At 55.7% G+C, this 230686-nt stretch carries 231 protein-coding genes, 3 tRNA genes, 1 other RNA gene and 1 pseudogene (2 of these 236 running past the window's edge); 103 read left to right on the top strand and 133 right to left on the bottom strand.

Going from position 1 to position 230686, the window contains the following annotated elements:
• The 4 genes in view from Yoon_RS04660 to Yoon_RS04645 are tightly spaced (each overlapping or abutting the next) and all read right to left on the bottom strand, a layout consistent with a single transcriptional unit that may run on beyond the window.
• Positions 1-1034, bottom strand: the 5' portion of a protein-coding gene (locus tag Yoon_RS04660) for a glycosyltransferase (protein WP_238110577.1). The gene continues 88 nt to the left of window position 1, outside the view; only the first 1034 of its 1122 coding nucleotides appear in the window; its start codon is at positions 1032-1034; its stop codon lies off the left edge, out of view.
• On the bottom strand, positions 1031-1615 hold the full coding sequence (locus tag Yoon_RS04655; protein WP_238110576.1) for an acyltransferase: 585 nt from the start codon (positions 1613-1615) through the stop codon (positions 1031-1033). Before Yoon_RS04655 ends, Yoon_RS04660 begins: the two co-directional genes overlap by 4 nt.
• Positions 1605-3038 carry an O-antigen polymerase gene (locus tag Yoon_RS04650; protein WP_238110575.1) on the bottom strand — a complete coding sequence of 478 codons (1434 nt, stop codon included), beginning with the start codon at positions 3036-3038 and terminating at the stop codon, positions 1605-1607. The genes Yoon_RS04655 and Yoon_RS04650 overlap by 11 nt, the downstream gene beginning before the upstream one ends.
• Complete coding sequence (locus tag Yoon_RS04645) at positions 2960-4135, bottom strand: lipopolysaccharide biosynthesis protein (protein ID WP_238110574.1); 1176 nt, start codon at positions 4133-4135, stop codon at positions 2960-2962. Before Yoon_RS04645 ends, Yoon_RS04650 begins: the two co-directional genes overlap by 79 nt.
• Positions 4136-4282: 147 nt before the next feature.
• On the opposite strand from Yoon_RS04645, the gene Yoon_RS04640 reads away from it, so the two are divergent.
• The gene (locus Yoon_RS04640) at positions 4283-6094 is read left to right on the top strand and encodes a Wzz/FepE/Etk N-terminal domain-containing protein (RefSeq protein WP_238110573.1); all 1812 of its coding nucleotides are present in this window, start codon (positions 4283-4285) and stop codon (positions 6092-6094) included.
• A gap of 2 nt (positions 6095-6096) precedes the next feature.
• On the opposite strand, the gene Yoon_RS04635 is transcribed toward Yoon_RS04640, so the two are convergent.
• The 4 genes from Yoon_RS04635 to Yoon_RS04620 form a co-directional block, all read right to left on the bottom strand.
• Complete coding sequence (locus tag Yoon_RS04635) at positions 6097-7695, bottom strand: YjbH domain-containing protein (RefSeq protein ID WP_238110569.1); 1599 nt, start codon at positions 7693-7695, stop codon at positions 6097-6099.
• A 34-nt stretch (positions 7696-7729) separates the two neighbouring features.
• A complete protein-coding gene (locus Yoon_RS04630; protein WP_238110567.1) occupies positions 7730-9316 on the bottom strand; it encodes a hypothetical protein in 1587 nt (528 codons plus the stop codon).
• 1 nt (position 9317) lies between these two features.
• Positions 9318-9575: a hypothetical protein gene (locus Yoon_RS04625; protein WP_238110566.1), complete on the bottom strand. Its 258-nt coding sequence runs from the start codon at positions 9573-9575 to the stop codon at positions 9318-9320.
• Positions 9576-9665: 90 nt separating this feature from the next.
• Positions 9666-10304: a sugar transferase gene (locus tag Yoon_RS04620; protein WP_238110564.1), complete on the bottom strand. Its 639-nt coding sequence runs from the start codon at positions 10302-10304 to the stop codon at positions 9666-9668.
• Between the two features lie 234 nt (positions 10305-10538).
• Between Yoon_RS04620 and Yoon_RS04615 the strand changes: the two genes are divergently transcribed.
• Entirely contained in the window at positions 10539-10994 is a 456-nt protein-coding gene (locus Yoon_RS04615; RefSeq protein WP_238110562.1) for a hypothetical protein, read from the top strand.
• Here Yoon_RS04615 and Yoon_RS04610 read toward each other — a convergent pair.
• The 10 genes from Yoon_RS04610 to Yoon_RS04565 form a co-directional block, all read right to left on the bottom strand.
• Positions 10991-11269, bottom strand: coding sequence for a hypothetical protein (locus Yoon_RS04610; protein ID WP_238110560.1), 279 nt, complete (start codon positions 11267-11269; stop codon positions 10991-10993). The two genes, Yoon_RS04615 and Yoon_RS04610, sit on opposite strands and share 4 nt — an antisense overlap.
• Before the next feature lie 74 nt (positions 11270-11343).
• Entirely contained in the window at positions 11344-12354 is a 1011-nt protein-coding gene (locus Yoon_RS04605) for an endonuclease/exonuclease/phosphatase family protein (protein ID WP_238110559.1), read from the bottom strand.
• Positions 12351-13388 carry a sn-glycerol-3-phosphate ABC transporter ATP-binding protein UgpC gene (ugpC, locus tag Yoon_RS04600; RefSeq protein WP_238110557.1) on the bottom strand — a complete coding sequence of 346 codons (1038 nt, stop codon included), beginning with the start codon at positions 13386-13388 and terminating at the stop codon, positions 12351-12353. Before ugpC ends, Yoon_RS04605 begins: the two co-directional genes overlap by 4 nt.
• Before the next feature lie 10 nt (positions 13389-13398).
• Entirely contained in the window at positions 13399-14274 is an 876-nt protein-coding gene (gene ugpE, locus Yoon_RS04595; RefSeq protein WP_238110555.1) for a sn-glycerol-3-phosphate ABC transporter permease UgpE, read from the bottom strand.
• A gap of 9 nt (positions 14275-14283) precedes the next feature.
• On the bottom strand, positions 14284-15165 hold the full coding sequence (locus tag Yoon_RS04590) for an ABC transporter permease subunit (RefSeq protein ID WP_238110553.1): 882 nt from the start codon (positions 15163-15165) through the stop codon (positions 14284-14286).
• A gap of 72 nt (positions 15166-15237) precedes the next feature.
• On the bottom strand, positions 15238-16506 hold the full coding sequence (locus Yoon_RS04585) for an extracellular solute-binding protein (RefSeq protein WP_238110974.1): 1269 nt from the start codon (positions 16504-16506) through the stop codon (positions 15238-15240).
• A 201-nt stretch (positions 16507-16707) separates the two neighbouring features.
• Positions 16708-18066, bottom strand: coding sequence for a serine/threonine-protein kinase (locus Yoon_RS04580; protein ID WP_238110551.1), 1359 nt, complete (start codon positions 18064-18066; stop codon positions 16708-16710).
• A 407-nt stretch (positions 18067-18473) separates the two neighbouring features.
• Positions 18474-18551, bottom strand: a tRNA-Arg gene (locus Yoon_RS04575).
• 93 nt (positions 18552-18644) lie between these two features.
• Positions 18645-19562, bottom strand: coding sequence for an MYG1 family protein (locus tag Yoon_RS04570; RefSeq protein WP_238110549.1), 918 nt, complete (start codon positions 19560-19562; stop codon positions 18645-18647).
• 72 nt (positions 19563-19634) lie between these two features.
• Positions 19635-19946 carry an ETC complex I subunit gene (locus tag Yoon_RS04565; RefSeq protein ID WP_238110547.1) on the bottom strand — a complete coding sequence of 104 codons (312 nt, stop codon included), beginning with the start codon at positions 19944-19946 and terminating at the stop codon, positions 19635-19637.
• A gap of 268 nt (positions 19947-20214) precedes the next feature.
• Here Yoon_RS04565 and uvrB point away from each other — a divergent pair, with 268 nt between their 5' ends.
• Complete coding sequence (uvrB, locus tag Yoon_RS04560; RefSeq protein WP_370642106.1) at positions 20215-22419, top strand: excinuclease ABC subunit UvrB; 2205 nt, start codon at positions 20215-20217, stop codon at positions 22417-22419.
• A 120-nt stretch (positions 22420-22539) separates the two neighbouring features.
• Here the strand turns inward: uvrB and Yoon_RS04555 are convergent, their stop codons facing one another.
• The 8 genes from Yoon_RS04555 to Yoon_RS04520 form a co-directional block, all read right to left on the bottom strand.
• Positions 22540-23208: a DUF3800 domain-containing protein gene (locus Yoon_RS04555; RefSeq protein WP_238110546.1), complete on the bottom strand. Its 669-nt coding sequence runs from the start codon at positions 23206-23208 to the stop codon at positions 22540-22542.
• Between the two features lie 81 nt (positions 23209-23289).
• Complete coding sequence (locus Yoon_RS04550; RefSeq protein ID WP_238110544.1) at positions 23290-23907, bottom strand: hypothetical protein; 618 nt, start codon at positions 23905-23907, stop codon at positions 23290-23292.
• A gap of 75 nt (positions 23908-23982) precedes the next feature.
• Positions 23983-24369 (bottom strand): Cu(I)-responsive transcriptional regulator, encoded by a 387-nt coding sequence (gene cueR / locus Yoon_RS04545; protein WP_238110542.1) that lies wholly within the window; start codon positions 24367-24369, stop codon positions 23983-23985.
• Positions 24370-26592, bottom strand: coding sequence for a heavy metal translocating P-type ATPase (locus Yoon_RS04540; RefSeq protein ID WP_238110540.1), 2223 nt, complete (start codon positions 26590-26592; stop codon positions 24370-24372).
• Between the two features lie 55 nt (positions 26593-26647).
• Positions 26648-27946 carry a histidinol dehydrogenase gene (gene hisD, locus Yoon_RS04535; RefSeq protein WP_238110539.1) on the bottom strand — a complete coding sequence of 433 codons (1299 nt, stop codon included), beginning with the start codon at positions 27944-27946 and terminating at the stop codon, positions 26648-26650.
• Between the two features lie 116 nt (positions 27947-28062).
• Positions 28063-29397 (bottom strand): ABC transporter permease, encoded by a 1335-nt coding sequence (locus Yoon_RS04530; RefSeq protein WP_370642105.1) that lies wholly within the window; start codon positions 29395-29397, stop codon positions 28063-28065.
• The gene (locus Yoon_RS04525) at positions 29394-30200 is read right to left on the bottom strand and encodes a taurine ABC transporter ATP-binding protein (protein WP_238110538.1); all 807 of its coding nucleotides are present in this window, start codon (positions 30198-30200) and stop codon (positions 29394-29396) included. Before Yoon_RS04525 ends, Yoon_RS04530 begins: the two co-directional genes overlap by 4 nt.
• A 111-nt stretch (positions 30201-30311) precedes the next feature.
• Positions 30312-31310 (bottom strand): ABC transporter substrate-binding protein, encoded by a 999-nt coding sequence (locus Yoon_RS04520; RefSeq protein ID WP_238110536.1) that lies wholly within the window; start codon positions 31308-31310, stop codon positions 30312-30314.
• A 469-nt stretch (positions 31311-31779) separates the two neighbouring features.
• Here Yoon_RS04520 and Yoon_RS04515 point away from each other — a divergent pair, with 469 nt between their 5' ends.
• Complete coding sequence (locus tag Yoon_RS04515) at positions 31780-33162, top strand: aspartate aminotransferase family protein (protein ID WP_238110535.1); 1383 nt, start codon at positions 31780-31782, stop codon at positions 33160-33162.
• A 74-nt stretch (positions 33163-33236) separates the two neighbouring features.
• Here the strand turns inward: Yoon_RS04515 and Yoon_RS04510 are convergent, their stop codons facing one another.
• Complete coding sequence (locus tag Yoon_RS04510) at positions 33237-33569, bottom strand: hypothetical protein (protein ID WP_238110534.1); 333 nt, start codon at positions 33567-33569, stop codon at positions 33237-33239.
• A 164-nt stretch (positions 33570-33733) separates the two neighbouring features.
• On the opposite strand from Yoon_RS04510, the gene Yoon_RS04505 reads away from it, so the two are divergent.
• The 13 genes from Yoon_RS04505 (at position 33734) to Yoon_RS04445 (ending at position 47808) form a co-directional block, all read left to right on the top strand.
• A complete protein-coding gene (locus Yoon_RS04505) occupies positions 33734-35194 on the top strand; it encodes a PLP-dependent aminotransferase family protein (RefSeq protein ID WP_238110533.1) in 1461 nt (486 codons plus the stop codon).
• A gap of 126 nt (positions 35195-35320) precedes the next feature.
• Positions 35321-37093 (top strand): sulfoacetaldehyde acetyltransferase, encoded by a 1773-nt coding sequence (xsc, locus tag Yoon_RS04500; RefSeq protein ID WP_238110532.1) that lies wholly within the window; start codon positions 35321-35323, stop codon positions 37091-37093.
• Between the two features lie 3 nt (positions 37094-37096).
• Positions 37097-37840, top strand: a complete 744-nt coding sequence (locus tag Yoon_RS04495) for a TSUP family transporter (protein WP_238110531.1) — start codon at positions 37097-37099, stop codon at positions 37838-37840.
• A gap of 13 nt (positions 37841-37853) precedes the next feature.
• Positions 37854-38789, top strand: a complete 936-nt coding sequence (locus Yoon_RS04490) for a phosphate acyltransferase (RefSeq protein ID WP_238110530.1) — start codon at positions 37854-37856, stop codon at positions 38787-38789.
• Entirely contained in the window at positions 38786-39844 is a 1059-nt protein-coding gene (locus Yoon_RS04485) for an acetate/propionate family kinase (protein ID WP_238110528.1), read from the top strand. The genes Yoon_RS04490 and Yoon_RS04485 overlap by 4 nt, the downstream gene beginning before the upstream one ends.
• Before the next feature lie 5 nt (positions 39845-39849).
• Positions 39850-42657 (top strand): molybdopterin oxidoreductase family protein, encoded by a 2808-nt coding sequence (locus Yoon_RS04480; protein WP_238110526.1) that lies wholly within the window; start codon positions 39850-39852, stop codon positions 42655-42657.
• Entirely contained in the window at positions 42654-43274 is a 621-nt protein-coding gene (locus tag Yoon_RS04475) for a DUF6882 domain-containing protein (RefSeq protein WP_238110524.1), read from the top strand. The genes Yoon_RS04480 and Yoon_RS04475 overlap by 4 nt, the downstream gene beginning before the upstream one ends.
• Entirely contained in the window at positions 43271-43420 is a 150-nt protein-coding gene (locus tag Yoon_RS04470) for a hypothetical protein (RefSeq protein ID WP_238110522.1), read from the top strand. The genes Yoon_RS04475 and Yoon_RS04470 overlap by 4 nt, the downstream gene beginning before the upstream one ends.
• On the top strand, positions 43417-44166 hold the full coding sequence (locus Yoon_RS04465) for a 4Fe-4S dicluster domain-containing protein (protein ID WP_238110521.1): 750 nt from the start codon (positions 43417-43419) through the stop codon (positions 44164-44166). The genes Yoon_RS04470 and Yoon_RS04465 overlap by 4 nt, the downstream gene beginning before the upstream one ends.
• The gene (locus Yoon_RS04460) at positions 44166-45038 is read left to right on the top strand and encodes a DmsC/YnfH family molybdoenzyme membrane anchor subunit (protein WP_238110519.1); all 873 of its coding nucleotides are present in this window, start codon (positions 44166-44168) and stop codon (positions 45036-45038) included. The genes Yoon_RS04465 and Yoon_RS04460 overlap by 1 nt, the downstream gene beginning before the upstream one ends.
• A gap of 69 nt (positions 45039-45107) precedes the next feature.
• Complete coding sequence (locus Yoon_RS04455; RefSeq protein WP_238110517.1) at positions 45108-46028, top strand: 2-dehydro-3-deoxygalactonokinase; 921 nt, start codon at positions 45108-45110, stop codon at positions 46026-46028.
• Positions 46025-46849 (top strand): SMP-30/gluconolactonase/LRE family protein, encoded by an 825-nt coding sequence (locus Yoon_RS04450; RefSeq protein ID WP_238110515.1) that lies wholly within the window; start codon positions 46025-46027, stop codon positions 46847-46849. The genes Yoon_RS04455 and Yoon_RS04450 overlap by 4 nt, the downstream gene beginning before the upstream one ends.
• The gene (locus Yoon_RS04445; protein ID WP_238110513.1) at positions 46849-47808 is read left to right on the top strand and encodes an aldose epimerase family protein; all 960 of its coding nucleotides are present in this window, start codon (positions 46849-46851) and stop codon (positions 47806-47808) included. The genes Yoon_RS04450 and Yoon_RS04445 overlap by 1 nt, the downstream gene beginning before the upstream one ends.
• On the opposite strand, the gene uraH is transcribed toward Yoon_RS04445, so the two are convergent.
• Complete coding sequence (uraH, locus tag Yoon_RS04440; protein WP_238110511.1) at positions 47805-48149, bottom strand: hydroxyisourate hydrolase; 345 nt, start codon at positions 48147-48149, stop codon at positions 47805-47807. The two genes, Yoon_RS04445 and uraH, sit on opposite strands and share 4 nt — an antisense overlap.
• A gap of 157 nt (positions 48150-48306) precedes the next feature.
• Between uraH and Yoon_RS04435 the strand changes: the two genes are divergently transcribed.
• Together Yoon_RS04435 and Yoon_RS04430 are read left to right on the top strand one after the other, a co-directional pair.
• Positions 48307-48383: transfer RNA gene (locus tag Yoon_RS04435), tRNA-Met, on the top strand.
• Between the two features lie 82 nt (positions 48384-48465).
• Positions 48466-49884 (top strand): FAD-binding oxidoreductase, encoded by a 1419-nt coding sequence (locus Yoon_RS04430; RefSeq protein WP_238110509.1) that lies wholly within the window; start codon positions 48466-48468, stop codon positions 49882-49884.
• Here the strand turns inward: Yoon_RS04430 and hemC are convergent.
• Positions 49881-50822 (bottom strand): hydroxymethylbilane synthase, encoded by a 942-nt coding sequence (gene hemC, locus Yoon_RS04425; protein ID WP_238110507.1) that lies wholly within the window; start codon positions 50820-50822, stop codon positions 49881-49883. The genes Yoon_RS04430 and hemC overlap by 4 nt on opposite strands.
• Before the next feature lie 81 nt (positions 50823-50903).
• Here hemC and hemE point away from each other — a divergent pair, with 81 nt between their 5' ends.
• Together hemE and Yoon_RS04415 are read left to right on the top strand one after the other, a co-directional pair.
• Positions 50904-51938 carry a uroporphyrinogen decarboxylase gene (gene hemE, locus Yoon_RS04420; RefSeq protein ID WP_238110505.1) on the top strand — a complete coding sequence of 345 codons (1035 nt, stop codon included), beginning with the start codon at positions 50904-50906 and terminating at the stop codon, positions 51936-51938.
• A 7-nt stretch (positions 51939-51945) separates the two neighbouring features.
• Positions 51946-52326 (top strand): hypothetical protein, encoded by a 381-nt coding sequence (locus Yoon_RS04415; protein WP_238110503.1) that lies wholly within the window; start codon positions 51946-51948, stop codon positions 52324-52326.
• Here the strand turns inward: Yoon_RS04415 and Yoon_RS04410 are convergent.
• On the bottom strand, positions 52313-52954 hold the full coding sequence (locus Yoon_RS04410; protein WP_238110501.1) for a LysE family translocator: 642 nt from the start codon (positions 52952-52954) through the stop codon (positions 52313-52315). The genes Yoon_RS04415 and Yoon_RS04410 overlap by 14 nt on opposite strands.
• Positions 52945-53823, bottom strand: a complete 879-nt coding sequence (gene hemF, locus Yoon_RS04405; RefSeq protein WP_238110500.1) for an oxygen-dependent coproporphyrinogen oxidase — start codon at positions 53821-53823, stop codon at positions 52945-52947. The genes Yoon_RS04410 and hemF overlap by 10 nt, the downstream gene beginning before the upstream one ends.
• Positions 53824-53926: 103 nt before the next feature.
• Here hemF and Yoon_RS04400 point away from each other — a divergent pair, with 103 nt between their 5' ends.
• Positions 53927-54313: a hypothetical protein gene (locus tag Yoon_RS04400; protein ID WP_238110496.1), complete on the top strand. Its 387-nt coding sequence runs from the start codon at positions 53927-53929 to the stop codon at positions 54311-54313.
• Here Yoon_RS04400 and Yoon_RS04395 read toward each other — a convergent pair whose 3' ends face one another.
• From Yoon_RS04395 to clpS, 3 genes are read right to left on the bottom strand one after another with little or no spacing between them, the layout of a single operon-like run.
• Positions 54314-55117 (bottom strand): SDR family NAD(P)-dependent oxidoreductase, encoded by an 804-nt coding sequence (locus tag Yoon_RS04395; RefSeq protein ID WP_113777569.1) that lies wholly within the window; start codon positions 55115-55117, stop codon positions 54314-54316. It abuts the gene before it with no gap.
• A gap of 18 nt (positions 55118-55135) precedes the next feature.
• Positions 55136-56107, bottom strand: coding sequence for a class I SAM-dependent methyltransferase (locus Yoon_RS04390; RefSeq protein WP_238110494.1), 972 nt, complete (start codon positions 56105-56107; stop codon positions 55136-55138).
• Between the two features lie 24 nt (positions 56108-56131).
• Entirely contained in the window at positions 56132-56476 is a 345-nt protein-coding gene (clpS, locus tag Yoon_RS04385; protein WP_238110968.1) for an ATP-dependent Clp protease adapter ClpS, read from the bottom strand.
• A gap of 261 nt (positions 56477-56737) precedes the next feature.
• On the opposite strand from clpS, the gene Yoon_RS04380 reads away from it, so the two are divergent.
• Positions 56738-58255, top strand: coding sequence for a D-alanyl-D-alanine carboxypeptidase family protein (locus tag Yoon_RS04380; RefSeq protein WP_370642104.1), 1518 nt, complete (start codon positions 56738-56740; stop codon positions 58253-58255).
• Positions 58256-58288: 33 nt separating this feature from the next.
• Here the strand turns inward: Yoon_RS04380 and Yoon_RS04375 are convergent, their stop codons facing one another.
• The 7 genes from Yoon_RS04375 to Yoon_RS04345 form a co-directional block, all read right to left on the bottom strand.
• Positions 58289-59251: a YHYH protein gene (locus tag Yoon_RS04375; RefSeq protein WP_238110492.1), complete on the bottom strand. Its 963-nt coding sequence runs from the start codon at positions 59249-59251 to the stop codon at positions 58289-58291.
• Positions 59248-59889, bottom strand: coding sequence for a PEBP family protein (locus tag Yoon_RS04370; RefSeq protein WP_238110490.1), 642 nt, complete (start codon positions 59887-59889; stop codon positions 59248-59250). The genes Yoon_RS04375 and Yoon_RS04370 overlap by 4 nt, the downstream gene beginning before the upstream one ends.
• Positions 59890-59959: 70 nt before the next feature.
• Entirely contained in the window at positions 59960-61555 is a 1596-nt protein-coding gene (locus tag Yoon_RS04365; protein ID WP_238110488.1) for an ABC transporter ATP-binding protein, read from the bottom strand.
• Positions 61552-62721 (bottom strand): ABC transporter permease, encoded by a 1170-nt coding sequence (locus Yoon_RS04360; protein WP_238110487.1) that lies wholly within the window; start codon positions 62719-62721, stop codon positions 61552-61554. Before Yoon_RS04360 ends, Yoon_RS04365 begins: the two co-directional genes overlap by 4 nt.
• Positions 62718-63797, bottom strand: a complete 1080-nt coding sequence (locus tag Yoon_RS04355; protein ID WP_238110486.1) for a microcin C ABC transporter permease YejB — start codon at positions 63795-63797, stop codon at positions 62718-62720. Before Yoon_RS04355 ends, Yoon_RS04360 begins: the two co-directional genes overlap by 4 nt.
• 9 nt (positions 63798-63806) lie before the next feature.
• Positions 63807-65690: an extracellular solute-binding protein gene (locus Yoon_RS04350; RefSeq protein ID WP_238110485.1), complete on the bottom strand. Its 1884-nt coding sequence runs from the start codon at positions 65688-65690 to the stop codon at positions 63807-63809.
• Positions 65691-65882: 192 nt separating this feature from the next.
• Entirely contained in the window at positions 65883-66401 is a 519-nt protein-coding gene (locus tag Yoon_RS04345) for a cytochrome c family protein (protein WP_238110484.1), read from the bottom strand.
• A 120-nt stretch (positions 66402-66521) separates the two neighbouring features.
• Between Yoon_RS04345 and Yoon_RS04340 the strand changes: the two genes are divergently transcribed.
• On the top strand, positions 66522-67361 hold the full coding sequence (locus Yoon_RS04340; protein WP_238110483.1) for a prephenate dehydratase: 840 nt from the start codon (positions 66522-66524) through the stop codon (positions 67359-67361).
• Here Yoon_RS04340 and Yoon_RS04335 read toward each other — a convergent pair whose 3' ends face one another.
• Entirely contained in the window at positions 67362-67826 is a 465-nt protein-coding gene (locus tag Yoon_RS04335) for an SRPBCC family protein (protein WP_238110482.1), read from the bottom strand. It abuts the gene before it with no gap.
• 37 nt (positions 67827-67863) lie between these two features.
• Positions 67864-68808 (bottom strand): NAD(+) diphosphatase, encoded by a 945-nt coding sequence (gene nudC, locus Yoon_RS04330; protein WP_238110478.1) that lies wholly within the window; start codon positions 68806-68808, stop codon positions 67864-67866.
• Between the two features lie 108 nt (positions 68809-68916).
• On the opposite strand from nudC, the gene ffs reads away from it, so the two are divergent.
• From ffs to Yoon_RS04315, 3 genes are all read left to right on the top strand, one after another.
• Positions 68917-69015: signal recognition particle sRNA small type (ffs, locus tag Yoon_RS04325), an RNA gene on the top strand.
• A gap of 176 nt (positions 69016-69191) precedes the next feature.
• Positions 69192-70265, top strand: a complete 1074-nt coding sequence (gene rsgA, locus Yoon_RS04320) for a ribosome small subunit-dependent GTPase A (protein WP_238110477.1) — start codon at positions 69192-69194, stop codon at positions 70263-70265.
• 6 nt (positions 70266-70271) lie between these two features.
• Entirely contained in the window at positions 70272-71195 is a 924-nt protein-coding gene (locus Yoon_RS04315; RefSeq protein WP_238110475.1) for a glycosyltransferase family 8 protein, read from the top strand.
• Here the strand turns inward: Yoon_RS04315 and Yoon_RS04310 are convergent.
• From Yoon_RS04310 to Yoon_RS04295, 4 genes are all read right to left on the bottom strand, one after another.
• Positions 71192-71665, bottom strand: a complete 474-nt coding sequence (locus Yoon_RS04310) for a protein-tyrosine phosphatase family protein (RefSeq protein WP_238110473.1) — start codon at positions 71663-71665, stop codon at positions 71192-71194. The two genes, Yoon_RS04315 and Yoon_RS04310, sit on opposite strands and share 4 nt — an antisense overlap.
• Positions 71658-73148, bottom strand: coding sequence for an ankyrin repeat domain-containing protein (locus Yoon_RS04305; RefSeq protein ID WP_238110471.1), 1491 nt, complete (start codon positions 73146-73148; stop codon positions 71658-71660). The genes Yoon_RS04310 and Yoon_RS04305 overlap by 8 nt, the downstream gene beginning before the upstream one ends.
• Positions 73149-73350: 202 nt before the next feature.
• Positions 73351-73665, bottom strand: a complete 315-nt coding sequence (locus Yoon_RS04300; RefSeq protein ID WP_238110469.1) for a DUF1272 domain-containing protein — start codon at positions 73663-73665, stop codon at positions 73351-73353.
• Positions 73666-73758: 93 nt separating this feature from the next.
• Entirely contained in the window at positions 73759-75153 is a 1395-nt protein-coding gene (locus tag Yoon_RS04295) for a multicopper oxidase family protein (protein WP_238110467.1), read from the bottom strand.
• Positions 75154-75291: 138 nt separating this feature from the next.
• Here Yoon_RS04295 and Yoon_RS04290 point away from each other — a divergent pair, with 138 nt between their 5' ends.
• From Yoon_RS04290 to recR, 3 genes are all read left to right on the top strand, one after another.
• Complete coding sequence (locus Yoon_RS04290) at positions 75292-77043, top strand: DNA polymerase III subunit gamma/tau (RefSeq protein ID WP_238110465.1); 1752 nt, start codon at positions 75292-75294, stop codon at positions 77041-77043.
• A gap of 64 nt (positions 77044-77107) precedes the next feature.
• A complete protein-coding gene (locus tag Yoon_RS04285) occupies positions 77108-77452 on the top strand; it encodes a YbaB/EbfC family nucleoid-associated protein (RefSeq protein ID WP_238110463.1) in 345 nt (114 codons plus the stop codon).
• Between the two features lie 17 nt (positions 77453-77469).
• Entirely contained in the window at positions 77470-78063 is a 594-nt protein-coding gene (gene recR / locus Yoon_RS04280; protein WP_238110461.1) for a recombination mediator RecR, read from the top strand.
• Positions 78064-78184: 121 nt separating this feature from the next.
• On the opposite strand, the gene Yoon_RS04275 is transcribed toward recR, so the two are convergent.
• Positions 78185-78736, bottom strand: coding sequence for a transglycosylase domain-containing protein (locus Yoon_RS04275; RefSeq protein WP_238110459.1), 552 nt, complete (start codon positions 78734-78736; stop codon positions 78185-78187).
• 228 nt (positions 78737-78964) lie between these two features.
• The gene (locus tag Yoon_RS04270; RefSeq protein ID WP_113777592.1) at positions 78965-79720 is read right to left on the bottom strand and encodes a DUF1013 domain-containing protein; all 756 of its coding nucleotides are present in this window, start codon (positions 79718-79720) and stop codon (positions 78965-78967) included.
• Positions 79721-79856: 136 nt separating this feature from the next.
• On the opposite strand from Yoon_RS04270, the gene Yoon_RS04265 reads away from it, so the two are divergent.
• Positions 79857-80486, top strand: a complete 630-nt coding sequence (locus tag Yoon_RS04265; RefSeq protein WP_238110458.1) for a ribonuclease T2 — start codon at positions 79857-79859, stop codon at positions 80484-80486.
• Positions 80487-80536: 50 nt separating this feature from the next.
• On the opposite strand, the gene Yoon_RS04260 is transcribed toward Yoon_RS04265, so the two are convergent.
• Positions 80537-80857 carry a hypothetical protein gene (locus Yoon_RS04260; RefSeq protein WP_238110457.1) on the bottom strand — a complete coding sequence of 107 codons (321 nt, stop codon included), beginning with the start codon at positions 80855-80857 and terminating at the stop codon, positions 80537-80539.
• Between the two features lie 109 nt (positions 80858-80966).
• Entirely contained in the window at positions 80967-81752 is a 786-nt protein-coding gene (locus tag Yoon_RS04255) for an alpha/beta hydrolase (RefSeq protein WP_238110456.1), read from the bottom strand.
• Positions 81753-81815: 63 nt separating this feature from the next.
• Here Yoon_RS04255 and Yoon_RS04250 point away from each other — a divergent pair, with 63 nt between their 5' ends.
• The 7 genes from Yoon_RS04250 to Yoon_RS04220 all read left to right on the top strand — a co-directional run bounded on the left by Yoon_RS04250 (position 81816) and on the right by Yoon_RS04220 (position 89188).
• Entirely contained in the window at positions 81816-83294 is a 1479-nt protein-coding gene (locus Yoon_RS04250) for an NAD-dependent succinate-semialdehyde dehydrogenase (protein WP_238110453.1), read from the top strand.
• 284 nt (positions 83295-83578) lie between these two features.
• Positions 83579-83977 (top strand): hypothetical protein, encoded by a 399-nt coding sequence (locus Yoon_RS04245; RefSeq protein WP_238110451.1) that lies wholly within the window; start codon positions 83579-83581, stop codon positions 83975-83977.
• Between the two features lie 98 nt (positions 83978-84075).
• On the top strand, positions 84076-84444 hold the full coding sequence (locus tag Yoon_RS04240; RefSeq protein WP_238110449.1) for a MerR family transcriptional regulator: 369 nt from the start codon (positions 84076-84078) through the stop codon (positions 84442-84444).
• Between the two features lie 223 nt (positions 84445-84667).
• On the top strand, positions 84668-85204 hold the full coding sequence (locus Yoon_RS04235; protein WP_238110447.1) for an RNA polymerase sigma factor: 537 nt from the start codon (positions 84668-84670) through the stop codon (positions 85202-85204).
• Positions 85201-87435, top strand: coding sequence for a VWA domain-containing protein (locus Yoon_RS04230; RefSeq protein WP_238110445.1), 2235 nt, complete (start codon positions 85201-85203; stop codon positions 87433-87435). The genes Yoon_RS04235 and Yoon_RS04230 overlap by 4 nt, the downstream gene beginning before the upstream one ends.
• A gap of 62 nt (positions 87436-87497) precedes the next feature.
• Positions 87498-88313 carry a hypothetical protein gene (locus Yoon_RS04225; protein ID WP_238110444.1) on the top strand — a complete coding sequence of 272 codons (816 nt, stop codon included), beginning with the start codon at positions 87498-87500 and terminating at the stop codon, positions 88311-88313.
• A 623-nt stretch (positions 88314-88936) separates the two neighbouring features.
• Entirely contained in the window at positions 88937-89188 is a 252-nt protein-coding gene (locus tag Yoon_RS04220; RefSeq protein ID WP_238110443.1) for a hypothetical protein, read from the top strand.
• Positions 89189-89262: 74 nt separating this feature from the next.
• Here the strand turns inward: Yoon_RS04220 and Yoon_RS04215 are convergent, their stop codons facing one another.
• The 6 genes from Yoon_RS04215 to Yoon_RS04190 form a co-directional block, all read right to left on the bottom strand.
• Positions 89263-89946 carry a YafY family protein gene (locus Yoon_RS04215; RefSeq protein WP_238110442.1) on the bottom strand — a complete coding sequence of 228 codons (684 nt, stop codon included), beginning with the start codon at positions 89944-89946 and terminating at the stop codon, positions 89263-89265.
• Complete coding sequence (locus Yoon_RS04210) at positions 89946-90311, bottom strand: VOC family protein (protein WP_238110441.1); 366 nt, start codon at positions 90309-90311, stop codon at positions 89946-89948. The genes Yoon_RS04215 and Yoon_RS04210 overlap by 1 nt, the downstream gene beginning before the upstream one ends.
• Positions 90312-90370: 59 nt before the next feature.
• Positions 90371-90802 (bottom strand): glyoxalase superfamily protein, encoded by a 432-nt coding sequence (locus tag Yoon_RS04205; protein ID WP_238110440.1) that lies wholly within the window; start codon positions 90800-90802, stop codon positions 90371-90373.
• Entirely contained in the window at positions 90799-92163 is a 1365-nt protein-coding gene (locus tag Yoon_RS04200; RefSeq protein ID WP_238110439.1) for an MATE family efflux transporter, read from the bottom strand. The genes Yoon_RS04205 and Yoon_RS04200 overlap by 4 nt, the downstream gene beginning before the upstream one ends.
• A 176-nt stretch (positions 92164-92339) precedes the next feature.
• Positions 92340-93089, bottom strand: coding sequence for a hydroxypyruvate isomerase family protein (locus Yoon_RS04195; RefSeq protein ID WP_238110438.1), 750 nt, complete (start codon positions 93087-93089; stop codon positions 92340-92342).
• 27 nt (positions 93090-93116) lie between these two features.
• Positions 93117-93692: a DUF1285 domain-containing protein gene (locus Yoon_RS04190; protein WP_238110436.1), complete on the bottom strand. Its 576-nt coding sequence runs from the start codon at positions 93690-93692 to the stop codon at positions 93117-93119.
• A 69-nt stretch (positions 93693-93761) separates the two neighbouring features.
• On the opposite strand from Yoon_RS04190, the gene Yoon_RS04185 reads away from it, so the two are divergent.
• From Yoon_RS04185 to Yoon_RS04170, 4 genes and pseudogenes are all read left to right on the top strand, one after another.
• The gene (locus tag Yoon_RS04185) at positions 93762-94766 is read left to right on the top strand and encodes a MoxR family ATPase (protein WP_238110434.1); all 1005 of its coding nucleotides are present in this window, start codon (positions 93762-93764) and stop codon (positions 94764-94766) included.
• Positions 94763-95632, top strand: coding sequence for a DUF58 domain-containing protein (locus Yoon_RS04180; RefSeq protein WP_238110432.1), 870 nt, complete (start codon positions 94763-94765; stop codon positions 95630-95632). Before Yoon_RS04185 ends, Yoon_RS04180 begins: the two co-directional genes overlap by 4 nt.
• Positions 95629-98383: pseudogene (locus tag Yoon_RS04175) on the top strand (DUF4159 domain-containing protein). The gene Yoon_RS04180 and the pseudogene Yoon_RS04175 overlap by 4 nt, the downstream one beginning before the upstream one ends.
• A complete protein-coding gene (locus Yoon_RS04170) occupies positions 98380-100446 on the top strand; it encodes a hypothetical protein (protein WP_238110429.1) in 2067 nt (688 codons plus the stop codon). The pseudogene Yoon_RS04175 and the gene Yoon_RS04170 overlap by 4 nt, the downstream one beginning before the upstream one ends.
• Here the strand turns inward: Yoon_RS04170 and Yoon_RS04165 are convergent.
• The gene (locus Yoon_RS04165; protein ID WP_370642122.1) at positions 100443-100781 is read right to left on the bottom strand and encodes a hypothetical protein; all 339 of its coding nucleotides are present in this window, start codon (positions 100779-100781) and stop codon (positions 100443-100445) included. The genes Yoon_RS04170 and Yoon_RS04165 overlap by 4 nt on opposite strands.
• Entirely contained in the window at positions 100781-101479 is a 699-nt protein-coding gene (locus Yoon_RS04160; protein WP_238110426.1) for a DUF599 domain-containing protein, read from the bottom strand. The genes Yoon_RS04165 and Yoon_RS04160 overlap by 1 nt, the downstream gene beginning before the upstream one ends.
• An 81-nt stretch (positions 101480-101560) precedes the next feature.
• Between Yoon_RS04160 and Yoon_RS04155 the strand changes: the two genes are divergently transcribed.
• The 5 genes from Yoon_RS04155 (at position 101561) to Yoon_RS04135 (ending at position 106904) form a co-directional block, all read left to right on the top strand.
• Complete coding sequence (locus Yoon_RS04155; RefSeq protein ID WP_238110424.1) at positions 101561-103003, top strand: FAD-linked oxidase C-terminal domain-containing protein; 1443 nt, start codon at positions 101561-101563, stop codon at positions 103001-103003.
• A gap of 1 nt (position 103004) precedes the next feature.
• A complete protein-coding gene (locus tag Yoon_RS04150; protein WP_238110422.1) occupies positions 103005-104126 on the top strand; it encodes an FAD-binding protein in 1122 nt (373 codons plus the stop codon).
• A complete protein-coding gene (gene glcF, locus Yoon_RS04145) occupies positions 104126-105442 on the top strand; it encodes a glycolate oxidase subunit GlcF (RefSeq protein WP_238110420.1) in 1317 nt (438 codons plus the stop codon). Before Yoon_RS04150 ends, glcF begins: the two co-directional genes overlap by 1 nt.
• A gap of 54 nt (positions 105443-105496) precedes the next feature.
• Positions 105497-106306 carry a serine protease gene (locus tag Yoon_RS04140; RefSeq protein WP_238110419.1) on the top strand — a complete coding sequence of 270 codons (810 nt, stop codon included), beginning with the start codon at positions 105497-105499 and terminating at the stop codon, positions 106304-106306.
• A gap of 130 nt (positions 106307-106436) precedes the next feature.
• The gene (locus Yoon_RS04135; protein ID WP_238110418.1) at positions 106437-106904 is read left to right on the top strand and encodes an Hsp20 family protein; all 468 of its coding nucleotides are present in this window, start codon (positions 106437-106439) and stop codon (positions 106902-106904) included.
• 93 nt (positions 106905-106997) lie between these two features.
• On the opposite strand, the gene Yoon_RS04130 is transcribed toward Yoon_RS04135, so the two are convergent.
• From Yoon_RS04130 to Yoon_RS04115, 4 genes are all read right to left on the bottom strand, one after another.
• Positions 106998-107519 (bottom strand): hypothetical protein, encoded by a 522-nt coding sequence (locus tag Yoon_RS04130; protein ID WP_238110417.1) that lies wholly within the window; start codon positions 107517-107519, stop codon positions 106998-107000.
• Positions 107520-107639: 120 nt separating this feature from the next.
• The gene (gene polA / locus Yoon_RS04125) at positions 107640-110456 is read right to left on the bottom strand and encodes a DNA polymerase I (RefSeq protein WP_238110416.1); all 2817 of its coding nucleotides are present in this window, start codon (positions 110454-110456) and stop codon (positions 107640-107642) included.
• 76 nt (positions 110457-110532) lie between these two features.
• Positions 110533-111114: a TIGR02117 family protein gene (locus tag Yoon_RS04120; RefSeq protein WP_370642121.1), complete on the bottom strand. Its 582-nt coding sequence runs from the start codon at positions 111112-111114 to the stop codon at positions 110533-110535.
• A 38-nt stretch (positions 111115-111152) separates the two neighbouring features.
• Positions 111153-111332 (bottom strand): zinc-finger domain-containing protein, encoded by a 180-nt coding sequence (locus Yoon_RS04115; RefSeq protein WP_238110414.1) that lies wholly within the window; start codon positions 111330-111332, stop codon positions 111153-111155.
• A gap of 87 nt (positions 111333-111419) precedes the next feature.
• Here Yoon_RS04115 and Yoon_RS04110 point away from each other — a divergent pair, with 87 nt between their 5' ends.
• Positions 111420-112349 carry an ABC transporter ATP-binding protein gene (locus Yoon_RS04110; protein WP_238110413.1) on the top strand — a complete coding sequence of 310 codons (930 nt, stop codon included), beginning with the start codon at positions 111420-111422 and terminating at the stop codon, positions 112347-112349.
• A gap of 42 nt (positions 112350-112391) precedes the next feature.
• Here the strand turns inward: Yoon_RS04110 and Yoon_RS04105 are convergent, their stop codons facing one another.
• Together Yoon_RS04105 and Yoon_RS04100 are read right to left on the bottom strand one after the other, a co-directional pair.
• Positions 112392-112754, bottom strand: a complete 363-nt coding sequence (locus Yoon_RS04105) for an HIT domain-containing protein (RefSeq protein WP_238110412.1) — start codon at positions 112752-112754, stop codon at positions 112392-112394.
• A gap of 7 nt (positions 112755-112761) precedes the next feature.
• Entirely contained in the window at positions 112762-114339 is a 1578-nt protein-coding gene (locus tag Yoon_RS04100) for a DUF5928 domain-containing protein (protein WP_238110410.1), read from the bottom strand.
• A 152-nt stretch (positions 114340-114491) separates the two neighbouring features.
• Here Yoon_RS04100 and Yoon_RS04095 point away from each other — a divergent pair, with 152 nt between their 5' ends.
• Positions 114492-115289, top strand: a complete 798-nt coding sequence (locus Yoon_RS04095) for a sulfotransferase family protein (protein WP_238110408.1) — start codon at positions 114492-114494, stop codon at positions 115287-115289.
• Positions 115290-115382: 93 nt separating this feature from the next.
• On the opposite strand, the gene Yoon_RS04090 is transcribed toward Yoon_RS04095, so the two are convergent.
• The 3 genes from Yoon_RS04090 to Yoon_RS04080 form a co-directional block, all read right to left on the bottom strand.
• Positions 115383-115691, bottom strand: a complete 309-nt coding sequence (locus tag Yoon_RS04090) for a hypothetical protein (RefSeq protein ID WP_238110406.1) — start codon at positions 115689-115691, stop codon at positions 115383-115385.
• 266 nt (positions 115692-115957) lie between these two features.
• Positions 115958-116043, bottom strand: a tRNA-Leu gene (locus Yoon_RS04085).
• 12 nt (positions 116044-116055) lie between these two features.
• Positions 116056-116541, bottom strand: a complete 486-nt coding sequence (locus tag Yoon_RS04080; protein WP_238110404.1) for an Lrp/AsnC family transcriptional regulator — start codon at positions 116539-116541, stop codon at positions 116056-116058.
• A 113-nt stretch (positions 116542-116654) separates the two neighbouring features.
• Between Yoon_RS04080 and putA the strand changes: the two genes are divergently transcribed.
• Both putA and Yoon_RS04070 read left to right on the top strand, forming a co-directional pair.
• Positions 116655-120116 carry a bifunctional proline dehydrogenase/L-glutamate gamma-semialdehyde dehydrogenase PutA gene (gene putA, locus Yoon_RS04075; RefSeq protein WP_238110402.1) on the top strand — a complete coding sequence of 1154 codons (3462 nt, stop codon included), beginning with the start codon at positions 116655-116657 and terminating at the stop codon, positions 120114-120116.
• A gap of 34 nt (positions 120117-120150) precedes the next feature.
• On the top strand, positions 120151-120882 hold the full coding sequence (locus Yoon_RS04070) for a rhomboid family intramembrane serine protease (protein WP_238110964.1): 732 nt from the start codon (positions 120151-120153) through the stop codon (positions 120880-120882).
• Here Yoon_RS04070 and Yoon_RS04065 read toward each other — a convergent pair.
• Together Yoon_RS04065 and Yoon_RS04060 are read right to left on the bottom strand one after the other, a co-directional pair.
• Positions 120879-121667, bottom strand: coding sequence for an inositol monophosphatase family protein (locus tag Yoon_RS04065; protein WP_238110400.1), 789 nt, complete (start codon positions 121665-121667; stop codon positions 120879-120881). The genes Yoon_RS04070 and Yoon_RS04065 overlap by 4 nt on opposite strands.
• 88 nt (positions 121668-121755) lie before the next feature.
• Positions 121756-122661: a LysR family transcriptional regulator gene (locus Yoon_RS04060; protein ID WP_238110398.1), complete on the bottom strand. Its 906-nt coding sequence runs from the start codon at positions 122659-122661 to the stop codon at positions 121756-121758.
• A gap of 91 nt (positions 122662-122752) precedes the next feature.
• Between Yoon_RS04060 and metF the strand changes: the two genes are divergently transcribed.
• Both metF and Yoon_RS04050 read left to right on the top strand, forming a co-directional pair.
• Positions 122753-123619 carry a methylenetetrahydrofolate reductase [NAD(P)H] gene (metF, locus tag Yoon_RS04055; RefSeq protein ID WP_238110396.1) on the top strand — a complete coding sequence of 289 codons (867 nt, stop codon included), beginning with the start codon at positions 122753-122755 and terminating at the stop codon, positions 123617-123619.
• Positions 123620-123656: 37 nt separating this feature from the next.
• Complete coding sequence (locus tag Yoon_RS04050; protein WP_238110394.1) at positions 123657-124136, top strand: PaaI family thioesterase; 480 nt, start codon at positions 123657-123659, stop codon at positions 124134-124136.
• Here the strand turns inward: Yoon_RS04050 and Yoon_RS04045 are convergent.
• Positions 124098-125156, bottom strand: coding sequence for a DUF2235 domain-containing protein (locus Yoon_RS04045; protein WP_238110393.1), 1059 nt, complete (start codon positions 125154-125156; stop codon positions 124098-124100). The two genes, Yoon_RS04050 and Yoon_RS04045, sit on opposite strands and share 39 nt — an antisense overlap.
• Positions 125143-127443: a xanthine dehydrogenase family protein molybdopterin-binding subunit gene (locus Yoon_RS04040; protein ID WP_238110391.1), complete on the bottom strand. Its 2301-nt coding sequence runs from the start codon at positions 127441-127443 to the stop codon at positions 125143-125145. Before Yoon_RS04040 ends, Yoon_RS04045 begins: the two co-directional genes overlap by 14 nt.
• 180 nt (positions 127444-127623) lie before the next feature.
• Between Yoon_RS04040 and Yoon_RS04035 the strand changes: the two genes are divergently transcribed.
• The 5 genes from Yoon_RS04035 to Yoon_RS04015 all read left to right on the top strand — a co-directional run bounded on the left by Yoon_RS04035 (position 127624) and on the right by Yoon_RS04015 (position 132947).
• Positions 127624-128004, top strand: coding sequence for a hypothetical protein (locus Yoon_RS04035; protein WP_238110389.1), 381 nt, complete (start codon positions 127624-127626; stop codon positions 128002-128004).
• A gap of 95 nt (positions 128005-128099) precedes the next feature.
• Positions 128100-128597 (top strand): RNA polymerase sigma factor, encoded by a 498-nt coding sequence (locus Yoon_RS04030; RefSeq protein WP_238110387.1) that lies wholly within the window; start codon positions 128100-128102, stop codon positions 128595-128597.
• A complete protein-coding gene (locus Yoon_RS04025) occupies positions 128594-129355 on the top strand; it encodes an anti-sigma factor (RefSeq protein ID WP_238110385.1) in 762 nt (253 codons plus the stop codon). The genes Yoon_RS04030 and Yoon_RS04025 overlap by 4 nt, the downstream gene beginning before the upstream one ends.
• A 60-nt stretch (positions 129356-129415) precedes the next feature.
• Positions 129416-132523: a valine--tRNA ligase gene (locus tag Yoon_RS04020; RefSeq protein WP_238110383.1), complete on the top strand. Its 3108-nt coding sequence runs from the start codon at positions 129416-129418 to the stop codon at positions 132521-132523.
• Positions 132516-132947 carry a hypothetical protein gene (locus Yoon_RS04015; RefSeq protein ID WP_238110381.1) on the top strand — a complete coding sequence of 144 codons (432 nt, stop codon included), beginning with the start codon at positions 132516-132518 and terminating at the stop codon, positions 132945-132947. Before Yoon_RS04020 ends, Yoon_RS04015 begins: the two co-directional genes overlap by 8 nt.
• 50 nt (positions 132948-132997) lie before the next feature.
• Here Yoon_RS04015 and Yoon_RS04010 read toward each other — a convergent pair whose 3' ends face one another.
• A complete protein-coding gene (locus Yoon_RS04010; RefSeq protein WP_113777638.1) occupies positions 132998-133159 on the bottom strand; it encodes a Tat pathway signal protein in 162 nt (53 codons plus the stop codon).
• Between the two features lie 77 nt (positions 133160-133236).
• Between Yoon_RS04010 and Yoon_RS04005 the strand changes: the two genes are divergently transcribed.
• On the top strand, positions 133237-134343 hold the full coding sequence (locus tag Yoon_RS04005) for a pyridoxal phosphate-dependent aminotransferase (protein ID WP_238110377.1): 1107 nt from the start codon (positions 133237-133239) through the stop codon (positions 134341-134343).
• A 2-nt stretch (positions 134344-134345) separates the two neighbouring features.
• Here Yoon_RS04005 and Yoon_RS04000 read toward each other — a convergent pair whose 3' ends face one another.
• Together Yoon_RS04000 and Yoon_RS03995 are read right to left on the bottom strand one after the other, a co-directional pair.
• Positions 134346-134933: a thermonuclease family protein gene (locus Yoon_RS04000; protein WP_238110376.1), complete on the bottom strand. Its 588-nt coding sequence runs from the start codon at positions 134931-134933 to the stop codon at positions 134346-134348.
• An 84-nt stretch (positions 134934-135017) separates the two neighbouring features.
• Positions 135018-136193: an alanine--glyoxylate aminotransferase family protein gene (locus Yoon_RS03995; RefSeq protein ID WP_238110375.1), complete on the bottom strand. Its 1176-nt coding sequence runs from the start codon at positions 136191-136193 to the stop codon at positions 135018-135020.
• Positions 136194-136320: 127 nt separating this feature from the next.
• Between Yoon_RS03995 and Yoon_RS03990 the strand changes: the two genes are divergently transcribed.
• Positions 136321-138111, top strand: coding sequence for an ABC transporter ATP-binding protein (locus Yoon_RS03990; protein ID WP_238110374.1), 1791 nt, complete (start codon positions 136321-136323; stop codon positions 138109-138111).
• On the top strand, positions 138104-138835 hold the full coding sequence (locus tag Yoon_RS03985) for a folate-binding protein YgfZ (RefSeq protein ID WP_238110373.1): 732 nt from the start codon (positions 138104-138106) through the stop codon (positions 138833-138835). Before Yoon_RS03990 ends, Yoon_RS03985 begins: the two co-directional genes overlap by 8 nt.
• Here the strand turns inward: Yoon_RS03985 and Yoon_RS03980 are convergent.
• Both Yoon_RS03980 and efp read right to left on the bottom strand, forming a co-directional pair.
• Positions 138825-139883: a serine hydrolase domain-containing protein gene (locus Yoon_RS03980; RefSeq protein ID WP_238110372.1), complete on the bottom strand. Its 1059-nt coding sequence runs from the start codon at positions 139881-139883 to the stop codon at positions 138825-138827. The two genes, Yoon_RS03985 and Yoon_RS03980, sit on opposite strands and share 11 nt — an antisense overlap.
• A 105-nt stretch (positions 139884-139988) precedes the next feature.
• On the bottom strand, positions 139989-140552 hold the full coding sequence (gene efp, locus Yoon_RS03975; protein ID WP_113777645.1) for an elongation factor P: 564 nt from the start codon (positions 140550-140552) through the stop codon (positions 139989-139991).
• A gap of 210 nt (positions 140553-140762) precedes the next feature.
• On the opposite strand from efp, the gene Yoon_RS03970 reads away from it, so the two are divergent.
• Both Yoon_RS03970 and Yoon_RS03965 read left to right on the top strand, forming a co-directional pair.
• Entirely contained in the window at positions 140763-141086 is a 324-nt protein-coding gene (locus Yoon_RS03970) for a DUF6280 family protein (protein WP_090199793.1), read from the top strand.
• A 118-nt stretch (positions 141087-141204) separates the two neighbouring features.
• Positions 141205-142656 (top strand): cobyric acid synthase, encoded by a 1452-nt coding sequence (locus Yoon_RS03965; RefSeq protein ID WP_238110371.1) that lies wholly within the window; start codon positions 141205-141207, stop codon positions 142654-142656.
• On the opposite strand, the gene Yoon_RS03960 is transcribed toward Yoon_RS03965, so the two are convergent.
• The 6 genes from Yoon_RS03960 to Yoon_RS03935 all read right to left on the bottom strand — a co-directional run bounded on the left by Yoon_RS03960 (position 142653) and on the right by Yoon_RS03935 (position 149151).
• Positions 142653-143297: a hypothetical protein gene (locus Yoon_RS03960; RefSeq protein ID WP_238110363.1), complete on the bottom strand. Its 645-nt coding sequence runs from the start codon at positions 143295-143297 to the stop codon at positions 142653-142655. The two genes, Yoon_RS03965 and Yoon_RS03960, sit on opposite strands and share 4 nt — an antisense overlap.
• A 69-nt stretch (positions 143298-143366) precedes the next feature.
• The gene (locus Yoon_RS03955; protein WP_238110360.1) at positions 143367-144740 is read right to left on the bottom strand and encodes a TolC family outer membrane protein; all 1374 of its coding nucleotides are present in this window, start codon (positions 144738-144740) and stop codon (positions 143367-143369) included.
• Between the two features lie 53 nt (positions 144741-144793).
• The gene (locus Yoon_RS03950) at positions 144794-145420 is read right to left on the bottom strand and encodes a protein-L-isoaspartate O-methyltransferase (protein ID WP_238110963.1); all 627 of its coding nucleotides are present in this window, start codon (positions 145418-145420) and stop codon (positions 144794-144796) included.
• A 149-nt stretch (positions 145421-145569) separates the two neighbouring features.
• The gene (locus Yoon_RS03945; protein ID WP_238110359.1) at positions 145570-146643 is read right to left on the bottom strand and encodes a DUF1513 domain-containing protein; all 1074 of its coding nucleotides are present in this window, start codon (positions 146641-146643) and stop codon (positions 145570-145572) included.
• A gap of 1 nt (position 146644) precedes the next feature.
• A complete protein-coding gene (locus Yoon_RS03940; protein ID WP_238110357.1) occupies positions 146645-147661 on the bottom strand; it encodes an imelysin family protein in 1017 nt (338 codons plus the stop codon).
• Complete coding sequence (locus Yoon_RS03935; RefSeq protein ID WP_238110962.1) at positions 147658-149151, bottom strand: di-heme oxidoredictase family protein; 1494 nt, start codon at positions 149149-149151, stop codon at positions 147658-147660. Before Yoon_RS03935 ends, Yoon_RS03940 begins: the two co-directional genes overlap by 4 nt.
• Before the next feature lie 79 nt (positions 149152-149230).
• Between Yoon_RS03935 and Yoon_RS03930 the strand changes: the two genes are divergently transcribed.
• Positions 149231-149692, top strand: coding sequence for a hypothetical protein (locus Yoon_RS03930; RefSeq protein WP_238110355.1), 462 nt, complete (start codon positions 149231-149233; stop codon positions 149690-149692).
• Between the two features lie 111 nt (positions 149693-149803).
• A complete protein-coding gene (locus tag Yoon_RS03925) occupies positions 149804-150274 on the top strand; it encodes a Dps family protein (protein WP_238110352.1) in 471 nt (156 codons plus the stop codon).
• Positions 150275-150294: 20 nt separating this feature from the next.
• On the opposite strand, the gene Yoon_RS03920 is transcribed toward Yoon_RS03925, so the two are convergent.
• The 4 genes from Yoon_RS03920 to nth form a co-directional block, all read right to left on the bottom strand.
• Positions 150295-150534, bottom strand: coding sequence for a DUF1289 domain-containing protein (locus Yoon_RS03920; protein ID WP_238110350.1), 240 nt, complete (start codon positions 150532-150534; stop codon positions 150295-150297).
• Positions 150535-150606: 72 nt separating this feature from the next.
• A complete protein-coding gene (locus Yoon_RS03915) occupies positions 150607-151869 on the bottom strand; it encodes an imelysin family protein (protein ID WP_238110348.1) in 1263 nt (420 codons plus the stop codon).
• 186 nt (positions 151870-152055) lie between these two features.
• On the bottom strand, positions 152056-153048 hold the full coding sequence (locus Yoon_RS03910) for an adenosine kinase (protein ID WP_238110346.1): 993 nt from the start codon (positions 153046-153048) through the stop codon (positions 152056-152058).
• On the bottom strand, positions 153045-153689 hold the full coding sequence (gene nth / locus Yoon_RS03905; RefSeq protein ID WP_238110345.1) for an endonuclease III: 645 nt from the start codon (positions 153687-153689) through the stop codon (positions 153045-153047). The genes Yoon_RS03910 and nth overlap by 4 nt, the downstream gene beginning before the upstream one ends.
• 94 nt (positions 153690-153783) lie before the next feature.
• Between nth and Yoon_RS03900 the strand changes: the two genes are divergently transcribed.
• Positions 153784-154623 carry a bifunctional helix-turn-helix domain-containing protein/methylated-DNA--[protein]-cysteine S-methyltransferase gene (locus Yoon_RS03900; protein WP_238110343.1) on the top strand — a complete coding sequence of 280 codons (840 nt, stop codon included), beginning with the start codon at positions 153784-153786 and terminating at the stop codon, positions 154621-154623.
• Positions 154624-154736: 113 nt separating this feature from the next.
• Here Yoon_RS03900 and Yoon_RS03895 read toward each other — a convergent pair whose 3' ends face one another.
• Positions 154737-155255, bottom strand: a complete 519-nt coding sequence (locus Yoon_RS03895; protein ID WP_238110341.1) for a hypothetical protein — start codon at positions 155253-155255, stop codon at positions 154737-154739.
• Between the two features lie 336 nt (positions 155256-155591).
• Here Yoon_RS03895 and Yoon_RS03890 point away from each other — a divergent pair, with 336 nt between their 5' ends.
• On the top strand, positions 155592-156248 hold the full coding sequence (locus Yoon_RS03890) for an OmpA family protein (protein WP_238110340.1): 657 nt from the start codon (positions 155592-155594) through the stop codon (positions 156246-156248).
• Positions 156249-156358: 110 nt separating this feature from the next.
• Positions 156359-157126 carry a FadR/GntR family transcriptional regulator gene (locus Yoon_RS03885; RefSeq protein ID WP_238110338.1) on the top strand — a complete coding sequence of 256 codons (768 nt, stop codon included), beginning with the start codon at positions 156359-156361 and terminating at the stop codon, positions 157124-157126.
• Here the strand turns inward: Yoon_RS03885 and Yoon_RS03880 are convergent.
• The 6 genes from Yoon_RS03880 to Yoon_RS03855 all read right to left on the bottom strand — a co-directional run bounded on the left by Yoon_RS03880 (position 157108) and on the right by Yoon_RS03855 (position 160520).
• Complete coding sequence (locus tag Yoon_RS03880; RefSeq protein WP_238110336.1) at positions 157108-157842, bottom strand: CPBP family intramembrane glutamic endopeptidase; 735 nt, start codon at positions 157840-157842, stop codon at positions 157108-157110. The two genes, Yoon_RS03885 and Yoon_RS03880, sit on opposite strands and share 19 nt — an antisense overlap.
• A gap of 116 nt (positions 157843-157958) precedes the next feature.
• Positions 157959-158522: a F0F1 ATP synthase subunit B gene (locus tag Yoon_RS03875; RefSeq protein WP_238110334.1), complete on the bottom strand. Its 564-nt coding sequence runs from the start codon at positions 158520-158522 to the stop codon at positions 157959-157961.
• A gap of 3 nt (positions 158523-158525) precedes the next feature.
• Positions 158526-159074 (bottom strand): F0F1 ATP synthase subunit B', encoded by a 549-nt coding sequence (locus Yoon_RS03870; protein ID WP_238110333.1) that lies wholly within the window; start codon positions 159072-159074, stop codon positions 158526-158528.
• Positions 159075-159154: 80 nt separating this feature from the next.
• A complete protein-coding gene (locus tag Yoon_RS03865) occupies positions 159155-159376 on the bottom strand; it encodes a F0F1 ATP synthase subunit C (protein WP_045996757.1) in 222 nt (73 codons plus the stop codon).
• A gap of 60 nt (positions 159377-159436) precedes the next feature.
• The gene (locus Yoon_RS03860; protein ID WP_238110330.1) at positions 159437-160195 is read right to left on the bottom strand and encodes a F0F1 ATP synthase subunit A; all 759 of its coding nucleotides are present in this window, start codon (positions 160193-160195) and stop codon (positions 159437-159439) included.
• Complete coding sequence (locus Yoon_RS03855) at positions 160185-160520, bottom strand: AtpZ/AtpI family protein (protein ID WP_238110328.1); 336 nt, start codon at positions 160518-160520, stop codon at positions 160185-160187. Before Yoon_RS03855 ends, Yoon_RS03860 begins: the two co-directional genes overlap by 11 nt.
• 203 nt (positions 160521-160723) lie before the next feature.
• Here Yoon_RS03855 and Yoon_RS03850 point away from each other — a divergent pair, with 203 nt between their 5' ends.
• Positions 160724-161050, top strand: a complete 327-nt coding sequence (locus tag Yoon_RS03850; protein ID WP_238110326.1) for a metalloregulator ArsR/SmtB family transcription factor — start codon at positions 160724-160726, stop codon at positions 161048-161050.
• On the opposite strand, the gene Yoon_RS03845 is transcribed toward Yoon_RS03850, so the two are convergent.
• The gene (locus tag Yoon_RS03845; protein WP_238110324.1) at positions 161047-161922 is read right to left on the bottom strand and encodes a DMT family transporter; all 876 of its coding nucleotides are present in this window, start codon (positions 161920-161922) and stop codon (positions 161047-161049) included. The genes Yoon_RS03850 and Yoon_RS03845 overlap by 4 nt on opposite strands.
• Positions 161919-162800 carry a LysR family transcriptional regulator gene (locus Yoon_RS03840; RefSeq protein WP_238110322.1) on the bottom strand — a complete coding sequence of 294 codons (882 nt, stop codon included), beginning with the start codon at positions 162798-162800 and terminating at the stop codon, positions 161919-161921. Before Yoon_RS03840 ends, Yoon_RS03845 begins: the two co-directional genes overlap by 4 nt.
• Before the next feature lie 108 nt (positions 162801-162908).
• On the opposite strand from Yoon_RS03840, the gene Yoon_RS03835 reads away from it, so the two are divergent.
• The 8 genes from Yoon_RS03835 to rimM all read left to right on the top strand — a co-directional run bounded on the left by Yoon_RS03835 (position 162909) and on the right by rimM (position 167719).
• The gene (locus Yoon_RS03835; protein WP_238110320.1) at positions 162909-163445 is read left to right on the top strand and encodes an FMN-dependent NADH-azoreductase; all 537 of its coding nucleotides are present in this window, start codon (positions 162909-162911) and stop codon (positions 163443-163445) included.
• 237 nt (positions 163446-163682) lie between these two features.
• Positions 163683-165188, top strand: a complete 1506-nt coding sequence (gene ffh / locus Yoon_RS03830) for a signal recognition particle protein (protein ID WP_238110318.1) — start codon at positions 163683-163685, stop codon at positions 165186-165188.
• 3 nt (positions 165189-165191) lie between these two features.
• Positions 165192-165740: a GNAT family N-acetyltransferase gene (locus Yoon_RS03825; protein WP_238110317.1), complete on the top strand. Its 549-nt coding sequence runs from the start codon at positions 165192-165194 to the stop codon at positions 165738-165740.
• Entirely contained in the window at positions 165737-166252 is a 516-nt protein-coding gene (locus tag Yoon_RS03820; protein ID WP_238110316.1) for a GNAT family N-acetyltransferase, read from the top strand. Before Yoon_RS03825 ends, Yoon_RS03820 begins: the two co-directional genes overlap by 4 nt.
• Complete coding sequence (locus tag Yoon_RS03815; protein WP_238110315.1) at positions 166245-166541, top strand: chorismate mutase; 297 nt, start codon at positions 166245-166247, stop codon at positions 166539-166541. The genes Yoon_RS03820 and Yoon_RS03815 overlap by 8 nt, the downstream gene beginning before the upstream one ends.
• Positions 166542-166590: 49 nt before the next feature.
• The gene (rpsP, locus tag Yoon_RS03810; protein WP_181820884.1) at positions 166591-166983 is read left to right on the top strand and encodes a 30S ribosomal protein S16; all 393 of its coding nucleotides are present in this window, start codon (positions 166591-166593) and stop codon (positions 166981-166983) included.
• 60 nt (positions 166984-167043) lie between these two features.
• Entirely contained in the window at positions 167044-167196 is a 153-nt protein-coding gene (locus tag Yoon_RS03805; protein ID WP_238110314.1) for a hypothetical protein, read from the top strand.
• Positions 167189-167719 carry a ribosome maturation factor RimM gene (gene rimM, locus Yoon_RS03800; RefSeq protein ID WP_238110313.1) on the top strand — a complete coding sequence of 177 codons (531 nt, stop codon included), beginning with the start codon at positions 167189-167191 and terminating at the stop codon, positions 167717-167719. Before Yoon_RS03805 ends, rimM begins: the two co-directional genes overlap by 8 nt.
• On the opposite strand, the gene Yoon_RS03795 is transcribed toward rimM, so the two are convergent.
• Positions 167688-168587 carry a hypothetical protein gene (locus Yoon_RS03795; protein ID WP_238110312.1) on the bottom strand — a complete coding sequence of 300 codons (900 nt, stop codon included), beginning with the start codon at positions 168585-168587 and terminating at the stop codon, positions 167688-167690. The genes rimM and Yoon_RS03795 overlap by 32 nt on opposite strands.
• A 63-nt stretch (positions 168588-168650) precedes the next feature.
• Here Yoon_RS03795 and trmD point away from each other — a divergent pair, with 63 nt between their 5' ends.
• The 5 genes from trmD to Yoon_RS03770 all read left to right on the top strand — a co-directional run bounded on the left by trmD (position 168651) and on the right by Yoon_RS03770 (position 172071).
• Positions 168651-169463 (top strand): tRNA (guanosine(37)-N1)-methyltransferase TrmD, encoded by an 813-nt coding sequence (gene trmD / locus Yoon_RS03790; RefSeq protein WP_238110311.1) that lies wholly within the window; start codon positions 168651-168653, stop codon positions 169461-169463.
• 605 nt (positions 169464-170068) lie between these two features.
• Entirely contained in the window at positions 170069-170452 is a 384-nt protein-coding gene (gene rplS, locus Yoon_RS03785) for a 50S ribosomal protein L19 (protein WP_113777680.1), read from the top strand.
• Between the two features lie 11 nt (positions 170453-170463).
• On the top strand, positions 170464-170685 hold the full coding sequence (rpmE, locus tag Yoon_RS03780; protein WP_238110308.1) for a 50S ribosomal protein L31: 222 nt from the start codon (positions 170464-170466) through the stop codon (positions 170683-170685).
• Positions 170686-170690: 5 nt separating this feature from the next.
• On the top strand, positions 170691-171740 hold the full coding sequence (locus Yoon_RS03775) for a hypothetical protein (RefSeq protein WP_238110307.1): 1050 nt from the start codon (positions 170691-170693) through the stop codon (positions 171738-171740).
• Between the two features lie 16 nt (positions 171741-171756).
• Positions 171757-172071, top strand: a complete 315-nt coding sequence (locus tag Yoon_RS03770) for a DnaJ family domain-containing protein (protein ID WP_238110299.1) — start codon at positions 171757-171759, stop codon at positions 172069-172071.
• 34 nt (positions 172072-172105) lie between these two features.
• Here the strand turns inward: Yoon_RS03770 and Yoon_RS03765 are convergent, their stop codons facing one another.
• Positions 172106-173404 carry a DEAD/DEAH box helicase gene (locus Yoon_RS03765; RefSeq protein ID WP_238110296.1) on the bottom strand — a complete coding sequence of 433 codons (1299 nt, stop codon included), beginning with the start codon at positions 173402-173404 and terminating at the stop codon, positions 172106-172108.
• A 391-nt stretch (positions 173405-173795) separates the two neighbouring features.
• Here Yoon_RS03765 and Yoon_RS03760 point away from each other — a divergent pair, with 391 nt between their 5' ends.
• Together Yoon_RS03760 and Yoon_RS03755 are read left to right on the top strand one after the other, a co-directional pair.
• On the top strand, positions 173796-174605 hold the full coding sequence (locus Yoon_RS03760; RefSeq protein ID WP_370642101.1) for a division plane positioning ATPase MipZ: 810 nt from the start codon (positions 173796-173798) through the stop codon (positions 174603-174605).
• 73 nt (positions 174606-174678) lie between these two features.
• Positions 174679-176298, top strand: a complete 1620-nt coding sequence (locus Yoon_RS03755; protein WP_238110294.1) for an FMN-binding glutamate synthase family protein — start codon at positions 174679-174681, stop codon at positions 176296-176298.
• Positions 176299-176300: 2 nt separating this feature from the next.
• Here the strand turns inward: Yoon_RS03755 and Yoon_RS03750 are convergent, their stop codons facing one another.
• From Yoon_RS03750 to Yoon_RS03740, 3 genes are all read right to left on the bottom strand, one after another.
• Positions 176301-177275, bottom strand: coding sequence for a DMT family transporter (locus tag Yoon_RS03750; protein WP_238110292.1), 975 nt, complete (start codon positions 177273-177275; stop codon positions 176301-176303).
• 141 nt (positions 177276-177416) lie between these two features.
• Positions 177417-178520 (bottom strand): 3-isopropylmalate dehydrogenase, encoded by a 1104-nt coding sequence (gene leuB, locus Yoon_RS03745; protein ID WP_238110291.1) that lies wholly within the window; start codon positions 178518-178520, stop codon positions 177417-177419.
• Positions 178521-178577: 57 nt separating this feature from the next.
• Complete coding sequence (locus Yoon_RS03740) at positions 178578-179474, bottom strand: LysR family transcriptional regulator (RefSeq protein WP_238110290.1); 897 nt, start codon at positions 179472-179474, stop codon at positions 178578-178580.
• A gap of 89 nt (positions 179475-179563) precedes the next feature.
• Between Yoon_RS03740 and Yoon_RS03735 the strand changes: the two genes are divergently transcribed.
• Positions 179564-180475 carry an epimerase gene (locus tag Yoon_RS03735; RefSeq protein ID WP_238110289.1) on the top strand — a complete coding sequence of 304 codons (912 nt, stop codon included), beginning with the start codon at positions 179564-179566 and terminating at the stop codon, positions 180473-180475.
• Here Yoon_RS03735 and Yoon_RS03730 read toward each other — a convergent pair.
• The 5 genes from Yoon_RS03730 to Yoon_RS03710 form a co-directional block, all read right to left on the bottom strand.
• The gene (locus Yoon_RS03730; protein ID WP_370642100.1) at positions 180410-181291 is read right to left on the bottom strand and encodes an endonuclease/exonuclease/phosphatase family protein; all 882 of its coding nucleotides are present in this window, start codon (positions 181289-181291) and stop codon (positions 180410-180412) included. The two genes, Yoon_RS03735 and Yoon_RS03730, sit on opposite strands and share 66 nt — an antisense overlap.
• Positions 181292-181383: 92 nt before the next feature.
• Entirely contained in the window at positions 181384-182220 is an 837-nt protein-coding gene (locus Yoon_RS03725) for a hypothetical protein (protein WP_238110281.1), read from the bottom strand.
• Between the two features lie 282 nt (positions 182221-182502).
• Positions 182503-183108 (bottom strand): 3-isopropylmalate dehydratase small subunit, encoded by a 606-nt coding sequence (gene leuD / locus Yoon_RS03720; RefSeq protein ID WP_238110279.1) that lies wholly within the window; start codon positions 183106-183108, stop codon positions 182503-182505.
• On the bottom strand, positions 183108-184514 hold the full coding sequence (gene leuC, locus Yoon_RS03715; RefSeq protein ID WP_238110277.1) for a 3-isopropylmalate dehydratase large subunit: 1407 nt from the start codon (positions 184512-184514) through the stop codon (positions 183108-183110). Before leuC ends, leuD begins: the two co-directional genes overlap by 1 nt.
• Positions 184515-184712: 198 nt before the next feature.
• Positions 184713-185654, bottom strand: coding sequence for a calcium-binding protein (locus Yoon_RS03710; RefSeq protein WP_238110275.1), 942 nt, complete (start codon positions 185652-185654; stop codon positions 184713-184715).
• 133 nt (positions 185655-185787) lie between these two features.
• On the opposite strand from Yoon_RS03710, the gene Yoon_RS03705 reads away from it, so the two are divergent.
• From Yoon_RS03705 to Yoon_RS03685, 5 genes are all read left to right on the top strand, one after another.
• Positions 185788-187155 (top strand): mechanosensitive ion channel family protein, encoded by a 1368-nt coding sequence (locus tag Yoon_RS03705; protein WP_238110273.1) that lies wholly within the window; start codon positions 185788-185790, stop codon positions 187153-187155.
• Positions 187156-187168: 13 nt separating this feature from the next.
• Positions 187169-188335 (top strand): DUF6161 domain-containing protein, encoded by a 1167-nt coding sequence (locus tag Yoon_RS03700; protein ID WP_238110271.1) that lies wholly within the window; start codon positions 187169-187171, stop codon positions 188333-188335.
• A 21-nt stretch (positions 188336-188356) separates the two neighbouring features.
• Positions 188357-188605: a hypothetical protein gene (locus Yoon_RS03695; RefSeq protein ID WP_370642120.1), complete on the top strand. Its 249-nt coding sequence runs from the start codon at positions 188357-188359 to the stop codon at positions 188603-188605.
• 143 nt (positions 188606-188748) lie between these two features.
• Positions 188749-190371 (top strand): di-heme oxidoredictase family protein, encoded by a 1623-nt coding sequence (locus tag Yoon_RS03690; protein WP_238110269.1) that lies wholly within the window; start codon positions 188749-188751, stop codon positions 190369-190371.
• A gap of 252 nt (positions 190372-190623) precedes the next feature.
• Positions 190624-191646 carry a hypothetical protein gene (locus Yoon_RS03685; RefSeq protein ID WP_238110267.1) on the top strand — a complete coding sequence of 341 codons (1023 nt, stop codon included), beginning with the start codon at positions 190624-190626 and terminating at the stop codon, positions 191644-191646.
• A gap of 92 nt (positions 191647-191738) precedes the next feature.
• Here the strand turns inward: Yoon_RS03685 and acs are convergent, their stop codons facing one another.
• Positions 191739-193697 (bottom strand): acetate--CoA ligase, encoded by a 1959-nt coding sequence (gene acs, locus Yoon_RS03680; RefSeq protein WP_238110265.1) that lies wholly within the window; start codon positions 193695-193697, stop codon positions 191739-191741.
• A 262-nt stretch (positions 193698-193959) separates the two neighbouring features.
• On the opposite strand from acs, the gene Yoon_RS03675 reads away from it, so the two are divergent.
• Positions 193960-194652 carry a hypothetical protein gene (locus Yoon_RS03675; protein WP_238110263.1) on the top strand — a complete coding sequence of 231 codons (693 nt, stop codon included), beginning with the start codon at positions 193960-193962 and terminating at the stop codon, positions 194650-194652.
• Here Yoon_RS03675 and ureG read toward each other — a convergent pair.
• The 11 genes from ureG to Yoon_RS03620 form a co-directional block, all read right to left on the bottom strand.
• Complete coding sequence (gene ureG, locus Yoon_RS03670; RefSeq protein ID WP_238110261.1) at positions 194621-195229, bottom strand: urease accessory protein UreG; 609 nt, start codon at positions 195227-195229, stop codon at positions 194621-194623. The genes Yoon_RS03675 and ureG overlap by 32 nt on opposite strands.
• A 16-nt stretch (positions 195230-195245) precedes the next feature.
• Positions 195246-195881, bottom strand: a complete 636-nt coding sequence (locus Yoon_RS03665) for an urease accessory protein UreF (RefSeq protein ID WP_370642119.1) — start codon at positions 195879-195881, stop codon at positions 195246-195248.
• On the bottom strand, positions 195871-196329 hold the full coding sequence (locus Yoon_RS03660; RefSeq protein ID WP_238110258.1) for an urease accessory protein UreE: 459 nt from the start codon (positions 196327-196329) through the stop codon (positions 195871-195873). Before Yoon_RS03660 ends, Yoon_RS03665 begins: the two co-directional genes overlap by 11 nt.
• Positions 196330-196331: 2 nt before the next feature.
• Complete coding sequence (locus Yoon_RS03655; RefSeq protein ID WP_238110256.1) at positions 196332-196925, bottom strand: hypothetical protein; 594 nt, start codon at positions 196923-196925, stop codon at positions 196332-196334.
• Positions 196926-196963: 38 nt separating this feature from the next.
• Positions 196964-197101: a hypothetical protein gene (locus tag Yoon_RS03650; protein ID WP_238110254.1), complete on the bottom strand. Its 138-nt coding sequence runs from the start codon at positions 197099-197101 to the stop codon at positions 196964-196966.
• 96 nt (positions 197102-197197) lie between these two features.
• Positions 197198-198958: an urease subunit alpha gene (gene ureC, locus Yoon_RS03645; protein WP_238110252.1), complete on the bottom strand. Its 1761-nt coding sequence runs from the start codon at positions 198956-198958 to the stop codon at positions 197198-197200.
• Position 198959: 1 nt separating this feature from the next.
• Positions 198960-199265, bottom strand: a complete 306-nt coding sequence (locus Yoon_RS03640; protein ID WP_238110251.1) for an urease subunit beta — start codon at positions 199263-199265, stop codon at positions 198960-198962.
• 42 nt (positions 199266-199307) lie between these two features.
• The gene (locus Yoon_RS03635) at positions 199308-199610 is read right to left on the bottom strand and encodes an urease subunit gamma (RefSeq protein ID WP_113777704.1); all 303 of its coding nucleotides are present in this window, start codon (positions 199608-199610) and stop codon (positions 199308-199310) included.
• 3 nt (positions 199611-199613) lie between these two features.
• Positions 199614-200411 carry an urease accessory protein UreD gene (locus Yoon_RS03630; protein WP_238110249.1) on the bottom strand — a complete coding sequence of 266 codons (798 nt, stop codon included), beginning with the start codon at positions 200409-200411 and terminating at the stop codon, positions 199614-199616.
• Between the two features lie 229 nt (positions 200412-200640).
• A complete protein-coding gene (locus Yoon_RS03625; protein WP_238110238.1) occupies positions 200641-202929 on the bottom strand; it encodes a glycosyl hydrolase family 28-related protein in 2289 nt (762 codons plus the stop codon).
• A 171-nt stretch (positions 202930-203100) separates the two neighbouring features.
• On the bottom strand, positions 203101-204669 hold the full coding sequence (locus tag Yoon_RS03620) for a lysine--tRNA ligase (RefSeq protein ID WP_238110236.1): 1569 nt from the start codon (positions 204667-204669) through the stop codon (positions 203101-203103).
• 109 nt (positions 204670-204778) lie between these two features.
• On the opposite strand from Yoon_RS03620, the gene Yoon_RS03615 reads away from it, so the two are divergent.
• The gene (locus Yoon_RS03615; protein ID WP_238110235.1) at positions 204779-205198 is read left to right on the top strand and encodes a tellurite resistance TerB family protein; all 420 of its coding nucleotides are present in this window, start codon (positions 204779-204781) and stop codon (positions 205196-205198) included.
• Here Yoon_RS03615 and dacB read toward each other — a convergent pair.
• From dacB to mgrA, 3 genes are all read right to left on the bottom strand, one after another.
• On the bottom strand, positions 205195-206661 hold the full coding sequence (gene dacB, locus Yoon_RS03610; RefSeq protein ID WP_238110233.1) for a D-alanyl-D-alanine carboxypeptidase/D-alanyl-D-alanine-endopeptidase: 1467 nt from the start codon (positions 206659-206661) through the stop codon (positions 205195-205197). The genes Yoon_RS03615 and dacB overlap by 4 nt on opposite strands.
• The gene (locus Yoon_RS03605; RefSeq protein WP_238110956.1) at positions 206661-207257 is read right to left on the bottom strand and encodes a nicotinate-nucleotide adenylyltransferase; all 597 of its coding nucleotides are present in this window, start codon (positions 207255-207257) and stop codon (positions 206661-206663) included. The genes dacB and Yoon_RS03605 overlap by 1 nt, the downstream gene beginning before the upstream one ends.
• A gap of 183 nt (positions 207258-207440) precedes the next feature.
• The gene (gene mgrA, locus Yoon_RS03600) at positions 207441-208496 is read right to left on the bottom strand and encodes an L-glyceraldehyde 3-phosphate reductase (protein WP_238110229.1); all 1056 of its coding nucleotides are present in this window, start codon (positions 208494-208496) and stop codon (positions 207441-207443) included.
• A 169-nt stretch (positions 208497-208665) separates the two neighbouring features.
• Between mgrA and Yoon_RS03595 the strand changes: the two genes are divergently transcribed.
• The 5 genes from Yoon_RS03595 (at position 208666) to Yoon_RS03575 (ending at position 212147) form a co-directional block, all read left to right on the top strand.
• Positions 208666-208896 (top strand): hypothetical protein, encoded by a 231-nt coding sequence (locus Yoon_RS03595; protein WP_238110221.1) that lies wholly within the window; start codon positions 208666-208668, stop codon positions 208894-208896.
• Positions 208897-209036: 140 nt separating this feature from the next.
• Positions 209037-209327, top strand: coding sequence for a hypothetical protein (locus tag Yoon_RS03590; RefSeq protein ID WP_238110220.1), 291 nt, complete (start codon positions 209037-209039; stop codon positions 209325-209327).
• 111 nt (positions 209328-209438) lie between these two features.
• Positions 209439-210371, top strand: a complete 933-nt coding sequence (locus tag Yoon_RS03585) for an aldo/keto reductase (protein WP_238110218.1) — start codon at positions 209439-209441, stop codon at positions 210369-210371.
• The gene (locus Yoon_RS03580) at positions 210368-211438 is read left to right on the top strand and encodes an FAD-binding oxidoreductase (RefSeq protein ID WP_238110216.1); all 1071 of its coding nucleotides are present in this window, start codon (positions 210368-210370) and stop codon (positions 211436-211438) included. Before Yoon_RS03585 ends, Yoon_RS03580 begins: the two co-directional genes overlap by 4 nt.
• A 10-nt stretch (positions 211439-211448) precedes the next feature.
• Positions 211449-212147, top strand: a complete 699-nt coding sequence (locus tag Yoon_RS03575) for a GNAT family N-acetyltransferase (RefSeq protein ID WP_238110214.1) — start codon at positions 211449-211451, stop codon at positions 212145-212147.
• A gap of 15 nt (positions 212148-212162) precedes the next feature.
• Here Yoon_RS03575 and Yoon_RS03570 read toward each other — a convergent pair whose 3' ends face one another.
• The 3 genes from Yoon_RS03570 to Yoon_RS03560 form a co-directional block, all read right to left on the bottom strand.
• The gene (locus Yoon_RS03570; RefSeq protein WP_238110212.1) at positions 212163-214664 is read right to left on the bottom strand and encodes an FAD-dependent oxidoreductase; all 2502 of its coding nucleotides are present in this window, start codon (positions 214662-214664) and stop codon (positions 212163-212165) included.
• A 137-nt stretch (positions 214665-214801) separates the two neighbouring features.
• Positions 214802-216034 carry a hypothetical protein gene (locus Yoon_RS03565; protein WP_238110210.1) on the bottom strand — a complete coding sequence of 411 codons (1233 nt, stop codon included), beginning with the start codon at positions 216032-216034 and terminating at the stop codon, positions 214802-214804.
• Between the two features lie 43 nt (positions 216035-216077).
• Complete coding sequence (locus Yoon_RS03560) at positions 216078-217064, bottom strand: D-glycerate dehydrogenase (protein WP_238110206.1); 987 nt, start codon at positions 217062-217064, stop codon at positions 216078-216080.
• Positions 217065-217173: 109 nt separating this feature from the next.
• Here Yoon_RS03560 and Yoon_RS03555 point away from each other — a divergent pair, with 109 nt between their 5' ends.
• Complete coding sequence (locus Yoon_RS03555) at positions 217174-217704, top strand: SH3 domain-containing protein (RefSeq protein WP_238110205.1); 531 nt, start codon at positions 217174-217176, stop codon at positions 217702-217704.
• A gap of 42 nt (positions 217705-217746) precedes the next feature.
• Entirely contained in the window at positions 217747-218655 is a 909-nt protein-coding gene (locus tag Yoon_RS03550; protein WP_238110204.1) for a cation diffusion facilitator family transporter, read from the top strand.
• An 18-nt stretch (positions 218656-218673) separates the two neighbouring features.
• On the opposite strand, the gene Yoon_RS03545 is transcribed toward Yoon_RS03550, so the two are convergent.
• The 6 genes from Yoon_RS03545 to coaBC are packed head-to-tail and all read right to left on the bottom strand — an operon-like array spanning position 218674 to position 225076.
• Complete coding sequence (locus Yoon_RS03545; protein WP_238110202.1) at positions 218674-220701, bottom strand: M3 family metallopeptidase; 2028 nt, start codon at positions 220699-220701, stop codon at positions 218674-218676.
• A gap of 42 nt (positions 220702-220743) precedes the next feature.
• Complete coding sequence (locus tag Yoon_RS03540; RefSeq protein ID WP_238110955.1) at positions 220744-221520, bottom strand: amino acid ABC transporter permease; 777 nt, start codon at positions 221518-221520, stop codon at positions 220744-220746.
• Between the two features lie 32 nt (positions 221521-221552).
• Complete coding sequence (locus Yoon_RS03535) at positions 221553-222335, bottom strand: transporter substrate-binding domain-containing protein (RefSeq protein WP_238110199.1); 783 nt, start codon at positions 222333-222335, stop codon at positions 221553-221555.
• Between the two features lie 43 nt (positions 222336-222378).
• A complete protein-coding gene (locus Yoon_RS03530; protein WP_238110197.1) occupies positions 222379-223434 on the bottom strand; it encodes a molybdopterin-synthase adenylyltransferase MoeB in 1056 nt (351 codons plus the stop codon).
• Entirely contained in the window at positions 223431-223886 is a 456-nt protein-coding gene (gene dut, locus Yoon_RS03525) for a dUTP diphosphatase (RefSeq protein ID WP_238110196.1), read from the bottom strand. The genes Yoon_RS03530 and dut overlap by 4 nt, the downstream gene beginning before the upstream one ends.
• Entirely contained in the window at positions 223883-225076 is a 1194-nt protein-coding gene (gene coaBC / locus Yoon_RS03520; RefSeq protein WP_238110194.1) for a bifunctional phosphopantothenoylcysteine decarboxylase/phosphopantothenate--cysteine ligase CoaBC, read from the bottom strand. The genes dut and coaBC overlap by 4 nt, the downstream gene beginning before the upstream one ends.
• A gap of 146 nt (positions 225077-225222) precedes the next feature.
• On the opposite strand from coaBC, the gene cobU reads away from it, so the two are divergent.
• From cobU to Yoon_RS03500, 4 genes are read left to right on the top strand one after another with little or no spacing between them, the layout of a single operon-like run.
• The gene (gene cobU / locus Yoon_RS03515; protein ID WP_238110192.1) at positions 225223-225744 is read left to right on the top strand and encodes a bifunctional adenosylcobinamide kinase/adenosylcobinamide-phosphate guanylyltransferase; all 522 of its coding nucleotides are present in this window, start codon (positions 225223-225225) and stop codon (positions 225742-225744) included.
• On the top strand, positions 225741-226319 hold the full coding sequence (locus tag Yoon_RS03510) for a histidine phosphatase family protein (protein WP_238110190.1): 579 nt from the start codon (positions 225741-225743) through the stop codon (positions 226317-226319). Before cobU ends, Yoon_RS03510 begins: the two co-directional genes overlap by 4 nt.
• 58 nt (positions 226320-226377) lie before the next feature.
• Positions 226378-227067, top strand: a complete 690-nt coding sequence (locus Yoon_RS03505) for a glutathione S-transferase (RefSeq protein WP_238110189.1) — start codon at positions 226378-226380, stop codon at positions 227065-227067.
• A 51-nt stretch (positions 227068-227118) separates the two neighbouring features.
• Complete coding sequence (locus Yoon_RS03500; protein WP_238110186.1) at positions 227119-228633, top strand: YifB family Mg chelatase-like AAA ATPase; 1515 nt, start codon at positions 227119-227121, stop codon at positions 228631-228633.
• Here the strand turns inward: Yoon_RS03500 and Yoon_RS03495 are convergent.
• From Yoon_RS03495 to Yoon_RS03485, 3 genes are all read right to left on the bottom strand, one after another.
• A complete protein-coding gene (locus Yoon_RS03495; RefSeq protein WP_238110184.1) occupies positions 228603-229490 on the bottom strand; it encodes an alpha/beta hydrolase in 888 nt (295 codons plus the stop codon). The two genes, Yoon_RS03500 and Yoon_RS03495, sit on opposite strands and share 31 nt — an antisense overlap.
• Before the next feature lies 1 nt (position 229491).
• Positions 229492-230436, bottom strand: a complete 945-nt coding sequence (gene gshB / locus Yoon_RS03490; RefSeq protein WP_238110182.1) for a glutathione synthase — start codon at positions 230434-230436, stop codon at positions 229492-229494.
• 68 nt (positions 230437-230504) lie between these two features.
• Positions 230505-230686 carry the 3' portion of a YraN family protein gene (locus Yoon_RS03485; RefSeq protein WP_238110181.1) on the bottom strand. It continues 175 nt past the right edge of the window, so only the last 182 of its 357 coding nucleotides appear in the window; its start codon lies beyond the right edge, outside the window; the stop codon is at positions 230505-230507.

Below are 230686 nucleotides of genomic sequence, written 5' to 3'. Positions count from 1 at the left end.
TGCTGCATCCACGCGCGCCCGCGTACCCCCATCGCCCCAAGATCACGCCCCAATAATCCGTTGATTTCTTGCGCTAAATCAGAGGCCTTCAAATCAATGCAGGCCCCACACCCGATGCTATCAAGCCGCTGCCACGGTGTTTGGGTTGTGGTCAAAACGGGCACGCCGTGGGCCAGCGCTTCGGCGATGGCGATGCCAAAGTTTTCGGAATGGCTGGGCAACACAAATAGATCAGCATCGGCAAACGCTCGCTCTTTTGCAACGCCATCCGCATGCCCGTGAAAGTGGATGCGTGGGCCACATTCCTGCTTGAGCTGCGCGATATAGGCGGCATCCCCCGTGCCATAAACATCCAAATGAACGTGCGCGGGAAGCCCTGCCATCGCCGCGCACAGCAGGTCCAAGCCTTTTTTGGGATGCAATCGCCCCAAAAACAAGAGCCTGCTTGACCTGCGGGTCGACCGCGGCGCGGCTGGTGGGATCGCGACGCTATTGGGGATCATCACGGTACGTATCTCCCCCATGCGCTGTGTGCTTTGACGCGCCTCTGCATCGCTGGTCACATGTAGCGTCACGTCTGCACCGCGCAAAAATTGAGCCAGATATTCAAACAGCTGTTTTGTGTGGCGGCGGGGCGCGTCGGACCAATCAGCGGTGGCTTGCAACGCGCCACGCGGCGACCAAATCAACGGTTTGCCTAGCGCGCGGGCGCAGGCCAAGGCAGGCAATGTCGGGAAACTATAGGTTCCGGTCAGATGCACGACGTCAGCCCAAGCGACCGCCTGCGGCAAGCGTGCCAACAGCCCCGGCGCAATCGCATGACCCGCAATCCGGCGCGTATATCTGACCGGATATGGCAGCGGTTCGGGCGTCACACGCGTTTGCCGGTCGGGCCCAGCCGCATCAGTTGTCAGCACCTGCAACGCAACCCCCGGCTGCTGTGCAACCCCATCACAGATCGCCTTTGTTGACCAAATGGGGCCACCCCAATAGGTCGCGGGGTAAAAGGAGGGGCTGATATGCAAAATCTTCATTCTGCTGCCTGCGCCATTGGAAGCCGCTGCCCGATCACACGGGCCGGATTACCTGCGACCACGGTATTTGCAGCAACATTTGTGGCCACCACCGCGCCGGCACCGATCACCGCGCCACGCCCAATCTGGGTACATTGCGGCAAGATCACCGCCCGCATCCCAATCCAAACATCGGCACCAATTTCCTTGGCGCGCGGCTGTGGGGGAGCGTGCGGGTCAAGCCCATGGTCATGTGTATAGATCACCGCATCTTCGGAAATCATAGATCCATCGCCAATGCGCAACCCGCCGGTGATGTCCAAATGCACGTTGCGGTTTACCTGCACGTGATCGCCGATATGCAGACTTGTGCCTGGCAGTTCAGAAGAAGCGTTGCAGCCTTTCCAAAAATAGCAGTTCTTGCCGACCCGCACGCCGCGCGGGTCAGCGAAACGAACACCGGACTGAAACCGCGACCCTTTGCCAACAGATTTCAACGTCGCGACGTGTATCTGTGTTGCACAAATGATCCCGAAGCGGCGATAAACTGCCCCCGCTGCGCGGCCAAGCCAGTAAGCTGCAATCAATGGGTTAAGCCGCATAAGACACCCCAGATTTGGGCATAAGGCAGGGCCTAAATCGGGGCCTAAATCGGGGCACAAACAGCGCAACCATCAAGACCAACAAGACAGATTGCGCCGCCGCCCCGACAATAAATGCGCTAAACGACGACTGCAGCGTGGCCTGCACAAAGGGATAAAATAGCATCGGATACAGCAAGTATGTTCCGTGGCGCAACACCTGCGCGGGGTTTAGCAAGATTTCTTCGCCCTTGCGGTAAATTGCGCCCAACACAGGCGCGACACCCAACCCGAACCAACCAAAGTTGATAAACGCCTCACCGGGGCCGGTCACGTTAAACGCGCCGCCGGTGTAAGTTTGCATAATTTCGCGCTTGAAATAGACGCCCAAATCAATGGCCGGCTTGTCCAGCCAAATCGCGCGCGGCACCCAGCCGAACAGCCACCACGTATAACTTTCTCCATGGAGGAGTTGTTCGAATTCAGTGCGGTCCGTGACCATCACTGCAACGTTCAAATCCAGAAAATAGGTCGATCCAACAATCTGTTGAAACAATGACACCTGCGCCCCGTGAAACCGCAAATGGGTCATATAGACCGATACCACCATCACCGTAGATAGGCCCAAAATGGTTAAGAAAACCGTCCGCGCGGCGATCCGCCCGCCCAATAACGCATGGGTCGCAAACGCGTAGACAAGCAGCTCTATCAGCTCAAATCTGTCGCCAGAAATCACAGCAATGCCAATAAGCAAAACACCCACAATGGCGGCCTGCACCATCACCCGGCGCGCGCGCAGCACGATCCCATTGGAGAGCAGCAGCACAAAGGCAAATTTGGGGATGATAAAGAACGTCTTAATCCCCGCCAGCGTGGCCCCCACGCCTGCGTCATTCACATTGATCTGCTTTGTCGCGTTTAACCCGGCAAGCAATGCGGGATCAAACAATCCGACTCCGCGCGCGCGCAAGACAAGCGCAAATGTCATTGCCGCAAATGTAAATGCCCCGGCAAAAAGCCAGTCGCGGCGGCAGATTTGTGATGCTATTAAACGCGCTGCCTCTTGAGATTGCGCATGGCTTACCGGACGGGCAAAGGCGATGTATCCGACGCAAATCAGTATGACAAACAGGCCCAGGTAGAGCGCACCGCGCAACTGCGCTGAGGGCGAGGGCGTAAATTGCTGAAAGAACGCCAAATCGGGGGCGACCCCATAGGCTGCTGCCTTGAACAAGAAACCAAGCCCGCAAAAATACCCCAGCAAATGCATCGGCGACACATAGGGGGCACAACCCATCCGCTGCCCGATGACCAATGGCAGCAGGGTGCAGATCAGCGCGAGCGCAATGATCAAGGCCGCTTCCATCAGCGTCCCAATGCGAATGCGGAAGTATCGACCCCGACCCGCTGCCAGATCATCCACCACAATAGCGCGCTGCCGCATGTAATCGCCCCGACATAGGCCAAAGCATTTTCAAACGGTCCCGCGACAAATGCCGCCAGACCAAGATAGGCAAGCAGGCTCACCGCGCGCGAAATGGCAGATAGGTGCGCCATGCCGCACAGCGTCGCGACGGTGAAACCTGACGCAAACACAACCTGCAAAACCGCGCCGCCAAGAAGGGCAGCAAAGACCGCAGGTGCCCTTGTCGGCAAGAAAGGTAGCACCATGACCCCCAAGAGAAACAAAGCAAACCCAGGAAAAAGCGCAATCCGGTTGCCCAATTTACTGGCCGCACGCAGCCCGGCGGGATCGCGCGCCGCATAGCTTTTTGACACCGCATTTGCGCTGACCCAAGTCGCCACACTGACAGGAAGCGCCACAAGGTTGGCCACTCGACGCAACACCACATAGGTCCCAATTTGTGCTGGCGAAAGTATCGCCCCGCCGACAATAATATCCACCTGCGACAGCCCAACCCCCAAGACCGATGTCCCCCAAAGCGACGGCGATACGCCCGGTATGGGATAGGATGCATCGATAATTTCACCCCGGTGCGGGCGTTGCCAAGCCCAGATTATGGCAACAATCGCAAAGCCCCCCAACCAAACCACCGCAAACGACAAGTACTGATCTGTCATCAATGCGGCCAAGCCAAGACCAACTTGCGGGCCGCAATCCCGGAGTACCATCGACATGTTGACGCTGCCCAAGGCGCGCATCAGGCTTGCCAGACAGGTCAACAGGTTGATGGCAAACGCCGCCCCAAAAATGGAAACCCAAGGTAGCAAAGGTAAAAACAGCGGGCAAATCAGAACGCCGATCACGGCCACTGCCGCGGGCAACGTGACCATATGCAACAGCAGACCTGCGGGCGACACCCCGCCACCATCCGTTAAGGCGCGCAACAAAAGAAGCGGGCCGCCCAATGACACGACCGGCGCCGCAACAAGAGCGATCCCCCAAACGACCGCAAGTGACCCAAATGCATCGAACCCAAGCCAGTAGGCCAACCAAATCATAACTCCGAAATTGACAGCAACAATCGCGGCACGCGCGGCCATTGGTAATGTGGCCTTTGCACTGATCAGAGTGCTCAACTTTGTTCCAAACATATCCGCACCCCATCGCGGCCCGTTAACTTTGCCGTGCTTTCGTTTAGTCGTCGTTCATTGAGATTAATTTTCAGTTAACCCTGATGTGATCAATTGGTGCCTATCGTTGCAGGACAAAAGGCACTGACATTTATGACAAATCGTAGTTTTGACAGAGTCGCGGGCCGGGCTGACCTTCGCTTAGGTGCCTATCAACCCGTTGCGCCGATTAACGTCGCGGGCCTGTTACTTGGCCTTTGGCGCGGTAAATGGATCATTATTTTCACGGTGATCTGCGCCGTTATCCTCGCGGGATATTATGCGTTTGCGCGCGCTGTTCCTTCCTATGCAGCGACCACAACGCTTAAACTCGAACTCGCGGATCCGCAGCTTAGTGATCCCGCATTTTCGGAAATCAGCCCGACGCGCCTAAACACCGAAGCGGCCGTTTTGCAGTCCCGGCATATCCTTGAACAGGTTATCGACACGCTGGAACTTGAAAGCGATCCCGAGTTCAATCGCTACCTGTTGCCCGCCACCCCCTTGTCGATCAATGGAATCCGTGATCGTGCCCGCGCGCTGATCTTGGGGCAACCCGCGCCCGAAATTTCACAAAGCGATCTGCGCGACAAGACGATTGAAAACCTGTCAAACATGCTGCGGACGGGACCAGAACACGGCACCTATCTATTGACGGTAACCGCCACGACAACAAGCCCGCTCAAATCCCAAACCATCGCCAACGCGGTCGCCGAAGCATATCTCGCGGATCAGCTGCGCGCCCGTGTTACCGAAACAGATGCCTCTGTCGCACGGTTAACGCAGCGTGTTTCACAATTGCAGCAAGACTTGCAGGCCAAAGAAGCCGCGATCAATGCAATGCTCTCGGCCGGGCAGATGACGGATGAAACCCTGTTTGATCGGCTCAGCCATCAGCTCAACGATGCCAATCAGCGTCTGGACGAAGCCCAGAAATCCCCCGATAATGCCACGCAAATCGCCGCATTACAGGCGCTTCAAGACCGGCTAGGTGCGGAGTTAGCAACACAATCCGAAGGGCTTATCCAACTGCAACAGTTGCGCCGCGAAGCACAAAGTACCCGCGTGCTTTATACAACGCTTTTAGCGCAATTGCAGCAGGTCCAAATTGCCCATGACAGCGACACCCCAACGGCCCGCGTCCTATCTGCGGCCACACCGGGGCGCTATGTGGCGCCGCGCAAGACCTATATCCTCGCGATTGCCGCATTGCTGGGGGCGGCTTTGGGTGCTGCATATGTGCTTTTGCAAAGGCAGCGCCATATCCAAAGCGATACCCTTGCGGGTCAGGCAGATTGGCCTGTTGTCGCGCATCTGCCCGCGACTGCTGCCCCCAAATTCGACGGATCTGCGCTGCACTGCCCAGCGCAAAACGCAGCAAACCAATTGCGCACAGCCGTTCTATCACACAAATCAGCCGCCCCCGCGCAGGTCATTATGGTCACATCCTGCCGGGCCGAAGATGGGCATACCCAGGCCGCAGATGTTCTAGCGCAATCGCTTGCGCGGCTCGAACGATCAGTGCTGCTGATCGCGGCTGAGAGCATGCCGCAATCAAGCCCGTGCAATAACACCCCGACCATCAGGGATATCATTGCATCAGGCGACCCAATCGCAACGCCAGACCATCAAGAAGGGGTCACGCGCATGCGCGCTTCCGCCCCCTCAGAATGCCCGGCGGACCTTTTCAGTAGGCCCGCATTCATACAGTTCTTGAACGCTGCGCGCACCCTCTACGACCATGTCATCATTGTCGCCGCGCCCATTTGTCGGTTTCCCGACGCGGCTATAATCGCCCCGCAAAGCGACGTCGTGGTCATCGCTCTGCAAGACCGCAAAACGCGCACCCGCGATTGGGAATCTGCGCAAACCGCGCTTCGCCAAATTGCCGCGAAACAACAGCCCTTGATTGTGCTCACCAATTGAATTCAGTCAATCGTATAGAGCCGCCCATCAACATGCACACGCGCACCGCCATCGCGGGTCACTGGGCGAATGGTCTGTGACAATGCCCCTGCCTCTCCAAGCGGAATGGTAAACATGATCCCCTTGTCAAACGATCCTTCACCAAATTCTGCAAATGAGACATCCGTCAGGGTCGCAAATGCGCCCAAAGACCAGCCATTTTCAAACCGCCGCGAAAGGGTCAGCGTTCCGCCCCAGTCTTTGGCCAAATAGCGCCCTGCGTCCACCTGCACATGATAACCGCCGCCCGCGTCCCAGTAAAATGATCCGTGTCCGCTCAGCACTTGATAATTGCGCAGCCGAAAATCGCTTTCGTAGCCGCGCTGTTGCAACGCATTCAATTCGACGCCTAAGGCAACCGCGTTACCGGGGGGGTGCCAAAGCGCTTCAGCGGATGCGCCCGCATACATTTCTTCAAGCAAACCGAGCGTCAACCGCGTGGCGACGTTAGGATACGGCTGTTCATACCAAGCAAGCGTTAGGCTATTCAGGTCCAGATCACCCTCACGGCTGTATTTGGCAAAATCGCTACGGACATGTGGCAGCACACTATCGGATTCGCGGGTTATTCTATGCAAATTTCCCGCAATATGTTGGCGCAAATCCCCAGCCGCAGTGACACCCGGTGCAATCCGCCATTCCCCAGTCAGCGCAAGCCCAAAATCAGCACGCAGCGGCGCATCAGGGTCAAACAAGCTGGGCACAATATAGGGTTTGATCTGCCAGTCGAACGGGCCCGCCTGTTGCACCGAAGGCGGGCGTAAAACAGGTGCTGACTTTGGATTGTATCCGTAGCTGGCGCTCAGACCAAATTCGCTGCCGTAGAGATACTGCGCCGATAGCTGAAGATCAGGGCGCGGCCAATAGCTCAGCCCAAGGTTCCATGGGCTTTGATGGTCGAACGCGCTGCCATTTTCAGCCCTATAGCCATCAGATGAGTATTCAAGAATGACCGTCACATCATCATGCGGCTGGTATGTGAGCCCACCAAACACCGCGGTATCACCATGAAACAGCGCAGCGGTGGTAACGGCCCCACCCTCTCCGATTGGGACATCGGGGCGGTCGCCCAGCGCACCCCCAAGCGGATGGGGAAAACCGCCGTGGCTTGCCAGCCGTCCCCAGCCGAGCCCAATCGTGCCGCTGATCTGAGGCGAGAGTGCTTTGGTTCCCACAATATATTCACCCGCATAGATCCCCGTGCCGACAAAATCATTTACCCCAATCGCAACCGCAGGCCGGTGCGTCGTTTCGTCGAACAGCCGGTAGTGCAGGCCAAAGCTGCGGTCAAAAATCTGATCGTAGGAGCGGCCATCTATATCATGCAGGTTCTTCAACTGGGCATACCGTAGGCTGACTGACATCCGATCAGACAGCTGAAATGTCGCGCTGCCCCGCGATTGGCTGGCAAACGTCGCAACGGAAAAAGCCAGCTCTGCATCAGGGGCAGAGCTGGCCACCGGCATGTCGATCAGACCCGGCATACCGTAAGTATTATAGTGTTGCGCCTGTCCGGCGATCGGCCAAATGGCTATCAAAACCCATAAAACAAAATACCGCATAAGCGACCGCTTTCACCAATGGCGATGGCCTCCCCTAGGGCACGCGCAGAACATGCCGGCTGTAAAAGCCCAAGGCATCCCCCGTTCCAAAAGAAAACGAGCCTGCATTTACATAGGTCTTTGCCATCCAATCCAACCCGCCGCTTGCGGTGCTGGCGTCCAGATTAGGCCGCAAAATAGTGTCAAAACCATTAAGCACGTTGCCCGTTACAGCCGTTGACCCGGCTTCAATGCCATAGGAGACTGAATTTAAGCCAAATTCCCCGGTGATCCCAATCCGCGAAACACCCGCGATATCAATATTCGCAGGGTTCACGCCATCGTAGACATGCAGGTCAATGGCCGTGGTCCCGGCTGGTAAAACCTGTTCGAAGACAAGGTTTTGGCTTTCACCATCCCAATGTACAAATGGCGCCATTCCAACATAGGCCCACGCAAAATTTGCTTGGGCACCTGTGCCAATCACTGTGATATCATGGCGGGCCTCGCCAGGCGTGATACGACGAAGCAATTGACATTCACCGATATCGCCGCCTTCGGCCCGCTGCCAAGTCGTGTTTTCAGTGATTGTGACAGTTGTGCCGACTGACAGTCCGTTTGTACCCTGCGCAGGTGTCCATACCGCGCCATCAAGCAAGATGCTCCGCGAGATCAGGCTTTCATTGCCATGCGTTTGCCCACCCAAAATAGTGGTATTTCCAGCAATCGAAAATTCGGCCGCATATTCGCGTTCTGACGCATAATCAATTGCAACGAGCTTTGGATAGCTCGGACGATTATCTGCGCGCCAATCCACCCCCCCATCTGAAGCAATGCCCCCGGAGTGCGAAGGTGCGGTCATGCCGCTGGTCCCCGTCGCGCGCGCCGTATAAAAAACCCCGCCGTGCTGGACTTCATCGCCCATTGTATAGGCCGTTGATGCCACCCAAGAAGGCGGCAAAATGCGCGGGTCGTCTAAGCTGCCTGTGATCCCAACGGCCTCGATCATCAAGTTATTGCCGCCGGGGCTGGCTGCACCACCATTGGAAAGGCTCACCAAATGGCTACCTGTCAAACCGCTGGCGACTTTGACTGCCTGCCTGCGGTCCAAATCGACGGCCGTGTAAGTCGAGAACGCTTTAAACCCCAGCCCTGCGGGATCAACAATTTCATTGACTAAACTTTGCGCGCCGTCAATGTCCACGCGACAATAACCGCCGCCTGTGCGCCCGGTGAAATAGACCCAAAGATCATAGGGCGCAGCACGGTCCACCGTCACCGATGCTGTAGGGGTCAGCGACGATGTGCTGATCGCCCGGTTGCCTGTATAGCTTCCCTGCAAGCCTGAACCAGAGGATTGCAACTGCGACCATGATCCGGTTAGCGCAAGATCGCCAATCGGGTAGATATTGTGCAGCTCTGTCAGTAACGTTTCACGCCATGAATAACGGTTGCCCGCATCGGTTGCGTCCAATCGCATTGCGGCGGCGACACCTACGCCGACCTCGGTCCAGATTGTCAGCCCGCCAGCGGGCGCCTGTGCAAGTGCCACATGCGTCCCCTCTCCGCGTGCAAAGAACCCCGCCAAAGGCTGTGAAGGTGCGGATGCGGTAGAAGCGGGCGAAAGTTCAAGACCGATCACGTCAGTACCACGCGATCAACTGGGCTGTTGTGCCCGTGTCCAGTACCCGCAGGGGCCGGATGCTCAGCACCGCGCCCGCTGTCAGATCATAGCTAACGACCACGCCGTCTTTGTCTTGCAGTACCGCCGTACCGCCCGCGTTGACGAAAATCGCGCGGGGGCGCACTGGCAGGTCAGCCGCATCATCCGGGGAAATTGGGAAATGTGACACCGCAGGCGATGTCAGGTTGACGTAATCAGAATCAAATGGGTCAGACATGGAATGCTCCGGTTAATAAGACCCAACCATGCCTAGACAGGGAACCTTACTAAGCCGTGCGCCCACCGCACGTTGCACGTCGCAACGGTGCTACGCGCCGCGCCGCGCCGCGACCACTGCCAAGGTGCGCCAAGCAATATGCAGATCAAAACCAAAGCTCGCATGATCAAGATAATACAAATCCGCAGCGACACGGCGGCGCATCGCATCGGCATCGTCGATATAGCCCAATTCGGTTTGTGCGTAACCGCTGATCCCGGGCAACACAGCTTGGCGTGCCGCATAGCCAGGGATCACATTTATATAGACCCGCGCATGATCATAACAGTCAGGGCGCGGCCCGATCAGGCTCATCTCAGCGCGCAAAACATTGATGATCTGCGGCAGCTCATCAATGCGGGAAGACCTTAGAAACCGCCCCAAGGGCGTCACGCGATCCGTATCGAGCGGGTCAAAAGCGCCGCGTGTCTGATCCGCCACGCGCATTGTCCGGAACTTAATCATGGTAAAAGGTTTGCAGTCCTGCCCCATGCGTTCTTGCACAAAAAAAAGTGGCCCCGCGTTAAGAAATGGGTTCAGCAATAAAAGGACCCCCGCGCAAACAGCAAGCGGCCCCAATAGCAGCAATGCAACCGTGCGATCGAAAATAAACTTTGTGCGCGGAATAGCGGCTCTATTAGGCCGATCAGCCCTTGCAACAAAGGCTGTGTCATTGTGAAAATCGAACATCGCGGCTCACCATTTACCAAGTGCAGTTTTGCAACCGCTTCGGAGAGTAAACCTGCGGGTTCATAGTTAAGCATTGTTTAATGCCAGCCGAAAAAACTGTGTGTTTTGTATGGGGCGAGGCGAAATACAGGTCTTTTCTGTTAACCACCCCGCATATTGGGCTCTAGAGGGCGCAATCAGTCCTTAACCTGTATGCGTTTAATTCTAATGGTCGCCCCAAGCCATGGAGCCCCAATGCCCAAATTTTTGCATGCCGTTCAATTCATAAAGACCGCGATTGTCGTCTTGGTGATTGGCGGCGGGCCCGTTCTGGCACAAGACCGCGCGGCTTTGATCATCCAAAATGATCGCGGGGGCGCAATTGGGGAACGTCTGCTGGCGGTTGCGCAGGCCAATGCCGACCGCACCCGTATCGAGCTGCGCGGGCGCATTTGCTATTCATCTTGCACGCTTTATCTGGGGGCCGACAATCTTTGCATCAGCGCTGACACCGTGTTTGGGTTTCATGGCCCCAGCCGCCACGGGCGCCCCTTGCCACCAGATGAATTTGAGCATTGGTCACAGGTTATGGCCGCACAATACCGTGTCCCGCTGCGCGGATGGTTTTTGGAAACGGCGCGACACCGGATCACGGGATATTACCGATTGTCCGGTACCCAGCTGATCAACATGGGCTACGCCCCCTGCTAATGCGTATGCGGTGTGGTATTCCCCGCCACCACCATAGAGGCAACAAGGCTCAGCACCGGGCCAAACCCACCCAGCGCAGGCACGAAAGCGGTCGCATCTTCATTGCACGTCACCACAATCCGGCCCTGCGCATCATAGGCGGCATTTGCAACGCCATAAGGCGTACAGGCCGCCTGTACCTGCGGAATTGCGATCAGGTCATCGCGCGTATCCGCAATGCCTGCCCCAGCATAAAAGGTCACACAGCATGCCCCCAAAACGAATAAAATTCTCATCAATTTTCCCCTTAATTACGGTCAGTTAGACCACCACACCGGGAAAAAGTTCTATTGCATGAGCCTTTAATATTTCATGAAACGGGGACGGTCAGTTGAAAAGAGGCAAGCACCGCGTCGTGATCTGACAACGGCCGACCATTTGTATCAACGCTTTGTAGGATATGCGCGTCATAACCGGTGAGACCTCGGCAACAGAACCAATCAAGCTTCATCGTTCGTTCGGGGTGCGGGGTGATCAGACTAGGGCGGGTCGTGAACCCGTCAGCGTTTGCATCCCAATGGTAACCACGCGCCCGCGCTGTCGCGAACAGGGTTTCTGCGCGCCAATCAAAATCAGGCGGCATGTGATTGCCCGTGTTCAGATCCCCGCCGATCACCACAGCAAGCCCTGGTGCAAAATCATCAATCGCATCCAAAAGCCGGACCATCTGCATATCACGGTGCGCCGGCCCCGCATTGCTTTCCAGATGGGTCGAGACAAAACAAACATCTTGGCCGTCAACTTTGATCACAGCAGCGATCGCCATCCGCCCGCCAAGCCGCGGTTGCCCCGGATCAGCTGCGTTTGCATCCGGGGCAAACCAATGCCCGTGATCGTCAAGCCGGATCAATTTCAAACGCTCAAACGGTGCCGATGACATAATGCCATTGCCGTGCCAGCCATCGGCGTTGAAATCATCCGCGCAATAGGCGCGTTCCGTGGCACCGCCAAGATCAAGCTCGTGAAATTCGACCCCGTAAGCATAGCCCATGCCCAAATGCGCAGCCATATCAGCCATCGTATTGCGCTGCGAAGTGCGCGCCATGCCTTTGTCGGCCTCTGAAATCAGAATGACTTGGGGCGCGTATGGACGCAGGTGATCTGCGGTTGGCACCGGGAACAGACAGCGTTCAACGTTCCATGCAGCGACCGTCACTGGGCCGGTGATCTGGTCGGCGGCCTGTCCCCCAACTTCGATCTGGTTCATCGCGGGGATCGCGGCCATCAAGGCGCGGTGCGCTTCGGGCGTGGTGGGCGCACTTAGAATTTGCGCGCGTTCTTCAGCCGTGACGCGGGTGAGTTTGGGCAGCGTTTTTGTCATAGGCGCTGCCCGGTCTGCGCGTCAAACAGGTGTAAAGCATCAGGCGCAAAATCAAGCATCAGATCATCCGCCAAAGCGGCATCATCATTGGGCGCATTGACTACAAAATCTTGCCCCGCAACTGTTCCATGCAAAAGGCGGCTCGCGCCAAGTTCTTCAACTAAAGTCAGCTTAAAGGGGATTGTTCCCCCTTGTGTGACGGCGACCTGTTCGGGGCGAATGCCCACAGTGACATCCCCATCAGCGCAAGATAGCCCAAGAGCGACACCGCCGATTTGCACCTGCCCGCCGACCGATTGCGCCGAAAGCAAGTTCATCGGCGGCGCGCCCATAAACGATGCCACAAAGGTCGACGCCGGTTTGCGGTAAATTTCCGACGGCGTGCCGATCTGCTCAATCCTGCCTGCATTCAACACAAAAATGCGGTCTGCCATTGTCATAGCTTCGACCTGATCATGGGTCACATACATGGCCGTCACGTTCAAACGCCGTTGCAAGTTCCGAATTTCCACACGCATTTGGTGACGCAGCTTGGCGTCCAAATTTGACAAAGGTTCGTCAAACAAAAACAAGGCCGGATCGCGCACAATCGCCCGGCCCATGGCCACGCGCTGGCGTTGCCCACCGGACAGCTGGCTTGGGCGCCGGTCAAGCAAAGCCGTCAGGCTTAGCATTTCGGCGGCTTCGTCTACCTTGGCGACAATCTGTTCCTTGCTCGCGCCACGGTTTTTCAACCCGTAGGCCATGTTTTTGGCCACGCTCATATGCGGGTAAAGCGCATAGTTTTGGAACACCATTGCGATGTCGCGCTCGGCGGGATCAAGGTTATTCACCAAGCGCGCTCCAATGTGCAGGTCGCCCGTTGTGATGTCTTCAAGCCCTGCCACCATGCGCAACAAGGTGGATTTGCCACAGCCCGACGGGCCAACAAGAACGATCAATTCGCCATCGGCGATGTCAAAGCTGGCAGGATGCACAGCCTGGGCCCCATTGGGGTATGTTTTCGAAATATCGGTAACGCTTACGGTTGCCATCTTGGTCTTCCTACTTCTCGGATTCGACGAGGCCCTTAACGAACCAGCTCTGGAAAAATATCACGATCAAGACGGGCGGTAACATTGCGATAATCGCAAGCGCCCAGGCTTGACCGTACTCGGGGATCGTATTGCCCTCATAGACGGATTGGGTGATCTGCTTGATCCCACGCACCAATGTGAACAGGCTTTCATCTGTCGTGATCAGGGTTGGCCACAGATATTGGTTCCAGCCGTAGACGAACATGATGATAAAGATCGCGGCAATCATCGTGCGCGACAGCGGGACAAGAATATCAATGAAAAACTTGCCCGGCCCAGCACCATCTATGCGCGCCGCTTCGACCAGTTCTTCGGGCACGGATAAAAAGAACTGCCGAAAGAAGAACGTACCCGTGGCCGACGCCAATAGTGGCACGATCAGACCCGCATAGGTATTGGCCATACCAAGCCCAGTGACCACCTCGTAAGAGGGCAGGATGCGCACCTCGAGCGGCAGCAAGATTGTCGTGAAGATGATCCAAAATGCAAAGGTCGCAAACCGGAGACGGAAATAGACGATCGCATAGGCGGCGGCCATCGACAGCACGATCTTACCAATAGCGAACCCGATCCCAAGGATCAGCGAGTTGATCAACATTTTGGTGCCGTCGATCTGTTCGGTAAACCCACCTTTTTCAAACATGGCCGTGTAAAAGTTTACGCCCATCTGGTCACCAAAACCAAATTTCAGCCCTTCGCGCGACAAGGTGATATTGTCGTGACTGGTGGTCGTTAACGCCAGATAGACTGGAAACAACATCACCAATGCACCGATCACCAAGATCGCGTGATCTACGACTGTGCTCAGGCGGAGAGGCTTTTTGTTGTGTGAGATTTTTGTCATGTCAGCCCCTCAGGTATAGTGAATGCGGCGTTCAAGCATGCGGAACTGCATCACCGTGAGCGCCAAAACAAGGACCATCAAGACAACCGATTGCGCAGATGACCCGCCCAAATCGCTGCCACGGAACCCATCAGTATAGACCTTGTAAACAAGGGTAATCGGGTTGGACGCGGGGTTGCCCTTCACCATGATATCAATCACGCCAAAGGTGTCGAACAACGCGTAGGTGATATTGATGATCAGCAAGAAAAACGCGGTCGGAGCCAACAGCGGAAAGGTGATATCCCAAAACCGTCGCGTGCCTGATTTATTGTCAATCAGCGCAGCTTCACGCACGGCCACCGGGATCGACTGAAGCCCCGAGAGCAAAAAGATAAAGTTCACCGGGATTTGTTTCCAAACAGAGACGACAATCATCGCGAATGCGGTGTCGTTATAGTTCAGCCCGATTTGCAGATTATAGCCGAAAAAGGCGAAAAGATCCGTGATCGGTCCGATGTTTTGATCAAACAAAAGCGCGCCCAAGAAACCAGCAACGGGCGGTGCGATCGCATAGACCCACATCAACAAGGTGCGATAGGTTTTCGCGCCGCGAACGACTTTGTCAGCTTTTACCGCCAGCAAAAGCGCGGTTCCAAGCGACAAGACCGTGACGATTACGGTGAAAAATACCGTGAAACCCGCGACTTTGGCGTATTCCGACGATGTCGCCAGCCGTGTATAGTTGTTTGCCCCAACGAAATTGGACCCAAAACCAAATGGGTCTTGCAAGAAAAACGATGAATAGATCGCTTCCCATGCGGGCCAATAGAAGAAAACAGCGATGATAACCAGTTGCGGCAACAACAGTGCCACTGGCATCAAAGGCTGCGAGAACGCCGCACGTTTCATGTCGAATTCCTGATATGCGAGAATGCAAATAGCGGCCGCATTGCTGCGACCGCCGATGGTGATGAAGAGCGCTTAGTTTTGCGTTTGTGCAAAACGTGCCAGCAGCTCGTCGGATTCTTCTTTGATGGCTGCGAACGCATCCTCAAGCGATGTGTCGCCAGTCAGGTAGCGTGTGTATTCGCGGTTCATCACGTCACGTACCTGCACATAGAAACCCATGCGGTAACCGCGTGTCCATTCGCCAGCAGGCAATGACAATTGCTGAATGCCAACTTCGGCTGCGGGGAAACGGTCGTAGTGACCATCTTCTTTTGCAACGTCGTAAGCCGCTTCAGTGATCGGCACATAACCGGTCTCTTTGTGCCACATGTATTGCGTTTCTGGTGACGTCAGGAAGCGGAAGAATTCAGCAGTTGCTTTGTTTTCTTCTTCAGGCTGACCAGACATCGCGAACAGGGCTGCGCCACCAATAAAGGTTTGTGTTGGCTCTGTTGTGATAGATTCCCAATATGGCAGGTAAGTTGCTGAGAATTCAAATTCAGCTGTCTGTTGCAGACCACCAAATGATCCTGAAGACCCAAGCCACATGCCAACTTCGCCTTGCTGGAATGGCGTCGCGTTGTCGTCCCAGCTTGCGCCGTAGAAACCTGCATAGCCGTTATCGATCCACCCTTTGAAGGCTTCAAAATGGTCGCGAATTTCTGGCGCATCCATGTTGATTGTCACGTCAGCTGAATCGTACCCATTGTTTGCAGAGGCAAACGGCAGGTTGTGACGTGAAAAGAAGTTCTCTGTAAAGATCCATGGCATGTGTGACTGTGAGAGCGGTACATAGCCAGCCTCGAGCAGCGCAGGGGCTGTCACGTCTTGGAATTCTTCCCAAGTGATAGGTGCGGTTACGCCAGCAGCTTCGAGCGCGTCAACGTTGAAATACATGATGGGCGAAGACGAGTTGAACGGCATGCCGATCATTTTGCCATCGCTGTCCGCATAGAAGTAACGCACGCCAGAAATGTAGTCTTCGATGTCGAATGCGATGCCATTATCAACCAGCAAATCTTGGACTGGGATCGTCGCGCCTTTTGCGCCAATCACAGTGGCTGCGCCCGCATCAAACACCTGCAAGATGTTCGGCTGTTCGCCCGCGCGGAATGCGGCGATGCCAGCGGTCAGAGTTTCTTCATAGCTGCCCTTGAAGACAGGTGTGATGACGTAGTCGCTTTGGCTCGCGTTAAACTCTGTCGCGATCTTGTTCACGGTTTCGCCTAGGCTGCCGCCCATAGCGTGCCACCATTCGATTTCAGTTTGGGCCGCGACCGGACCTGCAAGCGCAGCGGTCATCGCTCCAGCGATAATTACGGATGTCGTTTTCATACTTTGCTTCCCTATTTTTAAAGGGCGCAGTAGCCCCTTATCAGCAGGGGTCAGGTATGGGACCTGACACACAGTTTTGTGCCAGTTCTATGAACTATTTGTAAATAAAAACAAAATCCTATCGTGTGCGTCAAAGCCGACGGTGAAGTCATGATGGCCGACGCGGCGCTAGTGGCGCTTGCCCCGCGGCACCCAATCCAGAACACCGCGCGTTGCACTGCCTTCTTGGGCGACAGCCTTTAGTGTTTGCGCCTCTACTTCTTGCACACGTATAGCCTCTTGTGCGGCCTCTTGTGCGATGCGCGCTTCTTCGGCCAAACGCGCCTCTTCCGCCAAGCGGGCGGCCTCTGCGGCGGCACGTGCCTCTTCTTGGCGCCGGCGTTCATCAGATTCGCGGCTTTCGCGATTGAACTCTTCGATCCACTCAGGGCGCGAAACTTTTTTCACCGGCGTTACGCCAGTCAGCACGGTCTTTTCGCGGCTCTTTTTAGGCGCGCTATAAACGTGCTTATTGGTTTCCGCGATCAGTTCGGTCAGTGTTTTGCTCAGACTGCGCGCTTCGGGAATTTTGACGAATTTGACTTTACTGTCGTCGCGTTCGATCAGCTTGAGCCATTCCGACGCTGATTGCACGCGATCTCTTGGCGCGACCTGCATGGCTTTATCGATGGCCTCAAGAAAGGCCCGATCGTATTGGGGGAACCGCCCGACAAGTGGAACGCACGGATCGGGATCATTATTGGTCAACGCGGCGACACGGGTCTGGCTATTTGGCGGGGATTCACCAGAAATCAGATGATACATCGTGGCACCCAGCGCATATAGATCGCTGGACGGCCCTTGCTTGCCACCAGCAATGTAAAACTCATGCGGTGAATACCCATCCTTAACCACGAGCATTGTCGACGCTTTCGTCGGCGCCTTGCTCGCATCTTCGCGGGCAGCACCAAAATCGATCAAGGTCGGGCTGCCCCATTTATCAAGCAAGATATTATCTGGGGAAATATCGCGGTGCAGCAGGTCGTTCTTATGCACGAGGTCCATTGCATCAAGCATCTTCACCACAATTTCGCGCACTTGATCGGGGCTCAGCAGGGCGCTGTCATCGTCGTCATCAATGATATCCATCAAGTCGCGCCCATGGATCAGGTCAAGCACCATATAGGCGGTTTCATTTTCCTCGAAGACTTGGTGCACGCTGACAATATTGGGATGACGTAGCTTTGCGATGCTGCGCGCCTCGCGCATGAACATTTTAACGCTCTTATGATAATGCTCCGCAAAACGAGGAGAATTCACACGCACTTGGTTCCCAAAACGGAAACTCACCGCGTCTGGAAAGCATTCTTTTATGACGACGCCGCGTTCCAGATAGATATCGCGGACCAAATAGGTAATGCCGAACCCGCCACTACCAATCTGCCGGTCGATCTTGAACTTGCCTCCAAGCAAATCTGACCCGACAGGCAAAGCTTGCCCCTGGTCTTCATAGACCTCTGCAGAATCGATGATGCGGGTTTCTTCCATAGGACGTCCTAGGTTTCAGCTGGTAAAGAGAAACAAGGTACTAAATCATGGAACTTGGGTTCATTGGAACCGATTTTACAACAATGTCAAGGCACTCACGCCGGATAAACGGTACGACCAATAGTAACTATGGCCCCTATTTTTCAACGTCACGCCGCCATTTCGCTGCAAATCCCTGTCCGAACAAAGCCCTAGCCAAAAGAAAAAGGTCAGCAATTAAGGCATTCCGCCGCCTCCGGCTACCGTGACGTCATCTTTGATGGACATCAAAATTCTTGCACATATCAATAGGGCAAAATATTTAATGTTTTCTAAACATCCGAGCGATCACAGAGGGCTACTCTTGGGCTAGAAGCCCTATTATTACATTCTCTGCGAGAGAATCAGCGCGGTTTCGTAGCAAGAATTGGCGAGCCGTGGAGGACTCGAACCCCCGACCTGAGAATTAGAAGTTCCCTGCTCTAATCCAGCTGAGCTAACGGCCCGCACCTAAGAGCGTTGTATCGGTCAATTCCCCTTGCTTTGTCAACGTGCTAACGGCAAGGATATCGGCCAATAACCGGCCCCGGTGACGACTGCTATTTTGCTTCGTTTACCGCGATTTGCGCCATTGCCATAATCGCATCGCGCGACGACGCGACCGCAATAAAGCGGCCGTTATGGCAAAACTTTGCGCCCGGAACGCCGCTCGCATCCTCAAGCGCCTTATCCGTCAACCCCGCCCATGCTGCAGGCAGATCGGCGCGTTGGTCAAACGTGTCGTTCGACAGCTTGATCCCGCCAAGCGTCCAATCATCACCGCGCGGCGTCACCACAAACAACATATGGTCTGCCCCGGCAGCATCCAGTGCTGACCGGTAAGGCATACCCATTGGCAATTCCAATATCGGCGATGTGCCCGCTTTTGCGATCGCGTCCTGCACAAGCGCGCGTGCGCGCGCCTTCGCTGCAAGGTTACGTATTGTGGCCTCAACAAATGCCCCGGCGATGGGCATTGCTGCATGAAATGCGTCATCGTCAGCCGTTGGCGATGGGTCGTCAAAGACAGGTTTTAGGCTTCCCAGCAATGACGGCAGCGTCAGTATCGATAAAGGCCCTGCGACAGATGGTTCCATCGCACCGTTATCCAGCAGATCAATTGGCAACACAAATTTGCTATCAAATGCGGCATGGACTTCGGCGATATCATCCACCGGCACATCAAGTCTTGCCAGATAATCCTGCCCATAATGCGCCCAAATCAGACCAAAAGAACTATAGGGCTGGTCATCTTCGCGCAGGGGGTTGGGCCGTTGGTGGTGGTCAAAAATTTGACGGTCAGGGTCATAATTGCCACCGACGTCGTAGATGATTTTGTTGGTGGCAGGCGTCAGCGTCTGCTTGTCCCGGCTACGCACTATCTGCGCGTCGGGAAACAAGCGGGATAGAATGACCGACGACAGTAGTTCATCCGCGTGAAAACCACCGGAATGGGTGACAAGTTGCGTAATCGTCATGCGAGATGGCTCCGGAGCGTCAGAAATCTATGATGCAGAGGCTATAGAACGCGCGGGGCGCATTCGCGACACCTAATGTGTCCAAGCACCGCGACGGTTCGTCGCGAAATTCTCGGCGTAGCCGCTTGGGCGGATATTCATTTTGCGCGGCTTGGGGTCCTGTACGACAGCATCAATCCCATGCTCTTGTGCATAGGCAAGCGCGGCTTCTTTCGTATCAAATGTCAGACGCACTTGTGCTTGTGTATCAGACGATGACGTCCAACCCATCAACGGGTCGACCTCGCGTGCGCTCTCGGCGACATGCTCTAGAACCCATGACTTAGTCTTTGCAGTGCCGGAAGACATAGCCGTTTTGGCTGGTCGAAAAATACGTGCGCGCATTGTGAAACTCCTTGCGCGGCACTTATCCCGAAGTTGGTGCGTCTTGGCAAGATCGTTGCACGAGAATTTCCGCCTTTGACGGGGCTAATTGCAAGTTCACATCTAAATACAACAGGGGGGCTGGTCGTGATCTCAGCTGCGTCACGCCTTCGCGCCCGAAATCACCACGGCTAAATATGTGTACAAAACGTAAACATTTTATCGATCAGGGTTGAAAACAGTGTCAAAAAGATCGACTTATGATGGGTAGAACCGAGGTGATAAAACCGTGACCACGCAAGCATCCGAACCACAGCCAGCCGTGTTTTTGGCCAACCCAGCACCCGATGTGAAAACCCGCGAAAAGCTGGAAGGCGGTCAACGCTTTGTCCTGCAAACCGAATTCGCACCGGCAGGGGACCAACCCACCGCAATCAAAGAGCTATCGCAAGGCATCTTGGACGGCGAACGTGATCAGGTCCTGCTAGGCGCAACCGGCACCGGTAAGACCTTCACGATGGCAAAGCTGATCGAAGAAACGCAGCGCCCTGCCATCATCCTAGCCCCGAACAAGACGCTTGCGGCGCAGCTCTATGGCGAATTCAAAGGCTTTTTTCCGGATAATGCGGTCGAATATTTTGTCAGCTACTACGATTACTACCAACCCGAGGCTTATGTCGCCCGCTCGGATACATTCATCGAAAAAGAAAGCCAAATTAACGAACAGATCGACCGGATGCGCCACTCGGCGACGCGCGCATTGTTAGAACGCGATGATGTGATTATCGTGGCGTCCGTGTCGTGTATTTACGGGATCGGGTCGGTCGAAACCTATGGGGCGATGACCCAAGATATTCATGTTGGCAACATGTACGACCAACGCCAGATCATCGCCGATTTGATTGCACAACAGTACCGCCGCAACGACGCAGCATTTCAGCGCGGCACATTTCGGGTGCGCGGCGACAGTCTTGAAATCTGGCCAGCCCACCTAGACGATTGCGCGTGGAAGCTATCGTTTTTTGGCGAAGAACTGGAAAGTATCACCGCCTTTGACCCGCTGACGGGTACAAAAACCGACACGCTTGATCAGGTCCGTATCTATGCCAACAGCCACTATGTGACGCCAAAACCGACGATGCAGCAGGCGATTATCGGGATCAAAAAGGAACTGCGTTTGCAGCTTGATCGGCTCACGGCCAACGGAAAGCTGCTCGAGGCGCAGCGGCTCGAACAACGCTGCAATTTCGATCTTGAGATGCTCGAAGCCACCGGCGTTTGCAACGGGATCGAAAACTATTCGCGCTATCTGACGGGCCGCGCGCCCGGCGAGCCCCCCCCCACCCTGTTCGAATTCATTCCCGACAATGCCATCGTTTTTGCGGATGAAAGCCACGTCTCTGTGCCGCAAATTGGCGGCATGTATAAGGGTGACTTTCGGCGCAAGTCCGTATTGGCCGAACATGGGTTCCGGTTGCCATCTTGCATGGATAACCGCCCGCTCAAATTCGAAGAATGGGACGCGATGCGCCCGCAGTCGGTGTTCGTCTCGGCCACCCCAGCCGCTTGGGAAATGGAGCAAACGGGCGGCGTGTTCACTGAACAGATCATCCGGCCAACGGGGCTGATCGATCCGAAAATCGAAATCCGTCCGGTCGAGATGCAGGTTGACGATCTGTTGGACGAAGTGCGCAAAGTATCCGCTGAGGGCTACCGCACGCTGTGCACAACGCTGACCAAACGCATGGCCGAAGACCTGACCGAATACATGCACGAACAGGGCATCCGCGTGCGCTATATGCACTCTGATATTGATACGATTGAGCGGATCGAAATCCTACGCGACCTGCGGCTCGGCGCCTTTGATGTGCTGATCGGGATTAACCTCTTGCGCGAAGGGTTGGACATCCCCGAATGCGGGCTTGTCGCGATTTTGGACGCAGATAAAGAAGGGTTCTTGCGGTCAGAAACCAGCCTTGTGCAAACCATCGGCCGCGCCGCACGCAACGCCGAAGGGCGCGTGATCATGTACGCGGATAAGATCACCGGGTCGATGGACCGCGCAATGAAAGAAACCGAACGCCGGCGCGCAAAACAAATGGCCTATAACCTTGAGCATGGGATCACACCCACCACGGTGAAAAAGAACGTCGAGGATATCTTAGCTGGGCTTTATAAGGGCGACGTGGACATGAACCGGGTCACGGCCAAGGTCGATAACCCCGCGCATGGTGGCAATCTCGAGGCCGTGCTTGATGGGCTACGCGCCGACATGCGCAAGGCCGCAGAGAACCTCGAATTCGAAGAGGCCGCGCGCCTACGTGATGAGGTTAAGCGGCTTGAAACAGTCGAACTGACCATCGCCGACGACCCGCTGGCGCGGCAACAAGCCGTGGATAAAGCCGTCGACGACGCACAAAAATCATCAGGGCGCAGCACAGGCGGGCGACCGGGACAACGTGGGGGCAAGTCGGGGTATGGGGGGAAGCGGTGACGCACTTGCCTCATTCTTAACTTGAAATTCATACCGATCAGGTTTAGATGCACCTTAAAGGTTCCTCCCCGATGACAAGAACCCAAGGGGTTCTCCATTTGGTAGTCGGGGAGGTCAAAATCAATAGTAGTTCCTCGTTCCAGTTTTGAAGATGTCGAATTCGCTTCTAACTAATTTTTTAATTTGATCATAGGCAACACTGTCGCCCCTCTCCCATTTCCGAAAAACGGCCCAGTTCAAGTAATCCGCTATCTGCAACCCATAATGCGAACGTGACGCATGGTGCATAATTTTGTAAGGAGTTGTGGAGGGAAGCATTGCAGACAATACCAGTTTTAGCGCCTTCTCGACTGCGCGACGCTTCTTATTAACTGGAATCGTATCGGTAATAATGACTAGTTCGGAAATTCCAGTGGGAGCATTCTCCAATATATAGCGCAGAAGATAGCCTAGCATCTTAGGGTAAAATTTTTCTGGCGACTGAAGAGCGGTTCCCGTCTTTCGCTTCTTAACAATAACTGAATCCACCGAATTTTCCTGCAATTCAATAGACAACAAGTTGAACATCTTTTTACGAACATATCCGTTGTCGTCAGCACAGTGGAAAAATTCCATTTCGATACGCGGCTTAATCAACTTTTCAATCAGATCATATTTGTAGGTGTCAAGTTTAGTATGCAACTTAAACGGTCTAAACATGCTCACGCCAGTAAGAGTGAAATACTCTGTTCCGGCATTTGAAAAGTCCAAATTTCCGCCTTCATCAAGAAAAATATATAATGTAGACAATCGTACTCGGTCCCTTCACACAACTAGACTACGATATAGCGCGAATTTCTCGCTCCCACCACCTCAGATTGAATTAACAAACTATCGCCCCAACCCCAACAAAATAACACTCCCCTGCTGCCAGCGGCCTTTGACCAGAAACCCTTTGTCTCGGAGCTTGGGGAAATCTTGTTTCCAGTCGAGGAACCGATCATTGGTGACGACCCGCATGTCATCCTCGGCTGCGTGTTTGAGCAAGATAGGATCGGCGGGTGTGCCGCTGGGTACGAGCGTGACATCATCAGCGGGCAATCCCAATTCCGCAGCCATTGCCTGATCGTTCGCGCGTTTTTTCGACAATTTATACCCGACGTTGGCGTCAAAATAGACGATAGGTTCATACCCGCGTTCTTTCAGCGCCCCAATCACCCGCTGCAATACCATGAGTGACGGATCGCCGCCCCAATGCATCACATTTGACCCATCAACGACAATCGGTTTACCGACACGTGCGCGCGGGGTTGGTTCTTTTGCTGTCCCGCGCCGGAACCATTTGCGCACCTGCCAGATATAACCGACGGCAAGCGCGGCAAAGGCGCCGAAAATCAGCTTCCCAAGCCCATCCATCACGCGCGCCTTTTCGCCCCCTTCGGGCAACACAACCGCGCAAGCAACCAGTGCAATCAGCGCGCAAATCAATAAACCTCGTAGGAACCACATAGAATCGCCTTTGTTTTCGTGCCTTCTGTGTATCGGGGGTAATTTCCACAACCAAAAGGCAACATCGGGACGATTTTATGACCCGGCCAGCCCTTTCAGGATCGGGCAGTCGGGGCGATTATCGCCGGCGCAGTCCTCGACCAACTCGGCCAATGTATCCCGCATCCCCATCAACCCGGCGATTTTCGCATCTATCGCGGTAAGATGTTCACGCGCAATCGCGCGCACATCTGCGCTGGCGCGTGTGTTGTCTTCCCATAGAGCCAACAGGTTGCGGCAATCTTCAATCGCAAAGCCCAAGGCCCGCGCCCGCCCCAAAAACGCCAGTTTATGCGCATCGCTTTGCGCGAAATCCCGGTATCCATTAGCCTTGCGTGCGGGGGTCACGAGCCCGATGTCCTCATAGTAGCGGATCGTTTTCGCGGGTAGCCCTGTTTGTGTCGCGACCTCAGAAATATTCATCTATGTTCCTTTCACCCTGCGCAACCGCAGCGCGTTTGTCACCACAAGCACGCTTGATAAAGCCATCGCCCCCGCCGCGAGCCCCGGTGAAAGAAGCAACCCGAAAATCGGGAACAGCGCCCCCGCCGCGACGGGCACTAACAGTACATTATACCCAAACGCCCATAGCAGGTTTTGTCGAATATTCACCATCGTCGCCGCGCTCACCGTCAGCCCGTTAAGTACCCCCGCTGGGTCCCCCGACATTAAGACGACATCCGCGCTTTGCACCGCGACATCGGTGCCCGTGCCAATTGCAATTCCAACCTGCGCTGCGGCCAACGCAGGCGCGTCATTGATCCCATCACCGACAAAGGCCACCTTTGCACCGCCCGCCTGCAATTGCCTGACGACGTCAACTTTGCCTGCGGGAAGCACCTCGGCAAAGATATCCGTGATGCCCAATTGCGCGCCAATGGTCTTGGCGGTTCGGTCGGTGTCCCCGGTGATCAGCACGACCCGTTTCCCCATCGCTTGCAAGCGCATGACGGTGGCTTTTGCAGTCGGGCGCAGTTGATCAGACACGGCGATGACACCCGCAGCTTTGCCGTCGATTGCCACCATGATTGGTGTTTTGCCCGCCTGCGCGTGGTTTTGCGCGACCTGCCTGAGAGATGCCAGATCAATCCCTTCGCGGATCAACAGCCTTTCGGCCCCAATCACGATAACTAGCCCATCGACCTTGCCCTGCAACCCATATCCGGGGATTGCACTAAATTCAGTCGCAACGGGCAATGGCGTTTGCGCGGACCCGATAATGGCTGATGCCAGCGGGTGCTCAGACAGGGTTTCGACCGCGGCCACCTTGCGCAAGAAAACGTCCTTTTTGCCAGACAACACATCAACGTCGGTCAGGGTCGGCCGCCCTATTGTCAGTGTGCCCGTCTTGTCAAAGGCCACGGTATCTATACCCGCAAGCGCCTGAAGCGCATCGCCTTGCCGGAACAACACGCCCAAATCCGCGGCGCGCCCGGTGCCCACCATGATCGACATCGGCACCGCCAACCCCATCGCGCAGGGGCAGGCAATGATAAGCACACTGACCCCGGCAACCAATGCATGCGCCAGCACAGGTGCAGGCCCAAACACAAACCAAAGCAAGACCGTCACCGCAGCAATCCCCATGATCGCGGGCACAAACCAGACCGTGATTTTAGTCACCAAATCTTGGACCGGTAGCCGCGCATCCTGTGCGTCTTCGACCATCGCGATAATCCGCGACAACATGGTCTCAGCACCTACGGCAGTGGCCCGAATTTGCAGCGCGCCAGTGCCATTGATGGTGCCGCCAACGACGGTATCGCCTTCGGACTTCGCGACGGGTACGGGCTCACCCGTGACCATGCTTTCATCAATATGCGACGCACCTTGCGTCACCACGCCATCGGTTGGGATCTGTGTGCCGGGGCGCAAAATGATAATATCGCCGGTGACAAGCTCTGACAAAGGCAGTGCTATTTCTTGGCCTGCCCGCACCACGGTTGCCGTATCAGGGCGCAAGGCGATCAGCCGTTCAATCGCCGCACCCGTCTGCCCTTTGGCCCGCGCCTCTAGCCAGCGGCCCAGCAGGATTAACGTCACGATCACGGCGGCTGCCTCAAAGTAGACGGCGCGCGCCGCTGTGGGCAAAAGCCCCGGTGCAAAGAGGGCGAGGGTGGAGTAGGTCCACGCCGCCCCTGCCCCCATCACAACAAGCGCATTCATATCAGGGGCACGCCGCCATAGCGCAGGCAGGCCTTTGGTGAAAAACACCCGGCCGGGTCCGATCAAAACCAAAGTGGCAAGCACAAACTGTATGACCCAGCTTTCCTGCGTACCAATCGTCCGTGCGATCAGATGGTGCATGGCAGGGACAAGATGCCCCCCCATTTCCAGCGTGAAAACTGGGGCGGTCAGGCATGCCGCAATCACAAACTGTCGAAAAATATCCTGCGCGGTTTGCCCGTGATCAGGCACAACAGGTGCGTGATCAATCACCGGCTCCGCCGGGTAGCCCGCTTGTGTAATCACTGCAGCGATAGCATCAGGGGCAAGTGCGCTTGCGACTGTCGCCGTGCTTGTCGCCAAATTGACATGCACCCCAGTTATTCCATCTGCCCGGGCGAGCGCTGTTTCCACCCGCCCCGCGCAGCCTGCGCAGCTCATCCCAGTGATTTGGAACTTTTGCTCTGCCACCTGCCCCATCGTGAACCCTTTGATTACTCTCGGGTGTTACTTAGGGGTTCCAGTGACAGGAAGGTCAAGCGCCTAATTCAAAAACCTCATCGGGGAAGTATTTCGCAAGTCGGATGTCTGCCGTGCGGGCGTGCCCTTCCATGCCTTCGATCCGCGAAATCCGTGCCGTAGCTTCGGCGACAGGACGCGCGGCATTCCGGGTGGCACGTTGCCACGTCACTGTTTTCATGAATTTCCCAACGGACAGTCCGCCCGTATAACGCGCCGCCCCCGAAGTAGGCAGCACATGGTTCGGCCCGGCAGCCTTATCACCGAATGCAACGGTGGTTTCCTCGCCTAAGAACAGCGAGCCATAGGTGGTCAACTGGGTCAGCCACCAGTCAAGATCGGTGCATTGCACTGTCAGGTGCTCGGGCGCATATTCATCCGATATGGCAGCCATCTCAGCGCGATCAGCGCAAAGAACCACCTCTGCATAGTCACGCCATGCTGCTTCGGCGCTTGCGCTGTTGATTTCGGGTAAGGCGGCGATCAACGCGGGGATGCGGGCGATCACGTCTTCGGCCAGCGTACGGCAATCTGTGACCAGCCATACAGGTGAATTCGGCCCATGTTCGGCCTGTCCGACCAAATCGGCCGCGACAATCGCGGGGTCTGCCGTTTCGTCCGCCAGAACAAGTGAATCAGTCGGTCCAGCGACCATATCAATGCCAACCTCGCCAAATAAAATCCGTTTGGCTTCGGCAACAAAGTGGTTTCCCGGCCCGACAAGTACATCAGCGCGCGGCAAGCCAAACAGACCTTTGGCCATTGCAGCAACCGCTTGCACCCCGCCCATATTCAAGATCACATCAGCACCGCAAAGATCCATCGCAAACAAGATTGCAGGAGGAATGCCATCCGCCTCTGACGGTGGCGAACAGGCCGTGACATGTTTTACCCCAGCGGCCTTGGCCGTTGTGATCGTCATCATCGCACTGGCGATATGCGCATAGCGCCCACCGGGCACGTAACACCCAGCAGCCCCTACTGGAATTTGCCGTTGTCCAGCAACAAGACCGGGCAGAATTTCAATCTGGGTGTCGACAATCGTTTCGCGTTGGGCCTGCGCAAATTTCAAGATATTCGCATGTGCAAAGCGGATATCGGCTTTTGTCTGTTCCGGCACAAGTGCGATGGCGCGATCCAACTCTGCGCGCGTGACAATGACGTCGCCATCCCATTTATCAAAACGCTTGGCCATCGCGATGGCGGCCTCTTCGCCACCTGTCGCGATCTCGTCCAGCAATGCCTGCACGATTGGTGTCACATCGGCATGATCAGATTGTGCGGTATGCGTTGCGCGCTTGAGATACTCGGCCATATCAATTCCCTTTGAAAACATTGCATTGATTTGGCGCTACAAAAGGCAAAAGGCAAAGGACGATCTGCCCTTTGCCTTCCTTGTTTTACTTCGCTGAAATGCGCGTTCGGAAAGGCTTAACCTTTGCCTTTCCACGGCACCAGAACACGTTCGACCCAGCGCATCAGCATGTCGATGCTAAACCCGATGATGCCGATCAAAATGATCCCCATCAAAACGATGTCCGTGCTTTGGAATTTTGAGGCGACCATGATCATCATACCGGCACCTTTTTCAGCGGCGACAAGTTCGGCCGCAACAACCGTCCCCCAGCAAACCCCCATCGCAACGCGGGCTCCGGTAAAGATTTCGGGCAGTGAATTAGGGATAATCACGTGACGCATAATCTGCCACTTTGACGCGCCCAAGCTATAGGCCGCATGTACCTTTGAGATACGCACGCCAGAAACGCCGGACCGGGCTGCGATCGCCATGATCCAAAGCGCGGCGAGGAACAGCAAGATAATCTTACCCACTTCGCCAATACCAGCCCAGATGATGACCAAAGGGATCAACGCAAGCGGCGGAACCGGGCGCATGAATTCCACGATTGGATCAAACCACCCCCGGAACCAATTTGACAGACCCATCGCATACCCAAGCGGAATACCGACCAGCGCACCAAGGAAGAAGCCGACAACAACCCGGAACAATGAATAACCCAAATGCTCCATCAAGGTTGAGTTGCGGAACCCATCGGTCGCAATTTCGGTCATCCGTGACCAAACGGCTTCTGGCGCGGGAAGCCAAATCGGTTCCATCTGGATACCTGTCGAAGGCATGATGTTCAAAGTTCCCTTAGCGGACATCGCCACCGTGCCAAAACCGACATCGACAGATCCCTCTGGGGCGATGGCTTCGCCGTTGACGGCAGTGATAAACGTATCTTCATCACGGCCCATTTCATCATTTTCATCGACCCGGAACAGCGCGCTGCGATAGCTGGCAATCGCGATTGAATCGTCCTTGGCGATACCGTCACCTGGGGCAACTTCGGGGGCGACAACATCTTCAGTCACCGGGTGCACGACAACAGACACTGTCGCATCATCGCTTTGGCCATCAGGGGTTGTGATCGTATAGGTAAAGGTCCCTTCACCCGTAAACGCGCCGGGCGCGTGCATGAACCCGGGCAAAAGCTTGGATCCCGTAAATGCGGCCCAAAACACAAAGATCAAAACAACAGAGACAACGGAAGCAACCGTGTTGGAGGTTACGGCGCTTTCATCCCCAAAGGTCACAGTTTTGAGTGACCCATAGTCATGCTTGGGTGTCAAAAGCCGCTTTATCCCGCTCCAAATGAACATAGTAAGCAAAATTAAGAGCACATAGGCAAGGATATAGGGGGCGGCCTTAAAAAGGGTCGTCAACACGGCCCAGAGCTCTCCGCCGAGATCTGCAAGTAGGTTCATTGTGCGTCCTCCGTCCGACCCATAATTTCTTCTTCCATATCCCAAATCATGCTTAGAATTTCTTCGCGGGTTTCACCAAATTTGGGGTGTTTTTTGACCTCACGCAGGTCTTGGTTCACGCCCATTTCCGCAAACGGCAGGTTATATTCACGGTGAATACGACCCGGCCGCGGCGCCATCACGATGAGCCGCTCGCCCAATAACAGAGCTTCTTCAACAGAGTGGGTGATCAAGATGATCGTCTTACCCGTCTCTTTCCACAGCTTCAGAACCAACCCTTGCATTTTTTCGCGGGTCAACGCGTCAAGCGCGCCCAATGGTTCATCCATCAAGATGACGTCGGGATCATTGGCCAAACAGCGCGCCAATGAAACACGCTGCTGCATGCCGCCTGACAGCTCGTACACCGCTTTTTCTTTGAAATCTTGCAGCCCGACCACATCAAGCAAGTGATCAACGATTTCGGCTTTTTCCGCCTTGGGCATCCCTTTCATGGATGGACCAAAGCCCACATTTTCACGCACGTTCATCCATTCAAATAACGCGCCCTGCTGGAACACCATACCGCGTTCGGCGCCCGGCCCCGTAACCGTTTTGCCATTCAGCACGATCTTTCCGTCTGTCGGCGCCAGAAAGCCCGCAACGATATTGAGCAACGTCGTCTTCCCGCAGCCTGATGGGCCAAGAACAGACAATAGTTCGCCGGCCTTCAGGTCCAGCGACACATCCTTGAGCGCCTGCACCGATGATCCGTTTGGTAGATCAAAGCGCATCGACAGCTTATCTATTTGTAACCCCGACATGTCCCACTCCAATAGTTTTCGAAAAAGCGCTGACCCCGCCACAGCGAACTCAGGAGCTTTCTCGAAAATTATTGCCCCGGCGCAGGGTATGCCCCGCGCCGGGATCAAGAATTACATGTCGCCGACTGTCGCCAATGGCCCCGTGTTCACATTGCCTGCATAGCTATCAAGCGCAGAGTCGATGGAGCCAGAGTCAACAAACACGTCTGCGACGCCTTTCATGAAGGTTGGTGCAGCCGCACCCAACCACGCGTCTGACAATTGCTCTTCTACGGATGGGAACACGAATGTTGCCATTGTTTCGGCTGTTGCATCTTCATCCATACCCGCGTCATTCGCGATCACTGGCAGCATTGCTTCAACGCCAGACCCATCGTTCCATGCCGCGTTTGCTTCGGCGGTCACAGCCAAGAATTTCGCAACCAGCTCTGGGTTTTCGGCGACAAAGCTTGCAGGGGCAGATGTGACATCAAACACCAAAATGCCTAGCTCTTCTTTTTCCGCGCCTGTCAGCAGCACGTTGCCATATTCAGTCATGCGGCGCAGTGAGCCACCCCAACCGCAGGCCATGTCAACGGCACCCTGTGCCAATGCAGCTGCGCCATCTGGCGGTGCCATATCAACGATGTCGAGCGAAGCAAGATCAACACCGAAGTGTTCCATCTGGCGCAAGAAACCGTAGTGTGCAGCGGTCCCCAATGGCACGGCGACTTTCTTGCCTGCCAATTCGTCGGCGCTATCTTTGTCGATTTCCAACGTAGAGGCGACAACGCAGTTGTCGTTTTCAGCATAGGACACAGCGACGTCCAGAATTTGCAAATCTTGCCCCGCAGAGGCCGCAACTACAAATGGTGGCACCCCTTGGCTGACAGAGATTTGCACATCGCCAGACGCCATGGCTGCTGACATCGCAGTGCCGGCATCAAAGCTGACCCAGTTAACCGTCATGCCCAGCGCTTCGTCATATGTGCCGTTCACTTTTGCGTATTGGTAAGGCATCGGCCATTCAAGGAAATAACCAACGGTAATTTCTTGGGCAGCAACGCTTGTCGCGCCCATCATCAATGTGGCGCTCGCGGCGGCCCCCATCAGTACAGTCTTAAGTTTCATAATCGTCTCCCGTGTTGCGACCCGTATATCGGGCCATACATTGGGCAAGGTTGTCCCTGCCTCGATTGGTTGAACTGAACATGTTTCGCGCGGTGTTCCTACCCCAGCGCATCAGCTCTTTATCTTGACCAAGTTTGGCCGCATGAACCCCACCGCCTAAAAAAACCGCGATAGGTTAAGCAGAGCCAAAGAAATTCATGTCCTCGCGTCAACTAAAACAAGCGAGCAAAACTTTGACTAACCGGTCAGAAAAATGGGGTAGGAATTCAATATTTTATAATAACTTCAATATCTTTAAGTTCATTCACATACTTCACATCGACGGCAACCCGCCCCTATTGGACCTACGCATCTGTATATTTTGGACCTATCTACGCTGCACATCCTGTTGAAAAACTGCATTTAATTGCAGCAGTACCGTACAAGATTCGGCCTGCGCGCTTTCTCTTACACAAATGGAGCCTCCGACATGGACACCAGTAATTTCACGAACGATCCCGGCCATGTAATCGAGGCTGACCGCGCCCACGTCTGGCATCACCTGAGCCAAAACAAGGTCTATGAGACTGTCGATCCCCGCATCATCGTCGAAGGCAAAGGGCTCAACGTTTGGGACATAACCGGGAAAGAATACGTCGATGCCGTCTCTGGTGGCGTTTGGACAACGAACGTAGGCTATGGCCGCGAACGAATCGGCAAAGCTGTTGGTGACGCAATTACAAAGATGTGTTTCTTTAGCGGTGGTGCCGGAACTATTCCGGGTGCGCAATTTGCCGAAATGCTGATTGCCAAAATGCCGGGTATGGACCGTGTCTACTATGCGAACTCGGGATCTGAGGCGAACGAAAAAGCGTTTAAAATGGTCCGCCAGATCAGCCACAAACACTACGGCGGCAAGAAATACAAAATTCTGTATCGCGACCGCGATTACCATGGCACCACGCTCGGCGCACTGTCGGCGGGAGGCCAGGATGAACGCAACGCGCAATATGGCCCCTTCGCACCAGGCTTCGTGCGCGTGCCACATTGTCTTGAATACCGCGCAGAAAACGGCTTGACCGGCGAAGCTTATGGCGCGGCTGCCGCCCAAGCCATTGAAGACGTAATTCTGCGCGAAGGCGCAGATACCGTTGGCGCGCTTTGCTTAGAGCCGATCACCGCTGGTGGCGGCATCATCGTGCCCCCCAAAGGCTATTGGGACCGCGTGCAAGAGATTTGCAAAAAATACGACATCTTGCTGCACATCGACGAGGTTGTCTGCGGCATCGGTCGGACAGGCAAATGGTTTGGATATCAACAGTTTGGCGTGCAGCCAGACATTGTTACGATGGCCAAAGGCGTGGCCTCGGGCTATGCGGCGATTTCGTGCTGTGTCACCACAAATGCGGTCTTTGATCAGTTCAAAGATGACACCGATAAAATGAGCTACTTCCGCGATATTTCGACATTTGGCGGCTGCACGGGCGGTCCCGCCGCTGCGATCGAAAACATGAAGATCATCGAAGAAGAAGACCTGCTTGGGAATTCAACCGTGATGGGCGAACATTTTCAGAACAATTTGCACGGGCTGATGGAAACCCACAAGTGGATCGGAGACGTGCGCGGTATGGGGCTGTTTGCCGGGATCGAACTGGTCACCGACCGCGACACCAAAGAACCGGTCGGCGAGCCTGAGGTCGCGGCCATTGTGGCTGATTGCATCAATCAAGGCGTGATGATCGGCAGCACAAACCGATCAGTACCAGGCTACAACAACGCGCTTTTGTTTGCGCCAGCGCTGATCGCCACCAAAGATGATCTCAACCGCATCTCCGAGGCCGTCGGCCACGCGATCAAGCGCGTCTTGGGCTAAATAGAAAGGCCCGGAGCAATAAACTCCGGGCCTTACCACCGTAACAGTCATTATTCCCGTGAGTGGTGCGACTGTTATCCGCGGTCGGGCGCGGCGGGGCGGTAATTTTGCATGACTTGATCCAATGATTGCGCCGTGATCGACGCATTGCCTTGCTGCAAGCAACTGGCCATCTCAGTCATACGTGTTTCGTGTTCTTCGCGGCTTGGGCGTTCAGGGCGTTCACCACCTGCTTGGGCCCGATTAGGTGAACAACTTTCAAGGAGCTCAACCGATACCCCAAGATCGCCGGCCAATTCAGCAGGCTGTGGGCCGCGACCTCCCCCACCGTCTTGAGCAGTCACAACAGTTGGGGCGATTAAACTAAGTGCGACAATCATTGTGGCTTTGGGTAGCATCTTCATCATGTTCTCCGCTTTGGTTAGGCCTCTAGAACGCATGACCGAATTGTTTCCGTCGCAAAAAAGTTTTTGAGCATTAGTTTTTTTGTCCGGCCTCTTTCGGCTTTTCAAAAACCTCCTTGTATTCCCCCGACGAGTAGGTCCAATTGAGGCCAGCGTTAGGACCAATCATGCCAATTTCTGTCGAAACCTTCTTTTTAGATCCATCCTCTGTTGGGACGTTGCAAGCCCGTGTCCAACAGATGGTTGCGCAGGGCATCCTTGCTGGACGGTTTCGGGCGGGTGAACGCCTACCGTCGTCACGTAAGATGGCCACGCATTTGGGCGTCAGCCGGATCACTGTGACCTTGGCCTATACCGAATTGGTCGCGGATGATTACCTGACTTCGCGCGGGCGGTCTGGGTATTTTGTGTCTGACAATGCGCCCGAACCTCCCGCATTTCCGGCCAAACGCGCGCAGCTCGGCACTGTCGATTGGAACCGTGCAATCGGCCAAAAATTCACCCCCGGCTTGAACCTAGATAAGCCCAGCGATTGGGCCAAATACCGCTATCCATTTATCTACGGCCAAGCAGATAAAACGCTGTTTGATGCAGCCAATTGGCGGTTGTGTGCGCTACGCGCATTGGGAATGCGCGATTTTAGCGCCCTGACGGCTGACTATTATGATGGTGATGATCCACAATTGGTCGAATTTATCGCCCGCCAGACGTTACCCCGCCGCGGTATTCTGGCAAATAACGACGAAATTTTGGTAACAATGGGCGCGCAAAATGCGCTTTGGCTGGCTGCGCAAGTGCTTTTGAACAGCCGCCGTTTGGCTGCGATTGAGGACCCCTGCTACCCCGCCCTGCGCAATATTTTGGACCAGTCGCGGTGCCAATACACTGCCGTTCCCGTTGACGGTGACGGGCTGCCTCCTGATGCGTTACCACCGGAAACAGATGTGGTTTTCGCAACACCCAGCCACCAATGCCCGACGACATCAACCATGTCAGTGGATCGGCGCAAAGCACTCCTGCGCAAAGCAGAAGAAGATGATTTTCTAATCGTCGAGGATGATTATGAATTTGAGATGTCGTTCCTCAAACCGGCCTCCCCCTCGCTTAAATCACTTGATCAGAATGGACGGGTGATTTACGTCGGATCATTCTCAAAATCGCTCTTTCCGGGGCTGCGTTTGGGGTATCTTGTTGGCCCGGCACCATTCATCCGCGAAGCACGCGCGCTGCGCGCCACCGTGCTGCGCCACCCCCCCGGCCATATCCAGCGCACGGTCAGCTATTACCTGTCGCTTGGGCATTACGATGCGTTGATCAGGCGCATGGGCAAGGCCTATCACCACCGGCGCGAGGTCATGGATGTCGCCCTCAAAAACCACGGGCTCACGGTTGCCGGGCACGGCACCTATGGCGGGTCGGCAGTATGGCTGCGCACCCCGAACGGGCTTGATACAACGCAATTGGCGCATCAGTTGCGCGACGATAGTGTGTTGATTGAACCGGGTGCGGCATTTTTTGCGTCTGATACCCCGCCGACTGATTATTTCCGTCTTGCCTATTCATCCATTCCCGCGGTGCAAATTGCACCCGGCGTTGCGTTGATTGCGCAGGCCATTGCCAATGCATAACGCCGATGCCACCAATTTGGCACTAAGAACCCAAACCAACTGGCCCTACTGAAATGAAAGGCCAGTTTCTAATGTGGCGCAAGAATATCGCGCGCGCAAAGCCCAAAACCTAAAGGACCTACCCCCATGAAAATGACCACCGAAGAAGCATTCGTCAAAACCCTGCAAATGCACGGGATACAACATGCTTTTGGGATCATCGGCTCTGCAATGATGCCCATTTCGGATATCTTTCCCAAAGCGGGAATCATGTTCTGGGATTGCGCGCATGAAGGATCAGCCGGGATGATGGCCGATGGCTACTCCCGCGTGACTGGCGAAATGTCGATGATGATCGCGCAAAACGGCCCCGGCATTACCAACTTTGTGACTGCTGTAAAAACCGCCTATTGGAACCACACGCCGCTGCTGCTGGTGACGCCGCAAGCTGCAAACAAAACCATCGGTCAAGGCGGCTTTCAAGAAGTCGAGCAAATGAAATTGTTCGAAGATATGGTCGCCTACCAAGAAGAAGTGCGTGACCCGACACGTATCGCCGAAGTTCTGAGCCGTGTGATCATGAAAGCAAAGCGCGCCTCTGCGCCTGCGCAAATCAACATCCCGCGCGATTTCTGGACCCAGGTGGTCGATATCGATCTGCCAATGATCGTGGACTTTGAACGCCCCGCAGGCGGCGAAACCGCCATCGCAAATGCAGCTGAACTCCTGTCCAACGCAAAATTCCCTGTGATCCTCAATGGTGCGGGCGTTGTTCTTGCCGAAGGCGGTATCGACGCATCCAAGGCACTGGCCGAGCGGCTCGATGCACCTGTTTGTGTTGGTTATCAGCACAATGACGCCTTCCCCGGCACGCACCCGCTGTTTGCAGGGCCTTTGGGCTACAACGGGTCTAAGGCCGGTATGGAGCTCATCAGCAAAGCTGACGTTGTTCTAGCACTTGGCACCCGGTTGAACCCGTTTTCGACCCTGCCCGGTTACGGGATCGATTACTGGCCCAAAGACGCCAAAGTTATTCAAGTCGACATCAACCCTGACCGCATTGGCCTGACCAAAACCGTCAGCGTAGGCATCGTGGCTGATGCTGCCAAAGCCGCAAACGGCATTTTGGCGCAGCTTTCTGACGATGCGGGTGACGCAGGGCGCGCAGATCGCAAGGCCCTGATCGGCAACCTGAAATCCGCATGGGCGCAAGAACTGACCAGCCTTGACCATGAACAGGATGATCCGGGCACCACATGGAACGAACGCGCGCGCGCCGCCCGTCCCGATTGGATGAGCCCGCGCAAAGCATGGCGCGCGATCCAAGCCGCAATGCCAGAAAATGCGATCATCAGCTCTGACATTGGCAACAACTGCGCCATCGGCAACGCTTACCCATCCTTCCCGACGGGCCGCAAATATCTTGCGCCGGGTCTGTTCGGTCCTTGTGGTTACGGTTTGCCCGCGATTGTTGGTGCAAAAATCGGCCAACCAGATGTGCCCGTGATTGGTTTTGCAGGTGACGGCGCGTTTGGGATTTCCGTGAACGAACTGACAGCGATCGGCCGCGACGAATGGCCCGCCATCACGCAAATCGTGTTCCGCAACTACCAATGGGGTGCGGAAAAGCGGAACTCGACCCTTTGGTTCGACGACAACTTTGTTGGCACCGAGCTGGACATGAAAGTGTCTTATGCAGGTATCGCCCAAGCCTGTGGCCTCAAAGGCGTGCAAGCCAAAACGATGGATGAGCTGACAGAAATCTTGAACCAAGCGATCAAAGATCAGATGGAAAACAACGAAACCACGTTGATCGAAGTCATCTTGAACCAAGAACTGGGCGAACCCTTCCGCCGCGACGCAATGAAGAAACCAGTGCGCGTCGCGGGCGTTTCTTCGGACGATATGGCATCCGGGTAGGCTTTGCCATTTGACCTCAACCTTACCACAGCGGCGGCCCTTGCAATTGCATTGTTGGGGGCCGCCTATGTGCGCGGCTATTCAGGGTTTGGCTTTTCAGCCATTTTCATTGCCTTCGCGGCCCTCGTGACCAACCCTTTGCCGTTGATCCCAGTGGTCTTTGCCAGTGAAATCGCCATGACTGCGTTTCAGGCACGTGGCATTCGCGGGCAAGTCGATTGGCGCCGGGTTTTTCCTTTGCTGATTGGCGCTGGCGCCATCCTCCCCTTTGCGATCAAGGTGATGATTGCATTTGATGTCGCGACAGTGCGCATGGCGGTATCTGGAATCATATTTGTTCTCGCGCTTGTCCTATTTGTAGGGTTCGCCCTGCGAAAATCCGTTGGCATGGCGGGACATGGTGTCGTTGGTCTTGTGTCCGGCATCTGCAACAGCGCGGGCGTCGGTGGATTGCCCGTGGCGACGTTTCTAACCGCGCAACCGATCCCTGCGCCGCGGTTTCGCGCAACAATGATCGTCTATCTCACTGGCCTTGATATCATCTCACTCCCATTGATGTGGCACGGTGGGTTGATCGGTCCGGAAAGTTTCACTGCGCTGGCCTTCGCTTTTCCGGTACTTGGTCTGGGCGTTTGGCTTGGCGGGCGGCAATTTACATCGGCAAGCCCGGAAAGCTTTCGCCGTTTTGCAGTTTTTCTCTTGCTGATTTTGTCGACGCTTGGCCTACTACGGCCATTATTGACATAAAGGCATCCTCCCAATGACCCTTCCTTTTCCATTTCTGGCCCCTGAAAATGCGCCCTGTCCCGCAGGCTTGCTTGCCAAGGCGCAAGCCCTGCCCGCCCCCAAAGTAGCGCTGGTGAATGCAGGGGCTGTGAACCCGTTGCAAGGTATCCGCGAGGCCGCAGAACTGGGACTCGCCGACCCGGTTTTGATCGGAGATATAGATAAAATCAAACAGACCGCAGATGACATCGGCTGGGATATCAGCGGCTACCGCATTGAACATGCGCCGCATGAAACCGCCGCTGGACGCGCCGCCGATCTTGCCCGCAGCGGCGAGGTGAACAGCATCATGAAAGGGCAAATTCACACCTCAACTTTTCTTAAGGGGTTGCTGCCATCCGCCGCTGGTCTGCGCGAAAAAGGGACCCGATGCGGTCATGTATTTCACATCACGCGCGCCGGGTCAGAGCGGCCACTATTTCTGACCGACGCGGCATTAAACGTAAACCCAAGCGTCGACACCCGCAAAGCCTGCCTTGCACATGCTGTGCGGCTTGCAGAGATCTTGGGTGATACAAATGTCAAAGCGGGCATTCTTTCCCCAACCGAAGACCCGATCCCATCCATCCCCAACACGGTCGAAGCCGCCGAAATCGCAGCCTGGGCCAAGGACGCATTTCCCAATGCCACCGTGCAAGGCCCAATGGCGCTTGATCTAATCTTCAGCGCCGCTGCCGCCCGTGCAAAAAACTACGAATCCGATGTGTCGGGCGACACCGACATTATGCTGTCGCCCAACATCACATCCGGCAACGCGTTGTTCAAAATGATGGTGCTGGGCATGGGCTGCTGCGCAGGCGGGTTGGTCATGGGGTTGAAGGTGCCGGTTCTATTGACGTCGCGCAGCCAGCAAGCACCTGCGCGCATTTGTTCAGCGGCTCTTGGTGCAATCGTGGCGGCGGCATCATGATCCTTGTTATCAACGCTGGGTCATCATCGCTAAAGGTCAGCCTGTTTCAACCTGACCTGACGCAGATCGCAGATGGGATCGTCAGCGACATTGGCGCGGATGCGACTCTGAAACTTGATGGGCAAGCATCACCTGTGGACGCGCCCGACCATGCAACTGCGCTGGCCGAAATGATGGCCGCGCTTGATGCCGCAGGTCATAAAACCACAGATATTACAGCCGTAGCACACCGCGTTGTGCATGGGGGTACATATTTTTCGGAACCCGCGCGCGTTACACCGCAGGTCGTAGACGCAATCCGCGCCTGCATTCCGCTTGCGCCGCTCCATAACCCGGTGAACCTGATCGGGATCGAGACGCTCGCAGCGTCCCACCCTCATCTGCCGCAGTTTGTCAGCTTTGACACTGCGTTTCATGCCAGCAACCCCGATATTGCCACCCGCTATGCCATCCCTGACGCGCAGTTTGACGCGGGCATTCAACGCTATGGGTTTCACGGGTCATCTTATGCCAGCATGGTGCATGAATTTGGCGCCGCCCTGCCAGACCGTTTGTTGGCGCTCCATCTTGGGAATGGAGCCAGTCTTTGCGCAATCAAAGGCGGTCAATCCGTCGCCAGTTCAATGGGCTACTCCCCGATGTCTGGGCTTGTAATGGGAACCCGCTGTGGTGAAATCGACGGCGCGGCGGTGCTGCGGATCGCGGATAAGCTTGGCATCGCGGGCGCGGATAAGCTGCTGAACAAGCAAAGCGGGCTAAAGGGCCTTGCTGGCGATAATAATATGAAGACCTTGATGGAACGCGATGACGACGCCGCACGTTTCGCAGTAGATCACTTTTGCTATTGGGCCGCACGTCAGGCCGGATCAGCTATTGTCGCAATGGGCGGTTTAGACGCGGTCGCGTTCACCGGGGGGATCGGCGAAAACGCCGCACCCATTCGCGACAAAATCATGGCGCATCTTACCTGTTTTGGCGCGGTGCCCGTTCATGTGATTGCAGCCGACGAGGAAAAACAGATCGCGCGTGACGCGCGATTACTTATGGGGGACTAGCCGACATGCCAAAAGACCAACCCAACCTTGATACATCACCGACCGTATCAGATGAGGTCCGTCAAACGACCTGTTACATGTGCGCCTGCCGATGCGGCATAAATGTACACATGAAGCATGGGAAGGTCGCCTATATCGAAGGCAACAAAGATCACCCGGTGAACAAAGGGGTCCTATGTGCCAAAGGGTCTGCCGGGATCATGCAGCACAATGCGCCGTCGCGATTGCGCGCGCCGCTCAAACGGGTTGGGCCGCGCGGGTCAGGCGAATATGAAGAAATCAGCTGGGAAGAGGCGCTGGAAACCGCTGTCTCTTGGCTCAAACCGATCCGCGACACAGCACCTGAGAAGCTCGCCTTCTTTACCGGGCGCGATCAATCGCAAAGCTTCACCAGCTTTTGGGCGCAAGGCTTTGGCACCCCCAATTACGCTGCGCACGGCGGGTTTTGTTCGGTCAATATGGCTGCGGCCGGCATCTATACGATGGGCGGCGCGTTTTGGGAGTTTGGTCAACCGGATTGGGATCATACCAAACTGTTTATGCTGTTTGGCGTTGCCGAAGATCACGACAGCAACCCGATTAAAATGGGCATTGGCAAGATCAAGGAACGTGGTGCCCGCATGATGAGCGTGAACCCGATCCGCACCGGCTATAACGCGGTCGCGGATGATTGGATTGGGATCACACCGGGTACAGACGGGCTGTTTATTCTGGCACTTGTGCATTGCTTGATGAAGGCGGGTAAGGTCGATCTGGACTATCTCGCACGCTTCACAAATGCATCCGTGCTGATCGACCAAGACCCGAAGTCGGAACAATACGGGCTTTTCTTGCGCGACAAAAACGGGCAACCGCAAGTCATCGACCGCCGCACCGGCAAACTCGCGCCGTGGAACGGGCAAGGCGTTGATCCCGATCTCGCAGGCAGTCACCGCGCGCACGGCGTCACCCACCGTGCGGTCTTTCACATGATGGCCGAACGCTATCTGTCTGATGAATACGCCCCCGAAGCTGTCGCCGACCGTTGCGGCATCTCTGCTCAGCGCATCCATGCGATCGCCGCTGATCTAGCGCGCGTGGCTTTTGACGAGGCCATCACACTGGACCGCGCATGGACAGACTTTCGCGGCGTAAAACATAAGCAAATGATCGGCCGCCCTGTGTCATTCCACGCAATGCGCGGGATTTCGGCGCATGCCAACGGGTTCCAAACCTGCCGCGCGCTGCACATGCTACAGATCATCCTTGGCACAGTCGAAACGCCGGGCGGTATGCGGTTCAAACCGCCCTATCCCAAACCTGCGACAGCTCACCCGAAACCGCACTGCAAGGTTGCTCCGGGCCAGCCGCTTGATGGGCCCCATTTGGGCTATGTCCAAGGACCAGAGGATCTGTGCCTGACTGAGGCAGGCGATCCCGCACGCATCGACAAAGCCTATACTTGGGAAAACCCGATGTCTGCCCACGGGCTGATGCATATGGTGATTTCCAATGCGCATGCGGGCGATCCCTATAAGATCGACACGCTGTTCATGTATATGGCCAATATGGCGTGGAATTCATCGATGAATGTCGGCGGCGTGCATGAGATGCTGACCGACACAGATGAGAACGGCGATTACGTGATCCCACGGATCATTTATTCAGATGCCTATTCATCAGAAATGGTGGCCTATGCCGATCTGATTTTGCCGGACACAACCTATCTGGAACGCCACGATTGCATTTCTTTGCTGGACCGTCCGATTTGCGAGGCAGACGGCATCGCCGACGCAATCCGCTGGCCCGTGGTCGCACCTGACCGCGATGTGCGCGGGTTCCAATCGGTGCTTTGCGATCTTGGCGCGCGACTGGACCTGCCCGGGTTTGTGAATGAAGATGGCAGCGCGAAGTACAAAGACTACGCCGATTATATCACCAACCACATCCGGCGTCCCGGCATTGGCCCGCTTGCCGGTTTCCGTGATGGCGGCGATGGGCGCGGTGATGTGAACCCTGACCAACTACAAAACTACATCGACAATGGCGGCTATTGGCTGAGCCATGTGCCCGAAGACGCCGCCTATTATAAGCCGTTCAACATGGGCTATCAGGATTGGGCCGTGAAAATGGGCTGCTATGATGTGGTGCAACCCTATATTTTCCAACTTTACGTCGAACCAATGCGCAAATTCCAAGCCGCTGCCGAAGGCACCGGGTTGCGCCAGCCCCCCGAGCACCTGCGCGCGCAAGTTCAAAAAACGATGGACCCGCTGCCAATTTGGTACCCCTCCGCGGAAGACGCGGCCGAGGAATACCCCCTCCACGCGCTCACCCAGCGCCCGATGGCGATGTATCATTCATGGGGATCGCAGAACGCGTGGCTGCGCCAAATCCACGGGGTAAACCCGCTTTATGTGCCGACCAAAATATGGGAGGCTAACGGGTTCGCAGACGGCGATTGGGCCAAGGTCACATCCCCGCATGGCACCATCACCGTGCCCGTCGCGCATCAGGCCAGCCTGAACGAAAACACAATCTGGACGTGGAACGCGATTGGCAAACGCAAAGGGGCTTGGGCGCTGGACAACGACGCGCCCGAGGCCACCAAAGGGTTCTTGCTCAATCACCTGATCCACGAATTGATGCCCCCCAAAGGCGACGGGCTACGCTGGGCGAACTCAGACCCGATCACAGGCCAAGCCGCGTGGTTTGATCTGCGTGTAAAGATCGAAAAGACCGCCACGCCCAAAGAAGTCCAACCCGAAATGCCAGCGATGAAATCGGCGGTGCCTGAGGCCGCAAGGTCGTTACGTTGGAAGGTTGGCAAATGACCCGCTGGAATCCTGTCAATTGGTTCGGGTCCAAATCGTCGACATCCTCGGCCACAAAAAACACTGACAGTAACTGGGGTGAGTATAAAGGCGAAGGCATTTGGTGCATCTGCCCTGACTGCAACGCCCCACATGAAGTAGAGGATGAAACCTTCCTCAACGAAGTTCAAAGCGCGTGCTTTGAAATCTCACAGACGACTAAAAAGCTGTACGATGACTTTCACTTTGGTGTCGAAACTGGACGATGGGACATCGACCCTGAAAACGGCCTATTCATCAAAACCGCCCCCGACGGACGCAAAGCAAGCGGCCCTTATGCCGTTGTTGGCTCCTGGAACGAGAAAACGCATTCTTGGTTATGGTCTTGGGAAATGGACGAAAGCTGGATGCCTCACGCATCGACAGTTGCTGCACTCCGCCTACAGGAACGGGGGCAGAAAAAGGGGTGGGACATCACCGCTGCCAGACATTTGCTAGTGAATGAACATGAAACATGGCATCTGACAAACCTCGCGGCCAAAACAGCAGGATTCCAAGGTACATACCGAGCAAAGGTTAACGATCTCAACCATCACTATTTCATAATCGACCAGCTTGAGTGGGAGCCAATGCAATGAGCAACTTAAAGGTTTTGATTCTTATCGCGGCATTTGTCACCCTGACAACCAGCAGCTTCATTTGGTTCATCGCGACGTGGGACGCCACCAAAGAACAACCGATTGGCCAGCTTACGCCAGCACAGATCGAAAGGGCCACGCTATGACCCAACTTCCTCCACCCTCCGCCAAAAAACTTGGGCTTGTGATCGACCTTGATACTTGCGTTGGTTGCCATGCCTGCGTGATTTCATGCAAAGGATGGAACACCGAAAACTACGGCGCGCCCCTGTCTGATCAAGATCCTTATGGCGGCGATCCGTCGGGGACATTCCTCAACCGCGTGCATTCCTTTGAGGTCCAGCCAGAAGAGGCCCCCGCGCAGCTGATCCATTTTCCAAAATCCTGCCTGCACTGCGAAGACGCGCCTTGCGTCACCGTCTGCCCTACCGGCGCCAGTTACAAACGCGTCGAAGACGGGATCGTTCTGGTCAATGAAAGTGACTGTATTGGCTGCGGGCTGTGCGCTTGGGCCTGCCCGTATGGTGCACGCGAATTGGATGCCGATGCGGGGGTGATGAAGAAATGCACGCTTTGCGTTGATCGCATTTACAACGAAAACCTCCCCGAAGAAGACCGCGAACCTGCCTGCGTGCGGACCTGCCCAGCAGGCGCGCGGCATTTCGGAGATTTGGGCGACGAAGATAGCGATGTTTCCAAGCTAGTCGCAGAACGCGGCGGCTTTGATCTGATGCCGGAACTTGGCACCAAGCCCGTCAACAAATACCTACCACCGCGCCCCAAGGACGTGGCAACCCCCTGCGCACCGCTGGAAACCGTGGCAGAAGACGGCCAAGGTTTCGCAGCCTGGCTTGACCGTGCGCTCTCAGCCCTACCCGGAGGTAAGTCCTAATGCATCCTGCACCTTCCGTTATCATCTTCACGACGTTTTCAGGGCTCGGCTTTGGGCTGCTGTTTTGGCTTGGGCTTGGGGTGATCGCACCCACCGGTTTTGCTGCGTTCATCTGGTTCGCCATTGCCTATCTTTGCGCTGTCGGCGGGTTGCTCGCCTCGACATTCCACCTTGGGCACCCCGAACGCGCGCTCAAGGCGTTTAGCCAATGGAAAACAAGTTGGCTGAGCCGCGAAGGGATCGCCGCCGTGGTGACCCTGATCGTGATGGCGATTTATGGCGCCGGATTGGTCTTTGCCGCCACACCGTTTGCAATATTGGGTTGGGTCGGCGCATTGGGCGCACTTGCCACGGTGTTCACGACATCAATGATCTACACGCAGCTTAAAACAGTCCCGCGTTGGCACCAGCCGACAACGCCGCTGCTGTTCCTTTTGCTCTCACTTGGCGGTGGGGCTTTGCTTGCAGGTCAAGTATCCCTCTCTGTCGTCCTTTTGATTGTAGCGGCCGCCGTGCAGCTTTTTGCATGGTATACTGGGGACAAACGGTTTGCGCAGTCTGGAACTGATATGCAAACTGCAACTGGACTTGGCGACATTGGCACCGTGCGCGCGTTTGAGCCGCCACATACTGGGACCAATTACCTGATGCGTGAATTCATCTATGTTGTTGGCCGCAAACATGCGCAAAAACTGCAAGCGATCGCATTGGTCCTTGGGTTTATCATGCCGATCATTCTACTCTTGATCCCGTTCAGCCATATCTTTGCCGCGCTCGCTGTGCTCAGCCATGTTGCGGGCGTCCTTACCCTGCGTTGGTTATTTTTTGCACAGGCCGAACATGTGGTCGGGCTGTACTACGGGCAGCGCTGATGCAAACCGCGCTTTAACTTCATGCCCCCATGTTCTACCACCCATGCAACACATCAGGGAGGGCAAAGCATGACCATCAAAGCCGATTGGATCGCCGTTGATTGGGGTACCAGCAATATGCGCGCTTGGGCCATGTCTGGTTCTGGTACGGTATTGGCTGAAGGGTCCAGCGACAAAGGCATGGGGCGGCTGACGCCAACAGAATTTGAACCCACTTTGCTTGAGGTCGCAAGCGAGTGGATCGACGGCCCAACCACGGTGATGGCCTGCGGCATGGTCGGCGCAAAACAAGGCTGGATCGAAGCCCCCTACGCCGCCGTTCCCTGCGCTGCGATGGGTGGCAACCTCGTTACAGCGCCGACACAAAACCCTGACCTCTCCGTCCATATCATTCCCGGCGTAAAGCAAGCGTCCCCTGCCGATGTCATGCGCGGCGAAGAGACCCAGATCGCTGGTTTTTTGGCCCGCAACCCCGGTTGGGACGGTGTGATCTGCCTGCCCGGCACCCATACGAAATGGGTCCATATCAGCGCCGATGAAATCGTCAGTTTCCAAACCTTCATGACCGGGGAATTGTTTGAAGTAATTGGCAAGCACACGGTGCTGCGCCATTCCGTGACCAGCAACGATTGGGATCAAGCTGCCTTTGATAGCGGGCTGTCCGATGGGATGGCCCGCCCGGAACGGATCGCCGCGCAGCTGTTTTCACTGCGCGCACAAGGGTTGCTTGATGGGCTGGGCAATGACGCAGCACGCGCGCGGCTTTCGGGGCTATTAATCGGAGCCGAATTGGCCGCAGCGAAGCCCTATTGGCTGGGTCAGCAGATTGCCGTGATCGGCGCGGGTGGTCTTTCGAAACTTTATGTTGACGCTTTAGCCGCACAATCGGCCCCAGCAACCCAAGTCAATGGCACCGCGATTACCCTTGCCGGGCTGACCGCCGCCTACCGCGCGCACAAAAGTGATGGCATTGAGGGATCTAGACAATGATTTTTGACGACACGAAATGCCAACTTGGTGAAGGCCCGCTTTGGCACCCTACCCGCAATCAATTCTTTTGGTTCGATATTCTTAATAACCGTCTGCACACCAAGGGCCAGCATTGGGATTTTGATACGTTTGTCAGTGCCGCAGGTTGGATCGATAGCGACACGCTGATGATCGCCTCAGCCACGGCGTTGCTACAGTTTGACATAACCACCGGCGCACATGTTGAAATTTGCCCGCTAGAAGCTGACAACCCGATCACACGGTCAAACGACGGGCGCGCCGACCCACAGGGTGGTTTCTGGATTGGGACGATGGGGATCAACGCCGACGACGGTGCAGGCGCGATCTACCGCTATTATAAGGGCGAGCTGCGCCAAATTCTCGCGCCGATCACGATTTCAAACGCGATCTGTTTTGCCCCGGATGGCAAGACCGCCTATTTCACCGACACGCCGACGCAATTGGTCATGCAAGTCAGCTTGGACGCCGACGGCTGGCCAAATGCAGCGCCGACCGTCTATCTTGATCTGCGCGGCACGGATGAACGCCCCGATGGCGCTGTCATCGATCAGAACGGCAATATGTGGAACGCGCAATGGGGGCTGGGCCGGATCGCCGGCTACACCGCAGATGGCAGATTTTTGAAAGCCTACGATTTTCCCGCGACGCAAACCACCTGCCCAGCCTTTGGTGGCGCAGATCGTAATATTCTGTTCTGTACCTCTGCTGCAGTCGGATTGACCGAAGGGGCCGATCACGGAAAGACTTTTCAAGTCACGACAGATATACGCGGCCAAGCAGAACACCGGGTGATCCTGTGATGGCGCATTTTGGGACAACAAGACGCGGCGATCCCGTCGAAAAAGTCACGCTGCGCGCGGGCGGCTTACAGGTCAGCATCCTCACGCTGGGTGCGATTGTGCAAGACGTGCGGCTGGACGGTGTGGATCATGGGCTGACCCTTGGCTCGGATGAACTGTCCGACTATGAAACTAGCATGGGCTATCACGGCGCACTTGTGGGCCCTATCGCGAACCGGATCAGCAATGGGCGCGTGCGCCTTGATGGGATGATGTACGAGCTTGAGCGCAACGACGGCGCAGGACACCTGCATTCGGGCAGCGACGGGACGCACCGCCAAATCTGGGCTGTCAGCCAGCAAAGCGAGAACAGCGTGACACTGACACTTGATCTGGCTGACGGGGTAAACGGCCTACCCGGACGCCGCCAGATAACCGCGACATTTACTGTGGCTGCGCCTGCAAGCCTGACGCTGGACATTACCGGAACCACCGACGCTAAAACTTTGATGAATTTTGCCAATCACAGCTATTGGAACCTTGATAGGCGCGAAACTTGGGAAGGCCACACGCTCCAAATCGCCGCGGATCGATATTTGCCCACCGATACCGCAAGCGCCCCAACCGGAGAGATTTGTGACGTCAATGGCACCGATATGGATTTTCAGGCCGCGCGGGTCGTTGAGAAAGACGCCCCGGCGCTCGACCATAATTTCTGCCTCTCAAATGCCGCGAAACTGCAAGACATGTTGATACTTACCGGTGAAAGCGGTGTCGCGATGTCGGTGGCAACGACTGCGCCTGGCATTCAGGTCTACGATGGACGTGGTGCAAGCAGGCCCGGCAAAACGACCTACGAGGGGCTCGCAATTGAGCCGCAGCACTGGCCAGACGCGCCGAACCATCGCGGATTTCCAAGCATTGCGGTGACGCCAGATGCGCCTTACCGCCAGACATCACGTTGGACATTCACAGCTTAACTGCCGCGATAGGTCGAAAAGCTGAAGGGCGAAACCAAAAGCGGCACATGGTAGTGTGAGGCAGGGTCATTGATGCCAAAGCGGATCGGGATTTCATCTAGAAAACTGATGTTTTCATCGCGCGCAAAATAGGCACCTGCCTGAAACAGCAATTCATATTTTCCGATCGCAAATGCATCAGCGGGTAAGATCGGGCCATCTGTACGCCCGTCATCATTTGTGACCATGGTGATCAGATGGTCACGCGTGCCCCCGTCCAGCCGAAACAAATCAACGGTCATCCCCGCAGCAGGCAGCCCGCTGGCCGTATCAAGCACATGTGTTGTTAAAAATCCGGTCATCGCGCGCCCCTTGTTGCTGCACCCGATGGTGCAAAAACCAACCCAGATTGTCACGCGGTTTTCATGCGAAGTGGCAAGGATATCAGAAAACCCGAAAAACCGCCCAGAATCGGTTTGACACCCTGCGCGCCATTGCGTAATCGGTCCTTCGTGATCAGGCGCGGTAGCTCAGTTGGTTAGAGCGATCGACTCATAATCGATAGGTCGGGAGTTCAAGTCTCCCCCACGCCACCACATCTTTCCCAATATGTATTGTTGCTTTCGCAAACGCCGCTTTCGCGTTACGCAGTGCGACGACGCGCCATGGGAGAGAACGATGTCAGAAGTATTGGAACAAATCGCCGCCGTGATTGGTGCTGACCGTGTTTTTTCAGGTACGGATACGGCACCTTACGCAACGGATTGGACGGGCCAATATACAGGCGACCCTTTGGCCGTACTGCGCCCTGCGAATACAGCCGAAGTCTCGGCCATCATGAAAATTGCGCATGCAACAGGCACGCCCGTGGTGCCTGTGTCCGGGCATACAGGATTGACCGGTGCGACATTGGCGACAGATGCGCTGGTTCTATCAGTAGACCGGTTAAACACAATCGACGCAATTGACGTCGCCGGGCGTTCAGCCACAGTTGGCGCCGGCGTGATCTTATCCAAACTGCATGACGCCGCTGATGCGCATGATCTGATCTTTCCGCTGACATTTGGCGCACGCGGCTCTGCGATGATCGGGGGCGTCTTGTCGACAAACGCAGGTGGCTCAAACGTTGTCCGTTACGGCAATACCCGCGATCTTTGTTTAGGGATTGAAGTCGTGATGGCTGATGGCCGGATCATGAACCTGATGAGCGCACTGCACAAAGACAACTCCGGCCTCAACCTGCGCCATCTGATGATCGGGGCCGAAGGTACGTTGGGTATTATCACCGCCGCCGTGATGAAGCTCAAACCCAAGCCACGCGCCTACGCGACTGCGATGATCGCTCTGCCATCATTGGAGGATGCGCTGTCGCTCTTGCACGAAATGCAAGACAGCACTGGCGGCGCGGTCGAGGCGTTTGAATATATGCCGCGTAGCTATATCGACAAGCACATGTCGGTCATACCAGATGCAAAACCACCCTTTGAAGATGCTTATGACGTCAATATTTTGATCGAAGTCGGTGCAACGGCGCAGCGTGATGCGACTCCGGGGACTGACGGTCAGGTCCCTGTCGTGGCGCAGCTAGAAGAAACACTAGGGACGATGCTGGAAGAAGGCCGTGTATTGGACGCCGTGATTGCCCAGAACGAAGCGCAGCGTGCGCAGATGTGGCAACGCCGCGAAGACGCGGGCGAGGTTATGACCCGCGGCACCCCATTCGTGAACACAGATGTAGCGGTGCCCTTGGACAAAGTCGCGACCTTTGAACGCGCGATCACCCCGCGCCTAAAGGCAATCGATCCGAATTGTTACGAGGTCATCGTTTCCCATCTTGGCGATGGAAATATTCACCACACGACATTTGTTGGCAAAAATGGCCCCGATGCGATGAAGGCCATGGTCGAAGCCGTCGAAGATGTCGTGCAAGAGCTTGGCGGATCATTTAGCGCCGAACATGGGGTGGGCATATCCAAGCTTGACACGATGCGCCGCCGCAAAGACCCTGTTGCGCTTGATGCAATGCGCGCGATTAAGGCAGCGCTTGACCCGAAGAATATTCTGAATCCCGGCAAGGTCATTCCAGCCGCCGATTAAGACGTAAAGAACCCCGGTCCAGCGCGCGACAGCAAACGCAGCGCCATCGCGTTCCCCATATCTGGGCCGCTTGCGATGGGGCCTGTGGCCTCATCCGTCAGAACACGTGCGCCATCTTCGCTGAGGATTTCGCCGCGCAGCCGCAACTGATCCCCGTCAATTTCTGCGAGCGCCCCGATCGGCGTTTCGCATGATCCATCAAGGCGGCCCAAGAACGCGCGCTCTGCCGCGACGCGGGCACCAGTGGGCGCATCATGGATCGCGGCCAGTAGTGCGGCTGCGCGCGTGTCATCGCCCCGCCGTTCAATCCCAATCGCCCCTTGGGCAATCGCAGGTAACATATCATCTGCTGAGATCGGCGTATAAGGCACGTCATCCATGCCCAACCGCCGCAGCCCCGCCGTCGCTAAAAACGTCGCATCGGCGACGCCATCAGCCAGCTTTTTCAAACGTGTCTGCACATTGCCGCGAAACTCAACGACCTTGAGCATCGGAAAGCGCGCGGCCAATTGCGCGCGGCGCCGTGTCGATGATGTCCCTACAACCGCCCCATCGGGCAGATCCGACAGGCTTTTGTATTTCAATGACACAAACGCATCACGCACATCTTCGCGCGGCAAGAACACATCCATCACCAACCCGGCGGGATGCACCACAGGCATATCCTTGGTCGAATGCACCGCAATATCAATCCCACCGTCTAGCAGCGCCTCTTCGATTTCGCGGGTAAACAGCCCTTTACCATCAATTTCACGCAGCGGCTTATCTTGGATAAGATCGCCGGTGACTTTGATCACGCAAATATCGAACGCCTCTTGCGGCAAGTCCCAAGCGGCCATGAGCCTATCGCGGGTCTCGTGGGCTTGGGCCATTGCCAGCGGCGAACCACGGGTTCCGATTTTAAAGCTCTGGGCGGGTGTGGGCATATCAACTGTCATGCAAGGTTGTTAGCGACCGCGATCTCGCTTGACAATAAGTCATGCAATTGGGACCACCTTCCTCAGTAAAAGGACGATCATATGACGCAGCAAAAAACCATCCTTCGGGCCCTTGCGGGTGAAACATTGCCAACCCCACCCATCTGGATGATGCGTCAGGCCGGGCGATACCTGCCAGAATACAAAGCAACGCGTGCGCAGGCGGGCGACTTTTTGTCGCTGTGTTACAACCCTGAACTCGCCGCCGAGGTCACTTTGCAGCCAATCCGACGTTACGGATTTGATGCCGCGATCCTTTTTGCTGATATTTTGCTTTTGCCACAGGCTTTGGGCGCTGACCTTTGGTTTGTCACCGGCGAAGGGCCGCGTCTGTCAACGATCACCACAGCGGATGAGTTGGCGCAGCTCAAACCCTTGGACGCAATTGATGAGACGCTGAACCCGATCTATGAAACTGTGAAAATCTTGGCACAAGAACTGCCCAAGGAAACCACCTTGATTGGCTTCGCGGGCGCACCTTGGACAGTTGCCACCTATATGATCGCGGGCAAAGGCACCCCCGACCAAGGTCCCGCCCATGCGCTTTTGACAGAAAACCGACCCGTGTTTGAAGGGCTGATCGACAGGATTACAGACGGCACGATCGCCTATCTGTCTAAACAGATCGAGGCAGGCGCTGAAGTCGTCAAACTGTTCGATAGCTGGGCAGGGTCGCTCAAAGATCAAGATTTCATCGATTTCTCGGTCAAACCGATGCAGCGCATCATTGCCGCGCTCAAGGCAAAGCATCCCGGCATTCCGGTCATCGCATTTCCACGTGGCGCAGGTACACGCAACATCGGGATGCATGCGGCAACGGGTGCTGATTGTATCGCGCTTGATGATGGGGTCGATGCGGCATGGGCGGCCCAGAACGTGCAGGTAGATGGCTGCGTCCAAGGCAATCTCAAATCGTCGCATATGGTGACTGGCGGTGCTGATCTGGTGTCTGAGACACGGCGCATTTGTGACGCCTTCGCCGATGGTCCACATATTTTCAACCTTGGGCACGGGATCACACCAGACGCCAGCCCTGACAATGTGCAGCTGATGATCGATACTGTGCGCGGTGGCTAGGCTGCGCATGCCTCTGACGCTGCGGCTGGCGTTTCACGCCATCCGCGCCGCTTGGGTCGGGTTGATTCTGTTCATTGTCGCTTGGATTTGGCTTGTTCCGGCGACACCGATGGAGCGCGATGCGCTCTCTGCCCCAATCGGGACAAGCCGCCCCGAGGGGTTGACCGCAATGCGGGTTGCGCGCGCGATGGTCCATTTCGCCCCGGAACGCGCGGCAAAACTGCTGAGCGACGCGTCAAATGGCGAAATTTCCCCGGAATTGGCAGGGATGCTGCTAAGGCAGGTTGCGTCGGGCACACCGCAGTCCCCGACAGCTGCGCCGACAACAGCGGCTCCGCCCGCGCTTGGCGATGACATTGATGGGCCGAAGTTTATCAGCCGGGACTAAACGTTGTTGTCCACCCAAACCAAAGCGCAACCGCGACAAGGGCCAGCGCCAATGCGCGCCGGATTATGCGGCTGTATGTTTCGTTCTCAAGTAGGTTTTGCGCGGTTCCGGCAAGGGTGACAATTCCGGCGTGAATAGCCGTCGCCACCACGACAAAAACGGCAGATAGCGCGAGGGTTTGCGTCATGACGGGCGCATTCGTCTGGATAAAGCTTGGCAAGATCGCGACGTAAAATACCGCCGCCTTAGGGTTCAGCAAATTCGTGATCAGGCCACGCCGAAAATACGTGCGCGCAGCCACACCGGTCGCGACTTTTTGTACGGGTTCTGCGGCGTCACGCCACCCGTCCCAAGCCAGCCATAACATATAGACGACACCACCAAACCGCAGCGCCTGAAACAAAAGCGGCGAGGCATTGATCGCGGCGGCCAATCCCAGTGCCGCTGCCACCCCGACCACGGCCAAGCCAACCGCAACGCCAGCAACCGCCGCATAGCCGAGCCTGCGCCCTTGGCTCGCGGCGACAACAGCAAGGTAGACCATGTTCGGCCCCGGCGTCAGCTCGATCAGCATCGCCGTGCCTGCAAAGGCCAACAAGACCGCTGGGTCAATCGCAGCTAGACCCATTTGGCCATCGGCGGCAGGCTCATCAGTACCGCGTTTGCGTCATGACCTGTCGCGAGTCCAAATTTGGTACCACGGTCGTAGACAAGGTTGTATTCGGCATAAAGCCCGCGATGCACCAACTGCGCATCTTTATCCGCCTCGGTCCAAACCGTATTACGGCGCTTGTCGACAAGCGGCACATAGGCGGGCAAAAATGCGCGACCGATGTCTTGGGTCAGTGCAAAATCGGCCTCCCAATCGCCGGTACAACGATCATCCATGAAGATCCCCCCAACCCCGCGCGCGCGGTGGCGGTGCGGGATATAGAAATACTCATCCGCCCATGCCTTTAGCTCCGGGTAAAGATCGGCGCCATGAGGATCAAGATGTGCCTTTTGTTCGGCGTGAAAATGCGCGGTATCTTCATCATATTCAATGCATGGGTTCAGATCAGACCCGCCGCCGAACCACCAGGCATGTGGGGTCCAGAACATCCGCGTGTTCATATGAACGGCAGGCGCATGTGGGTTTTGCATATGCGCCACGAGCGAAATGCCAGAGGCCCAGAACCGCGGATCGCTATCCATGCCGGGGACGCCACGCGCCGCCATAGATTTTTGCGCGGCTTCGCCGAGCTGCCCATAGACGGTCGATACGTTTACGCCGACTTTTTCAAACACGCGCCCACCGCGCATGACCGACATCAACCCGCCGCCAGCATCCGCACCATCATCAGAAGCACGGGTGGTTTGCGTGACCTCAAACCGGCCTGCAGGTGCATCACTGGCGTGGCGATCTTCAAGACTTTCGAAGGCCGCAACGATGTCATCGCGCAAGCAGCGAAACCAAGCCGAAGCTGTTTGCTTTTGTGTATCAAAAACCTGTGACATAATCGCCCTCACGTGCTGTGCTATTGCATAACACTCTATCTTAGCTTCTTTGGTATATATCAATCACGAACGCAGATTTTACTGTATCATTCCGGAGACCACCATGCGCCGCGCCTTATTCATATTACCTTTGATTGCCCTCACTGCCTGCGCCACCCCACGCGAACAATGTATCAATGATGCCAACCGCGAAGTGCGCGTATTGACCCATTTGGTCAATGAAACGCGCGGGAACTTAGCGCGTGGCTACGCAATTGCTGAATCAACCGACGTGCGCACGCTGGTGCGGACATGTCGCGGACGTGATGCCAACGATGAAATCTTTACTTACCCTTGCAATGAAACCGAAACCTTCACGACGACACGCCCCGTTTCAATTGATCTAGATGCTGAACAAGTTAAACTTGCCCAACTTGAACGCCGTCTGTCGCAGGCTCAGGCCAATGCCAACACATCAATTTCGCAATGTATTGCGATCCACCCAGAATAATCAGTGACACGACACCGCGGCCGGATCCAACAGGGTGCGGCCGCCATCGACGGTGATAATCTGCCCGGTGACAAAACTAGACGCATCAGAGGCCAGATATTGCACCGCATCCGATACCTCGCTTGGGCTTGCGATCCGGTGCAGCGGCGTATTGTCCACAATGGCTTCACGGGTTTCATCGCAACCTTTGAGAGATCCCTTCAGGCTCGCGCTCATTACGCTGCCAAAGGCGACAGCGTTCACGCGGATGCCGTGCGGCGCAAAGGCAACCGCAAGCGACCGGGTCATCTGGTCCAACGCTGCAGAGCTGACAGAATAGGCCAGCAATTCGGGATGTGTGCGGCGCGCAGCGATAGAACTGATATTTACAATTGATCCAATCGGGCCTGCCGGGCCGTCTTCAGCCTGTTTAATCATCTTACGGGCAACCGCTTGGCTGACCCTGAGGGCCGTCATCGTGTTTTGCTGCAGCAGCTCTTCGACACTGTTGTCATCGGGATCAAGCGGATCAGTCTGCGTCACCTGCCGCGAGGCGTTCACCAAGATATCCACCCGTTCAAACGCATCAATCGTGGCCGACAGCAAATTCTTGATCGTCAGTTTTTTGCGCAGATCACCTGCGAAAATGCGTACATTTTCTTCTTTTTCAGCCGCTTCGCCAACTTCATGGCACAGCGTCTTTTCATCCATATCTGCAAAAACGACGTTTGCGCCGCCTTGCACGAAATGCCGCCCAATCGCGAGCCCGACCCCATTGGCCGCCCCTGTAACGATCACTGTCTTACCAGCAATTGAATATGACATCGCGTTTCTCCTGTGCCGCTAGTGCTGCGGCCGATTGGCATGAAAGACTTTGAATGCACCATTACTGGCAATCATGTCCACATTGCGGAAACATTCAGACAAGGTGGTCTCATAGGGCAAATGCCGGTTTGCAACCATCCAAAGCTTGCCATGCGGGGCAAGCAGACGGGCCGCAGACTGAATAAACATCCGCCCAAGCGACGGATCAGACGCGCGCCCAACATGAAACGGTGGGTTCATGACAATCCCATCAAACGCAGGTTTGGCCTGAAACTGCGTGGCGTCGCCCCAATGAAATGTGACGCGCGGGTCGGTGACGTTCAATTTGGCACAAGCAACGGAAAGGGACTCGGCTTCGATCAAATCAAGCGATTGCACGCCTGCGCGGTCCAACACAGGTGCGGCAAGATATCCCCAGCCGGCACCCAAATCGGCCATGCGCGCTGGCAACTTGGACGGCAAGGCGTTCGCAAGCAAGGCAGAGCCGGCATCAACCGCGCCATCAGAGAACACCCCAGCAGACGTGAAATACCCGTGCCCCGCTTTGGCGGGCGGCGGGGCTGTCCAATCGGTAAATTTATCCGTGGCAGCAAACCAAAAAATCCGCCCGTGCCCTTTGGTGATCGATGGCAGCGCGCCCAACCGTTTGCGGCATTCTTTGAAGACGCTATCGATTCCATCCGTCTTTTGCCCATCGACGACAACGATATCAGCATTGGCACAGGCGGCAGCGACCATTGCACGGGCAAGCGCCTTGGCACGCGGAACGACAACGATCGCTACGGCAACCTTGGTCAATTCTTGCGCAACCGGATAGCCCGCGTTTTCCCACGCTGTATAATCGGGATAAAACCCGTGCACGATTTGTACCCGTTCGCGCGACAAGGCCGATACATCATAGGTGGTGGTTGGACGCATGATCGCGATATCGCCTTCGGGCAGCGACAAAAGACCGTCATCAAGGGCGGTGGTAAGACGAGACTGTGACATTTTTGTACGAATAACGCTGGTGCGTTACTCTTTCTCCATCGTGCATTGCAAAGGGTGCTGATGACGCTGCGCAAAATCCATCACTTGCGCGACTTTGGTCTCTGCGATCTCGTGACTAAAGACGCCAACAACCGCAATCCCCTTCTTGTGGACAGTCAACATAATTTCAAATGACTGCGCATGCGACAGGCCAAAAAACCGTTCCAAGACCTGTACAACGAATTCCATAGGGGTGAAATCATCGTTTAATATCATAACCTTATACATCGGTGGACGTTTTGTCTTTGGTTTGGTCTCAAGCGCCACGCCAAAATCGCCGTCGTCACCGTCATCCGGTTTATCCGCCATCATGTAGAAATCAGTCCGCATTACATCGCCCTGTTTGGTAAGCCCCATATATAAGGCACCTTGCGCGGGTGAAAACCCCCCAGTGCATTTCGTGCAATCGCGCATCTAGTGAGCCCGACCAATAGCACCACTAAATGTGCCAATTCGCACATTATGATCACATGAAAAGTCTTTGAATTTAGGGTATTTTCCGAATTCACAAGCTGTGCTAGCGTCACTTCATAATAATAAGGTCACCGAAAAAATTCGGGGCCAGAGGCAGTAAAAAAAGAGGCAAGCGACGTGGCAAGTCGTCCGGGACAATTGGCCCTAAAGGGGCTGTATCTATTCGCATTCTTGATCGTAACTTTGTTTGCGCCCATCAGCGCAATCGCGGCCCCCTATGCCGCGATGGTGATGGACGCGCGCACCGGCGAGGTTTTGCATTCACGCAACGCCGATACCCGGCTGCATCCGGCATCGCTGACCAAGATGATGACACTATACATCGCATTCCAAGCATTGGAGCGCGGTGAAATCACGCTCGACACCGAAGTTCGGATCAGCCGCAACGCGGCCTCTGAACCGCCGTCGAAGTTGGGTGTACAAGCGGGACAAACCATCCGTCTGCGGTACTTGCTGCGTGCGGCTGCGGTGAAATCAGCCAATGATGCGGCCACCGCCATTGGCGAGGCCATCGCCGGATCAGAAGAAGCCTTTGCCACAAGGATGAACCGCACTGCCCAAGCCATGGGCATGCGCAATACGACGTTCGTGAACGCACATGGTTTGACACAAACCGGGCATATGTCGACCGCGCGCGATATGTCCGTGTTGGGCCGTCACATGATCTATGATTTTCCACAATATTATAACCTGTTTTCACGCCGCACAGCCGATGCAGGTATTGCCACTGTACGCCATACAAACCGCCGTTGGCTTGATAGCTACGAAGGCGGCGACGGCATCAAAACCGGCTACACCCGCGCTGCTGGCTTTAACCTTGTTGCCTCTGCGCAGCGCGGTCAGGAACGTGTAATCGTAACTATGTTTGGCGGATCATCCACCACCGCACGCAACGCCCGTGTGACTGAATTGATGGATATGGGCTTTAACCGTGCACCATCACGCGCCACAATCCGGCGCCCCAATCCACCCGCTGCAATGTTAACCGCAGCACCAGTCCAGCGCCAAACAGCGGTCCGTGTTTCCGGGCTGGTGAGCCGCAGCTTGCGCCCTGTCGCACGTCCGCGCCCCGAAGCACCTGCCCCCGAGGCAGAGGTGCTTGTCGCCACGGCAGATGCCGCGATCATCGATGATGTTCTGAACGACGTGATTAACGCCGCCTTGCTTGAAGCGATGGAAGCGCCCGAACCTGCACCCGCCGCCACGGCCCAGGCAGCAGCCCCCACCGCGCCAGCGCCGCAGACGCTTATTGCTGCGGATACGCCAACCGTCACGCCGCATCTGCGGCCAGCAAGCATCAGCGGCACCACTGTTGCCGCGGCCCCAGCAGTAGAACCCGCCGTGGTCACCGCAGAGGCGGAACCCGAAGTGGTCACCCGCATCTCGACCTCTGGCGGACGGCATTGGGGCGTGAACGTTGGCCGGTATAACAGCCGCTATGACGCAGAACGGGTACTGCTCCGCGTTGCGCTTAACGAAATGAGCACGCTGGACGGGGCTTTGCGCCGTGTTGTGCAGCGTTCTGGTGGGTTTGACGCGAACTTCATGGGGCTCAGCCGCGAAGGCGCTGACCTTGCGTGCCGCAGGCTGCAAGCGCGCGGCACGACATGTTTCATGATCGGATCAGAAGGCTAACGCCCAGCAGGACGCCGTTTGCAGCGGCGTCCTTTAGCGGCAGTATTCGCCTGTGTGCAACGCGCCATCATTTGTTACGGTCTGCGTCTCAAAGTTATAGCAGCCTTCGGTTTCTGAGGGCGCGTAACGGATAAAATACGCTTCGCCTTTATAACTGTAGTCCATGCTGCGCTGACCACCCGCACCCTCAGAGAATACAAGCCCTTCTACACCACCTTGTGGTGGGCGACCGGGTGCCGCCCCGCCGCCACCCTCTGTGACAATCGGGCTGACACGTGGCAACCTGTCAAAATCGGCTACCTCGCCCATCAGACACTGCACAATATAGGGGGCATCTGCCGAGGTATGATAGCGATATCCGAAGGTGCCATCGGTCTGCCCATTACAAACGTCGAGATCGCCTTGCGCGATCACTGAGCCATCTGGGTTCGTATCACCGTAGATGGGAAAGCCATCGAAACCCCAGCCAATGATCGCATCAGGACCTGCATTCTCCATCTGCGCAATCATGCAAACGGGGGACGCATGGTAATGGTAATCATCGCCGCGCCCTGCATGGCCGCCACAAACATCGAGCTGCCCAGTCTGCACGGTATCGTGCTGGGCTTGATGATGGGCCAGATCAGCCTGTGTCATCTCACCGCCACCCGTATAGTCGTAAATCGGCACCCCATTCACCGCAACACCAAGCGCCGCATCGCGCGTCAGCGGTGTGTCGCCCAAAACGGGCGTAAGGATAACTGGGGCAGCATAATCTGCCGGGATAGGCACCTGTTCATTCGTGCCAGTGATTCCTGTCATCAGATCATGATCAGGATAGGTATCTGAGGTAATCAGCGCGTGGCTGTCCGAACATGTCACCGTGACACTGTCATCAAACCCCGCCTCTGCGACCGTGTCCACGACGGCTGTACAATGATCCTCATGGGCGTGTGCAGCGGTTGCCGTGCCGACGGTCAAACACGCCGCCGCGATCATGACGCCAGAGCGGCTCATTCGACCGTCAAACGGCATAGAACTGTGTTGCTTTGTTCAAGATCAGGGCCCCAAATAAGTTCAGCCGTCTCATCCCAGTTGATTTCATCATAGCCCATTTTGGGATCGACAGCGTTTTCGCTAAAAACATCCGCCTGGGGCCAATCGCTTGCATCAAATCCGGCGAGGTCCCAACCAGCGGGCTCGTTCGACGATTCAAATCCACATACGCCTTCGCCCGCAACAGGGTTGGCTTCGGTCTCGCAGGATTTATCAAGCGGGGCTGTATGGATCACCAGGCACTGCCATTCAGCATTGCTGACCGCAACCGTGTCGCCTGCCGCATCCATGATCTGCACAATAACGCCGCCATCCCCCATCTGCTGCCGACGTGTGCCGATATATTCGAGTCCCGTATCGTTTTCTTTGAAATCTTTCGCGACCAGCCCAATCGTGAAAGGGAGCTCGGCTTCAAAGGTAAAACTCTCGGCGTTGAAAGAACGTTCGGTGGTGATCGGAACGCTGTCTTCGGCGACTTGCACGCCATCAATCCGCATTTCAAACCAATTGTCGGCCCAAACATCCGCGCTGTAAGATTCCGCAAAAAGCGCCCCGGTCGAAAGCGGGATCAAAGCGAGGGGATAAATAAATTTGCGCATAGCGGGCTCCTTTTGAGTAATACCTTCCCTCTTTAACGGGAAAACCGCGATTTTCCGACGCAAATGTTTTTCAAACAACCTTCCCTTCAAACGCCGCGGCCATGAGCGCACGGGTGTATTCAGATTGCGGGTTTTCAAAGATCGCTTGCGCATCCCCGGTTTCAACGACATCGCCCTGTTTCATCACCATCACTTTGTGTGACAGTGCGCGCACAACTTTGAGATCGTGGCTGATAAACAGATAAGCCAACCCATATTTTTGCTGCAAGTCTCGGAGCAACTGCACGATTTGCACCTGCACCGTCATATCCAAAGCACTGGTCGGTTCGTCGAGGATCAATAGCTTGGGTCGTAAAATCATTGCACGGGCAATGGCGATCCGCTGACGTTGGCCACCAGAAAATTCATGCGGGTAGCGGTCCATCGTGGCCGGGTCCAACCCCACCTCTTGCATGATCTCATGGACCATATCGCGGCGATTGCGGCCCGGATCAACGCCATGCACGCCCAAGCCCTCGGCGATGATTTCCGCCACGGTCATGCGCGGACTTAACGATCCGTAAGGGTCTTGGAACACAATCTGCATATCGCTGCGCAGTGGGCGCATCTGTTTGGGGCTGTACGCGTGGATATCCGTGCCTTGGAACGCAATCTTTCCTTCGGAGCGGATCAGCCGCATCACGGCCAGCGCGAGCGTGGTTTTGCCTGACCCGCTTTCGCCGACAACACCCAAGGTTTCGCCCGCACGGATGGTCAATGTCGCCGCGTTCACCGCTTTGACATGGTCGACAGTGCGTCGCAAAAGCCCCGCATGGATCGGAAACCAGATACGCGTTTGTTCCGTCTCTAAGACGACAGGCGCGTTTTCAGGGACTTGCGCAGGCTGTCCCGTCGATTCAGCCGCCAAAAGCGATTGCGTATAAGGATGCTGCGGGTTTGCGAAAATCTCAGCCGTTGGGCCAGCTTCGACGATCTCCCCGTCTTTCATCACACAAACCCGGTCCGCAATTTTGCGTACGATCGTCAAGTCATGGGTGATGAACAGCATCGACATGCCTTCATCGCGCTTGAGTTCAGCCAGTAGTTCCAAAATCTGCGCCTGAATGGTGACATCAAGCGCGGTGGTGGGTTCATCCGCGATCAGCAAATCCGGCCCGTTCGCGAGCGCCATCGCAATCATCACCCGCTGGCGTTGCCCGCCCGACAGCTGATGCGGATAAGCGTTCAGGCGGCTTTCGGCATTGCGAATACCGACGCGTTCCAGCAATTGCAAAATCCGGTCGCGCACGGCTGGCCCACGGATGCCTTGGTGCAGTTCAATGCTTTCGCCCAGTTGTTTTTCAAGCGTGTGCAACGGGTTGAGCGAGGTCATCGGTTCTTGGAAGATAAAGCTGATGTCGTTACCACGAACGGCCCGCAGCGCACGTTCATCCGCGCCGACCATTTCTGCGCCACCGTATGTGATCGATCCGGCCATGACCGCGCTTTCGTCAAGCAGCTGTACCGTTGACAAGGCCGTCACCGATTTGCCCGACCCGGATTCACCAACCAGAGCAACAGTTTCACCTTTGTGCACCTGAAACGACACGCCACGCACAGCATGGGTCACACCGCCGTCTTGGCGAAACGCCACACGTAGGTCGCGGACATCTAAAACAGTGCTCATTTTACCGCCCCGCTATCGCCGCCAAAGGGCAGATCAGCCGTATCAACCTTACCATCTGCAACAAATGTTTTACGCGGATCAAACGCATCGCGGACGCCTTCAAAGATAAACACCAGTAGCGACAGCATCACCGCAAATGTGAAAAACGCGGTAAAACCCAGCCAAGGGGCTTGCAGATTTTGTTTGGCTTGTAGGGTCATTTCGCCGAGTGACGGCGCGGAGGACGGCAAGCCGAAACCGAGAAAATCAAGTGACGCCAACGTCGCAATCGCACCCGTCACCAAAAATGGCAACATTGTCACCGTGGCGACCATCGCGTTGGGCAGCATGTGCCGGAACATGATCGTACGGTCACGCACCCCCAAGGCCTTGGCGGCGCGTACATATTCCAGATTGCGGGCGCGTAAGAATTCGGCGCGCACAACACCCACCAGCGTAGGCCAGCCAAATAGCACGGTTAAGAACACCAGCAGCCAAAAACTGCGGCCCAAGATCGCAAACACAATGATGATCACATAAAGCGATGGGGTTCCGGTCCAAATTTCGATAAACCGTTGAAAAATAAGGTCAGTCCAGCCACCAAAATACCCCTGCACGGCGCCAGCAATGATACCCAAGACAGACGACGCAATTGTCACCATCAGGGCAAAGGCAATCGACAAGCGGAAACCATAGATGACCCGCGCCACGACATCACGTTTGGTGTCATCTGTGCCGAGCCAATTGTCGGCGCTTGGCGGTGCTGGGGCAACGCCAGCGACATCGACAATCGTGTCATAGGAATAGCGGATCGGTGGCCAGATCATCCAGCCCTTAGCAAAATCGCCTTCAACTGTGTCACCATTTGCCACAGCATCGGTCAACGCCTCCGGTGTGTCGAAACAGGCGTCCAGCCCGCCCGTGACAATCAAGCATTCGACTTCCGCATCCTTATAGGCGGCTTCGGTCGGAAAATCGCCACCGAAATCGCGCTCTGAGTAGAAGTTGAAAATCGGCATGTGCAGTTCGCCGCGGTAGCTGACCACGATGGGTTTATCATTGGCAACGAATTCAGCCATCAATGACACACCGAACAAAATGCCAAAGATAATCAACGACCAAACCGCACGACGGTTGCGTTTGAAATTGCGCCAGCGGCGTTGGTTTAGGGGCGACAACATCTTCATCCGCGGGCCTCAAAATCAATCCGGGGATCCACAAACACATAGGTCAAATCGGTGATGATCCCCACCACAAGCCCAATCAGGGAAAAGGCAAATAGGGTCCCAAAGACCACCGGATAATCGCGCGCGACCGCTGCCTCAAAGCCCAAGCGCCCTAGCCCATCAAGCGAAAACAGTGTTTCGATGATCAGCGACCCGCCAAAGAACACGCCGATAAACAATGCGGGAAAGCCCGAAATCACGATCAGCATCGCGTTGCGAAAGACGTGGCCATATAGGATTTTGCGCTCTGACAGACCTTTGGCCTTGGCGGTGATGACGTATTGTTTTTTGATTTCATCCAAGAAGCTGTTCTTGGTGAGCAAGGTCAGCGTCGCAAAGGCCGAAATGGTCGAAGCAAAAACTGGCAAGGCGATGTGCCACAGGTAATCGATCACTTTGCCGATCAGGCTAAGCTGATCAAAGTCGGTCGATGTGAGCCCACGCAGCGGAAATAGGCGCCAATATGACCCGCCTGCGAACAGCACGACCAACAAGATCGCAAACAAGAAACCGGGGATCGCGTAGCCAATGATGATCGCCCCCGATGTCCATGTGTCAAAGGCTGATCCATCGCGCACCGCTTTTTTGATGCCCAGCGGGATCGACACGAAATAGGCGATCAACGTCGACCAAAGCCCCAGCGTGATCGAGACCGGCATCTTTTCCATCACCAAATCAAACACGCTGATCGACCGGAAATAGCTTTCACCGAAGTCAAATCGCATATAGTTCCAGATCATGTTCAGGAACCGTTCCAACGGCGGTTTATCAAACCCAAACTCGCGCTCAAGCTCGGCGATAAATTCGGGCGGCAACCCGCGTCCGCCGACATATTCGCTCTCGGATTCGCCGCCAAAATCGGCGTCGCCCCCGCCGCCCGCGATGCCCTCAAAAACATCGCCATTGCCTTCGAGGTTGGCAAGGATCTGTTCAATCGGCCCACCGGGAACAAATTGGATTAAGGCAAAGTTGACAATCATAATCCCCAGCAAGGTGGGAATGATCAGCAAAAGCCGTCGTAAGATATAGGCGCCCATGTCAGAGAACTACTGAAACGCGCCAGCGGCAGCAAGCGCATCCGCTTTGTCTTGATTGATCCACCAGTAATCCAGATAGCCAAGGCCGAATTCGGGCAGGTTTTCAGGGTGTTCGTACATGTCGTAATATGCGACCCAATTTTTACCTAAATACCATGTCGGCACGATGAAATATTCATAGCGCATAACCCGATCAATTGCACGAACGGCCGCAGACATTTCTTCGTAATCCTCGGCCCCGGTGACAAATTTTGCTAATTCTTCAAAGGCTTCTGAACAATACCCCGCCGGATTAAAAACATCGTCCTTATCGTCACAGCCGAATTTCTGTTCGATACCCCGCCCTTCGACAAGACCGTTCACATAGTAGCCGAACATCATGTCGAAATCGTTTTCTTGCGTGCGGGCTTGATATTGCGAGGGGTCAACGCGGTTGTATGTGATATTCACCCCAAGCCGTTGCAGATTTTCGATATAGGGGTTGATGATCCGGTCAAAGCTTTGACGCGTTTCCAAAAATTCGATGTCGAGCGTATCGCCATTTGCATCGCGCAGCAGCCCATCATCGCCAGACGTGAACCCGGCCGCTTCCATCAACACAAGCGCCTGACGCAGGTTGTTTCGGTCCAACGCGCGTGTTCCGCTTTCGTGTGGCAGTAACGCATCTTGGGTAAAAATCTCTGTTGGAAGAAATTCACGCACCGTTTCTAGCATTTCCAATTCGCGCCCTTCGGGGAGGCCAGCCGCCTTGAGCCGGTCGTTTTCCCAAAAGCTTTCGCGCTGCTGGAACAGCCCGTATTGCAAATTGGTGTTGGTCCAGTTGAAGTTAAACATCAGCCCCAGCGCCCGGCGGACATTGCGGTCTTGGAGCTTTTCGCGGCGCAAGTTGAAGACAAATCCAGTGGCTGCGGGCAACGTCCCGTCGTCAAGCGTATCCCGCACGACCCACCCATTGTCGATCGCCGGGAATTCATAAGAGGTCGCCCAGTTCAGCGAACTATTTTCGCGGCGGAACGTGAATTCACCCGCCTTAAAGGCCTCAAACGCGGCCGAGGTATCAGCGAAATATTCAATCCGGATCGAATCGTAATTGCCACGGCCGACATTGATTGGCACGTCTTGCCCCCAATAGTCAGGATTGCGCACATAGGTCAGCTGGCGGCCGGGATCGATTGTGCCGACCATATATTCGCCCGTGCCCGGCGATGTTTCCATCCGGGCTTCATCCAGACGCGCGCCCGTTTCTTCGAACCATGCTTTGGACATCACGATTTGGCTGGCCATTTGCGACACGCGCCCCCGTTCGGGCGCGTCATCCGCAAAGGTGAATTTCACCGTGTAATCATCAATCGCTTCATAGGCTTCGACCAGTTGCACAATCCCCGCGCGGTAGGATGGTGTTGCCTGTTCGCGCAATAATTCATGGGTATAGATCACATCATGCGCAGTCATCGGCGTGCCATTCGAGAACGTCACATCATCACGCAGGTGGAAAATGACCCAAGACTGATCTTCGGGGTATTCCAGCGTTGTGCACAGCAGGCAATATTCTGACCCGACCTCATCTTCGGTGCCCGTCATGATCCGTTCGTAAATCATCGACGACATCGCACCCGGCGATCCGCTGAGCGTCGCGAATGGGTTCATATTATCAAACGTGCCGCTGGCAGAAATACTGACCTCGCCGCCGATAGGCGCATTAGGATTCACATAGTCGAGATGCGTGAAATCAGCCGCATATTTCAACGTGCCGTATTCGTTGTACCCATGGCTTTGGATGACCGTATCGTGACTTTCGGCGCGCAAGGTATTCGCACCAAACACCGTCGCAAGCCCGACAATACCGCCAGCAAGTAACCGCGCTAACGTTGCGGATTCATCTGCAGGTTTCAAGGCAATAGCCTTTGCTTGGGTGCGGTTTGGCATCATTGTCTCCGATAGCAATCAGTTGCCGCAAGGCTACGTGACACTCTGGTAAACATTCAAGTTGAGATTGCGTGATCACGCCGTGTTCAACAGTATTTCCCAACAAAAAAGGCCGCCCCAAGCTGGAACGGCCTCTGCATTGTGCATTCTCATGCAGGATTAGTCGTCAAGACTATCCAAATAGGCGATCAGGTTCGCGCGATCTTCGATCTTGCGTACGCCGTTAAAGTTCATCGCTGTTCCCGGTGCAAAACCACTAGGGCGTTCGAGGAAGTCGTTGAGGTGATCCGCGTTCCAAACATCAGCAACCGCAACAAGCGAGCCAGAATAGCCAAATCCGTCTTCGGCACCAACGGTACGGCCAACAACACCATAAAGCGATGGGCCAATGCCGTGCTCACCAGGCTCTACAGAGTGGCAAGCTTTACAAGGGCGAAATTCGCCTTCGCCGTCAGCCGCACTCGCAGATGCCATGATGACTGAAAAGTCGACTTCTTCGACAACTTCTTCGCTGTGATCGTCGCCTTCGACTTCGATGATGTAGGCTTGTTCGTGGTGGTCGCCGTGGCCGCCCCCGGTAGCGTAAATCAAATCAGCGGCCCAGCCGCCCAGCAAGAATACAAGAAACGTCCCGCAAAGGCCGCCGATTACTTTCGTCAAAGTCATTGTGTCGAACATGTCGCGTTCCATTCAGTTCACAGATTTATCGCTATCTATCCGCTTCCCATACCCGGTTGCAAGGTATACTGCCGCGACCAATCGCCCATTTTTGAACTCTGTCGTCGGGAGGGGACGCATATGACCCAAAAAATCGCATTCCAAGGCGAGCTTGGCGCCTATGGCCACCAAGCCTGTGCAGACGCGCGCCCTGAATTTGATCCCCTGCCCTGCCCGACATTTGATGATGCGATTGAAGCCGTGCGCAGTGGTGCGGCCGATCTTGGCATGATTGCTGTTGAAAATTCCACCTATGGTCGGGTTGCTGACGTGCATTCGCTTTTGCCCGAAAGCGGTTTACATATCGTTGATGAAACCTTTGTCCGCGTCCATGTGAACCTTTTGGGTAAAAAAGCGGCAAAACTATCCGACATCAAAGAAGCGCACGGGCATCCGGTTATTTTGCCACAATGTGGGGTTTTCTTGCGTGAAAATAACATCGTCGGCCATACGAGCACCGACAATGCCCGCGCCGCACGTGAAGTCGCCGCAGGCGATGACATCACGGTAGCAGCGCTCGCGTCTGAATTGGCCGCAGAAATCTACGACCTCAAGGTCGTCGCCCGCCACATCGAAGATCACGACCGTAACACAACGCGTTTCTTGATCATGGCGCGTGAACCCGATACCCGCAGGCGCGGTAAATACGGCATGGTAACGAGCTTCGTTTTTCGCGTCCGCAACATTCCGGCCGCACTGTATAAAGCGATGGGTGGCTTTGCGACCAATGGGGTCAACATGACCAAGCTCGAAAGCTATATGGTTGATGGCACTTTCACCGCGACGCAGTTCTACGCCGAAATCGAAGGGCATACTGACGACCACAATGTCCAACTTGCGTTTGAAGAGCTGGACTATTTCACAGATAAACTGCACGTGATGGGTGTTTATCCAGCCGCCGCACGGCGGCACGAAAAATAGCTATTGCCCCTTACGGTAGGCGTCTTCGGTTTCTTCAGAAAATTCAAGGACACGCGCGCGGAACCGTTTGGAGAGCTTCGCCTTCGCCAGTTTCATTGATTGCAGGATAAGCCGTGAGGTCATTGATTTTGCGCGCAAATCCAACCCAACGATGATCCGTGTGCGATTCGGGGAGAGCGCAACAAGCTCAACCTCTGTGGTAAAAGTCATCCCATCTGACGCACCCAAAACCTGATAGAAATTTGGGTCATCAAGCGTGGACAATGTCGCATCAAGCGCGCGATTTCGGCCCCGGAACTTGAAAGCGACCTGCCATTGTGACCCCGGTTTAACCGGGCCGTCGTCACCCCGCGTGACCTGCACACCATGCCGCAACGCGCGTCGTTCAAACGCCGCAAAATCGCTGACGCGCGCAAACGTATCGGCGATCGGAACTTCAATATCCTCGCGTGTGCTAAATTTCATCTGCTGCGCCTTTTACGACTATCTTAGATTAGATTGGTTAATCAAATCGATCCGCCAACCAATTTTCTAGCAAAAAATGTGCAATTGCACCTTTGCGGGCGGGCAAGATTTCGGGGTGCTGCCCAGCAAATACCTGCGCAACCTCTTCGCGGGTCACCCAACGCGCATCTTCGATCTCGGATGGGTCGATCGTAATCTCAGTACTGGTGGCATCGCCCGCGCATCCAAACATCAATGACGCCGGAAACGGCCAAGGTTGACTGGCCAAATACCGCACTTCACCAACGCTTACCCCTGCTTCTTCAAGCACTTCGCGGCGCACGGCGGCTTCAATTGTCTCGCCGGGTTCAACAAAGCCCGCGAGCAAAGAATACATGCCTTCGGGCCAGCCCGGTGACCGCCCCAACAAGACAGAATTCCCATGCGTAATCAGCATGATCACAACCGGGTCTGTGCGCGGAAAATGATGCCCACCGCAAGCTGGACAATCGCGCTGCCAACCGCCCATCGCCATTTGGCTTTCGTGGCCGCAGATTGCGCAAAACCGGTGTGATTTATGCCAACCAAGCACCGCACGCGCTGTCGCCGCCAATTCAGCATCACGCGGGTTTAGCCGCGTCATAATCGCCCGCAGTTCAACAAATTGCGCGTCCTCTACCGCCGGGTGTTCCTGCTGCGAGGCATCAAGAAAACTGTCCAGTGATTCGCCGCCGTAGGCCTGCGGGGTCCACGCCGACAGGTCCGCGGCAAAGGTGGGCCCCGTTTCTTGGCCCAAGAAAATCATATCCGGGCTTGCATCGGTTAGGATCGGATGGCCAGGCGAAACACGGATCAATGTGCCTTCGCCCACCAACGGTTTGCCGCGCCAAAGCAAAATAATCTGCGCATCATCTTGCTGCGCGAGCACGCCGGCCTGCGTGCGCAACTGTGCTGCGCGGTCAAGCCCGGACCCTCCGAATGTCACTGTCTCTGCAATTCTCATGCCCCTGAAATGGCATGCGCACCCAGAAAGTTCAAACGCTTCTATCGACCAGCCCGCATTGCCACGCTGACCGCTTGCACTGCCCGCCCTTGCGCCTTATATAGAGGGGGAGAGGTTGGCGCGGGCGAGTGCCTCGCCAACCTGGTCAGGTCCGGAAGGAAGCAGCCACAACGAGCCCCACTTGGGTCGATGTCCAACCTCTCACCTCAGTGGTTTTACGCAAGTAATATCACGTCACGCGACAGAGTGAAATCATGAAGTGATTTGGCGGAATCGCAACGCTATGACCCACAAGGAGGACAATTATGTTTGTGTTATCGTCTCTCCCGGTTTGGGTGCGCTGAAGATATTCCGTTCCCTCGTCCGGTTCCCACTGATAGCCTATGCCTATCAGCCAACGCATTGCCTTTGACGAGGACATTCCATTGACAGACCTTACCCGCGACGCCCTTGGCTGGTCGCCCTTCTTTATGTCTCAGCTTGATATAGACGAGCTTGAAACCTTAACACCCGCCCGCATTGCCACCGTTCACAGAGACCGCGTTGTCGGATTTTCCGAGATAGGGAGCCTTGAACTGACGCTTGATCCTCAAATCACTACCGCCGAAGTGGCGGTGGGTGATTGGGTGCTCGCCGCCCCTGCACAACATCGCCTGACCCGGGTGCTAGAGCGTAAGACTGAACTGTCACGCAGCACCGAATTTCACACGGGCGATAAACAGTTGATCGCGGCCAACCTTGACACATTGTTCATTACAAGTTCGTGCAACAATGATTTCAACGTGGCACGGCTAGAACGCTACCTCGCGTTAGCGCATGACGCGATGGTGACGCCGGTGATTTTGCTGACCAAAGCGGATCAATGTGACGATCCTGACGCCTACGTTGATCAGGCGCGTGCCTTGGGGCGCGGGCTAGAGGTGATCGCGCTAGATGCGAAAACGCAAGACGTCGCCGCGATACTCGCCCCTTGGTGCGGCAAGGGGCAAACGGTTGCACTGGCAGGATCATCAGGCGTCGGGAAGACCACCGTGGCGAATGCGCTCACCGGTGGGCAGGCTGCCACCCAAGGTATTCGCGAAGATGACGCACGCGGGCGGCACACCACCACGGGGCGGTCGCTTCATGCGATTCCCTCAGGTGGTTGGCTCATCGATACGCCGGGGATGCGCGGGTTGGGATTGGCCGAAGCCGCCTTTGGCATCGATGCGACATTCCCCGAAATCTCGGAACTCGTGAACCAATGCAAATTCCGCGATTGCGCGCATGAAAGTGAGCCGGGCTGCGCCGTTCAAGCGGCCATTGCGGCGAGGGATATTGACCCCGAACGCCTGCGTCGGTTCAAGAAGCTCAAACGTGAAAACACCCATGCGACCGAAACAATCGCGCAATCGCGCGAGCGGGCCAAGAAATTCGCTAAGGGTGTAAAGCGGGCAATCAAGAAAAAGGGGCGCTGATCGGCGATGGGCAATCAAATAATCGCACTATTGGCCTCTGCGGACGAAAACTATGCTGTGCCGATGGCGGTCGCACTGCATTCTGCGCTTTTCCATCTTTCAAAAACGGCACGCGCCGAAGTGTTTATCGCCGATAGCGGGATTACACCCGCGACGAAGGCGCGCTGCGCAAAAACCCTGCGCGCGGCGCATCCGAATATGGATCTCCATTGGTATCGGCCCGACCTGTCAGAGTTTGCAGGAATTGATGGCGGGCACCTGACTGAGGCCACGTTCAGCCGCATTTTTGTCAGTGAAATCGTCCCAGAAGACATCGACCGCGTGCTTTATATTGATTGCGATGTGGTCGTGGGGGACGATATTTCGAAACTTTGGGACATCGACATGACAGGCACGGCATTTATGTGCGCGCTTGATGGGCCAGGCGATACCTTTGACATGTATATCCGCGACAAGTTTCCAGAGGTTATAGCGCCACCTGAAACACCGTATTTCAACTCTGGCGTCATGCTCGTTAACCTGCCTGAATGGCGCAGACGCGAAATTATGATCAAAGCGCGTGACTTTATTTCGCGGCACGGGCATGCACTGACCCATATGGATCAATGTGCACTTAACGCCGTAGGTGTCGGGGCTTGGAAGCCGCTTGATGATTGGTGGAATACGCAGGTCGCCTTTAACCTTGGCCGCACGTTGCCCGGCTACGGCATATTGCACTATACTACCCACAAACCATGGGTGCGCAGCGCGCAAACCGCGATGGCTGATCAATATTTTCAAGCCTACCGACGCGCGCGGATTGAGGGGCCTATCATCGATTGGATCAAGACGACTGAGTTAGCTACGGCTCAGGCTTATTGTCATTGGAAAAAACGTGCCGCGCATCGCAGCAGACGTCGGCTGAACCGTTGGATGGGGAACAGCGCTTAACCCTGATACGCCCAAGCAAGCTGCGCCTCAGTCTCAACCGCGCAGGGGCGGATATCACGCAAGCGCGCCAAGGCTGCATCCGGATTTTCACCGGCAGCGATCATCATGCGCAACACCAACATGCCTGACCGCCCGCAGCCGCCCTTGCAATGCACCAACACCCGTTGCCCCAGCGCTAATGGTCTCAAAAGATGCGCAGATACATCGGCCCAATTCATCTGTTCGGGAACACCGAAGTCGGGTACAGGATGGTGCAACCACGGGATGTTATTTTGGGCAAGCCGCGCACCCAAATCGCCTGCGCCGCAGGCGTCCAGTTCTGCTTGCGCGGTCAAGCTACACACGACCGCAGGGCCCCAATCCAACATGTTTTGCACATCGGCCAGATAATCCCCCTGCGCGCCCGGCGCGGGGCAAAGCGCGATGCGCCCAGCCCCCAACGCCAGTTCAAAGATCGCAAAACTAGACAATCCCGTGCTCCACCACTTGTCCGGGATAGGCTTGCGCCCAATCTGCGAGACGTGCCGCGACCGCGGGGTTTCCAGCATGCTTTATCGCTTTGCGTGGCAGGGCAACACCATGCGAGAGCGCCAGATCAAGACAGGCGATGTGGTCGCGAGTTCTATGATCTGGGCAGTTTTCGGACCCGTGAATGATGGTCGTCAGCAACGTCCCGCCAAAGCCATTCACAAAACTTAGATCCGCCCCGAGTTTCAAGAAATATTGCATGGTTTCGGGTAAACCCTGCCAACCCGCTGATTGCACAGGGGTCACACCTTGGGCATCTGGCAGGTCCCAGGGCACACCGATCGCAACAAGCGCCTTCAGATGATCCACTCTATCCGGTGCAAACATGACCTCATGCAAGAGATAGGTAAAGGCAGGCGCGATCTTAGCGGGGTCAACCCAGCGCCCTGCGATATCGTTCCCATCGGCACAATCAGCCAAGAGCTGTTCGACCTTAGACAACGTGCCTATCTCGGAAGTCGCATTTGCAAGTGCCCTGTTCCCAAAAACGCGTGCTGCGGCATAGCTGCTTGCACCTTGATACATCGCGTCTGGATTGGCACCTGCGCGCAACAAAAGCGCGACCATCTCAGCCGAGGATCCACGCCGCGCCGCGTGGTGCAGGGCTGGCATGGTCTCATCTGGTTGTGCGCCCGCCGCGAGCAGCATTTGCACCGCCTCTAGATTGTCAAAATCCATCGCCCGCAGCAACGCATTTGTGCACGCGGGGTTCGCCCCATATTCCAGCAACAAAGCCAGCCCATCAAGATGCCCCAGTTCGGTCGCATGATACAGGCTTTCGCCATCATCGGGGTTCGCACCCTGCGCCAGCAACCATCGCGCAAGCGGCATATTCCCCGCATGGCCCAGCGCACCGTAGAGCGCAGAAAGCAAATGCGGATCACCGGTCTGCGCGGCGTAGCCATCGTTGACATCGGCACCCGCCTCTAACAGCAGATCTGCAATCGCCAACATATCCGCTTCTTTATGAGGCCAAACCGACAGCATCTTGGAAAACGCAAGGTGCAGGATCGGGCGGCGCGGCCCAAGCTTATGTGTCGCGATCTGCGGATCAGCGGCAAGCATGTCACGCACGCCGTCCAGATCATATAGCGCAACCATCAACCCAAAGGCACCCGCCGCAAGATCAGGGGTGTCGCCCATGAGCTGTTCCACGACGCTGGTTTGCCCGTGATAAAGCGCGATTTTTAAACGTTGTTGTTTGGTCGCGCGATCCACGCCTTGGGTTTCCACCGCCGCTTTCAACTGCGGCCAGGTCCCAAAGTCGTTTTCACGCGCAATCACATGTAAAAAGTCAGCCCGTTTCAGCGCGCCTGTACGTGGCCGCAATGAATCAATGCGTGCGATCGCGGCACGGTCACCGGATTGATAGCGTTTTTGTAGGGTTTTCGCCTGTTGACGCAGTGCGTCTAATGTATCGGTCATTGGCTTCCTCACCAGTTCGGCCCGACAGTTCGCTGCTTCGGGCAAATGAGAAAGACCACATCTGTGGGTCGTTCAAGTCTAACGGGTGCTCTGCGCTTTCCGCGAACCAAGGATGCCGCCCGATATCGGCAAGATCAGGTTAGCGGGCGGAAGTGGGAGGTGCAAGGCGAGAGTCCAAGCCCATCGCCAGCATCACGCAATACTATCGTTCTTGCGGTAAGGTACCACGTAGCCGAAGGCTGAGCTCATCGACTTGTTCACGCGACCACTTCGATTGTTTTCTCTGGCTGCTAGCGGGTTGGTGCGACAAGCCAAGCTTCAGCTCATTCCTGTAAGCCTTTTGGGGGCGAATGGGTCGGTTGACGAAACCGCCACCACAGGTCGCACAGACATTATGTAGAATGTTCTCAACGCATTCCGCACAATAGGTGCATTCGTAACTACATATACGCGCCTCGATTGACTCAGGTGGCAAATCTTTGTCGCACCACTCGCAATTTGGTCTCAGTTCAAGCATTGTCACTCTCGTTTTCGATGTCCATCATGTTTAATAAGAACATCATTTCGCACAAAGCAATGACACAGTTTTCACCACTCTTTGGCCAGCCCCTCACCCAACAACCCGAATAAACCCTGCAAGCCCTGTCTTTTGGTGCTCAATCACATGGCAGTGAAACGCCCAGTCGCCGGGGTTGTCCATGACCATGGCGATCTCAATCGTCTCGTCGCGTAGCAGCAGCGCGGTGTCGGTCCAATTGGATGGCAGGTACCGTTTGTTGGAAGAAATGGGGCGGAAAGTCATGCCATGCAGGTGGATAGGATGGTCATTGGGGCTTTCATTGCGCAATCGCAGCACCACGCTTTCGCCCTTTTGGAAGGTCGCCAATGCTGGGGTGTTTTCAGCGGCGTCGCCTTGCCACGGTGTCCGGTTGATCGACCAGAACGAATAGCCAAGCGACCCGCACAACCCATCCACGGGCGGCCCGCCTTCGGGGGTCCAGCCAAAGACAAATTCTTCAACACGTGGCGCCGTCAGGTCAGGTTCGGTCACAGGGTTGGGCAGCAGTTGCGGTGCAGCTGCAAGCACCCGCCCAAGGGGCGCACCCACGCTGCGCAATTGTGCCAAAGCACGCGGCGCACCGGGTGCGTCGGTCAGAACAGTCACCAGCGCCCCTTCGACTGCAGGCATTTTCACGACAATCTCAGCCCGTTGACCGGGTGATAGGACCAGCGGCGTTTCGACGCTTGGGAACGGCACCCCCTCGCGCAGCGGATGCCCATCCATTGCGATCACTTCGCCCGCAGCCCCCTCCAAAATCAATTTATAGATCCGGGTTGTGTCGGTGGCAGCAAGCCGCAGACGGACGAGCCCGCCTGTCGGCACATCATGCCGATCAAGCTGGCTCCAATTGGCTGTCATAACAGTCCCAAATGTCCCTGATCGCGCCGCACCGCGCGGGGTCCAAAGATCAATGAATTCACCTGCACTGTTCAACCGAAAATCACGCAGATTCAAAACAACCTCTGCATCAAAATCAAGCGGATCGGCCTCGTCCACGATCAACACACCCGTCATCCCACGCGCCATTTGATCCATGGTCATGCAGTGCGGATGATACCAATACGTGCCCGCGTCCGTGGGGGTAAAGGCGTAGCGAAACGTTTCATCTTGGGCGATCGGGAATTGCGTCAGGTAAGGGACGCCGTCCATCGCATTTGGCACCCGCAACCCATGCCAATGCATCGCCGTATAATCCGGGGTGGCGTTGGTCACATCAATCGCGAAAGGTTGCCCTTGTGCCATACGAATGACAGGTGGCGGCGCATCTGCATAGGCCGAGACCATCGCCTGCGTCGGTTGATCTAGTACCACGTAGCTTGCGGGTTGAATGGTCAGGCTTTGTACTTGTGCAGAGGCTTGGCGCGGCCATAACCCCGCAGCCCCGATTGCCCCGGCACCCATTGCCCCCATAAATCCACGTCGTGAAATAGTCATCTGTGACATACCTTGTTTCCGTCTTCCTCACATATGCCCCGCCTGCGCCCAAAGCAAAAGCAGCAATGCCCCCTAGTCAAAGCGGTGGACCTTCGCACCCTGCCCGCTTAGGCTGGCGTCGACAGAATCCACACGCCAAAGGCCATCATGACCGACACACCCGCCTATCAAGTGCTCGCACGCAAATACCGGCCCGAGACCTTTGTCGACTTGGTTGGTCAAGACGCGATGGTGCGCACGCTCAAGAACGCCTTTGCGGCGGATCGGATCGCCCAAGCCTTTATCATGACGGGTATTCGCGGCACTGGGAAAACCACGACAGCGCGGATTATCGCCAAGGGCATGAACTGTGTCGGGCTGGACGGCACTGGCGGGCCTACAACCGAACCTTGCGGGCAATGCGAACATTGCACGGCAATCATGGAAGGGCGTCATGTCGATGTGATGGAAATGGATGCCGCCTCGCGCACTGGTGTTGGTGATATCCGCGAAATCATCGATTCTGTGCATTACCGCGCGGCCTCTGCCCGCTATAAGATTTATATCATCGATGAGGTCCACATGCTGTCCAAGAACGCGTTCAACGCGCTCTTGAAGACACTTGAAGAACCGCCCGCGCACGTCAAATTCATCTTTGCCACAACCGAAATCAGGCAGGTGCCAGTGACTGTTCTGTCACGCTGTCAACGGTTTGACCTGCGCCGGATCGAACCCGAAGTGCAAATCGCGCTGCTGCGCAAAATTGCCGATGGCGAAGAGGCACAGATCAGCGATGACGCCTTGGCGCTGATCACCCGCGCCGCCGAAGGGTCAGCGCGCGATGCAACGTCACTGCTGGATCAGGCAATCAGTCACGGCGCTGGCGAAACCACCGCCGATCAAGTGCGCGCGATGCTCGGGCTTGCGGACCGTGGCCGGGTGCTCGATCTGTTTGATATGATCTTGCGCGGACAAGCCGCCGAGGCGCTGACTGAACTTTCGGGGCAATATGCCGATGGGGCCGATCCCATGGCGGTGCTGCGTGATCTGGCCGAGGTCTGCCATTGGGTGAGCGTGATTAAAATCACACCCGAAGCCGCCGAAGACCCCACCATCAGCCCCGATGAGCGCACACGTGGCCAAGCGATGGCTGCGGATCTGCCGATGCGCGTCATGTCGCGGATGTGGCAGATGCTGCTTAAGGCATTGGAAGAGGTCGCGATGGCCCCCAACGCGATGATGGCCGCTGAAATGGCTGTGATCCGTCTGACACATGTTGCCGACCTGCCCACACCGGACGAATTGGTACGCAAACTGCAAAACGCAACACCGCCCCCCGGTGGCGGCCCATCAGGTGGACGCCCCGCCCCTACGGGTGGCACGACCACAGCAATGTCGCAAACCCCGGCCCCGACACATAGCGGGCCAAGCGGCCCCTCTGCATCAGGCGCACAAACTGCCGTCGCGCTAGCGCCCGACGCATTGCAACACTACGTGCGGTTCGAAGATGTCATTGAACTGATCCGCACCCACCGCGATGTGAAGCTTTTAGTCGAAGTCGAAACTGGTCTGCGTCTGGTCAACTACCAACCGGGCCGGATCACCGTGAACCCGACACAGGATGCGGCCAAAGATTTGCTCGGGCGGCTGGGTTCGCGGCTGCAATCTTGGACAGGGACCCGCTGGGTTGTCTCTGCGACGGCCGAAGAAGGCGCACCCACAATCGCCGAAGTGCGCGACGCCGACGAAAACGCCCTGCGCGCGTCGGTCCAAGAACACCCGCTGGTCCAAGCCGTGATCCAAGCCTTCCCCAAAGCCAAAATCAGTAAAATCCAAACCGAGGCCGACAAAGCCCAAGACGCGTTTGAGGACGCATTGCCAGAGGTGGACGACGAATGGGATCCCTTCGACGAGGATTAAGCCGTGCGTTGCCAATTGGCCGCGTAGCCCCTATCTGAAGCCTAACAATACAGGAGACAGCGTGATGCTCAAAGGATTAGGTGGTCTTGGCGATATGGCCAAGATGATGAAACAAGCCCAAGAAATGCAGGGCAAAGTGGCCCAGATGCAAGAGGACCTTGAAAACGTCATGGTCGAAGGCGTCAGCGGCGCGGGGCTTGTCAAAGCAACCGCAACGGCCAAGGGCGAACTCAAGGGTTTGGATATTGATCCATCCATCTTTAACGGCGACGAAAAAGAAGTTGTCGAAGACCTGATTTTGGCCGCGATCAAAGACGCGCAATCCAAAGCCGCAGAACGCAGCCAGCGCGAGATGGCGAAAATGGCCGAAGACATGGGGCTACCGGCGGGAATGAACCTCCCATTCTAGCGGGGGGGGCAACCGGAATGACCAACGGCACCGATGATCTCGATAATCTGATCGCGCTTATGGCAAAGCTGCCGGGGCTTGGCCCCCGGTCAGCCCGGCGTGCGGTATTGCATTTGATCAAGAAGCGTAGCCTTGTGCTGATCCCGCTGGCCGAGGCCATGCACCGCGTTGGATCGACGGTGCGCGAATGTTTGAATTGCGGCAATATTTGCACCGCCGATATCTGCGAAATTTGCCAATCCGAGAAACGCAATATCGGCCAGATTGCCGTGGTCGAAGACGTTGCCGATCTTTGGGCGATGGAACGGTCACAGGTGTTCAAAGGCCGCTATCATGTGCTGGGCGGGACGCTTTCGGCGCTGGATGCGGTCGGGCCAGACGAATTACGCATTCCGAAACTCTTGGACCGGGTCAAATCCGAAAATATCACCGAAGTGATCCTTGCGCTTGGGGCGACGATCGACGGTCAAACAACGGCGCATTATATCGCGGATCAACTGCCGGGCATCACGGTCACATCATTGGCGCAGGGCGTGCCTGTCGGGGGCGAATTAGATTACCTCGACGATGGCACAATTACGGCTGCGCTGAACGCGCGCAAAGCGCTTTAGCCGCGCGGCAACTTTCCGATCAGATCAAACGCAACGCCTATAATTGTAAGAACTTATTGGTCTATAATCTGGAACAAAACACGTGTCCGCTGCCCGCGATACAGGTAAAGCGCCATACCCACTATGCCTTACAAAAACTGACCGGTGACATTATCGCTGATGCCGCGTCATTAGGCGCCGCGTATTCATTTTCAACCATCCCCTGAACAAACGCATTTCGACGTGCGCGTAACTCGTCTGCTCTTGCGTCCCACACTGTCGAAGGTGATCTGATATGAATAAGCAGAATAGCCGCATCAGCGAGGGTAAGTTCCTCTGCACGTTTTCCAAAGCATAAATTCGCGGCTAATTCCCAACCTTGAATCTGCGACGTGATGTATGCGCGCTCAAGCGCAAAAGCCGTCATTTGCACTTCACCTGCGAACAATCGCCCTCGAATATAGGTTAGGAGTGTCTCAGGTTGGGGCATCCCCGGTCCGCGTGAAACAACATGGTCACTTACAGCGATAGAAACGGCGTAAGAGCTTAACCGTTCAAATTTTGCGGCCGCTAAGAGCGCATTGGGTATCTTGGATGGCTCTGCTTCAGAAAACACATTTCTCGGGACGCCAGTAGGTACAACAGCAACACCAACCACGATCACTAGCAAGGTCATCACAAAGAAAACGCGCATTCACAGAGTGCTCCGATGGGTTCAGGGCCTCGTGCCGATTTCGAATGAGGCAGGTTTGACGCTTTCCATATTATACCAGACATTCACCACTTGTGCAGCGCTCTCTCAATTTGAGCTAAAAGCCAATTCCGGAGCGGACGCGTGACGTTTCCCAATGTCCAATAAATATACAAAAGGCGTGCAACCTTTATTGGTCACACGCCATTAAGGCCCACGAGCTTCTAGCGATCAATCGTCCGTGTCGTCGCTATCTGGCAGGTTAAAGAAACTGTCCGCATCTGACACATCGCGTGGATCTGCACCGCTGTCTTCTTCATCGTCGCGCGGGTCTGACAGGCTGAATGTTTCCAGACCTGACAGGGCCGCCGGCATTTTCGGCTCTGGCTCCATACCCAATGATTGCTCTGTGCTGACGAGCTTGCGACGTTCGTCATCAGACATTGCCCCGCCTTCTGACGCCTTTTTCGCATTGGCTTTTTGTACAGCCGCGTCAAGTTCAGACTGTTTACACAGGCCCAAGGCAACCGGATCAATCGGTTCGATGTTGTTGATGTTCCAATGTGTCCGCTCACGGATCGCTTGGATTGTCGGCTTGGTCGTGCCGACCAATTTGCTGACCTGCGCGTCGGACAATTCAGGGTGGAATTTCACCAACCAATAGATGGACGCCGGGCGATCCTGGCGTTTTGACAGCGGCGTATAGCGCGGTCCACGGCGTTTTTCCTCACCAGCAGATGCTGGGTTATACAAGAGTTTCAGCTTGTGCAGCGGGCTGGCTTCGGCCTTGTCGATTTCTTCTTGGGTCAGTTGCTTGTTCGCGATCGGATCAAACCCTTTCACGCCCACGGCCACGTCGCCATCGGCGATCCCTTGGACCTCCAATTCGTGCAGGTCGCAAAAGTCAGCGATCTGCTTGAATGTCATGGTCGTATTGTCGCAAAGCCAAACAGCCGTCGCTTTGGCCATAATCGGTGTATTGGACATCTTTCATCTCCTGCGTATTTTCAGACAAGCGTATCCTGCGCCCTTAAACTGGGCAGACTGTCGTTACAGCCGGGTTCGCATTGTCGGGGAACTTGAACCCTATATAGTGTCGCAAACAGATTTAGGAAAGATCAAAATGCGCAGGCTTTTCGCCCTTTTACTCGCTATGTCCAGCCCCGCCCAAGCCGAGGGCGTCGCAGGCGAATTTGATTACTACGTTATGGCCCTGTCCTGGTCTGCCAATTGGTGCGCCCGCGAAGGTGACGCGCGTGGGGCAGAGCAATGCGATGATGCGGCAGATTTTGATTGGATCCTGCACGGGCTTTGGCCGCAATATGAAACTGGCTACCCATCTTATTGTCGCACTGGACACAGCGCGCCATCGCGACGGCAAACCGCTGAAATGACCGACATCATGGGCAGTTCCGGACTTGCCTGGCATCAATGGCGCAAACATGGGGTCTGCACCGGGTTAAGCGCGCAAGACTACTACGCTTTGTCGCGGGCTGCCTTTGCCACCGTCACCCGGCCGCCCGTCTTTCGCACGATAGATCGCGATATTACGGTTCCCGCACATGTGATTGAAGAGGCCTTCCTTGCCGACAACCCGGATATGGCGTCAGATCAGATCACGATCACCTGCAAGAATGGGTATATCCAAGAAGCGCGCATTTGCCTGACCCGTGATTTAGAGTTGCGGACCTGCGGTGCTGATGTCATCCTCGATTGCGCAATGACCGACGCGTATTTCACCCCCATGCGCTAAAACAAAAAAGGCGCCCGATTGGGGCGCCGATTTTAGGGTATCATGCGCGCTTAGGTCGTAGGAAGCGCTGGTTCTTGTTCGGTCATCATTGTGGTACCGTCTTTGAGAACAATCTCGCCGCGTTCATCTTGACACCGTGGCGTACCATCGCGGTTCAAGCGCGGCGACATATATCCTTCAAGGCCGTCATCGACATACCAATGCTGACAGCCATCAGGATCGATCCAGATGTTTGCAACACCATCGACCAATGGCCCACCATCGTATCCACCGTCAGTGATTCCGTTCCCCTCACCAGTTGTCTCGCAGCCCGCCAGCGCGGTTGCGGCTGCCACCATAGCCAGTATCCGGACAGTCATTTTATTCTTCATCTTTACCCTCATGACGGCACTACCTGCCGCACATTCATACAACAGGCACAATTTAGATTCCATGAATGGCTTAGCATGTCACAAAAACGCTATCTAGTCTTTGGTCCGATCACGCTAGATGCCCGCAGCAAACCGCCAGCGTCAGCGGGCTGCTTGGCATCGTAAGCCCCGCGATCACATCAAAGTGGTGTTTGACTGGATCAACATAAATTTCGCACCCCCAATGCTGTGCAAGGCGCTGCGATTGCTCAATAAAGACAGGGCGTTCGTCGGACCCCACCCAAACGGTTACTGGGCATTCTGGTGCTGGCATATATACCGGGCTTTGCGCGCGCGCCTCCTGCGCGCCCAGCCGCAGATCAGCGTTCATTGAGGTGTTAAGCAATGGTGTCAAATCTGCAACGGGTGAGATCGGGACAATACCCGCAAGCCGTGTTTTCCAAGCAGCATTCGGTCCGATTGCGCCCAAACGCGCAACCAACTGACCACCCGCCGAATGCCCTGTCAGCCGAATCGGACCAGATACCCTTTGGGCAATCACGTTGACCGCTGTGGCGACCTGGTCGCCAATTTGGGTGATGGTGGCTTGCGGACATAGATCATAGGACACAATCGCCACTGCCCAGCCCTGTGCAAGTGACCCTGCCGCCAGGTGCGACCAATAGGATTTGTCGAACATCCGCCAATAACCCCCGTGCACAAAAACGACTACGCCGCGTGCAAGCCGCGCAGGGTGAAACAGATCGAACCGCGCGCGCGGCCCTTCGCCATATGCGATATCCAACGCGCACAACGCGTTTGCGCGAAACTGTGCGGCTTCTTCCGCCCATCTATCGGGATAGCGCGCGCCATCCGGGATATGGGCGGCGTTCGCATATGCATCGTCTAATTCCATCAGCCCCCCTTTACGCGCCCGCCGCAGACAGGTCAGATAGCACGAAACATGACGGAGCCTACCATGCTTGATAAATCAACCAATCTAAAATCTATGCTTACACGCCCTGATCTGCTTTGCGAGGCAGCGTTTTTCGCGGGCGATTGGGTTTTGGCCCAAGGGCGCGCAAGTTTCGACGTCATCAACCCGGCACGTGGCGATGTGATCGCAAGCGTGCCGGACCTGACCCGCGCAGAGGTCAACAGCACCATTGCAGCCGCTGAAAAAGCTCAAAAATCATGGGCGGCCCGCGCCGCCAAAGAACGCGCGCAAATTCTGCGGAAATGGTTTGATCTACTGATGGCACACCAAGAAGATCTTGCCATCATCATGACGGCCGAACAGGGCAAACCGCTGGCTGAAGCCCGCGGCGAAGTTGCTTATGGCGCATCCTTCATCGAATGGTTCGGTGAAGAGGCCAAGCGCATTTACGGCGAAACCATTCCCGGCCATATGCCCGACAAACGGATCACCGTGATCAAACAACCCATCGGTGTCGCCGCCGGGATCACTCCTTGGAATTTTCCCAATGCGATGATCGCGCGCAAGGTCGCCCCCGCGCTGGCCGCCGGATGCGCGTTCGTTGTACGCCCCGCATCACAAACCCCGCTTTCCGCGCTCGCGATGGCGAAACTTGCTGAAGAAGCAGGCGTGCCAAAGGGGCTGTTTTCGGTAGTCACCTCTGACGATGCCGATGGCATCGGCAAAGAGTTTTGCGAAAACCCAATTGTCCGCAAACTGACCTTTACCGGATCAACCCAAGTCGGGCGCATTCTGCTACGCCAAGCCGCCGATCAGGTGATGAAATGCAGTATGGAACTGGGCGGCAACGCGCCGTTTATCGTCTTTGATGATGCCGATCTTGATGCTGCCGTCGAAGGTGCCATCGCCTGCAAGTTCCGGAACAACGGGCAAACCTGCGTCTGCGCTAACCGGATTTACGTACAAAAAGGGGTCTACGACACCTTCGCCGCAAAATTCACCGCCGCCGTCAAAGCGCTGCGCGTTGGTGACGGACTGGCAGACGGCACGTCCCTAGGCCCACTGATAGAAGCCAAAGCCATTGATAAAGTGCAAAACCATCTCGACGATGCGCGCGCCAAAGGAGCAACTGTTTTGACAGGCGGCAAACCTCATGATCTGGGCGGTTTGTTCTTTGAGCCAACCATCATTAGCAACGCCACCAAAGACATGACCGTTACCACCGATGAAACCTTTGGCCCCTTCGCACCGCTATTCATGTTCGAAGACGAAGACGACGTAATTTTCCAAGCCAACGACACGATTTTTGGGTTGGCCTCGTATTTCTACGCCAAGGACCTGTCGCGCGTGACCAAAGTCGCCGAAGCGCTGGAATACGGGATTGTCGGAGTGAACACCGGGATCATTTCAACCGAAGTCGCCCCCTTTGGCGGCGTCAAACAATCTGGTCTCGGCCGCGAAGGATCATCGCATGGGATCGAAGACTACCTCGAGATGAAATATATTTGTACGCAGGTGTAAATAAAGCAATGACTTAAATGCCTGCATCACGACTTACGTAAAGGCATTCCATTCTCTCAAAACCGATATCGCTGCGCGGACACGTTAATAAGGCAGACATGAGTGCGCCGCGCAGCGAATGACGGATTGAGCCCATCTTGACCGATGCTGCGCTTCGCACGAACGGCAGGTTTTCAGAATATCTTCGGCTTTGTTAAAAACAACCATTGACCATGACGTTAGCGTCAAGGTGCTAGACGTGCCTTTCGTAGAATTCACGATTCGCACTCAGGAGAACACGCGACATGACAATGAACACCACGGATGGGCTACACGCCAAAGTACAAGACCTGATGAAATATGGAGTCAGCGCAAACATAGCAGAACTGGATAACATCTACCACGAAGACCTCGTTGTGATGAATTTGGGTATCGACGGACGCCTGATGAGTTTGAAAAAGCAAGAAGTCCTAGGGATGCTGAAGGAGATGTTCAAAGAAGAAGTTCCTGAGGATCATATGTGGTCCAAGATCCACAGTCTGACCGCGAGCGGAGACCGTGGTCATGTGCTTATCTCCCGAAAGATTCCTTTGGGTGGTCCCAAGATGCATATTGACCTGAGCATTGACTTCGTATTCGAAGATGACCGCTGGCAGGTGATGCGAGAAGTAAATTTCAGCCGACCTGATACAGAAATGGCCTGATTTTTCGCGGCCCGGATGACTGATTGAAGCCATCCGGGCCGCCCTTGATTTACATCCACAACACTTACATATGGTGAAATGCTGATGGAGGATTGGGTATGCAAGCAAAGGAAGCTGCGGAACGATTGGGGATAACCCAGCGGATGTTGCGTCACTACGAGCAAGAAGGCCTTTTAGACGTCAGTCGAACGCGAAATGGCTATCGTAGATATAGTGATGCCGACCTGCGAAGAGCTGGCCGCATCCGCGATCTTATTGCGACCGGTTTCTCGACCCGTGAAATCCGCGCCATGAGCGAGTGCCTTTCGGATGAAACTACTGGCCCTTGCGAGGGCGGCATTGAGAAGTTGACCGAAAAGCTTGAAAATATTGATCGGCTCAGAGCGGAACTCGACGAAAAACGCTCCGCTGTCCTCGACAGGTTGGCGAATTTGCGAAATGGCCTGTCCACCCTAAGCGGCCATTGAGTTGTTTCATAGTAAATTCCGCTTTGCCCCGCAAAACAGACATCAGTGCGCTATGCGGGGCGTATAAGATTTCGTTGTAAGGGACGCTATAGGCTGGGGATTATCTGACACTAACAGCTTAGTTCATCCTATTCCGTCCGACAGGATATCAACAACTTCGCAAAATAGTGATAATCCCGCCAAGGATTGACGTTTCGTCCGCGTCCAACCAATTGTGATGCGTATGACAACCAGTGATGAAGATCTCGCGGCTGCGGCTGCAAATGGTGATGGGCAGGCTTTTGCAAGCCTGCTGGATCGGCACTATGATCGGCTGTTTGCCTTTTGCTTTCGGCTGACCGGTGCGCGGGCCGAGGCCGAAGATTTGACGCAAGACATCTGCGCCGCCCTGCCCGCGAAACTGGCCAGCTACCAACGCCGCGCAAAAGTCACCACATGGCTCTACCGCGTTGCAATTAACGCCGCCCACGATCGCCGCCGCAAGCGCGCGACATATATGAAGGCCACAACAGGTTGGGGCGATTGGGAGATCGCTAGGGTAGAAACGAACAAAGACATGGCGGAACAAATTGACTGGCTGACCGCCGCGATGAACCAATTGAACGAACACCTGCGCGACACGCTTGCGCTTGTGCTTGATGACATGACCCACGCCCAAACCGCCGAGATTTTAGGCGTGTCCGAAGGCACGATTAGCTGGCGCATATCCGAAGCCAAAAAAGCACTGCGCGCAATCAAAGAAAAGGAGGACGCGCTATGACCGACGACCTCGATGATCTCAAATCCATGATGGATGTCGCGACACCGCGCGCTGATGCCGCGCGCCGTGCAGAGAATCTCGCACTTGCACAGAAAAACTTTGACGATCTCCAAGGATCACGCGCGCAGCCGCGTCCCACCCCTGTAACCGGGCGTAATCGCCTTTGGACAGGAGTAAAAAATATGCTGAATTCACTGACATCAAAAGCGGCGCTGACTACAACGACGGCCATCGTAGCCTGCGGGTTTCTGGTGCTGACACCAGCGGGCCAAGACCTGTTGAACCCTAACAATCGTGATTTCTACCCAACGCCGATACCAGCGCCCGAGCCAGAGAATAGCGCCGCGCAAAGCGACGACAACATCCCGATCAATGAAATTGAACAAATCGATACGCCACGCGCGGATGCCTCCGCACGCGATCTGACTGACAACGTTGCCGAGCCTATGTCGGAGGAACCAGCACTTACCGCTGACTTAGATATGGGATCATCCGTTGATGTGGCAGCAGTACATGACGGCCTCAAAGAGCATTGGGAAGCGTTGGATACCGAGCAGTTAGGTACCCTGGACGTTGGCGGTCTTGTGGCTGCGGGCGATATGTCTCCTGAACCTATCGAGCAATCAGACGCCGCTGGATCGCCCGAAATTTTGCGCGGAGATTTTAATGCTACACTTGATGACATGACAATGGCCGCACCCGAAGCCCCAGTCATGGCCGAGGCTCTCAGCCGTGCGGCTCCGGCGAGATCGGGCGTATCATTTTCTGGCACAGCAACACTGGGCTATAGTGGGCCTGACGAAGCAAGTACACCGAACACAGACCGCCATGCACTATTGCTAAACACCGAAACCTACGCCAACGCGGCAACAAACCCGCTGAAAATCACCTCTGACGATCCGGTTTCGAGCTTTTCTATCGATGTCGACACGGCATCCTATTCTGTCGTGCGCTCGTCCCTATCACGCGGTCATCTACCCCCCGCAGATGCGGTGCGGATTGAAGAAATGGTGAACTATTTCCCCTATGCCTACCCTGCCCCCGAAGATGACAGCCCGTTCCGCACGACCGTTTCCAGCTTTGAAACGCCATGGAACCCAGACACGCAATTGGTGCATATCGCGCTGCAAGGGCAGATGCCTGCGCTTGATGATCGGCCACCGCTGAACCTTGTGTTTTTGATCGACACGTCAGGATCAATGAACCAGCCAGAAAAACTGCCGCTGCTGAAACAATCATTCCGGATCATGCTGGATCAACTGCGCCCAGAGGATCAGATCGCAATTGTCGAATATGCGGGCAGCGCCGGGCAGGTGCTCGCGCCCACGGCGGCCTTTGACCGCGCGACGATCTTGGAAGCGCTGCAGTCGCTAGGCGCAGGTGGATCGACCAATGGGCAAGGCGGGTTGGAACAGGCCTATGCCGTAGCCGACACGATGGCCGAAGATGGCGAGGTGAGCCGCGTGATCCTTGCCACGGATGGGGATTTTAACGTCGGGATCAACAATCCCGATGCGCTCAAAGACTTTATCGCGGACAAGCGCGACACGGGCACCTATCTATCCGTTCTTGGCTTTGGACGCGGCAATCTGGATGACGCGACGATGCAGGCGCTCGCCCAAAACGGCAACGGCACGGCGGCCTTTATCGATACATTGTCCGAGGCGCAAAAGGTGCTGGTGGATCAGCTCTCTGGCGCGCTCTTCCCGATTGCGGGCGACGTTAAAGTGCAGGTTGAATTCAACCCGGCCCAAGTCGCCGAATACCGGTTAATCGGCTATGAGACCCGCGCGCTGAACCGCGAGGATTTCAACAATGACCGGGTTGATGCCGGGGAACTCGGCGCGGGTCACACGGTCACCGCGATCTATGAAATCACCCCCGTGGGCAGCCCCGCGCAACTGTCTGATCCGCTCCGCTATGCACCCAACACCGTTGCGGAGACATCGGATGAATTGGGCTTTGTCAAACTGCGCTATAAGGCACCCGGCGAAGACACCAGCCAGTTGATCGAAACCGCGATCACGGGGACAAGTATCCCCGGTACAGAGGCCAATTTCGCCGCCGCCATCGCGGGTTTCGGGCAATTGCTGCGCGACGACACTTACCTTGGCGACTGGGGCTACAGCGACGCCATCGCACTGGCCAACGCCAACCGCGGGGACGATGATTTCGGCTACCGGACCGAGGCCGTGCAACTCATGCGGCTTGCACAAAGCCTGTCGGAATAATCGCGGTTCCGTCCCACCCTGCGGTTGTGTAGGGTGGGGCGAAATAAGTTTTCCGAACGAACTTGATTGATCAGAGTAATCAAATGCGCATTAGTTCCATTTTATTTACAGCAATGCTACTTTCGTCTTCAGCAACGGCTCAAGATACGCCGCAGCATTTTGAACACCCAGCCAACCGCTTGGTATTTTTTGAAGTTGGTGGTCAATCCGTGGCCTACTGGCCCGAACGCATCACGGCGCAATTCATCGGGATCACGAACCTTAGGGTACAACAGCGCGTGCTTGCAGATACAATTTATTACGGCAACGCCGCGAATACCGAAATCAATATTCTTGGCTTTCCAAACACAATGTTCGCCGAATCTTTGCCTATCTCGAATGACGCCAATTTTGTGGTTTTTATCTACGATCTTGAGGACGAATCCGCTTTAAAAAGTGGCGACTTCCGTCACCTTGGATTAGGCACATCATTTGATAGGGCTGAACCCAACAACGATCAAGGCTATGGATATGGGGGCATGAACGATGGCCGTGCTGAGTGTTTCTATGCGGTGTTCTTTAACGCAGAGGGCGGGCTTGAAGCCTTCGCACTAGCGATATCATCAAGCAGTTCAGAAGAAGACGCGTTGAGATGTGTAAGAGACGGGGTTCCGACCGGATTTGGATTTAACCCATACATCTCAGAGTACCATTTCGAACTAGACGAAGGCACCGATGAGGTAACGACATTCTACGATAGAAGCGAATTCACGCTTGGCCTAATGGCGGCTAGCTTCTGCCGCAACGAGGTCGATGATAATTCGATTTCATGCATCGCAGAATTGATCCATTCGACTTATATGGGCCATAGTCAGCTATTGGATAAATATGCGCGATGATACTATCGCACTCGCCAACGCCACCCGCGGAGACGCCGAATGGGTAGATTGTGTCTACTTCTATCTGCCGCGCTCACAACGCCAGCTACTCTAGCGGCCTTTGACGTTTCGGACCCAATGTGTCCACCGCAATGGGCTGAATATGTGCAGCAAGTTCGACTCAACCTAGCAACACACGAACTGCAAGAACCAATCGTGTTTGTTTCTCGAAACGGCGATGCCTATGATTGCCTTGGTCTCGGGCTCGATCAAGCGTTTCTAGCGCAGGTAGAAATGTGGGAAAAATCGCTGCCGTTTGACCGTACGCGACCGCTGGGTGAAGACCATCGCAATTGGCCGGTAAATATCTGCACATCTGGGACTACCCAATGGCCAGGCTTCAGCTACCGCTCAGTATCCCTTCCTACCCAACAGGACATTCTTGAATATGAAATGTGCAAGACCAGAATAATGTCGGTCTTTTCGCGGCTTGGCGGAGAATAGCGCCAACCGCAAGGACACCAGCGACCGGACCGAGGCAGTGCAACTCATGCGGCTCGCGCAAAGCCTGCCAGAATAATCCCGGTTCCGCCCCGCCCTGCGGTTGTGTAGAGTCGGGCGGAATTTGATTTCAAGGAATTGCAATGAGCGATGTTGATACAATAAGTTTTAAGGAAACCTTTATTACAGTCTTGCGAGGCAGAAAGCGCGAGATAACTCTCGTTGTCGTTGGCTGTTTACTGTATTGGCTCTTGTTCTCCCTTGGTCATATTATGGAGAAGCCAAGTCGTTACAAGAACATTGCGACTACTCTTGTTATTCTTGCGCCAATCGTTGAAGTTCTTTGGATTTATAGAGAGGCGCGTAAAATTTTCAGAGCCGATAACGTCGGCTAAGCCGTAGCAATAGACAGAACGCGCAGTCTAAATTTAACAGTAAGGCATAGCGATAAACACCTACATCTAACCGCTCACCGCTCGTACGCCTTACACGCCATAAAGTCCTTGAGCGTTTGGCCTTTGGTCGGGCGGAATGTCCCTGCGTCTTCAACCGCGACGATCCGGTCGAGCCGGAACATTCGGAAGTCATCGCGCAATTCACACCAGCAAACGGCGGTCCAGACTTTGCCCCAGAACCAGACCCCGAGCGGGCGGACGGTGCGAGTGCTGGCGGCGCCTTTTTCATCTTCGTAGCTGATGGTCAGGCGCGTGTGGGTTTCAGAGGCCTCTTCAAACTGATCGATATGATCGCGCCAGCTGCCACCGTGCCAAGGGGCAGCCACGGTATGCACGTTGACTTGGCCGATTTTGCGCCGGGCCGCGTCGGGAAGGACGGTGTCGATTTTGACCAAGGCTTCTTGGGCTGCGGCGGACATTTTGGTGCCGCCCCATGTCTGTAATATCCGCGCGCCTGCGACCAGGGCTACGATTTCTTCCTCAGAAAACATCAGCGGCGGCAGGTCATAGCCGTCGCGCATCAGGTAACCAACGCCTGCCTCGCCATCAATCGGCACACCGGACCCGATAAGGTGCGCGATGTCACGGTAAATCGTGCGCTTTGTCACCTCGAGCCGTTCGGCCAATTGCGCCGCCGTGGTGAGCCGACCACCCCGCAGATACTGAAGTATCTGAAAAAGACGGTCGGCCCTACGCATTATGACGCGGGCTCAAACAGGCCAAGCGAATTGCCGTCCAAATCTTTGGCATAGGCAAAACGACCCGGAGGGATTGAGATCGCTGGGCTGACAACTTCGCCGCCCGCCGCCTGACAGCGTTCAATCGCAGCTTCGAGCGTATCCGGGACGGCAAGGTGGATTGTATTTCCCCCATCTGCAGCGGGTTTGCCCGGATAAAGATGCCCGCCAACTGCGGTCATATCCGACCCGAAATTCGCCATCGGATTTGGCCCCGAATTATCGATGCTCATCTCAAATCCAAAGACGTCGCTGTAAAATGCCACCGACTTATCCATGTCTGTCACCGGGATTTCTGTCCACACGACCATTGCATTACTTCCCATCGTTCATCTCCTTGTTTGCGATGTTGATGGCATCTTTAACCATACCCCTACTGACAGCGTTATGTCAGCAGGTTTTCAGTATCTAAAATAAGATGCGGCTCACCGTCGGATGTGCGTTCTTTTGAGAACCCATCGGGGCCAATTGTCCCCGTAATCCGGCTGCGCATGTTGTGAAAGCGTGCAAATCGCACGGTATCCACAGGGGTATCAAGCTTGATTTCAAGACGCATCCACCCCGGTTCTTGCGGCGTGGCGCTGATCACCTCGCCCGCAAACGCCTGCGACAAGTAGCGCCCAGTCACGCGCGTCCCCGCTGAAATTGTAGCTGGGGCCACGTCACGGATGGCTGCATGAAAACTGTTCCAATCCCGGAACCCGTGATCCCTGGCGATTTGTTCAAGCGCTTGTGCGTGGCTCCTACCTGATGCCCCGGCACGCAATGCCTTCGCCATTGTTTTCGCCTTGTGCAGCGATGGAAGTTGTCCGGTCATTGTGTGACCTCCTGAATATGTGTCGGGCGCCGCAACGCGACGACCGCAATTGTGAGTAAAAGAAGCAAGATTTCCGCGAATGGCCCCGCGTACCAGATGCCCGGTTCGCCAAAGAATTTCGGCAATAAAAATGTCAGCGGGATCGCAAAGAGATAGGGTTTAGATAGGCCCAAGATCGCGGCGCGCGTGGCATCCCCGATGGTTTGGAAATAGCTCGCCACCATCATCAACGGTCCCATCAGGAAGAACACAATCGCCATGATTGGGATGATCCGCGCAACCTCTGCGATGACATCTGGATCATCCACAAAAGCCGCCCCAATTTGCACGGTAAAGCTGGTCACGATGATCTGCACAATCACGCAATAGACAAGTGATGTAGCCAAAGCGATCTGCAGCGACCTTGCTGACCGCGCCCATAGCCCAGCCCCATAACTGTTGCCTGTGATCGATTGCATCGCAAACGACAGCCCCAACATCGGCAGATAGGTAAACGTCACGACCCGCGTGATGATCCCATAGGCCGTGACCGTATCCGCATAATGCGCGGTTTGTACCAATTGTAGCGCGGCCATAATCGCCGCAGATCCAAGCGCGAACCCTGTGAAATTCAGGCTTTGCGGTGCGCCAAGGGCCAGCATCCGCACCCAACCATGAAACCACGATGACTGGCCAAGCGCCGTGAATTGAAGCGACGTTTTCCCGCGCAACCGAAACGTCGCGATGATCGCAAAGGCAAGCAATTGCGCCAGCCCCGTGCCATAGGCAGACCCGGCAACACCCATATTCAGCTTTGCGATCAGCACATAGTTGAACGCGATATTGGCGAGCGACACGAGCAAGCTCATCGCGGCCATGAACCCGACCCGGCCTTCGTTGCGTAGCGCGTCCGAATTGACCGACAGGACAAACATCAATGGCGTGAAAGACACCGTGATCCGCAGATATGTCAGCCCCATTTGCGCAAGCACAGGGTCAGATGCAGCAGAAAGGTTGGCAATGGTTGCCCCGAATAACCCCGACAGCGCGATCAAAATCCCCGCGACCACCAGTGCGAACCCATGCGCACCTGTGAAAATTTCGCGGGCTTGCACAATGCGCCCACCGCCCAAATGCCGCGCAAGAATGCTCGACATGCCGCTCGACACCAAAGTGGCGCAAGCGGCGATCAACATGTAGATCGGGAACATTAATGTCACCGCAGCCAAGGCTTGCGGCCCAACGTAATGGCCAAGAAACAGCGCATCCGCGACTGTCAGCGCACCGTTCATCCCCATCACAAAGATGATTGGCAGCGCGGTTTTGATATATAATCTGCCCAAAGAGTCAGACAGGTATTTATTTTGGGGAATGTCAGACATGCCCATACTCCATAATCCGAAGATCGCGTCGTTTTAGGATAGGTACCCGCATTACCATCCGCGCGAAAATGCGGAAAGGAAGTATGAAATCTTATGCTAAACTTCACCAAGACAGATGTCAGCGGGTGGCGGGCGTTAGCGGCCTTTACGTTGATTAGCGCCCGCTTTTGCTTGGGTCAAGCAAGCCACTGACATCCTGCTGCCGTTTCCCCGCGCGGTTGATATTCGCCGCAGACCCAGCCGTGGTATCCGTCTGCACTTAGCTGATCAAAGAATGCGGGATAATTGATATCACTTGCGTCAGGTTCTGACCGGTCCGGCGTTTGCGCGACTTGCACATGGGCCGTGATTGGGCACATGCGTTTCCAAGTCGCTAACACATCGCCTGTGATCTTCGCCGCGTGATACGCATCAAACAAAAGACGTAAATTGGGCGCACCAACTGCGGCGATCACCTTTGCCGCCAGATCGTAATCGCGCATAAAATATCCGGGCATATCGCCTTGGTTGATCGGTTCAATCAGCAGGCTTTGCTTGGGCACCTGCGCCGCGGCCCACGCGAGATTTTCGATATAGGCGGCTTCGGCCTCGGGCCCATCTGCCACGCCAGCCATAATGTGCAAATGCTGCGCGCCAAGCGTTTTCGCATAGCGGGCAGCCCGCATGAAATCGCGCTGAAATCGAGATTGCAACGCGGGCACGGCTGCCCATCCGGGTTCCCCACCCGTGTAGTTCGGCGGCGGGCAGTTGATCGACACCATTTTTAGATCATACCGTGCCAATTGGTTCACGATATCTTGCGCATTCACATCATAAGGGAACTGCACCTCAACCCCGTCAAAGCCCGCATCCTTTGCAGCGCCAAAACGTTGCATGAACGGCAGCTCGGCAAACAACCATGTCAGATTGGCGCAATATTTGGGCATCAAGAAAACCTCATGTGGGGGGGCGGATTATCCCAGATCTTTGGCCAAAATGATGGGAAAGAACGCACCGTTCGAACGCACGCCAAACCACTGCTGCCCGTCATGTGTCGCCACTTCTCCGATCTCGACAAGGCGGTAGAAAGACTTGCGGTCAATTAACGCCTCTAGCTCTGCGCGGATCAAAATATAGGGGCTGGGTTCGCCGGTGTCAGGGTCATTTTCGACGCGGATCGGATGGTCAGGCCCCGCGGTCGCCGTGTCCCCCACATTTGTCTCAAAGACCAACGCATCCCCCACCCGGTTGAAATCCACCGCAACAAACGGCGCGTCATCTACGGTGATCGTCACCTTTTCAACAGGCGTCACCAATACATAATCGTCGCCGTCTTTGCGCAGAATCGTCGAAAAAAGGCGTGCCAGCTCGGGCCGCCCAATCGGCGTGCCCATATAAAACCACGTGCCATCGCGTGCGATGCGCATATCAAGCGGTCCACAATCGGGCGGATTCCACAAATGCACCGGCGGCAAGCCGCCTTTTTGGGCGGCGCGGGCACTTTCGGCGATGCTTTGGGCGTTTGGGGTCACACTCTTTTGTGTTGTCATTGTTTTTGCCATTGGGATTTATGTGAATATCTGTTGGTATAGCTGATAACGTTTATCCGGAGGAAAGTCATGGCCGATCACGCCGATCTTGTTGTCCAAATTGAAAATCTGGGCGCAAAGCTGCAAGAAGCACGCAGCAGTATTTCGGCCCGTTTTATCGGCCAAACGCGGGTGGTTGATTTGACCCTGACTGCGCTGATCTGCGGCGGGCACGCTGTTTTGATCGGCCTGCCCGGTCTTGGAAAAACCATGCTTGTCGATACGCTTTCAACTGTGATGGGGCTTAACGGCAATCGTATCCAGTTTACGCCCGACCTGATGCCTGCGGATATTTTGGGGTCTGAAGTGCTAGAAACCTCTGATGATGGCACCCGCAACTTTCGCTTTATCGAAGGCCCGATTTTCTGCCAGCTATTGATGGCCGATGAGATTAACCGCGCCTCGCCGCGCACCCAATCTGCGCTGCTGCAAGCGATGCAAGAAAAAGAAGTGTCAATCGCTGGCGAACACCGCCCGCTTGGCGCGCCGTTTCACGTGCTCGCGACGCAAAACCCGATTGAGCAAGAAGGCACCTACCCGCTGCCCGAGGCGCAACTCGACCGTTTTCTTGTCCAGATTGATGTTCCCTACCCCGACCGCGCGACAGAACGTGACATTTTGATCGCCACCACCGGCGTGGCCGAGGCCGAGGCGACCGCCGTCTTCACCGCCGCCGAACTGTTGGACGCGCAGACATTGTTACGTCGCATGCCGGTTGGCGATAATATCGTCGAAATGATCCTTGACCTTGTGCGCGCCTGCCGCCCTGACGCCGACGCGCCCGATGTGATCCGCCAAAATGTCAGCTGGGGCCCCGGCCCGCGCGCCGCGCAAGCCTTGATGCTGACCGTGCGTGCGCAAGCGCTGCTTGATGGGCGCTTGGCACCTTCGGCCGAAGATGTGCTTGCAATGGCTGTGCCTGTGCTAGAGCACCGGATGGCGCTGTCATTTGCGGCACGTGCGCGTGGCGAAAACATCGCAGATATCATCACCCGCGTGGCCGCCGACGTGACCAAGGTCTCTGCCGCCGCATGATCACCCCGCTCGCCCTTCGCGCTGAGGCCCAAGCCCTCTCAGCCCCGCTGCCGGCACTTTTGGCCGAGGCAGAGCATCTGGCGACCACCGTTTTGCTGGGCGACCACGGGCGGCGGCGGGCAGGCGTGGGCGATACGTTTTGGCAATACCGCCCAGCGCAACCATCGGATGCAGCGCGCAGTATCGATTGGCGCCGATCAGCCCGGTCAGATGCAAATTTCGTGCAAGATAAAGAATGGCAGATCGCGCAATCGATTCTGCTCTGGGTCGATCAGGCGGCGTCGATGCAGTTTCATTCAGATGAACTGCCAAGCAAGGGCGCGCGTGCGCGGCTTCTTGGGTTGGCCACCACGATTTTGATGATACGCGGCGGTGAACGGGTCGGTTTGACCGGGCTGCGCCTGCCCCCTCGGCGTGGTGAGGCGCAAATCACGCAGATGGCACAAATCCTATCAGAACAGAGCGACGTCGATTACGGCGCGCCCGAAACCCAAGGGATGCTGCCACATTCGCGCGCCTTGCTCATTGGCGATTTCATGGGCGATGTCGCTCCCGTCGAAGAAGCCTTGATGCGTGCCGCAGATCGCGGCGTGGGCGGTGCATTGTTACAGGTGCTTGACCCGCAAGAAGAAGAGTTTCCCTTTGACGGGCGTACTGTGTTCACATCGATGACGGGCGCATTGGAACATGAAACGATGAAGGCCGGCGATCTTAAGGCGCGCTACCTTGATCGGTTGGCGGAACGTAAAGATCGTCTTGCGATGCTCGCCCGCACAACCGGCTGGCAATTTAGCACGCACCATACCGGACAATCGGCGACGGCCGCGCTCCTTTGGCTTTATGGCGCGCTGGAGCGGCAGGCATGATGGCGCTGGGTCCCATCGGGTTTACAGCACCTTGGTTGCTGGTCGCGCTTGCCGCATTGCCAATTCTTTGGGTGCTTTTGCGCGCGGTGCCACCTGCACCGATCCGGCGACAGTTTCCGGGCGTCGCGCTTTTGTTGGGTCTGGCCGACAAAGACAGCCAATCTGATCGGACGCCTTGGTGGCTTCTTTTGCTGCGCCTTTCCGCAATGGCCGCAATAATTATTGGGTTCGCCGGGCCCGTTTTGAACCCACAAGCCGCGCGCGGTGGTAACGGTGATCTCGTGATCGCGGTGGACGGCACATGGGCTGGGGCTGCGCGTTGGGCGCAACACATGTCACGCGTTGACACATTGCTGTCAGAAGCCGCTGTCGCGGATCGCCGTGTCGCTGTGGTGGTCTTGACCGATCTGCCCGCAGGCGGCCTGCCCTTCGCCGCCCCAAGTGACTGGCAAAACCGACTGCCAAATCTGATCCCGCAACCTTGGCAACCAATTGATCCGGCATCCTATTTCGATACCCAATCAGGGGTATTTGAAACCTATTGGCTTTCAGACGGGATCGATTTTGATGGGCGCGACGCGCTGCTTACGCGTTTCGAAAATGTGGGCAGCGTGACCGTCTTTCAAACGCCGCAACAGACCATCGGCATACGCCCTGCAACCTTTGAGGATGGCGAAGTGATCGTCAGTGCCACGCGCACGCCAGTTGGTGCCGCTTTTGAGACGCAAATCACCGCCACAGGCCGCGACCCTGCAGGCGTTGAGCGGCCACTTGCCACCGTCCCGCTCAGCTTTGCCGCAGGTGAATCCGACGCGCAAACCCCGATGATCCTTCCCCCCGAATTACGCAACCGTATCACGCGGTTTTCAGTCGATGGGACCAAATCAGCGGGCGCTGTAAGCCTGACAGATGACGCGCTCAAACGGCGCGAAGTTGCTTTGATCGCACAGAACGACGCCCGCGAGGGGCTCGAACTTTTGTCGCCACTTTATTACCTGCGCGAAGCGCTCGAACCCACCGCCGATCTGATCGACGGCACTATTTCCGACATCCTTCTTGCCAACCCGGATGTGATCATTCTGGCGGATGTGGCGACCCTCAGCGAGACCGAAACGGACGCATTGCTGGAATGGATGGACGGTGGCGGCATGTTGCTGCGTTTTGCTGGGCCCGCGGCTTGCCGCGAGCGATTTGGGCCGCAGTTCAGAGGATCCGCTTTTGCCCGTGCGCTTGCGGTCTGGTGGGCGCACCGTTGGCGGCGCAATGAGCTGGGGAGAGCCCAAGGCCCTTGCCCCATTCGACGCTGACAGCCCATTTTTCGGCCTGCCCGTGCCCGACGATGTCAGCGTCACAAGCCAAGTCATGGCGCAACCCGATCCGACGCTGGCCGCAAGGGTCATTGCAGAACTGGCCGACGGTACCCCGCTGGTCACGCGTAAACGGGTCGGCGACGGCCAAGTTATCTTATTCCATGTGACGGCAAATGCAGAATGGTCCAGCCTGCCCCTATCAGGTCTATTTGTGCAAATGCTGGAACGCATGGCGGTATCGACCCGCCCATCCACGCCCGAAGCCGCAGAATTGGCAGGCACAACATGGTTGCCAAGCAAGGTTTTAGATGCCTACGGCCAGCTTGAGGACGCAAGCACACTGCCGGGCGTGGCAGGCGAAACCTTGGCGACCGCAGTGCCCGGGCCCGACTTGCTGCCCGGCCTCTATGCAGGCGCTGAGCGGCAATTGGCTGTGAATGTCATCGGTCCCGACACTGTCTTGGCCCCCGCGAGCTGGCCGTCGCATATCGCGGTTGAAGGCATGACTGCTCTCCGCGAAACTGCGCTCAAAGGCTGGTTGCTCACGGCCGCACTTTTGCTGTTGATAATCGATGTGATCGCATCGCTCGCCGTTGGCGGCCGTTTACGCGGGCCCCGCGCGGATGTGGCCGCTTTGCTTGCGCTCCTCGTCCTTGCAGCCCCAGACGTACAGGCCCAAACTGACGATGCATTTGCCTTGCGCGCAACCTCACAAGTGGTGTTAGGGCATGTTATCACTGGCAACGAAAGCGTCGACGAAGTCGCCCACGCAGGTCTTTTGGGCCTGTCACAAACGCTGTTCCGGCGCACTTCAATTGAACCTTCCGCGCCCTTGGCCGTTAATTTGGAGACCGACGAGCTCGCGTTCTTTCCGTTTCTTTACTGGCCGATCACAGCTGATCAAGCGCTGCCATCGCAAGCGGCCTACACAAAGCTGAATCGCTATCTACGATCCGGCGGGATGATCATGTTTGACACGCGCGACGCTGATACCGCACGGTTCGGGTCGGGGTCGCCTGAAGGACGCAAGCTGCAAGCCATCGCGCGCTCACTGGATATTCCAGCGCTTGAGCCCGTCCCCTCTGACCACGTGCTAACGCGCACATTTTACTTGCTGCAAGATTTCCCCGGACGCTACGCAAGCCGCGATATCTGGGTCGAAGCCGCCCCAATTAACGCAGTTCAAACCGAAGGTATGCCATTTCGCAACCTCAACGATGGTGTGACCCCTGTCATCATCGGCGGCAATAATTGGGCGGCCGCATGGGCCGTGACGCAAAACGGCGCCGCCATGCTACCAGTCGGGCGCGGGCAAGCCGGTGAACAGCAGCGCGAAATCGCCTTTAGATTTGGCGTCAATGTGATCATGCATGTGCTGACTGGGAACTATAAATCTGACCAAGTCCATGTGCCGGACCTGCTAGATCGGTTGGGCCAATGACACAAACACTAATCTTTAACCCGCTTACCCCAATGCCTGCGCTGATCGGCATCGCGGCTTTTGTGGCGCTCGGCATTGCCTTTGCGCTTTGGCGGGGGCTGCCGGGGCGGTGGCTTCGCGGGGTGGCAGCAATTGTACTACTTTGCGCCATAGCGGGGCCATCCGTGCAGCAAGAAGACCGCGCCCCACTATCCGATATTGTTTTGGCCGTTATCGACGAAAGCGCGAGCCAAAGGATTGCGGATCGCCCTTCGCAAAATGATGCAGCGCTCGCGAATATTACAGCGCAGATTGCCCGACTTGATAACACAGAACTGCGGGTCGTTCGGGTTGCCGATGGTGAAGATGACATCGGCACCGCGCTGATGACCGCCACGACCCAAGCGTTGTCCGAAGAACCGCAAGGCCGCGTCGCAGGCGTGATCTTGATCAGTGACGGGCGGTTGCACGATATTGAACGCGCCCCGCGCCTGCCCGCGCCAATGCATCTGTTGTTGACCGGACAACCAGATGATTGGGATCGGCGGCTTGTGGTATCGCAAGCGCCTGCGTTTGCGATCTTGGGCGAACAGGTCACCCTGACATTGCGCATCGATGATCAAGGGGCCGCACCCGCGACCCAAGCGGTTGACCTGTCGATCGCTGTCGATGGCGACCCTGCGATCAGCCTGCCCATTCCCGTCGGGCAAGACATTGAAATCCCATTTGAATTGCCTCACGGCGGCATGAATGTCGTGCAGTTTTCAATCCCCGAAGCCGAAGGCGAGCTAACCGCGCGCAACAATGTCGCCGTTGTGCAAATCAACGGTGTGCGTGATCGCTTGCGTGTGCTTTTGGTATCAGGTGAACCACACGCAGGCGAACGCACGTGGCGCAACCTGCTTAAGTCGGATCAGACCGTTGATCTGGTGCATTTCACCATCCTACGCCCCCCTGAGAAACAAGATGGGGTGCCGGTAAATGAATTGTCTTTGATCGCCTTTCCCACCCGCGAATTGTTTTTGGAAAAGATCGATGATTTTGATCTCATTATCTTTGATCGCTATCGCCGTCGCGGGATTCTTCCGGGTGATTATTTCAACAACATCCGCGAATATGTCGAACAAGGAGGCGCGGTTCTGGTGTCGTCTGGCCCGGAATATGGCGGCGCGGAAAGCATCTATCGATCACCGCTGGGGCAAATTCTGCCCGGCGCGCCCACCGCGCGTGTCTTCGAAGAAGGCTTTACCCCGCAAATTACCGACATCGGCCAGCGTCACCCCGTGACCGAAGGGCTTGCAGAACTCGCACCAAATCCCACAGGCGACGGCCCGGGTTGGGGGCGTTGGTTCCGGTTGGTTGATGTGCTCGTACCGCAGGACGCTACGACCGTCATGTCGGGGCTTGATAATCGCCCGTTACTTGTTCTGAACCGCATTGGTGAAGGCCGTGTGTCACTGATCGCGTCAGACCACAGTTGGCTATGGGATCGCGGGTTTGAAGGGGGCGGGCCACAGTTGGAATTGCTGCGCCGTCTTGCACATTGGATGATGAAAGAACCCGAGCTTGAAGAGGAGTCTCTGTGGGTAGAGCCAAGCGGCCAAACCATGCGGATCATTCGGCGCACGCTGAATGAAAGCATCGATGATGTCACCGTCACCCACCCCGACGGGACGCAGACCGTATTGTCGTTGGAACAGGTCTCACCGGGGCGGTTTGAAACGCTATGGAATGGTCCCGAAATCGGGCTGTACCGTTTGGATGATGGAACCGAAACAACGGTGATTGCACTTGGCCCAGCAGCACCGCGCGAATTTGAACAAACGATTGCCTCGAACGAAACGCTTGACCCTGTGCTGACCGCATCCGGTGGCGGCACCCTGATGATTTCGGATGGCGATATTAGTATCCGCACGGTCCGCGCTGGACGCCCCGCAAACGGGCGCGGCTGGATCGGGATCACACCGCGCGGCGCTTATCAAACCGCGGATATCAGCATCACGCCTATATTGCCTGCTTGGGCGTGGCTATTGTTAGCCGCAATGCTGAGTATTGGTGCATGGCTACGCGAAGGGCGGCGTTAGTCGTCTAACGCAACTTCGAACAGCTCTTCAGACCAGCCATCAACGCTACACCGGGTGCGGATAAACACGGATGTTGCACCTTCAGGGATCACGATCCCACTTTGTGAGCGCGTAAATGGCTGTTCATTGACATGCGGGTGCGCCAATTCACGAAACCCGAGCCGGTTGCCGTTCGCATCAAGCACTTCCCAACCGTCGGCATAGTGGTCCCAACCCGTGTCAGGGTGCAGGATTGAAACGGACACGCGGTCGCCAGAAATGGTGACATCAGCGACTTGGGGCGGATCGGCCAATGCGGCGGATGCTGCGAAAATGGGAATCAGTGCATATTTCATCATGTCGTCTCGTTTAGCAGAATACTGCGCGGAACTGATGCAAATTCGCGTGACCAGACGATGCCCAAGGCAATTATCGTCGCGCCAATCAGTGCAAATGCCCCCAACAACCACGCAAGCGCCGCCAATGCAAAATACATCGCCCGCAGCCCGCGGTTAAAATTAACGCCCGCACGAATGTTGAGCTCAGCCGCCTGTGCCGCGCGTGGATAAGCGATCGGGTCGTCGGGGTCGTTGGGCACAGCGGACATGACAACCGCACAATAGCCAAACACGCGGTTTGACCAAACGAATTTCAGAAACGCATTGGCCAAAAACAAAACCACAAGCCCCAGCTTTAACTGCCACACAACAACCGGCAGTGGCGCGTCTGTGACCTCGAGCGCCACGCCGCGTAACGGATCAGTATTCCCGATCAGTGCAAGCACACCGCCAATTGCAAGCAAACAGGTTGATGCGAAAAACGATGTGCTTTGACGCAGACTTGCAAGGATTTGGCTGTCATAGATACGAGGATTCCGGGTCACAAACACCTTCATCCATTCGCGCCGGTGCGCGGACATCAACACAGTTACCGACGGGCGCTTGCCGCCTGGGCGATCAATCAACGATCCGATCACAAGCCAGCCCACCACGATAAATGCCGCCGCGCCCCAATCCCACAGGGTCAAAAGCCCAAGATGTTCAAATAATTCCATAGGTCTTGTTTAGCCAGTCGGCTACCCACTTGCCATATGGAAAAATTGGTAATATATTTTTACCAAATACGGAGAACCGCCATGGAAATGCCAGCCCCGAATGCCAGCGTCCTATCACGCAAGGATCAAATTGTTAGCCGTTTGCAGGCCGTTTTGCCTGCGAACGCGGTAATTTCCGATGTGACCGAAACCCGCGCCTATGAATGCGATGCATTGACCGCTTACCGCTGCCCGCCGCTTTGTGCTGTGTTGCCTGCAAATACCCAAGAGGTCGCGGCGGTCATGAAAATTTGCCACGATATGGGCGTGCCCGTCGTTCCGCGCGGTTCGGGCACATCGCTTGCTGGGGGGGCGCTACCGACCGCCGATTGCGTGATCCTTGGCGTGGCCAAGATGAACGGCGTGATCGAAACCAACTATCCAGACCGCTATATCACGGTGCAGACAGGCCGGACCAATCTGTCGGTCACGGGCGCTGTCGAGGAAGATGGGTTCTTCTACGCGCCTGATCCGTCTAGCCAATTGGCCTGCGCCATTGCAGGAAATATCGCGATGAATTCGGGCGGTGCGCATTGTCTCAAATACGGGGTGACCACGAATAACCTGCTGGGCGTGACGATGGTCATGATGGATGGCAGTATTGTGGACATCGGGGGCGCGCATATGGATGCGGGCGGGTTGGATTTGCTTGGCGTCATTTGCGGCTCCGAAGGGCAGCTTGGCGTTGTGACCGAAGCCACTCTGCGCATTCTGCCCAAACCCGAAGGCGCACGTCCTGTGCTGATGGGATATGACAGCAACGAGGTCGCAGGCCAGGTTGTCACAGACATTATCAAAGCAGGCGTTTTACCTGTAGCGATCGAATTCATGGACCGCCCCTGTATCGAAGCGACCGAAGCTTTCGCCAAGGCGGGCTATCCGATGTGCGAGGCGCTGCTGATTGTCGAGGTCGAAGGATCAGATGCGGAAATCGACGCGCAACTGGCCTTGATCATGGACATTGCCGCCAAACATAACCCGGTTGAATTGCGCGAAGCCAAATCAGCGGATGAGGCGGCACGCATTTGGTTGGGCCGCAAATCGGCCTTTGGTGCGATGGGGCAGATCAATGATTACATGTGCCTTGATGGCACGATCCCGGTGTCGCAACTGCCCTATGTGCTGCGCCGGATCGGCGAGATGTCCAAGGAGTACGGGCTGGGCGTCGGCAATGTGTTCCACGCGGGCGATGGCAATATGCACCCGCTGATCTTGTTCGATGCCAATAAGCCCGGCGATCTTGAACTTTGCGAGACATTTGGCGCCGATATCTTGAAACTCTGCGTCGAAGTGGGCGGTTGCCTGACCGGTGAACATGGTGTGGGGATCGAAAAACGTGACCTGATGAACGTGCAATATGACCCCGCAGATCTAGAGGCGCAGATGGCCGTCAAAGATGTGTTCGACCCTGCTTGGCTGTTGAACGCGGCCAAAGTGTTCCCGCTAGATAGTTCTGAAGCCCGCCGCGCGGCCGGAGATCACTGATATGACACCCCAGACCGAACAAGACCTTTCTGACCTGATCAAAGGTGCCGATGCCCCCTTAAGTATTCGGGGCGGCGGCACGCGCAGCTATGCCCATGTTGCGGGCGACACTGTTGATATGCGCGCCATGTCGGGCATCACGCTTTATGAACCGGGTGCAATGACCATCGTCGCCAAAGCTGGCACGCCTTTGACTGACATCAACGCAGCCCTTGCCGCAGAAAACCAAAGGCTCGCGTTTGAGCCAATGGACCATCGCGCATTGCTCGGCACTAAGGGCGCGCCAACAATTGGCGGCATTGTTGCCGGCAATATTTCGGGACCGCGCCGCATATCTGTTGGGGCGTGCCGCGATTTCTTGCTGGGTGTGCGCTTTGTTGATGGAGCGGGCAATATCGTCAAAAACGGTGGCCGCGTGATGAAAAACGTAACCGGCTATGATCTCGTGAAGCTGATGTCGGGCGCCTACGGCACATTGGGTGTGTTGACAGAAGTGTCGTTGAAGGTGCTGCCAAACGTCGCCCAAACGGCTTGCGTGATGTTGCACGGGTTGGACGATGCGCGCGCGATCAAAGCGATGTCAGCCGCACTTGGCTCTCCGTTCGAGGTTACGGGTGCAGCACATCTGCCGCAAAGCATGCAAGGCGATCCGATCACCATGATCCGGATTGAAGGGTTCGACGCGTCGGTCAAATACCGCGCAGACCGCCTGCGCGACCTGTTGAAACCATTCGGTGAAGCCACGCTGCAAATTGGCGAAACGGACAATGGTTACGGCACGCAGAAAGGTTGGGCATGGGTGCGCGATGTGACTGCGTTCTCAGATCAGCCCGGAGATGTCTGGCGCATATCTGTCAAACCGTCTGACGCTGCCGATATTGTGGCCAAGTTAGATGCAAACGCCGTACAATATGATTGGGGCGGCGGGCTGATTTGGGCGTTAACCGATGGCGGAGATCTTCGCGCGAAATTAGGTGACTTCAAAGGGCATGCAACACGCATTCGCGGTGCGGGGGACGCGCCGGTGTTCCACCCCGAATCAACACCTATCGCAACGATCAGCGCCGGATTACGCGCCAAATTCGACCCCCGCAATATTCTCAACAAAGGGTTGATGGCCTGATGCAAACCACATTCACACCAGAACAGCTCACCGATCCGGGAACAGCGCGGGCCAATGAAATTCTGCGTGCCTGTGTGCATTGCGGATTTTGCACGGCGACCTGTCCGACATACCAAGTGCTTGGTGACGAATTAGATAGCCCCCGTGGGCGGATATACCTGATCAAAGATATGCTGGAAAATAACCGCAAGCCTGATGCGAAAACGGTCAAACATATTGACCGTTGCCTGTCTTGTCTGGCCTGCATGACCACCTGCCCATCTGGTGTGCATTATATGCATTTGGTTGACCATGCCCGCGCCTATATCGAAGAACATTACAACCGCCCTTGGTCTGATCGGGCGCTGCGGTGGGTGCTCGCGCGCATATTGCCCTATCCGACGCGGTTTCGTGTGGCACTGCTTGGCGCGAAAATCGCACGCCCCTTTGCACGGTTTTTGCCTGACCCGCGCCTGCGCGCGATGATCGCCATGGCCCCAAAGACCATCCCCCCCGTGAGCCGCAACGACGACCCGCAGGTCTTTCCGGCGCAGGCCAAAAAGATGCGCGTCGCGCTGATGACAGGGTGCGCGCAAAAGGCGCTTAACACTGACATCAACGATGCGACCATCCGATTGCTCACACGTATGGGCGCCGAGGTTGTGGTGGCGAGCGGCGCAGGCTGCTGTGGTGCGCTGACCCATCACATGGGCAAAGAAGGTGAAAGCCACGCAGCGGCGGCCAAGAACATTCGCGCATGGGTGCGTGAAATGGATCAAGGGCTCGACGCCATTGTAATCAATACCTCTGGCTGCGGCACCACAGTCAAAGACTACGGACATATGTTCCGCAATGACCCTTTGGCCGCTGATGCTGCACGGGTCAGTGCGATTGCGATGGATATCTCAGAGGTGTTGATGCAACTGGACCTGCCCAAAGGCGATGATAAAAACACCAAAGTAGCCTATCACGCGGCCTGTTCGCTACAACATGGGCAACAGATCAAAACCCATCCGAAAACGCTTCTCAAAAACGCCGGGTTTACTGTTTTGGAACCCGCGGACAGCCATCTGTGCTGCGGATCGGCGGGCACGTATAATCTGATGCAGCCCGAAATTTCAGCGCAGCTAAAATCACGTAAAGTCGACACGCTCGAAGCGCTGAGGCCTGATATCATCGCCGCAGGCAATATTGGCTGCATGGTGCAAATTGGCAGCGCCACCCAAGTGCCAATTGTACATACGGTCGAACTGCTTGATTGGGCGACAGGCGGGCCAAAACCGCCAGCGCTTGATACCGAAAGAAATACGAAAATGAAGGTGCCAATCCTGCGCTAATGCCATATTCCTGCCGCAACTCTGCGGGAAGCTAGATCAAACGGTAAGGACGACATGCGGCATTTTCTGATCATTGCAATTTGGCTCTTTGCGGCCGCGCTGCCGGTGCACGCCGAAGAAACAGAGCTCGTCAGCCTGGAAACCCGCCAAGACAGCCAAGGTTGGGAGGCCGTTGGCCGACTTGATATTGCAGGCAAAGGGTTTTGTACCGCCGCCTTGATCCGGGAAAGCCTGATCCTAACGGCGGCACACTGTCTGTATGATGAGGATGGATCGCCGATCGACAGCGATCGATTCGAATTTCTGGCGGGGCTGCGCGACGGGCGCGCCTCCGCGACGCGCGCGATTAGACGTGCCATCCCGCATCCAGACTACGATCCAAACGGCGATACATTCGCGCCGCTCGAAGTCGCCGTGGATATTGCTGTTCTTGAACTTGAACGCCCGATCCAAAACACGCGGATACGGCCATATTTAATCGCCACCCGGCCGCTGACCGGTGATGAAATTGGGGTTGTGTCCTATGGGCGCGGGCGCGAAAATCTGCCCAGCCTGCAAGAGGTCTGTAGCGTCTTGGGGCGTCAAACCGGCGTGATTGTGATGACCTGCGATGTCGACTTTGGGTCCAGTGGTGCGCCAGTGTTCACCGTGCGCGATGGGGAAACCCGGATTGCCTCTGTTGTCTCTGCAATGGCGCAGATTGATGGGCAGAAAGTGTCGCTTGGCACCTCGCTTGACGGGCCGCTTTCAGTCCTTATGGCGCATTTTTCAACCATCGGTCCGGCGCTTCCCGGCGGCACACAGCGCATCATTTCAATCGGCGAACGCAATGATACGGGCGCCAAGTTCATTAGCGTGAACTAGGGGCTTGAAAGCCTAAATCAGCATCCCCACATCAAATGTACCAAGGCGCCAATGATGGGTCTTGGACAAACCGGCCTGTCCCATTGGGAAGGCTTCACACTTGTTATCGCTTGATAAAGGATGACCTATTATGCGTAGTTTTGACCTAACACCCCTCTACCGTGCCACCGTTGGTTTCGACCAAATCGCTGATCTTATGGATCGCGCAATCTCCAGCGACGCCGGCACCAACAGCTACCCCCCATACAATATCGAAAAGATCGCTGACGACGGTTGGCGCATTTCAATTGCGGTCGCCGGGTTTAGTGACGATGATCTCGCAATTGAAGTCAAAGACCGCTCGCTCCATGTCACCGCACGCAAGGCCGAAGACGAGGCCGAGCGCAAATACCTACACCGGGGCATTGCCACCCGCGCGTTTGAACGCCGGTTCCACCTTGCGGATCATGTGCGTGTGACGGGCGCCAGCCATGAAAACGGCATGCTGCACATCGACCTGACCCGCGAAGTCCCAGAAGCGCTCAAACCGCGCCGGATCGAAATCGCGGCAGGCGGCAAAAAGGACGCCAATCTCGTAGATGCGAAATCAGTGAACTAAACGAATTCGCTCCCGGCGCGGAAACGCGCCGGGAGCGATGTTTTTGCAGACTCAGCGAAGGGCAGGTTTGAGCACAAACCTACCTCAAGAGTTCTAGAAAAACGCAGCAACGTCGTCCCAATTATCAACGCGCTTGTACCGCTTCTCATCTCGATTTTTGGGTGCAGAGAATACAATGCCCTGGCCTCGCAAGCGTTCGAAGTGGCGCGGTGTATCATCGATGAGATAATCAACATCAGTTACGTACTTCTCTCCGCAAAAAACGATGTTTAGAGGATTGAAAAACGGTAAGTGCTCAGAAATCCATTTGAATTTATGCGACATGCAAGCTGGGTGTTCCATCGCCGCGGTCACTATGAAGACATCGTGCTTTTTTACCAGCGTCTCAAGCACGTCGATGGCTTTAGGAAGTGCATCTAGGGTTGCAAAGAACGAGCCCTCATTTAGCATTTCAACCATCTTTTGGTTTTGACTGTCGGTCAATAGTGACTGAATTGGCATATCCCGTTTTTCATGAGCGGGTATGTCGTAAGATGTTTCAGCCCACAATCTTAGGCTACCGTAGGTGTCACAGATCACATCATCCATATCGAAGCCGATCCGAGTACGATCCATGTCTGTGTTCCTAAATTGTGATTGCTTAATAATGGGTTAACAAAGTACTGCTGGATCGACAAGATGGGCTTTCTGCATGACTGCTCAGTCCGCAAAGCCGACCTAGCTGCTAAATCAGCATCAATGCGCCTCGGCCCAGTTCGCCCCCTGCCCTGCGTCTACAGATAGCTTCACATCAAGCTTCACCGCTGGATCACTGGCGTTTTCCATCACGTCGCGTGCCGCGTCGATCAGGGTTTCGGCGCTGCCTGCATCGACCTCAAAGATCAATTCATCGTGGACTTGAAGAAGCATTTTGGCGGGCAGGCCTGCAATCGCATCCGGCATCCGGATCATCGCGCGGCGGATCACATCGGCGGCTGTCCCTTGGATCGGCGCGTTGATTGCAGCGCGCTTGGCGAACCCTGCGTGAGGTCCCTTAGCATTGATTTCGGGCGTGTTGATTTTGCGCCCAAACAGCGTTTGCACATAGCTATGCTCTTTGGCAAAGGCGACCGTGTCATCCATATAGGTACGAATGCCCGGGAAACGTTCAAAGTAGCGGTCAATGAACCCTTGGGCCTCGCCACGCGGAATACGCAGGTTGCGCGCCAGACCAAAGCCGGAAATCCCGTAGATCACACCAAAGTTAATCGCCTTGGCCTGCCTGCGAATATCCGGCGTCATTTCCTCCAAAGGCACATCAAACATTTCAGACGCGGTCATGGCGTGAATATCGATCCCATCGCGGAACGCTTGTTTGAGCGCATCAATCCCAGCGACATGCGCCAGAATACGCAGCTCAATTTGGCTATAGTCGAGGCTGACAAGGACATTCCCGGGTGCCGCGACAAAGGCTTCGCGGATGCGCCGCCCTTCCTCAGAACGCACAGGAATGTTTTGCAGGTTCGGGTCCGTCGACGCGAGCCGCCCTGTGTTCGCGCCCGCGATCACATAGGATGTATGCACGCGCCCTGTGTCAGGGTTGATGTGCTCTTGCAGCGCGTCTGTATAGGTCGATTTCAGCTTTGATAGCTGACGCCAATCCAGAATGCGGCGCGGCAAGTCATGGATCGTAGCGAGATCTTCGAGCACTGTCGCACCGGTCGAATAGGCCCCGGTTTTCCCTTTGGATGGGGCCTTACCATCTGGCATTTCCAGCCCCATTTCGTCGAACATGATCTCGCCCAGCTGTTTCGGCGATCCGACGTTGAACTTATGGCCAACTATTTCGTAGATATCATCTTCGAGCCCGGCCATTTTCTGCGCAAACGCATTTGACATGCGTGACAGCGTATCGCGGTCAACCTGCACACCATGCATTTCCATCTGCGCGAGCACCGGCACCAAGGGGCGTTCTAGTGTTTCATAAACGGTCGTGACCTGTATGGCGTGCAATTGCGGTTTGAACTGCTGCCATAGACGCAGGGTGATATCGGCATCTTCGGCGGCGTATTTGACGGCCTCATCAACGGGCACGCGGTCAAAGGTAATCGCAGATTTTCCAGTGCCCAACAGCGGTTTGATCGGAATCGGCGTATGGTCAAGATACCGCTCTGAAAGCACATCCATCCCGTGATTGTGCACGCCTGCGTTCATCGCATAAGACATCAGCATCGTGTCATCAATCGGCGCGACAGTGATCCCCTGACGCGCAAAAATCTTGGCGTCGTATTTCATGTTTTGGCCAATCTTTAGGATCGACGCATCCTCAAGCACGGGCTTGAGCATCGCCAGACATGTGCCTATATCCATCTGCCCTTCGGCCACATCATCAGAGCCAAACAGATCATCGGCTGCGGCTGCCTTGTGGGTCAACGGGATATAGCAGGCCTGCCCAGCCTCGACGCACAATGAAATACCAACCAGATCAACGATCATCTCGTTCAGGCCCGTGGTCTCTGTGTCGACAGCAACATAGCCGCGCGCATAAATCCGGTCGATCCAGACCTGCAAAGCGGCCGCATCCGATACGCATTCATAGGTTTCGGGCGCAAATGGCACGGCTTCTGGGGCTGCAACCTCGGCTGTTTGTGCCGTTGGGGTCGCGATTCTGGGGGCTTGCGCGCCCAGTTTGTCCGCGACACGTTTGACGATCGTGCGGAATTCCATTTCTGCCAAGAAGCCAAGCAAGGTTTCCGCATCAGGTGTGCGCACCTCTAGGCTATCAAGATCGAACGGCAGCTCCATGTCGCAATCCAGCTGCACAAGCCGTTTGGACAGCTCAATCTGCGCGCGGTTGTCGATCAGGCTTTGACGTCGCTTGGGTTGTTTAATTTCGCCCGCCCGGTCGAGCAGCGTTTCCAGATCACCATATTCATTGATCAAAAGCGCGGCTGTCTTGATCCCAATGCCCGGCGCGCCCGGCACGTTATCAACGGAATCACCTGCAAGCGCCTGCACATCCACAACACGTTCAGGCCCGACGCCAAATTTTTCAACCACGCCGTCATTGTCGATGCGCTTGTTCTTCATCGGGTCGAGCATCTCAACCCCGCCACCGACCAGCTGCATCAGGTCTTTATCCGAGGATAGGATCGTCACACGCCCGCCCGCATCGCGCGCCTGATGGGCGAGGGTCGCGATAATATCATCGGCTTCGAACCCTTCGATTTCTTCGCAGGCGATGTTGAACGCCCGCGTCGCATCGCGCGTCAGCGGCATCTGTGGGCGTAAATCTTCGGGCATCGCGTCGCGGTTTGCCTTATATAGATCATACATTTCATTGCGGAACGTATGGCTACCCTTGTCAAAAATCACCGCCACATGGGTCGCGGCATCTGGCCCCGTGTTTGTTTCCACATAGCGTTGCAACATATTCACAAAGCCCGACACAGCCCCAACAGGCAATCCATCAGATTTGCGCGTCAACGGCGGAAGTGCATGATAGGCACGAAAAATGAACGCCGAGCCGTCGATCAAATGCAGGTGGCAACCTTTGCCGAATTGCGTTGTCATGGGTTGGCTCCTTACGATCAGTTCACGTTCGGTTCTGCCACGATCAGCCTCGGTTCGCCAGTGATCTTTAGCGGGTTTATGGGAGAGACCAGATAAACGGCGTCCACAGGCCGACACGCACCCCTGCACCGCGCAGCACGTCGCCAACCCACACATTACAGGTGCGCAACAAGTGAAAGCGCCCCGTCGCCGGGTAGAACCGATCAGTCGCGTTAAAGCCGGGATGATCGATAGGGTTATCAGACGCAAACCCCGCGCTGATTGCGTCAAGCAAAGTGGCGAACTGATCAGGGCTCAACTGCAACCGCGTCACGTCCAAGTCTGCGCGCAGCGGCCCTGCCAAATCAACGCGCATCACGGCATGATCGCCGGTCACCGCGCGCCACACAGGCCGCAGGCTCAGGTCAGTATAATCGCCAGTTGTCGTATAAAAATCGCGCGCGCCCCAACCAACGCTGACCCACGACACATCAGGGTGATTGATCGGCATGCCTGCGGCCGCCAAAAACCCAAACCTGTCGCGAACCTGCGCCGTCGCGGGAATTAAAATGTCGGTGTGGATTGGCCCGGCGAAAAGACCAATTTCGATACCGCCCTCGTCTGGTGGCTTACTGCCTGTGCGGACCATCCCGCCAACTGTCCCAGCCAAAAGATAGATCAGTGGCAGTAAGACGATAATAAGGGCAAAACGCCGAATTACACTTTACCTTCGTAATCCGCATGCACGATTTTTGCATCGCAATAGGGGCATTCGACATAGCCGACCTCATGCGGGATTTGCAGCCAGACACGCGGGTGACCAAGCCCACCTTCGCCGCCATCACAGGCAATGCGCCAGTCGTTAACAATCCGGGTCTCTGGGGCTGGCGTGGTCATATTGTCACCTGTGTGCTTGCTGCTGGCCGCAGTGGGCCTTAGATCACGTGATACATACCGCACGAGACGCGCAGGGGAAAGACCAGCATGACCGACAACGCCATAGAAATTTCCGGGCTTAAGAAAACCTATGCCGCCACCGGACGCAGCCCCGGCAAAGAGGCGTTGAAAGGGGTAGATTTGAATATCCCACGCGGGTCCATTTTCGGACTTTTGGGGCCAAACGGTGCTGGAAAATCAACCCTTATCAATATTTTAGCCGGTTTGGTTGTCAAATCGGCAGGCAGCGTCAAGATTTGGGGCTTTGACCAAGACACAAACCCACGCCAATCGCGCGCCTCGATTGGAATTATGCCGCAAGAACCGCATCTTGACCCGTTTTTCACACCCGCCGGGTCGCTCGATGTTCAAGCAGGTCTTTATGGCGTGCCAAAATCGCAGCGCAGAACGGCAGAGATTCTAGATTTGATCGGATTGACCGATAAGGCAGACGCCTACTCGAGATCGCTATCTGGTGGGATGCGGCGGCGGTTGCTATTGGGCAAGGCGCTCGTGCATTCACCGCAAATTCTTGTGTTGGATGAGCCGACAGCAGGCGTCGATATCGCGCTGCGCAATATGCTGTGGCAAAATGTGCGCAAGCTCAATGATGAGGGAATGACCGTGATCCTGACGACCCATTATCTCGAAGAAGCAGAAGCCATGTGCGACGATATCGCGATCATCAACCATGGCGAAGTGGTTGCACGTGACAGCACTTCAAACCTCATTGGGCACCTTGATCGCAAAACGCTGGTGATCACGCCAGATGGGCCCGCAGAATTGCCGGAACTGCCGCCGGAAATCGCTGGCAAAAAGCACCACAACGGCATGTTAAGTTTCACCTACCAAAGCGCGACAACCCCTGCCGATGCGGTGTTGCACATTCTGCGCGAGGCCGGGATCACGATCAAAGACGTAAAGACCCAAGAGGCCCATCTTGAGGACGTGTTTCTATCGCTCACATCCGCAAAATAGCTTAGGTCAATCATATTTAGCGAAGCGCAATCGCCACCGGACTCAATCCAACAACATGCGGCCCAGCTGTTGCCCGCCGAGAATGTGCATATGATAGTGCGGCACATCTTGAACGCCATGCACGCGGGTGTTCGAAATGCCCCGGAATCCTTCGTCAAGCTGCATCAGATCGCACACAGCGGCGACCGCGTGAAAAAAACCGGCCTGTTCAGTCGCGGACGCGTCACGGGCAAAGTGATCAAGGCTCATATATGGCCCCTTCGGGATCACCAGTACATGCACGGCGGCCTGCGGTTGAATGTCATGAAACGCCAAAGCGTGATCGTTTTCAAAGACGGTCTTGTTGGGAATTTCGCCACGTAAAATCTTGGCGAAAATATTCTGGTCGTCGTATGCGTAATCCATGGGGGCCTCAATCAACAAAAAGATGGGGGGTTTCGGCAAGAACGCACGCAGTATCCATATCTACGCGCAAGAATTGGGCAAGGGCAGCCGCATTTTCAGCGACTGTTGCGGTTTCACTGATCCGCGACGCACCTACAAAGTCGGCGTCGCGGATACTGTCACGCTCGTGCAGGATATCGTTGCGAATAGTAGGCAGAAGCCGTGCGACGGTTGCATCACTGCTTTGTGCGCCAGCCAGTCCAACGCGTTTCGCATGGCCCGCCAAATAGTCATCATCGAACTCACAGGCAATTTCGAGCAAACGTACGTCGGCACGGTCCGAGAAAAAGTCACGCATCAATTCGATGTCTGCTGTATCAAGGCAAATCACCAACCGATCGCTTTTGTTGTGATCAAACAACATCCGCAAAAATGCGCGGCGATGCCGACCACGTTTTTGCACAGTCGTTTCGATCCCACCAAGATCCGGCAGCGGCGTTGCGTCTTCACTGAATAAATAGTCGACCGCTGGAATATCGGTATGTGCCCGGATTCCAGCGGCCAAACGTTTGGCGACATGCCATTTCTTACAAGCCACTATGAGCAGCTCGCGATTGCGCCCCAGCGTGGTTTCACGTTCCCAAAACCGTGGCGTAAACCGGCGCCCAATGCGCCCTCGGCCGGTTAGGAATTGAAACAGCCGCCGCCCCTCGTCGGTGATCACGAAATCCGTCCGGTCACTCACATAGAGCGCGCCGAGCTCGGATCTCAGATTGGCAGCCTCGGCACTGATTTTGCGCGCGAATAAGCCGCTTTGTCCCAGTAACAGATCGTAGTGGTCATTATAAAACGTCACAGGCATGCCGTAATCGGTGAACATCAAAAATGTGAGCGTGCGGTTTTCGATCTCATTCCCAGGTACCAGATGGCGCACAAGCGTTTGAAAAAATGTCTCATCGGGGATCCAAGTCGTGCGGAAAAAACGCATCACGTCTTTGCGGGCTCGGGTGAAATCAAGTAGTGCCTCAACGGTGCGCCGCCGCAGACACCACCATTGACTGCCGATCATGATTTGCACGCCTTTAGGCGTATCGCGCGTGATCCCAAATTTCTGTTGCAACGCCAATGACGTGTAAAACCGCTTTTTCTGCGTGCGCTCATTAAAATGATGACGGTAAATCAGACGCTCTTCGCGGAACCCCGTTTTGATCCAATCGCTGTCAAAGAAATCATAGCTTTCGATAAAATCACGGTCATGTTGGTCCAAAAACTGATGCGCATATTGAGCGGATTTGATCGGCATGCAATCACCCGACACCATGTAGAAATGGCTCGCACGCGGGAATGCTTCAACTGCCGCTTCAACGGCATGAAGGGTCGCCTGCACAAGGCTCCATTCGCCCCACCCGCATTTGATCCGGCGCTTGGCGAAGACCACGTTTGGGTTATCGACCAAGACCGTCTGAATGGTCGCAAAATCCTCAGCATCGGCCGAGGCATCAAAATGGATTGCGATATAATCGCCAGCCGCTGTCAATTGCTGCGCTTGCTGCACAATCGCATCAGGGTTCTTGTGGCAAAGAAGGATAAAGGCGATTCTTGCCATCTGTGGTGGGTGCCCCCTGCGGACAAATTGATGTTTCCGGCAACTTGCCGTGATCAGACATTGAATAAACGGTGTTTCTTTGCTCTTAAAGGAAAAACGACGGCGAGTTTACGTAAAGGAGACCACAATTGGCGAGTTTTCCCGGAACCTGGATGACCACCAGCGAAAGCGTCGTCTACCGCGTTGTCCCTAAATGCGCCTGTTCTACCATCGGGCAAATCATGTATTATTCCGATCACGGAAATTTTTTTGACGGCGATATCCATGATGCAAAATCAGGTCTGCACAAATGGGCATTGGACGACAGCAAGGATCTGATCACCAAAAACGTGACCGCGCATCAAAGCTATGCGTTTACCTGTGTCCGCAATCCATACACGCGTATTCTATCGTCATTCTTTGACAAAATCTGCGGCATTCAGCGCAACGGCAAATACTATCGCGGCAATCTTGTGCCCCTACTGACCCAAAAATACGGGATCGAAGTTGGCGATCCGGACACCGGATTTGAATTCGACCAGATCAAAAGCTTCCGTCGCTTTCTATTGTTCGCGCGCGACACCATCCGCTGGCGCCGCCCGATGGACCCAGACATTCACTGGTCAGCCATGTCTGGCCATATCGCGACTTACATCGTAAACGGCGGTCGCTACGACAATATTTTTTGGACCGAAAAGTTTAACGAGGGCATGCAGTCCGTACTGGATGATATCGAAACGCCGCATGCGATTGATCTTGAGACGATCCCGCGGTTCAATGAAAGCGAGGGCCACGGCCCCAAACGCGCGCATCCTGTTGCAGACTATTTCGACGACCTGTCGATGCATCTGGTCTATGAGATGTACAAAAAAGACTTCCGCATCTTCAAATACGATTTTGAAAATCCAGCCAATAAAATGCCGATTGGTGAGATTGACCTTGATGAGGTCCATGCGAAGCTTGGCCAGTGACGACGCTCCCGATTGCGCAATTCACGCGATCAGATCGCAGAGCTAGGTAAGCGCCGCTCGCACCCGCAATATCGGGCCATGCTTCAAACCGACCTATTGAAGCGCGACTTGCCAACGGCCGTCTTGATCTTCGATATCGTACGCGTAGCGACTGCTGTTGCAGACCACAGTTAAGCCCGTGAAGACGACTGCTGGCCGCATTTCCGAAATGCTGTCACAGGGATGACCGCTCGCGCGGATTATTCCAACCGCGGGGTCGACCATCCAAAGCAATGTGCTGTTTGGCATTTCTGCCGCAGCGGCGATAACCGCGCCGGGTTCAATCTGAACGTGCTGGGCCTGGGCGGAATGACCCGCAATAAATAGGGCTGGGATAAGTGCGTGGATTGCGTATTTGAACATTGTGCTGACTCCATCAAACATATTGATATTACCGACAGCACTTTATGGCAGACTTGTGTCTAAAGGTTGTCACAAATTTGAATAATTCAACTTATAGGTGTTTTTCATTTTCAACCTACTGTGTACTGACATTTGCCGACACTCTATGATTTGATAGTTTTTTGCCATCACTAGACCGACAAAACAATACAATTGCTTCGTTTCAAATCGCAAAGTGAGCCTCCTTGGGAACATCCGGAACGCACCTCAAGGAACTCTATTTAAAGTGGTGCCCGCGGCCGGACTCGAACCGGCACGGCCATACAGCCGGGAGATTTTAAGTCTCATGTGTCTACCATTCCACCACGCGGGCACGGTGCTATTCCTATGCGGACATGTCGCGCGGGGCAAGCGGTGAAAGCCCTTCTTCTTTGACGGCTTGCATCGCAACATAGGTCGATGTGTTCGCTACATGCGGCAACGTCGAAATTTTCTCTGCTAAAACAGCGCGGTACCCCATCATTCCCGAAGTCCGCACTTTCAGCAAATAGTCGAACGCGCCTGCAATCAAATGGCATTGTTCGACCTCTGGGACCCGCATGACCGCCTTATTAAATGCGGCCAAGGCATTTTCGCGTGTGTCAGTCAATTTCACCTCAACAAAGGCGACATGGTCGCGGCCCAAGCGAATGGGGTCAAACAATGCGCGGTAACCGCGAATAATGCCGCTATCTTCAAGCCGTTTAAGCCGCGCCTGAGTCGGTGATTTCGACAAGCCGATTCGTCGTGATAGCTCGGTGACGCTTACCCGCCCCTCTATCGCAAGAACGTCAAGTATTTTTCGGTCGAACTGATCTATATCTGAACTCATATTGGCCGCCATATAATTTATCTTCAGGTTAATCGCCTCTCATTTGTTAAATTACCAACCAAATCGACTTCTCGCAATGGCTTAAGCTTTCCCTGCCGACAAGGAGCACGCAAATGTCACAAAACGATTCCGATCTACGCCGCCAAATAGACATAGCAATGTACCGCAATGAAGCCGATACACTTGCATCATTGGTGCAAGCCGCAGCGCTTACACAGGAAGATCGCGCGCGTATTAGCGCAAGTGCCGCTGACCTTGTCCGCGAGATCCGTAACAGCGCCGAACCCGGCCTGATGGAAGTCTTTCTTGCCGAATACGGCCTGTCAACAGATGAGGGAATCGCCCTGATGTGTCTGGCAGAAGCATTGTTGCGGGTCCCAGACGCGGAAACCATCGACGCGCTGATCGAAGATAAAATTGCGCCATCTGATTGGGGCAAGCATCTGGGCCATTCGGCGTCACCGTTGGTAAATGCCTCAACTTGGGCACTGATGTTGACCGGTCGCGTATTGGATGACGAAAAGCCCGGCATTACGCGCCACTTGCGCAGTGCCGTCAAACGTTTGGGCGAACCTGTCATCCGCACTGCCGTCGCACGCGCGATGCGTGAAATGGGGCGTCAATTCGTTTTGGGGGAAGACATCACCAAAGCAATGAAACGGGCCGCGGGCATGCAAGAAAAAGGCTTTACTTATAGCTATGACATGCTCGGCGAAGCGGCCTGCACCGAGGCTGACGCCCGCGCCTATCATCTTGCATATTCGCGGGCGATATCAGCGATTGCAGATCATTGCACCCATGACAGCGTGGCCCAAAACCCCGGTATTTCGGTAAAACTATCCGCTTTGCATCCGCGCTACGAAGTTGCGCAAAAAGATCGTGTAATGGTCGAACTTGTGCCCCGCATGCGTGCGCTGGCTTTGCTCGCGAAATCCGCGGGCATGGGGTTCAACATTGACGCAGAAGAAGCCGACCGCCTGTCCCTGTCGCTGGATGTGATCGCGGCCGTGCTGGCAGAACCTGCGCTGGCAGGATGGGACGGGTTCGGCGTGGTTGTACAGGCGTACGGTCAACGGGCATCATTGGTGATCGACCATTTGCATGCTCTGGCGACGCAATTGGATCGCAAGATCATGGTCCGTCTTGTCAAAGGCGCCTATTGGGATGCGGAAATTAAGCGCGCACAGGTCGAAGGCATGAATGGCTTTCCTGTTTTCACGGCCAAACAGCACACGGATATCAGCTATATCAGTAATGCGCGCAAATTGCTGGGCATGACCGATCGTATTTACCCGCAGTTCGCGACACATAACGCGCATACGGTGGCGGCGGTGCTGGATTTGGCAAGCACAATGGGAAAATCTGCGAACACCTTCGAATTCCAACGCCTACACGGCATGGGTGAGACCCTCCACACGCTTGTTCTGAACGCGCAAGGCACCCGTTGCCGGATTTATGCCCCTGTTGGCGCACACGAAGACCTGCTGGCTTATCTGGTCCGTCGTTTGCTTGAAAACGGCGCGAACTCTAGCTTTGTGAACCAAATCGTTGACGAAGATGTTGCCCCTGAAACTGTCGCAGCCTGCCCATTTGACGCTATCGGCACCGGCGTCGTGCTGCCCAAAGGGCCCGATATTTTCCAGCCGGCGCGGGTCAATTCAAAGGGGTGGGACCTGACCCATCGCCCCACGCTGGACGATCTAAATGCCGCGCGCACATCATTTCAATCTGCGGTGTTCAACGGGCATCCAATCCTTGCCGATGCGGTGGATGGGAAAAGCGCGGTGCAGCCCGTCATCAACCCCGCGCGCGTTGGCGATATTGTCGGTCAAGTCGTACCCGCAGGCCCCGCCGCGATCAACGCCGCGCTGACTGCGGCAGCTCCGTGGACGGCTGATTCTGCGACCCGTGCAGCAGCCCTCACCGCAGTAGCCGATGCCTACGAGGCCAACGCAGCGGAGCTATTCGCCATTCTCGCGCGCGAAGCTGGCAAAGCCATGCCTGACGTTGTTGCGGAACTCCGCGAAGCGGTTGATTTCTTGCGCTACTACGCCACCCAAGCCAGCGACGACAATCAGGCATGTGGCGTGTGGACTTGTATCAGCCCGTGGAACTTTCCGCTGGCGATTTTCACTGGGCAAATTGCAGCAGCACTGGCGGCTGGCAATGCGGTCCTTGCGAAACCTGCCGAGCAAACGCCATTAATCGCGACCCGTGCGATTGAATTGATGCATGCGGCTGGCGTACCCGTCACTGCGCTGCAACTTTTACCCGGTGACGGTGCGGTGGGGGCAGCGCTGACATCAGATGCGCGCGTGAATGGCGTGGCCTTTACCGGGTCTACCGCAACAGCCCTCAAAATTCGCGCGACGATGGCTGCGAACTGCGCCCCCGGCACGCCGTTAATCGCGGAAACTGGCGGGCTGAATGCGATGATTGTCGACAGCACCGCCCTGCCTGAACATGCGGTGCGCGACATCGTCAACGGGGCGTTCCGGTCGGCAGGCCAGCGTTGTTCCGCCCTGCGCTGTCTATATGTTCAAGAAGACATCGCCGCACCATTGCTTAAGATGCTGAAAGGCGCGATGGATGAATTGGTTGTGGGTGATCCGTGGCTGCTCGCGACCGATCTTGGTCCAGTCATCGACAAAGCTGCGCAGCAGATCATCGCCGATCATATTGCAACCGCCCACGCCGACGGTCGGTTGATCCACCAAATCAGCGCCCCAACATCTGACGGACATTTCATCGCGCCAACGGCCATTCGCGTGGACAGCATTGCCGAGATGACCCGCGAGATATTTGGCCCCGTGCTGCATGTCGCGACCTTTAAAGCAGATGAACTAGACGCCGTGATCGATACGATCAACGCAACCGGCTACGGTCTGACCTTCGGCTTACACACCCGGATTGATGACAGGGTGCAGACCATCGTTGAACGCGTTGAGGCTGGCAATATCTATGTGAACCGCGACCAAATTGGGGCGGTTGTCGGCAGCCAACCTTTTGGCGGCGAGGGGCTTTCTGGCACTGGACCTAAAGCAGGTGGCCCACACTACCTGCCGCGCTTTACGGCGAATTCTGCGCCCTTGGTGGAAGGGGAATGGGCAGGCAACGCAGATATGGGTGGCATACAAACAAAGCTCAACGCGTTACAAAATGACGCCCCACGCCCCGCGACAGACCTTCCCGGCCCAACTGGCGAATCCAACCGCCACAGCCTGCGCGCGCGCGGCCCGGTTCTGTGTATGGGGCCAGGTGAAGCCACGGCACAGGCGCAAGTCGCGGCCGTAAATGCATTGGGCGGGATCGGAATCAGCGCCGAAGGCCAAATTGCGCCCGAGGCGCTCGCAACGCTGGACCCAATCGCAGGCGTGCTATGGTGGGGCGATGCCGACACGGGGCGTGCGATTGAAACCGCACTGTCAAAGCGGAGCGGCCCTATTACCGCGCTCATCACTGGTATGCCTGACACCGCGCATGTGATGCACGAACGCCATGTATGCATTGATACAACCGCAGCAGGGGGCAATGCCGCGCTTTTGGCGGCTGTCGCAGATCAAGCAACCGCTTGACCCCGCGCCTGACATAAATCACGGTCGCGGCATGATTTTACCATTCCGCGACCACAACCCGTCGACCCGCGTGCCCTACGTCACGATCGCGCTTATTCTTTTGAATATCCTGATCTTTGTTGGCAGCTACGCATTGCAAACCGATCGGGAAATTAACCGCATCTTTGCGGAATACGGGCTGATCCCTGCGCGGCTTTACGCGGGCGACGGGCTGACGACACCAATCAGTTCCATGTTTTTGCACAGCGGCTTTATGCATCTGGCAGGCAATATGCTGTTTTTGTGGATCTACGGGGATAACCTTGAAGATAAGCTTGGCCATGTGCCGTTCTTGATTTTCTATCTGCTTTGCGGGATCGCAGCGGGGCTGGCGCAATATGCGTCACAACCGCTGTCACTGGTGCCAATGGTCGGTGCATCGGGGGCGATTGCGGGCGTGATGGGGGGCTATATCCTGCTGTTCCCTAAGGCCCGCGTCGATGTCTTCGTGTTCTTCATTGTCTTTTTTCGCATCTTCCCATTACCCGCATGGGTCACGCTTGGGTTCTGGTTTGGTGTGCAAATCTTTAACGGTCTGAACAGCGCCGCGGGCGGTGGCGGCGTGGCGCATTGGGCGCATGCTGGCGGGTTTGTCGCCGGGTTTGTCCTGATGCTACCGTTTTGGTTCATGATCGGCAGCACTGGGTTTTGGAAACGCACAGAGGGGCATCCGGATCACCCGGAAACCCAATATAAGCGCAGCAATATTCCGGTGGTGAAACGTTAAGCCTTGCGGACAACTTTTGCGAAGCTGTCAAAAATCGGCTCGTTTGAGCAAATGACTTCGCCGTCTGCCAAGATATCACCGTCCGGGCGGATAGGTTCGATCATTGCGCCCGCTTCGCGCGCGATGATCAGGCCTGCGGCGATATCCCAGATATGCAATTTGCGTTCCCAAAAACCATCATAGCGGCCCGCAGCCACATAGGCCAAATCAAGCGCTGCAGCCCCAAAGCGACGCACACCCGCACAGGCAGGTAAAATACGTGCGAGGTCTTGCAGGGTTTCTGGCAGGTCAGCACGGCCCGCAAACGGCAGCCCTGTCGCAAAGATGCTTTCGATCATCCGGTGACGGCCAGACACGCGCATGCGGCCTTCGTTCAGCCAAGCACCGCCGCCTTTTTCCGCATAGAACATTTCGTCTTTAGCAGGGTCATAAACAACGCCAGCGACGATCTGACCTTTATGTTCCAGCGCGATAGAGACAGCCCAGTGCGGCAACCCGTGCAAGAAATTTGTGGTGCCATCAAGCGGATCAACGATCCAACGACGGGTCGGATCAGCGCCTTCGATTTCTTTGCCTTCTTCACCCAAGAACCCATAGGTCGGGCGGGCGTGCAGCAATTCTTCGCGAATGGTTTCTTCGGCGGTCCGGTCGGCACGGCTAACAAAATCGCCGGGGCCTTTGGCGCTGACCTGCAATTGTTCAACTTCACCAAAGTCTTTGAGCAATGCGCGCCCCGCTTTACGGGCGGTTTTCATCATCACGTTCAGGTTTGCGCTGCCAGCCATTGGACTTCTCCGGGTTCGGGATCAAGCGCGGCGTATAGGCCGTCATGACGCGCAGAACAAGGGGCAATGCCGCAATTCAGCAAACCCGTTAGCGGCGTTGCAGTTTAACAGCTTCTTGTTTTGCCAAGCGGATCAAATGCGCCATAAATGGACGGTGCGTATCATCAGACCGCGTCGCCGCATAAAGACGTTTTGTGATCCCTGTCTTGGTCAGCGGCCGCGTTACATAGTCCGAGTTAAACCGCACTTGGCTCACCACCCAATCGGGCAACACAGCCACACCACGGTTTGATGCAACGAGCAACAATATCACTGCCGTCAGCTCAACCTGACGGACTGATCCAGGTTCTATTTTAGCGGGGATCAAGAGCTCTGAAAAGACATCCAGACGCGCCCGGTCAACCGGATAGGTGATCAAGGTTTCGCCACGAAAATCTTCAGCCTCGATCACCTCTTTTTGTGCGAGCGGATGCATCTTAGACGCCACAAACACGGGTTCATAGTCGAAAAGCGGTGTAAAATCCGTCTCGGGCAGATCTTCGGGGTCGGATGAGACCACCAGATCGACTTCCTCTTTACGCAGGGCAGGCAACGCATCAAAAGCAAGTCCCGGCCGGATATCAACGTCAACCTCTGGCCAAGCTTTGCGGAACTGTTCAAGCACGGGAAACAGCCATTCAAAACAGGCATGGCATTCGATCGCGATATGCAAACGCCCTGCGCTGCCCTGAATCAGCCCTGAAAACTCGGCTTCAAGCGCTGCGACCTGCGGGAGGATGTTTTCTGCGGCTGCAAGCATCCGCATACCCGCCGCAGAAAGCTTGAGCGGCTTTGACCGGCGCACAAAAAGTTCCACACCCGCCTGATCTTCGATCCCTTTGATCTGATGGCTCAGCGCGCTTTGCGTGATGTGCAATTGTTCCGCCGCGCGGGCCAGCCCCCCGGTATCATGGATGGCTTTGATGGTCCGTAAATGCCGGAATTCGATATGCATATGAACCGCCCTCATGATCGTGGTGAAAGTTATGAATTTGCCTCATGTTAATAAAGCTGCGATACAACCAGCACAAGAGAGAGGTCCGCCCATGTCAAATACAACTGTTTCATTCGAATTCTTCCCGCCCAAATCGCTCGCGGCATCGTTCCGGCTTTGGGATTGCGTGAACACGCTCGCTCCTCTTGATCCAACATTTGTATCCGTGACCTACGGTGCAGGCGGCACAACCCGCAAATTGACGCACGAGGCTGTGGGCACGATTCACAAGACCAGCGGATTGAACGTGGCGGCGCATTTGACGTGTGTCGACGCGACCAAAACAGAAACGCTAGAAATCGCCGAAGGCTACGCCCAAGAAGGTGTGCGCGAAATCGTGGCCCTGCGTGGCGATGCCCCCAAAGGGGCGGATGGGTTCACCGCCCATGCCGAAGGGTTTGCCAGCTCGGTTGAATTGATTGGCGCGCTTGCGGACACGGGTAAATTCAACATCCGCGTCGGCGCCTACCCTGAAAAACACCCCGAAGCCGCAGACCAAGCCGCTGACATCGCCTTTCTCAAGCGCAAAATCGATGCAGGCGCGACATCAGCGATCACGCAGTTTTTCTTTGAGGCCGATACGTTCTTCCGGTTCCGCGATGCCTGTGCAAAGGCAGGTATCGACGCCCCTATCCTGCCCGGAATCTTGCCGATTGAAAACTGGGCTGGTACCCAACGTTTTGCTAAAATGTGCGGCACCACGATCCCGCAGGTCGTCACGGACGCCTTTGAAAATGCGACGCGCGACGGCACAACGGATCTATTGGCAACAGCACTCGCTACAGAACTATGCGATGACCTGCGCCAAGGCGGCGTTGATCACATGCATTTCTATACGCTCAACCGTCCTGAACTAACCCGCGACGTTTGCCATGCGCTTGGCGTGACCCCAAAAGCGAGCTTGCAGAACGTCGCCTAAGCCGTCAGCCTTTGGCCAAACAATGCCCGAGGCCCTGATGACAACTACGACCTATACCCTGCCCGACCGCGACCGTATGCTATCCATGTCGGGGTTGGATTATCTTCAAACAATGCTTACCGAACCCGGTCTAGGCGCGCCGATTGCGCGGGGGATGAATTACCAGCTCGATACCGTTGCTCTGGGTAAAGTGACATTTCGCGCTCGCCCAGAGTATCAGCACACAAATCCAATGGGCGGTGTGCATGGCGGCTGGTATGGCACCTTGCTTGACAGTTGTATGGCCTGCGCGGTGATGACCGCTGTGCCAAAGGGTGCGGTTTATACAACCCTTGAGTATAAGGTGAACCTGATCCGCGCGATCCCTATTGGCATGGAAATCATTGCCACCGGGGTTTTAGATCACGCGGGACGGTCGACCGGGGTTTCGCATGGCGAAATCAGAGGCGTAGCGGATGGCAAGCTCTATGCAACCGGGTCAACCACCTGCCTGATCATGCAGATTAACCCCAGCTGACGCGGCGGGCGTGACAGTGTCATGCAAACGTTCTGAGGTGCACCGCCCGACCACGCGTTTGCGGCGCGCCAGAAACACCTTTGACCAGCCGCGCCAATGGCCAATCGACGGGGCATCCACGTCTTGCGCGAACCGTGCGCGCCAACCGTCGGGCAAAGGCACGCCGCAATCTGACAGCCGATCAAGCATCCAAACCAATGGTATATTCGCCAAAGGTCGCGCCTGCGGGTGATCGCCCACCTGCCCGCCAATATCCGCGTGGTTTCCGCGAAACCAGACCTGTTCCATATGCCCAGTCCAATCGGCCGGTCGCTGCCACATCACCGGCGCGTAGGCCAAGCGGCGTTCATCCAGCGCCAGCGCATGGAACCCGTTCAACACATGTGCGCCCAACGCATGGTTGTGAAACCCATGCTGTGTCGGCGTCCAACGCCACAATATTGGCAGTCGTACGCCCAGCGCTTTCACCGTATCCCAAACGGCCACGGCTTCGATTTGCACAGCATCATGGCAGTAAATCTCGCGAAACCGCGTCGCCACTGGACGCGTATCACCGTTGCGGTAGTGCCTATAGGCTTGGCGCACCCCGCGCACTGTCGCATGGTCTGGTTTGAGCAGCCCAATCCCGTCAATCACCCCCGCAAGCGAACGCACAGCATAGGCACCACGAGAATAGCCAACCAGAATGATCTTATCGCCGGGCCGATACCGTGATGCGATCACGCCATAAGCACGTTTTATTTGACGGTTAATCCCCTTGCCCGTAATCACATCCCATGTCCCCGACCAGTCGCGCCATTGAATACCCGCCTCGTAGTAGACGGTCAGGTTTGCACGCGCACTTACCTCGTTGAGCAGCTTAAATGTGAGCCCGGCATTGGTTTCGCATCCTGGTTCTAATGACGAGCGTGTACCATCAAGCACCACGACGTGGGTCGCAGGCCCCCGCCCGCGAATGCCCCCTTCTTCGGTGCGTGCACGCCGCCCGAAAAGCCCAAAAAACCAATCACGCAGCTGCACTGTTTTCCTTTGCCTCTGCGATGGTTTTCCAGACCCGGTGCGGCGTGAACGGCATATCAACCTGCCGCACACCCACATCCCAGAGCGCATCCACAACCGCATTCGCCACGGCCGCCAGCGCCCCTACGGTGCCTGCTTCGCCACAGCCTTTCATCCCCATCGGGTTGTTCAGTGAAGGCGTGCTTTCGGTCGCAAAACGGATCATCGGAATGTCATCCGCGCGCGGCATCCCGTAATCCATGAATGTTGCGGTCAACAACTGCCCGGATTCGTCAAACACCACCCGTTCTGTCAGCGCCTGCCCGATCCCCTGGGCCACACCGCCGTGTACTTGGCCTTCTGCCAGCATCGGGTTGATCAAATTCCCGAAATCATCGACCACTGAGTAGCGATCAACGGCGACAACGCCAGTTTCAGGGTCAATCTCGACCTCTGCAATATGGGCCCCATTTGGAAAGCTCCGGTTTTCGAGATCAATTGTCGCCGTATGCGTCAACAAATCCTCGCGCCCCGCATCACGGGCCATTTCGGCGACTTCAAGCATCGTTGGTGTCAGGTTTGATCCCGCGACCCGGAACCTTTCATCATCAAAGCTGATGACAGCGGCGTCAACGCCTTGGTCGGTCGCAAGAAACGCGCGGAACGCGTCGATGATCACCCCAACCGTTGCCAAAGTCGCGGTGTTTTGCACCGTCACCGAACGTGACCCACCTGTGCCGCCACCTTTGGCGATTTGGTCGCTATCGCCTTGCACGACGGTAATCTGATCCGCAGGGATCCCCGTTTGATCTGCAAGAAATTGTGCATAGACGGTTTCATGTCCTTGCCCATTGGATTGGGTGCCCACGAATATAAGCGCGCCATCATCTGTGAATGCGACCTTTGTGGTTTCTTCGGTGTCGCCCAAAATGCTTTCGATATAGTAACAAAGCCCCTGCCCACGCAGCAGCCCCTTGGCCGCGCTTGCGGCTTTACGGGTGGCGAACCCGTCGCGATCAGACTCAAACGCGGCCCGGTGCAGCACCTTTGCGAAATCACCCACGTCATAGGTCACGCCGGTGACCGATGTGTATGGGAACTGGTCAGGCTGAATGAAATTCTTTTCGCGCAGGGCCCATGGGTCAACGCCCATTTGACGCGCGGCTTCGTCCATCACGCGTTCTAGCACAAAGATTGCTTCGGGGCGCCCCGCACCACGATATGCATCCACAGGCGTCGTGTTCGTGAACACGCCGACGCAGCCCATATAGGCTGTTTGCACATCGTAGGTGCCCATCATGACCTTGGAAAACAATTCGGTCTGGATCGGCTGCGCGTAGCCCGAATTATAGGCACCCATATTCGCGATCGTATCAAGATGATAGGCCACGATGCGGTGGTTTTCATCAAAGGCCAGTGTCGCCTTTGTGGTCAAATCACGGCCCGCATTATCGGATAACATCGCCTCTGTCCGCTCGGACATCCAACGCACGGGTCGGTCCAACACACGCGCAGCATGGGCGACCGCGAAATATTCGGGATAGCGCATGCCTTTCATCCCGAAGCCGCCACCGACGTCAGGGTTCGTCACACGAATATCAGCTTTATCCATCCCAAAGTGCATCGCCAGATCATTTTTGAGCCCCCACACCCCTTGCCCACCAAAGGCCAGATGCAAACGGCCATCTGTGATTTCCGCGAAACATCCGCGCGGCTCCATTGCGTTCACGATGATGCGGTTATCGGCAACATCCGCCGTGACCACATGCGCGGCAGCGGCAATCGCCGCTTTGGTCGCGTCTTCATCGCCTAGCCCAAAATCGAATGCTTGGTTATTGGGGGCCTCAGCATGGATCGCATCGCCACCAACGTCTAAATCCACATGTACGGGTAGATCATCAATCTCAAGGCCGACGGCCTCGGCAGCGTCTTTAGCTTCGATCAGACTATCCGCGACAATCATGGTAATCGCCTCGCCGACGTGGCGCACGCGCCCTTGCGCGAGTATCGGTCGCACAGGTTTTGCGCCGCGCGTGCCATCGCGATTTTTGGCAACTGCTGCTCCAAGACCAATTTTGACGCCTGCCGCGATCAGGTCATCCACGGTGACAATCAGCTGCACACCGGGCATATCCCGCGCGTCGTCAAGATCAAGCGCGGCAATCACACCATGTGCAACGGATGACCGCAAAAAATATGCGTAAAGCGCGTTCTGCGGCGCGATATCATCAATATAGCGGCCATGTCCGGTCACGAACCGCACATCTTCGACCCGCGTTACCGATTGGCTTTTGCCGAATTTTTCCATCCGCTTGATCCCGATTTTGGCGTTCTGCGCACTACCCTAAACACGCATCGTGCGATGTCCATAGACAGGTTTGTGTGAAAAAAAATTCAAATCTCGGGATTAAAACCCGGCCCCCAACCATTGGTATAGTAACTGACCGGATAGGCCGGCAGCGACACCAAACAAAACCGGAGTATTTTTATGAAACTTTCTATTCTTGCTTTGACAACAATCGTAGGTCTTGCCGCATGTGATGACGCGTATGCAGCGGGCCATGCAAGTGCGCCAGCTATCGACACAAACGGCATTCTTACAAATGCAGACGGCATGAGCCTGTATACATTTGACCCAGACACGACCACGACATCCGCATGTAACGGCGGGTGTGCCGTCAACTGGCCGCCACTGGCTGCAGCAGCGGATGCGACAGCATCAGACGCGTTTACTGTGATCACCCGTGATGATGGTAGCATGCAGTGGGCCTATGACGGCCAACCGTTGTACCTTTGGGTGAATGACCGCGCTCCGGGTGACATAACGGGCGACGGCGTCGGCGGTAATTGGCATCTTGCGCGCCCTTAAACACAAACGTCTTTACGAGTTGCATCTTTACGCGTTGCGTCCCGGCCGCTACGGTCGGCCGGGAAAGCAATCGGGCACGGATACCCCTCGCACATATGAGCAACTTCCAGCAGCAAATCTCGGACTGCCTGCCCGATCTATGGCGCTATGCTTTTGCATTAACGCGTAACCGTGACGCAGCGGATGATCTATTGCAGGATGCGGTTGAACGGGCATGGCGCAAACGCGCGATGTGGGAACCTACAGGCACAGTCAAATCTTGGGCGATGAAAGTACTGCTCAACACGTATCGCACACAACTGCGTGCACCGGCCCGCCGCCATGTAACCGCCCCGCTAGATGATATCGCGCAAACAGTGCCTGCCATCGATACGTTGGCAGACCAACTGGCGCTCGCGGAAACCGCACGCGCCATGGCAACCTTGCCCGAAGATCAGCGCGAAGCCCTGTTAAGCGTCGTCGTTGGTGGGCTCAGCTACAAAGAAGCGGCCGCAACATTGGATATTCCCATCGGGACGCTTATGTCACGTTTGGGGCGTGCACGCGCCGCACTCAAGGCGGCAATGCAACCAGTTGAAAGCCCAGTATCATGAGCGCGTTGAACGATAAAATCACAGCCGACATGCTGCACGCCTTTGTGGACGGGCAGTTGGATGATGCGGATATGGCCTTGGTCGAGGCCTATTTGAACGAAAACCCCGACGCGCTGGACGATGTAACCGCGTGGGAACAACAAAACGATGCGATCAATGCGCTTTATCCCGCGCGCGATATTCCACCCGTGATGCCAGTATTCCCTGCGGAACCGGCCAACATCAATGCACCGACCGGGCTGTCATGGTCCGCCATCGCCGCGTCCGTTGCAATGTTGGCCGTAGGCGTGACCGGAGGCTGGATCGCACGCGGCAACCAAACCGACCCCGTCTTGATGGCCAACCTTGTCCAAGAAGCCGTGCAAGCCCACGCCATTTACAGCATCGATCCGCACCGTCCGGTTGAGGTCGCGGCCTCTGACGAGGAAACCCTGATCCGCTGGCTGTCCAACCGGGTCGGCGAACCGTTGCAGGCCCCAGACCTGACCTCAAACGGCTTTACGCTAGTCGGCGGACGTTTAGTGTCGGCCACAGAAGGTCCCGCCGCGCAGTTCATGTATGAAGATGCATCCGGCAAGCGCATCACCCTGTTCGCCGTGCAGGGGGCCACCGGGCAGTTAGCATCGTTTAACTACAACCAGACTGGCGACACGGGCAGTTTCTACTGGGAAGACGCAAACTTGAGCTATGCCATTGTCGGTGATGTCGACCGCGATGCGCTGAACCAATTGGCCGTCAGTATCTATAACCAGCTATAGCCCCTTTCCCTTGGCCCAGCCATTAGGTATTCGGTCACAAAGAATATTGGGAACGTGACAATGGCCATGGACAAGACATTCGACGCAAAAACTGCCGAAGCACGCATCTATGAGATGTGGGAAAACGCGGGCGCGTTCAAAGCGGGCGCAAACGCCAGCCGCGATGAAACATTCGCGATCATGTTGCCGCCACCCAATGTCACAGGCCATTTGCACGTCGGCCATGCGTTCAACCACACCATCATGGACATGCTGACGCGCTGGAAACGGATGCAAGGGTATGACACGCTTTGGCAGCCGGGGCTGGACCACGCAGGCATCGCCACGCAGTTGATGGTTGAAAAAGAACTGGCTTCAACTGGCCAGCCTAAACGCACGGAACTTGGCCGCGAAAAATTCCTTGAAAAGGTCTGGGAATGGAAAGGCGAAAAAGGCGGCATGATCGAACAGCAGGCGCGGCGTCTGGGTGACAGTATGGATTGGACGCGGTCCGCGTTCACCATGTCCGGCGCGTCCAGCGCCCCCGCGTCTGAAAAACCCGGCAACTTCCATGATGCTGTGCTCAAGGTGTTTGTCGAACTTTATAACCAAGGCAAAATCTACCGCGGCAAACGTCTGGTCAACTGGGACCCGCATTTTGAAACCGCGATTTCCGATCTTGAGGTCGAAAACATCGAAGTCGACGGCCACATGTGGCACTTCAAATACCCGCTCGCGGGTGGCGAAACATACGAGTACGTCGAAAAAGACGAAGACGGCAACGTCACCCTGCGCGAGACCCGCGATTATATCTCTATCGCCACAACCCGGCCTGAAACCATGTTGGGTGACGGCGCGGTTGCGGTGCATAAAGACGACGAACGCTATGCCCCGATTGTTGGCAAACTGTGCGAAATTCCTGTCGGCCCCAAGGAACAGCGCCGCCTGATCCCGATCATCACCGACCCTTACCCTGATATGAATTTCGGATCGGGTGCGGTGAAAATCACCGGCGCGCATGATTTCAACGACTACGAAGTCGCCAAGCGCGGCGGCATTCCGATGTATTCCTTGATGGATACGAAAGGCGCGATGCGCGCAGACGGCGCGCCCTATGTGGAAGAAGCCGCAACCGCCCAAGCCATCGCCAACGGCGAACAAAAATTCGACGAGGCGATGATCGCCGCGATGAATATGGTCCCCGAGGAATACCGCGGGTTGGACCGTTTTGATGCGCGCGAAAAGGTCGTTGAAGACATCACGTCTGAAGGCAACGCCGTCATGCACGATGTGACCCGCACTGAAAAAGACGAAGACGGCAATAAGGTCGAAGTGACCGAGACCGTACCATTCGTCGAAGCCAAGAAAATCATGCAGCCCTTCGGCGACCGGTCAAAAGTCGTAATCGAGCCTGCGCTCACGGACCAATGGTTCGTCGACACCGATAAAATCGTCGGCCCTGCACTGGATTCCGTGAAAGAAGGCCGCACCAAAATCATGCCTGAATCAGGCGAAAAGGTCTTTTATCACTGGCTGGAAAACATCGAACCTTGGTGCATCTCGCGCCAACTCTGGTGGGGACACCAAATCCCGGTTTGGTATGGGCCGGACCTGTCACAGATTGAATCGGCTATTGGGGGAAACACATTCGAGGGAACAGAAGAGGCCATAGCGAAACTCAAAGAACTCTTGGGCGTCGCCGATCCTATCAACTTTTGCGCAAGCAACGAGACCGAAGCTAAGGCGAAGGCGCAGTCGGTGCTTGATGATGCTTGGCATCCATTTAATGCGGGACAAATTATCTTCGTTGAAGACGCCACTGCGGCAAGGGAAGAGATGATCGCAGGCTTGGAGAACGACAAGATCGTCTACCCATTGTACCGCGACCCGGATGTCCTCGACACATGGTTCTCCTCCGGCCTCTGGCCATTTGGTACGCTCGGCTGGCCCGAAGATAACGACGCGATGAAATATTTCCCCGGTGACGTGTTGATCACCGGCCAAGACATCCTGTTCTTCTGGGTCGCGCGCATGATGATGATGTCGCAAGCCGTTTTGAAAGACGACCCGTTCCACACCGTCTATCTGCACCAGCTTGTGCGCGACGCGAAGGGCGAAAAAATGTCCAAGACCAAGGGCAACGTCATCGACCCGCTGGACATGATCAACGAATACGGCGCGGATGCGCTGCGGTTCTCAAACGCGCAGATGGCGGCACTTGGTGGCGTGTTGAAAATTTCCGAGGACCGGATCAAAGGGTATCGGAATTTCGGCACCAAGCTTTGGAACGCGTTCAGCTTTGCCGATCACTATGAAATCGCTTATCCGGGTGATCCGGCAGTCCCCGTAGCCACGCAAACGCTGAACAAATGGATCATCGGCGAAACCGGTAAAGTCCGTGAAGAGGTCGATGCAGCGCTGGAATCCTACCGTTTCAACGACGCCGCCAACGCGCTGTATGCGTTCACATGGGGCAAGGTCTGCGACTGGTATCTGGAATTCTCAAAACCGATCCTGCAAGGCGAAGACGCCGCCGCCAAAGCAGAGACAGAGCAAACCTTGCGCTGGGTTCTGGACCAATGCCTGATCCTGTTGCACCCGATCATGCCGTTCATCACCGAAGAGCTGTGGGGCCTTGCGGACAGCCGCGCCAAAATGCTGGTGCACGCCGATTGGCCGACCTACACGGCAGCGGAACTGGTTGACGCTGACGCAGACCGCGAAATGAACTGGGTGATCGACCTGATCGACAACACCCGCTCTGCCCGCGCGCAAAGCCACGTGCCCGCAGGCGCCAAGGTGCCGCTGGTGGTCACAGGGCTTGACGCAAAAGGCCAATCCGCTTGGGACAACAACCATGTGCTGATCCAACGGCTTGCGCGGATCGAAAGCCTTACAGCTGTCGACGCCTTCCCAAAGGGCTGCGTCACGATCCCAATGGACGGCGGCACATTCGGTCTACCGCTTGCCGATCTGATCGACGTGCCCGAAGAAATCGCACGGCTTGAAAAAACACTGCAAAAGCTGGCCAAAGAATTGGGCGGTCTGCGCGGACGGCTCAACAACCCCAAATTCGTGGCCTCCGCCCCGGATGAGGTTGTCGCCGAAGCGAAAGAGAACCTAGCCTTACGCGAAGGCGAAGAAGCGCAGATCAAGGCGGCAATCGCGCGGTTGAAAGAGATTGGGTGAAACTAAAAGTGCTCGCCGAAATGTGGCGAGCACTTTCAAATCGACCGGTGTAGAAATGAATTCTCGAACCCTCCTGTCAACTGTGGTGTTAGTACTTTTTTCAGCTTCGAGTGGCGCAGCACTGGCTCAATACCGAGGAGGTTTTGACGATCCATCCTCTGATGGGATCGTCTATGAAGAAATTCATGACGTGGAACTCAGATCACATCCAAAGATATTGGTACATCCTTACGAAATAGTCATTCCCGACACCCAGTTTGGAGAAATGGTTATTTGTCAGCTTTACGATTCAGATGACTTGGTTGTCGCATCCGAGCATGACAACACGGGCAACGGTGAGACTAGGTTGTTTTTTACTTACAAATTACCCGTCACTTCAGCGCGCTGCTTCGAGATCATTGTTCCGCTGTGGATCGACAGCTAATTCTGTATCTTCGTTCAATAGGTTCAAAAGTATCTGGAATACAGCTGTACCTAGCGCACCACCCGCTCAACCGCCCGCATCATGCCTAGCCCTTTATCGTAGACCAACGTCAATACCCTGCGGCCACCAGTCTTGCTGGCGATCTGCGGGGCGGCGCGCATGGCGACGGCTGCGCCTGTGCTTGCGAGGAACCCGCGGCGTGATAACTTCATCCTATACCCTCTTGTTGCGAATGATTCTCAGATAATCACGATTGCATTGGTTTCAAGCCCCGGCTTATCTAGCGCCCATGACAAAACCTGCACTGACCCGCCTCGCCCAATCGTTGCCCGCCTCTGTTCCTTTCGTCGGCCCCGAGGCCGCAGAGCGCGCGAACGGTAAGCCGTTCATCGCCCGTCTTGGTGCGAATGAAAACACATTCGGCCCCTCTCCGCGCGCGATTGCCGCGATGCAAAAAGCCGCGTCAGAGGTCTGGATGTACGCCGACCCAGAAAGCCATGACTTACGCGCAGCCTTGGCCGCGCATCACGGCGTGGCACCCGAAAACATTATGGTTGGCGAAGGGATTGATACGCTCTTGGGCGTTCTCGTACGGCTATACGTGGGGCAAGACGACCCGGTTGTCACCTCCGACGGGGCCTACCCGACCTTCAACTACCACGTCGCGGGTTTTGGCGGGGTCCTGCACAAAGTGCCCTATGTCAACGACCATGAAGACCCTGCATCCCTGATCGCAAAGGCCCGCAAGGTCGACGCCAAGCTGATCTATATCGCCAATCCCGATAACCCGCTGGGCACATGGCACAGCGCGAATGTGATCGACCAGATGATCGCAAATACGCCCGACGGGGCGCTGCTGGTCTTGGACGAAGCCTATATCGAGATGGCGCCCGCAGGCACCGCACCCACAATGCAGATCGACAATCCAAACCTGATCCGCATGCGGACCTTTTCCAAGGCACATGGGATGGCGGGCGCACGCGTAGGCTACGCCATTGGCGCGACAGAGGTGATTGACGCCTTTAACAAAGTGCGCAATCATTTTGGCATGGGGCGGATATCGCAGGCGGGGGCATTGGCCGCGTTGGAAGATCAGGACTGGCTTGCAAATGTCACGACTGAAATCGCGCGATCACGCGCCCGCATCACGCAAATCGCAAGTGACAACGGGCTGGCAAGCCTGCCGTCGGCCACTAACTTTGTCGCCGTTGATTGCGGACAAGACGGCGATTTCGCCCGGCGCCTGCTGGCGGCCCTGATCGCCGAAGGCATTTTCGTGCGCATGCCCTTCGTCGCCCCACAAGACCGCTGCATCAGGGTCAGCTGCGGCACATCTGCGGAGATGGATGCGTTTGCAGATGCCCTACCAAAGGCATTGGAGGTGGCGCGGTGCTAGTCTTATGATTCAGCGCGGTTCTTTTGCCGCGCTTCATACTCTTTCCAGACATGCATTCTCCCTTTTTGACGCGCGTCAGCAAGCCATAGTTTTTTACGCACATCAGAGACCTCATGGGACGCGTAACGACCACCCGAAAATTTTGGCCAGTCAATCGCCAGCCCTTGTTTGACCATTTCTTCAGATAGATCGCGGCCATCTTCGAGATAGCAGCGCGCAACGTTGCGCCCATAGGCATCGGTTTCACTTATATCCGCGCGAATAACGTGTCCCTTGCACATATTAACTAACGCCCATTTGGCTTTTTTGCCATAAGGGTGGTTCATTTCAGGTGCATCAATTCCGTAGAGGCGTATTTGCTTTTTCTGAATGACCACAGTGTCGCCATCAACAACATAAGCCTTCCCACGTAAAGTATATCCGGGTGATACTTTATGCGCCGTTTTCGCCTGAAATGGGGCGCTATTTTTTACGGGCCGCACTTTGGGCGGCACCCTGCGCGAACTGGGTGGCGGGCCATGTTTATCTTTGCGACCCGCCAATATCCAAAAGAACGCCGCGCACAATCCGATTGCTAGTAAAACTTCCAACTCACTACCCCTCGCTGAACAAGCACGTCACAAATGAAGCGTACCCAGTTCAACTCAAAATAGCAAAATGAAGCTGTACCTCACTTAAGCGGTCGCAATCACCTCTGACGCCGCATCAAGTGCGCCGCGCCCGTGTGGAATGTTGAGTGCTTTAAGCCCTGCATCAATCGTGCCCAGCGCGCCCATGATCATATGCCCGCTTAGGTGCCCCATGTGGCCGATACGGAAGTAATCTTCTTCGGGGTCACGCCCCAAGCCGATGCCAAGCGTCAGCCCGCATTTCTCTTCGGTCCAGCGGCGCAGGTCCTTTGCCGCGGATGATCCCATTGCAACCGATGTTACGGCATGGGACCGCTGCGCAGGATCGGCCACGTTCAGCGCCATCGGCCCATCAACACCCCAGACGTCAATCGCGGCCCATACGGCTTGCGCGATTTTAGCGTGCCGCGCAAAGACGGCCTCGCGCCCTTCGGCCTTGATCAGGTCAAGTGCTGCGCGCAACCCGTACAGGTGGTGCGTTGGCGCGGTGCCTGCAAAATACTGATAGTAGACCTCTGGTTTGATGCGCGGGCGCCAATCCCAATAGCGGGATACCGTGGCGCTTTGTGCCGCTTCTGCCTTGTCGTTAAAAAACACAAAGCTGATCCCGGCAGGCGTCATCAGCCCTTTTTGGCAGGCCGACACCATGACATCGACACCCCAAGCATCCATTTCAAACCGGTCGCATCCTAACGACGCGATAAAATCGGCCATCAAAAGCGCAGAATGCCCAGCGTGGTCCATCACCGCCCGCAGCCCAGCGATATCATTTTTGATGCTTGTTGACGTATCAACATGAACGACCATGACTGCTTTGATCCGGCCAGCGGTATCGGCGGCAAGGACCTCTTCGACGCGGGCCAAATCGATGGCCGCTTGCGCACCAAAATCCATGATCTCGACCTGCGCGCCAACGCCTGCGGCCATTTCCCCCCAACCGATCCCAAAGCGACCGGTTGCAAGAACAAGCACGGTATCGCCGGGGGCCACGACATTGGCCAGAGCGGCCTCCCAGGCGGCGTGCCCGTTGCCGATGTATATCGCGACATTGTGGTCGGTCATCGCAACATATTTCAGATCGGGGATCAAGCTAGCCGTCAGATCGTGCAATTCGCCTTCATAGATATTGGGCGACGCGCGGTGCATCGCTTGCAAAACAGAATCAGGAATCACCGAGGGACCGGGAATCGCCAGATATTGGCGACCGTAAGACAGAGACATGGGAGTGCTTTCGATAGTGGTTACCGGCTGACAGTACGCCCAAGTTAGGCCGCGTCAAGTCTAGCGAACTTGCCCCGCCCCCCTATTTAAGATTAGACGTGCATGAACATGATCTAAAGGACACGCGATGGCCGCGCCTCTCCCCCCGGTAGACCCTAGCAAATCGCAATCCACACTCACATTGTTCTGGTGGCTGTGGAAGGATTATCTACGCCCTCACAAATGGCTTTTGGTGGCTGCGATTTTTTTCATGGTGATCGAAGGTTCCATGCTCGCGGTGATTCCGCGGATGATCCTGCCAATGTTTGATGATGTGTTCACTGCGGGCGATGTAACCGCCCTGTACTTTGTCGCATTTGGGGTGTTGGGCATCTTTATTGTCCGCGCAATTACGTCCAGTGCACAGAAATTGTTAATGGCGCTTATCGTGCAACTGACCGCGGCGAGTATGCGTAAACATCTGCTGCGCCATATGATGACGCTTGACAGCGCATTTTACGCGGTTCACCCCCCGGGCCAACTCATTGAGCGGGTCCAAGGCGATGTTAGCTCGATCAATTCTATCTGGAGCGGGATTATCACCGCTCTTGGTCGCGACTTGGTGTCACTTATTGGCTTGTTTGGCTTTGCGATGTGGCTCGACTGGCGATGGACGTTGATCGCCGTCGTCGGCATACCGATACTGGTGATGCCCTCGCTGATGGTGCAATCTTATATCCGCCAACGCGCGCGCCACGCGCGTGAAATCGCTGGAAGGATTTCGACCCGTTTGGACGAAGTATTCCACGGTATCAACCCGATCAAGCTGAACGCGCTCGAAGAATATCAAGGCAATCGCTACAGTCGCTTGATCAAAGAGGCCATCAAAGCCAACGTCCGCACTGCTGCAGGGCAAGCCACCGTTCCTGCGCTTATCGATGTGATGACCGGGATCGGGTTTATGGGCGTGATGCTATATGGCGGCACCGAGATCATGGCGGGCGAAAAGACCAATGGTGAGTTTATGGCATTCTTTACGTCAATGTCGCTCGCATTTGACCCGCTGCGCCGCCTTGGCGCAATGAGCGGTCAATGGCAAATGGCCGCCGCCAGCGTGGAGCGGCTTCAGCAGGTGTTGAACCTCAAACCATCGATTGTATCGCCAATGGCCCCCGCAACTATCACTTCGGGCTGCCCTGAAATTGTGCTTGATGACGTGAATATGCACTACGGCGAGTTGCCAGTGCTGCGCGGAACGGGTTTCGTCGCCAAGGCAGGAAAAACCACCGCGCTTGTCGGGGCATCCGGCGCGGGAAAAAGCACAATCTTTAACGTGTTGACCCGGCTTGTTGAACCCACATCGGGCAGTGTCACCATCGCCGGAACTGAGATCAAAGATTTTGATCTCGCGGATCTACGCGGGCAATTCTCGGTTGTCGCCCAAGACGCGGCACTTTTTGATGAAACCTTGCGCGATAACATTCTGTTGGGCCGCGAAGACGTGTCGGACGAGCACCTAAAAGCGGTTCTTGATGCGGCGCATATCAGTGACTTCTTGCCCATGCTGCCAAATGGGTTGGACAGCCCCGCAGGTCCGCGCGGATCGAACCTGTCGGGCGGTCAACGGCAACGTGTCGCTATTGCGCGCGCGCTATTGCGCGACACGCCGATTTTGCTGCTCGACGAAGCAACAAGTGCGCTGGACACCAAATCAGAGGCCATTGTCCAATCAGCGCTTGAACAGCTTTCCACCGGGCGCACAACACTGGTGATTGCCCACCGCCTATCAACCGTGCGTAACGCGGATTCTATCGTGGTGATGGATCATGGTCGTGCTGTTGATCAAGGCACCCATGACGAGCTGATCGCGCGCGGCGGCATCTACGCAGACCTGTACCACTTACAATTCTCTCAAGAGAAAAGCGAAGATCATGACTGACCGCACTATATTATCCATCGGCGGGGCTGATCGCGTGTCATTCTTGCAAGGGCTGATCACCAATGACGTGGAAAAAGCCACCGGCGGCATCATCTACGCCGCGCTTTTGACCCCGCAGGGGAAATACATCGCGGATTTCTTTGTGATCGGACAAGAAGATCGGCTGCTGATCGATGTCGCGAAAAGCCACGCGCCGACGCTCGCGCAACGCCTGATGATGTACCGCTTGCGCGCGGCCGTAACGATTGAAGAAACCACATTGATCGTATCTCGCGGGACTGGCCCCGCCCCTGAAAACGCATTGCAAGACCCCCGGCATCCCGACTTGGGCTGGCGCACCTATAGTGAGACGGACGTCAGCGATGCCACCGATTGGGACAGCTTGCGTGTCGCCCATGTAATCCCGGAAACCGGGATCGAACTGACACCAGAGACGTATATTCTCGAGGCCAGATTTGAGCAGCTCAATGGCGTTGATTTCAAAAAAGGCTGCTATGTCGGCCAAGAGATCATCGCCCGGATGAAGCATAAGACCACGCTGCGCAAAGGGCTGGCACAGGTTCGCATTGATGGTGCCGCCCCCATAGGGACAGAGATCGTAAATGCCGATGGCAAAACCGTTGGAACGCTTTTCACACAGTCTGGGGGTTACGCCCTGGCTTATCTACGCTTTGACCGCGCCATTGGTCCTTTGACAGCCGCGACAGCCAAGATTACGCCTTAACCGCAAGCGCCGTATCCAATAGGGCTACCCCAAGCTTGGCAACTTTGTTGATGCGGCCCTCGCCGCTAATCACAAACGCGACCGCATCTTTCTCAGGCACAAGCGCCAAAAGCCCGTACCACAGACGGTTAGATCCATCATGCCCCCAAGCGACATAATCGGTCCCTGGGATTTGAAACCGCATTAGCCCCGCCCCATAGTCACCGTCGCCGGTATCCATCATGCGCTGAACGCTAGTAGCCTCGAGCAAATCGGTTTCGCCACGCTGTGCTGTCAGCAAGAACCGCCCCCAGATCAACATATCAGGAATCGACAGATGCATACGCCCGGCGGGCGAGAAAAGCGGAGGGTTGTCTGCCATGCGTGCATCAGGCGCGACGGGGCGTCTAAAAAGCCCCAGAAAGGATCGGTGTCCACAAAGATCAGAGGGTGGTCCAATCCCAACTGACGCCAGACCAAGGGGCGCAACGATACGATTACGCAGCAGGTCTTCCCATGATTGTCCAGACACTGCTTCCAGCACATGGGCCGCGAAGATATACCCAATATTCGAGTATCGAAATGTGCCGGGCTTTGGGGGCAATGGGGCGCGCCAACACGCCGACAAAAATTGGTAATGATTAAGCGCCTCGTTATAAAGCGCCCGCATGCTTGCCCGGTCCGGGTTCGGGCGTAGACCCGCCTTATGCGACAGAACTTGGGTCAGTGTGATCTCTCGCCAACTCGGATCCATGTCCGCCGCGTCATCGGACAGGTACGCTATCACCGGCGCATCAAGGTCGATCAACCCATCTTGGGCCAGCATGAACGCCAGCGCCGCAGTAAATGTCTTTGTAATCGACCCGATGTGCCAGGCGGCGTCAACAGACACGGGGGTCGCGTCAGCCGTGCTATGGGTGCCGCCCACATAAATTTGCGGGGCATCGTCGCCTTGCTGAAACCCAAAACCGGCGGATACCAACCCGCTTTGCGCAAAGCATTGGTCAAACGCTTTGGCCAAGGGTTGCAAACAAAATGTCGTTTCGCGGAGAACCGTATCTTTTTCCACGACAGCCCTTTCTGCTAATGCGTGCCCAAAAATGGGAATTCTTCATCGCGAAAACAAAAAAGACCGCCAAATTGGCGGCCTTTGATCTGTCGCTCGCCTAGCGTTTTAAGCACGCTCAACGTATTCGAAAATCTCGGTGTTGACGACGATGCTTTCGTCTTGGCCAACAAATGGCGGGATCATCACGCGCACACCATTGTCCAATGTCGCAGGCTTAAAGCTGTTGGCAGCGGTTTGCCCTTTAACCACCGGTTCTGTTTCGGCAATCTTGCAGACGACCTTTTGCGGCAAGGTCACGTTCAATGCTTCTTCACCGTAATATTCGATTTTGACGGTCATGCCATCCTGCAAAAACGGACGACGGTCCCCAAGAATATCCGCAGGCAATGCAATCTGGTCATAGGTTTGCGTGTCCATAAACGTCAGCATCTCATCAGCTTCGAACAAGAATTGTTGGTCTTTCTGTTCAAGCGTGACGCGCTCAACCTTATCGGCAGAGCGGAAGCGCTCATTCAACTTACGGCCGTCGCGCAGGTTTTTCAGTTCCACCTGTGCAAAAGCGCCGCCCTTACCCGGCTTCACGTGATCGATTTTTACAGCTGCCCAAAGACCGCCTTCATGTTCCAAAACATTGCCGGGCCGGATTTCATTACCGTTAATTTTAGGCATCTAAGACTTCACTTCGCGATTAGAAAGGTTGATTGGTGTTCAACAAGGCCTATATATCGTGGGCAGTGAGCTGGCAAGATCAGGCGAACGGCACCCCAAGCTATGCAAAAAATGCATAGCTGCCATTCCAAAAGAGAACCCCCGAATCGGGTTCAAACATGCATATTGCCCCTCACTCGGGAACTACAAGAGCAAAAAAAAGGAAGCATGATGAGAGATTTCGTCGACGGTACCGCCTTCAACAACGAACAAGGTAACCGTGCACGCAAATTATTCGCCGCTGTTGTGCTTGCTGCGCTTGATGATGCGATTGCCGATGACAAGAAATATGGCAACGGCCCCGAACAAATCGCCCGCTGGGCACGTTCACGCGACGGGCGCGAAGTCCTGTCTTGCGCAGGTATTGACCCGAACGAGCGCGTTGTCAGCGGCTTGATGGACTTTGTTGGCAAGGGTGTGCGCACCTCTGTTGCCCTGTCCCGAGAAGAAAGCGAACGCCGCAACGCGGCCGAACAGGAAGCACGCGCTGCCTAGCCAATACACCTGTCTAGGTAAACGTTTTATGAACACGCGGCCCTTTGGGGCTGCGTTTTCGTTTGTGGCTTTCCCCGGCATTTCTCTGACCCTATTGTCGCGGTGAAAGTGGGGCGCAATGACCAAAGCAATCATGATCCAAGGGGCCGGGTCTAACGTCGGCAAATCCATGCTGGTTGCAGGCATCGCACGCGCCTGTGTCAAACGCGGGCTGTCTGTCGCGCCGTTTAAACCTCAAAACATGTCTAACAATGCTGCCGTCACCGCTGATGGTGGTGAAATCGGGCGCGCGCAGGCGCTACAGGCGCTTGCATGCGGGTTGGAACCGATGGTGGACATGAACCCTGTATTACTGAAACCTGAGACCGACACCGGCGCACAGGTAATCGTGCAGGGCAAGCGCTTTGCCACGCTCAAGGCGCGCGATTACGGCAGCCAAAAGGCCCAGCTCATGCCAGCAGTGCTACAAAGCTTTGCACGCATCGGCGCGGGGCGTGATCTGGTCATTGTCGAAGGCGCAGGCAGCCCCGCTGAGGTGAACCTACGCAAAGGCGACATCGCGAATATGGGGTTTGCGGATGCGGCGGGCGTTCCCGTTGTTTTGGTGGGCGATATTGATCGCGGCGGGGTCATTGCGCAATTGGTTGGCACCCATGTGGTTTTGCCCGAAGACGACCGCGCCCGGATCAAAGGATTTGCCGTCAATAAATTCCGTGGCGACACCAGCCTGTTTGCCGAAGGCATGACCACAATCGCTGCCCGCACGGGCTGGGCCGATCTCGGGGTGATCCCATGGTTTGCAGATGCTTGGCGTCTGCCCGCCGAAGACGTCATGGATATCGCCAGCCGCAAAGGGGATGGGATCAAAATCGCGGTGCCGCGTTTGAACCGAATTGCCAATTTTGATGATCTTGATCCGCTTTCGGCAACGCCCGGCGTCAGCGTCGAAATTATCGAACCTGGACGCCCCCTGCCCGGTGATGCCGATCTGGTCATTATTCCCGGCTCTAAATCCACGATCGCAGACTTGGAAGACTTTCGGGCGCAAGGCTGGGACATCGATCTGCAAGCCCACGTTAGGCGCGGCGGACAAGTCTTAGGGATTTGCGGCGGCTATCAGATGTTGGGCACCGACATCGTTGACGAAGACGGCATCGAAGGCCCGCCTTGCCGGGTCAAAGGGCTGGGCTTACTTGGCGTCAAGACCGTCATGAAACAGCACAAACGGCTCGCGCTGTCCCAGGCCATCTATCTGCCCACCGGCGATACCGTCCACGGCTATGAAATCCACATCGGTGAAACCAAAGGCCCTGATAGCGCACGCGCATGGCTATCGCTTGAGGGGCGCGCGGAAGGCGCCGCATCCCCAAACGGCCAGATCAAAGGGTGCTATATGCATGGTTTATTTGCAGCCGATCAGTTCCGCGCCGCCTTTTTAGCGGATCTGGGAAAGCCGATCGAACACCACAACTATACGCAGGACCTTGATCGCACGCTCGACGCGCTTGCAGGCCATCTTGAAACACATATGGATTTGGATCGGTTGATTGATCTTGCGGGCCCGATCTAGTCGAGCCCCTTGCTCACCAAAACACGGTTGATTTCACGGCGCACCAATTTGCGGACGTTGCGGGTGATCCGTTCACCCAATTCGCCGCTTAACTCTTGGTGTACGATTTCAACAACCAAGCCACGCAATGCCTCTTCATCGATCCCAACAGCAGGGCTGTCCGTATCAGCGATATCTTGCTCAAGGCCCAGTGCTTCGCGCATGATTGGCGAATATTCTGCCAGCGTGGACGAATCAACAAGGCGCGACTGAAACGCCGCTGCCGCCCATTCGGTTTCATCAAGGTTTTCGCCTTCGTCAGCTTCCCAGTCTTCAGCTTGCGAAGTGACCGCTGCTTCAAGTTCAGCAATCGTCGCCTCTAGCCCGGCGCGCTCGGTCCGTTTGGCTGTTTCCAGTACGAGGATCTTGCTAACCTCGTCTGCGTGGCGAAACGTGGGTTCATCTTCTATGTCGGTTGTAACCGTGGCTGGCGCTGCTTCTGGCGCATCTTCGGCCGTATCAACGCGAAGCGCAGGCGTCAGAACCAAACGCTCAACGACGCTGCTCGGTGCAGGTTCTTCGCCTGTACGAACAGACACAAGACTGCGCACAGACTTCAGCAATGCGTCGTCAACATTTCCTGTGCGTGCCGTGTTGGACATGTCGTAACCCTCGTTCCATATCTACACCTAAAAAGTTAACTGATTACGAGTCGTTAAACAACTATTAGCTTATTCTTCGCCGATCGCGCGCAACACGCGGTCTAGTGACCGACCTTGTTCGGACAATAGAGCCGGAGAATCTTTAACCAAATTGTAATATTCGGTCGGATCATATTGCTGTACCGGAAGCTGCAAATGCTCTGCGGTCAACAGTCCCATTGCGGCCAAAACCGCATAAGATGCAATCACCTCATCTGCTTGACTCGAAATCCGGCTGGCTTGCGCATCCAGAAGCTCTTGCTCGGCGTTCAACACCTCAAGCGTGGTGCGTGATCCCAAGGTCGCCTCTTCGCGCACACCTTCAAACGCGACGCGCGCGGCGCTAATCTGCTGATCGGACGAAAGCCGCGAAGCCTGTGCGATCTGCAGCGATGCATAGCTGTTGCCAACCTGCTGCTCCACGGCGGCCGTTGTGACATAAAGACCCGCGCGGGCAGCGTCACGATTCGCGATCAATTGGCGCATCACGCTTGCAATTTGCCCACCGTAATAGATGGGACCGCCGATGCTCAGCTCTATTGTTCCGCCATTAGTGCCTTCTTCATCCGTGTAGATCGACCCTTCTAGGTCAACAGTCGGCATTACGGCAACTTCGCCGCGACGGATGTTCAGTTCTGCTGCGGCGACCGAATGCTGCACTTCAAGCACGCTGGGATGATTACGCACCGCAAATTCTTTTGCCTGTGTGACAGTTTGCGATACGGGGGCTGCGGATACCGCAGGCGCACTTCCCGGCATATGGCCGATTGCCGCGTTGTATTCTTCCATCGACTGTACCAAGGCACCCTGTGCAGCAGCCAGCAGGCTGCGTGCCGCGGCTAGCCGCGCCTCGGCAGATGCGACGTCCGTGCGCGTGACTTCACCGACATCAAACCGATCTTGGGCAGCGCGATATTCTTGTGTAATCACACGCACGTTGCTTTCACGAAGCTGCACAAATTCTTGGTTGCGCCGCACATCCATATAGGCCTGCACAGCGCGTAATAGCACATCTTGCCCGATGCCCCGTAATGTCTGGCGCGTGCTGAGCACCAATTCTTTTTGGGCGTCGATAGAGAGCCGGTTCAATCCGCCATCATATAGGGTCAAGCTGCCGCTGATTGCGGCCAGTCCCGAATTGGTGATTATGCGGTCCGAGCCCGTCAAGGACCCGCTGGCCGTGCTTGACGCGGAAAGAGACCAGGCGATCACGGGCATTGTTGCGGCAACAGCCTGTGCCACATCTTCATCAGCGGCCCGCAACAGCGCCCTGTTTTGTTCAAGCAGACCCGAATTGTTGTAAGCAGCGGTCAGCGCCGCCGATAGCGTTTCTGCGCTGGCGACGGATCCGAAAACAATTGAAGCCACAACTGCGAGCGCAGCAAACCGATTGCGTTTCTTCATGGGTTCTTACTCACTTTATTTGTCGCGCATCGCGCCCGAATGTATGAAACGCGCTAAAGCGCGAATTCCGCCGTTTTTTCAAAGCCCGCAACAACAGGCGCGCTCGCATTAAATGCAAACCGCCAGTTCATGACGCCGTCCAACTTATAGCCAACGCGCACGACACCAAGGCTGCCCTCAGCGAAAATACACGCGATCCGTCCGCCTTCACGTAGTTGCGCGATCACCGCATCAGGCACAGTTTCAACCGCGCCTTGCACGATGATAATATCGTAAGGGCCGGATTTTTCGGAGCCAGCCGCCGATGCGCCAGACATCACAGCCGCATTGTCGATCCCTTGGGCAGATAGCAAGGTTTGCGCCTCTTCAGCGCGGGTTTCATCATCTTCGACGCCCACAACAAAGTCGCACATATGGGCCAAAATCGCGGTGGAATACCCCAGCCCGCAGGCCAAATCCAAGGCCACATGCTGTGGTTGGATATCCAGCACATCAAGCATTTTTCCGAATGTGCGTGCCTCAAGCAAGGTACGCCCGCCGCCGATGTCCAGATTTTCACCGACATATGCCGCTTCGCGCATACTGTCCGGGACGAATTTTTCGCGCGGCACAGCCAACATCGCATCAATGATCGGGAACTTGGTCACATCAGAAGGGCGCACCTGCGTGTCGACCATCATTGTGCGGCGGGAGGTATAGTCTGTCACGATCTAAACTCTTTCGTTCAGTTTGTTTTGTATTTCATGCCACACAAGGGCGTCCACGGCAACGATTGATCTAGTCATGCATGTGGATCAAAGCAAGCGCACCACCCGATCTTTATCGCACATTATACACCGACCGGCACAATATGATTGTCCCAAGCAAGCGAACTGCCAGCCCCGAGGTGCAGCGCGCCTTGATCAATCTGCCCCAACTGGCCTTGCCCGTTGGTGATGATAAACCCGGTACCGCGCGCGGCAACCCCGCCCGCATCCGGCGCTATGATTTGATAGCTGAGCGCATTTGACGCGACGTCATACACTTGCGTGACCCCGCCAACTGGCGAAGTCACCGCGATATGCTTGCCCCCCCGCGAAAACGCGATACTACCAACGTAGCCACGCAACTGACGGCTTTGCGCGTCTGGGGCCGTCAGCAGGTTGATCGCCTCACCTTGCCGATGCAACCCGGCCAATACATTCTGCTCACCATCGCCTTGCCACTGCATCCCAAAGGCGACCTGCCCATCCGCGATATCAATATGGCGGATCGAGTTTTTGTGTAGGTCATGGGAAAGCGCGACGCTATCAACGATCTGCCCGTCTTGGATATAGGTCAGATTCGGGGCCATCGTCGCGATATTAAGCTTGGTGCGCCCACTATCAGGATGGGTATCAATCCCGCCATTTGCGATGACTAAAGTATCCGTGCCCGGCATTCGTTTGATTTCATGTGGGCCGACACCGCCGCTCGCGAATTCATCAACCCGGCGGTAGCCCGCCTGCACATCCCAAACACCAACCCGGCCTTGCCCAGCCTCAAAGTCATTTTCCGTCGTGAATAGCCAATGGCCGTCCGCCGAAAACGCGCCGTGCCCGTAAAAATGACGCCCCTCAGGGGCGGACATGTTGGATTTTTCCATGCCTGTCACACAGTCGATCACAATCGCAAATGTGCCGGGGCGGCGGGCAAAGGCGACGGCCTCTGGCCGTGTGGGATGGGCCGCCGCGGCGTGCCCACGAGCGGGCAAGGGAATTTGAAACAAGACATCATTCGCCGCGCCAATACCGCACAACACATATGATCCATCCGGCAATGCCCCAGCCGAAAGGTACTGCGGCGATCCTGCATCCGCCCAAGTTGGTTTTGGCACCAATCCTGTCGCCAAAAGCCCCGCCAAAAATCGCCGTCTGCTGGTCATTTTAATCGCCATCCAACGCATTAAACCCCGCCACAACGCCCAGTTTTGGCCCAAGCTCATTGCGCACCACCGTGCGGATCGCCGAGATTTCTTGCTGAAGAACTTCGATAACAAATCGCCCGGACGGGTCAGAAACCCCTGCGAACGCGGGATCATCGATCCGCGCGATCCGGTCTTGCGCCCGATCAAACGCATTCTCCATCGCGGTGTGGACCTGTACATCATCGGCGGACAGAACAAGCGCCAATTCACGCAGCGCCGCAAGCGAAAGCGTGACATGGCGCTGGGATCGCTGGGATCGCCAAACCTCGGCCCGTGTTGGACGCGGGCGATCAAATGTCCCTAAGGGGCGACCAAGCCGCGTGTCACCCAGAAACTCAAGCCCCGTTGAAACCGCCTTAAACAGCTCTTGTGCGGCTTCTTCGTCACTCCTGTAAATGCCCGTGTCAGAGGGGTGGCGTAAAAGATCGGCGTAGCTATCACGCCATTCCGCATCAATCGCTTGGGTGAGTATGGCAATATCCGCCGTGACCGTCTGGATCAGCGCGCAGCGATAACTGTCACTACCCGCCGTTGCGACCGCATCATCATAGAGTAGAAACTCAAGCGCGTAGAACCCGCGCGCTGCAATTGAAACATCTGCATAGGCAGCCGCATCCAACCCAATCGGGTCTTCGTCACTGATCAAGCCTAACAATGACCGCGGGGTCACCCCGCGACTGTCGGGCCAAAACGCCAATGCAAACGCGCGATCATCAACCTCTGACGGCCCAAAACGCATGTGGCTGACCCCGATCCAGGCATCAAATGCGTCACCATAAGCTGCCGTAAGCACAGGTGACGCCGCATCGCAATCATCCTGCGCCACATCTGCAAGGACCTGTGATTGCGCAGCAAGCCGCGCGTATCCGGGCAAGACATGCGTATCGAGCGCCACAGAGGTCAAATCAGACAGTGATTGCGCAGGTGCCCCGGTCGCCACCAAGGTTACCGAAAATGCTAACAATAGTCGTTTCATAGGCTCTCCAGGAATGCGATCAGATCGTCGCGGTCGTGCTTGGACATTTCAATCACCGTATCACGCATAGCCTGTGCTTCCCCCCCATGCCAGAGGATCGCTTCCATCAGGTTGCGCGCGCGGCCGTCGTGCAAGAAATTGCTGTGGCCGCTGACCTGTTCAGTCAACCCGATCCCCCAAAGCGGCGGCGTGCGCCATTCGGTCCCGGTTGCGCGGGCTTCGGGGCGATGATCAGCCAGCCCCTCGCCCATGTCATGCAGCAACATATCGGAATATGGCCAGATCAATTGAAAGCTTTGCGCGGTTTCGGGTTCCTGACGGTGGGTTACGAAACTTGGTATGTGGCAGGAAATGCAGCCCGTTTGATAGAATAGTTCCTTGCCGCGCAAGACCTGCGGATCACCAACATCCCGGCGCGCGGGGACGCCAAGGTTACTGCTGTAGAATGTGATCAAATCCATCCCCGTGGCGTCAACTTCGGTAACGCGGGCATCGCCATCGCCGTGCGGCGCGGTCAGGCAATCTTGCTGCGCAGGCGTGCATTCGCCCGCACCATTTGGGAAAAGTGGCGAAGAAATCCCGATATCGCCCGAAAAAGCGGCTGCCGATTGATGACGCACCGTTGGCGTCCCTGCCTTTAGCCCGAAACGCCCGAGCATAGGTTGATCAAACTCCAGTGACCAAACGATGTTTGCGCGCCCTGATATGCCGTCACCATCCGCATCATCAGGGTCCGCGTTTGCTAAAATATCCGCAGCTGGGATCGCCTCGAGCAGACCCAGCCCGATCATCTGCGGCGCAACGCGGGGGCTGAGCATCGCATCAGGATGCATGGGGCCATAGCCAAGGTCTGCGGCCGTATAGGTCGGCGCGCGCAGGGAAACGGTTTCGCCGCCCGCCAATGTGATCGGTTGCTCAGTATAAGTCACATCCAGCCGATACTCTGCCGGGTGCCCCTGCACGGCAAAATCTTGCAACTGGCGCCCATAGGTCGGGTCCGGCAAAGTAGCGATATAGCCTTCAATATCCGCCGTTTTTGCATCAAACCCACCGGGAATTGAGACACGTAGAAACAGCGAAACAGCACTATCTTCCGCATTCGCGGGCGCATGCCCACGGCCATCTTTGATATGGCAGCGCTGGCAAGACCGCGCATTGTATAGCGGCCCTAGCCCGTCAGAGGCCAGCGTGGACGACGGCGAAGAGGCCCAAAGCTTGCGGAAAAAACCGTTGCCCACTTTAAAGGTAAGCTCGTCCTCAAAACTGATGTTGCCCGATGGCTGCGAAAATGCATTTGCGTCATTGCGTGCACGCACGGTTGCCGCCCCACCTGGGTTTTCCTCAAACGCTGACGGTGCCGTGAAATCAGTGGTCGGCGTTGTAACTGCGTCAATGCGCGCTTGTTCTGCAGCAGTGCGCGGCACAATGTTCAGATGCGGCTCATCTAGAACGTCTGCATAGACCGCGATTGGCAAGCAAATGAGAGCCAGCCTTAGAATATTTGCACGATTTCGCACGGGGTGTCTTTCTTGCTCGGAATATTTCCGATAGTTATAGTCAGAATACAAAATGCGCGAGTCACTTTTTATGGCAAACCTGATGTTAAGCTGCGACATGATGGCACGACCTGTGGCACAAGACACGCCACCCCAGCACGATATGACCGCGCCTTGGCGCGATGTGCTGAACACGTTGCGCGTGATTGCGTTGGAGTGCCGGGTTGCCGCTCAAATGGATTTGTTTAAGGCCTGCGCGCTACTATCCACCCAGCCAGAAACCGCGCGCGATGCGCATGCGCGTGCGTTGATCAAAGGTTTGCGTCAGGCCACTTCGCGGGCAACGACGTTCTTTCGGCCCGGAACAACTGAGATCTCGTTTGATGAAGCATGGCTTGTACAAGCGCTCAGCGCGATCAAACGCGGTGATGGCGATAGCTTCGCGTTTTTGATCCGGTCGCGCGTGCCCCGCGAACACCAACGAAATATCGGCTTTCTGATCCGCGGCATTTCCGAGCAATTCTCTCAAGTTTAGAATAATTCTAAAAACCTCTTGGCTTTCAGGATTAGTGGTGTAAATAAGGTGGTAAGCAAGCCAGCTTTTCGCCAGCCAGCACCAATTCTCATATTTTCAGGAGGGTCTGACATGACTCAAACGGCTATCACGCTGAGCACGGACGCCAAAGCAGCCATCGCAGAAGCACTGAACCAAACTGTTGCTGAAACCGCTGTCACGACGATGCTTGCGCAAAATTTTCACTGGAACGTGACAGGTATGGCATTCGGCCCGCTGCACGATCTGTTCCAAAAAATGTACGAAGATCACTTCGTCGCCCAAGACGATCTTGCTGAACGGATCAAAGCCATCGACGCACATGCCGAAGGCACGCTGTCCGGCATGATCAAACGCTCAAAGGTTTCCGAATTCGAAGGCACTGCTTCGGCAGAAGAAATGATCAAAATGATGCTTGAGGCCCAAGAAACGCTGGCAGCAACATTGGCCGGATGTGGCGAACTTGCAGCGTCACATGGTGATACGTTGACCGAAGATCTGTGCATAGCGCGCGGCCAAACGCATGAAAAATTCGCGTGGTTCCTGCGGTCGCACTTGGCCTAACCATCACCAAAAAATCTGATTTAAAAGGGCGCTTTTGCGCCTTTTTTCTTGCACTTTTTTGCATAGGCAATCCGCCATCCGTCATACTTACCCATGGCGTCTTGCTGCGTCATCAGCATCGTCACGAACCCGGCCCGCCTGCTGTCTTTTTTGAGCCCTTTAAAGATAGATTTTTGTGATTTGGTCATGGAACAACCAATACAGTGCCCTTCGCGTTTGAACTTACACACATCGATACAGGGGCTTGGTGTCTTTGGCATGTTGGCTCCGAAAAATAGGGCGGCACCCCTTGCAGAGTACCGCCCCAGACTAATCTGATTTAAACAGCGCTTCTATTCGAAAACAGCTTCTGGTGAATCGAGGCTGTCAGAACCTTCAAATTCGATTTGATCAACGCCAAGTGCAGCAACCACACGTTCAAACGACCGTGTTTGGTCGATCAGACCGTTGACGCCACCCATAACAAGTTCTTCACCGGCTGCGTTGCCGCGTTCCAGCATTTGGTCGTATGCAAAGCCAGCTTCGGCAGCCGATTTGATCCGGCCAAGTCCCAACATAGTTGCAGACAGTTTTGTTTGCACTTCAGTGTCCAATGCAGCGTCTGTTTCTGCGACCAAGTCAGACAGTGATGGGCCAGAAACCAATGTGCCGTCAACGCGGATATATTCACCCAAATAGACGTTTTGGATGCCCAAACCATCGTAGTAATGGCTGTTGTGCGTGTTGTCAGAGAAACAATCATGCTCTTCTTCTGGGTCGTTCAGCATCAGGCCAAGACGCATACGTTCGCCAGCTGTTTCACCGTAAGACAACGACCCCATGCCGGTCAGGATCGCAGAGATACCTGTGGCGTCTGTCTCTGTCAGTTCTGCACGTGCAGCGCCGCCGTCGACCCATTGTGCGGTCATCCATTCTAGATCAGACACCAGCAAATCAGTTGCCGCTTTCAGGTACTCCGCGCGACGGTCACAGTTGCCATTGGTGCAGTCTTCGCCAGCAGCGTAGTCTGTCCAAGGACGGTTGCCCGCGCCAGCAGCGTGGCCGTTCAGATCTTGGCCCCACAGCAGGAATTCAATCGCGTGATAACCAGTTGCCACGTTTGATTCGACGCCATCTGCTTCATGCAGGGTCTCAGCCAAAAGCGCGGGCGTGATCGCAGCCGCGTCGACGTCTGTACCGGACAATGTGAATGCTGGGCTTGCGACAACGTTCAAAGCCGCAAAGTGGTTTTCGTCAGTCGCGCCACCATAGGACAGGTCAACATAGTCGATTAGGCCCTCGTCGAGCGGCCAAGCGTTCACTTTGCCTTCCCAATCGTCAACAATCGCGTTGCCGAAACGGAAAACTTCGGTTTGTTGGTAAGGCACACGTGCCGCAAGCCAAGCCGATTTTGCAGCCTGAAGCGCCTCTGCGGATGGATCAGCGATCAAAGCGTCCACAGCGGCTTGCAATGCAACTGCCGTGATGCGTGAATCGTCGTAGCCTGCCGCTGCGATATCGGCATATGTGTTCAACACATCAGCCTTTTCTACAGCCAATGCCGGGGTCGCGATGCACAGGCCAAGCGCCGTTGAAAGAAGATAGTTGCGGGTCATGTGAGATTTCCTCTGGGTCGGTAGATCAGTTTGCTTGCCTGCGTGGCGCTGGCGTGAGTGGTACGTCTTACCTGAGCAATTCAATCAACAATGTCAATCCGAGTTTTTTACTCGGAATAAGAAAACTGACAAAAAAAGCCGGACGCATCGCTGCACCCGGCCCTAAATCGGTTTCGTATGGCGGCTTTAGATTAGCCCGTGATCAGAAAACAGCGCGCTCAAGTCTGCTTCGGGCCGCGCGCCGATGTGGCTGATGACTTCGGACGCGGCGACGTTGCCCATCTTACCGCAGGTCTCTAGGTCGTAACCGTTTGTCAGCCCCCAAAGGAACGCACCTGCAAACAAATCGCCTGCGCCCGTGGCATCAACGATCTGCGTGGGAACAGCCGGCACTTGCCAACGCTGCCCATCCGCCAAGACATGCACACCATTTTCGCTATCCGTACAGGCGACAATTGCGACCTCGGCCGCGGCTTTATCCAAGGCCGCATCAAAATCATCGGTTTGATACATGGAAAGCATTTCCGCGCGGTTACAGAACAGCAGATCCACATGATCCTTGATCATGGCACGAAACGCATCGCGGTGACGATCAATACAGAACGGGTCGGACAGGGTGATCGATACTTTGCCCCCTGCCCCTTTGCAGGCGTCAATCGCCTTGGCAAAGGCCGCATGGCTATCTGGTCCGTCAAAACGGTACCCTTCCAGATAAATCCATTCGGCTTCGGCCATTTGGGCAACATCAATGTCGTCTGGCGACAAGAATTCAGTGACCCCGAGATAGGTGTTCATTGACCGTTCACCATCGGGCGTGACGATCACAATGCAGCGGCCTGTTTCGGCATCTTCAGTTTTTGGGGCCAAGGTCGTTTCATACACGGCGCCCTGCGCGCGCAAATCATGTGCAAAAATGGCACCCAATTGGTCGTCTTTGACTTTGCCAACATAGGCCGTCCGCCCGCCCAAGTGGGCAATCCCCGCGATGGTGTTCGCCGCTGATCCGCCGCTGATTTCTTTGGCGGGACCGACCTGCGCGTAAAGCGACACAGCCCGGTCCATATCGATCAATTGCATGATGCCTTTACCGATCCCCGCCTCTTCAAGAAACGCGTCTTCGGCACGGGCCAAGACATCGACCATTGCATTGCCGATGCCGACAACTTGAAACTTTTTCATAGGTTTTTATCCTCGAATAAACAGAGATCACGGATCAAACAGGCCGCGCATTTGGGTTTTCTGGCGACGCATGTATAGCGCCCGTGAAGAATCATCCAGTGGTGCGCATGCTGCTGGAAGTCAGCGGGGATATGATCCTCAATCGCGCGTTCAACCGCATCGACATCTTTGCCAACAGCCACACCACTCCGGTTTCCAAAGCGAAAGATATGCGTGTCAACCGCCTGTGCGGGTTGATGCCACCACATATTTAAAACAACATTAGCCGTTTTGCGGCCAACACCTGGCAATGATTGCAAGGCAGCGCGCGAATTGGGCACCACGCCGCCGAAATCATCGACCAGAATTTGGCTCATCTTAATGACGTTTTTCGCCTTTTGACGAAACAGCCCGATGGTTTTGATGTGCTCAGTCACGCCGTCCAGTCCAAGATCAAGCATCTTTTGTGGCGTATCCGCAATTTTGAACAGTTCGCGCGTCGCCTTATTGACCCCAACATCTGTGGCCTGCGCCGAAAGCGCCACGGCAACCACCAACGTATAGACGTTCACGTGCTCAAGCTCGCCCTCGGGTTCGGGTTCGGCCGTATGAAAGCGCGTAAAAATCTCGCGGATCGTGTGATAATCTAGCTGTTTAACCATGGCTCGGGTATGCCTTGCCGCGCCCAGAGGGGCAAGGCGCAGATGCGCAATATTCGGGTCGCGTTCGGCGGGTATCCTCCCTAGATTAACAAGCATGGAATACAACGAACCCTACCACTATCAGGTCATGCGCCGCGCGATTGATGCAATCGACGCCGCTGGTGACACGCAGCTAAGCCTCGCAGAACTCGCGGCCGAAATGCAAATGAGCCCCGCGCATTTTCAACGCCTGTTTTCGACATGGGTGGGGGTATCACCCAAACGCTACCAGCAATATTTGACGCTTGGCCACGCAAAAACTTTGCTACGCGACCGGTTCACCATGCTTGATACCGCGCATTCGGTCGGGCTGTCAGGCAGCGGGCGTTTGCATGATCTGTTTGTCCGATGGGAAGCCATGAGCCCCGGCGATTACGCGCAAGGCGGTGCAGGTCTCATGATCTATTGGGGCTGGTTTGACAGCCTCTTTGGGCCTGCTTTGGTGATGGGAACAGATCGCGGGATATGTGGGCTGGCTTTTGCTGGCGAAACAGGACCCGACGCTGCGATGAAGGATATGGTATCACGCTGGCCGAACGCGAGGTTTTTAGAAAATGCAGACGCCCTGCGCACTTGGGCCACTGCCGCGCTTGGCATGACAGGCGAAACCCAACTGCATATGATCGGTGCCCCGTTTCAGTTGAAAGTATGGGAAGCCCTGCTGCGCATCCCAACAGGCCATGTCACCACCTATTCCGAAATCGCGCAATCTATCGGCAACCCCAAAGCGGTGCGCGCCGTCGGCACAGCCGTTGGGCGCAACCCTGTCAGCCTGCTGATCCCCTGCCACCGCGCATTGCGCAAATCCGGCGCACTTGGCGGATATCACTGGGGCCTCCCGGTAAAACGCGCGATCCTCGCGTGGGAATCAGCGCGGGCGGATGTTGATTTCTAAAATGGTTAATTGGATCTTCAGCGTTTCGGCAAACACCTATGCGACGCGAGGCGATTAACAAACGAAGGTCCGCTATGCGGACAAAACTGCCGTTCGCAATCAAAGGTACTTGCTCAAAAGCGTTCCGTGGAACTACAGAAGTATAAGACGAAAGTGACCTGCTCGGAGCGCAGCAAATAGAAGATCATTTGGCCGAGAATGTCATCGTGCCTTCCGATAAATCGCTTCGGCGGCGCGTAATTCAAAAGAGTTGAGTCCTCGTCCAATTGTGCCCAATCGTTAATGATATCGTCTAGGCGATCCATGATTTTGAACGCCAAATATGACCGCATATTTTCCGCGATCTGCTCATCACCAACAAAAGGATCGACCAACAAGAGCGACTTAAGGTCTTGTTCTAGTTGCCCCATTGTCTCCCGAAAATTACTGTCAGGTCTCACGGTCATTCCCGCCAAGTGCGAGAAGCTAGTTTGAATGACGTCTGGAACATCGTGGTCATATGGCGCGTTTAGGACAAACGCTTCTGCGAAGTCGGAGCGTCGATCCTGATTTAGGTAACTGATGCCATCCAAGAAGCCGCCAAGAGACGCGACCCTCGCTACATAGGAAGATATTGAAGCTTCGTTGTTCATAAGAGGCGGCTTACTAGAGCTGTCGATCAATTACAGAAGTGGTATACACGTCCATTTGCTGCGGCTGCAAGCACAAGCACTCTGGGCTCGAATCCGTCATTCGCTGCATTCTTCTCGAAAGTCTGGTTTTGAGCCGTAGCTTTGCCTAAGAAAACATGGTCTACCGCAACGCGATTCCAAATGCGTTTCTAAAATTCGTCAACTCAACTCCTCTCCAAAACAGGCGGAACCTGTCCGAATAGGCCACCGCTATTGGATAACACTGGCAATCACCGCATAAGCTGGGCTATCCAGAACGCGCAATTTGCGCACCCATATCGAATGGAAAACAAAACGATGATTATTTCAAAACTTCCTCTTGCGATCGCGGCTTCGGCTTTGATGTTTGTCACCGCGTGTGACGGCACCGCACCCAATGGCAACCAAAACGCCCAGCAAGGCGCGTTGATCGGTGCTGCTGCGGGTGCTGCGGCTGGCCTATTGACCAACCGTGACCGCTCTAACGCGGATCGCAACCGCGCTGCCCTTTTGACTGCAGCGGCTGGCGCCGGCATTGGCGCAGCTATTGGCAACAACATGGACCGCCAAGCAGAAGAGCTCCGTGCGAGCCTTGGCAACGGTGTTGGCGTTACACGTCAGGGCGATAATTTGATCGTAACCCTGTCCCAAGACATCTTGTTCGCGACCGACAGCACCGCAGTATCTGGCGCGTCACAAAACGACCTGCGCATTGTCGCGCAATCGCTGAACAACTACCCTGATACAACAGTGAACGTGGTCGGTCACACCGATAACACGGGTGACGCAAGCTATAACTTCGGCCTGTCACAACGCCGCGCCCAAGCGGTTGCCGCAGTCTTGCGCAGCGGCGGTGTATCATCGTCACGTATTCGCGCTATTGGTGCGGGTGAAGATCAGCCAATCGCGTCAAACCTGAACGCAACTGGCCGCGCAGCGAACCGCCGCGTTGAGATCATTATCACGCCAAGCTAAGCGCGCGTTCATCGCAATTGGAAAAGGGGTCGCATCGTTGCGGCCCCTTTTTCGTTGTGAAATCGCCCGGCCGGTCATATAAATTGACCAATTCATCAGGGGCCGCGCCAATGCCATTCGAACCGGTACAACAAGAAAAACTATCGCATGGCGTCATTCGCCAAATCGAGGGGTTGATCCTGCGTGGCATCTTGCGCCCCGGTGAACGGTTACCGTCTGAACGCGAATTGAGCGACCGCATGGGCGTGTCCCGCCCTTCTCTGCGTGAAGCCTTGGCCGATCTTCAGTCTCGTGGCCTGCTGACGTCTAAGGCCGGTGCCGGCGTCTATGTCGCCGATGTGCTTGGCTCTGCTTTTGCCCCGGCGCTTGTGAAACTGTTTTCCACCCATGTTGAGGCCGTATTTGACTACATCTCTTTTCGCCGCGACATGGAGGGGCTTGCCGCTGAACGTGCGGCCCGTCTTGCCAGCGACACTGATCTTGCCTTGATCAACACCATTTTCAAAAAAATGGAAGTCGCCCATGAAAAGCGGAATCCAGCGGATGAGGCTTATCTTGATGCGGATTTCCACCTGTCGATCATCGAGGCCAGCCATAATATCATTATGCTGCATATGATGCGGTCGATGTATGAGTTGCTGCGCGAAGGCGTGTTCTACAACCGCTCTGTCATGTTCAAACAACGCACCACCCGCGACACTTTGCTGGACCAGCACCGCGCGATTAATGACGCGTTGCAGGCCCGCGATCCAGCGGCTGCGCGGACCGCAGTAGAGGCGCATTTGAATTATGTCGAAGGGTCGCTTTCTGACCAACAGAAATCGGACCGCAATGAAAGCTTTGCGCAAAAGCGGCTTGATCACGAAGTGTCGCGCTGATCCGCACGCACCAAACGCGCCCATAGCCATACAGAAACCAAAGTCTGGATCATGATCCCGATTAACGCAAAGTGGTGCACAATCCCCGCCATTTGACTGGCGTAAACCAACATATCCCAGACCCCATGCCAGATGATCACAACCCACAACGTGCCTGACGCAATCGCGATTGGAGCAAGGAAGATCCCTACAAGAAAGGCAAAGCCCATTTGCTGAAGGGTGATCAATACCGGTTGGCCGCCGATCCCAATTATCCCATGCATCAACGCAAAGAGCACAGCGCTCAGCAGCATCGCGCCAAACAAGGGTAACCGCGTCATTGCAGCACGCAACAGGACACCGCGAAACATGATTTCTTCGGTCACTCCGATGAGCAGCGGTACTGCAATTAACAGCAGCACCATCCGCGGCGGCATCGCGATCCCGCTTAGTTGCGGCAAGAGTGCGCCCAGCATCAGCGCCATCACCGCAATCGATGGCAGCAGCCAGATCGCCCCGGCCGGACGAAACCGCCCAAACCCAACAGAGCGCCAACCAAACGAACGTAGCACGACCACGCAGAGCAAAAACAGCGCGATTTGCACAGGTAGGAGCGCCATCAAAACGGCGCCCGTATCGGACGGTGCTTGACCAATACGAAAATGCAGCACTGTCGCAATAACAAGGATAGCGTAATAGGCGGCGACCGCTAAAAGCGCCCGATAAAGACCTGTCATCGTGTTGTTTCCGCGATCAGCATTGCCAAATTGTTTCGGGGCCGCACATGACTGTCAACGAAAAAGCCCGGATGCTGGCAGGCACCCGGGCTTTTCAATCAGTTATGTGATGTCGCTTAGTGCAGCTTGTCGGCGACAGTCGCGATTGAATCGTCGATCAATGCGCCGGCAGATTTTGCGTCCATCTGCTTGGCAATCACGTCCTTGGCCGCGGCAACAGCGACGACAACGGCTTGGTCGCGTACGTCTTTGATGGCTGCGGCCTGGGCGCTTGCAATTTGCTCTTCAGCGGCTGCAAGACGACGTGTGATTGACGTTGCAATGTCGGCCTTGGCTTCGGCGGCGGCATTGGTCGCTTCGTCCTTGGCAGAAGCGACGATGCGTTCCGCTTGCTCGGCGACTTCTTTTTGCTTGCGCTCATATGAGGCCAACAAAGATTGTGCTTCTTCGCGCAGTGCTTTGGCTTCGTCCAACTCGGACTTAATCGCGACCGCACGCTTATCAAGCATGCCACCGACAGAGCTAGGAACCTTGAGATACAGCATGATGCCGACCAAGATCAAAAAGGCGATGAGAACGACGAAATCTGTATTTCTTAAAGAAAAGAAACCATATTCGCCGCCAGCGGCGAGTGCAGGCGATGCGCTCAGGGCGAGGAGTGCGGTAAATATAAAGCGCATGGTCTACCCTTTCATCCGAGCTGACACCGCAGCGGTGATTGTTTTTGCGTCGGCTGTTCCGCCCATTGCTGCAACCAATTCCTTGGCTGTTGCTTTGGCGACTTCAGTGACTGATTTAACAGCGCCGTCGCGAATTTCGGCAATCGCCGTTTCACTTTCGGCTGCTTTTTCAGCAATCTGCGCGTCGGCTTTTGCAAGCTCAACGTCCAGCTCTGCTTGAATTTCTGCTTTGGCTTCAGCAACGATCTGCTGGGCCTGTGCACGTGCATCAACAAGCGCCTTGTCATAAGCAGCTTCGGCTTCGGCAGCTTTGCTCTTAAGCTCTTCTGCTGCGGCAAGGTCGTTTGTGATTGTGCCCGAACGCTCTGCAAGAACCGCAGCGATGCGGGGCAGTGCGATGCGTGACATCACAAAGAATGTTGCAGCCAGTGCAACAAGAAGCCAGAAAATCTGGTGTGGAATCCATTCACCGCAAAGCTGCGGCATACCGATGGCACCGCCGTGCGAGTCCAAGCATGCGCTTGCTACGGTTTCGTGTGTGTCTGTTGCCATCGTGGCCCCCGAATACCTTGTGATTTTACTGGTTGGCGCAGATCACTGCACCAACCAGACGTAAGGATAACGGCTTGTTCTTAAGCGAACTTCAGCAGAAGCGCGACGAGGAACGAGAAGATCCCCAGAGCTTCGGCGAATGCGAGGCCGATAAACAGTGTCGCTGTCTGCGAAGCAGCAGCTGATGGGTTGCGCAATGCGCCTGCGAGGTAGTTACCTGCAACGTTGCCTACGCCGATGGCTGCAATGCCTGAACCAATTGCTGCCAGACCGGCACCGATGCTTGCGATATCGCCTTCCATGAGAATTCTCCTTACGATTGGAAGTTTAGTAAAGGGCAGGACATCCCACCCTTGTGGTGATTAGTGTGCGGGATGAAGCGCGTCTTTTAGATAGACACACGTCAAGATCGTGAAAACATACGCCTGAATACCGGCCACTAGGATTTCAAGCCCGTAGATGGCGACAATACCAAGGATCGCTGCAGGGCTTGCCAATGTCAGCGCGGCGAAGCCTGCGAAAACTTTGATCACAACGTGACCCGCTGTGATGTTACCAGCCAGACGAATGGACAGGCTGACCGGACGCACGAAGTAAGAGATAACTTCGATGATCGCGATGATCGGGCGCAAGAAGCCCGGCGCGTCTTTCATCCAGAACAAGCCCAAGAAGGCCGCGCCATGTTTGACAAAGCCAAGAACCGTGATGGCGATAAAGACACCAAAACCAAGAACCGCTGTAATCGCGATCATGGATGTCGGGCTGTATGACATTGGCAGTAGCGCCAAGTAGTTGGCGAACAACACAAACACGAACAATGTCATGATATAGGGGAAGTATTTGACAGCATCTTTGCCGGTCACGTCTTCGATCATCTTGTAAACGAAGCCGTACATCAGCTCGCCTACGGACTGCATACGCGATGGAACGATGCCCCGACCGCGGCTACCCAAAACGAAAACGCCGACAACAGCAAGCACAAGAATAGCCAGCCACAATGTTAGGTTAGATGGCGTGTACCAGTGTACCGCACCGTTGCCAAACAATGACGTGGGAATAAACTGATCCAACGGATGAAAGACCAGACCACCTTCGGAAGCTGCTTCTGTTTCAGTCGCCACTTGCGTCACCCTCTTCTTCCGCAGCTTGTTGCTGCTTCGTTTGTACTTCTTTGGCGGACCGCATCATGGTGAGAACACCAGCCGCGAGGCCAAACAATATGAACAGCACCAGAAAAATTGGCATGGTCCCAAACAAGGTATCCAGCCCATATCCGATGCCAAAGCCGATCCCAAGACCAGCCACGAGCTCTATCACCATCCGCCACGCAAGCTGCGCTTGGGAGTAGTGTTCTTCTGAATGGTCCTTGACTTGCTCTGGCGCTTTGAGCGCTGCGATCTTTGCATCTAGTGCCTTTAGGCGTTCTGAATGGTCCGGATCAGGCATTTCAAGGTCCCTCGGAAGGTTGGCCATGGTTTAGGTCTGCGACGTCACAGAGTCAAGCAATCGTGAGCACGCACTATCATACTGTATTTAAATAAGAATCTATAAATTTGGGTGCGTCAATTTGCGCCGCCTGAGGCAATCCGCCTGCAAACAACATTCAACCAATTGGTTGACGTTTCGCAAGGTTCACGCTTAATCGCGCTATGAGCAGCAAACTTGACCTCGCCTTTTCAGCCCTTGCCGACCCCACCCGCCGGAGCATCCTCGCGATGTTGCTCGAAGATGACATGGCCGTCACAGATGTGGCCGACCCGTTTGAAATGTCGCTCGCTGCGATTTCAAAACATCTCGGCGTGCTCACAGCGGCGGGGCTGATCAGTCAGGAAAAGCGCGGCCGGGTGAAATGGTGCAAACTCGAACCAGATGCGTTGCGCGAAGCCTCCGTTTGGATGCAAGCCTTTGGACAGATGGGAGCGATCGACCTAGACGCATTTGAGGTGTTCTTGACAAATGAGTTGAACGACAGCTAGTCGCGCAGCAGCATCACCAGTGCCACGACGGTCAGACCAAGCCCGACCAAGACCAGCGCAGGTGGCGCCGCATGGCCCAGCGCAATATCCCAGACAATCACCCATGATGGAGTCAGATAGGTATAGGCCATGACCTTGGAACTTGGCAGCCGCAACGCCGCGAACTGCAGCAGCGTAAAGGTCATCGCGCTGGCCACGACAGCCGTATAGATAATTGCAACCCAGACAACATCAGGCAGATGCATCCAATCAGTCGCCATCAGGTCGCGCCATCCGACGGTGGTTAGGATCGTCGCACCCGCCAATAGCGTCCCAAAAGTAAAGACCAAGGTTGGTTCGCCTCGGTTCAACTTACGCACTAAGGGCGTGTAAAGTGCATGCGAGACGCAGCCCCAGAAATAGATCACTTCGCCTATGCCGATTTCAAATCGTAGCATCGCGGCAATATCTGCCCGAAAAATCACCCAGACCGCGCCGGCGGCCCCAATCGCAAGCGCGAGCGCCATGCGTCCGGTCAAAACCTGCCGTAGTAACAGCCAGCCAAAAGCTGCGGATAGAATGGGGGTCAGTGTAAACACGGCCGCCGCACTGACTGGGGCTGCTGTTTTCAACCCTTCGAACATCAGCACAAAATAGGTGGTAAAGAAGACCGCGAGCATCACATAACGCCAAGGGGCGCGCAAAGCGCTGCGCGGGATTCCTGTTGTGACCAAGGCGGCGACGCCGATAATGGCGCAAGCGATCCAAAACCGCACGGCATTCAAGGCAAGCGGCGCAATATCATTTGCCGCAAGCGCGCCCAGCGAAAACGATCCGGCAATCAGGACGGAAAACAGCAGCATCGCAAGATGCCCAGCACGTGTTGGTGTCATGCGTTGGAAAGACCTTCTATTTCGTTCTTTAGGTAGGTCAAAAATGCTTGCACTTTGGCAGTGCGATGCAAATCAACATGCGTCACCAACCAAAGACTGGTTTCCCATTCCTCATGTGGCGCAATAATCTCTGTGAGCCCAAGATCACGGTCTAATAAATGGCGCTGCACAAAGCCGATGCCCGCCCCGGCCAAAACAGCATCACGCATGTGTCGGTTTTCGCTGGCAAGATAGACTATCCGATTGGTCGGGATATTCTCGCGCATCCATTTTGCAAAAGGCGCGCGACTTTTTTCATCGTCATGACCGACAAAATAATGGTCTTTGAACGCAGCAATATCCTCTGGCAGTCCGTGTTGCGCGACATATGATTCCGATGCGACAAGCGCCATGCCCTGCGTAACAAAAGGTTGTACCACATTGTCGGGCTCGTCAGGCATCCGGCCTGCGCGGATCGCAACATGTGCCTCGCCGTATTCAAGCCGAAACACGCGGTCGCCCGTGCGGAACCGCACTCGCACCTCAGGATGGCTGGTTTGAAACCCAATAAGAATTGGCGTCAGGATATCAGACATCATTTCAAGCGAGGTGACGACCAAATCGCCTGACACGCCCTCGCCCTGCCCTTTGATCCGGCCCGCAAGCTGCGTGAACTGATCATCCGTGGCTTGTGCGACTTGTAAAAGATCTTGCCCAGCTTCCGTTGCCGTATAGCCCCGCGCATGGCGTTGGAACAATTTCACACCCAACCGCTGTTCGAGCGCATCAATGTGTCGGATTACAGTCGCGTGGTGCACCCCAAGCGAATCTGCGGCCCCGCTTACGGTGCCTTTGCGCGCGACCTGATAGGCTGTACGAATTTCGTCCCAATTATCCATCGGATGTCCTGTGCGCTGATTAACAAAGCCTGTTCACAATTGGACGTTTTGTTCGAATTTGCAAGCGTATACGTTTCAACCATCGCAATGCGCACCAAAGGAAAACCTATGACAACTGTGCTTCACATTACCGCCTCTGGCATTTCTGACGGCTCTATCAGCCGCGCCGCCACCGCCAAGATCATCGCAGACCTCGCGCCATCAAAAATCATCACACGTGATTTGGCAATCACCCCAATGCCGCAGGTGAACAGCCAATGGATCAACGCACGACTGGTCCCAGCCGAGGATCGCACCGTCGCCGACACGGCATCGCTTGCCCTGTCGGACATTTTGATCGCCGAGATCGCGACCGCAGATGTCATCGTGATCGGCATGCCGATCTACAACTTCGGGATGCCCGCCGCGCTTAAGGCATGGGTGGACCTGATCGCACGCCCCGGCGTGACCTTCACCTACACCGAAAACGGTCCAATTGGCTTGATGACCGGAAAGAAGGCCATTGTCGCCGTGGCCTCGGGTGGAACCCAAGTGGACGCACCGATTGACTTTGCAACACCACACCTGCGCCAAATCATGCGTTTCGTGGGAATTGACGATATTACAGTCCATACAGCCAAGGATTTGTTGCCGACCGCCGCCTAAGCGCGGGCTTTGCGCTGCGCGGGATGTTGACTCGGACCGCGCGGCAGCATAAACGCCACCCAACACCCGGATAGCGCCAGCTTTCCGGTCCCCGACTTCTAGGGGATCGCCCTCCGTCAGCGCGTTGCGCCCACGGGGGCGCACTGCATTGGGTAATGCCCACGGGGGCGCTACTGCTTTAAGCTTTGCGTTCCTATATACGCGAGGCAACCGAAACGACGCGAGGGGCCAAGGCCTATGTTTGAGAATCTATCCGACCGCCTATCAGGCGTCTTTGACAAGCTCACCAAACAGGGTGCGCTTTCTGACGACGATGTCAAAACCGCACTGCGCGAAGTGCGTGTGGCCCTACTTGAGGCCGACGTTTCACTGCCTGTCGCCCGTGACTTTGTCAAAGCTGTCCAAGAAAAGGCAACCGGCCAAGCCGTCACCAAATCGATCACCCCCGGCCAACAGGTCGTTAAGATCGTCCATGACGAGCTGCAACATGTGTTGACCGGCTCCGAAGACCCCGGTGCGTTGAAAATCGACAGCCCCCCTGCCCCGATCCTGATGGTCGGTCTGCAAGGGTCGGGTAAAACCACGACCACGGCAAAGCTGGCCAAACGTTTGAAAGAACGCGAAGGCAAGCGCGTGTTGATGGCATCATTGGATGTGAACCGCCCGGCGGCGATGGAACAGCTGCAAATCTTGGGCGCGCAAATCGGCGTCGATACATTGCCCATCGTCAAAGGCGAAGACCCGGTTGCGATCGCCAAACGCGCCAAGACCCAAGCCAGCCTTGGCGGCTATGACGTCTATATGCTCGATACCGCAGGCCGCCTGCATATTGACCAAGAATTGATTGCCCAGGCGGCCGCTGTGCGTGATATCGCCAACCCACGCGAAACCTTGTTGGTCGTCGATGGCCTGACCGGGCAAGACGCGGTAAATGTCGCCCAAGAATTCGACGATAAAATCGGCGTCTCTGGCGTAGTCCTGACCCGGATGGACGGTGACGGGCGCGGTGGTGCCGCGCTGTCGATGCGCGCAATCACCGGCAAACCGATCCGCTTTGTCGGTGTCGGTGAAAAGCTCGACGCGATTGAAACCTTTGAACCTGAACGGATTGCTGGCCGCATTCTCGGCATGGGCGACATCGTTGCGCTGGTCGAAAAAGCGCAAGAAACCATCGAAGCCGAACAAGCTGAACGCATGATGAAGCGGTTCCAAAAGGGCCGCTTCAACATGAACGACCTGAAAATGCAGCTCGAACAGATGATGAAAATGGGCGGCATGGAAGGTATGATGGGCATGATGCCCGGTGCGGCCAAAATGGGCAAACAGATGGCTGCGGCTGGCATGGATGACAGCATCCTCAAGCGCCAGATCGCGCTGATCAATTCGATGACCAAAAAAGAACGCGCCAACCCTGATCTGCTGGCCGCCTCGCGCAAAAAGCGGATCGCCAAAGGCGCGGGCCTTGAGGTGTCAGAGCTGAACAAGCTGGTCAAACAGCACCGCCAGATGGCCGATATGATGAAAAAGATGGGCAAAGGCGGGATGCTGAAACAAGCCATGAAAGGCATGTTCGGCAAAGGAGGCGGCATTCCCGGTGGCGGCGCAATGCCCGATATGAACGATCCCAAAGCGATGGAAGAAGCCGCCAAGGCGCTTGGCGCGAAAATGCCGGGCGGTCTGCCCGGATTGGGCGGCGGTATGGGTCTACCACCCGGCCTTTCTGGATTCGGGAAAAAGAAGTAAACTATGACCCCTGCGCCCACCCTTTCTACTGCACGTTTGACCCTGCGCGGCCCTGAAAAGCGTGACCTAGCGACCTTTACCGCTTGGGCGACGGGGTCTGCGCGCATGGAAACTTTGGGCGGCCCCGTATCAAAGCGCGATGCGTGGCGTGGTTTTTTGTCGGGAATCGGCCATTGGAATTGGCACGGGTACGGCTTCTTTACCGTCACCGAAAATGCCACGGGCATGGCCACCGGACGCGTTGGCATCTTAAACCACGTCGACTGGCCCCAACCCGAAATGGCGTGGCACATGTTTGATGGGTTCGAAGGCAAATCCTATGCATTTGAGGCGGCCTGCGCTGTGCGTGAATGGGCGGGCCAAGTGTTAGGGCTAGAGCCGCTGATCTCGCTGATTGCGCCGAACAACACGCGGTCTTTGGCATTGGCCACGCGGCTTGGCGCCGTAGAAGAACGCCGCGATACAATCGACGGTGAAAAGGTCATCATCATGCGCCACTTGCGCTTTGACGACCCGCGTGCCACCGCCCAAGCTGCGGGGGCAATCACATGATCCCAACCCTGTATACAGACCGGTTGGTCCTACGCCCCTATGCGCGCGACGACTTTGATACATATGCCGCGTTCTTGGGCAGTGATCGGGCCATTCACATGGACGGGCCAATCGGCAAAGGCAAAGCATGGGATTGGTTCGCTAACGATATCGCGACTTGGGCACTCTATGGTTTTGGGCCGCTGGTAATCACTGAAAATGGTCAATTCGCGGGAAGCACAGGGCTGATCCATCCGCCCCACTTTCCAGAACCCGAATGCGGCTGGTTCTTATTCGACGGGTTTACCGGACGCGGGATCGCAAAAGAGGCTGCGCGCGCGATGATCGATTACACCTTCGCGACAACGTCTCTTCAAAGCATTGTCAGCTATATCGGCCGAGAGAACACCGGGTCTTTGCGCGTGGCGCAATCGCTTGGCGCGGTTCACGATCCCGATGCAGCCACACCCAACAATGATGGCTGTCTTGTCTACCGCCACGCCCGCCACATCAAAGGAGCATCCAATGTCTGACGCAATCACCCGCGCCGCGCAGGTCCTTAAGGGACACCGCGATAGCATCGACCGTTTGGATGCAATCCTTGTCTATACTTTGGGCGAGCGGTTCAAACACACCCAAGCCGTCGGCAAATTGAAAGCCGAACACGACCTTCCGCCATCCGATCCGACCCGCGAAGAGCATCAGATCGCACGGCTAACCGACCTTGCAAACCGGGCTGATCTCGACCCGGAATTTGCCAAGAAATTCTTGAATTTCATTATTCAAGAAGTGATCCAACACCACAAACAACACCAATCGTAGGGTGGATTTCAATCCACCCAACCCCTGCCATTTATAGGAGAACTACACCATGGCTATGAAAATTCGTCTCGCACGCGGCGGCTCTAAGAAACGTCCTCACTACGCAATCGTTGCGGCTGACAGCCGTATGCCACGCGATGGCCGTTTCATCGAAAAGCTGGGCACATATAACCCAATGTTGCCAAAAGACAGCGAAGACCGCGTGAAAATGGATATCGACCGCGTGAAATACTGGTTGTCTGAAGGCGCACAGCCAACTGATCGCGTATCACGTATGCTCGAAGCTGCTGGTGAGCTGCCGAAGAAAGACCGCTCTAACCCTAAAAAGGGTACGCCAGGCAAAGCGGCGCAAGCCCGCGCTGAAGAAAAAGCAGAAAAAGCAAAAGCCGCTGAAGAAGCCGCAAACGCACCTGCAGAAGAAGCAGCACCTGCTGAAGAGTAAGACGCCTTTCGTTGCCCGGCCTTTGCGCCGGGCAACACCCTCTCCCCTTAGGGAAACCCCATGTTTCGATTGCTTCGTCTTGTGATTTTCACGGCAGCTGCCTTTATAGCGGGTGTGTTGACCGAACGCAGCAATGCGCAGGCCAATTGCGAAACCGCAGACGGAAACTGGACCCAACAAATGTGCATAAGATCGGATATTCCACATGACTGACCGCGTTATTGTTGGCTCGCTTGGCGGCTCTTTTGGCGTCAAAGGCGAAATCCGTCTGAAATCCTTTTGCGCGGACCCCGCTGCAATTGCCGATTACACCCCGCTTTATACCGAAGATGGCCGCGCCTTTGCACAGATGGTGCTGACCGGCCAACTTAAGAACGGCTTCACCGCCCGCGTTGACGGCGTCACCACCAAAGAAGAAGCCGACGCGCTGCGTAATGTCAGCCTTTACGCCGACCGCGATGTGCTCCCATCCCTGCCTGACGATGAGTATTACTATGCCGATCTGATCGGCCTGACCGTGCTGGATACAGGCGGCGCGACATTGGGCACCGTTAAGAATGTCATGGACCATGGCGCGGGTGATCTGCTTGAACTGATCGTGCCGGGGCAATCTGACACGATCCTACTGCCCTTCACAAAGGCCGCCGTGCCCACCGTTGATCTCTCTGCGAGCCGTATCATCGCGGACCCGCCCGAAGGGCTGTTTACTCAATCGGATCAAGATACCGCTGAATAAGCGCGCGTAGCTTTTCCCGACGCCCCGCATTACGGGCGTAACGCAACATTGCACGGTACAAATACCAACCAAAGAAGTAGCGCAAAACCGTTGTGACCTCTGCCTCTGGCAAGCCTGCGGCTTGCACAAATGACGCGATCTGCGTCGCCGCAATTTCGTGGTCAGATTTCAACGCTATGTGATGCAAAAAATGCGCCAATTCGCGCGCCAGCGGCGCTTTGGCCGCCGTGCCCGTGTCAAACCCGTAAAGCACGCCGTCATTGACCCGAAAATTATGCGGCGCAAAATCACCATGCCCCGCAACCCGACAAATCCTGGCACCTTTGAGCGCGTGGGTCTGAAACCGCAGGTCTTCGCGCAACTCTTGCGCCAACGCCCAATCATCTCCTTCCAATCCATTGCGAGGGATCATCTTTAGCTTCTTTTGCCAATACATCGCCGAAAGATGTGCCTCAGCGCGGCGCCTACCAACGTATGTCGCATGCCAACGTCCCGCTTGGTCCAATAGCGCCCCATGATAAGGCACCCCCGGCACGCGCGACACGACCAGAACCCCATGCTGCGGGTCTGCGGCAATGAGCTGATTAATCTGGCAATCGCCCGCGCACATCTGCGGGCCGACCAATGCCAGATCGCTCTGCATCTTCGCCACAAGATCAGGCGCGTTCGGTCGCGCGATATGGCGCACAACGACCTGTTCACCTTGATAAACTGCCGCGAAAACGCCTGTGTGGGCTTTTGCACCCAGCAAAGCGCCACGCGTGATTTGCCGCAGCAACGCGCTCTGCGCCTGCGCCGCATCCCAGCGCGCGATCGCGGCCTCTTGTTCGGCGCTGCGATCCAGCAATCTGTTGAAATCTGTGCTCATCCATTACCCCTCTGGCCAATGTTGCCCCTTTCCCAGAACGGTGTCATCCCCTAGAACCTGCCTATGTCTGAACAAACGCCCCCCAAACCCGCTGGCAAAGCTGCTGGCCGCATTTCCATCCGACCCACGCTGAAACCCCGTGAGCTGATGACCGATACGCCTGAACTTGCCGGATCATGGACCGCGCAAATTTTGACGCTGTTTCCGCAGGCCTTTCCTGGGGTTCTGGGCGAAAGCCTGACCGGAAAAGCGTTACAAGACGGGCGTTGGCAAATGCAAACCTATGATCTGCGCGAATATGGCATCGGCAAACATCGCAACGTCGATGATACCCCGGCTGGTGGTGGCGCAGGAATGGTGCTACGCGCTGATGTGCTAGAGGCCGCGATCAAGGATGCGCGCGCCGGAGCCAAAGGCGTGATGCCGATGGTTTACCTCAGCCCGCGCGGACAGCGGTTTGACCAGAACATGGCCCGCAACTGGGCGCGCACAGATGGGGTCACAATGCTGTGTGGACGGTTTGAGGGCGTCGATGAGCGCATCTTGCAGCATTTTGGCATCCAAGAGGTGTCGCTTGGTGACTTTGTCATGACCGGCGGCGAAATCGCCGCCCAAGCCATGATCGACGCCACCGTGCGGCTACTACCCGGCGTGTTAGGCAATGCCGAAAGCGCCGTCGAGGAAAGCCATTCCAACGGCCTACTCGAACACCCGCAATACACCAAACCCGCCGAATGGCAGGGCCACGCGATCCCCGAGGTGCTGCTTTCCGGCAACCACGCAAAGATTGCGGAATGGCGGCGCGAAATGTCTGAGAAGATCACACAGGAGCGGCGGCCGGATTTGTGGGAAAAGTTTGGCAAGACGAACGGATAGGGCGGCGAGAAATCCATCTTAGCGATCTTTCGAAAAGATTGAACCAGCCACATTGGAGAATTCAGTGATTACCATCGCGATCAACGTTTTAGCGGCTATTTTCTTTTTTAGGGCTTCGAAAATTTACACGAATTGGAATGAAGATGTCAGACAGCCATTCCTTGCTGAGTCCATCGGACACATCTACCGAAGGCTGGGACTGAGATATTTTCATCGAAACAGAAATGTCATTGTCGCACTTACATATCTCGTTTGTTCCATAGAAGCGACATTCGGCGCAATCGACGCGGCAATTTGCTACGTTATCTGATTAGGCTCACCGCATCAGCTTTGTGTAAACGCTCCCCCTTGATCACCCCTCCTTATCATCCTATACGCAGCCATTCCCGGTCGGCTTGCTGATTCCGGGTGTTGGTTTATGGCACCATCTGGGTTTTGAGCGGGTCTGCGTTGATCCTTAACTCACCAGTTGGACCGGACAACCACAAAAAACAATGATGACGCATCTCTGGCGGGCGCAAAGGCGGACCCGGTAACGACACAGAGCTCTGAGCCACGCAAACAAACATTGCGGATAACCGCAAGCATTTCAAAGGAGCCGTCAGATGGATCTGATTGCACAACTCGAAGCGGAGCAAGTTGCTGCGCTGGGGAAAGAAATCCCCGATTTTAAAGCGGGTGACACCATCCGCGTTGGTTACAAAGTGACCGAAGGTACACGTACCCGTGTGCAAAACTACGAAGGCGTCTGCATCGCCCGTAAGAACGGCAAAGGCATTGCTGGTTCGTTCACTGTTCGCAAAATTTCTTTTGGTGAAGGCGTGGAACGTGTGTTCCCACTGCATTCAACAAACATCGACAACATCACCGTGGTTCGCCGTGGTCGCGTACGTCGCGCGAAACTTTACTACCTGCGTTCGCGCCGTGGTAAATCCGCACGTATCGCCGAAGTCACCAACTACAAAGCGCCTAAGGGCGCCCAAGCGTAAGGATTGCTGTCATGAAAAAAGATATCCATCCCGACTACCACATGATCGAAGTCAAAATGACCGACGGTTCTGTGGTTCAGATGAAATCCACATGGGGCAAAGAGGGCGACCAAATGGCGCTCGACATCGACCCATCAGTCCACCCAGCATGGAACGGCGGCTCAACCCGTCTGATGGATGCTGGCGGTCGTGTTTCTAAGTTCAAAAACAAATACGCTGGTCTGGGCTTCTAAGACTAATGCGGGGATATTTTCCCGCTTTGCGAATTTTCTGCGCCAGCCCTTTTTGGGCTGGCGTTTTGCTTTTGTCTGGGTCGATGTCCTATGCGGGCCCTGAAATTGGCATCAGCTTCCCGCCTGTTTCAGCAGCGGAACATCGTGCCTTTACGACCAATGCCTTACGCCCCATTGGCGTGACCCATATTCGTTTTGCAGACAATTGGCGGCGCCGCGGTTTACAGCCAGACTTTGCCCCGCTCCAACGGCGCATGACCGCGTTGCGTCAAGCTGGCTTTACAATCTTGCTTACTGTCCAAAGCGACGGCCCAGACGCTGCCTGTGCCGCACGCAACACCCATTCATGTTTGATCACCGAAGACGCCCCACTTGAGGTCTATCTCGAAGGACTGTTGACCGCCGTCGGCGATGACCTTGACGCGATTCAGTTTGGGAACGAATGGGACAACCAATTTGTTGGCACCGCTGAGGAATTTCTGGCCCTGCATCAACGGTTTGCAAGTGTCGTGCGGCGCAACCGCCCCGACTTGCCAATCGTTCTTGGCGGCGTGACCGGCCGTGCAGCCTATGCCCAAGTGCATTGCGTTGATCAGGCCCCTGTCTCTATTCCGGGGATCGACCTCGAGGGCCTATCAACCGATTTTTGCATCGGTGACGCTGACCGCAATCGACGAACGATTTCAGACGTGCGTTATGTTCTCGGGCACGCAGATTACGATATTGCGGACATACATCTGGATGACGTGAACGATCTTTGGTTGCCCGCGACCCGCTGGATCTCTTCTGTCGCTGGCGGACGTCCTATTTGGGTCACCGAATTTGGTGGTCCCGCCCCAGACTTAGAACCGCAAGACCCCGCATATCAAGCGCAACGGCTTGCCCGGTACCTCACCGCGATTGCAAACCTTCCCATTGCGCGTGCATATTATTTTAAGCTGACAGATGATGATACGTCGGTCCATGATCGTTCCGGCCTTTATGATCGGCGCGGCCAACCGAAACTCGCATTGGACGTGTTTACCGATTTCATAACCGGCGACGCGTACAATTAGTCTAAAGGGCAAAACCATGCACCACCCACTGAGCAGTCTGATTGACCAGATTGTCCAAAATGCGGAAAAGCGGGGCGATTTAGATAATCTAGCAGGCGCTGGCAAACCGCTGCCCGCCGTTGATCGCCCACAGGATGCCGTGCTGAACCGGATCATGGCTGAGGCGGATGCAAAATCGCCGGTTGTCATCTTGCGTCAACAAATTCTCGCATCGCAAGAGCGTCTCAAAACGCTGACCGCTGAGGCCGCGCGTAAAGAGGAAATGCTCGTCCTGTCCGAACTGCACACCAAGCTCGCGCTTGAAATGGAAGCTTTTCGTAAATACGGGTAGCCGCCCCGAGATCATCCCGAGACGGCTGCTGTTCCTAGGCTGCGCGCGAACGCCCGCCAGCACCGCCGCCATTGCGCCGACGCCCACCACCGGGCTTGCCGCCGCCGGGTTTACCACCACCTGCATGGCGCGCACCGCCGCCACCGCCGCCGCGACGTCCACCGCCACCACCGCCGTTGGGACGTTTCTTTTGGCCTGGCTTAATCTCCCACGGACGCCCAGAGGCGACGGGGATCGTTTCCTTCATCACCTTTTCGATGTCCTGCAATTCTATCATCTCGTCTGGTGCAACCAATGCAATCGCGCACCCTTCTGCCCCTGCGCGTGCCGTCCGGCCAATGCGGTGGACATAGTTATCAGCAACATTGGGCATATCGTAGTTATAGACGTGGCGCACATCGGGAATATCGATCCCACGGGCGGCAACGTCCGTCGCAACAAGCACACGTACCTTGCCTGCCTTAAACGCCGTGATCGCCCGATCACGTTGGCCTTGGCTTTTGTTGCCGTGGATGGATGCGGCGGCAAAGCCCTTTTTCTCAAGCACTTTGTACAGTTTTTCGCAGCCATGCTTGGTACGGCCAAACACCAGCGCCAATTCATCGCGGTGCTTATCCAGCAGTTCGACTAGCAAATCCGTTTTGGCCGCTTGGGCCACGAAATGTACGGATTGCGCGATTTTCTTGGCCGCCTGCCCCGGAGGGTTCACCTGCACGCGCACCGCATCTTTGAGGTAGGTCGACGCCAATTCAGACATCAGTTTTGGCATCGTCGCCGAGAACATCATCGTTTGACGATCTTTCGCCAAAAGCGGCGCGATCTGACGCAATGCATGGATAAAGCCCATGTCGAGCATTTGGTCAGCTTCGTCCAAAACAAGGTAAATCGTTTCGTCCAAACGCACTGCGCGGCGATCGATCAAATCGATCAAGCGGCCAGGCGTTGCAACCAGCAGATCCACGCCAGCAGCAAGGCGTTTGGTTTGCGCCGAAATCCCGGCACCACCAACCACAAGCGCGACTTTCAAATGGCTACCTTTGGTATAAGCGGTAAGGTTTTCGGAAATCTGTTTGGCTAATTCACGTGTCGGTGCAAGGATCAAACCACGCGCTGTTTTTGGGCTTGGCTTTACGCCCGCCTTCATCAGCGCGTTGATCATCGGCAGACCAAAAGCCGCCGTTTTCCCGGTGCCCGTTTGGGCAAGCCCCATAACGTCGCGGCCATTCATGGCATGCGGAATAGCTTGGGTTTGAATCGGGGTGGGATCGGTGATCCCTTGTTCTTTGAGAACATTTACAAGACGGGGCGCAAGCCCCAGCATATCAAAATCCATGTGATGGATATCCTATCTGTTCAGCGGGCCCTATCGGCCCGCACAAAAATATGGGCACGCAGCCGAACGCCGCAGTGCCAAAGCAAGGTTGCGCCATATGCTGACAGCCTGAACCGCATCGTCCGGGCGCCGATTTGGCGCGGGACCCCTGCGTGATGTGGGAACCTGGAAGTTAACGATGCCTTGCGAATGACTGTGCGTCTCGCTCTGCTCACGCGGCAGCTTGCATCGGTTGGTGTGCACATGCGCTTTACTTGGGCGTCTGTCAAGGGCGGCGTGACAGGTGTACCCCTCACAGCACGAATATCTGAGATTCACGTGCACCATCACTTCCCCTGTGACCAACCACCGCATATAGTGTGCGAAAGCATATTCTGTGGGGATAGATTGCGTGGCACATATTATTGTCGTAGGAAATGAAAAAGGCGGCGCGGGAAAATCCACCGTGTCGATGCATGTTGCGACAGCCTTGGCGCGCATGGGCCACCGGGTGGGGACGCTTGACCTTGACCTAAGGCAAAAAACCCTGGGACGCTATATCACAAACCGCAATCAGTTCTTGACCCAAAAGGGGTTAGACCTGCCATCGCCGAGCTATCATGAACTGCCAGAAATTGATCAAACCAGTCTCAAACCGGGCGAAAATGCGTTTGATCACCGATTATCAATGGCTGTGTCACAAATGGAAGCAGACAATGACTTTATTTTGATCGACTGTCCGGGATCACATACGCGGCTTAGCCAAGTCGCGCATAGCCTTGCTGATACGCTGATTACACCACTCAATGATAGCTTTGTTGACTTCGATTTGCTGGCACATGTGGATAGTGACGGCGATGAAATTACCGGGCCGTCAGTCTATTCTGAAATGGTCTGGAACGCGCGTCAGTTGCGCGCGCAAGCCGGGTTAAAGCCGATTGATTGGGTGGTTGTCCGCAACCGGATGGGCGCGCAAGCGATGGTAAACAAAGAAAAAATGCAGCGGGCCATTACCAAATTGGCCAAACGTGTTGGATTCCGCACGGCCCCCGGTTTCAACGAGCGGGTCATTTTCCGTGAACTGTTCCCACGCGGGCTGACCCTGTTGGATCTACGCGACATTGGGGTCAAGGGGATGAACATCTCAAACGTGGCGGCCCGCCAAGAGCTGCGCGAGTTGATCAAGGCGCTCGACCTCCCCGGTGTAACGCCTAACTTCTAAATTTCACAAAGAAACGCTTTCGTAATCAAGTTTTGCGACCTAAGTATTCTTGTGAGTATTGGGAGAACTTGTTGTGCAGAAAATAATTGCGCTACAGCGTTATACGACGATTGCAGCCGTCGCTGTTTTGACGGTCATCACATTTGTTATCGGGTTCTGGTTCTCGTGGGTGTTTATCCTATGCGCCGTGTTCGGGGCACTGACCATCGTAGGCATCCGCGATATGCGCCAAGATCGTCATTCAATCTTACGCAATTATCCGGTTCTGGGGCATCTCCGCTTCTTATTTGAATCGATCCGCCCTGAAATTCGGCAGTACCTGATCGAAGGCGATCAAGAAGAACAGCCCTTTAGCCGCGAACAGCGCTCGCTTGTTTATCAGCGCAGCAAAGGCGCAGAAGACAAACGCCCATTTGGGACCACTGAAAAAGTATATGAGGCAGGCTATTCGTGGCTGACACATTCGGTACAGCCTGTGCACTTCTCAGATACGGATTTTCGGGTGAAGGTGGGCGGTCCTGACTGCAAACAGCCCTACAGCGCTTCGCTATACAATATTTCGGCGATGAGCTTTGGCTCGCTCTCGGCCAACGCCATTCAAGCTTTGAATACAGGCGCTAAAATTGGCGGATTTGCACATGACACTGGCGAAGGCGGGATCAGCCGCTACCACCGCGAACCCGGTGGTGATCTGATCTACGAAATCGGGTCCGGCTATTTCGGCTGCCGCAACGATGATGGCACATTTAACGCTGAAAAATTTGCGAAACAGGCCAGTGCCGATCAGGTCAAAATGATCGAAATTAAGCTCAGCCAAGGTGCAAAACCCGGTCACGGTGGGATGCTGCCCGCGTCTAAGATTACCCCTGAAATCGCCGAAGCCCGCGACATTCCGATGGGCGTAGATTGCGTGTCGCCATCTGCGCATAGCGCGTTTTCATCGCCGCTTGAATTGATGGAATTCATCGGCGTATTACGCGAAAGATCAGGTGGCAAACCGGTTGGATTTAAGCTGTGCATCGGCCACCGCCGTGAATTCATGTGCATGGTGAAAGCCATGCTTGAGACCGGGATCATTCCGGATTTCATCGTCGTTGACGGCACCGAAGGCGGCACCGGCGCCGCCCCGCTTGAGTTCTCGAACCATGTCGGGATGCCAATGGTCGAAGGGCTGACGTTTGTGCACAACACCCTGCGCGGCGCAGGTATCCGCGATCATGTTAAGGTTGGTGCGGCGGGCAAGATCGTCAGCGCATTCGACATCGCACGCGCCTTGTCGCTGGGTGCAGATTGGTGCAACTCTGCACGCGGTTACATGTTCGCGATTGGCTGCATTCAGGCACAGGCCTGTCATACCAACCACTGCCCCGTTGGCGTCACGACCCAAGATCCCCTGCGCCAGCAAGCGTTGAATGTTGGCGACAAGGCGAAACGTGTGGCACGTTTCCATGAAAACACGCTTAAGGCACTGGGTGAAATGGCAGGGGCCGCTGGGCTCAGCAACCCTTGCGATTTTCTCCCCTACCATTTCATGACACGGCGCGGTGACGGTCAAATGACCGAAGCCAACGATGTTTACAAATATCTGCCCGTCGGGTTCTTGCTGGATGAGAGCAGCGATGAGGTCATCTACAAGGAACGCTGGGCGCGGGCGAGCGCAGATAGTTTCGCCCCCCCCGAAGATCGCGTTTAGGGCTATTTTTTAACGTCGCCCTGTCGGGGCGGCGTTTGCCCGAGTGCGCGCATGAACAGACTGACACGCGGGGCAGCGCCCGTCACGCTCCGCGAACGGTTGCGCAATACTGGTGTATTTTCAGAAGTCCCCCGGCTTTCGCGCAGCACGATATAAAGCCCGCTGGCGATAATAATGCTGGCACCGACGCCCGTATAAATATCAGGCGTTTCATCGAAAAACAGCATTCCAAAAACCGTCGCCCAAATAATTTGGCTGTACTGCATCGGCGCGATGATCGCTGCCTCACCCGCGCGATAGGCCAAAATAACCAAGAAACTTGCAATCCAGGCGAACAATGCGATCACCCCAAGCATCCCAAGATGTTCAATCGGCATCGGCTTGTAGAAAAACGGCAAGGCGCATCCCATCAACACAAAATTCGCAACCATCGGGTAGATCATCATCACAATCGGGCGCTCCTCTGACCCGATTTTACGCACGATAATTGAAGCTACAGCACCCCCCACTGCAGAAACCAGCGCAGCGAGATGCCCAAGTGTCAAGTCCGTCTGACCGGGGCGCAAGACCACCATGACCCCCGCCAAACCAAATAATACAGCCAACCAACGCCGCAGCCTAACCGTTTCACCAAGGACAGGGATGGCAAGCAAGGTGATCAAAAGCGGGGTCGCGAATAGAATCGCATAGACCTGCGCCAAAGGTAGGACCGAAAACGCATAGAATGCGCAGACTCCCGTCACTGTTGCCGCCCCCGTCCGTAACGCCATCCACCACGGGTGTACTGGCAGCAATGTCCCAGGCGTGGTGTCACGCATCAGCATCACAGTGGCCAGCGGAAAGCTGAGCAAGACACTAAAGAATACGATTTGGAACGGTGCATAGGTCGCACCAAGCACTTTGATGATCACATCATGCGTCGCGAAGACCGCAAAGGCGATCAGCGCAAAAATTGCGCCTTTGACATTGGGTGACATCGCGGCCCTTTCCGGCATTGCTTGGCACAGACAAAAAGAAATTGCCCGCCCCTGTCAAGATCAGCCCATATGGGCATCAATCGACGGGGACGGGCAAACGCCTCTCCAAACCCGCGTGGGCTTTGGGCTATGTGCCGTGCATTACAGTGACGCGTCGAGCGCTTCCAAGATCACATCGCCCATTTCAGTGGTCGAAAGCGGCGTGCCGCCTTCTGGCCCCATTAGATCGCCTGTGCGGGCACCATTCGCCAAGACGGTTTCGATCGCCGCTTCAAGGCGATCCGCCTCTGCGCCCATGTCAAAGGAATAGCGCAGCGCCATGGCAAAGGACAAAATGCAAGCAATCGGGTTCGCTTTGCCTTGGCCCGTGATGTCAGGCGCAGACCCGTGGACCGGTTCATACATCGCTTTTGGGCGCCCGTTTGCCATTGGCACACCCAAGGAAGCAGATGGCAACATGCCAAGCGAGCCGGTCAACATCGCCGCGCAATCTGACAAAATATCGCCAAACAGGTTGTCGGTGTAGATCACGTCGAACTGTTTAGGTGCGCGCACCAGCTGCATGGCGCCGTTGTCAGCGTACATGTGAGACAGCTCAACTTCGGGGAAATCGGCATGTACTTCGGTCACGACATCGCGCCACAAAATACCCGATTCCATCACGTTGGCTTTTTCCATCGAACACAAACGTTTATCGCGCTTCATGGCCAGTTCAAACGCCGCACGCGCGCCGCGTTCAATCTCGGCTTCGGTGTAGCGCTGTGTGTTGATGCCCACACGCAAATTGTCTTCCATATGGATGCCACGGGGTTCACCAAAGTAAACGCCAGAGGTCAATTCGCGCACAATCATGATATCCAGACCCGAAACCAACTCAGGCTTCAGCGAAGAAAAATCAGCAAGCGCGTCAAAGCACTGCGCCGGGCGCAGGTTCGCAAAAAGGTCCATTTCTTTGCGCAGGCGCAGCAGGCCGCGTTCTGGCTTTACGCTGAAATCAAGATCGTCGTATTTCGGGCCGCCCACGGCGCCCAAAAGAACGGCGTCAACTTCTTGCGCTTTGGCCATTGTGTCGTCGTGCAGCGGCACGCCATGTTTGTCATAGGCTGCGCCGCCGACAAGGTCCTCGGACACGTCAAACGTCACGCCGCGTTTGTCACCGAACCAGCCGATGACGCGCTTCACCTCGTCCATAACTTCGGGGCCGATGCCGTCACCGGCGAGGATCAAAAGGGAGGGGTTTGCCATATGTCTGGTCCTTGGTTGCATAAGTTGCACGAGGCCTAGCCTGCCCATACCAAATGTTCAAGATACCAAGGGCCGCAAGCCTTGTTCTAACAGATCCCAAACGCGTCTTATCCGCGGGGTCTGACGCATCACTGCATGGGCAGTTAGCCATACTGGCAACTTGGGTAGCGGAAAGCCGACGTCTATCGCCGCGACCGCTGGATCCCGATCCCCAATGGCCGCCTGCGCAAATCCGATCCCGCATCCCGCCTTTACAAGCGCCCAATAGATCGCATGATGATCACAGCGCGTTTTAAAGAAATGGCGACCCACCTCGACCCCCGCTGCGCGAAACCCGGCAATAATTCTATCATCATGGTCATAGCCAACAAAGTGATGATCGCGGACGTCATTCACGCTGCGCGGTTGCCCATGTGTTTGTATATACGTCTTCGCGGCGAACATCCGCAATTCCAGGTCACCCAAATGCTTGGTCACCAAGTCAAGCTGCGTGGGGCGATACATACGAATTGCAATATCGGCCTCGCGGAAGAGCAGATTATGACTATCATCCGTTGGGGCAATCTCAATCTCGATTTCTGGCTCTTGCTTGCGGATGTGCGCGACAATTTTTGGAAGATGGTCTGCTGCAACCGCCACACTTGCAGAAATACGCACCGTGCCAGCCAAGCGGGCCTGCTGCCCCGCCGCAGTAAGCCCAATCTGTTGCACCGCCGCGCGCATGGCCCGTGCTGGCGCGACCAAATCGGCCCCGGTGCGTGTCAATGAAAATCCCCGCGGTTGGCGGTGAAATAAATCCGCACCTAGCTGTGCCTCAAGGGTTTTGATTTGCCTGCCCAATGTCGGTTGGCTTGCTCCTACTGTACGCGCCGCCGAAGACAGGCTCCCGGTTTCGGCAACCGCCAAAAACGCCTGCACCAAAGACCAATCTAGATTTTCAATCGGTTTATCCATTCATTATTGAATACATAATAACAATAATTAGACAATTCATTTTCATCAATGAATGGGTATTTTCGCGTTATCCAAATCAGGAGAGATAGATGACACAGACCGTACTCATTCTTGGTGGCAACGGTAAAATCGGCCGCCACGCGACCACAACTTTCGAAAACGCAGGGTGGATTGTCCGCCAATTCGACCGAAAAACTGATGATATGACCCGTGCTGCTATGGGCGCGGACGTCATTGTCAACGGGTTGAACCCGCCCAACTATCACAACTGGTCACAGCTCATCCCTCAGATAACTGCGCAGGTTATCACAGCCGCAAAGGCCAGCGGGGCAACGGTGATTGTTCCGGCCAATCTCTATAACTTTGGCGATAATCCTGGCACGCTTGATGAAAACACCCCACACCGCCCAAACACGCGCAAAGGTGAAATTAGGGTCGCAATGGAAAAAACATATGCTGAATCTGGCGTGCAAACGATCATGCTACGCGCTGGAAACTTTATCGACCCCAACGGCAATGGTGATATCATGAGTGTCGCAACCATGCGCAACATTCGCAAAAGTAAACTGACGAGCATGGGACCACCCGCAACGTTGCAAGCCTATTGCTACACACCTGATTGGGCCCGCGCGGCGGTCATGCTCGCCGAACGACGCCATCAGTTGGAGACCTTTGAAGATATCCCGTTTCCCGGGCACGCGTTCACAAACGATCAGTTAAAGGACGCGCTCGACACTCACGTTGGTCGATCCTTTAAACTGACTACATTTCCGTGGTGGGTGATGCGACTATTGTCACCCGTTTGGGAGCTTGCGCGCGAAATGAAAGAAATGCGTTATCTCTACGCCATGCCCCATCAAGTTTCGGCGACGAAGTTCAACAGAATTTTGCCGGATTTCAGGGCCACGGATATTGCAACTGTCATGTATGCGGGCTTACCGCGCGATATCTACCCAGACGAGCCAATGAGGGCCCGCACCCAAGTTCCGGTCCAGCAGTGATGGGTCATCAGGCGCAGGCATGGCAACCCCTGCGTCAACCAGTCTCCAATCTTGCGAGGGCAGCACATAACTGACCCGCAGCGCCCCCAAAGCGGGCCGATCAGACCAAGCGGCGGTGGCGATTCCAGGCAAGGGGTCTTGCAGCCGCGGATCGGCCAAAAATGCGACCATCGCGGGCCGCATTCCTTCGCCCGCAAACGGGTCAAGGTTGGCGTTGCCCGCGATCACAAAGCTGTTGGGCGGCGGGCCGTAAACCCCGTCCAAGACCTGCGACCACAGGCGCAGCTCGTCCCGATTACGCAGCCCATTGCGATCCTCGGGGCCATCAAAGACCGGGGGCGTCGCCGCGAAAGCCAATACATGCACAGGGCCGTCGGCCAAAATGACTGGCACAATCCAATGGCTGGTTGACGAAAGCCGCTGAACCGCTGCAACTTCTGTAGGCATGGGCGGCAATGTCGCGCCGGGCACGTCGCGCCATAGAATATCTGATAAATCCGTCACGTCCCCGAGCGGAAATTGCGACAAGATTGCGATTCCGCCGTCGCCAGAAAACGTACCGTATCCTTGCGCGTCGCGCGCCTCGCCCAAACGATTGTTCCCATCAAGATCCTGTCCTGTCGGCATGCCAGCATTTGAGGGGCCCGCAAATTGATATGCAAAATCAGCCCCCAACAAGCCTGCAAAAGCCGCGAGCGCAAGACCGTCACGGTCGTAGTCAATATCGGTCAGCACAAGCACGTCAGGATCGATGTCAGTGATCACCTGCGCAATTGCCGCGATTTGCGGGGCTTCGCCTTTTTGGATGTCACGCAACAATAGACCGGGACCCGCGCGGCTTAGCGGGGCCGCATATGTCGCTATGCGGAACGATTCCGCAAGGCTCGCCTGGGGCGAACCAATCAGAATTAGCCCATATAATGTCCAGATGAGGCCGCCCGTTCTGATGCCGCGTGTCGTTGCATACGGATCATTTGCGCGACACGGCTGAGTGCGACGCCGCGCATCAAAATACTTGCAGGCAAAAAGGCCCATGCGGCAACCATCCAAAGCAGCGTATGCGTATCATCCAAACGAACGGGCGTGCCAAAGCTCGCAAAGAGTTTGAGCACAGCCGGGACCAAGAATGGCAACAAGAACCCTAATATAACGTTAATGCGACCGTCACGCTCCAGCCGTTCGACAACATCACCGCCCGCAGAATTGAAGGTTGGTAAATTCACCCAAACATTAAATGGCCCCTCGCGGCGCGGCCATTGTTGCAACCTTAAAACGATCACAAACCAAATGATAGCAAAGGCTGAAATCATATAGCTCAGCCCCGCCCCGTCGCGCACACGCGCCACCATCTGTGCAGATGTATCTTCCGGCAACATCAAAACCATGAGCCGCACAGGCGAATAAGGAAAATCAGCCGCAGCACCGATGCCGGCCCCCGCCTGCTGAAAAAGCTCAGTGACCCCCGAGGGACTGACATAACCCCGAAACACCATCGACAGGCACAGAACTGTTGCAAATAGGGTTGTGAAACGCACGCGATTGAATGGCGGTGCTTCGCGAAATTCAATGATACTAGGACTGGCAGAACTATATTCAGCGATCGTAAAGATTGCAGCGAAAATAGCAAAAAGCACAACGATTTGAAGATTGTCCTGCGCGTCGCGCGGCAACAGAAGCGCGGGCATCACGACAAGTATCACGACCATAAAGGCACGTATGATTGCACCTGATAGGCGGGTAAACACGCTGATCAATCCCCTCATAGATCTAGCGACTAAATCTCGCTACGTATTGTACGCAGATTGCATTTTATTATGCAACTTCAACATAGTATCTATCCGAAGTACATGCGGATATTTTTTAAAGCCTCAGTCCCAATGGGCATTCATGTAAGAAGCCCCTAAAAACCACATTATCCACGAAGTGTCACGAATTTGAGAAATTATGCAATGAAATTCATACATTGTCTCTAAAATAGAAAAAGGCCGCGATGCTTCGCGGCCTTTTTCAAAACATCTAAAAGCGGGTCACACCCAAGGGCGCTCTGCGGCTGCTTTGGCTTCAAAGCTGTCAATCGCGGCCACTTTTTCAAGCGACAACCCGATGTCATCAAGACCGTTGAGCAGGCAGTGTTTCTTGAATGCATCAACTTCAAAGGTAAACACATCGCCATCTGATGACGTGATGGTTTGGGCTTCGAGATCGACTTCGATCCGCGCGTTCGATCCCTTTTCGGCGTCTTTCATCAACACATCAACCTGCTCTTGTGGCAGTGCAATTGGCAAGATGCCGTTTTTGAAGCAGTTGTTATAGAAGATGTCCGCGAATGATGTTGAGATCACACAAGTGATCCCGAAATCTGCGATCGCCCAAGGCGCGTGTTCGCGCGATGACCCGCAGCCAAAGTTATCGCCCGCAACCAGAATTTGCGCGTCACGATACTGCGGCTTGTTGAGCACAAAATCAGCGATTTCAGTGCCGTCACGGTCAAAGCGCATTTCGTCAAACAGGTTCGCGCCAAGGCCCGAGCGTTTGATGGTTTTCAAAAACTGCTTTGGAATAATCATATCCGTGTCGATGTTGACCAATGGCAGCGGCGCGGCGATGCCGCTCAGTGTGGTGAATTTTTCCATTAGTTCATCTCCCGAATATCGGTCAGGTGACCAGTGATTGCAGCGGCTGCGGCCATTGCAGGTGACATCAGGTGTGTGCGCCCCTGGTAGCCTTGGCGGCCTTCAAAGTTACGATTGGATGTCGATGCACAGCGTTCGCCGGGTGCCAATTGGTCAGGGTTCATCGCAAGGCACATGGAACAGCCCGCAAGCCGCCATTCAAATCCCGCGTCGATAAAGATTTGCGCGATGCCTTCTTGTTCGGCTTGCGCGCGCACCAGACCAGAGCCGGGTACGACCATTGCGCGCATCCCCTCTTTGATCTTTTTGCCTTTCAGCACAGCGGCCGCGGCGCGGAAATCTTCGATCCGGCCGTTGGTGCAAGAGCCAATAAACACGGTGTCGATTTTGATGTCGGACAGTTTTTGACCAACTTCTAGGCCCATATAGTCGATTGAACGCTGCACAGCCCCGGCTTTGCCGCCTTCAAAGCTGCTTGGATCAGGGACCACATCGGTGATCGGCAAAACATCTTCGGGCGAGGTGCCCCAAGTGACCAGTGGTGCGATATCTTCGCCTCGGATGGTCAGGACTTTATCGAAATGGGCGCCTTCGTCAGTGTAAAGCGTTTTCCAATATTCCAACGCCGCGTCCCAATCCGCACCTTTTGGCGCATGTGGGCGGCCCTTGCAGTAGGCGTATGTGGTCTCATCAGGTGCGATCAGGCCCGCGCGTGCGCCGCCTTCGATGGCCATGTTACAGACCGTCATCCGACCTTCCATCGACAGGCTTTGGATGGCTTCACCGCAATACTCAATCACGTAGCCAGTTCCGCCAGCGGTGCCCGTTTCGCCGATCACGGCCATGGTGATGTCTTTGGCGGTCACACCGGGCGCAAGTTTGCCGGTGATTTCAACCTTCATGTTTTTGGACTTTTTCTGGATCAGCGTTTGCGTGGCCAGAACATGTTCTACTTCAGATGTCCCGATCCCATGTGCCAATGACCCAAATGCACCGTGGGTCGCCGTGTGGCTGTCCCCACAAACGACCGTCATGCCCGGCAAGGTCCACCCCTGTTCGGGGCCAACAATGTGCACAACGCCCTGACGGACATCGGACACAGGGTAATAGTGCAGGCCAAACTCTTTGGCGTTTGTATCAAGTGCGGCAACCTGAATACGGCTGTCTTCGGTCATTGTGGCCGCATTCGCACGGTCCAGCGTGGTCGGCACGTTGTGATCAGGCACCGCGATCGTCTTTTCTGGCGCACGTACTGTGCGGCCAGCCATGCGCAAGCCTTCAAAGGCCTGCGGGCTGGTCACTTCGTGAACCAAGTGGCGGTCAATATAAAGCAAGCATGTGCCGTCGTCAGCTTCGTGTGCGACATGCGCATCCCAGATTTTATCATAGAGCGTTTTGGGGGACATTGTCCTCTCCCGTATCAAATTTTCAGATGTCTTCAGGCGTGCGGAATTGGCAAGGGAGTTACCCCTTAGCTAGTATCGTGCAGCTCGCACCGTAGAACCGCCAAGGCAGCCGGGCACGGTCATCCATGTCAAAAACCTGTTTCATAACGGGTCAAATACACATGGACGCACCATCTCGCAAGGGTCAGGCGGTCAAAATCAAGCGATTGCAGCCATTGTCGCCTCTGCATCGAAGAGGTCAGCTTCTTCGGTTGAAACAACCGAGACATTCGTCGCGTCAAGCTGATCCGTTGTAACACCTTTCAAGAAAGCAACCGCACCTTCGAAATCACCGGGGACATCACCAGAACCCGTATAAACGGCTTCGACCAGAACGCCATTCACCCCATCGACCGTCGTTTGCGTCATCGTGACATCGACATCCGGTAATGTACCGCCCTCTGGCACATGATCCAACGTCAATGTAAGCGTATCCCGGCCCGGATCAAAATCTTCGATGGTCGCAGAGGTCAATTGATCATCGGTGACATTGGCCAGCACATAGAAATCATCGCCATCGCCCGCGCCCGCAGTCAATGAGGCTGAACCGGTCACGAGAACCAGATTGTCTGACCCATCCTCACCGTCAGCCGTGCCATCGCCGCCCCAAATATAAATTGTATCATCGCCTTCGCCGCCAGTGATCGTATCTGTCGCCTGCAACGCGGGGACAATCACGCCACCTTCGTCGCGTGAATCATACCCGCCAAAAATTGTATCGTCGCCATCTTGACCGCCCAGACGGTCAGATCCGTATCCGCCGTCAATAAAGTCGTCACCATCGCCGCCAAACACGCGGTCGCCGCCAACTTGGCCATACAGCTCGTCATTGCCGGGGCTGCCAATGATCCAATCGCGCCCGTCACCACCATAAACGACATCGTCGCCTTCGCCCGGACGAATTTCGTCGTCCCCCGCACCGCCATCGATTATATCGTCGCCTGCCCATGTGCGGATGATGTCGTCACCGTCGGTGCCCGAAATTTCGTCAGCGCCACTTGTGCCAGTGATTTCGCCGTCTGTTTCATCATCTTCATCGTCTTCTACCGACAACATGATCACGCCAAAGGTCGCCAGCAATACGGCCAAAGTAATATACATAAAAACACCCTATAGGTTGAATAACTTTATGCTTTTGTTAACCTTACGCTTGTCACACAGCAAGCCTTAACATTGCTCCGCTTGCCCGACCGCCCATGGCGTGCAAGACTGGTGCGAAACGTGGTAGATTAACATGGCAGGGCATAGCGACGGACCAGAAACAACGGACAGCCTTTCGGGGGATGCGCAGTTGGAGCAGGTTCTTACAATTGGAAGCGATCTATTTGACTATGTCAGCAAATTTGCCGACGGATTTATCCGCCCGTGGAACATCTATCAGCTTGGGATCGCGCTTGGGCTTTTTGTCTTGGCGCATTTGCTGCGCGCAGCGCTAGGGCCGCGGATCAGGGCGTGGATGGCCGCGCGAGAAAACTGGCCGAAATGGCGCATTCGTATTCTCGTGGTGATCAACCAACGGCTGCGCGCGATCTTTTTTGTGGCGCTGATTTGGCTCACCATATTTGTGATGCGAGAGGTCACATGGAACAGCCGCAGTTACCTGCTGAGCATTATTGGCACGCTCGCATTTGCTTGGCTGGCTGTCGCATTCGCAACCCGGCTGATCAAAAGCCCGCTTTTGCGCAAGACTGTCCGCTACGGCGCTTGGGCATACGTCAGCCTGCGTATCTTGGGGCTGCTTGCGCCCACCGAGCGTTTGCTGGACGGGGCCGGATTCACCATTGGTGAAATGCGCTTTTCTCTGCTCTTGCTCGTGCAATCGCTGGTCATTCTCGGCGTGCTCATCAGCCTTGCACGACTATTTACCGCGACAACAGCCAATCGGGTGCGGGCCAACCCTGACATCAGCCCATCGATGCAAGTCCTTATTATTAAGGGCTTGCAAGTCGCCATCTACAGCGCTGCCTTCTATTTTGGCGTGCAGGCACTTGGCATTGACCTAACCGGGCTTGCAGTGCTTTCGGGCGCGATTGGTGTGGGCCTTGGCTTTGGTTTGCAAAAAGTCGTGTCGAACCTTGTGTCAGGCGTGATCATCTTGCTGGATAAATCCATCAAACCGGGTGACGTGATCAGCCTTGGCGAAACCTTTGGCTGGATCAACGCGCTGGGTGCGCGCTACGTGTCTGTTGTCACCCGTGACGGCAAAGAATACCTGATCCCCAACGAAGATCTGATCACCGGACAAGTGGTGAACTGGTCGCATTCCAACGATTTTGTGCGGCTCGATATCAGTTTCGGAACGTCATACACGGACAACCCGCATGAGGTCCGCAAGATCGCCATTGCGGCTGCACAAAGCGTCGACCGGGTGCTGACCTCGCGGCCCACCGTCTGCCATATCGTTGGATTTGGGGACAGTTCAGTCGATTACATCCTACGTTTCTGGATCACCGACCCAACAGGCGGGCTGACCAATATCCGTGGCAACGTGTTCCTCGCACTTTGGGATGCCTTTGCCGAAAACAACATCAGCATCCCGTTCCCGCAGCGCGAGGTTAGGGTGTTGGACAACGAGCAAGTAAATTTTGAGATCAATCAATAAGAGTAAGACGAGTATGACAACCCAAGACTATGTAATTACCTATAGATCCGTACCTAACGTCAGCTTTCCAACATCCGCAGGCATGAAACGCTATCTTGAAACAGAAGCGGCAATTTGGTCAGGTTTTTTGGATGAGGTTCGCGTCGCGACCGTCGTGACCGAGACAGTATTTGGTCGCGGCAAGCAGACAGTCGGTGCCATGGTGGACGCCTTCAAAAAGCTAGATGAGCTTCTCGATAACCCTAAGTTATTCAACAACATAACTCAGCGACAATCCAATGGTATCTTGCCACCTCCACCGTCGAGCAGCATCGAGGCGCAGCTCATATTCGGCCTAGTTAAGATGAAACGCAGCGCCGACGCTCTAAGCGCTTACTTACAATTTACCCTCGGTCACAGCAATGAAATCGCTCACGATAATAGAAGCAGAATACGCGAGCACCTTACGAAAGGTGAAACGTTCATCGCTGCTGCCTATGCGAGCGCAGCGCTTCCGTTTCAACAGCTAACCGATACGAACGTTGCGAGCGCCACGCAAACAGCAAATGCACATATGGTGGCATTACAAGATGAAGTTCTCAAAGCCCAGAAAGCTAACGCCGAGAATGAATCCGCGCTTGAACGCCAGAACGAAAAATTCGGGGAAATGCTGCAGCTCTTCCACACTCACCTAAAGCTAAAGGCACCTGCTGAATTATGGGAAAGCCGCGCTACCCTACACGATAGAAAGTCAAAATGGGCGTTATGGGGGTTCATCGCTACTACAATTTTCGCGATCCTTGCGGGGGCAGGCATTCCATTCTTAGCCGGCGACTACATTGCCGATAGTTTCTATATGCAAGCATGCGATACGTGTGTTCGCGAATTTTCGGCCAAGGGTCCCGTAACCGTATCTGGGATGCTGATCATTATGTCTTTGTTGATGTGGGCGATACGGCTGCAATACCGCGTGTATCTCAGCGAAAGGCATCTTGCATTGGACGCAAGTGAGAAGAACGCATTTGTCCGAACTTATCTCGCGATGCGCGAAGGTGACGATGTCGGATCCGATAATGAGGCCATCGTTCTCGCCTCTCTATTCCGGCCAACACAAGACGGAATTATCAAAGATGACGAAAGCGGCTTTGATCTATCTGCTACCGCATTGCTGGCGAAACAACTTGGCCGAAATGGACAATAGCACTCCACCCCATGAAAAGTCATCTCACCAACACAAAAGGCCGCGCAAAGCGTCGACCGGGTGCTGACGTCGCGCCCAACCGTCTGCCATATCGTTGGATTTGGAGACAGCTCAGTCGATTACATCCTACGTTTTTGGATCACCGACCCAACCGGCGGGCTGACCAACATCCGCGGCAATGTATTTCTTGCCCTTTGGGATGCATTCGCAGCAAACAACATCAGCATCCCCTTCCCGCAGCGCGAGGTGAAACTACTCGACCCTGAATAGTCACGATTAATAATTAATCTATTCAAGATTGATCGCGGCGAGTTCACGCCGACAACTGGTATCGGAAAAGATCCGCGTTGCTTGCGCCAGTAAGATGGTGATCTGCTTAAGGTCAGAGGATTCTTTGGGGACGCAAGAATACAATGAACATAATCAAAGCACTGATCTTTGTCGGCCTGTTGGCGGGCGGATACATTTTTTTTCAAACGACGCAACCCGGCGACTTGACCGCATTTGTCGCGTCCGCGAATGTTGAACCCCCTATCGACGCCGAAACGGAAACCATCGAAGCCGTCGCCGAAGTTGCCGCTGAAAGTGAAGAAGAGTTTGAGCTAGCGCCGATTGATCAGCTCTATCTTAACGACCTTGTAGCCAATGGGCAGCGTGATGTCGCCTTTGAATTTGCGTTTGAAATGGGCGATGAGCTGACCGAAGCCGATTTTACTGCCATCCAAGGTGTCGGGGCTAATATTGGCGAAGGTCGACGGTTCAGCCGATTCCCGCGCGCGGATTTAAACGGACCGGGTGAATGGGCCACGCATTTCCCGGCCCGCGAAGGCGGCGCAAATTCGACGCAGTGTATTGGTTGCCACAACGCACCATTGGCCAATGGTGCCGGGGGGATCGCGTTAAACGTGGTACTGGACCCCGCGCACACAGGCGATCCGTCACAGTACCTAGAACGCAACACAACACCGTTATTTGCGCTGGCTATCCCGCAACGATTGGCCGAAGAAATGAGCCTCGATCTGTACCTGCAGCGCGAGGCAGGACGGATGCAGGCCTGCACACAAGGCAGTGCAACGACAGTGCTGATCACCAAGGGCGTCACCTTCGGCACGCTGGAATTCACACGGACGAGCGAAGCGCCATGTTCTGTCGCCATCAATACCGCAGGCCTGTCTGGGGTGGACGATGATCTTGTAGTCAAACCCTTTGGCTGGAAAGGCAACGAAGCAACCCTGCGCAGCTTTACCCGTGGGGCTGCCCATAATGAAATGGGCCTGCAAGGAGTTGAAATGGTTGGCGACGCTGACGGCGATTTCGACGGCGTCACAAATGAACTAAGTGTTGGCGACCTCACCGCATTGACGATCTATATGGCCGCACTGGAACGGCCCACCAGCTTAATAGAGCTTGCCGATATCGGCCAAGTGACTTTGGCCGCGGACGATCGGACGGCAATCATGGCAGGGCAGGAACATTTTGTAACGGTCGGCTGCAACAGCTGCCACACCCAAGAAATGGTCCTGAACGATCCGACGTTTCGTGAACCAAGCCAAACCCCCGGTTTCTACGACGTCGCATTCCCAGATGGCTCATATCCAGCGGATCGGGGGCTGCGCCCTGATGTGGTGATGTCGTTCGACATGCTTTCAGACCCGCCAAACAATCAGGTCACGCTGGCATCAGGCGAGGCTTATCATCTGGGCGCGGTCAAAAGCGACGCATCGGGGCGCGGTGTGGTGAATTGGTATACCGATTTGAAACGCCACGATATGGGCCCAGACCTCGCTGACCCATCTGCCCCCTTAGGGATCGGTGCCGAAATGTTCATGACGCGCTCGCTTGCCAGCGTTGGTTCAACTGGGCCATGGTTGCACGACGGACGCGCCACCACGTTGAATGAAGCAATCTTGCTGCATGGCGGAGAAGGCGCACAAAGCCGCGATGCCTACGCCGCACTCCCCACTGAGAACCAAGAAGAGCTCATCGCATTTTTAGAAAACCTTGTGATCCACAGCACCGAAGAGGAAGAGCACTAAGGCGCGCTACATCTCAAAACGCAAAAACGGCCCGGCTTTAAATCAAAGCCGGGCCGTTTTTGCGTTTATCGATCTCGAAAAATCATCTTCAGTTAGGCTGCTGGAAAGTGCCTTTGAGGTCGAGCAAGGCTACGCACTCGCGGTTCTTCAATGACCCCACAAACGCGAACGCATATTGGAGTGTTGTCACTTGCAATTTCCGCTTTAAGTAGCGAAAATTTCATATACTTTTCTGCTCCATAGGTCGACAAAATGAAACTGTATTACTTTCTTACCGTCATAATTTGTTCAATAGTTTTTGCGAAAGCCGCCACGGCCGAAAACGCACCTATTGCAGGTTTGGACGCGCCCGAATTTGTTGCCGCCGTGGATAGCTGGCTTGCCGGCGATGACCTTATCGCATTGGAAGCACTGGCAGCACTGGCACATGCGGAAAATCCAGCGGCGCAAATACTGTTATCAGGGATTGCATCCAGAGGAGGCTTTCATTCCCATGTAACTGCGGATCTGGAACGCGCTGACCGCATCGCACTCCTTAGAGCGCCGGGCGGCCTTTCGGGAAAATCGTGGCTGACATTTGCAGAGGATACCGAGCCATTGGCAACTGCGCTCCTCCAGGTCACGCAGATCGGAGAAAAGGCGCCCGCAATATCTGCCCTCATCAGCGCGGGCGAAACAGAGGCCGCGCTTCTTGCGGCCCAATCCATGCTGTACCAAGGCGAGGCAGACGCGCTAATCGAAGCCCTCCAAGGCATGGACGCGCTGCTCCCACCCGAAGTCGACGTGCTGCTGATTTGGGCTCTTTTTCAGTCAAATAGTGGAAATGCCGGTCGATATGCTGGATCGGCGCGTGTTGCGACAAGCATTTTTGACGATGATAGTTTCGAGCAATCAGAGATGGTTTGGGTGCCACCTGCGCCACGTGAAATTCGAGAAGATAGTGAACGCCTTTCTGACGTCATGCGATTGGGTCGCCAAATTACTTCATGGACACCGATAACTCAGTTTTGCGACAACCATTGCGGGTCAACTTCTGAAACCTGTATCGCCGTTGGCGCTAGTATGCTTTCTGCGATGGGTCCATTCGCCATGCGAAGCCCACGGACGAGCATCATACCGAATGAAACCTATTGGAACAGTCCCCGCGCCGGAGCTGACCTTGCACGCAATATTGTAGACCTTCGTAGATATGAAGAAGGCACATTTGATAGCATCAACGCGTGTTTTATAGATGAAATGAGCGCACTACAGGCCGAACACGGCTATGGTCGATAGCTTATTGAAATACGGCTCAGCTGCTTCTCTCCAAAACCAAAAGGCCGCGCAAACAATTTGCGCGGCCTTTCTGATTTCATCGAATTCAGGTGCTAACCTTTATTCATCCGGTTTTCGATCAGGTCATCGACCACGGATGGATCGGCCAGCGTCGAAATATCGCCCAAAGTCGCGTGATCGTTTTCAGCGATCTTACGCAGGATACGGCGCATGATTTTGCCAGAGCGTGTTTTTGGCAGGCCGGGCGCCCATTGGATCAGATCAGGTTTGGCAATGGGGCCGATCTCAGCGCGCACCCACACTTCAAGCTCTTTACGCAGTTCTGGTGATGGTTCCGCATCCGACATCAGGGTGACATAGGCGTAGATGCCCTGCCCTTTGATGGCGTGTGGGTAGCCAACAACTGCGGCTTCGGCGACCTTCGCATGGGCGACAAGCGCGCTTTCGACTTCGGCGGTCCCCATCCGGTGACCAGAGACGTTGATCACGTCATCAACGCGGCCGGTGATCCAGTAATACCCATCTTCGTCGCGCTTACAGCCGTCACCCGTAAAGTAGTAACCTTTGTAATCGCTGAAATAGGTTTTCTCGAACCGCTCATGATCGCCCCAAACGGTACGCATTTGGGCAGGCCAGCTATCCTTCATACACAGCACACCTTCGGCGGCGGTATCGTGGATTTCTTCGCCCGAAGTGGGTTCCAAGATTACGGGCTGCACGCCAAAGAATGGGGTTGTCGCTGATCCCGGTTTGGTCGCGGTTGCGCCCGGCAACGGTGTCAACAGGTGACCGCCGGTTTCAGTCTGCCACCATGTGTCAACGATCGGCACGATGCCTTTGCCCACAACATCATTGTACCAATTCCAAGCTTCTGGGTTAATCGGCTCACCCACTGTGCCCAGCACCTTAAGGTCAGAGAGGTCGTATTTCTCAACGAACTCTGTGCCTTGCCCCATCAATGCGCGGATCGCGGTGGGGGCGGTGTAGAATTGATTGACCTTGTGCTTTTCGCAAACCTGCCAAAACCGGCCAGCGTCTGGGTATGTTGGCACACCTTCAAACATCACTGTGGTCGCGCCGTTGGCCAATGGCCCATAGACGATATAGCTGTGCCCCGTGACCCAGCCTACATCAGCGGTACACCAGAACACGTCACCATCATGGTAGTCGAATGTGTATTGCTGCGTCATTGACGCATAGACGAGATATCCACCGGAGGAGTGCACAACACCTTTGGGCTGCCCAGTAGAGCCGGATGTGTAAAGGATGAAAAGTGGATCTTCGGCGTTCATCTCAGTCGGTGGGCAGTCTGCGCTGACCTTCTCTTCCATCTCGTGTAGCCAGTAATCGCCGTCCCCACGCCAAGCAATTTGCTGGCCTGTGCGTTTGACAACAAGGCATTTCACATCGTGATAGTCATGCAGCAAGGCTTGGTTCACGCTGTCTTTCAGATTGGTCACGCGGCCACCGCGCGGCGCGCCGTCGGACGTAATCACAACTTTTGCGTCACAGGCATTGACCCGCGCGCCCAAAGCTTCGGCAGAGAAGCCTGCGAACACGATTGAGTGGATCGCCCCGATCCGCGCACAGGCCAGCATCGCATAGGCGGCCTCGGGGATCATTGGCAGATAGAGCACAACGCGGTCGCCCTTAGTGACGCCCATTTCTTTGAGCACATTCGCCATTTTGCAGGTGCGTGCGTGCAGTTCTTTAAAAGTGATGTGCTGCGCTTCATCATCGGGGCTATCGGGTTCCCAGATGATCGCGGTTTGATCACCACGGGTTTCAAGATGGCGGTCGATACAGTTGGCGGCGACGTTCAGCGTGCCGTCTTCGAACCATTTGATGTCGATGTTACCCGGCTCAAAGCTGGTGTTCTTAACCTTTGTAAATGGTTTGATCCATTCCAAACGCTTGCCGTGTTCGGCCCAAAAACCTTCGGGGTCTGAAATTGATTGCGCGTACATCGCGTCATAGGTCGCCTTATCTGCATGCGCATTGGCAGCCATTTCCGCTGACGGCGGATACATCTTGGATGTTTGATCGGTCATGGTATCTCCCCCCGAGTGACGTGTTTTTTGACCCAAGCCCACGGCCGAGTCCCTCCGCCGCATATCATGATCACAATGGTCCGGAATCCAAGGCTTCTGGCCAGCCCGATGTGCAATTTGTCAATCTTGACACCCGCGAGGCGTGCGTTTTGTAATATTTTTGACAAATACCTTCACGCGCGCGTTCCGTTTTCAAGTCTTGTTAATCTTAATCAGAAATTAACCACCACAACGCAGGCTCGGCACAGGTAAAAGGTCGCGCATGCGTTTATTGGTTACGGTCATATCTACGATCTTATGCGCCGCGCCGCTTTGTGCCGGGCCATGGGCGCGTGAGAAAGGTCAGCTGTTCTTCGCAAGCGGCGGAAGCTTTGTGCTTTCGGAAGACCCAAACGCACCGGTGAATTTCGATCCGACTTTCTATGGCGAATATGGGCTGAACGGCACAGTCACCCTAGGCATCGATTACTATGCGACAGTGCTCGAAGGCACCCAATCCGCCATAGCCTTTGCCAGCTTTCCTATCGGGCAGCCTGCGGGAAATAATGTTTTCGGGGCGCAACTCGGGTTAGGCGGGCGTATGGATGCATTCGGGGGCATTGAATATCTGACGCGCGGCGGAGTGTCGTGGGGGCGCGGGCTGGATCGTGGGTGGCTAACTGTTGATACTAGCGCAACTTACGGCACGATTGACCAAGCTTGGCTTGCGAAGGCGGACCTCACATGGGGCCACCATTTCAACGACCACTGGACAGTCATGGCGCAATTGCAGACCGGACAAGGTGGCGACGATGATACCTATGCCAAAATCAACCCCGCGGTGGTTTTCCACATCAATGACCACACCTCAATCAGCTTAGGCGCCGTACAAACGTTGACCAACGATCAAGATACGGCGATCAGAGTGGATATATGGACAACCGCTACAATCCCCCGATTTCGCGCAGAAGAGTAATCACCGCTTCAACGCCCTGCCCGTTGCGCAGGCTTGCGAAAACAACGGGAAGATCGCCCCGCATCCTGGCAGCATCGTGCGCCATGACGTCAAGCGATGCACCGACATACGGCGCAAGATCGGTTTTATTGATCACAAGAATATCGGAGCGCGTAATTGCCGGGCCACCCTTGCGCGGGATTTCTTCGCCTGCGGCCACATCGATCACATAGATCGTCACATCGGCCAGTTCAGGGCTAAAGGTCGCAGACAGGTTATCGCCACCGCTTTCGATCAACACAAGTTCAAGGTCGGCGTGACGGCCGCGCATTTCAGCGATAGCTGCAAGGTTGATCGACGCATCCTCGCGGATCGCCGTATGCGGGCAGCCACCTGTTTCAACGCCCATAACTCGGTCAGCAGGCAGGATTTGCATCCGCATCAAGGCTTCTGCGTCTTCTTGGGTGTAGATGTCATTGGTAATGACACCAAGGCTAACCTGATCCTTCAGCGCCTTGGCGAGCGCCGCTGTCAGTGTGGTCTTTCCGGCCCCGACAGGCCCCCCAATTCCAACGCGCAATGGTCCGTGCGGTGACATGATAGTGACTTTCTACTTAGGATCTAAAAATGCGCGGGCTTTGGGTTTCATGCTGCATTGAGGCAATATCAACGGCAAAGCTTGATGATCCAATCGTACCCAAATCAGATTGCGCTGCTTGCATGCCAATATCGCGACAGATCGGCGCGAGTGCTGCCAAAATGCGCTGCCCTTCGGTTTGACCTAAGGGCATCAGCCGCTGCGCGGCCTGCACCAGATTGCTGGCAAAGCATTGCAGCCAAACCTGCGCTGTTTGCTCAGCAGGCAACCCCATGAGCCCAGCAGCGCGCCCAACGGCCACTGGGTACGCCATATCCGGCAGGTCCAAATGCCAGACGGCACGGGTTGTTGCAGCGAATGCCGCCCCTTGCTGCATGGTCTCCATCCGACGTTCTTGCGATGGGGCCAATACCGCGGCAAGAGCTGCGACTTCGGTCACATCATCCGCGCCATGTGCCACACAAAGCAAAATCCCGTCTGTACGCCCGGCCCCATGGGTCAGCACATCAGACAACCAGTCTTGCAAGCCTTGCGGATCTGTCACATCGCCGCGTTGCACAGCACGTTCCAACCCATGCGACCATGCAAACGCACCAATCGGATAGGCGGGTGACAGCCATTGGGTTAGCGTTAAAAGATGATCAATGTGCATGAGAATGGCTGTGATCGTGGCCCATGGTACGACCATGGCCATATGCCCCGCCTTCGGGGGTAAAGGGCCCGTCAAAATCAATCACCGCCGCACCTAATTGCTCCAACATAGTGCGCATTACTTTTTCACGCTGCACGACCAACGCATCAGGCAAGATTGCACAGGGCGCGTGGCGATTGCCGATATGCCAGCCAAGCCGCACCAAATCGCCTGTGATCCGCATCAGCGGTTCATCCGCAGCCGTGACACCGATTTCACGGCCGTCATCCAGCACGAATACATGGCCCGCATCAACTGATGTCGTCTGAGCAAGATCAACCAAAAACGGCTCTCCGCCCGTTGTCACCAACCGTTTGCGCCGCAAAAGCCGTGCATCATAGGTGAGCGAAACACTATCGGCGACAGGGCCGTGTGCGTGACGATGTGTGTGATGGGCAACCGCCTGCATGTCTATTTTTCAACCCTCGCAATCCCGGTGACCTCATAGACATCCATCTCGTCCGTTTCGACATCCAAATAAGTGGCAAGATACCCGATGCCCAGCTCTGGCAGGTAATGTATTCCCTCTTCATAAGGGTACCCATCACCGGATGATGCAAGCGTGCCCGCAATCATATCATATGTGCAATCGCCATATGTCCGCTGCTCAAGAGCACCCCAGCGCGCGACCACTTTATCGTCATACGTACCCGCGCTGTCGGTCACTGTCATACGCCCTAAAAAGACCGCGCCCGGTTCAGGGATCGGCATCTCATCGGGGAGAATGCTGAACACATAGTCTATCCGCGTATCCAGCGCGGGAACCCCGTCGGCGATCTCAACAAATTCGAGCAAATAAACGCCTCGCCCTAAAAGCGCGCGCGAGACATAGCCATCCGAATAGGTGCTGGTCAACGCAACCTGATCTGTGGACAGCATTTGATAGGTCTCGGACACGTCCGGACCCATTTCGAACGTGATCCCTGCCGCCAAATCAGCCGCCACCGGGCAATCCGCCCAAGCGGGGCCCGCCAATGCAGCAAGGCCAAATAGATATTTCATCATAACGATCCCCTTTGGTTTTGCCAAAAGGTAGCGTAATTTTATCTGCGCGTCGTTAGCCGATATACAAAACGCGTCGCGGTCAGCGGTAAGCGCAGCGTTTCGCGCACACCGACTTTGACCAATTCGGTCGCCATTTCGCGGTTCGTGATCATTGTGTTGTCTGTCTGGAAAGCCATATCGTGCCTCATTCAAAGCGATGGATTCCTCCCTAAGGCCCACGTTAAAATGCTGCATCGCAGCAATCAAGCCCCCCAGACGTAACGTCACCCAAATCAAAACAGGAAATACCGCTGCGCCATTGGCAATTCTTTCGCCGGTTCACAGGTGAGCAATTCACCATCAGCGCGCACTTCGTATGTTTCGGGGTTTACTTCCATATGTGGCATCGCATCGTTCAGTTTCAGATCGCGCTTGCCGATCCCACGGGTGTTGGACACGGGCAGAGTTTGTTTCGCCAGCCCCAGCTTATCACGCAACCCGTCGTCTTGGGCCGCTGCACTGACAAAGGTCACTGCGGAATTTTCAACCGACCGGCCGTAGGCACCAAACATCGGGCGCGTGTAAACGGGTTGCGGCGTCGGAATGGACGCATTCGGATCGCCCATCTGTGCCGCGACAATCGTGCCACCCATCAGAATCATTTCAGGCTTCACGCCAAAGAACGCGGGGTTCCACAGCACTAGATCCGCACGTTTGCCCACCTCGATTGAGCCAACATGCGCCGAAATCCCATGCGCAATGGCAGGGTTAATTGTATATTTCGCGATATAACGGCGCACACGCATGTTGTCGTTATCACCGGTTTCCTCGGGCAGGCTACCGCGCTGTTTCTTCATTTTATCAGCCGTTTGCCACGTGCGGATCAGCACTTCACCGACGCGACCCATCGCCTGACTGTCGGAGGCGATAATCGAAAACGCGCCCATATCGTGCAGGATATCTTCGGCGGCGATCGTTTCGCGGCGGATACGACTTTCGGCAAAAGCGACATCTTCGGGGATGGATTTATCCAGATGGTGACAGACCATCAGCATGTCGAGATGTTCATCAACCGTATTGACTGTAAACGGCCGCGTTGGGTTGGTGGAAGAGGGCAAAACATGCGCCTCACCACAAATCTTAATGATATCTGGCGCGTGCCCACCACCGGCACCTTCGGTATGGAAGGCGTGGATCGTGCGGCCCTTCATCGCGCCCACGGTGTTTTCGACAAAGCCAGATTCGTTGAGCGTATCGGTATGGATCATGACCTGCACATCCATCGCATCAGCGACAGACAGGCAATTATCGATAGCCGCCGGGGTGGTCCCCCAATCCTCGTGCAGCTTCAAACAGGATGCGCCGCCCAACACTTGTTCTTCCAATGCGGCAGGTAAAGACGCATTCCCCTTACCCGCAAAGGCAAGGTTCATCGGGAAGGCGTCAGCCGATTGCATCATCCGACCCAGATGCCAAGGCCCCGGCGTACATGTCGTCGCCAGCGTCCCATGCGCCGGGCCAGTGCCGCCGCCAATCATCGTGGTCAGGCCGGAATGCAACGCGTCTTCAATCTGCTGCGGACAGATAAAGTGGATGTGGCTATCGATGCCGCCCGCGGTCAGAATGCGGCCCTCGCCTGCAATCGCCTCGGTTCCGGGGCCCACAATGATATCCACGCCCGGTTGAGTATCTGGATTGCCTGCCTTACCGATGGCAACGATCACGCCGCCCTTTAGGCCAACATCCGCCTTGATGATACCGGTCCAATCCACGATCAGCGCATTTGTGATAACGGTATCAACGGCCCCTTCAGCGCGGGTCGCCTGCGATTGCCCCATACCGTCGCGAATGACTTTACCACCGCCGAACTTGACCTCTTCACCATAATACAAAGCGTTGCCACCCGACCCGCCAGTGACAGCTGCACCCGCAGCTTCGGCGGTCAAATCGCGCTCAACTTCGATAATCAAATCCGTATCGGCAAGCCGAACCTTATCGCCCACTGTGGGCCCAAACATGGCCGCATAGTCACGGCGCGAAATTACTGCTGGCATCTTAAAGGTCCCCCATCACGTTTGCATTAAACCCAAACACGCGGCGCGCGCCGGACATGGGGATCAGTGATACTTCGCGGCGCTGCCCCGGTTCAAACCGTACGGCAGTCCCTGCGGCGATATCCAAACGCAGACCGTGGGCCGCTGCACGGTCAAAATCCAAGGCTGGATTGGTTTCTGCAAAATGAAAATGCGATCCAACCTGCACGGGGCGGTCGCCCGTATTTGCGACCTCCATCACCACAACGTCGGCGCCAGCATTCAACGTAATATCGCCATCTGCGACGATCAATTCACCGGGTTTCATTGCGCTACCCCCCTCATCATCTTGCTATAAGTACTCAAAAAATCAACGGATCGGGTCATGCACTGTCACCAATTTTGTTCCATCGGGAAAGGTTGCTTCGACTTGTACTTCGTGGATCATCTCGGCGATGCCATCCATGACCTGATCGCGGGTGATCACTGCGGCACCCGCCTGCATCATATCGGCCACGGACCGCCCATCGCGCGCGCCTTCGACAACGGCATCGGTGATCAGCGCAATCGCTTCGGGGTAGTTCAGCTTGACGCCACGAGCCAGACGCTTGCGCGCAACCTCAGCCGCCATAGCGATCAATAGTTTATCTTTTTCACGCGGAGTGAGTTGCATGGTCTATAGTCTCCAAACACGGGGGATCGGCGCGCATGACAGCGCCTCAACAACAGGAATAAGAATGCGGCGCAGCGCAAAGCCATCTTCGGCCAAAAGCCGTACCAAAAGCAAATCATCAGCAATCAGACTTGCGCCACAGGTTTCAGGAAGGTCGAGCTTTTGCGCGCAGCGTTGGGCCTGTGGCCCGGCCAAGACCACGGTCGCCATCGCCCCGGCACCGCCTGCGATCGCACGGCGTTGTAGGTGGGATTTGACGTCGCCAATCAATCGCAGCGCATCCGCAAAAACCAACTGATCCGCGCGCCAGATGCGCCAGTGATCTGTGAAATGCAGGTTCCGCACATCTTCACCCATTGCCGGGCGGCCAAAGATGACGGGCTCAACGATCAATGCCGTCGCGTCAGCGGCCAGATGCACATGCATCTGCCGATCAAGCGCCGCACTTTCGAACAGGATGGTTTCTTGGGGTATCCAATCAATGCGACCGCCAGATCCGACGTTCAAAACGACCTTTGACTGCGCGATCTGACCGGGGTGCGCGCGATAGCCGCGTTCGGCCGCTTGCGACGCCAAGGTGATATGCGCGCCCGCGTTTGCGGTCACATCAAATTGCATTTGGTCGCCACCTGTCAGACCGCCCGCCGTGTTCAAAAACACAGCGTCCAGTGCATCGCCGCGCACACGCGGAAACAACGCCTTGAGCGATCCTTCTTGCCGTAAATCGGCGATCACCGTCTCGGCCCCACGGCGTTTTGCGGTCAATGCCAATGCGCCCTTTGCGCGCGGGCCAGTTGGCACGGCGTCGGCTGCGTTTATTTGGGCGGCATAGGTAATGGGCTGGCCTCGACGATTGATCTTTCGCCGTTCAAACTGCCAAAAATCACGCGGTAGTTTCCAGCAAAACGCCGCGAAAACGCACAAATTTTGACGCGGAATCACCCGACCGCCCAAAAATGCGGCAGCACGGCATCCTAAACGCAATAGGGGCGCAAAACTGCGCCCCCTGAAACCCTTTGATATCACGTCATCAATAGGGGTTGTCCATCCGCACCTGATAGCGTGCACGCCCTTTGACGGCGGTGCCCCAATTCAGATGCACCGTACGATTGTCAGCCCCCTGACCGCCCTCGGCCCAAGGCAACTCATGAATACGTGTGCCTGCGCTATTGGTGATCGCCCCATCGGGCAGCACACTATCCACATAAAGCGCGTGACCCTCGAACGGCAGCGCCGCGCCTGTGTCCACGACCCATGTCAGTGCCTCGGTGGCTTGGTCATGTTCCAAGGTCACAGGGTTCGACACAGGTTCATGCACATTGTGGAACGTATTGCCCCGAAATTCGAGCCCGCGCGTCCGGCCATAATCAAGATCAGCAAAGGTCGTATCAACCCGTTCGACCCGGTCAATTTGCCCATTTGATGAACGGAACACATTCCCTAGCACCGCGAATCCGTTAATGTAATGCCCCGGACCGTAAGGTTTTATCACAATAAAATTCGCCCAAGATGCGACATCGCTAGTCAAGAAAATATTGCCCGTAATCGTCAGCCCGCCGAAGGAAAACTGCGCGCCAAGTGCCGGGTCACTGCTGTGTTCATTGGTCCATTCAATGAAATTATTGTCGCAGTAGTTGCCAGTGAAAATGGTTTTGGGGTTCGGTGATGTGATGATCACCCCACCCTTGCGCACGCCCAAAATCTCATCGTCACCATGAAACCAATGGTTGGCTGTAATCAACGAACCAGACCCCGACAAAATACAAAAATGCTTGAACCGGTTTACCCGGTTATCGCGGATTTTCACATCATTTGCGTTGGCATTGAACCCGATGCTGACCCGGGCTGCGACGGGCAAGGATTGCTCGTCTGAAATAAACTGACAGCGGTCAATCATCATCCCCTGACACCCGCGCCCCGGCGATGTCAGCCCACGATCTTTGGGCTTATTCACGAAGCAATCACGCAAGTGAAACGTCAACCCAGCCGGGGCAAGCATGATCCCACTCGCGATACCAGCCCCCTGAAATTCGATGTCATCCAACACGAATTGGTTCAGCTTATCGTAGCCCGAAAAATCCAACAGGTATTTGAACCGGGTGAAGGTGAAGTTTTGGCTACCTTCCGCATCATATAGCGGTGCGCTCAGCGTGAGGCTTTGCCCAGGCACATCGACAGCGCTCACATAAATTTCGCGCCCGACACCGTTGCCCGTGACCAACGCCCCCACCGGGATGTTGGCGATATCAACGACATTGGTCAGTTCCAAATCGTTCGCGGCAGCGTAGCTAGCTGTTGAGGTGAAAATTTCCGTGTCCCAGGCTGCCCCTGACACGGGCTGAAACTGCCCATTACGCACCACCCGCCGGGTCGCATATTCTAGCCGCGTCGGGTCGCAGGCTTGCATATCTACGGGTTCGGTCAAAGCTACCCGGCGCCCACAAAGATCGAGCGATTCGTGATCGGCAAAGTTGATCAGCGCCTGATAGGCTTTCTTGAATGCCAGTTCTTCGTTCTGAAACGCATCCAGATAAGCATCATAATTATAGCCACGTTGCATAATAAATCGGTAGGTCGGGTCTTGTATGACCCGGCCTTCGAACTTCACATGGTTTTCCATTGTGACGTCGCTTTGCAGTAGGTAATCCCCCGGTGGCACCATCACAGTGCGCCCCGATGCGGCGGCATCTGCGGCCTCAAACGCAGCGCTGTCATCGGCGACACCGTCGCCCTTTGCGCCGTAATCCAGCACATCAACAATCGCCAGCAGATCGCGGGTAAACACGGCGCTGACGTCTTCGATTTGGATATCGTCAACCCTGACAACACCCCCTGTCGCCCCGGTCAAATCAATCCCAAGATGCCCGTAATCGGCGCCTGTCCACTGCATATCCACGCCTGTCCGGTCGCCTGTGCCGATGATGGCCGTGATCTCAACCACTTCGCCATATGTCGTCAGCTGCACCTCGGGGCCATAAGTGGGCAGGCCCGCCGCAGCAGCGCCCCCGGTCACCCCCGCCCAGCCAGACACGCGCACCCCTGGCAACGGGCCGGAAATCGCTTTGACTTTGGCCGTGACCCGCAGATAGCAACCCGGCAGAATTGGGGTTTCAGTCATATAGCGCACGCGCGCTATCGGATCGACCTTGAGAATCTCAAGGCAGCCTGCAAAATCGGCGTCCGCGGCGACAAACACGCCTGAACCGCTGATCGCATAGGTGTCTGACCCTGGCGTCCCCTCGCCGCTGGACCAAACACCAAGCCCCGCCGAGAACGGCAGCGGTTGAAATACAATTCCGTCTGTAATCGCTTTATTCATTGGAAAACCTTCTCTGGCAGCGCGTGCAAATTGGTCCCGCGTCATGCGGCACCGCTGCCAAAGAGGTACGTGAAACTGCTAAAGCGGCTCTGACACCACCGTCACGGTGGGGCGCGCAACGCGAAAAGGCCGGGCATGAACCCGGCCTTTGGAAACAGCATAATATAAAGCTTAGGCGCTCAGCTGCGCCTCGATCAGCTTGATGGTTTCTTCAACGCCGTAAAGCGCAATAAACCCACCAAAACGTGGGCCTTGGGACGCACCAAGAAGCACCTCGTAAAGCGCTGTGAACCAATTGCGCAGCGGGTCAAACTCATGCTCTTTGCCAACGGCAAACACCATGGTTTGCAAGGCTTCGGCGTCCAGCCCGCCATCCCAGACTTTGAGCCGCGCAACCATATCTTCCATCGCGGCGCGTTCTTGATCTGTCGGGGTGCGGTAGACCTTGGTCGGCTTCACAAAGTCATTGTAATAGCTGACTGCAAAGCCTGCGGCCTGATCCATCTGCGGGTTATTTTCTGCCGATGCCTCGGGCGCATAGCGCTGGATAAAGCCCCAAAGCGTCTCTTTGTCTTCGGCCCCAGAAACAGAAGCGAGGTTCAAAAGCATTGCAAACGGCACGACCATATCAGAGTCAGGTACGTCTTGTCCGTGGATATGGAACACTGGATTGTTCAGTTTTCCCTTGTCATCTTGACCGGCATAAGCGCGCAGCTGTTGGTGATATTCATCTACCGCCTTTGGGATCACATCAAAATGCATCCGCTTGGCTGTTTTAGGCTTAAGGTACATGAAATACGACAGGCTCTCGGTCGAGGCATAAGTCAGCCATTCGTCGATCGTTAGGCCGTTACCGGATGTCTTGGAAATCTTATGGCCTTCGGAATCGAGGAACAATTCATAGGTATAGTTTTCCGGCGGGCGCCCACCGAGCGCACGGCAAATCCCACCGTAGATCGCAGTGTTCGTCGCGTGATCCTTGCCGTACATCTCAAAATCGACGCCAAGCGCAGCCCACCGCGCGCCGAAATCAGGTTTCCACTGCAATTTGCAGTTCCCGCCGGTCACGGGCATCGTCACGTCAGTGCCGTCCACATCGGTGAACGTGATATTGCCGTCCTTGGTGACTTCTTTCATCGGGACATAAAGCACCTGCCCCGTGGTCGGACTGATCGGCAAAAAGATCGAATACGTCTGGCGGCGTTCTTCGCGCAGAGATTTGAGCATGATCGCCATCACGTCATCGTATTTTTCAGCTGCTTTCAGCAGGATCGCGTCCATCTTGCCCGATTGGTAATATTCGGTCGAAGAGGCGAATTCATATTCGAACCCGAAGGTGTCCAAAAAGTTATTCAGACGCGCATTCATATGGTCGCCAAAGCTGCCATGCGTCCCAAAGGGATCAGGCACGGCGGTCAGCGGCTTTTGCATAAACGGCTCTAACATTGCAGGGTCCGGCACATTGCCCGGAATTTTACGCATCCCGTCCATATCGTCCGAGAAGCACAATAGTTTTGTCGGGATGTCAGAAATCATTTCAAACGCGCGGCGTACCATCGTTGTGCGCCCGACTTCGCCAAAAGTTCCAATATGCGGCAAGCCAGACGGGCCATAACCTGTTTCAAACAGCACATACCCTTTTTCAGGGTCCTTCTTTTCATACCGTTTGAGCACACGGCGCGCCTCTTCAAAGGGCCAAGCCTTGGATGTCATCGCCGCGTCGCGCATCATATTGGTCATATTATTTCTCATGTCTAATCGGTGCCCCCGTGGCACCATTGTTTGCGCTCTCCCTATTGCGACAGGGGGGCTGCGTCAATAAATGGGTCACATAGATAAAGGAAACAGCATGAACGATGACGCCCCGATGACAGCCCAAGACGCGCTTGCCGCGTTGATGATTGCGGTCTCTGCTTCGGATGAAAACATCCGAACGTCGGAATTGGTAAAAATCAGCAACGCGATTAACATGCTCCCCGTGTTTGCAGGTTACGATCCTGAACGTTTGCCGCGCATGTCCAAAATGGTGTTTGACCTGTTAGAAGCCGAAGACGGGCTTGAAGCTCTATTTGGTCTGATCCGCGATGCGCTGCCCGAGCGCCTATTTGAAACCGCCTATGCGCTGTCTTGTGATGTGGCCGCTGCGGACGGGCTGATTGACGAACAAGAGGGCCGTATGCTTGAAGAAATTCGTGAAGAGCTGGCTCTTGACCGGCTCCATGCCGCCGCCATTGAACGCGGCGCACGCGCGCGCCACCTGACGATCTAAACGCCGCTTGTCCAATGGCGCAAAAGCCGGTGCTGTAAATCGCGTGCTTTGCGGTTCCAACGCCGCGCACCGGTGGGGCGTTCACCACCTTCAAGCTTGCCGATTTCGCGGGCCGCCATATCAGACGCGAATATGACGAATGCCAATTGGCGTCCATCCTTGGCGCGTAAATAGCCCGCCAAGTTTGAAACGAAATTCAACGTGCCCGTTTTTGCCTGCACAGCGCCTTGCAGTGCCGCAATCGCGTCACCCGCATTGTCGCGCACCGGAATGTCTTTCATAATCGGGTGCAAGGTTTGCGCGACATCAGGTGCTGTCAAAAATTGCGCCATATCCGCAGGTGTAATACGCGCGCTATCCCCGAGCCCCGAATGGTCCGCAAACTGCGGGCCAATCCCGCCAGCGCGTCGCCCGGCCCAACGCGCCATGCGTGCAGACGATGCCCGCAAGCCCCATTTTTGACCGGTCTGCGCGGTTGTCGCGGCCAATCCCGCGGCCTCGGCCGTGATATTTGTCGAATACCGCATCATCGCGCGCATCATTTCGGTCAAAGGTTCGCTTTGGATTGCGGCCACTTGGGTTGCGTCTGCAGGGATTGCTTCGATTTCCTTTGGCGCGCTTAGCCGAATGCCGTGACTGCGCGCGAACGTCGCAAACACTTCGCCTGCATAGAGCGCCGGGTGGCGTACGGGCAACCAACGCGAACCCGCATTGTTCAACGCAGTGCGCGCAACCGTCCACTGATCAACCTGCCCAAGGTCACGGTAAGTGAACACCGGGTCATCGCGATCCGCGATCCTTATCCGGGAGGTCGTGACCACCGGGCGATAATTATCGCTGCGCGCATCCATAAAGGTTGCATAGTCGCCACCTTCGCGTTTCCACTCAAAATGCACCCGGTTGAAATTCAAATTCAGACCCGAGATTGTCGGGTTGTAGCCTAAATGATCAAGCTGGCTGTCGTCGATTTCATCCAAATTCGTTAGGGCATCGTCCCAGACGCAAAAATCGCCGGTAACTTGGGTGATCCCTGCCGCACGCAAACGCTGCGCAAGATCAGCCAGCTGATCAGTGACAAGGTTCGGATCGCCGCCGCCCGCCAAAATCAAATTACCATCTAAAATGCCACCAGAAATGCTGCCATCTGCAAAAACAACGGTCTCAAACTGATATTGCGGCCCGAGGTGTTCCAGCGCGTATAGTGCAGTAAATGCTTTAGCGACACTTGCAGGCGGCTGATGCATATCCGCGCCGTAGGATTCCAGTATGGCGCCAGTCTGCGCGTCAGCAAGCACGGCGCCAACATCACCGCTTAGCCCAGACGTCGCGATGAGCGGCACAAGCATATTGTCTGAAAACGGGCGTACGATGGGGCGGCGCGACGTTGACGGCGCATCGGCCCATGTCGCCGTCGCGCAGCTTGACGCGGCCCCCACTAACATTGCACGGCGGGTCAAATGCATCACCATTCCCCACGCGCACGGATCGCCGATGATGACGTATCTGACATCGGCACATTCACAAATGACCACGCAGGTGCCGGCAACCGCCCGATAATATGGCTGGCGCGACTAGGCACTTTTGACTGCGCATAGACCTTGGCGGCCATCGACAGGCGCGCCGCGATCCGATCGCCGGGGCGCGCGATCACACCAATGGGCACATTTTCGATGATCCAACGCCAATCCTGCCAGCGATGAAACTGCGCGAGGTTATCTGCGCCCATCAGCCAAACGAACCGGACCCCGGGGTAACGTTTGCGCAGCGCGTGCAAAGTTTGGGCAGTGTAACGGGTGCCAAGCTTGGATTCGATTCCGGTAATTTTGACGCGCGGATGCTGCATCAACGCGCGGCTGGCTTGGATACGGTCGCCCAATGGCGCAGGCCCGTTTTCCTTGAGTGGATTGCCCGGGCTAACAAGCCACCAAACATGATCCAGCCCGAACCGCTTAAGCGCGGCTTTGGTAATGTGCACATGCCCCGCATGCGGCGGATCAAACGAGCCGCCAAGCAACCCGATCACTTGCCCCGGTTTCGCGGCTGGAAATCCGTCCACAATATTTTCTCCGTCAAACCAAGGATCACACGACACACATTATGCCAAAACCAGCATATTCGGTTGTTTTAGACCGATTTTTCTTACAAGCAAAGCGCCATTGTTTACATGGTGGCGCCAACGAACATGCACCTTGATTAATGAGAACACGACCGCTGAAATTATGTGCACATAACCGCGCTTAGATCACTTTCGGCGCTCTGCCGCACCCTTGGATTGCTCGGCCGAAGCCGCCCATAGATTGATCTGCTCTTCATCAGCATATTGATCAATGAGCGCCAATTCTTCGGGGGTGAAGTCAAGGTTGGCCACAGCACCGACGCAATCCTCTACTTGGGAAGGTTTGGACGCGCCGATCAGGGCTGTTGTGATACCGCCCCCGCGCAAGACCCATGCAATCGCCATTTGCGCCAATGTCTGGCCGCGATTTTCGGCAATTTCGTTCAGTTTGCGGATATTTTCAATCGCACGGTCAGTCAGCATCGTTGGAAACAGCGATTTGCCTTGGCTGGCGCGGCTGTCATCGGGGATGCCGCCCAGATATTTCTTGGTCAGCATACCTTGGGCCAGCGGGGTAAATGCAATCGATCCGACGCCCAAATCTTGCAACGTATCTTTCAGACCATCGCGTTCGACCCAGCGATTCAGCATATTGTAGGATGGCTGATGGATTAGGCACGGTGTGCCTAGATCGTTCAAAATCGCGACGGCTTCGCGGGTGCGTTCGGTATTATAAGACGAAATCCCCGCATAAAGCGCGCGACCTGATCGCACGATATAATCCAGCGCACCCATCGTTTCTTCGAGCGGCGTGTCGGGATCAAACCGATGGGAATAAAAGATATCAACATAATCAAGCCCCATCCGCTTAAGCGACTGATCACATGATGACACCAGATATTTGCGGCTTCCCCATTCGCCATAAGGGCCCGCCCACATCCCGTATCCGGCCTTTGAACTGATGATCAGCTCATCACGGTAGCCTTTAAAATCTTCTGCCAAGATCGACCCAAACGCATGTTCGGCTGATCCCGGAGGCGGACCATAATTGTTAGCCAAATCAAAATGGGTGATTCCATTGTCAAATGCAGTCCGGCAAATCGCCTGTTTGGTCTCATGGGGGGTGTCATGGCCAAAATTGTGCCAAAGCCCAAGCGAGATAGCTGGTAGTTTCACGCCAGAGTTTCCGCAGCGGCGGTAAACCATTTTTTCATAACGGTTTTCGGCTGGTACATATGTCATAGACTTTCCTCCCCTACATCGATTTCGACGCAAGCGACCATGCGCCAAACCCGATGTCAACGGGGTAGTCAGGAATACCCGACCCCACAACAACCCCTGCGTGTGCTACAATCACCCTGTCGCATCCTATTTTCAGCGACGGCAACTTTAATCAAAAAGGAGTGTTCTTATGGCACGTTTTGCAATCGACCTTGGTGAAATGCCAATGTCAAAGGAAGACCAACTTCAACTCCAGAATGAACTGCAATCGGTCGCGCTAAAACACGTTGCGCGGCTGGGGTATGACAAACCTTTTGCAGTCAAATTCCCACGCGAATGGTGGGGGATTATTCTGCACCCCGACCTTGATCGCCTTGGCGATATCGAAGCCGAGATCGGGAAACGGTTGGGTGCATTCTAATGGGGTGCCCTGAAAAGGGCGTTCCGGGACTCACCAGCACTGGGGCAGACCGCACTTGCCCCAGTGCGCGTTGCGAACCGGGAGCCACATTGCTGGGCGTCAAAGGGGAAGACGGGCGGGTCAACCATCTGCGAACGGCAATGCCAATTGATGCTCATTTCGTGGAGGCTGCACGGCAAGCAGGCCCGCCCGAACAACGCATGCGGTTTGCATCGGGCTGTGCCACGACGGGATGCAGCCAATGGACCGGAAGCAGATGTGGTGTGATTGATCGGGTGCTGACGCATCTCGAAAACATGGATCTGCCTACCCAAAACGGGCTTCCCGCATGCCCAATTCGCGCGACATGCCGTTGGTTTGACCAAACGGGTGCGACGGCCTGCCATGCATGCACCTATGTGACCACCGACAACGCCCCGGCGCATATTTAATAATCATCTGGCCTGTCAAAGTGCGGCAGGCCAGATAGTCCCAAAATTACAAATTGTGACGGGTACAATCGCGTACTTTTCATAGCTCAAAAGCCGTGTAACAGTGCGGCCATGACACAGCTTTTGACCCGTAACGGCACGCCCGTTTCCGACCTCACCTTTGGTACGATGCAATTTGGCGGCACAGCCGACGCTGACGCGAGCCGCGCGATGTTTGATGCCGCATGTACTGCTGGCGTGAATCAGTTTGATACGGCGGTCGGCTATACAGGTGGCGCGTCGGAAACGCTGCTTGGACCTATGATCAAAGCAGCCCGTGATGACCTGTTTGTTGCAAGCAAGGTTGGATATGTCGGCGGGGCGGGACGCAAAAACATACTTGAACAATTCGACCGTAGCCGTGCGCAATTGAACGAAGATGCCATCGATCTTTTGTATCTGCACCGTTTTGATCCTGATACCGCGCTTTTGGACACGTTCAGTACGCTGGCAGAGCTGCAAGCCAAAGGGTTGATCCGCTATATCGGCGTGTCGAACTACGCCGCTTGGCAGGTTATGAAAGCTCAAGGTATCGCCCAAACGCTTGGCACGAAAATTGACGCGGTCCAGCCGATGTATAGCCTTGTGAAACGCCAGTCCGAGGTCGAAATCATCCCGGTAGCACAAGACCAAGACATAACAGTTGTGCCTTACTCACCACTTGGCGGCGGTTTGCTGACCGGGAAATACGCCGCGGGTGGCAGCGGGCGTTTGACCGAAGATTCGCGCTATAAAGCCCGCTACAATCAGCCATGGATGCATGACACCGCACGTGAACTGTCTGCGCTTTCCGCCGATCTGGGCACTGATCCTGCGACCCTTGCGGTGGCGTGGGTCAAGACCCACCCTACGGCCCCGCGCCCGATCATTTCTGCGCGTTCCGTCACGCAGCTTGCCCCATCACTGGCCGCCCAAAGCTATGACATGGACGACGCGCTCTATGACCAAATCACCGCGCTGAGTGTTACACCCGCCCCCGCAACTGACCGATTGGAAGAGGCATGATTGATTTTCTGATAATCGGTGGCGGTATCGCTGGAATTTCCGCAGCGGCGCGCCTGTCAGAACTGGGCAGCGTCACGGTTTTAGAGAGCGAAAGCGCACTGGCCTACCATGCCTCGGGTCGCTCGGCGGCACTGTTTGAACGCAACTACGGCAAGCCTGCGACCATCGCGTTAAACGCGGCCTCGTATGATTTTCACAAAGACGCAGATGTTCTCAGCCCACGCGGGTTGATGTTGCTTGGGTCCGCAAATGACCAAGCCGCGTTTGATGCAGATTTTGCACAGATGGGGCTTAATCGCCTGACCATCGATGAAGCCGCCGCACATTTCCCGATCTTGGACCGCGACGTTGTTACCCAAGTGGGCTACGATGACCGCGCCCAAGACATCGACACCGACAAACTGGTCCAGACATTCGCGCGGACAGCCCGCGCGAATGGCGCGAACATCGTTACTAAAGCCGCAGTCACCGCAATTACCCGCCACAACAACGGCTGGGCAGTGACCACGGCATCTGAGACTTATGACACAACGGCGATCATCAACGCCGCGGGTGGCTGGGTCGACGAAATCGCTGTAATGGCCGGGATCACACAGCTTGGTTTCACGCCGCTGCGCCGATCAATGGCGCGCATCCCAGCGCCTGATGGCACGGACGTCAGCAGGTGGCCGATGGTGTTTGCCGCAGGCGAAACTTGGTATTCAAAGCCAGACGCAGGCGCGCTGATCGTGTCCCCGGCGGACGAAGACCTGGTGACCCCACATGATGTATACGCCGACGATATGGTGCTTGCCGAGGGGCTCGCGCGGTTCGAAGAGAACGTCACGATGTCCGTGACCCGATTACTTGCGTCTTGGGCCGGGATGCGCACATTTGCACCCGACCGGACATTGGTTTTAGGCCCCGATGCGCGCGACCCCAGCTTTGTTTGGTGCGCCGGGCAAGGCGGCTACGGGATGCAATCATCGCCCGCAGCAAGCCAACTTTTGGCCGATACCATTGCGGGCAGAACGCCCGAAATCCCGGCCGAAGCCGTCGCGGCGCTCTCGCCCGCGCGCTTTTCCTGAAAGAAGCCAAATGACCGAACACCAAAACCCACAGGGGCAGCCAATTGGCGCCCCGGTCGCTGATTGGACAGGATGCCCAGCGATCCCAAGAACACCGATGCATGGGCAGTTTTGCGATCTGGTGCCACTTGAGGCGCCGCATAGCGCTGATCTGTTTGCTGCGTTTGATGCGGATACGACAGGAACGCTTTGGACCTACATGCCTGTCGGCCCGTTTGCGACCGAAAATGACTATGCCACGTGGGTTGCGGCGGCACAAAACAGTGCGGACCCATTATTTTTTACAATTATCGCGAAAGACAGCGGAAAGCCCGTCGGCGTGGCCAGCTTCCTGCGCATCGATCCCGCAAATGGTGTGGTCGAGGTCGGTTTCATCACCTTTGCGCCTGCGCTGCAACGCACCCCTGCCGCGACCGAAGCCATGTATCTGATGATGAAACGCGCCTTCGATTTAGGTTATCGGCGGTATGAATGGAAATGCGATGCGCTCAATGCACCATCACGTAACGCGGCTGCGCGGCTTGGTTTTTGCTATGATGGGTTGTTTAAGCAGGCTGTTGTGTACAAAGGTCGCAATCGCGACACCGCATGGTTTTCGGTGCTTGATCAGGACTGGGCGCGCATTGACAAGGCGTTTCAAAATTGGCTTGATCCAGCGAACTTTGATACAAACGGCCAGCAGATCAATGCGCTGAAGGCGCGCATATAGCGCGCCCTCAATTCTTTAACCATCGATACGAATGGTTGCGTTTTTGGGATCATACGGGCTGTCTTCGACGATCTCAGCAGGCCATAATTTATCAAACATCTTGACCTGTAGCTTTGTCCCCACAGCGTCTCCGCCCGGTTTGACGTACCCCATCCCAATCGATTTCCCGAAAGCGACGGAATAGCCACCAGATGTCAGACGCCCAACGCGGGTCCCATCCATGTCATACAGCGCCTCGCGGCCCCATGGATCAGCGTCGTCCGGCCCATCAATCAGCAGGGTCACGCAGGTGGACCGGATGCCAATCTTTTCCATCGCGGCTTTGCCGTGGAAATCTTTGGAAAGATCAACGAACCGTGGCAGGTCCGCCTCAAGTGGGGTCGCGTCGCGGCCCAGTTCTGTCCCAAAGGCCCGGTATGATTTTTCTTGACGGAGCCAGTTTTGCGCACGCGCGCCGACCAGCTTCATGCCGTGCTCTGCGCCTGCTTTTTCCAGCAGATCAAACAGGTAGTTCTGCATTTCCATTGGGTGATGCAATTCCCAGCCCAATTCGCCCGTATAGGCCACGCGGATCGCATTGACCGGACACATGCCCAATTCAATTTGGCGCGCAGATAGCCACGGGAACCGTTTGTTCGACAGCGCTGTTTCAGGATCCGCATCGCAGATCACCGCTTTCAGCACATCGCGTGCTTTGGGTCCGGCGATGGCAAAGACGCCCCATTGGGTGGTGACATCTTGGACTTCGATCCGGCCAAATTCGGCTTCCTTGTCTTCGATCGCTTTGTGCAGGTAATCGGAATCATAGGCCGTCCATGCCCCGGCAGAGACAAGATAGAATTCATCATCCTTTAGGCGCACAATTGTGTATTCTGTGCGCGTCGTGCCCGCGGACGAAAGCGCATAGGTCAGGTTGATCCGGCCAACCTTAGGCAGTTTATTGGTCGTGAACCAATTAAGGAAGCCTTCGGCGCCCGGCCCTTTGACGATGTGTTTGGTAAAGGCGGTTGCGTCGATCAGGCCAACACCTTCGCGGATCGACTTTGCTTCGTCCACAGCATGCTGCCACCAGCCGCCACGACGGAACGAATTGGTTTCTTCGTCGTAGTTTTGCGGCGCATCAAGCGGACCGTAGTAGTTCGGCCGTTCCCAGCCATTCACCTGCCCAAATTGCGCGCCACGTTTGGCTTGGCGGTCATAGGCAGGCGCTGTGCGCAGCGGGCGGGCTGCTGGGCGTTCTTCGTCTGGCCAGTGCAATTTCAAAAGGAACGGATAGGTTTCTTCGTTCTTGGCGGTCGCATATTCCGACGTCATCCAATTGCCATAGCGTTTGGGGTCGAGGGACGCCATGTCGATCTCTGCTTCGCCTTCGACCATCATTTGCGCAAGGTAGTATCCTGCACCACCGCCAGCCGTGATCCCGAATGAGAACCCTTCCGCCAGCCACATATTGCGCAGCCCCGGTGCTGGACCGATCAGCGGGTTGCCGTCAGGCGTGTAGCAAATCGGACCGTTGAAATCATCCTTTAGCCCGACTTCTTCGGTAGATGGAATACGGTGGATAAAGTCCATGTATTCCTGTTCGATCCGTTCAAGGTTCAGTGGGAACAGATCCGCGCGGAAACTATCGGGGACCCCATAGCGGAAACGCGACGGCGCGCCGTCTTCATAAGGCCCAAGAATCCAGCCACCGCGTTCTTCGCGCACGTACCAGCGTGCATCAACATCACGCAAAACAGGATGTTCGCCGTGCTGTTTGCGCCATTCAACAAGGGCGGGATCTGGTTCGGTGACGATGAACTGGTGCTCAACGGGGATCGCGGGGGTTTTGATCCCCAACAGTTTGGCCGTGCGCTGTGCGTGGTTGCCCGTTGCGGTCACGACATGTTCGGCATGGATCACAATCTGTTCGTCGGACGCAATCAAATTGCCGCCCTTTTCAACCATTTTAGTGCAGGTCACATCCCAGTGGTCGCCCGTCCAGTGGTAGCCATCAACCTGCCAGCGTCGTTCAATCGTGACACCGCGTTGACGGGCCCCTTTGGCCATCGCCATCGTTACGTCAGCTGGGTTGATGTAGCCGTCAGTCGGGTGAAAAATCGCGCCGACCAAATCTTCGGTGCGCACCAACGGCCAGCGTTCGCGGATTTGATCAGGGGTCATCCATTCGTAAGGGATATCAACAGTTTCCGCTGTCGATGCGTAAAGCATGTATTCATCCATACGTGCCTGAGACTGCGCCATCCGCAGGTTACCGACAACGGAAAAGCCAGGGTTCAGCCCCGTTTCTTCTTCGAGCGTTTTATAGAACTTAATCGAATAATCATGGATGTGGCTAGATGCGTAGGACATATTGAAATATGGCAGCAGGCCCGCGGCATGCCATGTGGAGCCCGACGTGAGTTCATCACGTTCCAGCAACATGACGTCATCCCACCCTGCCTTTGCCAAGTGATATGCGATTGATGTCCCAACGGCCCCGCCACCGACGACCAATGCTTTGACATGCGTTTTCATAAGCCCGAATCCCTTTTCATCGTGTTGCATTCAGATTGCGCCGAACCGCCCAATATTGAGCGAACCATCCGACCTCTCATCATACAATTACGACAATATGAAAAAAAATGCTATTTTTTCATTTAGAATTCTACAAATTAATTTCCGTCAACCGTACAGCGACGGATGCCGTTCTCAATCCGGCAATTTTCGGACTGAAGAATGGTGTTCGCACCCTGCGTTCCAGTCGCTTGTCCCGTCTCGGGACCCGTATCTATTGCAGCCTCGGCACCGGTTTCGGGAAGTTGCAGAATAAGCGCGATAACATCATCAGCCACATCCGGTGATCCGGTCAGATAGTCAGCAAGATCTGCTTGGCTGCTCTCGGGATTGATGATTTTGCCCAAGATGTAATGTTCGTGATCATTCCACGTCCGATCGCTTGCACGCATGCGGGCCGCAAAGTACCGCGCAGCATTTTCTTGTGACCCATCATCAAGCAATTCAAATAGCGGTAGCGGAATTTGCGCGATGTCATCTGGGTACAGCGCGATCAGGCTTTCCCAATCCGCAATTTCATCCGCCTTGATCCGCGCCAAAACATCCATCCAAGGTTCGCCAAGGTCTTCGCCGTTTTCAAGCATTCCCGCTGCCACAAAGGCAAGTGAAGGCGGCGGAGCTGTCGATGCCAAAGGCTGCTGGTCGGGTGTCACAACGCCCGAAGATTGGTCAAACGCCGGATCAGGCGTATCCAGCAAACCATGCGCGCGCGCGAAATCGACCTGCATCAATGCATTCACCACAGCCGCGTCGCTAGCATTGGTAGTCACAGTAACGTCAAGCACCTCATCAATTTCTTGATCTCCAAAGCGCATTTGGAAACGGCGGTAATTCACAGGTTCAGGAATATCAGAATCGGGTGTCGTCGACACCCGCGGCTTTACGATCAGGGTGATCCCGTGAATTGTCGCAACATCAACGTCAAGATTGGGCGGGGGTGGACCAGCAGAAGCCTGAGACATTTGCGCGAGAATATTGTTCCGAGGCGGGCGGTGTGGCGCGAATTCCATGCGCATGACCACGCTTTCTTGACCATTCAAAAATGACCAAACGGCCCCTTTCAGCGGATCGCCGTTCACATCATCAAGCCCGCGCAAAATGCGTTGTGTGGTTGTCGCGGGCGCATCTGACGCAGTTAGCGGCTCTCCGACGATGGCTTCGCCATGCGATGTTTCATAGGGGACCGCCTCCCAACCATCGGGGGCACTGACCTCGATACTGACCAAGCGCTGTTGGAAAACATGTTCGTCCCAAACAATCTTAAAGGTAAAGACAATCGCCGCTGCAACAACCAGCATCAACAGCCCAATAAGCGGCATCATCAATCGCATCGCGACCCATCCCTTAATCTGAATTTCTTTGGCAACGCTAACGCTATAGCATTGCGGGCACAACCAAATCGGGCGGGCGATGCCCATCGGCAAAGGTTTTGATGTTCACAATCACCTTCTCGCCCATCTCAATGCGCCCTTCGACAGTTGCCGACCCCATATGCGGTAGCAAAATCGCGTTAGGCAATTCTTTCAGACGCGGGTTAATTTCACTTCCCCGCTCAAACACATCCAACCCGGCACCCACAATTTCGCCAGCCCGCAGCATCCGTGTCAGCGCATTTTCGTCGATCACCTCTCCGCGCGACGTATTCACAACGACCGCGTCGGGTTTCATCAGTTTCAGACGCCGTGCGTTCATCAAGTGGAAGGTTGAAGGCGTGTGCGGGCAGTTGATCGAAATGACATCCATCCGCGCCACCATCTGATCGAGACTTTCCCAATAGGTGGCATCCAATGCCTCTTCTATTTCTGGGCGTAGGCGCTTGCGGTTGTGGTAATGCACCTGCATGCCAAAAGCCGTCGCACGGCGCGCCACCGCCTGCCCAATCCGCCCCATCCCGAGAATGCCCAAGCGGCGCCCGCGTATGCGTCCGCCCATCATCGCGGTAGGCGACCAGCCTTGCCAATCGTTTGATTGCGCCAACCGGAGCCCTTCAGCCAACCGACGCGTGACACCCAAAATCAGCGCCATGACCATATCGGCCGTATCTTCGGTGACCACGCCCGGCGTGTTCGAAACATGAATGCCACGTTCGCGCGCTGTGGCCACATCAATATTGTCGACACCGGCCCCATAGTTCGCGATCAACCGCAAATTTGGCCCCGCACGCGCCAGTAATTTAGCATCAATTTGATCAGTAATCGTCGCGACCAAAACTTCGGTCGTGGCCATTGCGGCAGCCAGTTCATCTTGGGTCATTGGCGTGTCTTCATCGCGCAGGGTCACGTCGAACAATTCTTTCATCCGCGTTTCAACAACGTCGGGTAACCGTCGCGTCACAACAACACTTATACGCTTGCCTGGCATGGGGCGCCTCCCGTGGCTTTCCAAATTCTGCATTCCGTGTCAGGTTGCGCCAAAGGGACGCGCAGCACAAGAACCGCGCGCCATATTTTGAGCAGTTGTAAGGTAAACGATGGGTAATTTGCTGCGATGGCTTCGGGTGTTTCATCTGGCTGTGCTTGTGTGCGGTTTCAGCGCCGGTTTGCTGACCGCGCAAGAGGCAAATGATGCCCCCGCGCTAGGCCCCGAAACCAACTTGCCGCTGCCGCGATTTGTCTCGCTCAAGGCATCCGAGGCAAACGTGCGGCGCGGTCCATCACTGTCTCACCGGATCGACTGGGTATTTCAACGCCGGAACATGCCCCTGCAAGTGATCGCCGAATACGGTCATTGGCGCCGGGTGATTGATCGCGACGGCCAAGGCGGCTGGGTGCATTACACGATGCTATCAGGCGTCCGTACCGTGTTGATCAGCGGCGATGATACACCGCTGCGCGCGACCCCTTCCGAGGATGCGGGCACACGTGCCGTCCTTGAACACGGGGTCATCGCACGCTTGGGCGATTGCACCCCGACATGGTGCGAAATCAGCGCGGGCGGCTACGACGGCTGGGCCCCAAAAACGATGATCTGGGGCGTGTCTGATGTGGAAATCAGGGATTAAGCCGCGCTTGCGATCATGCCGGAAACCGCCTAGCACTCGAACATGCCTGATACCCACTCCACCCGCCTGAACCTTTCTGCCGGATTGCTTTCCGTCGCGGTTGCATTGGTCTTGGTGATCGCCAAACTTTGGGCGCTTGGGCAAACTGGGTCGCTGTCAATCGCGGCGACCTTGGCAGATAGTGCGATGGATTTGATGATGTCGCTCGGCGGGCTCGCCGCAATTGCTTATGCTGCCAAACCCGCCGATGACGATCATAATTTTGGCCATACCTCGGCCGAGGATTTGGCGGCCCTTGGGCAATCTCTTTTTATTCTGATTTCTGCGGGTGTGATTGCCACAGCCGCGATTTTGCGGCTACTTGATGACAGCGTCACCTTGCCCGAACACGAAGCCCAAGGGATCGGGGTGATGGTGTTTTCAATCGTGGTCACGCTTGGGCTCGTGATTTGGCAGCGGCGGGTCGCGGCAAAGACAGGCAATAAAGTCGTACAAGCCGACAGCCTGCACTACCTTGGCGATCTGATCCCTAATATAGGGGCGATCCTCGCTCTTTGGGCCTCTGCCAGTTTGGGGCTTGCGCAGATTGATAGCGTGGTCGCACTGGGCGCGGCAGCCCTATTGGCTGTTGGGGCGCTCCGGATCGGGAAAACCGCGTGGGATGCGCTGATGGATCGGCAAGCCGACCCCACGATGATCCGCGGCATTTGCGCAATTGCCGATGCCTACGAAGGTATCGAAGGCTATCACGACCTTAAAACCCGCGTTGCAGGTAGCCGGGTGTTTGTGAATATGCATATCGAACTTGATGGCACGCAATCACTCAGTGACGCGCACGCAAAAGGGGCCGCACTCCGCCGGGCGATTGTGGCCGCCTATCCGCAAGCAGATGTGCTGATCCACAAAGACCCAATTGGGGTCGCAAAACACCCCGACGATCCGCGCCCGTAAGGTGGATCTTGATCCACCCTACGCTGACCCTGCCAATCCACGCCCTTTCAGAAGGGCATCCACCCCCGGCAAACGCCCCCGGAACGCGACATAAAGGTCTGCGGCGTCCACTGACCCACCTGACGACAGCACAGTTTCTTCCAAACGCTTTGCCGTGTCCGGGTCAAACGGATCACCCGCCTCTTCAAATGCGTCAAACGCATCAGCGTCCATGACCTCGGACCACATGTAGCTATAATAGCCGCTGGAATAGCCGTCGCCTGCAAACACATGTGCAAAATGCGGGGTGGCGTGGCGCATGCGGATCGCATGCGGCATGCCGATTTGTTCCAAAACCTGCGCTTGTTTCTGCATCGGATCAGCCGGGGCCGGGCCATTGTGAAACGCCAGATCGACCAGCGCCGAGGCCACATATTCCACCGTCTGAAACCCCATATCATAGGTTGCAGCGCCTAGCATGCGGTCCAACAAATCCTGCGGCATCGGCACACCCGTATCCGCATGGGTCGCAAACTCTGCAAGCACCTCTGGCACCTCCAGCCAATGCTCGTATAGCTGGCTGGGCAGTTCCACAAAATCGCGGGCCACCGATGTGCCACTAATGCTTTCATAGGTCACATCCGACAACATCTGATGCAGCGCATGGCCAAATTCATGAAACAAGGTCCGCGCGTCATCATAAGACAACAACGCAGGCTTACCTTCCTCAGGCTTTGCAAAATTGCAGACGTTTACGACATGCGGGCGGATATCGCCGCCAATCCGCGTTTGCACCCGCATCGCCGAACACCACGCACCCGATCGTTTTGCCCCGCGCGCGAAATAGTCACCGATGAACACCGCGACATGCGCGCCGTTACGCGTGACCTCCCACATACGGACATCGGGATGATAGGTCGGCCCTTCAAGCGGCGCAAATTCCAGCCCGAACAGCCGCGTCGCGCATGAAAAGGCCGCTTCGATCATCCGGTCAAGTTGCAGGTAGGGCTTTAGCTCAGCCTCGTCCAAATCATGCAATTCCTTGCGGCGTTTTTCGGCATAATAGCGCCAATCCCATGGCTCCAATGGCCCCTCAAAACCATCAGCATGCAACATCTGTGTCAACACTTTGGCGTCAGCTTCGGCGGCCGCTTTGGCAGGTGCCCAGACCTGCATCAACAGATCATTCACTGCGGCGGGCGTGCCAGCCATTTCGGTTTCCAGTTTGAAGTTGGCAAAGTTATCATAGCCAAGCAGCTTTGCGCGTGTTTCGCGCAGCTTAAGCGTCTCAGCCGCCAGCGCACGGTTATCGGTCTCACCGCCGTTGGCGCCACGCGCGCCCCAAGCCTCATAGGCTTTTTCACGCAGATCGCGCCGATCCGAGAACTGCAAGAACGGCACAATCAAGGAACGTGACAGCGTCACAACGGGACCGCCTGCCGCTTTTTCAACACCTGCGGCATTGGCCGTTGCGATCACAAAATCAGGCAGGCCTGTCAGATCATCTGGCCCCAAAGGCAAGAACCAGCTGCGTTCATCCGCTAGTAGGTTTTGCATGAAATCCGTGCCCAAGACAGAAAGCCGCGACTTGGCATCGCGCAGCGCGGTCGCATCATCCCCGGACAATTGCGCCCCGGAGCGGACAAACCCACGGTGCGTCAACATGAGCACGCGTTGTTGTTCATCCGTCAGATCAAGCGTTTCACGCTGATCCCACAGGGTTTTTACACGCGCAAAAAGCGCGGTATTCTCAGACACTTCAGAGGCGTATGCGCTCAGCTTTGGTGCAAATTCACGCTGCAATTCTTCGCGCGCGGCGTTGCTGTCTGCCCCTGCCAGCGCATAAAACGCACCCAACACGCGACCTAGCAATTCATCAGCCGTTTCCAATGCGGTGATCGTGTTGTCAAATGTGGGCACATCAGCGTTTTGCGCAATTGCCGCGATATTGTCGCGCGATTGTTGCAAGGCGACGTCAACGGCTGGCGCAAAATCAGCATCGGCAATTTGGTCGAACGGGGGCAATCCAAAGGGGGTGTCCCAAGTGGTCAGCAACGGGTTGGTCATGGTGATCTCCTTTACCGGATAGATATGCTGTGCAGCACATAATTACGAGCGCTGACGCATACGTTTTTCAAATCGGCGTAGCACAATCGACAGGCTGATTGTCATCGTCAGATAAACCAAGGCGACCACATTATAGGTTTCGAAATAACGGAAATTTCCCGCCGCGGTGACCTTGCCCAGTTGCGTCACATCTGTCACGCCAAGCACGGAAACAAGGCTCGAATCCTTGAGCATCGCGACGAAGTCATTGCCAAGCGGGGGGAGGATTGTGCGCAAGGCTTGCGGGAACACGATATGCCGGAACCGCTGCCAGCGGTTCATACCAAGCGCCTCTGCAGCCTCAATTTGTCCAATATCAACGGATTGCAGCCCGGCGCGAAAAACCTCAGCCAAGAAGGACGCATAGGCCAGCGTCAGCGCGATAATCGCGCGCCAGAGCAGCGAAAAATCACGCGTGCGGATCGGGTCAGCCTCGATCATCTCAGCCACCCAATTCCACGCCATCACCAACCCCGGCGCCAGAACAAAGGCCACGTAAAGCAGCAGCACAATAATCGGCACGCCGCGCATAATTTCGATATAAAACCGTGCAATCTGGCGCAAGATGATTGACCGCGACAAGGCCGCCAGCGCCAGTGCAAGCCCCAGAAAACAGGCCATCGCGTAGGCAATTAACGTGACATAAACCGTCACCCACATCCCTTTGCGCAATGTACTCAGCACCTTGGAATAGGTGTCATCCGTAAAGACCTGCCAAAACAAGTAAAGGCCGATCGCGATTACTGCGACCAGCCAGTAAGGAAAATCCGCTTTGCCCATGGGTTTAGGGTGCAACGCGAAAAACCCTGCGCTTATTCGCCAAGCTTATAGTCAAGGAACCAACGCGTATTGAGCACGTTAATCGTGCCGTCAGCCGCCATATCCGCAATTGCTGCGTTAATCGGACCAACCAGATCAGAGCCTTTGGGGAAAATAAAACCAAAATCTTCGGTCCCGAGCTTTTCACCGATAATCTTCAACCCGCCGTCAGAGGCTTCGACATAGCCGTTCCCAGCGGTGCCATCGGTCAAGATCAAATCGACATCGCCGACGCGCAACGCCTGCACGGTTGCCCCAAATGTTTCCATTAGTTGAATACGCAGGTTGGCTTCATCGCCGTCCAGCACATCGTAAACGCCGACATAAAACGGCGTCGTGCCGGGTTGTGCGGCCATCAAAAGATCATCATCAGCGGCAAAGCCCGCGGCATCGTCGAACCGATCCTCATCACCACGCACCAGCATCACCATTTCAGAGGTCATATAGCTGTCCGAAAAATCAACGATCTCGGCGCGGTCTTCGCGGATGGTGATCCCGGTCATGCCGATATCATATTGCGCGCCGGACACCGCTGGAATCATCGCGTCCCAGCTGATGTTTTCATAGGTGATCGTGGCGTTCAAGCGTGCGGCAATCTCGGCCATCGCGTCATATTCCCAGCCCACAGCATTGCCGTCAGTATCGATAAATTGCAGCGGCGGGTATGCGTTTTCAGTGACGACAACGATCTCGCGCCCGTCCAGATCGGGCAGATGACCATCGGCCAGCGCCGGTGTTGCACAAAGAGCCAAAGCAAGTGTCGCGACCGTTTTCATCAGAGTCTCCAATCTGTTTGATTTGAAAAGCAGCCTAGGCCCGTCAGCCCAGAACCTGCAAGCCCCTGCCACCGCATGCGGCGCAATCTGCGCGCGGCTTGATCGCAATGATCCGCGTTTGCGCATAAAGCGCATCATAAATCAGCAACCGTCCCGCCAATCCATCGCCTGCACCGGTGATTTTCTTAACCGCTTCGACCGCCATCATCGCGCCGATCACGCCGGGCAATGGGCCGATCACCCCAGCTTCGGCGCAGCTAGGTACCAATGCAGGGTCCGGCGCCGTTGGGAAAATACAGGCGTAGCAAGGGCCGCCCGACGATGGATCATAAAGGCTGATCTGTCCTTCCCACTGCGTCAGCGCAGCCGCTATCAGTGGCTTACCCAGCGCTACAGCCGTGCGATTAACCAGATAGCGCGTATCAAAATTATCGGTGCCATCCAGGATCAGATCATATTCCGCGAACAGCTCCGCCGCGACATCCTCATTTAGGCGGCGGTGATAGGGGTTCACCGTGACAAACGGGTTTTGCGCGCGCATGGCGTCGGCTGCGGAATGCACTTTGGGCATCCCGATATCGCGGTCTTGGTGGATGACTTGTCGTTGCAGGTTCGTGTTTTCGACCAGATCATCATCGATTACGCCAATGGTACCGACCCCAGCTGCCGCCAGATATTGCAGCGCTGGCGCCCCAAGCCCCCCTGCCCCGACGACCAAAACACGGGCATCGCGCAGCGCCTTTTGTCCCGGTCCGCCGACCTCGCGTAGCATGATATGGCGGGCGTAGCGGTTCAATTCGGTTTCGGAAAAGCTGTCAGGGGTTTGCGCAGGTGTTTCATGTTCCGGCGCGCGCGCCTTCAACCGGCCCAGTAAATTCCGATAGCCCGCGACCAATATACCGAACACCACAAACAAAGCCCAAAACCGGGCATCGCCGCCCGTGGCCATGCGCAGTGGATGTCCATCGGGCAACACAAGATGCACCAAAATCACGGCGCTGATCAAAACCGCCAGCATCACCCAGCGCACCCGCATCGGGGCGCCCATCAACGTTGTGATCGCCCAAAGCGCCAACGCCATTGAGCCAACCATCATCATAGGCCGGTAGACCCAAACCCACCCGCACCGCGTGTGGTCAGATCAAGCATCGCAACAGGCTTGAACTTCGCTTGCACAACGGGGGCCACGACCATCTGTGCGATGCGCATCCCGTGCTGAATGGTGAAATAGTCTTGGCCCCAGTTGATCAGAATAATCCCAACAGGCCCGCGATAATCACTATCAATCGTGCCCGGGCTATTTACCAAGCCGATCCCATGTTTCAGTGCAAGACCTGATCGCGGTCTGATCTGCACTTCGAACCCTTGCGGGATGGCCATACGCAATCCCGTTGGCACCAATGTGCGGCGTCCCGGCGGCAATTCAATCGCACGTTTATCCGCTAGGTTCGCTCGTAGATCAGCGCCCGCAGCGCCGGGAGTTTCGTAGGACGGCAGACCAAGGCCAACATCGGCCCCCTCATCCCATTGGATTGCAATTTCTGGGGTCACGTGATGGCCTTTGCGATACGGTCGGCCAATGCGGCAGCAGTGGCATCTTTCGACATGCGCGGCCAATCCTCTGCACCGTCAGCGGTGATCAAGGTCACATCGTTTTCCGATCCGCCCATAATGCCTGTTTCGGGGGATACATCATTGGCCAAAATCCAGTCACAACCCTTGCGCAACCGTTTGGCGGTCGCATTGGCAATGACATCATCGGTTTCAGCGGCAAAGCCCACAACCAAAGCAGGACGACCTGATTTGAGCTTCGACACGGTTGCCAGAATGTCGGGGTTTTCCGCAAATTCGAGATGCGGCAGCCCGGATTTATCTTTCTTAATCTTACTGTCACCCGCATTGCTCACATGCCAATCCGCAACGGCAGCGGCAAAAACCGCGGCATCTGCGTCGGGGGCTGCGTTGACGGCATCCAGCATTTGTTTGGCGGTTTGCACAGCTACGACGCTAACACCTGCAGGTGGGGCAACATCCGCCGGGCCCGTCACAAACGTCACATCTGCGCCCAGCGCGACCAGCGCCTTTGCAATGGCGGTGCCCTGCGCACCTGACGATCTATTCGCAATATAGCGCACCGGATCAATCGGTTCATGCGTTGGGCCGGAGGTGACGAGGATATGTTTACCCTTCAGCGGCCCATCTGACAAAGCGGCATCAATTGCGGCTATAATATCAGGGGTTTCGGCCAAACGCCCCGGTCCAAACTCGCCACAGGCCATTGCGCCCTCATCTGGGCCAACGACTAGTACGCCATCATTTTGCAAGGTCGCCAGATTGCGCTGCGTCGCCGGATGATCCCACATGCGGACATTCATTGAAGGCGCGACCAAGACGCATTTATCCGTGGCTAACAACAGCGTCGACGCCAAATCATTCGCCAGCCCTTGCGCCATTTTCGCCATCAAATCCGCAGTCGCCGGGGCCACAACGATCAGATCGGCCGCGCGCGACAATTCGATATGGCCCATCTCGGCCTCGTCGGTCAGGTCAAACAGATCCTGGTACACTTTGCTTGCCGATAGGGCCGAAAGGCTAAGCGGGGTGACAAATTCAGCACCAGCGTTGGTCAATACCGGTGTGACATGCGCGCCTTGTTCACGCAATCTGCGCAGCAAATCCAGCGCCTTAAAAGCCGCGACACCGCCGCCGACGATCAGCAAAATATGTTTGTCCGCCAGCATGGCAAGTCTCCGATAGCGTAATGGTGTGAACTTAGGTCAGTTCGGTGCCATGCACAATGACGCGCCCGCATCGTCATAAACCCGTGCGCTTGGACCTAAAGCCGTGCTAGTGCGGTGGCGATACGGGTCAATAAAGGTGCACAGCGATGCTGCCCAAACTTACACTTGTTCTTGGTGGCGCCGCCTCTGGCAAATCGGCTTTTGCCGAAAGCCTTGTGCTCGACGCAGGAATGCAGAAAATCTATATCGCGACGGCGCAGGTCTATGACGATGAAATGGCCGATAAAGTTGCGCGACACCGCGATCAGCGCGGTGAAAACTGGACGACCATCGAAGAACCAATTGCGGTTGTAGATGCGCTGAACACGGTCACCAAAGACGCCGCTGTGTTGATCGATTGCGCGACACTTTGGCTGACCAACCTTGTTATTGGCGAACACGACGTCACGCAGCAAACCGCCGCGTTGCTGGCCGCGATTGACGCCTGCCGCGCGCCCATCGTGATTGTATCAAACGAGGTCGGCCAAGGGATCGTGCCCGACAACGCTCTGTCCCGCCGCTTCCGTAATGCCCAAGGCCAGTTGAACCAAGATATCGCCGCCAACGCAGATCTTGTTGTGGCGGTGATGGCTGGATTGCCGATGGTGCTCAAAGGGCAGTTGCCGTGACCCGGCTATGGTGGGTGCGTCACGGACCAACCCACGAAAAAAACTTTGTCGGTTGGCGTGATGTGCCTGCGGATCTATCTGATCAAGCCCTGATCGACCGGGTTGCAGATCACTTGCCGGTCGACGCATTGGTGATCGCCTCTGATCTCATCCGCGCATCAGCCACGGCCGATGCGATCGGGCGGAACCGCACCCGATTGCCTGACCACCCTGACCTGCGCGAATTTAATTTCGGAGCCTGGGACGGGTTGCATTTTTCACAGGTCGCGGCACGTGACCCCGACCTGAGCCGCGCATTTTGGGAAACCCCCGGCGATCTTTGCGCGCCAGATGGCGAAAGCTGGAACGCGGTTGCAGCACGCGTGAACGCGGTCGTTGATGATTTGATAGCGCGTCACATGGGCCAAGACATCATCATTACTGCTCATATCGGCGTGATCATGACGCAAATCCAGCGGGCAAGCGGCAGCACCGCGTATGAGGCAATGGGACATCACATTGATAACTTGTCGATCACCCAAATGTCGTATGGGCCGCAGGGGTGGACGCTTGGAGCGATTAATCACATTGCGTGATGGGATACGTCACATATTGTCGTTTTGCGAAATGACGATGGCGCGCTAGCGTCACACTATGACATATCAACTTTACATCGGTGATCGCACCTTTAGCAGCTGGTCGCTTCGCGGCTGGCTAATGCTCGAAAAATTCGGGCTGGATTATAACACCAATATCGTTGGGCTTTACGCGGGCACATACCGCGAAGAACTGGCACATCTTGCACCGGCGCGCACGGTGCCTGCGATGCAAACACCTGAAGGTTATGTATTGACCGATAGCTTGGCGATGGGCGAAACGCTGGTTGAGCGGCACCCAGACGTAAACCTTTACCCGCGCGACGGCGCAGCGCGTGCATTGGCGCGCACCATTACCCACGAAATGCACTCTGGGTTTATGGCGCTACGCGATGCCTGCCCGAATATGATCACCCATGTCTGGGACGGTTTTGAACCATCTGATGCGGTGCTTGCCGACGTCGCGCGCGTCGAAGAGCTTTGGGCGCTGGCACGGTCGCGGCACGGGCAAAATGGACCTTGGCTATTTGGTGACTATTCACTGGCCGACGTGTTTTATGCACCGGTCGCGCTGCGTATGACCACATATGATTTACCCGCGAGCCCGACAGCACAGGCCTATATCGATGCACATCTGTCGGATCCCGCGTTTTTGGCATGGCGCGCAGCGTCGCAATCCGAAAGCTATGATCCGTGGCCTTATCCGATGGATCTTGGCCGCAAACCTTGGCCCGGCGACGAATCTTAACCATTCGTAAACCACGACCACGTAACCGTTAACCAAAAGCGGAGCGTGGTCATGGTCGCACAGGCCTATACAGTTGCATTTGAAGGGATTGATGCCCGGTTAGTCGAGGTGCAATGCGCCGTTAGCCCGGGCATCCCTGCCTTTTCAATCGTTGGGCTACCCGACAAAGCGGTGTCAGAAGCGCGCGAAAGGGTCCGCGCGGCCCTGACCGCCATGGCCATTGCGTTGCCGTCCAAACGGATCACCGTCAACCTATCCCCTGCAGACCTGCCCAAAGAAGGATCACATTTCGACCTGCCGATTGCGCTCGCGCTTCTTGCGGCGCTTGAAATCATCCCGTCTGATCAAGCGGCCCAAACCGTGGCCTTGGGGGAATTATCGCTGGATGGAACACTCGTGCCCGTGGTTGGTGCGCTGCCCGCAGCGATGGCCGCCGCCGAAGACGACCGGACGCTTTTATGCCCGCACGCCTGCGGGCCAGAGGCCGCTTGGGTCGGGGCAACAAATGTGATCGCGCCGCGCACATTGGCAGATGTGGTCCGGCATTTCACCGGGCAATCGGTGCTCGCACCATCTGAACCGGGCGAAGTGCACCGCCCCGCAAATATGCGCGACCTGTCAGAGGTTAAAGGCCAAGAACGCGCCAAGCGCGCGCTTGAAATTGCAGCGGCCGGGCGTCACCATCTGATCATGGTTGGATCACCCGGATCGGGAAAATCCATGCTCGCCGCGCGCATTCCGGGTATTCTACCGCCGCTTACCCCCGTCGAAGCCTTAGAGACATCGATGATCCATTCGCTGTCAGGCCTGCTGGACGAAGGCGGCATTAACCGCGAATGCCCGTTCCGCGAACCGCATCACACCGCATCCATGGCCGCAATCGTCGGGGGCGGACGCACGGCCAAACCCGGTGAAATCAGCCTTGCCCACAACGGCGTATTGTTCATGGACGAATTCCCCGAATTTGCGCGCACCGTGCTCGAAACCCTGCGCCAGCCGATTGAAACAGGCGAGGTGGTCGTGGCCCGCGCCAATGCGCATGTGCGTTACCCCTGCCGATTTATGCTCGTCGCGGCTGCAAACCCCTGCAAATGCGGATACCTGTCTGACCCCGCCCGCGCCTGCACACGAGTGCCGCTATGTGGCGATGACTATTTGGGGCGGATATCTGGGCCGTTGATGGACCGGTTTGATCTACGGATCGAAGTCCCGCCCGTCGCGTTCACTGACCTCGATTTACCTCAAGATGGCGATAGTTCCGAAACCATCGCCGCACGCGTCGCAGCGGCGCGCGACGTGCAATCAGCGCGGTTTTCGGGGCATAGCAAAATGCGCGTAAACGCGGACGCCGAAGGCAACGTGCTTGAAGAAATCGCAACCCCTGACGCTGACGGGCGTGACTTGTTGCTCAAAGTCGCGGAACGATTTGGTCTATCTGCGCGCGGCTACCACCGGGTGCTGCGGGTCGCGCGCACCATCGCCGATTTGGATGGATCAAGCGAGGTACGTAAACCTCATGTGGCCGAGGCGGTTAGCTACCGGCTCTCGCTCTCGAAAGATGCGTGAACAAAGCGCGCCATTTGCGTCAAAGCTGCGCGCGCTTGTGGAATATATCCGACAAACATTTGCCAAACATGCGGGACGTCCTCCCAAATCTTAAGCGTTGCAGCGCCCGCCAAAACATCTGCCATTCGCACTGCATCATCACGCAAAGCTTCGCCGCTTCCGACCTGAATCAGAACAGGCGGCGCGCGCTCAATCCTCGCAAATAGCGGCGACGCACGCGGATCGTGGCGGTCCGCACCACAAAGATATCGATCGACGACTTCGTCCATTCGGGACACCGGCAGCAACACTTCGGATTTGGTCTGCAAGCTGGGGCCGCTTAGCGTCAAATCCGTCCAAGGGGACATCGCGAATGCGGCGCGCGGGTGGTCACCTTGCGCGATCAGATGCGTGAGCAACGCCAACATTAATCCGCCACCAGCGCTGTCACCACCAAGTACAATATCTTTGGGACGATACCCTTTGGCGATCAGCGCGTCCCACGCGGCAACCGCATCGTCAAACGCAGCAGGAAACGGGGCATCTTGCAGTAATCTGTAATCGGGGGCGCAAACGCGCACCCCTGTCAGTTTTGAAATATGGCCAAGCAACCCGCGATAGGCTGTTCCACTTCCAACGAAATAGGCGCCGCCGTGAAAATATAGGATGACGCGCCGGGGTTCCACCGGGCCGACGCTGACCCAATGAAGGGTCAAATTACCTAGCGCCTCTTGCAGGTGACAAATCAGCGGCGGCCCCGGAAAAAGCCGAGGCCCAATAAGATCAAATGTCCATTTTGCCCGCGTCGGCGACTTTGACAGCCCAAGCATGGGCCGCACAAAAACGCGCAACCCAAGATTAAGCAATCTTAATCGCAAATCAGTTGGCCTTTCGTGCCTCGATGGCTTGCCAGATTTTTTCTGCTATATTGACGCCGTCAAAGCGTTCGAGCTCTTGTATGCCTGTAGGCGAGGTCACGTTGATTTCAGTGAGCCAATCACCGATCACATCAATGCCTACAAAAACTTGGCCTTTTTCGCGCAAAAGCGGGCCAATTTTGGCGCAGATTTCGCGGTCACGATCGGTCAGGTCAACCTTCTCGGGGCGCCCACCGACATGCATGTTAGAGCGCGTTTCGCCTTTTGCAGGCACGCGATTGATCGCGCCAACTGGTTCGCCATCTACGAGAATGACGCGTTTATCGCCCTTGCTAACCGCAGGCAGGAATTTCTGCATGATCAGTGGTTCGCGGTTAATCCCGCTAAATAGTTCGTGCAATGAGGCAAGGTTGCTATCAGCATGCGCAAGCTTAAACACCCCCGCGCCGCCATTGCCATAAAGTGGTTTCAGGATGACATCGCCATGTTCTTCGCGAAACCCGCGCAACGTCTCAAGATCACGTGCGATCATGGTCGGTGGCGTGAGGTCAGGGAAGTCCAACACCAGCAGTTTTTCGGGATAATTGCGCACCCAAAACGGGTCGTTGACCACAAGCGTTTTCGGGTGAACCATATCCAAAATATGCGTCGTCGTGATATAGCCCATGTCAAATGGCGGATCTTGGCGTAGCCAAACCACGTCAAAATCAGCCAAATCCACGGTCTGTTCGTCGCCTAAAATCGCGTGATCGCCTTTAACGCGCTGCACCGTGAATGGCCAGCCACGCGCCGTGACACGCCCCTGATCATAAGCCAATTTATCAGGGGTATAGTAAAACAACGTATGGCCGCGTGCTTGTGCCTCTTCGGCGATCCGAAACGTGCTGTCGGCGTCGATATCGATCGGGCCGATCGGGTCCATTTGGAAAGCGATTTTCAGCGACATGGGGCAACCTCTATGCATCTAGTGTTGCCTGATACATGGCGCAGGCCCCGGCCTAGTGCAATGGGCAGTCATGTTTCCATGAATGCGTTTTCAATCACTTTCACGCAACCAACCGCATCGACCAACGCCAAATCAAAGCGCACATCAGTGAGTTGCCCACGCGGTTCGCCGGCCAAAAATTCAGCAGCGCTGCCACAAATGCGGTCCATTTGTTTGCGGTTTAGCCGGGTCGCCGCGCGCGCGAAACTAC

Source organism: Yoonia sp. I 8.24, assembly GCF_022096995.1.
Classification (GTDB): Bacteria; Pseudomonadota; Alphaproteobacteria; order Rhodobacterales; family Rhodobacteraceae; genus Yoonia.
Note: the sequence above shows the minus strand (reverse complement) of the source record. Positions and strands in the feature narration are given on the sequence as shown.

Bases quoted from the DNA above. Each gene is read 5' to 3' on its own strand.
- Yoon_RS04020 (WP_238110383.1), top strand. From the start codon at position 129,416: ATGGCCATGGACAAGACATTCGACGCAAAAACTGCCGAAGCACGCATC.
- Yoon_RS03825 (WP_238110317.1), top strand. From the start codon at position 165,192: ATGACCCCTGCGCCCACCCTTTCTACTGCACGTTTGACCCTGCGCGGC.
- ugpC (WP_238110557.1), bottom strand. From the start codon at position 13,388: ATGGCAACCGTAAGCGTTACCGATATTTCGAAAACATACCCCAATGGG.
- polA (WP_238110416.1), bottom strand. From the start codon at position 110,456: ATGACAACGCAATTCGGCAAAGGTTGCCACCTGCATTTGATCGACGGC.
- Yoon_RS04205 (WP_238110440.1), bottom strand. From the start codon at position 90,802: ATGACCGGACAACTTCCATCGCTGCACAAGGCGAAAACAATGGCGAAG.
- Yoon_RS04620 (WP_238110564.1), bottom strand. From the start codon at position 10,304: ATGTTCGATTTTCACAATGACACAGCCTTTGTTGCAAGGGCTGATCGG.
- Yoon_RS04270 (WP_113777592.1), bottom strand. From the start codon at position 79,720: ATGTCCAATACACCGATTATGGCCAAAGCGACGGCTGTTTGGCTTTGC.
- Yoon_RS04230 (WP_238110445.1), top strand. From the start codon at position 85,201: ATGACCGACGACCTCGATGATCTCAAATCCATGATGGATGTCGCGACA.
- Yoon_RS04155 (WP_238110424.1), top strand. From the start codon at position 101,561: ATGGAAATGCCAGCCCCGAATGCCAGCGTCCTATCACGCAAGGATCAA.
- Yoon_RS04510 (WP_238110534.1), bottom strand. From the start codon at position 33,569: ATGATGAAGATGCTACCCAAAGCCACAATGATTGTCGCACTTAGTTTA.
- Yoon_RS03685 (WP_238110267.1), top strand. From the start codon at position 190,624: ATGAAACTGTATTACTTTCTTACCGTCATAATTTGTTCAATAGTTTTT.
- Yoon_RS04170 (WP_238110429.1), top strand. From the start codon at position 98,380: ATGACACAAACACTAATCTTTAACCCGCTTACCCCAATGCCTGCGCTG.
- Yoon_RS04570 (WP_238110549.1), bottom strand. From the start codon at position 19,562: ATGACGATTACGCAACTTGTCACCCATTCCGGTGGTTTTCACGCGGAT.
- Yoon_RS04040 (WP_238110391.1), bottom strand. From the start codon at position 127,443: ATGGAAAAATTCGGCAAAAGCCAATCGGTAACGCGGGTCGAAGATGTG.
- Yoon_RS04305 (WP_238110471.1), bottom strand. From the start codon at position 73,148: ATGACCGATACATTAGACGCACTGCGTCAACAGGCGAAAACCCTACAA.
- Yoon_RS03845 (WP_238110324.1), bottom strand. From the start codon at position 161,922: ATGACACCAACACGTGCTGGGCATCTTGCGATGCTGCTGTTTTCCGTC.
- rpmE (WP_238110308.1), top strand. From the start codon at position 170,464: ATGAAAAAAGATATCCATCCCGACTACCACATGATCGAAGTCAAAATG.
- clpS (WP_238110968.1), bottom strand. From the start codon at position 56,476: ATGCGGACTGATTTCTACATGATGGCGGATAAACCGGATGACGGTGAC.
- Yoon_RS03665 (WP_370642119.1), bottom strand. From the start codon at position 195,881: ATGCACATTGATCATCTTTTAACGCTAACCCAATGGCTGTCACCCGCC.
- Yoon_RS04210 (WP_238110441.1), bottom strand. From the start codon at position 90,311: ATGGGAAGTAATGCAATGGTCGTGTGGACAGAAATCCCGGTGACAGAC.
- Yoon_RS03690 (WP_238110269.1), top strand. From the start codon at position 188,749: ATGAACATAATCAAAGCACTGATCTTTGTCGGCCTGTTGGCGGGCGGA.
- Yoon_RS04255 (WP_238110456.1), bottom strand. From the start codon at position 81,752: ATGGAATTAGACGATGCATATGCGAACGCCGCCCATATCCCGGATGGC.
- Yoon_RS04605 (WP_238110559.1), bottom strand. From the start codon at position 12,354: ATGACAAAAACGCTGCCCAAACTCACCCGCGTCACGGCTGAAGAACGC.
- Yoon_RS04160 (WP_238110426.1), bottom strand. From the start codon at position 101,479: ATGGAATTATTTGAACATCTTGGGCTTTTGACCCTGTGGGATTGGGGC.
- nth (WP_238110345.1), bottom strand. From the start codon at position 153,689: ATGGTTAAACAGCTAGATTATCACACGATCCGCGAGATTTTTACGCGC.
- Yoon_RS04390 (WP_238110494.1), bottom strand. From the start codon at position 56,107: ATGTCACAGTCTCGTCTTACCACCGCCCTTGATGACGGTCTTTTGTCG.
- Yoon_RS03540 (WP_238110955.1), bottom strand. From the start codon at position 221,520: ATGGGCAAAGCGGATTTTCCTTACTGGCTGGTCGCAGTAATCGCGATC.
- Yoon_RS04215 (WP_238110442.1), bottom strand. From the start codon at position 89,946: ATGCGTAGGGCCGACCGTCTTTTTCAGATACTTCAGTATCTGCGGGGT.
- Yoon_RS03740 (WP_238110290.1), bottom strand. From the start codon at position 179,474: ATGGATAAACCGATTGAAAATCTAGATTGGTCTTTGGTGCAGGCGTTT.
- Yoon_RS04135 (WP_238110418.1), top strand. From the start codon at position 106,437: ATGCGTAGTTTTGACCTAACACCCCTCTACCGTGCCACCGTTGGTTTC.
- rplS (WP_113777680.1), top strand. From the start codon at position 170,069: ATGGATCTGATTGCACAACTCGAAGCGGAGCAAGTTGCTGCGCTGGGG.
- Yoon_RS03735 (WP_238110289.1), top strand. From the start codon at position 179,564: ATGACACAGACCGTACTCATTCTTGGTGGCAACGGTAAAATCGGCCGC.
- Yoon_RS04115 (WP_238110414.1), bottom strand. From the start codon at position 111,332: ATGACCACGCCAGCCCCAGAGACCCGGATTGTTAACGACTGGCGCATT.
- Yoon_RS04655 (WP_238110576.1), bottom strand. From the start codon at position 1,615: ATGCGGCTTAACCCATTGATTGCAGCTTACTGGCTTGGCCGCGCAGCG.
- nudC (WP_238110478.1), bottom strand. From the start codon at position 68,808: ATGAGAATTGCAGAGACAGTGACATTCGGAGGGTCCGGGCTTGACCGC.
- Yoon_RS03615 (WP_238110235.1), top strand. From the start codon at position 204,779: ATGAACGATGACGCCCCGATGACAGCCCAAGACGCGCTTGCCGCGTTG.
- Yoon_RS04395 (WP_113777569.1), bottom strand. From the start codon at position 55,117: ATGTCATATTCAATTGCTGGTAAGACAGTGATCGTTACAGGGGCGGCC.
- Yoon_RS03675 (WP_238110263.1), top strand. From the start codon at position 193,960: ATGCGTTTATTGGTTACGGTCATATCTACGATCTTATGCGCCGCGCCG.
- Yoon_RS03560 (WP_238110206.1), bottom strand. From the start codon at position 217,064: ATGCCAGGCAAGCGTATAAGTGTTGTTGTGACGCGACGGTTACCCGAC.
- Yoon_RS03805 (WP_238110314.1), top strand. From the start codon at position 167,044: ATGTTTCGATTGCTTCGTCTTGTGATTTTCACGGCAGCTGCCTTTATA.
- leuD (WP_238110279.1), bottom strand. From the start codon at position 183,108: ATGGAAAAATTCACCACACTGAGCGGCATCGCCGCGCCGCTGCCATTG.
- Yoon_RS04465 (WP_238110521.1), top strand. From the start codon at position 43,417: ATGACCCAACTTCCTCCACCCTCCGCCAAAAAACTTGGGCTTGTGATC.
- Yoon_RS03885 (WP_238110338.1), top strand. From the start codon at position 156,359: ATGCCATTCGAACCGGTACAACAAGAAAAACTATCGCATGGCGTCATT.
- Yoon_RS04515 (WP_238110535.1), top strand. From the start codon at position 31,780: ATGGACACCAGTAATTTCACGAACGATCCCGGCCATGTAATCGAGGCT.
- ugpE (WP_238110555.1), bottom strand. From the start codon at position 14,274: ATGACAAAAATCTCACACAACAAAAAGCCTCTCCGCCTGAGCACAGTC.
- Yoon_RS04050 (WP_238110394.1), top strand. From the start codon at position 123,657: ATGACAACTACGACCTATACCCTGCCCGACCGCGACCGTATGCTATCC.
- glcF (WP_238110420.1), top strand. From the start codon at position 104,126: ATGCAAACCACATTCACACCAGAACAGCTCACCGATCCGGGAACAGCG.
- Yoon_RS03650 (WP_238110254.1), bottom strand. From the start codon at position 197,101: ATGGCTTTCCAGACAGACAACACAATGATCACGAACCGCGAAATGGCG.
- Yoon_RS03585 (WP_238110218.1), top strand. From the start codon at position 209,439: ATGACACAGCTTTTGACCCGTAACGGCACGCCCGTTTCCGACCTCACC.
- Yoon_RS03870 (WP_238110333.1), bottom strand. From the start codon at position 159,074: ATGGCAACAGACACACACGAAACCGTAGCAAGCGCATGCTTGGACTCG.
- Yoon_RS03660 (WP_238110258.1), bottom strand. From the start codon at position 196,329: ATGCAGGCGGTTGCCCATCACACACATCGTCACGCACACGGCCCTGTC.
- trmD (WP_238110311.1), top strand. From the start codon at position 168,651: ATGTCTGAACAAACGCCCCCCAAACCCGCTGGCAAAGCTGCTGGCCGC.
- Yoon_RS04505 (WP_238110533.1), top strand. From the start codon at position 33,734: ATGCCAATTTCTGTCGAAACCTTCTTTTTAGATCCATCCTCTGTTGGG.
- recR (WP_238110461.1), top strand. From the start codon at position 77,470: ATGACCAACGGCACCGATGATCTCGATAATCTGATCGCGCTTATGGCA.
- Yoon_RS04590 (WP_238110553.1), bottom strand. From the start codon at position 15,165: ATGAAACGTGCGGCGTTCTCGCAGCCTTTGATGCCAGTGGCACTGTTG.
- Yoon_RS04100 (WP_238110410.1), bottom strand. From the start codon at position 114,339: ATGGCAAGAATCGCCTTTATCCTTCTTTGCCACAAGAACCCTGATGCG.
- Yoon_RS04520 (WP_238110536.1), bottom strand. From the start codon at position 31,310: ATGAAACTTAAGACTGTACTGATGGGGGCCGCCGCGAGCGCCACATTG.
- Yoon_RS03990 (WP_238110374.1), top strand. From the start codon at position 136,321: ATGGCCGCGCCTCTCCCCCCGGTAGACCCTAGCAAATCGCAATCCACA.
- uraH (WP_238110511.1), bottom strand. From the start codon at position 48,149: ATGACCGGATTTTTAACAACACATGTGCTTGATACGGCCAGCGGGCTG.
- Yoon_RS04450 (WP_238110515.1), top strand. From the start codon at position 46,025: ATGATTTTTGACGACACGAAATGCCAACTTGGTGAAGGCCCGCTTTGG.
- Yoon_RS03950 (WP_238110963.1), bottom strand. From the start codon at position 145,420: ATGATGGTCGACACGCAGGTGCGCCCTTCTGATGTGACCAAGTTCCCG.
- Yoon_RS04130 (WP_238110417.1), bottom strand. From the start codon at position 107,519: ATGGATCGTACTCGGATCGGCTTCGATATGGATGATGTGATCTGTGAC.
- Yoon_RS04580 (WP_238110551.1), bottom strand. From the start codon at position 18,066: ATGGAAGAAACCCGCATCATCGATTCTGCAGAGGTCTATGAAGACCAG.
- Yoon_RS04260 (WP_238110457.1), bottom strand. From the start codon at position 80,857: ATGAAGAATAAAATGACTGTCCGGATACTGGCTATGGTGGCAGCCGCA.
- Yoon_RS03575 (WP_238110214.1), top strand. From the start codon at position 211,449: ATGACCGAACACCAAAACCCACAGGGGCAGCCAATTGGCGCCCCGGTC.
- Yoon_RS03865 (WP_045996757.1), bottom strand. From the start codon at position 159,376: ATGGAAGGCGATATCGCAAGCATCGGTGCCGGTCTGGCAGCAATTGGT.
- Yoon_RS03530 (WP_238110197.1), bottom strand. From the start codon at position 223,434: ATGATGATGGTTGGCTCAATGGCGTTGGCGCTTTGGGCGATCACAACG.
- Yoon_RS04455 (WP_238110517.1), top strand. From the start codon at position 45,108: ATGACCATCAAAGCCGATTGGATCGCCGTTGATTGGGGTACCAGCAAT.
- Yoon_RS03500 (WP_238110186.1), top strand. From the start codon at position 227,119: ATGGTCGCACAGGCCTATACAGTTGCATTTGAAGGGATTGATGCCCGG.
- Yoon_RS04110 (WP_238110413.1), top strand. From the start codon at position 111,420: ATGACCGACAACGCCATAGAAATTTCCGGGCTTAAGAAAACCTATGCC.
- rimM (WP_238110313.1), top strand. From the start codon at position 167,189: ATGACTGACCGCGTTATTGTTGGCTCGCTTGGCGGCTCTTTTGGCGTC.
- Yoon_RS03920 (WP_238110350.1), bottom strand. From the start codon at position 150,534: ATGCCAAAGACACCAAGCCCCTGTATCGATGTGTGTAAGTTCAAACGC.
- Yoon_RS04530 (WP_370642105.1), bottom strand. From the start codon at position 29,397: ATGAACCTACTTGCAGATCTCGGCGGAGAGCTCTGGGCCGTGTTGACG.
- Yoon_RS04615 (WP_238110562.1), top strand. From the start codon at position 10,539: ATGCCCAAATTTTTGCATGCCGTTCAATTCATAAAGACCGCGATTGTC.
- Yoon_RS04035 (WP_238110389.1), top strand. From the start codon at position 127,624: ATGAAACTTTCTATTCTTGCTTTGACAACAATCGTAGGTCTTGCCGCA.
- Yoon_RS03910 (WP_238110346.1), bottom strand. From the start codon at position 153,048: ATGAAAAAGTTTCAAGTTGTCGGCATCGGCAATGCAATGGTCGATGTC.
- Yoon_RS04010 (WP_113777638.1), bottom strand. From the start codon at position 133,159: ATGAAGTTATCACGCCGCGGGTTCCTCGCAAGCACAGGCGCAGCCGTC.
- Yoon_RS04490 (WP_238110530.1), top strand. From the start codon at position 37,854: ATGACCCTTCCTTTTCCATTTCTGGCCCCTGAAAATGCGCCCTGTCCC.
- Yoon_RS03890 (WP_238110340.1), top strand. From the start codon at position 155,592: ATGATTATTTCAAAACTTCCTCTTGCGATCGCGGCTTCGGCTTTGATG.
- Yoon_RS03775 (WP_238110307.1), top strand. From the start codon at position 170,691: ATGCGGGGATATTTTCCCGCTTTGCGAATTTTCTGCGCCAGCCCTTTT.
- leuC (WP_238110277.1), bottom strand. From the start codon at position 184,514: ATGTCCCCCAAAACGCTCTATGATAAAATCTGGGATGCGCATGTCGCA.
- Yoon_RS03595 (WP_238110221.1), top strand. From the start codon at position 208,666: ATGGCACGTTTTGCAATCGACCTTGGTGAAATGCCAATGTCAAAGGAA.
- Yoon_RS03945 (WP_238110359.1), bottom strand. From the start codon at position 146,643: ATGACCAGCAGACGGCGATTTTTGGCGGGGCTTTTGGCGACAGGATTG.
- Yoon_RS03590 (WP_238110220.1), top strand. From the start codon at position 209,037: ATGCCAATTGATGCTCATTTCGTGGAGGCTGCACGGCAAGCAGGCCCG.
- Yoon_RS03940 (WP_238110357.1), bottom strand. From the start codon at position 147,661: ATGAAACGACTATTGTTAGCATTTTCGGTAACCTTGGTGGCGACCGGG.
- Yoon_RS03620 (WP_238110236.1), bottom strand. From the start codon at position 204,669: ATGACCAATATGATGCGCGACGCGGCGATGACATCCAAGGCTTGGCCC.
- ureC (WP_238110252.1), bottom strand. From the start codon at position 198,958: ATGCCAGCAGTAATTTCGCGCCGTGACTATGCGGCCATGTTTGGGCCC.
- Yoon_RS04550 (WP_238110544.1), bottom strand. From the start codon at position 23,907: ATGTGGTTCCTACGAGGTTTATTGATTTGCGCGCTGATTGCACTGGTT.
- ffh (WP_238110318.1), top strand. From the start codon at position 163,683: ATGTTTGAGAATCTATCCGACCGCCTATCAGGCGTCTTTGACAAGCTC.
- Yoon_RS04610 (WP_238110560.1), bottom strand. From the start codon at position 11,269: ATGAGAATTTTATTCGTTTTGGGGGCATGCTGTGTGACCTTTTATGCT.
- Yoon_RS03855 (WP_238110328.1), bottom strand. From the start codon at position 160,520: ATGCCTGATCCGGACCATTCAGAACGCCTAAAGGCACTAGATGCAAAG.
- Yoon_RS04065 (WP_238110400.1), bottom strand. From the start codon at position 121,667: ATGGCTGGCAGCGCAAACCTGAACGTGATGATGAAAACCGCCCGTAAA.
- Yoon_RS04275 (WP_238110459.1), bottom strand. From the start codon at position 78,736: ATGCGCGTTTTCTTTGTGATGACCTTGCTAGTGATCGTGGTTGGTGTT.
- Yoon_RS04460 (WP_238110519.1), top strand. From the start codon at position 44,166: ATGCATCCTGCACCTTCCGTTATCATCTTCACGACGTTTTCAGGGCTC.
- hemC (WP_238110507.1), bottom strand. From the start codon at position 50,822: ATGACAGTTGATATGCCCACACCCGCCCAGAGCTTTAAAATCGGAACC.
- Yoon_RS04250 (WP_238110453.1), top strand. From the start codon at position 81,816: ATGCTTGATAAATCAACCAATCTAAAATCTATGCTTACACGCCCTGAT.
- Yoon_RS03965 (WP_238110371.1), top strand. From the start codon at position 141,205: ATGACCAAAGCAATCATGATCCAAGGGGCCGGGTCTAACGTCGGCAAA.
- Yoon_RS04140 (WP_238110419.1), top strand. From the start codon at position 105,497: ATGCGGCATTTTCTGATCATTGCAATTTGGCTCTTTGCGGCCGCGCTG.
- Yoon_RS04265 (WP_238110458.1), top strand. From the start codon at position 79,857: ATGCGCAGGCTTTTCGCCCTTTTACTCGCTATGTCCAGCCCCGCCCAA.
- Yoon_RS03570 (WP_238110212.1), bottom strand. From the start codon at position 214,664: ATGAAAACGCATGTCAAAGCATTGGTCGTCGGTGGCGGGGCCGTTGGG.
- Yoon_RS03635 (WP_113777704.1), bottom strand. From the start codon at position 199,610: ATGCAACTCACTCCGCGTGAAAAAGATAAACTATTGATCGCTATGGCG.
- Yoon_RS03995 (WP_238110375.1), bottom strand. From the start codon at position 136,193: ATGTCTCTGTCTTACGGTCGCCAATATCTGGCGATTCCCGGTCCCTCG.
- Yoon_RS04090 (WP_238110406.1), bottom strand. From the start codon at position 115,691: ATGTTCAAATACGCAATCCACGCACTTATCCCAGCCCTATTTATTGCG.
- putA (WP_238110402.1), top strand. From the start codon at position 116,655: ATGTCACAAAACGATTCCGATCTACGCCGCCAAATAGACATAGCAATG.
- Yoon_RS03565 (WP_238110210.1), bottom strand. From the start codon at position 216,034: ATGCGATTGATGATGCCGCTTATTGGGCTGTTGATGCTGGTTGTTGCA.
- Yoon_RS04525 (WP_238110538.1), bottom strand. From the start codon at position 30,200: ATGTCGGGGTTACAAATAGATAAGCTGTCGATGCGCTTTGATCTACCA.
- Yoon_RS04190 (WP_238110436.1), bottom strand. From the start codon at position 93,692: ATGACAACACAAAAGAGTGTGACCCCAAACGCCCAAAGCATCGCCGAA.
- Yoon_RS03625 (WP_238110238.1), bottom strand. From the start codon at position 202,929: ATGAATAAAGCGATTACAGACGGAATTGTATTTCAACCGCTGCCGTTC.
- Yoon_RS04340 (WP_238110483.1), top strand. From the start codon at position 66,522: ATGACCCAAAAAATCGCATTCCAAGGCGAGCTTGGCGCCTATGGCCAC.
- Yoon_RS03770 (WP_238110299.1), top strand. From the start codon at position 171,757: ATGCACCACCCACTGAGCAGTCTGATTGACCAGATTGTCCAAAATGCG.
- coaBC (WP_238110194.1), bottom strand. From the start codon at position 225,076: ATGCTGGCGGACAAACATATTTTGCTGATCGTCGGCGGCGGTGTCGCG.
- Yoon_RS04375 (WP_238110492.1), bottom strand. From the start codon at position 59,251: ATGAGCCGCTCTGGCGTCATGATCGCGGCGGCGTGTTTGACCGTCGGC.
- Yoon_RS03840 (WP_238110322.1), bottom strand. From the start codon at position 162,800: ATGGATAATTGGGACGAAATTCGTACAGCCTATCAGGTCGCGCGCAAA.
- Yoon_RS03820 (WP_238110316.1), top strand. From the start codon at position 165,737: ATGATCCCAACCCTGTATACAGACCGGTTGGTCCTACGCCCCTATGCG.
- mgrA (WP_238110229.1), bottom strand. From the start codon at position 208,496: ATGACATATGTACCAGCCGAAAACCGTTATGAAAAAATGGTTTACCGC.
- Yoon_RS04480 (WP_238110526.1), top strand. From the start codon at position 39,850: ATGCCAAAAGACCAACCCAACCTTGATACATCACCGACCGTATCAGAT.
- rsgA (WP_238110477.1), top strand. From the start codon at position 69,192: ATGCCTATCAGCCAACGCATTGCCTTTGACGAGGACATTCCATTGACA.
- Yoon_RS04150 (WP_238110422.1), top strand. From the start codon at position 103,005: ATGACACCCCAGACCGAACAAGACCTTTCTGACCTGATCAAAGGTGCC.
- hisD (WP_238110539.1), bottom strand. From the start codon at position 27,946: ATGGCCGAGTATCTCAAGCGCGCAACGCATACCGCACAATCTGATCAT.
- Yoon_RS04445 (WP_238110513.1), top strand. From the start codon at position 46,849: ATGGCGCATTTTGGGACAACAAGACGCGGCGATCCCGTCGAAAAAGTC.
- rpsP (WP_181820884.1), top strand. From the start codon at position 166,591: ATGGCTATGAAAATTCGTCTCGCACGCGGCGGCTCTAAGAAACGTCCT.
- Yoon_RS03555 (WP_238110205.1), top strand. From the start codon at position 217,174: ATGGGTAATTTGCTGCGATGGCTTCGGGTGTTTCATCTGGCTGTGCTT.
- Yoon_RS03970 (WP_090199793.1), top strand. From the start codon at position 140,763: ATGAGAGATTTCGTCGACGGTACCGCCTTCAACAACGAACAAGGTAAC.
- Yoon_RS03955 (WP_238110360.1), bottom strand. From the start codon at position 144,740: ATGAAGAAACGCAATCGGTTTGCTGCGCTCGCAGTTGTGGCTTCAATT.
- Yoon_RS04360 (WP_238110487.1), bottom strand. From the start codon at position 62,721: ATGAAGATGTTGTCGCCCCTAAACCAACGCCGCTGGCGCAATTTCAAA.
- Yoon_RS03880 (WP_238110336.1), bottom strand. From the start codon at position 157,842: ATGACAGGTCTTTATCGGGCGCTTTTAGCGGTCGCCGCCTATTACGCT.
- Yoon_RS03895 (WP_238110341.1), bottom strand. From the start codon at position 155,255: ATGAACAACGAAGCTTCAATATCTTCCTATGTAGCGAGGGTCGCGTCT.
- Yoon_RS04470 (WP_238110522.1), top strand. From the start codon at position 43,271: ATGAGCAACTTAAAGGTTTTGATTCTTATCGCGGCATTTGTCACCCTG.
- Yoon_RS04195 (WP_238110438.1), bottom strand. From the start codon at position 93,089: ATGCCCAAATATTGCGCCAATCTGACATGGTTGTTTGCCGAGCTGCCG.
- Yoon_RS04430 (WP_238110509.1), top strand. From the start codon at position 48,466: ATGTCAGAAGTATTGGAACAAATCGCCGCCGTGATTGGTGCTGACCGT.
- Yoon_RS04585 (WP_238110974.1), bottom strand. From the start codon at position 16,506: ATGACCGCTGCGCTTGCAGGTCCGGTCGCGGCCCAAACTGAAATCGAA.
- Yoon_RS04650 (WP_238110575.1), bottom strand. From the start codon at position 3,038: ATGCGGCAGCGCGCTATTGTGGTGGATGATCTGGCAGCGGGTCGGGGT.
- Yoon_RS03750 (WP_238110292.1), bottom strand. From the start codon at position 177,275: ATGTCACCCAATGTCAAAGGCGCAATTTTTGCGCTGATCGCCTTTGCG.
- Yoon_RS03505 (WP_238110189.1), top strand. From the start codon at position 226,378: ATGACATATCAACTTTACATCGGTGATCGCACCTTTAGCAGCTGGTCG.
- Yoon_RS03815 (WP_238110315.1), top strand. From the start codon at position 166,245: ATGTCTGACGCAATCACCCGCGCCGCGCAGGTCCTTAAGGGACACCGC.
- xsc (WP_238110532.1), top strand. From the start codon at position 35,321: ATGAAAATGACCACCGAAGAAGCATTCGTCAAAACCCTGCAAATGCAC.
- hemF (WP_238110500.1), bottom strand. From the start codon at position 53,823: ATGTCACAGGTTTTTGATACACAAAAGCAAACAGCTTCGGCTTGGTTT.
- Yoon_RS03580 (WP_238110216.1), top strand. From the start codon at position 210,368: ATGATTGATTTTCTGATAATCGGTGGCGGTATCGCTGGAATTTCCGCA.
- Yoon_RS03925 (WP_238110352.1), top strand. From the start codon at position 149,804: ATGACTCAAACGGCTATCACGCTGAGCACGGACGCCAAAGCAGCCATC.
- Yoon_RS04315 (WP_238110475.1), top strand. From the start codon at position 70,272: ATGGGCAATCAAATAATCGCACTATTGGCCTCTGCGGACGAAAACTAT.
- Yoon_RS04025 (WP_238110385.1), top strand. From the start codon at position 128,594: ATGAGCGCGTTGAACGATAAAATCACAGCCGACATGCTGCACGCCTTT.
- Yoon_RS04485 (WP_238110528.1), top strand. From the start codon at position 38,786: ATGATCCTTGTTATCAACGCTGGGTCATCATCGCTAAAGGTCAGCCTG.
- Yoon_RS03710 (WP_238110275.1), bottom strand. From the start codon at position 185,654: ATGTATATTACTTTGGCCGTATTGCTGGCGACCTTTGGCGTGATCATG.
- Yoon_RS04180 (WP_238110432.1), top strand. From the start codon at position 94,763: ATGATCACCCCGCTCGCCCTTCGCGCTGAGGCCCAAGCCCTCTCAGCC.
- Yoon_RS04475 (WP_238110524.1), top strand. From the start codon at position 42,654: ATGACCCGCTGGAATCCTGTCAATTGGTTCGGGTCCAAATCGTCGACA.
- leuB (WP_238110291.1), bottom strand. From the start codon at position 178,520: ATGGCAAACCCCTCCCTTTTGATCCTCGCCGGTGACGGCATCGGCCCC.
- Yoon_RS04625 (WP_238110566.1), bottom strand. From the start codon at position 9,575: ATGTCTGACCCATTTGATTCTGATTACGTCAACCTGACATCGCCTGCG.
- Yoon_RS04295 (WP_238110467.1), bottom strand. From the start codon at position 75,153: ATGTCACAGATGACTATTTCACGACGTGGATTTATGGGGGCAATGGGT.
- Yoon_RS03655 (WP_238110256.1), bottom strand. From the start codon at position 196,925: ATGATGAAATATCTATTTGGCCTTGCTGCATTGGCGGGCCCCGCTTGG.
- Yoon_RS04240 (WP_238110449.1), top strand. From the start codon at position 84,076: ATGCAAGCAAAGGAAGCTGCGGAACGATTGGGGATAACCCAGCGGATG.
- Yoon_RS03900 (WP_238110343.1), top strand. From the start codon at position 153,784: ATGGAATACAACGAACCCTACCACTATCAGGTCATGCGCCGCGCGATT.
- Yoon_RS03550 (WP_238110204.1), top strand. From the start codon at position 217,747: ATGCCTGATACCCACTCCACCCGCCTGAACCTTTCTGCCGGATTGCTT.
- Yoon_RS03960 (WP_238110363.1), bottom strand. From the start codon at position 143,297: ATGTCCAACACGGCACGCACAGGAAATGTTGACGACGCATTGCTGAAG.
- Yoon_RS04370 (WP_238110490.1), bottom strand. From the start codon at position 59,889: ATGCGCAAATTTATTTATCCCCTCGCTTTGATCCCGCTTTCGACCGGG.
- metF (WP_238110396.1), top strand. From the start codon at position 122,753: ATGTCAAATACAACTGTTTCATTCGAATTCTTCCCGCCCAAATCGCTC.
- Yoon_RS03795 (WP_238110312.1), bottom strand. From the start codon at position 168,587: ATGAGCACAGATTTCAACAGATTGCTGGATCGCAGCGCCGAACAAGAG.
- dacB (WP_238110233.1), bottom strand. From the start codon at position 206,661: ATGCATTTGACCCGCCGTGCAATGTTAGTGGGGGCCGCGTCAAGCTGC.
- gshB (WP_238110182.1), bottom strand. From the start codon at position 230,436: ATGTCGCTGAAAATCGCTTTCCAAATGGACCCGATCGGCCCGATCGAT.
- Yoon_RS04540 (WP_238110540.1), bottom strand. From the start codon at position 26,592: ATGGGGCAGGTGGCAGAGCAAAAGTTCCAAATCACTGGGATGAGCTGC.
- Yoon_RS04640 (WP_238110573.1), top strand. From the start codon at position 4,283: ATGACAAATCGTAGTTTTGACAGAGTCGCGGGCCGGGCTGACCTTCGC.
- Yoon_RS04245 (WP_238110451.1), top strand. From the start codon at position 83,579: ATGACAATGAACACCACGGATGGGCTACACGCCAAAGTACAAGACCTG.
- acs (WP_238110265.1), bottom strand. From the start codon at position 193,697: ATGACCGATCAAACATCCAAGATGTATCCGCCGTCAGCGGAAATGGCT.
- Yoon_RS03535 (WP_238110199.1), bottom strand. From the start codon at position 222,335: ATGAAAACGGTCGCGACACTTGCTTTGGCTCTTTGTGCAACACCGGCG.
- Yoon_RS04200 (WP_238110439.1), bottom strand. From the start codon at position 92,163: ATGTCTGACATTCCCCAAAATAAATACCTGTCTGACTCTTTGGGCAGA.
- Yoon_RS04185 (WP_238110434.1), top strand. From the start codon at position 93,762: ATGGCCGATCACGCCGATCTTGTTGTCCAAATTGAAAATCTGGGCGCA.
- efp (WP_113777645.1), bottom strand. From the start codon at position 140,552: ATGCCTAAAATTAACGGTAATGAAATCCGGCCCGGCAATGTTTTGGAA.
- ureG (WP_238110261.1), bottom strand. From the start codon at position 195,229: ATGTCACCGCACGGACCATTGCGCGTTGGAATTGGGGGGCCTGTCGGG.
- Yoon_RS04165 (WP_370642122.1), bottom strand. From the start codon at position 100,781: ATGAAATATGCACTGATTCCCATTTTCGCAGCATCCGCCGCATTGGCC.
- Yoon_RS03875 (WP_238110334.1), bottom strand. From the start codon at position 158,522: ATGCGCTTTATATTTACCGCACTCCTCGCCCTGAGCGCATCGCCTGCA.
- Yoon_RS04235 (WP_238110447.1), top strand. From the start codon at position 84,668: ATGACAACCAGTGATGAAGATCTCGCGGCTGCGGCTGCAAATGGTGAT.
- Yoon_RS03700 (WP_238110271.1), top strand. From the start codon at position 187,169: ATGACAACCCAAGACTATGTAATTACCTATAGATCCGTACCTAACGTC.
- Yoon_RS03545 (WP_238110202.1), bottom strand. From the start codon at position 220,701: ATGACCAACCCGTTGCTGACCACTTGGGACACCCCCTTTGGATTGCCC.
- Yoon_RS03835 (WP_238110320.1), top strand. From the start codon at position 162,909: ATGACAACTGTGCTTCACATTACCGCCTCTGGCATTTCTGACGGCTCT.
- Yoon_RS04355 (WP_238110486.1), bottom strand. From the start codon at position 63,797: ATGGGCGCCTATATCTTACGACGGCTTTTGCTGATCATTCCCACCTTG.
- Yoon_RS04565 (WP_238110547.1), bottom strand. From the start codon at position 19,946: ATGCGCGCACGTATTTTTCGACCAGCCAAAACGGCTATGTCTTCCGGC.
- Yoon_RS04080 (WP_238110404.1), bottom strand. From the start codon at position 116,541: ATGAGTTCAGATATAGATCAGTTCGACCGAAAAATACTTGACGTTCTT.
- cobU (WP_238110192.1), top strand. From the start codon at position 225,223: ATGCTGCCCAAACTTACACTTGTTCTTGGTGGCGCCGCCTCTGGCAAA.
- Yoon_RS03765 (WP_238110296.1), bottom strand. From the start codon at position 173,404: ATGGATTTTGATATGCTGGGGCTTGCGCCCCGTCTTGTAAATGTTCTC.
- Yoon_RS04030 (WP_238110387.1), top strand. From the start codon at position 128,100: ATGAGCAACTTCCAGCAGCAAATCTCGGACTGCCTGCCCGATCTATGG.
- Yoon_RS04220 (WP_238110443.1), top strand. From the start codon at position 88,937: ATGAGCGATGTTGATACAATAAGTTTTAAGGAAACCTTTATTACAGTC.
- Yoon_RS03985 (WP_238110373.1), top strand. From the start codon at position 138,104: ATGACTGACCGCACTATATTATCCATCGGCGGGGCTGATCGCGTGTCA.
- Yoon_RS04410 (WP_238110501.1), bottom strand. From the start codon at position 52,954: ATGGGTCTAGCTGCGATTGACCCAGCGGTCTTGTTGGCCTTTGCAGGC.
- Yoon_RS04345 (WP_238110484.1), bottom strand. From the start codon at position 66,401: ATGTTCGACACAATGACTTTGACGAAAGTAATCGGCGGCCTTTGCGGG.
- cueR (WP_238110542.1), bottom strand. From the start codon at position 24,369: ATGAATATTTCTGAGGTCGCGACACAAACAGGGCTACCCGCGAAAACG.
- Yoon_RS03850 (WP_238110326.1), top strand. From the start codon at position 160,724: ATGAGCAGCAAACTTGACCTCGCCTTTTCAGCCCTTGCCGACCCCACC.
- Yoon_RS04105 (WP_238110412.1), bottom strand. From the start codon at position 112,754: ATGGATTACGCATACGACGACCAGAATATTTTCGCCAAGATTTTACGT.
- Yoon_RS04095 (WP_238110408.1), top strand. From the start codon at position 114,492: ATGACCACCAGCGAAAGCGTCGTCTACCGCGTTGTCCCTAAATGCGCC.
- hemE (WP_238110505.1), top strand. From the start codon at position 50,904: ATGACGCAGCAAAAAACCATCCTTCGGGCCCTTGCGGGTGAAACATTG.
- Yoon_RS04400 (WP_238110496.1), top strand. From the start codon at position 53,927: ATGCGCCGCGCCTTATTCATATTACCTTTGATTGCCCTCACTGCCTGC.
- Yoon_RS04415 (WP_238110503.1), top strand. From the start codon at position 51,946: ATGCCTCTGACGCTGCGGCTGGCGTTTCACGCCATCCGCGCCGCTTGG.
- Yoon_RS04060 (WP_238110398.1), bottom strand. From the start codon at position 122,661: ATGCATATCGAATTCCGGCATTTACGGACCATCAAAGCCATCCATGAT.
- Yoon_RS04635 (WP_238110569.1), bottom strand. From the start codon at position 7,695: ATGCGGTATTTTGTTTTATGGGTTTTGATAGCCATTTGGCCGATCGCC.
- Yoon_RS04365 (WP_238110488.1), bottom strand. From the start codon at position 61,555: ATGAGCACTGTTTTAGATGTCCGCGACCTACGTGTGGCGTTTCGCCAA.
- Yoon_RS04285 (WP_238110463.1), top strand. From the start codon at position 77,108: ATGCTCAAAGGATTAGGTGGTCTTGGCGATATGGCCAAGATGATGAAA.
- Yoon_RS03915 (WP_238110348.1), bottom strand. From the start codon at position 151,869: ATGACCCGCAACTATCTTCTTTCAACGGCGCTTGGCCTGTGCATCGCG.
- Yoon_RS03640 (WP_238110251.1), bottom strand. From the start codon at position 199,265: ATGAAACCCGGTGAATTGATCGTCGCAGATGGCGATATTACGTTGAAT.
- Yoon_RS04300 (WP_238110469.1), bottom strand. From the start codon at position 73,665: ATGCTTGAACTGAGACCAAATTGCGAGTGGTGCGACAAAGATTTGCCA.
- Yoon_RS04290 (WP_238110465.1), top strand. From the start codon at position 75,292: ATGACCGACACACCCGCCTATCAAGTGCTCGCACGCAAATACCGGCCC.
- Yoon_RS04005 (WP_238110377.1), top strand. From the start codon at position 133,237: ATGACAAAACCTGCACTGACCCGCCTCGCCCAATCGTTGCCCGCCTCT.
- Yoon_RS03705 (WP_238110273.1), top strand. From the start codon at position 185,788: ATGGCAGGGCATAGCGACGGACCAGAAACAACGGACAGCCTTTCGGGG.
- Yoon_RS04335 (WP_238110482.1), bottom strand. From the start codon at position 67,826: ATGAAATTTAGCACACGCGAGGATATTGAAGTTCCGATCGCCGATACG.
- Yoon_RS03930 (WP_238110355.1), top strand. From the start codon at position 149,231: ATGCGCGAGTCACTTTTTATGGCAAACCTGATGTTAAGCTGCGACATG.